Below are 224,792 nucleotides of genomic sequence, written 5' to 3'. Positions count from 1 at the left end.
CAGTTGGGCGCGAACATGTATTCAAGGCCGGCGCCAACCGTGTAGCCGTCCTTGCGGTTGCCGCTGGTGGTGAAGCCTGCCGGCACCCCGGCCACGGTGACGCCGAGATTGTTGCCGTCCCGCCAGGCGTAACCGCCCTTGGCGTAAAGCAGTGTCGGCCCCCACGTGTAGCCGATCCGGCCCGTCACCGAACCGATCTGGTCGGTATTGCTGGTCACCAGCGTACCGCCCGGGAACAGCACGCCGCTGTTGCCGCCGCCGTTCAGCCAGCTGTACTGGGCCTCGGCGCCCAACACCCAGTTGGGCGCGAATTGGTAATCGAAGCCGCCCTGCACACCGCCGAGGAAGCGCGCGTCGCTGCCTTGCAGGGAGTCGGTCCCCGCAAAGGCGCCGCCGAGATGGCCGCCGATGTAGAAGCCGGTCCAATTATAAACGACCGCCGGCGCGGTGTAGGCCGGCGCCTTGGTGTAAGGGCGCGGCTGGATGTCCGCCGCAAAAGCAGGCGCCGCCATGGCGGCCAGCGCGGCAGCGCCGAGCAAAATCTTCTTCATCTTCGTTCCCCGTTACTAGCGTCCGTCATCAAGCCAAACAACGTGACCTCAATTAGGTTGCTTTGCGGCAATGCCGGAGCACCGATGGTGCGCAACTGTGACGGCGTGGCAACAAAGCGATTTAGTTCCCTCGCATGTAAGATTTTTTCCTGCGTTAATCAGCCGGTATCCCGCATTGTTGATGTCGGAGATAACTAAGGCCAGGTTCAAGGGTCGCCGAAAAGTGATCTGGTTCCGTTTATCATTTCGGCTGGGGCGCCCCCGCCGCCGGGGCGGATTCGATGGCACACGGCGTTCCGGGACGTCCTCCCGGAAGCCGTTCCCACGTCAGTAGCCGGCGGCGTCGATCACCGCCTCGGCAAAGGCCTGCGGCGCCTCCTGGGGCAGATTGTGCCCGATGCCGCCGGTGATCAGGCGATGCGCATATCTGCCGGCGAACTTCCTGGCGCAGGCGGCGGGATCGGGGTGCGGGGCGCCATTGGCATCGCCTTCGAGGGTGATCGTCGGCACCGAGATCACCGGGAATGCGGCAAGCCGCTTCTCCAGATCGTCGTATTTCGCCTCGCCCTCGGCCAGGCTGAGCCGCCAGCGGTAATTGTGGATCGCAATGGCGACCTGATCCGGGTTGTCGAGGGAGGCCGCGCTGCGCCCGAACGTGGCGTCGTCGAAATTCCACTTCGGCGAAGCCAGTTGCCAGATCAGCCGGGCAAAATCGCGGGTGTACTTCTCATAGCCGGCCCGGCCGCGTTCGGTGGCAAAGTAATACTGGTACCACCAGGCGAGTTCGGCCTTCGGCGGCAGCGGCGCGCTGTTGGCTTGCTGGCTGCCGATCAGGTAGCCGCTCACCGCGACCAGCGCCTTGACCCGCTGCGGCCAGATCGCCGCGACGATGTCGGCGGTCCGTGCCCCCCAGTCGAATCCGGCGATAACCGCCTTCTCGATCCTGAGCGCATCCATGAGATCGATGACGTCGACCGCAAGCGCGCCCTGCTGGCCATTGCGCAGCGTATCAGGGGAGAGAAACCGCGTGGTGCCGTAGCCGCGCAGATGCGGCACGATCACCCGGAAGCCGGCCGAGGCCAGCATCGGGGCAACATCGACGAAGGCGTGGATGTCGTAGGGCCAGCCGTGCAGCAGGATAACCGGAGGACCATCGGCGGGCCCAGCCTCGGCGTATCCGACATTGAGGAGGCCGGCGTTGATCTGCTTCAGCACGGGAAACGACGTATGCGTCCCCGGCTTGACCAGCGTCGCGGGTTTGGCGTTGCCGGATTGGGCGCCGGCCGGCGGAGCAGCCAGGGCGAACTGGGCGGCTGCAAGCGTCATGGCGGCGGCACCGAAGAAGCGGCGGCGGCCAAGGTTGATATTGTCGGACATGCACTTCTCTCCACTTGAAGGGCCCCGCCTCCTAGGACCGGACGCGGGTCCTTATTACATCGTATACGATTTATTAGGACGCGATTCAAATGATCCAACCTCGCTCCGATGTCAACCCCTTCCGATTTAATCGCATACGATATATATGCTCCTGAGACGTCACGATCGCGTGTGCCCAGGAGCATCAGGATGAAACCGAACAAGTCTTCGACCCCCATGTCTTCGACCCCCATGCCTTCTCCACGGCCTTCGGATTCAACGCCGAATCCCAAGCTCGCCGACTTCCTGTGCTTTGCGGTCTACTCGGCCAACCTCGCGTTTGGCCGGGCCTACAAACCGCTGCTCGACGAACTCGGCCTCACCTACACGCAATACATCGCGATCGTGGCGCTGTGGGAGCAGGATAATCAGACCGTATCCAGTCTCGGCGAAAAGCTGTTTCTCGAATCCAACACACTGACCCCGATCCTCAAGAAGCTCGAAACGATGGGCTATCTGCGCCGGCAACGCGCTGCCGCCGACGAGCGCCAGGTGCTGATCAGCCTGACCGATGCCGGCCGGGGCTTGCGCGAAAAACTCGGTGGAAGAAATCTGGTGAAGGCTTCCGGGCTTTCGCCGGAGGAATTCCCCAGAATGCAAAAGGCGGTGGTCGCGCTGCGCAACAACCTGATCAAATCAATGCAGGATACGCCGGCCGGCGCGCCGGCGAACCCCGCGCCCGCGCCGACAAAAGAACGCGCGTGAGCCGGCGCGCGGATGCTACCGCGCCAGCTTTTCCAGATCGGGGAACGGCGCATAGACCGCACCGGCGCAGGGATCGCTGGCGTTTTCGATGAGGCGATCGAGCCGGCCATCGACATAAAGTATCGCACGCTCGCGCGGTTCACCGTAATTGCCATCGGATTCGCGCGGGCTGAAGCGCAGGCAACTGATGTAGCGCAGCCGCCCCCCGACGACGCGTTGTATCGGCTCCGCCATCACGGCGTTGCGCACGCCGACCGGGTTGTTGAGATAGGTCCGCATGAACGAGAGGATCTCGCCCCTGTAATTGCCCGGAAACGGCTGATTGGAGACGCCGCGGTCGTCGGTATAGGTGATGCTCCTGGCCTCGTCGCCGCCGCCCGCGCAGGCCGCGAGCACGATCGGCAGCAACAGGATCGCCGCAAATTTCGCTGATGTCCCCAAGCCCACTCTTCCACCTGCCCTCAAGGAAATCTCTTAAACCGGGCGGTGGCGAAATGGAATTCGCAACTCGGTTATCGCACCCGGATTGGACCGCCGAAACGGCGCCAGCCCACGGCCATTGGGGAAGCAATGGTGCGTGGGCTGGTCTGATACCCGCCGGCGCGACGGGGGCAATGGGGATCGAACCGCGCCCGCGGATCAGTTTCGGCCGCGCCTGGCGGACGGAACGTGCTTGATCACGACGTTCGCAGACAACGCTAGCGGCGACGCGCTGAACCGTCGGTGAAGCCGGATATCGGACGTCGTTCATCTGCGTGACATCTTCGTCATGTTTCCAGCGCCATACGGCCCGCAATGCAAGATCACGGGCAAAATCACGGGAATGGCATTAAACGGCCGGGAATGTTCCCAGCCGTCAGGTGTTCAAACCAGCGGGCTTCGGTATAGGATCGCCTGATGGCACCGGCCTTTTCTATTGATCTGCTCGAAGTCGGGTTTCCTGATTGTGTTCAACTGGAGAGACGCATGACCAAACTTGCTATCAGGCTTCTGACGCTGGCGATGTTGACGCTGACGTTGACCGCGGCTCCCGTCGTCAGCGTGGTCTACGCGGCGCCCGACAACGATCCGCCGCCGCCGCCCGACAGCAGCAAAAAGAAGAAGCGATCCAGCGAAGTGCCACCGAGCACTCAGGAAACCGCCTTTGCGAGCGGTTATCGCGCCGCCTATGCGGCGATCTACGATCGCCACGACTACGCCTCGGCAATCGAACAGTTGAAGGCGCTCGGCCGGGACGACAGTGCCGCGGTCGCCAATCTGATCGGTTACTCCTATCGCCAGCTGGGCGACTACAAGGTGTCGCAAGTCTGGTACGAGCGCGCGCTCAAGGCCGATCCGAACCACGTCAAGACCTGGCAATATTACGGCCTGTGGCAGGTCGAACAGGGCAACCGCGAGTCCGCGCAATATCATCTGAACAAGATCGCGACGCTTGCCGGCACCTCGAGCGAGGAATATCGCTCGCTCGCCGCGGCGCTCGAAAAGCCGCCGGGAACCGGTCTGGCTTACTAAGCCGCCAACGCGCCTTCGTTGTTGCGAAGCGTGCGGCGCTGAAGACTGCAGAGGTGCCGACAGCCACCCGCTGTCGGCACTTTTTTTCTTCACTACGGCCGGATGACCCATCCACGTCCCCATTTCCCATCTGCCGCCCAGGAGTCTCCGGGGCGGAACCAGATTATTTGCGGCCGGCGGGCCAAATCGGCACCGGTCACGGCATGCGTTATCGATTTCTTAAGGATGATCGCGTTCCGCCCGCCGGGACGGGATCGAAGAACCATTTCAAAACCCAAGGGACATACGCTTTTCACCAAACTAGCGGCCTTTCCGCCGGACTCCGGCCGCAATGGATTCCGGGGAGGCATCAGGGTTGGATGATGAGCACACACGATCACGCCGTGGCCGAAACGCCGGAGGTTCTGCTGGCCGCGCTTGAGCGGGCGACAGACGCCGTGGTCATCGTCGATGCCGAACTTCATGTCAGTTATCTGAATGCAGCGGCCGAATTCATCTTCGGGTTGGACCGCGCCGAGGCGCTTGGCTGCCATATCGGCAATTTGGGGCTCAAGGACCTGCAGCACCATCTCGCCGCGCCGACCGCCGGTCAGGCAAATCCCGACACTCCGCAAGCACGCAACTCCGAGATCACGGTCGAACGCAAGGACGGCAGCCGGATGCGCATCGCGGTGTCGCTTTCGAAAGCCGAGATCGGCGGTCAATGCCGCACCATCGCCTTCGCTCGGGACATCACCCGAGAGATCGAACGACGCGAGCGGGTGACCTTGCTTTCGCTGGTCGCCGACAGGACGAGCCGCGCCGTCATCGTCACCGACCGCCACCTGAAGATCGTGTACACCAACGCCGCGTTTACCGGAATGTTCGGGTATTCGGTCGCCGAAGCCAAGGATCGGCGGGCAAGCGAACTCGTTGTCGGCCGGCATACCGACCGAAGGGCGCTGGCAAGGATGCGACGCTGGGTCGACCTCGAAGCCGGCGGTGAGGAGGAAATCCTCGCTTACGACAAGAACGGCGACGAGATCTGGGTATCGGCCAACGTCAAGGCGTTCCGCAACGAGCGCGGACAGATCAAATACATGTTCGCGCTGCTGACCGACATCACCGAGACCAGGCAATTGCGCTCGTTGCAGCAGCTGATCATGAGCGCGCTGGCCGATGAAATCCCGATTGCCGACATCGCCGACCGGCTTTGCCGGCGCGTCGAGGAGATCGCGCCCGACGTGGTTTCCTCGCTGCTTCACATCGATGCCGGCGGACTGATTCACCCGCTGGGCGGCCCCAGCCTTCCCGACGACTATTCCCTTGCGCTGGACGGCGTCGCCATCGGTCCGAACATCGGCTCCTGCGGCTCGGCGGCCTATTACGGTGAAGCGGTGCTGGCGCAGGATATCGACACCGATCCGCGCTGGCAGCCGTTCAAGGCCCGCCCCCTCGAAGTTGGCTTGCGCGCCTGCTGGTCCACGCCGATCAAGGGCAAGGACGGCCGCGTGATCGGAACCTTCGCGTTCTATTTCAGGGAATGCCGCGCGCCGAGCCGCTGGCATCAACGGATCGTCGACGCCTGCGTCGATCTCAGCGCGCTCGCGATCGAGCGCAAGGAAGCCCGCGCCCAGATCGCGCGGCTCGCCTATTACGACATGCTGACCGGCCTGCCGAACCGCGCGCGGCTGCGCGATTTGATCGCCGAGGCGACGAAAGCCTGCCCCGCCGGAAAGCACGTCGCGCTGGCGTTTCTCGATCTCGATAATTTCAAGGACGTCAACGATACGCTCGGACACTCGGCCGGCGACGAATTGCTGGTCGGGTTTGCCCAGCGCCTGCGCGCGCAGATTCAGCCGACCGACATGCTCGGGCGGCTCGGCGGCGACGAGTTCGTGATCGTGCTGCCGAACCGCAACGCGGCCGAAGCCTCGCTGATGGCCTCGCGAATTACCGAGGCCCTGGTCAACCCGCTGCAGATCGGAGCCAAGCAGGTGGCGATGTCCGCCAGCGTCGGCATCAGCATGTATCCGGACAACGCCACCGATATCGATACCCTGATCCAGCAGGCCGATGCTGCCATGTACAAGGCCAAGCAGGCGGGCCGCTCGACGTTTCGCTTCTTCAGCGCCGACATGGACCGGCTGGCCGAACAGCGGCTGGCCCACAGCGCCGCGCTGCGGCGCGCGATCGCAAATGACGTCCTGCAATTGCAGTATCAGCCGCAGATCCGGACCAGTGACGGCGCCATTCATGGCGTCGAAGCGCTGGCGCGCTGGTACGATCCGGAGCTGGGCGAGGTTTCGCCTTCGAAATTCATCCCGCTGGCCGAAGAGTGCGGACTGATCGAACAGATCGGCCTGTGGTCGATCCGCGAGGCCTGCCGGCAAATGGCGGAGTGGCGTGCCGCCGGCGTGGACATCCCCTCTGTGTCGGTCAACCTCTCTCCGATCAACTTCCAGAACGCCAACCTCGCGGCTGCCGTCGGCGGCATCCTCGCCGACCACCGCCTGCCGCCGCACGTGCTGACGCTCGAGATCACCGAAGGCGTGATCATGAACGAGCGCTCGGTTGCGATCGAGACGATGCACGCGCTTCGCACGCTCGGTGTCGGCCTGTCGCTGGACGATTTCGGCATCGGCTATTCGAGCCTCAGCCGGCTGGCGCATCTGCCGATCCGCGAACTGAAGATCGACCGCACCTTCATGCATGACGTCGAGAGCGATCCCAGCGCGCGGGCGATCGTGACGACCGTGGTTCGCGTCGGCCAGAGCCTCAATCTCACCGTCGTCGCCGAAGGCGTCGAAACCGACGAGCAGCGCGATTTGCTGACCGAACTTGGCTGCGACGTCATTCAGGGTTTCCTCTACGCGAGGGCGCTGTCGCCGGCCGCCTTCGGCCGCTGGCTGCTCGACCACAGCGCCGCGCGCGCGAGTGCGATGCTGCGGCATGTCGGCCGATCGTTCGGGGAGCCGTCGGACGAAGCAGCACCGCGCGCGGCGTCCGGCCAGGGATCGTAAGCCGATTAAACTGTCGTCCCTGCGAACGCAGGGACCCATACCGCGTGATCTCTCGAAAGAGCCTCGGTAGCAGAGACCATTCGCAAAACTTCTCCCTGTGGCTATGGGTCCCTGCGTGCGCAGGGACGACAGCGGTGTATGTCGCGACATCATCTAAAACGCAGTTTCGCGATCTCGCGGCGTGAAACGCCCGAGCTTTGCCAGGAAATTCCTTGCCCTCTCATAAGAGGGCGCAGGGAAGACCGGGTGCGCGCTGCACCCGCGGTCTCGTGTGCGATTGGTAGATAGAAAGCTGCACACGAGCATACAGGGCAGCGGTGAACACCCGGCCTTCCCTGCGCAATGGCTTTACGGCTTATAACGAGCTCTCCCCGGAGAACGGCTCTTTTGCCTCCGTTGCGCCCCGGAAGCTATTGCCTCCAGGTGCATTGACGCCAGCACCGCGACGTCAGGACCACACGTCTTTGCCGTACGCTATCCGCCACGTTCGTCTTCGTGACTTCAGCGTCCACCGCAACCCGTCCAACGTCCGTGACGACGGCCGACGCCCTTCTGAGTAGGACGGGATGGCCAAACATGTATCCCTGATTTGGCTTCCGTAAAAGCGAAATATTTTTTATTTTGGGGCTTGACACTACTTCCATAAATCCGAAGTGATTTGCCCGTCGGGCTACTTTGTCGCACGCAACTCGCGAGATTTCGCTTGCGTTCGAGGCGACCAAGTTCGCGTTGCATAAGCGTCTTCGGGATGCACTCAAGAATTCAAGCGATCGGCGGACCGCTTTGCCGCGTACGATAAGCTCAATGTACGGCACGAAAGGTGCCAGAAGGAGGCGTGGACTCCTTTGATGCGGCCGCTAAGACAGCGGCTGCAAAGCGCCATTGGTCAGCGCTTCTCGCAACTTGAATTTCTGGACTTTGCCAGATGCCGTGAGGGGAAACTCAGTACAGCTAAACCATAACGTGGGGGCCTTATGGGACGCCATGGCTTCACGGCAGTGAGTGATCAGCGCCTCAGCCGTAGTCTTGCTGTCCGATCTCATGCGCACTGCCGCCGCGACTACTTCTCCCCACTTGGTGTCCGGGACGCCAAAGACTGCAGCGTCCACAATATCGGGATGTCGAATGAGGCAGGCTTCGATTTCTACCGGATAGATGTTCTCGCCACCGCGGATGATCATGTCTTTCAGTCGCCCGGTCACTTGCAAATAGCCTGACGAGTCCATCTTCCCCAGATCACCGGTGCGCAACCAACCATCGCTCGTGATCGCCTCGTGCGTTTCTTCCGGCTTGTCGAAATACTCGATCATCGTCTGGTATCCGCGCGCTTGAATTTCTCCCTCGCTTTCGAGCGGAAGCACCTCAAATGTAGCGGGATCGGCTATGCGAACTCCGACGTTCCAAAGCGGCTTCCCAACAGTATGGATGCGCTTGTCTTCGGTATCTTCAAATGTTGTTTGAGAGACAATAGGGCTAAGCTCCGTTTGCCCGTATACCGTCATGAGCGGCGTCTTAAGAACCTCACGGACGCGTTTGTGAAGTTCCGGCGGGACCGGCGCGCCACCTGAAAGTGTCGCACGCAACGAGGCAAGATCGCGGGGGACCAATTTAACCTGCTCGATCATGGCGAGGAGCATCGTTGGGACGCCGAACACGACCTGCGCCCGCCATTGCGCCACGGCATCCAAAACAAGGGACGGCTCAAAAAACAAAGGAAGCACCAGCGTCGAGTGGGTGGTGACGCTGCCTAATACGCTCATGACCGAACCCGCCGTATGGAACAGCGGCATAGGGCTGACCAGCACGCTGCCGTCCAATCCGGCCCTCTCGGCAACATAGCCCGCATTGGTAACAAGCGCCCGATGGCGCAGTAACGCCCCCTTAGGCTGCCCTGTTGTGCCAGACGTGTATTGAATTTGCGCGGGCCAATCTGGATCGACTCCCGGTAAAGCCGATTCCGTTGTGCCCCGCACCTCCTCCAGCCAGCCCTCAAAGGAATATCGCTGGATACCGATTTCCTCCAGCTGGCGGGCAATGGACCCGGTATCGACTCCGCGGAACTGATCGAGGTGAAACAGGGCCCGGCTTTGCGACTGCTTGATTACATATCTCAGCTCGGAAGGTTTCAGCGCCGGATTTGCTGTCACCAGTACGAGTCCCGACAACGCGGCGCCATACTGAAGCAGGACCCATTCCGGTACGTTTGGCGCCCAAACACAGACTCGATCGCCTTTCGAAAACCGTGTCGAAAGCCAGCACGCGCAGCGCCGAGCATCGCTATGAAGTTGATGGAACGTCCACTCCCGATTGGTCCGTGCAGACTTTACAGGCGATTCCATCGATGATGGGACGACTTCCACCAACGCAAGGCGATCGGGCACGGCATTGGCAGCTTGCGCTAGTGCTTCGCCGATGCTGATGTTTCGAATACTTCGTGACTCATCCGCTGGCCAATATGACCTTTGCAGTACCGACTGGTTCATCAACCCTATCCCGCCTGATTGCTGTCTTTATTGCGCGCTGCCTGTCGGAGCATCATTCGAACTGCTGAAGTCCAGGCCGCGATAAGACGTTCGCGCCGCTGGATCGAAACGCGGATGTTCTCCGAGACCGCCAGCCCTCTGACTAAATGCAGCGTCAACGAAACGACGTCATCGTAGGCCTCTGAGGTCGCCCAATCCCCGAAAAGCGATGCATAAACCCGGTCAAGGTCGCGCTTGGCGGCACGTTCCGCTGTAATCAGCGCCTGCTTCAACGCGTTGTCGGTTCTGGCGACCGCCCACAGTTCCAATTCGGCCAGGTAGCTAGGTTGTCGGGCGGCAAAGGCGAGCGAGCGAACTGCCGTTTCCAGTTTATCACTCGATGCTCGCAGCTCTGCACGCGAATGCAGCACGGCCCGTTCGTTGCGCTTGACCAGCTCAGCTACGCTCGCGGCCAACAGCGTGGCGTGGTTTGGGAAATGATGGAGCAAGGCGCCCCGGCTGACTTCCGCCTTGCGCTGAACCGCGAGCGTGGTGGTGCCAGCCACGCCTAGCTCGATAAGGCATTCCACGGCGGCATCCATGAGCCTCTCGCGCGTGGAAAGGCCGGACGTTCGTCCGTCTTTGGAAAGGTACGGCTCTTTGGTCATCATCGCCTCCGACAGTCAGCGTTGACTGTACCACGCCGGCTGATACAGTCAACACTGACTGTTCTCTCAAGCAGGAGGCTGTAGTGCCGGATTTTTCTACGTTAAAAATTTCAGCGGACCTCGATTCGCCGAGGATCGCCCGCCTCGTCCTCAACAGGCCCGACCGATTCAACGCCATAACCGACGAGATGCCGGGCGAGATACGCAAAGCCGTCGAATGGGCGCAAGAGAATGACGATATTCACGTCATCATTGTGGAAGGAGCGGGAAAAGGCTTCTGCGGCGGTTACGACCTTGTGGCGTATGCCGAGAGCTCTATTGAGCATCCCTGCCAACAAGAAAGCATTCCCTGGGATCCGATGGTCGATTACGCCGCGATGAAGCGCAACACCGAGGACTTCATGAGTCTTTGGCGATGCTCGAAACCAACCATCGCGAAGATTCACGGGGCTGCGGTCGCGGGAGGCAGCGATATCGCCCTGTGCTGCGATCTCATCTTGATGGCGGATGATGCTCGCATTGGATACATGCCGACCCGCGTCTGGGGATGTCCGACGACCGCCATGTGGACATTCAAGCTCGGAGCATCACGCGCGAAAGAGCTCATGTTTACCGGAAATATGATCGACGGCCGAAAAGCTGCCGCCTGGGGCCTGGTTAACGACGCGGTTCCGATCAGCGAACTGGAGAGCGCGACGAAAAAGCTGGCTGAGCGGATTGCCGGCGTCCCCAAGAGCCACCTTGCGATGCATAAGACCGTCGTGAATCAGGTCATGCTGAACATGGGGCTTGAACAGACTCAGATGCTTGCCACGCTGTTCGACGGAATATCGCGGCACAATCCCGAGGGACTCTGGTTCCGACGCTACGCTCAGCAGAACGGCTTTAAGGCCGCGATCGAATGGCGCGATAGCGGCCGGCCCATACCGGAGGGAGCCGAAGCGCGGGCTGAGATTGAACGGCTCCAAATGGGAAGTGGACGTCCCGATTGAATGGCGCGCCTGACATAGTATCTCGCCATGATACGAAAGGCTTGCAATACGTATCTCGATGAGATACGTATTGCAACATGATCAGGAGCTTCAAGGGGAAGTTTGCCGAGCCGATCCTTCAGGGCCGCGCGATCCCTAAGGGCTTTCCGGCAGATATCGCCAAGTCAGCTCGCCGCAAGCTGATTATGGTAGACGCCGCCAGCTTTCTTGAGGCCTTGAACTCACCTCCCGGCAATCGCCTTGAAGCTCTCAGAGGCGATTTGGCGGGCAAGCACTCGATCCGCATTAATGATCAATGGCGGGTCGTGTTCAGATGGACCGATGCGGGTCCAGAGGACGTGGAGATAATCGACTATCACTAGCCAGACAGACCCCGGCCGATTGTGGCAAACGAAAAGGAGTTCACATATGGCAAAGAAACTTCCGCCGGTTCATCCCGGCGAAATCCTGCGGGAGGAATTTCTTGTTCCGCTCAAGCTGACACCTTACGCGGTCGCCGCCGCGCTGCACGTGCCGCGCACCCGCATCGAGCGCATCGCGCGCGAGGAAAAGCCCGTGACGGCCGACACCGCGCTGCGGCTCGGGAAATTCTTCAAGACCGGTGCGGCGTTCTGGATGAACATTCAGGCGCGCTTCGATCTCGAAACAGCCGAAGACGCGCTCGCGCCACAGATCAAGAAAATCGCGGCTTACAAGGCGGCGTGAGAATTTGAAGAGGCAGCAGGCGCATGACGACAATAATCTTGGCCAAAGCAGCTAGCTGTACTGACGATGGCGAATGCACTGTGCTGGGCTTCACGGATGACCCGAACAGTCCGGTCAGCTAAGTCATGCTCTCGATATCGAATGAGCCGGATGAGGAGGAGTTGGCCTGTGGATGGGGCGGCTTCCACATCGACGCTGGAGCGCTGCACGTCGATGGCTACGGATTGGTTCAGGACGTCCGCGAAACGAAGCCGGCGTGGTCGTGAGCCTCACTCCGGATGCCGCTCAGAAGGCGGGGATCGGCCAGGACATCGAGATCGAGTTGGAGAGCAACGTTCTCGATGAAGGATCGACTGTCGTGACAGCATATCCATGCGCAAAAGAAAAAGGGCCACTCGAATGAACAAGCGGCCCAAGTCTAGGGAGGAAACGCCCAAACAGAGACACATCAGCGAAGCTGATTTGCTCTTAGGGCTGCGACAGCGCGAGGCGCCATCGCACAAGTTCATGTAAGTACGAAAAGGCGCCGTTCAATACCAAGGCCCACGCTTCGCGCGGATTCTTAAATTTGATCTCTCAAGACGGGTGCGCGAAAATTTCATTTCGCGTCGCTTCCCAAGGGAGCGGGTTAGCGTCCCCCCCTCACTTCATCATCCCCTCCACCTCCGACCGAAAGGCCTGCCGCGCCGGATCGCGCGAATAGAACATGTGGCCGCCGGCATAGACCACGAGCTTCACCCTGGCTGGGCTGGCGAAGGCCGGCAATTGGTCGAGGATGATCTTCGAGGCAAAATACGGCGTGGCGAGATCGAACAGGCCGTGGCCGACCAGCAATTTCATGTTCGGGTCGAGCGCGAGAATCTGGCGCAACTGAGACACCGACTCGGCCGGACTGCGGCCAAAGTCCCAGGCACCGAAGACGCTGCCGTTGAGCAGATGATACGAGCCGTCCGGCCGCCAGTTCAGCTTGCGCGTGGTGAGGTCGACGGCGGCGCTGGTCAGGGGCGCCGTCAGGGAATCGCCGGAGGGATCGCCGAAATGCGAGGAACTCGAATCCGGATAGGGATCGAAGCCGGACACCGAAGCGTCATAACGTCCGATCACCCGGCCGCTGCGGCGGTCGAACTCGCGGCGGAATTCGCCGACCTCGAAGCGTCCAGCGAGCTTGCGGCTCACGGCCTGATCGATGCCCGTCAACGAGGCGACCTTGTCGGCGAGCCGGCTCGTGGCCTCGGCGTCGGCCTGCCCCTTGAGCAGGTCGGACACGAACTCACCGCGCGCATAGCGTTCCACGTCGGCAAGATCGGTCCATTTCACCGGCCCTTTCGCTTCACGCGCAACGGCGGCCATGGTGGGGAGTCTGTGCACGTATTGCAGCTGGCTGGAGCCGGAGAAATCGCGGTAATCGAGCAAGGGAGAAACCAGGATCAGCCCGCGCACGCCGACGCCCTGCTGGGTCTGCAGGTTGCGGACGATTTTCGGTCCACGGATACCGCCATAGCTTTCGCCGGCCACGAATTTAGGCGACGGCAGCCGGTCGTATTTTTCGAGCCAGCGCCGGATCACCAGCGCGAGCGAACTGACGTCGCCGTCGATCGAGTAGAACCGCTTGCGCGCGTCCTCGCCTTGCGCGACGAAACGGCTATAGCCGGTGCCGACGGGATCGATGAAGACGAGGTCGGTAAAATCGAGCCAGGTCTCGGCGTTGGGCAAGAGGTCGGGCGATGCGGAAGCGACCGCGCCGCCGCCTGATATCGACAGCCGCCACGGTCCGGCGGCGCCGAGTTGCAGCCACGCCGATGACGCGCCCGGCCCGCCGTTGAACAGAAACGTGACCGGCCGGGCGCCGCGATCGGTGCCGTCGAGCTGGTAGGAGGTGTAGGCGATGTCGGCTTGCGGCTCGCCCTTGTCGTCGAACAGCCGGATCGAGCCCGCGGTCGCGGTGAAGGCCAGCGTGCGGCCGGGCAGCTCCAGAGTCTGTTTGGTCGTGGAATCCGGCGGCAGCCGGTGTTGATCGAAGGCCAGCTGCGGCGTGGCGGCGTCGCCGCGCCGTGCCCCGCCCTTCTGGCCTTGCGGCGCTTGCGGTGGCAGCGCTGGACCCGGCGTCGGCGTCGCGGCGGGTTGCTGCGGCACGGCCGTCGGGCTTGCCTCTTCGGCGCGCGCACCGGCCACGCAGGCCAGCATCACCAGCGTGACGGCCAGTTGCATATGGCGCTGCGCCCTGAAACGAAAAGCCATGAGGTCGTGCTCCCTCTGTTACCAACCCCTGCGTCACGCGACCCCGTCAGGCGATTTCTTGGGGCACGGCTTCCAGTTCGGACGGCAACAGCCGCGCTGTGCTACAACGGCAAGAAATCCGCTGAGATCACAATCCCGACAGTATTACGTGAAAAGCCGTCGCATCGGGCTTGATCCGCCGTAAGCCCCAGTGTTGTCCTCGCCGACCGTTAGGTGATATCGGTCGGTTCCGCTGGCGGATCCGGCCAAAAATTTTTGATTCATCGATGAGACCATTTTGGCGCCGGCAAGACTAATGAACCTGCGCTTTCCAGTGGGGACCCAAATGAAACGTACGATTGTTGTTTGCCTCGGCCTGTTGTCGCTAGCTTCTCCCGCCGCGGCGGATTCGCCGGTCGCGGTGGTTGAGGAAATTCAGGGCAAGGTTACCGGCGCTGAATTCATGGACTACGTGACGCCGAAATCCGTCATCAAGATCGGAGACGGCGGCTCGATTGTTCTCAGCTATTTGAAGTCTTGCCGGCGCGAGTCCATCAGCGGAACCGGCACCGTCGTTGTCGGCAACGATCAGAGCACCGTCGACGCTTCCGTGCTCAAGGCAGAGCAGACCAACTGCGATTCCAACCAGGCGAAAGCGACCACCAAGGACACCAGCGGTGTCGCCGCCACCCTGCTTCGCAGCGCCGACCGCAGCAAAGCCGCTGCCCTGCCGGAGCCGCAGCTCACGCTTTACGGCGCCTCGCCGTTCGTCCAGGCCAAGGGCCGCGGCACGCTGGTGGTACGCCGGCTCGACCTTGCCGGCGAGCGTCACCAGATTGCGCTCGGCGGCACCCAGCTCAAGGGCAAGTTCGTCGATTTCGCCGGCGAGAACGTCGCACTGGTCCCCGGCGGCCTCTACGCCGCCTCGTTCAAATCGTCGGAAATCGTATTTCGCGTCGACGCCCAGGCCAAACCTGGCGCGACGCCGATCGTCGGCCGGCTGCTGCGGCTGGAATAGGCGTGCCGGGCCCCTCGAGAACGGTCCTGCCAGCTTGAGGATCAGGCGCAGCACGCGCAACCAGATGGTGGTCGCCGCCATCGCGCTGGTCTGCGCGGCGGCCTCGGTTTCTCCGGCGGTCAGACCGATCCGCGGGCTCTCGCTCGATATCCTCACGGCGCTGCGCTGGGAAGTGTTTGGCCGCGGGCAGGATCCGGCGGCCTCCCCGACTGTCGTCATCGCGATGGACGAGGAAAGCCTGCGCACCGCCCCGTTCAAGGGCTCGCCGATGCTGACCTGGACCGGGGAGATCGGCCGCGTGCTCGTCGCGGTTCTGGAAGGCGGCGCCAAGGTCGCCGGCTTCGACGTGGTGATCCCGACATCGATCGAACAATCCGAGATCCCGTTTGGCGAGAGCCTGCTGGGCGCGAAGGTGCGCGGCTTCGACCGCGATTTCCTGCGGGCGCTGGCAGGTGCTGCCACCACCGGCAAGGTGGTGCTGGGCGAGACGCTCGGCGGCAACCAGCCGGTCCGGCCCTCGGCCGGGCAGCGCATCGCCGTGCGGCAGCAGCAGAATATCCGCCCCCTCAACGTTCATACCGACCATGACGACGTGGTGCGGCGCATGCCGCTGACGTTCCCTGTCAACGGCACGAAAGTGCCTTCGATGGCGGTCGAGCTGGCGGCGCGTGCGCTCGGCGCGGCGCCCGAGTTCGACAACAAGGGACGGATGATTCTTGCCGGTTACCGGATTCCGGGGCGCGTGCCGAACACGCTGACGCTGAATTTCGAGGGCGGCGCGGCCGACATCCCGACGTTCTCGTTTGCCGATCTGCGCAACTGCGCGGTCAAGGACGACAAGGAGTATTTTCGGCGCTGGTTCGACGGCAAGGTCGTCATCTTCGGCACCGTTCTTGACCACGAAGACCGCCGCATGACGTCCAAGCGCTTTGCGACCGGCATCGAGGGCGCACGCACGCCGCGCTGCGCGGTTGGGAGCACGCCGGTCGCCGCTGGTTTCAGGACCAGCACGATCGCCGGCGTCTATATCCACGCCACCGCGGTCAACAATCTGATCTCGCGCAATGCGGTGGTCGAACCCGGGCCGCTGTCGCGCTTCCTGATATCAGCGCTGTTTGCAGCGCTGGCGGCCATTGCCGCCTGGCGGCTGAAACCGCTCGGCGCGGCGATGGCCTGGGCCGTCATGATCGTGACCGGCGTTGCCGGCGCCACGGTCGCCTTCAACCATGCGCTGGCGCTCCCCGTGGCCGAGCCGTTCCTCGCCAGCCTGGCCGCACTGGCCTCCATCATCGGTTTCCGCTTTGTCATCGCCGACAAGGATCGCCGCCTGCTGCAGAAGAGCTTTGCGCTCTATCTCGCCCCCCACGTCATCAACCGGATGCTGTCGTCGAACAAGCTGCCTGAACTTGGCGGCGAGACCCGCGAGGTGACAGTGTTCTTCTCGGATATCGAAGGGTTTTCGTTGATCGCGGAGAAGATGTCGCCCGACAGCCTGATGGAGCTGATGAACGAATATCTTTCGGCGATGACCGACGTGATCGAAGGCCATGGCGGCTATGTCGACAAATATATCGGCGACTCCGTGGTGGCGGTGTTTGGCGCGCCGGCCGACGATCCCGACCATGCCGCCAATGCGGCACGCGCCGCACTGGACTGCTGCACACGATTGGCCGAACTCAACGGCTCCTCCGCCACCTTCCACGAACACAAGCTGGCGCAGCGGATCGGCATCAATTCCGGTGAGGCGCTGGTCGGCAATTTCGGATCGCAGCGGCGTTTCAATTACTCGGTCATGAGCGACGCGGTAAATCTCGCCTCGCGGCTGGAGGGCGCCAACAAGTTCTACGGCACCACCATCATCGCTTCGGAAACGACGGTGGCGCTTGCCGGCGAGGATTTCGCCTGGCGCGAACTCGACGCTATCAGAGTCAAGGGACGAAACCAGGCGCTGAAAATCTATCAACTGCTGGCGCGCCCGACCGAGCCCTCGGATTCTGAGCAGGCCGTGATGGCGAACTACGCCGAGGGACTGGCGCATTGGCGCGCGCGCGAATTCGCACTTGCCGCCGAGAGTTTCGAGCGTTCGTCCGACATCGACCGGCCGGCAGCGCTGTTCAGCCGGCGCGCCCGGGAATTGGTGCAAAATCCCCCCGGCGAGGATTGGGACCCGATCCGTACCCTGCAGGAAAAATAGCGGTCCGGGCCCCCTCCGTTCAGGTCACCACCTCCAAAGGCGCGCTTCGCCATCTCGACAAGCGCCGCCAAGGTGTATAGACGAGCGCGGCGCAATCCGGCGCCCATGAGCCCGACAGACCGATGGCCAGTCCCAAGCGATATGACCGGATCGCCTTCGTCGCGAGCGCGGGCGCCGAGGCCCAGGTGGCGCTGGCAGAGCTGGTCGGGCTTTACGGCAATCACGACCCGGATACGGCCGATATCCTGGTGGCCATCGGCGGCGACGGGCTGATGCTGGAAACGCTGCATCGCTACATGCGGGCCGGCAAGCCGATTTACGGCATGCATCGCGGCACCGTCGGCTTCCTGATGAACGAGTTCTCGACGCATGATCTGCGGGCGCGGCTGGCCGCGGCGCGCGAGACGCTAATCAATCCGCTATTGATGCGCGCCACCGACATTCACGATCAGGTGCATCTGCATCACGCCATCAATGAAGTGTACCTGTTTCGCCAGACCTATCAGGCGGCGCATGTGCGCATCCTGATCGACGAGCACGAACGGATGGCCGAACTGATTGCGGACGGCATCCTGGTGGCGACGCCGGCCGGATCTACCGCCTATAATTTGTCGGCGCAGGGGCCGATCCTCCCGATCAACGCGGCGCTGCTGGCGCTGACCCCGATCAGCGCGTTCCGGCCGCGGCGCTGGCGCGGCGCCCTGCTCCCCAACACCGCCTTCGTGGTCATCGAAGTGCTCGAGGGCGGCAAGCGTCCGGTCGCCGCCGTGGCCGACAACGACGAAGTGCGCGACGTCCGCCGCGTCGAGGTGCTGTCCGACAAGTCGATCTCGATGCGGATGCTGTTCGACCCCGGCCACAGCCTCGAAGAACGCATCCTGCGCGAGCAGTTCGGGCATTAGCCCCGTCGTCCCGGCCTTGAGCCGGGACCCATACCGCGTTGTGCTATCGGTTAGAGCCAGGTGGCCGACACCTTCCGCAACAACGACGTTTGGTGGCTATGGGTCCCGGCTCAAGGCCGGGACGACGTCTTGGAAGAGCGGCGACAAAGCTGCTACCAGCGCCCCCCGCGCCGCCCCCCTTTCGCAACCATTCGTTAACCCGCCCCGCGATATGGTTAACGCCGGGTGTACCGTGTTGCCCGGTACCCATTTAGGGCCGGACCATGTATCGCATCGACTTCAACAAGCTGCGATTTCTGATTTGCGACGACAACCCGCATATGCGCCGCATCCTGCGGACGCTGCTGCATTCGTTCGGCGCGCGCGAGGCCTATGAAGCCGAGGACGGCGCTACCGCACTCGAAATGTACAGCCATTACGTGCCCGACATCGTCATCACCGACTGGGCGATGCCGATCTTCGACGGGCTGGAGCTGGCGCAGATGATCCGGCAGCCGGAATCCAAGGGCAACCCCTACGCGCCGATCATCATGCTGACCGGCCATTCGGAGAAGCGGCGCGTGACGGTGGCGCGCGACGCCGGCGTCACCGAATTCCTGGCCAAGCCGATCTCGGCCAAGGGGTTGTATCAGCGCATTCTCAACGTCGTCGCCAATCCGCGGCCCTTCATCAAGACCAAGACCTATTTCGGCCCGGACCGCCGGCGCAACACCAGCAACGCCTATATCGGCCCCGAACGCCGCATTGGCGGCGAAGTGGAGGTCATGCAGCAGCCGTCGCTGCTCGACAAGGCGCGATCCAGCGTCTAGCGCGCGAAACTTTTTGGGGAACCCATCATGGCGAAAGAGAAGCCCGGGAAGTTGGAGGTCAAGACCTTCGCCGATCACCACGTGATCACGCAGCCCAACCCGTTGCGCAAGGTGTTGTTGCGCGTTCCCGAATCCGATCTCGACGACCCGGTCGGACGCGCCGAGAAGGCGCTGGCCGGGCTGTCCGGTGAATTCAAGAACTGGATGGCGATCGAGGCCGACCGGCTTTCCGCCGCCCACGCCGCCATTCTGCGCGACGGATTCAGCGACGATAACCGCGAAGAACTGTTCCGCGCCGCCCATGACATCAAGGGTGACGCCGCGACGTTCGGCTTCCCCTCCGCGGGCGCCGCCGCCGAAAGTCTGTGCCGGATCATCGAACACGCGCCCGATCTCGACCAGGTGCCCTCGAACCTGATCACGCATCACATCAACGCCATCCAGGCCATCGTGCGCGAGCGCACCAAGCTCGACACCGCGGCCACCGCCGGCGTGCTCAGCCGTTCGCTGCGCGGCATCGCCGATGAATTCCTCACCCACGCCAACCGCGACCGCCCCGAACATCTCGAAGCGATTCTGGCGCCGAGTATTATTCCGGCGGAGTAGACGTAAGCGAACCCGCGCTTGCGTCCGCATGCTCAGTCGTCATCCTGAGGTGCGCGCTCTTTCTTTGCGCGCCTCGAAGGATGGCCACGGGCTCAAATCCATCCTTCGAGGCTCGCCTAAGAGGGCTCGCACCTCAGGATGACGGCTCTGGATTTGGCTTAGGGATCTAATATCAGGCTGCGATCAACTCGCTTCCGATCGGCGCGAACGCGTCTTCCGCCACCAGTTCGTCGCAGAACAGGCGGGCTTCCTCGCGCGCCGATTCGGTTGCAAAGCGGCGCAGCAGGATCAGCAGCGGCTCGGCGGCCTTGCGGTCGGTTTCGCAATGCGTCAGGACGCGCTCGACCATGCGGCGGCGCAGCCGCGCCGCACCACCCAACGTGTCGACATAGCCGGTCTCGTGGCTGACCTCGAGTGCGATTTTGAAGGCGGCGAAGGTGGATTCCGGCAGGCCGGCGCGGATCAGCAGCGCCTGCAGGCTGGCGCCGCCGCGGTCGTGCAGCAGCGCGGTGACGCGGGCGTGCGGCAGCCCGGACAATTCGGCCAATGATGCATCGAACAGTTCGAGATTGCCCGACAGCAGCGCGCGCAGGATCAGGCCGGCGGTGAGCTGGCCGGTGGCGCGAAGGTGCTGCACCAGCCCCTGCATGTCCTCGCCGCGCGAACGCGCCGCGATGTTCACGGTCGAGCGCTCGCGCGCTTCGCTGGCGAGTCGTCCTGCCCGGTCCGGGCTCAGCCAGTTTTTGGCGACGACGAACTGCGCCAGCATGTCTGAAAGTTTGGCGACCAGCGCCAGGCGGGTGGCGGAAGGCAATCCCTCCAGCACCAGCATCGATTCCCGGATCGCGGCAAGATGGCCGTGCCGTTCGACGATGCGGTCCCAGGAGAAGGGCGCGAGCTCCGCATAGGCGTTCTCGATCAGCTCGAGCGCTGCGGCAGCCGAGCCGACTTCGGCGATCGCGGCGGATACCGACGGCGGCAGGTTGACCCGGCGGGCGATCGCGCATTGCGTCTCGCCATTGCCGGTCGCGACGAGGTCGACGAGGTCGGCGTCGATCAGCAGCGGCGAATGTTCGAGCACCGGCAGCGCGATCGACGGCTGGTCGAGCGAAAGCGCCTGCACGATCGCGGCGGGCGCATCCGCGCTGCGCGCGAACACTTGCGCCATGGCCTGGCGGACCAGCGGCGATGGATCGTCGAGCAGCATCAGCAGCGCGCCCTCGGCGGCGGCGCGATCGTCCTCGGAAAGATCTGAAATCAACCAGGCCCGCGCCAACGCCCGCGTTGCCTCTGCCCGCTCGCCTGCCGGAGCGGTGCGTATCCAACTAATGAACTGCCGAACGATCATGGTCCTGCCGGCCTACGCAACCCGAAAACGACACCGTGACGCGATGCCCCTGTCATAGAAAATAAACCATGACGCTTAACAAAGAGTTCACCATAAATGTTTGGGATTATTGACGTTTCGTTAAGGGGGCGGAGATGACCTGCTCGCCGGTCTCCCCAAGTTCGCGCTCGTCCTGAGGAGCCACGCATAGCGTGGCGTCTCGAAGGATGGGCTGCGGGTGTTAAAGCTGGGCCTCATGGTTCGCCCGGCGATGTAATCGTCCGGAGACGGCGCAAGAGCGCCTCCTCACCATGAGGAATTAGGAGCTGAACGTGCCGTTGCGATCGCTGAACAGATCGAGCCGGCCGGGTGCGCGGACTTCGGGCTTCTGGCCCGACACCGTCGGCGTCGCTGAGGCGACCGAGGTCGCCGAGGCGACCGCGGTCAGCGAGGATCCCCTGCCCCACAATTCCTGCACCGCCGGTGAAATCGGCTGGCTGCGTTCGCCGGCCTGGAACAACGAGCGGAAGATCGGCTCGGGCTGCGCGGACGCGGTCTGCGATGCCGCGGCGACCGGGGTCACGCTGCGGGAATCCGGAAAGCTCGACAGATAGGCCGCGTTGTCGATCGCGGGGGCCGCCGGCGTGGCGCTCGCGACCGTGATGCGGCGCGGCAGATCGCCGCCAACCACTGCCATGGCGGTGCGCGTAGCCTGCGAGTTGGCGGCGCTGGCGTAGCGCGAGTTCAATACCGAATAGACTTCAGACACGCTGCGGCCGCGGCCCGACCGATCGTAGAAGATCGAGCGGTTGGCTTCGGCGGCGGCCGGAAACATCCGCACCGCGGAAGCCTGCGGATTGTCCTCGGCGCTGGAGATCAGTTTTCCCGCGCCGCCGACGCCCATGAAATGCGCCATGTAGAGTTCGGCGTCGCTGGGGCGGCGGCCGATCTTGCCGGTGAGCTTGAAACTGTTCGACTGGGTCAGCACCCCCGCCATCGAGGACGCGGCATCGGGATCGTCGCGCAGCTTCATGATCGCGGAGCGCGCCGCGGGATCGCTGACCGAATAGCTGCCGGACGGATTGCGGGTGATGGCGTCGGCATATTTGCCGTAGCCGAGCTGGCTGCCGGCTTCCTTGACGGTGCCGAGCCAGGTCTGGTCGATGAATTGAAACAGCCCGCGCGCCGACGAGGTGGTGGCGGCCGCCTTCGGGTTGAAGTTGGATTCCATCTTGGCGGTGGTGAGCAGATATTCGAAGCTCGCGCCTGACGTCGAGGCGGCCTGCTTGATCGAGCCCGCGATTCTGGCGCGCGTGGGATCGACACCTGCCGTGGCGTTCAATGTGTCGACCGACATGTTCCTGGTGCCCCGCTCCCCGCGAAACGACCGCGCGGCCTGTGCGAAAATCGCAATCAGCGCCCAATACCGCGCCACACTGGGACGGTTATGGTTAATGGGGGGTTAAGAACAAACGGCCCGGCGCTGAAACGCTACGCTGCACCAAGGCCGTCAACCCAACGGGTTTCTTCATGGGGGCTTGGGGAGATTGAACCAGGAGCTTTGAAATCGACTCTCGGTGTGCCCGGATGTTCCAAGAAAACGGCCCCAGCCTCGGGGGGAAGCGCCGGGGCCGACGGGGGAACTACGGCAGTGCGCCTGCCGCCAATCTAGAACCGGACAGCCCGCCACTTGATCCCAGCGGGACTACCGGTTCTTCCGGCTTGATCGGCGCCACCGCAGACGGTCTCGGGACCAGAAACTGATCGTAAACGCACTCACGCCTATGGTCGAGACTATGGATGACGATGAGCCAGTAGAACCATCCCTGACCGCGTGGCAGCGAAGTTTACAGCGCCTCGCCGCTTGGATGGTTCAATTCAACCGAATGCGCGAGCCTTCGCGCCCTGAGGTTCGTGACAGAATCCCACAGCCCCCTCGGAATGACGTGCCGGCCAGGCGACTCGTCCCACCACGCCCTTAACGGCAAAGCCACTTCTTCAGGTCGCGGCCTGTCGGCAATGACATGACGATCGCCGGCTCAAATTGCTTTCGAATTCCTCGGGGCGTTCGCGCCATAATGCCGCTCATCCGCTAAATAACACCGCTTTGCCGAAGCGCCGCAATGGCAGCCGGGTCATAGCCGAGATCGGCCAGGACAAGATCGGTATGCTCGCCAAGCATCGGCGGGCGCGCCGAGATTTCACCCGGCGTTTCCGACAGCCGGACAGCAGCTCTTACGACCGGCGCGGGCACCGGCAGGCCGGGATAATCGACATCCTGCATGAAGCCGGCGGCGCGAATATGCGGATGATCGAGCGCCTGCTGCGGGCTGAGCACCGGTCCGGCCGGAATCATCGCTTCCCCCAGCGTGTCGACGGCTTGCTGCGTGGTGCGCTCGGCGCACCAGCGCGCCATCCGTTCGCTGATGACCGGGCCGTTGTCGCCGCGCTTGATGTCGTCCGCAAAGCGCGGATCGCTGAGCCACTGGTCCTCTTCACCCATCAACCTTGCCCAGCGAATGAACAGCGGGTGACCCGTGACCTGGCACAGCACCCAGCCGTCTTTGGTGCGGTAAATGTCGGCTGGTGCCGCAGTCTGGCCGAGATTGCCGGTCGGAACGCGATTGGCCTTGATCACCGCCTGCTCGATCAGCGTCGCGTTGGTGAAAGACAACGCGGTTGCAAGCAACGCGCCCTCGACGATCTGCCCGCGCCCGGATTTGGCGCGTTCGATCAGAGCGGCGAGCGTCCCGAACGCGCAGTGCAGCGCCGTTCCGAAATCGACCCAGTTCACCGCGGCCCGGTAAGGCGGATCGCCGGCGCCGGTCATGTAGACCGAACCCGACATGACCTGTCCGACACCGTCGAAACCGACGCGGTCGGACCACGGCCCCGGCCCACCGAATGCAGTTGCCGTCGTCAGGATGATGTCGGACTTGATCGCCTTCAATGAATCGTAGTCGAGCTTCATCGCGCGCAGGGTCTGCGGCGGCAGGTTGGCGACGACCACGTCCGCGGTTGCAACCAGCCGACGCATCACCTCCTGCCCCTCCGGCTTCATCGGATCGAGCGTGATGCACTTTTTGTTTCGGTTGATCTGCAGAAACAGCGCGCCTTCGCCAGCTTCGCCGACCGGTGCCACGAAGCGATCTTCGCTGCCGTCGCGTTTTTCCACGCGAATGACCTCGGCGCCGAACTCGGCCAGCAATGTCGCGCAATACGGCCCCGCGATGTAGCGCCCGAAATCCAGGACGCGCACCCCCTCCAGAACTCCCCCCATCGATCGCATCCTTCATGTTTTTGCCAGATTACAGGGAATGATTTCCGCGGCAAGGCAGCAACGCGACGTCAACTTTTGATTCCTGGCGGACACAGTCCACCGTGCGGAATATCAGTCAGACCTCAGCGGTCTTCGCCTGATTTACACCGCCGTTCAATTCGTCCACCAAGCCAAGGTCAGAAATTCTGTGCTAGGTTTGACTCAAGCTCGCTCTTCGCAGACGGGCGAATGACAAGAAAACAACGGGCAGGAAAATGAACAAGCTGACACGGCGAACGTTCGTGACGGGTTCGGCGGCGGTGTTGTGCGCCCCGTCCGCGAAGACCGTGGCGCAATCTGCGTGGCCGGCTCGCCCAATTCGCATCATCGTGCCGTATCCGGCCGGCGGCCAGACCGACGGCATCGCGCGGGCTTTCGGTGATTACCTGGCGCGGCAGGTGGGAAAGCCGGTCATCATCGAAAACAAGGCCGGCGCAGGTGGCGTCATCGGCGTGACGGAAGCCAAGCGCGCAGAACCGGACGGTACCACCCTCCTCTGCACGATTTCTTCGTCTTTGATTCAGAACCGTCTTACGGTGAAGGACCTCCCGTACGATCCTGAAAAGGATTTCATTTATCTGACGATGGTCAGCGGCGCCGGGGGTCCGGTGGTGGCGGCAAAGAAGACGGGCGCAAAAAATCTTCGCGAGTTCATTGAATATGGAAAAAAATTCGGCAGCCTGAACTGGGGATCGTATGGCGTGGGTTCGACGCCGCACGTGCTGATAGCGACAATGGCGAAGCAATACGGCATTCAATTTCAGGTCATCCAATATCGCGGCGAGGCGCCGATGTGGAATGACATCGCGGGGCAGACGCTGGATGGCGCGGCAGGAAGCTATGCCGCAGCAGCACCCGTCATACAGGCGGGAACCGGAAACCTGATCGGCGTGGTAGGCAGCCGCCTGCCACCGTATCCGGACACGCCTACAATGACTGAACAGGGCGCCGTCGGCGACTTCTACGACCTGCGCGCATTCACCACCTTCGCCGTACCAACCGGAACGCCGCAGGATGTCGTCCAGCGGATCTCGGAGCTATTGATCCAGGCCGGATCCGACTCCAAGGTCCAGCAGATGCTGAACAACTTTCTGCTGAGTTACCCGGCCAATCTTGAGACGACCGCTCGTATTTTCAAGCGCGACAGTGACGTGATGCTCGGTATCCTGCGCGATCTTGGCGTCAAACCATCGGAGTAATCGCCGAGCGGCGACGAGAGCGCCGGTCGGAATATCTAGAGGTAGCTCGGCGGGTTTAACTGAGCAAGCTCCTCTCGCAGAAGAGGCCAGCCGCGAGCGAGCGAGATTGTGCTGAGAATTCCGCGCGAAGAGAGAACTCGAGCTCAAGAATCCCACCCGTCTCAGCCTCTAGCTCGAAGATGATTGTAGGGCTTTCTTCAGTCGCAGGTGAGGCCGCCATGCTGCGTCCCAACACAATCAGTGGCAGCCTTACTCGTTTTGTCATAGCACCGCGCTCCCGGCTTTAACTGTCGTTCGGTCCATAGGCATCGAGATATCGCAGCAACAGACGCATGCCGAGACCGGCGATGACGAGAAGCACCGCAAAGTCCGGCAGCAGAAGGATTCCGTAGTGCCACAGCTTGATCTTCTCGCGCGGGCGGACAGTCAAGCCATTGACGATGAGCGGCGCCGCAGCGGTCGCGCGGTCATCGGGTTCCGTGGATGCCATTTTGCCCAATCTACCACAGGTCTTTTGGTGATCGCTCACAACTTCGAAATCATGGATTAGTCGATTAAATGAAATTTACTCCAAATTACCACGATGTCCGCTGTTGGCGCTGGGTAGATATTGCTGTGATGCGGCGTAAGGTCGGCCATCGCTCCAAGGAGCCGTATCCGAGGCCACCTGCTGCCCCTTACAATGTGCTAGTCTGAGCCAGCATGATCCCCTGTCTTCGGCCCGGAGCCGTTGCACCGTGACCCATGATCATAATCCGACATGGACAGAAGAAAGCCGCTTCCGCGGCGCCCTCGACGATGTCTTGATCATCCCACTCGTTTCTGTCGCGCTCGCCGCAAACAAAATCCTGCGTTTCATTCTTTCGATCTTGATGCGGCTGCTCGACTACGCCTTCCCATTGGCAATGCAGATTGTCTGGCTTCCGCTCTTTGCCATCAGGATTCTTGGCAATGTCATCGTTACTGCCATGAGCGGCGCGTTGCGCTTTCTTCCTCTTTCCGAGACGAAACGTCGACAGTGGAGCACATCGATCCGCCGGAACTGGTCGTGGCTCCGGCGGAAGATCAGCTATCGGGCGTTCGAACATGCTGTGTACGTTGCCTTTGAAAGCGGGATGGCATGGGTTTTCCGAAAATGCCGGCATCTGACGCCGAACACTGCACTGCTCGTGATCCTGGGCGCGGTACTTTGGTTTCCGATTTCTTTCGGAGCTGCAACGGCGATGCACGTAGTATTGTTTGCCAAGGTCACGTCCTGGCCAGCCTGGATGCAACTCTTGCATCCGCTGGCAACGGTCATCGCCAAGAGCAAGCTGTTGGTGCTGCCGGTGTACCCGGCAGCCTGGCCACAGGCCAGGAAACATCCGTTCGTGCAGCGCGCATTCAAGAGCTATGAGACCATCAGGAGCCTGTATGTGATCAAAAAGGCCGGTTTTCGCTATCGGCAAGCAGAGACCGCTGGCCTCGCGGCGATTGAGAGGCTCGAGCGCACCGCCGGCCTCGCATCGGCGGTAAGGTGGCTTCGCAAGGCTCATGTCGCCGAACGTTTCGGCGTGGAAAAGCCTACTCAGAAATTGCGTTCGTTCTTCTCGCAATGGTCAATTCAGTTCTCAGCCGAATACTACGAAGCGAAGGAACGGCAAGCCTCAGGTGTCTAGTAAACAGCCGCAAGTTACAAACGCTGAGATGATCATCAATCTCGCGCGGCCGATGCCCATGGGCGAGGCGGTTGGACAACGCACTACTTCCGAGTTTGGCACGAAACGGTCGCTGCGGAGCAACGGATCACTTCCGATACACCGCGTTCGGATCGAACAGCCGGTCCGCATCCACAAACGACAGCTGTGTGCCGCCGTCGCCCGTCGTCACCGCGCGATAGAAGCACGACTGCCGGCCGGTGTGGCACGCGGCGCCATGCTGCTCGACGCGGATCCAGATCGCGTCCTGATCGCAATCCATTCGCATCTCGACCACGCGCTGGGTGTGTCCGGAGCTCTCGCCCTTGCGCCACAACGCTTTGCGCGAGCGGCTGAAGTACCAGGCCTCGCCGCTGGCGATGGTCTTGCGCAGGGCCTCGTCATTCATGTGCGCGACCATCAGCACGTCGCCGGTCGCGGCATCGGTCGCCACGCAGGTCAGAAGACCCGACGCGTCGAATTTGGGCTGGAACGCCAGCCCTTCTTCACGGTCGTTGATATCTGCGGGTGTGGACACAGCGGGCCTCGCGAAGACTCAGGCGAGGTTACCGATTCGGTCCTCGCACCATGGACAGGAAACGCGCCTGCTCCGCCGGATTGTCGCGGAACATGCCGGTATAGCGGCTGGTGAACGTCATCGCGCCGTGCTTGGCGACGCCGCGCACCGACATGCAGGTATGCTCCGCCTCGATCACGACCGCAACACCGCGGGGCTTGAGCACCTCGTCGATCGCGGCGGCGATCTGCGCGGTGAGATGCTCCTGCGTCTGCAGGCGGCGCGCGAAGATGTCGGTCAGGCGCGCGAGCTTCGACAATCCCACGACCCGTTCGACCGGCGTATAGGCGATGTGCGCCCGGCCGTAGAACGGCATCATGTGATGCTCGCATTGCGAGGTGAATTCGATATCGCGGATCAGGACGAAATCGTCATAGCCCGCCGTCTCGCCAAACGTGCGGTCGAGCACCTCGGCCGGGCACTGATGATAGCCCTGATAGAGTTCGTCGAAGGCCTCGACGACCCGACGCGGGGTGTCCAGCAGGCCCTCACGGCCGGGGTTCTCGCCAATATAGCTGAGCAGCGTATGCACGGCCGATTCGGCCTCGGCGCGCGACGGGCGCGGCTGATCGGCCCGGACGGCAGCGGCCAGGAATTCGGCGGGATCGAGTTCGGTTGGGCGGGTTTCCGGCGCCACGTCGGGTGATTTGACCTCGGCAGCCTTGCCGGGCCGGAGCGATTTGATCAATGCGTCCATGTCTTCTCCGTTCGACCGGTCCTGCGGGACCGGAGTGTCACCGGGCAGACGGGGCGGATTTGCCGCCGGGCGCCTGAGTCCCCTTGTTCCTAGCACCACCGGGGTAGAATTGGCTTCCAATCAGGCCGCCGTGGCAACATGGCCGGACTGTATTTCCACCATGACCGCCCATATATAGGACGGTGAAACCCAGCCGCCAAGGGCGGTTCCGCCCACGGGCCCGAGACCTTGCTCCATGCTGAACGACATTTACAACAAGCGCATCATCGAGTTGGCCGGCAATATCCCCCGTCTGGGCCGCCTGCCCGACCCCGACGCCAGCGCCACCGCCCATTCCAAACTGTGTGGCTCCACCGTCAAGATCGACCTCAAGATGGACGGTCCGGTGGTTTCCGACTTTGCCCATGACGTGAAGGCCTGCGCGCTCGGGCAGGCCTCCTCCTCGATCATGGCAAGCCATGTCGTCGGCTCGACCGCGAGCGAACTCCGCGAACTGCGCGAGAGCGTTCGCAAGATGCTGAAGGAAAACGGCTCACCCCCGCAGGGCAAATGGTCCGACATCGCGCTGCTCAAACCGGTGCGCGACTACAAAGCCCGCCACGCCTCGACCATGCTGACCTTCGATGCAGTGGTCGATGCGATCGGCCAGATCGAGGCCAGGGCGAAGCAGCTCGCGTAGGGCGGGTTCTTTTAACCCGCCTTCTCGCGGCGCCATTTGACCGTGACAAGTCTTCAGTATATTCTAGCTAGAAATTCTAGCTAGAGAGAGAACCAGGCATGGCCCAGCGCAGTTGGTCGGTGCAGGATGCAAAGAACCGCTTCAGCGAGGTGGTTGAAGCCGCGCGACGCGTGCCGCAGACGGTCACCAAGCACGGCAAGCCCGCCGTAGTCGTGATTGATGTTGTGGAGTACGAGCGCTTGCGGCACCTCGAACGCGCGCAAGCACCGTCCTTTGCCGATGCGCTGCTCGCCATGCCACAGGACGATGGCGAATTTCCGCGCCGCAATGTGCGCCTGCGCGACCTCGAACTCTGATGTTCCTAATCGATACCGTCACGCTATCTGAACTGCGCAAGCGCAGGCGCGATCCGATGGTCGTCAAATGGTTTGAGCGGCAGCGAACAACCGATCTCTTCGTCAGCGTCATCAGCATTGGCGAAATAGAGCGCGGCATTACGCGACAGCGCACGACTGATCCAAGCTTCGCGGCCGCTCTTGCGGACTGGCTGGACCGGGTTCTGACGCTTTACGGCGAGCGAGTCGTGCCATTCGACCTGCAAACTGCGCGGCGTTGGGGCGCCCTGAGCGCCGCTCTCGGCAACGACAGCGCCGATCTCATGATCGCGGCCACGGCGCTCGAACACGGGCTCACCGTCGTCACGCGCAACGTATCGGATTTCGAGCCCTCCGGGGTCGCCGTGCTCGATCCGTTTGGATCGCGCCGGGCGGGTACTCGCTAACGAACTTCGCCGTTGTCGCTGGAGGAGTGGCGCGCGCTTGCGCCGCGTCTCGAAGGACGAGGCCCGGCTATCGGCCACATGGTTCGAGACGCGCGCAAGGAGCGCGCTCCTCACCATGAGGGGATGAATCTATTTCGCGGGGTGCGGTTGCGGCTGAGTCTGCTGCTGCGCGGGCGCGGCGGTGCCGCCGGTTGGAGCGGCGGCTTCGGCTGTTTTGGTCGACTTCGCCGGATGTGCGGGCGCCTGTTCCTCGACCACGGAACTGACGAAGCGATCCTGCGTCGGCTTCGACTTCAGTTCGGCAACCGGCGTCGAGGAATCACGCGGCAGCACGTCGCTGACAGCGTCGGTCGTGATGAGATTGGAGAGCCGCAATTCAGTGGGTGACAATTTATGCAAATCTTCCCACGGCGGTATGCTGAGCGCGAGCGACAACAGGTCGCCGGTTCCGCCCATGTCGAAGGTGAACTTGGCGAGCCGGCCGATGTCGCGTTCCACGATCATCAGATCCTGGGCGGTGTAGCTTGCGGCCTTGGCGTCGTCGGCGCGATCGCCCATCCAGATCTGGTGCACGCGGACGTGGGAGGCCGGCGACACGTAGCGTGTCTTGCCGGATAGCAGCAGGAACACGCACATCGACTCGCAGTAGGCTTCAGGGACGACATGGGCGCGTTCGCCCTGCGCGGTCTGCGTGCGCACGGTGGTGCCGACCGTCGTCATCGCCCCGAGAGCGCGGAACCTGCGGCCGAGTGTGATGGAATCGTTGACCGAACCGCCGCTGGAATCGAGCACGATGGTGGCGCCGCCAAGCTGGCGATCGCGCGCAAACTCCTCGAACGCCCTTGGGCTGTCAGCCGTGACGATGCCGACGGCGGAGACCCAGCCCTTGCAATCCGGCTGGCACGCGACCCACTTGAAGCGCATCGGCAGTTTGCGTTCTTCGAGGCTGGTGCCGGCGTGCGCCGAATTGCCCGGCGCCGTGATCGCGCCAGGCAATGCGAGACAAAGGGCGGTGGCACCGAGCAGCGCCAGGCCGCGAATTTTAAGCGACGTCACAAACCTCAATTTGGTTCCTTCCCCCAAGCCCTCAACCCGAGCAACGGCAATGGCCCCACTTCATCAACGCCACATGATTCTGTCATACCAGCGTTATCGAAAACGTAACCGTGCGCCTTGTGGCCGTCCATAGTACCTTTGCTGCATCGCCACCAAACCATCGGATAATTCCCAAGTGTGGCGTAAATATCTGCGAATGTTCAGTTCCTTGCTTTGGAACCCCCGCAAGATAACGGAGATCGTTCGGCCAGGCCCATGAAGCATCCATTCACGCCCTCATCACAGTGCGGCAAATCACAATGCACGGATTGTGCCACGACCGTGCGGCGCTTCCCCCGCAATGCGGGGCGCGCGCTGATCTGGATCTACCGCCACACGCTGTCGCCGCTGGTCGGCTACAACTGCCGGCATCTGCCGACCTGCTCGGTCTATGGCGACGAGGCCATCGAACGCTTCGGGCTTTGGGGCGGTGGATGGATGACGCTGGCCCGGCTGTTACGCTGTCAGCCGTGGGGCACTTCCGGCATCGACAACGTCCCGCTCGCAACACCGCCGGGCGCGCGATGGTATCTTCCCTGGCGCTACGGACGCTGGCGCGGCGTCAACGCACCGTAACGGCGTTGGCGAAAGGGACGCAATGAAATTCTGCCGGACAGGCTAGCGCCAGAAGAAGAAGCCGCTTCTCGGCTGCGGCTCGACCGGCGCCGGCGGCCGCGGCTTTCTGGGACGTGGCGGCGGCGGCGGCGGCTCGGCCGATGACGTCTCCTGGCCAGCAGAGCCATCGTCGGGCAACCTGACCGCCAGCAGCAAATTCGATTCATGGGTGCGCCAGCGATAGCCGATGCCGAAATCCATCGGCTGCGCGCGCCGGAACAATTCGGCATAGGATTGCTGAAACCGTCCCGGGAACTCGCCGATCGGGCCGGCATAACGGCCGAACGGGAAGAGGCGCCATTTCTTCGGGCTGTAGTAGTGAAGCGGAACCCCGGAATCGTCCTGGATGATGGTGGCGCTTTTGGCGAGGATGTAATCACGCACCGTGGTGAAGTTGCCGGAGTGCAGGAGATAGGAAGCGCTCTTGATCAGGCTGTTGCCGGGCGCCAGCGTGTCGCAGAATTTCAGGAAGCCGGTGACCTTGACGCCGGAATTGGAAAGATCGGTCGAGAAGTAATACAGCGTCTTTTCCACGCCATCGCTGCCGGCGAAGATGATGCGCGCGCCACGCACCGCGTTCGGCCCGGGGTTCTCGTTGCCGAAATACGCCGCTCCCTTGTCGTCCAGCGCCACCGGCGTGACGCTGCGGATAGTCTTGCCGGAGCGCGCCAGGAACACATAGAGCACCGGCAGCGTGCCGTTGATCTGGCCGGCACTCAGATCGGTTTTCATCTGCTTGGTGATGAAGAAGCTGAAGCTCAGAATCGAACTCGTCGAGCGCTGGACGCTGTAGAGCGCAGCGCCGACGCCGCCGCGCGGCAGTTTCGTCAGGTCAGGTACCGAACCCGTCGGCTCCAGCGCGCTCAAGACGTAGGTCGTCGCCTTCGAATAGAAGGCGTTGGCATAGAGGAAGTCCGGCCCCGAGAACATGTAGAACATGGTCGGTCGCGGCGCCGCCAGATTGGTATCCGCCCAGGCGCGGATCTTCGACAATTGCCGCTGCTCGAGCTGCGCGAACGCGTTGTCAAAGAATTTGGCGTGGCGTTGCCAGGACGGATCCCTGGTCAGCGGCAGCAGCGGCGAGTCGGCCGAGGGCATCATGCCGGCGAGAAACTTGGCGGTATCGTTGGCGGTCGCGGGGTCGGCGGCGCGCGCAGGCAACATAGCGGCGAACAACATCGCGGCCGCCAGCGCCACGGTTCTCAGGGAGGCAATTCTCAACGGGGCAGATCTCAACGGGGCTATTCTCAACGAGGCGTGCATCTTCATTCGCCGCCCGCAGACGCGGCCACGGGGTCTTGAACGGTCCGCTGGCGGAAAACGGCGTAAATCAAAAGTCCTGAAATCATGATCAAAACACCAAGGAACACGCGCAGCGGTTGTTCGGTCAAAAGATAGTACATCATGAAGCCGGTCACGAGCAGGAAAACCACCGGGGTGACCGGGTATCCCCAGGCGCGATAAGGCCGCGGCAGGTCGGGATGCGTGATGCGCAGCTTGATGACGCCGAGCACGGTGAAGAACGAACAGAACAACAATGCGAACTGGATGAACTCGAGCACGGCTTCAAAGCTGCGCGTGAACAGCATCAGGCTCGCCACCGTCAGCTGAAACAGAATGGCATAGGCCGGCGCGCCGCCGGTCGAGCGCCGCGCGAACAGGCGCAGCACCGGAATGTCCTCGCCCATGGTCATCATCACGCGCGGCCCGATCCACATCATCGCGCTGATCGAGGAGATCAGCCCGAAGCAGATCATCGCGCCGACGATGCGGCCGCCGAACTCGCCGAAGATGTAGCTGCCGGAAACCCGGGCAACGTCGAGCTGGCCCGCCAGCTTGTCGATCGGCGCGGAGTGCAGGAACACCGCGTTGAGCGCGACATACAGCACCAGCACGACCAGCGTCCCCGCCAGCATCGCGCGCGGCACGTTGCGCTCCGGCTCGTGCACCTCGCCGATGATGTAGGTGGCCGCATTCCAGCCCGAGAACGAATACATCACGAACACCAGGCTGATGGCGAACGGCGCGCTGACGATGTGGGAGAAGTCGGAGGCGGAAGGCGCGAACGACAGCGGCTGCGGCGTCGCCATCAGAAATCCGGCGACCAGGAAGGCCACGATCAGCACCACTTTGAGGATGGTCGCGATCAGCTGGAAGGTGCTGGAGTGCTTGACGCCGGTGAGCTGCACCAGCGACACCAGCCAGACCACGCCGATGGCGAGCGCCAGCGGCGGGGCGTCCGGAACGACCGATTTGCCGTATTCGCCGAACGCCATTGCGGCGAGCGCGACGGGTGCCGCAAAGCCAACGGTCGCCGACACCCAGCCGGCCACAAAACCGAAGGCCGGGTGAAAGGCCCGGCCGAGAAAATTGTACTCGCCGCTGGAGCGCGGAAACATCGCCCCGAGTTCGCTGTAGGCAAACACCCCGCACAGCGCGACGACGCCGCCGACCGTCCACAGCAACAGGATCGAGAACCCGGAGGGGATGTCCTTGACCTGAAAGCCAAGGCTGGTGAAGACGCCAACGCCGACCATGTCGGCAACGACGATGGCGATCGCGACCACGACCGACACGCCGCCGGGACGCGGGCCGGACCACGCCGCGGTGCCCGTTTCTGATGCCGCCATGTCGACCATACCTTCAGCGCCGCACCCTGAACCGTCATGGTGCAGGCTGGAGCCGTCCAATTCAAGCAGCGTTAACAATGATTTAAATCGGGCAACGATTTAGGTATCAATATACCTAACAGATCGCCTTTGACCTTCCCAGTGCACCCCGACATTGCGAAAACAAGATGGCGGGGCACAATCAGGACACGATTGGATGGTCTCTTCTGGGCTTCCGGAGGTGGGGAGTTTTCCTCCGGAAGCTTAACGTCGCGTAAACACGAACGAGTTACGCCGGTTTAACGGTGGAGCTTGGGTGGTTCTCAGGTGGTTCTCAGGTGGTCCTTGGGGCAGTGGGTGGATGGTCGGGGCGGATCCGAAATTCCAGATCGATGATCGCGCGCACCGGGTGGTTTTCCCGGCAACGCAGCACCGTGCCCAGCCCCGTCACCGTACCCAGCCCCGTCGATGGCACTGGATCGCGGCCGCCTCGTTTTTTGTACCGCTGTCCTTTGTGCTGGTTCAATGCGGCAAGGCGCCCCCTGCCGGCATGCTGGCGGCGAACGCCCACGCGAGCGCCGGTGACAGCTTCGAAGACCGCTTCCCGCAGCCGCAGTTCAACGACCGGTTCCCAACGGCGGACGAAAGCCTGGTGCAGCGGCAAGTCGCGCTGGCCCCGCCCTCGCCGTCCCAACGCAAGGTGCGCACCGAGCCGGTCAGGGTGGCTTCACTCAATCCCGCGATGACCCTTCCGCAGCCGACCGAGCGCGAAGAGCTGACCACGCTGGTCAGCATGAAGTCCTCCGCCTTCCCCTATTTCGGCACCAATCCGCGCTCCGAAGCGCCGTTCCTCAACATCAGCAAGGGCGAGCGCAAGGGCCATCGCAGCTATGGCGGCCGGGTCTACTGGCAGGATGAGACCTACAACGACAGCCGCGTGCTGGTGCATGTCCCCGAGACCTTCGACGTCCGCAAGCCCGGCGTGATCGTGGTGTTCTTCCACGGCAACGGCGCGACGCTGGAACGTGACGTCCGCGACCGCCAATTGGTGCCGCAGCAGATTTCGGATTCCGGCGTCAACGCCGTGCTGCTGGCGCCGCAGCTGGCGGTGAACGCCGCCGATTCCAGCGCCGGCAAGTTCTGGCAGCCGGGCGGCTTCAAGCGCTTCATGGATGAATCGGCGAGCCACCTCGCCCGCCTGACCGGCGATCCCAAATCGGCGCAGGCGTTCGCCAACATGCCGATCGTCATCGTCGGCTATAGCGGCGGTTTCCTGCCGACCGCCTGGAGCCTCGAGGTCGGCGGCGCCACCAACCGCGTCCGCGGCGTGTTCCTGCTCGATGCCATCTATGGCGAACTGGACAAGTTCGCGTCCTGGATCGCGAACAACCGTTCCGGCTTCTTCGTCAGTTCCTATACCCGCTACACCAAGCGGCGCGACCAGGAACTGATCGCGATGCTGCGCGACAAGGGCATCACCGTCACCGAGAACATGGATGGGCCGCTGCGCCCCGGCAGTGTGGTGTTCGTGCAAACGCCCAATGGCGTCACGCATCGCGATTATGTCACGCAGGCCTGGACCGAGCATCCGGTCAAGGACGTACTGGTCAAGATGGCCGCCTCGCCTCAGCTGACCAGGATCGCCAGCGCACCGTCGGCGACGAACCGGTAACCGGCCGCAAGATTCACCGGTTCACGAAGAAAAAGTCTTCGCGGCCGGGCAGCGAGCCGTACGTATATGGCTCCTGCCGTCCGGCGGTCGCCTCCATCACGTCGTCACGGACCAGACGGAACAGCTTGTTGATCTCGACGCCCGGCGTCGCGATCCGCTGCACGACCGCGACGGCAAACGGCGAATAATCGCCCTCGCCGTCCAGTGCGGTCTCGCCATGCTTGGCCGCGTACACGACCAGCGACGCGCCCTGTACTTTCACCTCGCCGAGCCCGCGGCCGACCGAGCGCGTCTTCGCGCTGCGCGTGCTGTCCTGGTTTGAAGCCGGCACCGGCGCGGTAGCCACCGGCGCCTGAGCTGCCGTCGTTGAGTTCGCAAACGGGTTGTCCCGGCAGGCATCGAGCATCACGAGCTTGAGCTTCTTGGCGCCGTCGATGGCCGCCATCACCTGATCCAGCGGCATGGCTTCGAACAGGGCGTCGCGGCCGGATGCCAGTTTGGCATCGACGGGTATCAGGTAATTGACGCCATTCACCTCGATGCCATGGCCGGCATAGTAGACCATGGCCCAATCGGACTTGTCCGCCGCCGCAGCAAACGTGCGCAGCGCCTCCGTCATCTTCTCGCGCGTCACGTCGGTGGCGACCGTGACGCTGTCGAAGCCGATCGCGCGCAATGCGCCGGCGACTTTTTCGGCGTCACGATGTGGGTTGTCGAGCGCCTTGACCGATCTGTAGGCGGAGTTGCCAATGATCAGCGCCGCCCGGCGGCCCTGTTTCGCAGCGGTCGCCTTGACGATCGCGGGGGCCACCACGGGTGTGGCAACGCGCGGCGTCGGCACCGAAGTGGTCGAGGTCGCCCTGGCAGGGGCCGGCAGGATGGTCGGCTGCGGTGCGCCGGAGGAAAGTGCCGCAAGACGCGCCTCGGCGGTTTCGCGTGCGGATTTCGAGATATCGCCCCGGCCGGAGTTCTCGCTGATCGACAGCGCCGCGCGGAACTCGGATTTGGCGCGCTCGATATCGCCGGTGCGCTCGAACGTCAGTCCGCGGCCGGTGAACGCCGGCGCGAAGTCCGGTTCGATCCGGACGGCCTGGTTGAAGTCGGAAAGCGCCCGGTCGTATTCGCCCATATAACGCAGCGTCTCGCCGCGCAGCGTCAGGCCAAGGGCGACGCCGGGCCCGCCCGCGTAAAGCTCGATGGCGCGGTCCTGGTCCTGCAGGGCGCGCGCCAGATTTCCGGTGCGACGCCAGGCCTCGCCGCGATTGGCATAATATTTGGCGTTTTTGGGCGCGAGCTTGATCGCAACGCCGAAATCGGCCGCCGCCTTTTCATATTCCCCGATCGTCTTCCAGATCAGCGCGCGGTTGTTGTAGGCCGAGGCGCGATAGGGATCGTTGTTGATCAAGGCGATCGACCTGTTGATGTCGGCAAGCGCCGCGGCGTGGTCACCCTTGTCGCTGAGCAGATTGGCCCGCTGGTTATAGACCGCGGGATCCCGGGGCAGGATCGCAGCGGCCTCGTTCAGCACCTCGATGCCGCGATCGAAATCGCCTTTGCAGTGCTGCCAATAGTACGAGATCCACAAATGCAGATCGTAATAGGCGGAGCCCTTCCTGGAGGGCGAGACGTCCTTGGCGCGCATCAGGTCGGCCAACGCGGCGTCGCATTTCTTCTGGTTGAGGAGGTTTTGTGCACGGTACGACAGAGCCAGCACCAGCTTCGCCGCGGAACGACTGGAGTCGATCAGGATCGTGCAGGCCGCGATGCGGTCATCCAGCTCACTAGTACTTTTCAGCGGACCGACCTTGCAATCGGTTGGGCGGTCACGTGCGATTGCCCGGTCTGCGGCTGCCGCGGCAGCAAGCAGAAGCAGCACCAAAGCGGCGCAAGCCGCGGTCTTGCCGTTTCCCACCATCTTCCCCCTCGGATTCCCCTAGCCGAGAAAAGCATGCGAGGCGAACCTTGTCACGACGCCGGGACGCGGAACCGTTGGAAATTTGCTTGAAGTCTCCTTGGACTATTGGACGGGTGAGCTACTTCGCGACGCTGTCACGCGAACCGACCGCCTGCACGGTGGTTTTCGGCGGCGGACAGGTCGCCAGCAAGCGGTCCAGCGCGCCCGCCAGTCCTTCGCTGGAAAAGCTGGCCTTCTGCGCCCGCCAGCGTCCATCCTGCCCCTGTGATGTTTCGGTGACATCGAACTGCGGCTCGCTTGCCAGCGCCTGTAGCGTGGCCCTGGTCATGCGCAGCGCCCAGGTTTGCGATCCCGGCACCTTGGCCGGCGACCTGAAATATTGCGCGAGCGAACTGCTATTTGAAATCGAGATCGTCGGAAAGGCCGACGAACTCACGGCCGGACGCTGGAAATCCAGTTCGAACTGCTCGGTGCTGAAACAGAACAGCCGCCACTGCGACATGCGATAGGCATTGTCGCTTTCGCTTCGCTTCGTGACGGTCTTGCGCACCATGCCGCGGCCGATGCTTTCGAATACCCACGGCGTCTCCACGAGTTCGCGCCGGTCGATGCCAAAGCGGGCGATCTCCTCGCGGGTGAGAACGTGCATGTCCTCGAACTTGACGGTGCTTGCGAGGCGGAGCAATCCGACGTCGGCCCCCATCCTGGCGATATAGCTGTGGAGTATGCGGTCGGCGCGTTGCATCCCCCGTTCGGTTGCCGCGACCCGCATCTGCGCCGTCGGCGTTCCCGCACCGCGGAACCACACCGTCACCTTGGGAGAATGCACACCAAGCACCGCATCGGGAGCGATCTCGCGTGTGCTGGCGCCGAGGAGGAGATAGGGGCACGCCGAGTTGCAATTCGCGCCGCGGGTCCAGAGATCGCCGTGGAGTTCACGGCCCGATTGCTTCAGCTTGAGGCAGAGATCGCCGTTCTGCGATTCGAAGCCGCACTCCTTCACCACCGTCCGCGCCACCCTGGCGATGACGGGCTTTTCGCGCAGCATCGCGCCCATCGCCACCGCCTGGTCCAGATTGCCGCCGGGCGAAGCGAAATAGATCGGCAGGTTGCGCTCCCTGACCTTTCGCAGGAATTTCCGGAAGCGCGCCGCCGCGGCCGCATCGATCTGCCCCTCGGCCGCAATCCAGCTGTCGCAGCCGGGGCCGCAGGCATCGGGCGCCCTTGACGACGTAGAACACCATCGGCGGTGCCATCGGCTTGGCGGGTACCGGCCGCGCGGTCGGCGCCAGCCGCACGGCGGGCACAAGCCGCGGGGTGGACACATGCCGCGCGATAGGAGGAGCCGCCAACGCCGATGCCGAAATCAGGACGAAGGTTACGGCCAAAATTGCGCGCAGCGTCATGGGGCTCAAAAATCAAACGAGAGACAGGCAAAACATCTTGGAAACAGCTAACAAACCATCACTACCAAGTCCATGCAACGGCAACCAGTGGATGCGGCAACATTCTGCCCGATCAAGGCGCTGAGCATCAAAAACGTGGCGCGAGCCGCCGACTGCCTTTTTGGCGTTCGTTGTGCCGGTCTTGGGTTGCGCCGCTCCGACCGTTCACCGCAATCCGATCGGGACCGGCGATTTTCTTGATATTGCCCGATTGCAGGCGCCGAATCCCCTGCTATACCGCCTGTTCCCGCTTACCTGCGCTCGTTCGCAGGAGTGAGCTCAAGGAGACGCCAATGCCTGACAGCAATGCACCCGCACCGGGATTCCAATTTGGCCTTGCGAACCTGAAACCGGCCGAACCCGTGCAAAAAATCACCCTCACCTTCCCCGACGGCGCCAAGCGCGAATTCCCCCATGACATTACCGGGCTCGAGATCGCCAAGGGCATCTCGCCGTCGCTGGCCAAGCGCACGGTGGCGATGGCGCTCGATGGCGTGGTCACCGATCTCGACGATCCGATCTCGGGCGATGCCAGGATCGAGTTCGTCAGCCGCGACGACCCCCGCGCGCTGGAACTGATTCGCCATGACGCCGCGCACGTGCTCGCCGAAGCGGTGCAGTCGCTGTGGCCGGGCACCCAGGTCACCATCGGCCCCGTGATCGAGAACGGATTCTATTACGACTTCTTCCGCAACGAGCCGTTCACGCCGGAAGATTTTGCCGCGATCGAGAAGAAGATGCGCGAGATCGTCGCGCGCGACAAACCGTTTACGAAGGAAGTCTGGTCGCGCGAAAAGACAAAGCAGGTGTTTCGCGATAAGGGCGAGGCCTTCAAGGTCGAACTGGTCGACGCCATTCCCGGCGACGAGCCGATCAAGATCTATTACCAGGGCGACTGGTTCGACCTCTGCCGCGGGCCGCACATGACCTCGACCGGCAAGGTCGGCAACGCCTTCAAGCTGATGAAGGTTGCGGGCGCCTATTGGCGCGGCGACAGCAACAACCCGATGCTGACGCGCATCTACGGCACGGCGTTCGCAAAGCAGGAAGACCTCGACCTCTATCTGAAGCAGATCGAGGAGGCCGAAAAGCGCGACCACCGCAAGCTCGGCCGCGAACTCGATCTGTTCCACTTCCAGGAAGAAGGCCCCGGCGTGGTGTTCTGGCACGCCAAGGGCTGGACGGTGTTCCAGGCCCTGATCGCCTATATGCGCCGCCGCCTGACCGGCGACTACAGCGAGGTCAACGCGCCGCAGATCCTCGACAAGTCGCTGTGGGAGACTTCCGGCCACTGGGACTGGTACCGCGAGAACATGTTCGCGGCGCAATCGGCCGGCGACGAGGCCGAGGACAAGCGCTGGTTTGCGCTCAAGCCGATGAACTGCCCCGGCCACGTGCAGATCTTCAAGCACGGCCTGAAGAGCTACCGCGACCTGCCGCTGCGCCTCGCCGAATTCGGCGTGGTGCATCGCTATGAGCCGTCGGGCGCGATGCACGGCCTGATGCGCGTGCGCGGCTTCACGCAGGACGACGCGCATGTGTTCTGCACCGAAGCGCAACTCGCCGACGAGTGCCTCAAAATCAACGACCTGATCCTGTCGACCTATGCGGACTTTGGCTTCGAGGGCGAGCTGACGATCAAGCTCTCGACCAAGCCGGACAAGCGCGTCGGCACCGACGAGATGTGGGATCATGCCGAACGCGTGATGGCCACCGTGCTGTCGGAAATCCAGGCCAGCAGCAACCGCATCAAGACCGCGATCAATCCCGGCGAAGGCGCATTCTACGGGCCGAAGTTCGAATATGTGCTGCGCGACGCCATCGGCCGCGACTGGCAGTGCGGCACCACGCAGGTCGACTTCAACCTGCCGGAACGCTTCGGCGCGTTCTACATCGACGCCGACGGCTCCAAAAAGGTGCCGGTCATGGTGCACCGCGCGATCTGCGGTTCGATGGAGCGCTTCATCGGCATCTTGATCGAGCATTTTGCCGGCAACTTCCCGCTCTGGCTGGCGCCGGTGCAGGCCGTCGTCACCACCATCACCTCGGAAGGCGACGAATACGCCAAGGTGGTCGCGGCCGCCGCGCGCCGCGCCGGCCTGCGCGTCGAGATCGACCTGCGCAACGAGAAGATCAACTACAAGGTCCGCGAACACTCGCTGGCGAAAATCCCGGCGCTTCTCGTCGTCGGCAAGAAGGAAGCCGAGACTCATTCGGTCTCGGTCCGCCGCCTCGGCAGCGAAGGCCAAAAGGTGATGCCGACCGACGAGGCGCTGGCAGCGCTGGTCGAGGAAGCCACCCCGCCGGACGTCAAGCGGGCACGGCTGGAGGCCTGATGACCGACGAGCAGGAGCTTCCGGCGTTTCCGATCCGGGCTTACCAGTTGATCCCGGATCCCAACCAGCCGACGGTGGTGGCGCTGGCGATCGAAACCGACCAGGGCCACAGCCTGTTTCTGGCAAGCCGGGAAATTTTGGAAGACCTCGGCAAGGACCTGCTGGAGCGAGCGGCGAAGATGCCGGCCCGCAAGCCCTAACCTTTGTCACAATCGGTCTAAACTGGCTTTCGGCGGCTTCGTTGTCTCCCCATGTTAGTGTAGGCAATCGCCCGATCCCGTTCGACGAAAGAGCCCCACATTGCCCGATGCCCTTGAACTCCTGAAACTGCGCCGCTCCGTCAAGCCGCGCGAGATGAGCGGCCCCGGCCCCTCGGCCGACGAACTGGACACCATCCTGACCATCGGTTCGCGGGTGCCCGACCACGGCAAGCTGACGCCCTGGCGCTTCATCGTGTTCGAGGGCGACGCCCGAGCGCGCGCCGGCGATGTCATCGCACAGGTGTTCGCGCGAAAAAATCCGGGGGCGCCGGCGGCCGATATCGAGATGGAGAAACGCCGGCTGATGGACGCGCCGCTGGTGATCGCGGTGGTAAGTTTCGTCAGGCCGCATCCCAAGGTGCCGGCGTGGGAGCAGCAATTGTCCGCCGGCGCCAGCGCCATGAACATCGTCACCGCGGCAACCGCGCTCGGCTATGGCGCCAACTGGCTGACCGGCTGGTTCGCGTTCGACCGCGACGTGCTCGACGGCCTCGGCGTCAAGCCGGACGAGAAACTCGCCGGCTTCATCCATATCGGCACGCCGTCGAAACCCGCCGAGGACCGCCCTCGCCCGGCACTGTCGGATATCGTGACGCGGTTTTAGTCCAGACAGCGTCATGGAGTCTCTGTGACCTAACCCGCCGCCTCCCTGGAGGCGACAGGTTCCGAGTTCAGAGATCGAGCGTAACGCTGACGCGGGCGCGCGACACGCACGGCATCAGCCGATCCTGCCGCTTAGATGTCGGCAGCACCTTGTCGCGATGCAGCACCAGGCCATCGCGATATCCGCATTCGCAGGAACCGCAGACACCCATTTCACAGGATGACGGCATTGCGAAATCGTTGTCACGCAGCACATCAAGCAACGACTTGTCGGCAGGCACGAGAAATCGTTGACCCGTCGAAGCAACCGTCGCTTCGAACGGCTCGGACTTGAAGTTCTCGTCGACCGTCATTTGAAAGACCTCAGCGTGAACGTGATCTTCGGGCCATTCGCTCAAGGCCGACTGCACGGCATCCAGAAGCCGTTGTGGCCCGCAGACGTAGACGTGCGTATCCCCGTCATATGGTCCGATTGCTCCCGGATCAAAGCGCGGACCACTTTCGGAGAACCAGCATTGCAGGCTTGGTCCGCAAATGTCCCTGAGTTCAGCAAGCAACGGCGCCTCGGACGCCGACCGCGCGCAATAGTGCAAGGTAAAATCCCGACCGCCGCGCTTCAAAGTGAGGGCCATTGACAGCAAAGGCGTGATACCGATGCCGCCAGCGACCAGAATATGGCGCGCGCCTGTGGCGCTCAGCGGAAGATTATTTCGTGGTGCGGAGATATGCACCTCAGCGCCTTCATGGACGTTCTGGTGAACCCAGATCGATCCCCCACGACCCGTCGCCTCGCGCTTGATGGCAATCTCGTATCTGGAGCGGTCAGCGGGATCGCCGCACAACGAGTATTGCCGCACGCGGCCATCCGGCATGCGCAGATCCACGTGCGCGCCGGCAGACCATTCCGGAAGAGCCGGTCGAAGCGGATGAACGAGTTGCATGTGCAGAACATCCGGCGTTGCGAGCCGCATCTTCTCAACACGCAACTTCATGATGAGACGTGCGGTCATTGGTCCAGCAGCTCTATGGCGTCGCCGGGCCTGATGATGCCGCCGCGCTCGATGCCGCAGTTCAAGCCGGAGCGATTATAGAGCGGAAGGAACACCGGGAGCCCCAGCAGTTCTTCGAGATATTTGCAGGGAAAATTCAACCGGCCACCCCGCAAAATGACGTCTCCGACCTTAAACCGACGCCCAACCAGGTGATTGAGCGGCACGCCTATCACCGTCAGATTCCTCCGGTGATCGCACGGCTCGAGCGCAATCCCCCCGTCCTGCAACGGGGGATCGTTGCGCGAAAGCGCGTCGAGCGCCTCCTGTTCGATGAGTGTCACTTCGCGCACGTCAGGCTTCGGTGAATAGGTCCCGGTTCCCTCGTAATAGCGATCGCCAACGATCCCCCGGCCGGCAACGCACTCGGCCTCCTGTCGTTCTTCCATCTCATAGCTGGCGCCGGGCGCGACATGGATGTGAAGCAGTTTGCCCCGCCATTGGGTTGCACCGCCAGCTTTCCTGACGGCAACGGACCCGGCAGGATGCTCGAATGCCTCCGTCATCTTGGGTGGCGGTCGATGGATCGAGGGGACGTTCACGGGACTATCCTTTCGTGCACAAGGCAATCGCTTCGATTTCGACCAAAGCGTCCTTTGGCAAACGTGCGACTTCGATGGTCGATCGCGCGGGCGGCTTATCGCTGAAGAACTCGGCGTAGATTCCGTTCATTACGGCAAAGTCGTTCATGTTCTTGAGAAACACGGTCGTTTTGAGAACACTTGCGAAGGAAGCGCCGCCGGCTTCCAAAACCGCCGACAGGTTCACGAGCGACTGTCGCGTCTGTTGCTCGATGCCGTCAGGAATGCTTCCGGAAACCGGTTCGATCGGCAATTGCCCGGACGCAAACACGAATTGTTCCGTGCGCGTGGCCTGCGAGTAGGGCCCCGCCGCCGGTGCCGCTTTGACGGTGCTGACGATAGATTTGGTGTGCATGGTGCCTCCTGTTGGCTGGTGAATCTGGTTTATCCCGCAAGGAATGCTGCGGCGTTCCTGTTTGCCTCGCGGGCGCGCCGATATTCAAGAATGCGTGCGGTCTCATGGGCGACTTGTTCGCCGATCAGGTCGCCCAGGATATGAAGTGTCGTATCGATGCAGAGCGACACGCCGCCTCCGGTCACAACGGCGCCCGTATCGACGATCGGCGCTTCGCGAACATCGATCCGTGGATACATGTCGCGCATTCGCACGAGTGGCGAAACCTCAGGCGGGACAACGGATCTTTTGGTCGTGGCCGCCGCATCATCGAGAACGCCACTCGCCGCCAGGATCATGGCGCCTGTGCATACCGACCCTACCTTGCTCGACGCATGGATACGTCGGATGTACTCAAGCGTTGCGGAGGATCGCGACTGATCCTCCCAGCCCGGACCGCCTGTCACGATGACGATGTTGCAGACCGGCGCGTCCACTATTCCGAACTGCGCGACGACGTCGAGCCCGTTCGACAATCGGACGATCCCCGCCTTTGGCGCGATGGTGCAGATTTCAATCTGCGGAACTATTCGGCGCGCCATGGAAAGCACGCCGAAAGTTGCAAGATCGATCGGCTCAACACCGTCGTAGATGAATATTCCGAACAGCATGTTGAACCAATCCTGTTTCAGCCGATAAGTGCGTCGTCCTTGGTTTCCCGGGCGGCAAGCGCAGCCCACAATGTGATGAGCGCAATTCCGATCATCATGACCGAGACGCCCGCCGTTCCACCGAAGTACCCGACGAGTGCCGTTGCGATGATCGGCGAGAAGCCGCCGCCAATCGCTGCCGCGACCTGGAATCCGAACGAAGCGCCGCTATAGCGCACGCGTGGACCAAACAATTCGGGGAAATAGGTCGACTCCAATCCGAACATCATGCCGTGGCCGAAATTCATCGCAATGATGATCGCGGCTGTCACCATGGCAACGCTTTTGGTCTCCAGCATCCAGAACAGGGGAAATGCGAAGGCCATGGTGAAGATTGCACCCAATATGAAGAGTGGGCGACGGCCGATCTTGTCCGACAGCCAGCCAAACATCGGCAACGTGACCAATTCGAACAGCGCCGCGTACATGACGGAATCGAGCAACAATTGCTTGGGCAGGGCCAGCTTCGTGGTCGCGTACACGACGACGAATACCGTCAGCATGTAGACCCAGGAGACTTCCGACAGCTTCAGTCCCACGGCGATCAGGAAGGTCTTGAAGTTCTTGCCGACGACTTCGGCAACCGGATTTTTTGAGAACGAGTCAGTCGCTTTCATTCGCTCGAAGACGGGCGTCTCCGGGATCCTGGATCGAATGAATGTGCCGAGGGCCAGCAGGACGATGCTGGCAAGGAACGGAATACGCCAGCCCCAGGACTGAAAATCAGCTTCGGGAAGCTTCGTCGCCAGCGCAAAGACCAATGTTGCAAGCACCAATCCGATCGGAAATCCGATCTGGACGAAGCTGCCGTAGAATCCGCGTTTATCGGCTGGGGAGTGCTCAATAACCATCAGGGAAGCACCGCCCCACTCGCCGCCAAGGCCAATGCCCTGGACGATGCGCAGCAGAATGAGAAGGATTGGAGCAAGCACGCCGATGGATGCGTAGTTTGGCAGCAGGCCGATGCAGAACGTACTCAGCCCCATGATGAACATGGTCAGCACCAGCATCGATTTGCGTCCGAGGCGATCGCCGAAATGCCCGAACAACGCGCCGCCGAGCGGACGCGCCAGAAAACCCACAGCATAGGTGCCCAGCGCCGCCAATGTCCCCGCCAGCGGATCGATGGTCGGAAAGAATGCCTTGTTGAATACGAGCGCCGCCGCGGTCGCATAAATCAGGAAATCATACCACTCGATGATGGTGCCGACGCTGCTCGCAAACACGATCGATCGCATTTTCGAGCCGGCCGTTCGCGTGTCAGATATGGTTGCAGCTATGCTCATTTCCAACTCCTGGTTAAAAGCCAGAGGAATAATTCCTCTATAGAGGACGCTTTTCCAGTATGGTGGATGCAAGCGGTGTGCCGGGAATTTTGGAGAGAACCAGCCGGATTTTGCTCCTGTGGCCGCGCCAATGATCAGTTTGATGCGAGAATGCACAAAAATTCTGCATAATAGCCGTCAAAATCAGATCCGGGTCCGGGAGCAGCCGCAACGGCCCTGGCGAAGAATATCGTCGGTTTCGGCAAGGGCGCGGCTCCCCCTACCGCGAAAGACCGCGGCCTGTCGCCGACCTCATAATGGAATAATTTCTAATGCAGTAGATTTTTATCGCACTTTCGAGGTGTCGATCACCAGAAAATATTCGCACTGGGTCTTACCCAGGTTCAAGAATGAGTGGTCGGCGTCTGCTTGGAAATACAGGGAATCTCCCTGGTTCAGCGTCACGTGCTGATCGCCGATCGTTACGCGGATGCGTCCGCGCAGAACGTAAATGTATTCCTCAACGCCTCGGCGATGAGCAACGAAGTTCCCGGTTTCGGCATCCGGCGGCAGCGTGTTGAGAACCCAATCGATGCCGCGCCCCGGCAGCACCGGTGAAATGCATCTGCGTAGAAAGCCGGATTCATCGTCTCGCAGAACCGGCTGGCGCGCGGCCGGTATATGAACGATCTCACGTTCAACCGCCGGGGCCATCAACTGCGAAAACGTGACGCCCAACGCTTCCGCGAGCTTTGATAGAATCACGGTCGAAGGGATCGTCTCACAGCGCTCAATCTTGGATATCATTGAACGGCTCACACCGGATGCGTCAGCAAGCATCTCGAGTGAGAAATGGTTCTTTTTGCGAAAATGACGAATCTCGTCGGCCAAAACCGAAAGCTGAGAATTGTCTGGCAAATTTTCAGTACTCAAAGCCGTGAATCCCTTGCGCTTGCCGCAGCCCCTTTTAATGGGCTTTTGCTGCGGCGGACAAGTCGGCTTAGTTGGTCTGTCCTACGGCTAGCGGTCACACACGCGCTCACCGCGCCACCACCTCGACCTCGCCGTCAACGCCGTTCACCACATTGAACGCGCGCTCGAACACCTTGCCTTCGTTCTTGGCGATGGCGCGGTATTCGCCTTCGGACAGCACGACGCGGGGAAACGCGCCGATCGATTCCTTGATGACGTCGCCGCCCGGGGTGATCACCGACCAGGCGGTGTTGGCCAGCGCCTCGCCGCCCTTGTCGCTGACCAGCTTCAGCATGATCACCGCGGCGCGATGGGTGACGATCACGTCGGTCAGCTTGCCGGCCTGCACGCGGATGTCGGAGCGCACCACGGAATTGGCGTCGCCGTAATTGGAGATGATGTAATAGGTGCCCTCCGGCAGCAGCGCGACATCGCCGGCGGCGACGTTGGGCACCAGCGAGGTCCGCTCCGCGCCGTCGAACTGGCTGCCCTTGTAGATCGCGAACGAAATCTGGTTCGGCGGAATCTTGCTGGTGCCGACGCGGCCCTCGATGCGCAGGCCGCCGGCCGGAAGCACGAACGACTCGCGATCGGTCTCCGACTTCAGGCTCACCGCCCGCACCGCGCTGACGAGGCCGAACGCGACGTGCACGACATAATTGCCCGGCGGCAGCACGATGTTCGGCGTCGCGCCGCGCTCCTCGCGGATCAGCTTGAACGTGCCGTTATCGTCGGGCTTGTCCGCGAACACCCGCCACACCAGCCCGTTATTGATGACCGGCAAGTCCTTGCCGTAGCGCGCCGTCAATGACAGCACCGCCTGGCCGGCCGTCGCGGCGCCCGGCGGCGGCACCACCGGCGGGACGGTGGTGACCGACGGCTGCGCGATGGTTGGCTGCGTCAGGGTTGGCGGCAGGGTGAGAATTGCGCCTGGCGGCGCCAGGTTCATCGCCGGACCCGAGGGCGCATCGGGAATGTTGGACGGCGGCACCGGTGGCGGGCGATCGGAGAACATCTGGGCCGAAACCGCACCCGGAACCAGCAACGCCGGCGCAAGCAGAAGCGACCGGAAAAGTCGCCATGCGCCCCCGTTCATGCCGCTGCCATTGCCTCGCCAAGTCATGGCCATGCTTTTCACCGAAAACGCGGCAAATTCAAGCCTGCAAAGCGGGCCCAAGGCTTGGGAAGGCTTGGGAAGGCTTGGGAAGGCTTGGGAAGGCTTGGGCGGGCTAGGAACCCGTGTCGAAACCCAGTGTTGATCCAGCGGTCGTGGTCCAGTCATAATCCCCGCCTAGGCCGCTTTGGCCGGGCATAAACCATGCATAGCGAATTCGTGAGGAATTCTTTGGGGGCAGGAATTCCTGGGGGCGATTCTGGCGTGGCTGAGCCGCGGCGAATAGGCTTTGAGCCGCAGGAGAGTTCTTGGTGTTGGATAATTGGATGGGCCGCGGCCAAAAGGGCTCCGACGGCCACGACGAGGTGGGGCTCGGCAGTATCCGGAGGCCCGTGATCGGGCTGGCGCTTGGCGGCGGCGCCGCGCGCGGCTTCGCCCATATCGGCATCATCAAAACGCTGCTCGCGCACGGCATCATGCCCAATGTCGTGGTGGGGACCTCGATCGGCGCGGTGGTCGGCGGCGCCTACGCCTCCGGAAATCTCGATAAACTGGAGCTATGGGCGCGCAGCCTGCAGCCGCGAAATATCTTCGGCTATCTCGATATCCGCCTCAACGGCTCCGGCCTGATCGGCGGCGCCAAGCTCGCCGCCGGGCTCGAGGCGACGGTCGGCCAGACCCTGATCGAGGACCTGGCGGTGAAATTCGCCACCGTCGCCACCGAAGTGCGCACCGGCCACGAGATCTGGCTGACCCATGGCCGCATGGTGGACGCGATGCGCGCCTCCTATGCGCTGCCCGGGATATTTTCACCGGTTCTGATCGGCGACCGCTGGCTGGTCGATGGCGCGCTGGTCAATCCGGTTCCGGTGTCGGCGGCGCGTGCCTTCGGCGCCGAAATCGTCATCGCCGCCAACCTGTCCAGCGACGTCTTCACCCACTCGACGACGATCTATTCCCACGGTCCGTCCGCTGACGTTTCGGTTGCGGTCGTACCGGAGGTTCTCCCCGAACCCGCAGCCCCGCGGCGCGGCCTCGGCAAGTTCTTCTCCGCCGAGCGCACCATGAAGCGCGAGTTCTTCGGCGGGCCCGGCAGACCGGGTATTTCCACCGTCATGGTCGACGCCTTCAACATCATGCAGGACCGCATCACCCGCGCGCGGCTGGCCGGCGATCCGCCGGATCTTTTGATTTCACCCCGTGTCGGCAAGATCGGCTGGTTCGATTTTCACCGCGCCGACGATCTGATCGCCTATGGCGAGCGCGCGGCCGAGCGTGCGATCGATTCCATCCAGGAAGCGATCCATATTCTGGCGCCGCAAGCCAGCGATGCCGGCGCCGCCGCCGACAGGGCCGGACAAGACAAGAAATAGGAACTCAGGCGGTCTTGATGTAGTCGCGCAGCGCTTCCTGCTCGGCTTCATATTCGTGGAGACGGCGCTTGACGATGTCGCCGATCGAGATCAGGCCGACCACCTTGCCGTCCTCGACGACGGGCAAATGCCTGAACTTGCCCAGCGTCATCATTTCCATGATGCCGCTGACCGTGTCGGACTCCCGGCAGCTGACGACCTTGCGCGTCATCACGGCGCTGACCGGCTCATCGAGCACCCTGGCGCCGCGCTCGCCGAGCACGCGGACGATGTCACGCTCCGACAGGATGCCTTCGAGGTGTCCCTGGTCCATGACCAGCACAGCGCCGATCTTGCGCTCGCCAAGGAGCTTGATCGCGGCCGAGAGCTTGGCGTCCGGTTCGACGCTCAGGATGTGATGGCCTTTGGAATCGAGAATTGCACGTACCGTCATTGTCGTCTCCCTGAATCGGTGCGCGCCCCCTTTAGGGGCTCGACGTGTTCGCGAGTCTTCAATCAACAGTTCCGCGCCGAACTCGCTTCGAGAGCCTTCGTTCAAGCGCGGTCAACCAGCGCGCTGTCCTGCATGGCAACGGCTTTGTCTTGTGTCACGAGATGTCAGGATGATGAATGAAATCGCGGTGCGCCGCAAGCGACGATCAGACGCGATCGGCCTCGTCGGGCGACGACGCATCTGCAGCATAAGGCGCCGCCCGCGGCACCGGATCGAACAGCGAAAACAGCATCAGGCCGGCGAGGAATCCGCCGATATGCGCCTGCCAGGCCACGCTGCCGCCGTCGGCGCCGATCGCAATCGCTCCGAGGCCGAAGACGATGTTGATGCCGAACCAGACGCCGAGAAAGCCCAGCACGCGGGTGTCGCGAAACGCCTGTCCAAGCGACAGCGCCGGAACCTTCGCCGCGGCATCGGCGTCGCCGCGGCTGAACGAGAGAAAGCTTCCCTTCACGAAGGCGAAGCGGATGGCGGCCGCCATGGCGCCGGACACCGAGGCCGAAGCGCCGATCATCGGTGCGATCGCGTGTTCATGGGTGAGAAGGTGGGCGAGCGCGCCCGCCGCGGCCGTCACGATCATGAACACGTAAAGCCTCAACGCGCCGAACCGGCGCGCCAGCGCGCTGCCGAACGGCAACAGCCACAGCACATTGAAGCCGAGATGGGTGAGGTTGGCGTGCAGCAACGAATAGGTGACGAAGGTCCACACCTTGGCGCCCGCGCCGCCGGGAAAATCGATGTTGAGCAGCGTCGAATCATAGCGCTTCGGAATGAAGCCGAAGACGTCGATGGTCCAGTTCTCGAGTTCCGGCGACAGCAGCACCCGCAGGTGAATGAGCGCGATCAGCGCGATATAGGCCGTCACCGCCCCGGGCAGGGTCAGGATCGGCTCGCGCGGATCGTCCGGCGGGGCTTCAAGCGGGGTTTCGGACTGGGATTCCAAGGGCCAGGGACCTTAAGAGACCTTTAGAGACGGCTTTCGGGAATAATCGACCCAGATAGGCGGCTTTGCCAGCGCGGTGCAAGTACACAAATGCGCGGGGTGCATACTCGTGTCCCGGACCCGGAGCAGCGCCTCTTGGCGATGCACCGCAGAGCTCAGATGCGCAATTGCGCATCGGGGGACCCACCGGCATTGGCAGAGCTTTTCGATCTTGCGAGACTGTGTCCAGCCTATGCCCACATCCGGTAAACCTGCATGGACACGCCCTTTTTCGTTCATATCCTCGCGAGTAAGAGGAACGGAACGCTCTACGTCGGCGTCACCAACAATCTCCCCCGCCGCATCGCCGAATGGCATCGATTTGCTGGTCTATTTCGAAGCGTACGATTCCATTTTTGAAGCTCGCGCGAGAGAACACGCGATGAAGCGCTGGCGCCGTGCCCGGAAGATCGAGTTGATCGAGAAGCTTAATCCGGACTGGCGGGATCTGGCGGATCAACTCAATTCGTAGCGCCGTGCGCTGCTGGCGAGGGGTCCATCCACATGTCGAGATGGGTCCCGGCTCTGCGGTGCACCGCGAAGGCGCGCTGCGCCGCGTCCGGGACACGAGATTGGAGACCAAAGAATAAAGGGAGGATGCTGAGAACATCCTCCCTCATCTTGTCGATCTTTTCGCGCCCCTGGAGCCAGGGATACACATCCCCACCCCTCCCCGCGCGATGACCAAACTGTTTGACGCCACCTGTGTACCAAGCGAGCCGGTAACTTGGAGATAAGCCGGCCGGGTCCGATGCGTTCCACTCTAAGCAGACCGCGCCGGGATCGCCAATCTCATAGTTAATTTAACGTTAACAACGCAAAGCCGCCACGGAGGCGGCCGAACGGCGTCCACGGCATGGACGCTGCAAAGCCTGTCCTGCACAACAAACAAGGGACAGCGCGTGCGCAAAATCGGGACAGAGGTGTCCCGTCAAGCCACGGGCAGGGCAAGGCCAACGAATGAAACATCCATCGAGCCGCCAGTTTTTCGCCTATTGGGACGCAAAACGCGGCCACGCGCGGGCTCCTGACCGCAGCGAGATCGAACCCGGCGCGGTGCGCGAACTGCTCGGCGATATCTTCGTGCTGGGTTACGAAAACGAGAGCGGTTTTCCGTTCCGCGTCGCCGGAACGCGCGTCTGCGCCCTGCTCGGCCGCGATGTAAAGGACACCAGCTTCTCGGCCTTGTTCGCGCCCGAGAGCCGCCGCGAAATCGAAGACGTCGTGACTTACGTCGCCGAAGAAATGCTGGCGGCGATCGCCGGCGTCACCGCGACCTCGGCAGACGGCAGAACCGCGCACCTCGAATTGCTGCTGCTGCCGTTCAACAACCGCGCGCACGCGCCGATCAGCCTCACCGGCCTGCTGGCGCCGTTCGAAGGTGACCTTGGCGCACTGCGCGATTTCAAATTGACGTCGTGGCGCTATTTGCACCGGCCGGAGAAACTGGTGCCCCGCGCCTTGCGCAAGCTCGCCCTCGCGCGCGGCTTTATGGTCTACGAAGGAATTACCGGCCGCTGAATCGCGCGGCGCGCTTTTCAAGAAACGCGTTGCGTCCCTCGATCGCATCGGCACTGTTGCGGATGTCGGCCTGCATCTCGATTTCGCGCCGGAACTGATCGGCATAGCTGGTGTGTTCGCTCTCCTCGATCAGACGACGCGTCGCAACCAGCGCCCGCGTCGGACCGTTGGCAAGCTTGCGCGCCAGTGCCAGCGCGCCGTCGCGAAGCGCCGCGTCATCGAACACTTCCCGGACCAGTCCCCATTCTTTTGCAAGCTCTGCCGACAGCGGCTCATTCGTCATCATCAGCTCGAGCGCACGTTGCCGGCCGACCAGGCGCGGCAGCAGCCAGGTCGAGCCCAGATCCGGCACCAGCGCGATCCGGCTGAACACCTGAATGAAGCTTGCCGAGCGCGCCGCGACAATCACATCTCCCGCCATCGCGAGGCTGAAGCCGCCGCCGGCCGCGACGCCATTGACCGCCACCACGACCGGCACCTTGCATTCGCGCAGCGCGGCGAACGTCGGCCAGTAGTACCGCATCACCCCGTCGACAATGTCGTCGCCGAGGACTGCCGCGGCCTTGAGGTTCTGGCCGGAACAGAAGCCGCGGCCGGCACCGGTCAGGACCAGCGCCCGCACCCCGGAGTCCTCGGTCATCTCGCCAATGGCGAGGGCGAGGTCGCCCAGGAGATCGGGCGTCATCGCATTCAGCGTCGCAGGCTCATCCAGCGTCAGCACGCCAACGGCATCGTCGCGTTCCCGCTTCACTCCCGGCATCGCACTCCTCCCCATTGTTCGGCCGGGCCCGGCCGGACGCGGCATTAATCAAGATGGTACCGAAACAACGCACTGACAAACAATCGCTTTCGGCGCTCTTGCCGAAAACCGCCGTTACCGGGATACTGGCCGGATTGGACGTGAGCGATGTTTGAGATCGGTATTTTCTGCGTCATTTTGCTGGCGGTTTGCTATTGGGCAGTCCTGTGGTTGATGGGACGGCGCGAGGATGTTTTGCACGGCGAGTTCGTTGAAGCCGGCGCGCCGACCGAAGAGCCCGCTCGATCAGTGTTTCCGGAGCGGCCGGTGTTTCCTGCGCGACCGGTTCGCTCCGCTCCCGCTGAACCGCCCGCACAGACCGTCACCCGCGAAGAGCCCGTGATCCTCGCAGAGCCCGTGATCCCTCAACAGCCCGTTCACGTCTCCATTCCGGAGCAACCTGCCTTCAGGCAGGAACGGCTGGAGTCGCTGCTGAACTCGATCAAGCAGGATCTCAATCAGCTGGTTCAGAAGTAGCCGCAACCAAGCGGCGCTGAGGCCGGCGTTCGGCGGGACCTGCGCCAGGGTCGATCATGCGCCCGCGCCCCGCCGCACTGTTCTGAAATCAACGATATTGGAACCCGTATACCCATCAGCAGGCAGACACGCCCGGGTTTTGGCTCGACGCTGCATGTCGAGTGATTCGACGGAGTTGCAACCAAAGCGCGAGAAAGCCGACAACTCTGGGGGGCCTGCTATGACGCGCATTCTGGTCGTCGACGACGATCCGATGATCCGTGCCGCGATTTGCACGTGGTTGGAGGACAGGGATTTCGACGTCGTCGTCGCGGACGGCGCGGCGACCGGACTGAGCGCCCTGGAGCAGGCGGCGTTCGATGTGATGATCGTCGATATCTTCATGCCGCATATGAACGGCTTTGAATCGGTCCGTTTGTTTCATCAACGTGCGCCGGTCGTTCCGCTGATCGCCATTTCCGGTTACGTCTTCGCTGAAAACCGCTCCCCCGCACCGGACTTCCTGAGCATGGCGCTGGAACTCGGCGCATCTCGCTGTCTGCGCAAACCCTTCACGCCAACGGCATTGCTCACCGTGATCCATTCCTGCCTCTCGGAGAACAGGGCTCACCTGGAAAATGTTGCAAGATACTCGTAGCAGTCCGACGCCGGGACCGGCAGGAATCGATGCGACGTTGCTTCGGGCCGTGGTGGACACGGCGGTCGACGGATTGATTCTGATCGACGCCCGCGGCAACGTGTTGATGTTCAACCCGGCCTGCGAGAGATTGTTCGGCTACGACGCCAGCGAGGTGATCGGCCAGAACGTCAAGGTGCTGATGCCGCCGCCGTACCGCGACGAGCACGACCGCTACCTCGACAATTTCCACCAGAGCGGCATACGCAAGATCATCGGCATCGGCCGCCAGGTGCTCGGCCGGCGCAAGGACGGTTCGACGTTCCCGATGGATCTCGCGGTCGGCGAGGCAAAGCAGGATGGAGAATCGTACTTCGTCGGCATCATTCACGACCTGACCGAACGCGAACGGGTCGGCAAAGCGCTGCGCGAGGGCGCGGCGCGGCTCAAGGCGGTGGTCGAGACCGCCGTGGACGGCGTCATCCTGATCGACGAGCACGGCTGCGTGTTGATGTTCAACCCGGCATGCGAACGGCTCTTCAAATATCAGGCGGACGAGGTCGTCGGCCAGAACGTCAAGATGCTGATGCCGCCGCCATATCGCTCGGAGCATGACGGCTATCTCGATAATTTTCACAAGACGCGGGTGCGTAAGATCATCGGGATCGGCCGCGAGGTGACGGGCCAGCGCAGCGATGGTTCAACCTTCCCAATGGACCTGTCGGTCGGCGAGGCCAAGCAGGACGGCGCCGCCATCTTTGTCGGCATCATCCACGACCTGACCGAGCGCAAGAAAACCGAAGAACAACTCGTGCAGGCGCAGAAGATGGAGATGGTGGGACAGCTCTCCGGCGGCATCGCTCACGACTTCAACAACCTGTTGACGGTCATCGTCGGCAATTCGGAATGTCTCAGCGACGAGCTCAAGCCGAGGCCGGATTTGCAACAGCTTGCCGAGGACATCGGCCGGGCCGGCGAGCGGGGCGCGGAGTTGACGCAGCGGCTGCTGGCGTTCAGCCGCCGCCAGACCCTCCGCCCGGTCGAGATCGACTGCAACAATCTGCTCGATTCCATGCACAAGCTGCTGCGGCGGACGATGCGCGAAGACATCGAGATCAGGATCGATTTCGACCTCGAGGTTGCTCCGGCCTTCGCCGATCCCGCCCAGCTCGAGTCGGCCATCCTCAACCTTGCGCTCAACGCCCAGGACGCCATGGCCGGCGGCGGACGCCTCACCCTGACGACGGCCGGCGCCTCGCTCGATGACCAGTACCAGAAGCTGCACCCGGAGGTCAGGCCTGGAGAATATGTTCTGATCGCCATCACAGATACCGGCTCGGGCATGTCCCGGGAGGTGCTGGAGCGGGTCTTCGAACCGTTCTTCACCACCAAGGAAGTCGGAAAGGGCTCAGGATTGGGCCTCAGCATGGTCTACGGTTTCGCGAAGCAGTCGAACGGGCATGTTTCGATCTACAGCGAACCCGGGCTCGGCACGACGGTGCGAATGTACTTGCCGGTACAGCAAGGCCGCATACCGCGAAAGCCGTCTCGAGATCGGGCTGATGCAGGTCAGACGATGGCGGGCGGCACCGAGACGGTGCTCGTGGTCGAGGACGACGTCTTTGTCCGGACCTTTGCGGTGAGGTGTTTGACGAGTCTCGGCTACACCGTGATCGCCGCGGTGGACGGCAACGACGCGCTGCAAAAGCTCGGCACGGATATTCATGTCGATGTTCTCTTTACCGATGTGGTGATGCCCGGCGGCATCAATGGCTGGGAGCTGGCCGATCAGGCGAAGCGGACGCGGCCCGGACTGCCGGTGGTTCTGACCTCGGGTTATGCCCTGGAGACCCTGATCAAACATGGCCGGGCCAACGGCGAATCCCTGGTCCTTACCAAACCCTATCGAAAGGCCGGACTCGCGCTCCGCGTGCGCGACGCGCTGGGGAAGCCGACCGGGATTTAACCGGCATCGCGGCGCCGCAGAGCGCGGACACGCTTGTTTTCGCGCAATTGCAGCCATGCGCAAGCTTGCGGCCGACCGGATCGCGCCAGCTTGTCACTGCCAGTGCCCACACTTGATGCAACCGCCGATAACGCATCGTTAACCCTGTCGGCCTTAGGGTCTTCCTGACGCCGAAGGACCGGACGTCGGGTGGCGAAGAATGTCGTTTGCGCAAAAAAAATCATCCACTGTCCCGGTCGCCCAGGAGCGACGGCGCTTCCAGCGCGTGAAGGTTCATCTGCTCGGCCGTTACATGCTGCCGGACCGGCGCGAATTTCCTTGCCAGATCATCAATATGTCGCCGGGCGGATTGGCCCTGCTGGCGCCCGGCATCGGCAATGTCGGCGACCGCGTGATCGCCTACCTCGACCATATCGGCCGGGTCGAGGGCAAGATCACCCGCATCATCGACAACGGTTTTGCCATGACGGTGGGGGCGACCGCGCGCAAACGCGACAAGCTCGCCGCCCAGCTCACCTGGCTGGCCAACCGCGATATCCTCAATCTGCCGGAAGACCGCCGCCACGACCGTATCGTGCCGCGCAACCCGATCGCGCTGCTCACGCTCGAGGACGGCAGCAAGATGACCTGCCGGATCATCGACCTCTCGGCGTCCGGTGCGGCGATTGCCGCGGAAAACCGCCCGCCGCTGAAATCGCTGGTGATGCTGGGCAAGGTGCAGTCCCGGGTGGTGCGAAACCTCGAAGAAGGCTTCGCGCTCGAGTTCGTCCACGAGCAGATTGCCGAGAACCTCGAAGACGCGGTTAGCGCGCGGTAAAGCGCCAACCGGCCAAAATCCCTGATTTATCGACCTCGAAAGGCGGTATCCGCGTTGCCGGATGCCGCCTTCGTGCGCTCTGGCGTCCGCCAAACCAGGTTAACGCCGGCAATTTTTGCAACCAGAAGTGCCGCTGCGGCAGGCCCTGGCGCGTTAATGCGTAAAATTTGAATCAATTGCAGTTGTCTCAAATTTTAGTCGAACTTTATTCAAGTATAGATCGAATTCGCCTCGCCTTTTACTTGTATTCGTATCGAATGTACTTGGCGTACTTAGCGGCGGCGCAAAACCTTTGTGCGAAACATGGTCCCAACAAGAAACGGGGGCCACAATGTTGTTCAGGGGACAGGGGAAGGGATTGGCGGTTGCCGCCATCCTGCTGGGGATGAGCGTCTCGGCGAAAGCGGGCGACGCACACTATGCCAGCCTTGGCGATACCACGCGTTCGCCGATCGGCTGGGTCGATTTCTGCGCCGAAAATCCCGGCGACTGCCGCGGCGGCACATCGCAGCCGCGGGACATCGTGCTCTCGCAGACGGCATGGCGCGATTTGCTGAAGGTCAACAAGTGGGTGAACGAGACGATCAAGCCGATCACCGACATGGATCATTGGGGTGTGATCGAGAAATGGTCCCTGCCCGCTGACGGTTACGGCGACTGCGAGGACTATGTGCTGCTGAAGCGCAAGATGCTGATCGACGCCGGCTGGCCGCGCGAAGCTCTGCTGATCACGGTGGTACGCGACAAGAAGGGCGAAGGCCACGCCGTGCTCACGGTCAAGACCGACAAGGGCGAATACGTGCTCGACAACCAGAACGAAAACGTCCTCGCCTGGACCGAGACCGGCTACCGCTTCGTCAAGCGTCAGTCGCAGAGCGACCCCAATCTGTGGGTCTCGCTCGGCGATAACCGCCCCGCGGTCGCTACCGCCAGCTCTCGCGATCGCTAACGAAAAGGAATTTTACGAACCCGCGACCCGGTCACATCCCCACCCCTCCCCGTCCCAGACCGGTTCGCGCGCGGCCAGCCATCCCCCAATGGCTGGCCGCAACTTTTTTGGGAACTAACGCCGGCTCTACGCCCGTTGCGATTTAGCAGGCGTCTCACGCGCAAGCGCCGCGCTATTCCGCAGCATGACGCCTCCGGCAACGCCAACGCCGATGACGTACAACCACCCCTCCGCGAAGTCGAACAGGTGGGAATTGAACAGCGAACTCGTCACGTTCTGGGTAACGACCACTGCGCCGATCCAGGCCGCAAGCCCGGCGCGCGCCATGAACAGGCGAAAATGGGCAATCCACATCGCAAACAGAACCACACATCCCAGCACTCCCCACTGGATTGCGACATAGAGGGTCTGGTTGTGGGGATTGGCGATCTTGTCCGCCCATGCGCCCTGTTTGCCGATCGCGGCGGCGCCGAACAATTGCCGCGCCGATCCGGTTCCGTGACCGACGACCGGCGCCTCCCGGATCCAGTCGATCGACTGCGACCAATAGGCAAGCCGCTGTCCGGTTGAAGTCGGCCGGTTGGTTTCGCGATACTCCCGATACTCGACCGCAACGTGCTCGATCCTGTTTCGAAGATAAGGCGATGAGATCCAGATGGCCGGGATCGCCGCCGCCAACCCGAACAGCACCAGCAGTGCCGCACGCCGCTCAAAGAAACATATCGCAAACGCGACCGCGATGACGCCGAGATAAACCAGCGATGTGCGCGCCAGCGCGACGAAAAGCACGTTCGCCAGAAATGCCGCGGCAAGTGCTGCGAGCATCGCCGCAACGAGCACTCTTTGCTCCCGGAACGCGTATATCGACGCGGCTGCCAGCCCAAAGCAGCAAAGCACGAATTCCTGGTTTTGATCGATCGTGTTCCTGACGGGTACGCCGGTGGTGTCAAATCCGTGGGCCCTGGTGAACTGCCACTCCGGCGCGACAAAGATGATCCATGAGTACGCAAGCAACAGCGTGCATGAAACCAGAAACGCCTTGCCGACCCAGTCGGCGCGCTTCGATCGGGCAAAGTGATAAAGCAGGAACGGCAGCACCAGAAATTTTGCAGCCGGCGCCACGCCCTGCCATCTGTTCAGCCAGGGCCCGTCGGCCCACAACGTTCCTGCCACGGCCAACGCCACCAGGGCGACGGACGCCAGCGCCGCCGGAGTCCGCAGCACCCTGCCAAATTGCACCGGCTCAATCGTCGGCAGCAGTACGACAAACCACATCAACAAGAACACGCTGACGGCCGTCGTCGACCACGGAATCGATGCGGCAATCAGCAAAGGGTAGACATCGACCCAAATTGCCCAAAAGCGCGATCCGGTGGCCGCCCGGAACAGCTCGTTTGCGCGCGCTGCGCCAGACGCGGGGATCACGGGCATCGCGACACGCATGAGTCCGCCGGCTGCGTGGCCGGTGATCGGGCTCGCTGCGTCACGCCGGCGACGACCCCGATCCATGCGAACAAAGCCGCCTCGCGGCTAAGACGGCCATGCGCCAGGCAAAGCAGAACGACGAATATCAGGCAGCAAAATACGAACCTGCTCGCACCATCGCGCTTCGCCGCCCGCGTAATCGACCACAGGCTCGTCGCAAGCAGCGCACTGAAAAGAATTCCGCCCAGCCATCCGAATTCGACCAACGCCTGCAGCGCCGAATTGTGAACCTGGTGCCCCTTCATGCATGACACCCTCATGAAAGCATCCAGGCCATGCCCGAACAGCCCGGCGCCCGGCAGCATAAACGCCATGTCGCGCAGCAGAACCTTCCTTATCGCGATGGAATTGTCCACATTGACGTTCGCGTCGGAGGAGCAACTCGGCGCAAGGTTTTGCGGACCAAGCGGTTGGGCTTGCTGTGGCACGGCCTGTTGCGCCGGCTGTCCCGCAGGTTCGAGCTGCGGCCCTGCCCCCTGGTTTGCTTTTTGCGCCGGTGCTCCGGCCGGAGGTGCTGCCACCGGAGCGGTCTGGTCACCGCCAATCGCGTAAGTCGCATACCGCGCGATGTGCTCCGAGCGGGATGACAATCCGGCGGCGATACTCAGAACGATGGCGGCGATGACGATCAGGATGTTGTTTCGCCGCCACGTGCCGCTCGAAACCACGGCAACCATGAGCGTTGCAACGAGTGCGACAAACATGAAGCGGACAAAAGATGCCGCAAAGACGGCAAGCGGGATCATCAGCAGAAGCGACAGCATCAACGTCCTGAAGGCGGTCAGCTGTCGCATCATCAGGACGGCAAAAATCAGGTAGCTCAGCGATTGAAGGAAGTAGATCGGAGCAGCATCAAAGCCGAGAATGATCGGCTTGCTGCGAAATCCGTTCCATTGCTCGACCAGCGTCCCCAGCGTCACCGCCGCGCCGATCAATACCAAGACCGACAGGACACCGACGAAGGCATCGCTGCCGCGGGTCAAGTCGCCTGGACGGATGAAGCGGCAGGCGGGATAGGCCGACAGCGCGAGTATCAGCAGTACGAATTCCTTCGGCTCCGCCGTCATTCCATTGCTGAGGACGGAGCCGACGACCACAGCCACGAACGCTGCGAACAGGTAGTCCAGCGCCGATATTGCGAAGTCACGCCGGACGGTCGAACACCAGACCAGCACGGTGGTGAGAGAAAGAAACAGGCCGGTGAAAAGCCCGTGGCCGGGCAACCCGGCAAGGCCGAACAACAGCACGATCGCCGAGTGCGGCGTGATAAACGTCGCAAATACGGCGCCGAAAATCGCCTCCCGGCCGCGCGTCAGCGATCCCAGCAAATCCGACACGTTGCCTCAAACTACCTTGCGGTCAAAGGCCTACCGGCTAGCATCGCGGCCGTCCGGGGCGCAAGAGGGGTACATCCTTGCCGCCGCAACACGCCACCGACAGTCCGGTTGCTTGACACGGAGCTATCGTTTCGCAGCCTCATACATCCGCATCGGAAGCGCGTTTCGCGCCAGGAGGTCCTCGCGGGCCTGTTCGCATAACCACAGTACCGGCCGAACCGCAAAGCCCACGCTTTCGAGCCGGTCGGGCAAATCCGCGCCGTATTGCCTGACGTGCCAGTCATGGCTTTCGTCGAACACCATCCATTCGGCGGTTTGCGGCCGATGCACGGCCTGCGGGACCGACATATTGAGGATGCCACCGGGTCGCAGGATGCGGTGAAATTCCTTCATTGCGGCGATGTCGTCGAGGATATGCTCGAGAACGCGGTGGCAAAGAATCGTGTCGAAGCTGCCATCAGGTAACGGGATTTGCGTGACGTCGGCCGCCACGTCACTGGCTTCGTCGGGAACGCCATCGAGGACCACATAGCGGCAGACGGTCGGCAGCCAGGCGCGTGTTTCCGGCTCCGGCGCAATATGCAGGACGTCCTTGCCGGTCACGAGCGAAGGATGATTTTCGAAATAATACAGCAAGGAAGCGCCACGCGAGGGCGCCGATCCCCATTTTTCCGTGACGATTTTCGCGCCGTAAGCCCGCTCATAGGCTTCGGTTTGCCGGACCAGTTCAACTACCGAGTCCGGATCCGACTTCAGGCGCTGCGCCCGATCAGCCACGCCATCAGCCAGGTTGGCGCGCGCAATGATGACGTCAATCCTGTCGGATTGATCCGGTAGCGATTTCCGGAGCCGGGCCGCCAAGGTGCGCAAATGGGCACCGCGAGACTCCTGCCGGATCAATGGCAAATAGCCATTGTAAAAATCCAGAATTGCGGCGGCATTTTCCGGCGTGATGGACAGTCCGAACGATTGCAGTTCGGGAATGCGCGCTGCAAGCGCCAGCGCGTGGCGGTATTCAAGTTTGGGCGCTTCGGGCAATGGCTTGGCCGGCGCCGGGGCCGGGGCCGGCAGTTCCTCCGTCGGCGCCGGCTGTTGCGTGGCACGCCTGACGTAGCGGGCGGCCCGCCAAACAATCGGCGGCGTGACCTCGCGAAGCAGGTTCTTCGTCACGATCTTCAGGGACTGCCTCGGTTGCGCCGGCGCGGCCGGAGCGACAGGTGCATCCCTGCTCTCTGGGGTAGCCCAGATCGTTGTTGTTCTGGCGGGGCCAACCGGCGGGGTGACGGGCCGCAATGTCGATTTAAGAGTTTCGGTCATTGCCGGTATTTACACGCACGTCCGCACAGCGAACACCCCCGCAAACCAGAGAATTGCCGTTCCGCGAAGGGCTGGCGCCGTCCAAATCGGCTCGGCAGAGACGCTGCTGGCCGACGCCACGCGACTGGCAGCCGCCGCCGGATCGGCCGACGTCGCAGTGAGCCTCGAAATCTGGCCGCACATGATCCACGCGTGGCCGCTCCGGAATGAGAGATTGGAAGACGGCTGCCGCGCGCTGGCGAAGGCGGGGCAATTTGTCCGCGCGCATCCGCGTGAGCCGCCGTAGAGCGTGTGGGCGGGTCGTGAGGCCATTCAAGGCCATTTTCCAGCACAAAAGCCCGTAATTATTGATGTTTTACCCGGAATCCCGCCTCGATCTGGCGAATCCCGGGTTTCGGCGCTGCCAAGCCTGTGGTAATCGGAGACATTGAAATGACGTCCGGATTTGCAGTCTCATGATCGAACTCGCCCCCCGGAATACCAGTGCCATCGCGCGTATCGGTGGTCAGCCGATCGCGATCGCCGCCATCGCCTTCGTCGTGGTTGTGCTCGGCATCGGCTCCATCACGCTGTGGCGCGCCTATACCGGCACCGCGCCCGAAACCGACCGTGTCGTTGCCGTCAGGCAATTGCAGGCGCGCACCGCGCAGGCGTCCGAACAGCTGGTCGAGAAGACCAAGGGCCTCGAAGCCACCCAGCAGGAATCGATCGACCAGCTGCAGGTCGTCCAGGATCAATTGCTGACCGTGCGCCGCCTGCTCGCCGCGCAGCAGGCCGACACCAGAAAGCTCTCCGAACAGGTCGGCACCCTGACGGAATCGATCGACGGCCTGCGGCAATCGTTCGCGAGCGCGCAGGCGTCCGAACCGGCCGCCGCACCCTCGACCCGCAAGCGGTCGGTCAGGAAATCGCAGGCGGTCAAGCCTCGCGCGGCCAAGAGCGCCAAACTCAAGCGCGGCAGGTCGAGCTGAGACTCGCCGCGGACGCGGGCCGTCCCCGTCCACTTACCAGAACAACGGACAAGCCACCTTCGCGATACCGCCAGGTGGTCCGGCCGCCCTTTGCGGTGGCGACCGTGACGTGTCCGAGCTTCCGTCCCTGGACCGGCACGCTCAGCTCCGGCCCTCCTTGCCCGGCGGCAGGCCACCCGGTGGCAGTTTCTCCCCCGCGGGCGATTAAAATCCGCTTCCTGCCAATTTTGTGTTCCGAGTGTGAACTGGTTCACATATGGCCGCGGGAATCCCCGGCATGGTGCAGTTCACCGGATGGCGTGAGCCGATTTCAATATCCGGGGCTGGCAAGGTCGTTGACGGTATATTGCGTCGACGGCCTTGTTTTTTTGCTCTCTTTCTCCCCACCCGGCGTTTTCCGAACCTGAACTCTACCTCGCAGGCAGGTGATTGCGTTTCGCCGGCATTGTTTGCTGAATCCGGGCGCCCCGACGACGCATGGGCGCAGGCGCAGATGCGGGCCTGGTTCAGGAAATACGGCGTGCTGAGCTAATCCGCGTCCGCAAGCAACGGCAGACATCAGGGGCGCGTGCAGCCGCTTGCTATTTCTCGAGGCGTGCTATTTCTCGAGGAAGGTCTTTTCCAGGGGATCGATGCCGCGACGCGGCTTGATCATCCCCTGCTCGATTTCCCAAAACATCCAGATGAAGGCGGCACCCAGGGCGACGACAACGCCCAAGAACACCAACGTCAAAGCCGGGACCGTGAGCATGTCCAACTCCCCTGATGCAAGGCAAGCGGCGTAGCAGCAATTGAAAAACGGTCCCGGTGGTATAACACCGGAACCGCAGGAAATCACCTCGCGAATGCGAACCTGGCAGGATTAGTTTCTGTGCGACCGGTTCGGCGCCGGATCAGCAGCCGCGACAAATACTTTTCAGCTTGCGATCCATCGCCTTGTTCTCCTCTGCAATCGCGGCATCGGTGCTTTGCGAACTCGCCGAACCGGTGGTCGTGCCGGGTGCGGTGTTCAAGCCCGGGCCGGATGACTGAGCCGTCCCGGCGCTGTTGGTTCCTGGCGGAGGCGGTGATGGAAGCCTTGCTGAACTGCCTGCGCCCCCCGGATCGCTGCCGGGATTACTCGGGCCAGCGCCACTTCCCGGACCGGCCGGCGCGCTGCCGGCGCCGCCTGGTCCCGCGCCGACCGCCCCGGCATTGGGCGAGCCGACGGCGCTTCCCGTGCTGCCGCCGGAGGCTCCGCCGGCGCTGCCGCCCGTGCCTTGCGCAGACGATACGACAGGCGAGATCAAAATGGCGATCATGGCGATCGCGGCAGTTGCATGTGCTGTTTTCATCGCAGCCTCCCTTTTCGCTGCTAACCGCAGCGCACAGCGCTTTGTTCCGGAACAAATGCGATTGGGCTGGTTGGACGAAGCATCCCCGGTATGCTGGAGCCGAATACTCTTGCATCAACTGATCGCCTTCGACGACGACACCTTCGACAAGGCGACCCACGCGACCGGATGGCGACAATTCAGGAATCGACCGATGAAGCCTTTGCTGACGTGTTGAAGAAGTACGGCATCCCGATCGATCTCAAGGACGCATTTCGCAAGCGCGCAAGACTTTCCAGCGCTTCGCCAAATCCCGGCTGAAGGAAATCCAGATCAGGACGGCAGCGAGCAGCATGCGCCCTGGGCCGCCGGGCACGAACAGATTGCCGGCGCGGCGAGGCCAACGATTCCGGGGACACCTGACGCTGCATTCAGTCGATCTTCTTCAGGCCGTTTTTGAATCGCGGCCCGTTGATGGCGTAGGACTTCGCCGCGCGTCCCATCGCCGTCGCCTGCTCGGGCGAGAGCGTGCGGATCACGCGCGCCGGCGAGCCGATGATCAGGGAAAGCTCGGGAAATTCCTTGCCCTCGGTGATGACGGATCCGGCGCCGACGACACTGCCGCGGCCGATCTTCGCGCCGTTCATCACGATCGAGCCCATCCCGACCAGCGCGCCGTCCTCGAGCGTACAGCCGTGCAGGATAACGTTATGGCCCACGGTGCAATCCTTGCCGATCGTCAGCGGAAAGCCGGGGTCGGTGTGGCAGGTCGAATTGTCCTGCACGTTGGAGCGTTCGCCGATCTCGATCCACTCATTGTCGCCGCGCAACACCGCACCGAACCACACGCTGGCCGAATTCTTGAGGCGGACCTTGCCGATCACGGTGGCGGTATCCGCGATGAAATAGTTTCCATCCGCGGGAAGCTCAGGCCCCTGCCCGTCAAGTTCGTAGATCGCCATGACGAAAGTCTCCGTTCACGAAGAGCTTGGCATAGAGGCTAGCGCGTGATCAAGCGAAGCGGCCGCCGCGTTCCAGGCGCGCAGGCCGCAAGCAGGCAGACCTCAAGCGAGCAGAAATTAGGCGAGCAGGCCTGCGGCCCGCAGCGTCATCAGGAAAAACGTGCCGGACATCAGACTCCAGAAGCCGGCGAGCACGGTCGCCATCATCACGAATTCGAAGCGGCGGCGCTCGATCTTGGCGCCACGCAGCGTGTTGCGCATGATGATGAAGGGAGCGGCAAAAACCAGGAACGGGACCGCGGCAAGCGTCTTCGGCGCCACGCCTTGCCCAAGCAGTCCGAAGCCGGCGGGCCGCGCCGCCATGGCCTGGTAGCCGCTGGCCAACGCGCCTGCGAGCGCAAAGCCGATGCAAAGGGAAAGCAGGGAATTCAACGCATCGGGCGACATGGAACAGATCCGCTACAGGACAACGCGCCCTGCTTTCGCAAAATCGCGGACCCGCCGCCACAGCATCCTTAAGAAAAGGTTAACAGCCGGCGGCCATGACCCCGTTTGCGCATGGCTCGCGCCGCGCCGGCGTCGGCGAAATCATACGGAAATCCCGCGGCCCGTGGCATATTCGCGGGTGATTCGGCCTCCATTTCGAACTCAACCGACGCTTCGTTCATGACATTGCTTTCGACGGCCCAGCACCTCGCCCGCGATACCCGCAAGGACCCGCGCTCGCACATGATCCTGATCATGGCGGCGGCCACGGTCACTGCCGGTGCGATCGGGCTGGTCGCCTATTTGCTGTGGCCGACCTGGGGCAACGGTGCGGCCAACGCGCCGTCGCGATTGCCGGTCAGCGTCGGAGGCACCTTGTTCAACGTGCCGACGCCGGCGATCCGCCGGAAGATCCAGCGTCACACCGGTCCGCAGGAGCGCGTCGATCTCAGCTTCACGTTCCCGACGCTCGAAGCGCCCGAGTTGCCCCGGCACATCAGCGCCGATACGATCGACGAAAAGGTGCAGCCGATCGACCGGATTTTCCTGTCGATCTCGGCCCACCACGATACGCTGGCGCCCGACGCCCGCGTCCGCACCATCTATCCGCGCTATCTGGAGCCGGCCGCAACAGCGGCCGAAGACGGACTGACGATGCGCGCGTTTCGCGACGGCTCGCCCTACGCCAACGAAGAGCTGTTCACGGCCAACGCACCGGGCCTCAACGCGCGCTGCACGCGCGATGGTGTGACGCCTGGAATGTGCCTGAGCGAGCGCCGTATCGACGGCGCCGACCTGACATTCCGGTTTCCGCGGAGCTGGCTATCGCAATGGCGCGACGTCGCCAATGCGATGAACCGTTTGACAGCGCAATTGCACGGGCCGCAAAAATAGCGGCGCAGACGCGCGTTGCCGTGGTTTCGTAAGGTGGGCAAAGCCACCGGGTCGCGAATGCGCGCCCGATGATAAACTCCGCGTGCCCACCACTCAAGAACAACGGTGTCGATGGATGGTGGGCACGGCGCAAGCGCGCCTTTGCCCACCCTACGGCGTTGGCCGCGTCTCAGCCCTGATCGACCAGGTCTTCCTCGAGGATCGCCATCTGGAACTGGAATGAACGATCGTCGTCTTCGTCGTCGACGAACAGGACGCCGATGAACTCCTCACCGATATAGACCTCGGCGGAATCATCTTTTTTCGGTCGCGGCACCACGCGAATTTTCTGGTTGCCGAACACGCGCTTGAGATAGGTGTCGAGCTTCCTGACTTCCTGAACGTCCACGGCGGTCTCCAATCGGATATTATGAGGTTTCCGGGGAGTTTTAGGCCGAGACGGCGCAGACCGCCAGCCGTATCTTCGCAAGATCGACAGGTCAGAAAGCGATAAGATCAGATCCCGATCGCGCCGAGCATCTGGTCCATGGTGCGCGATGGCTCGGCGCAGCCGGCCTCGCCAACGATCTTGGCCGGAACACCCGCCACGGTGACGTTATGCGGCACCGGCTTGACTACCACCGAGCCGGCGGCGATGCGCGCGCAGTGACCGATCTCGATGTTGCCGAGAATTTTCGCGCCGGCCCCGATCAGCACGCCATGGCGAATCTTGGGATGGCGATCCTCGTTCTCCTTGCCGGTGCCGCCGAGCGTGACACCGTGCAGGATCGAAACGTCGTCCTCGATCACAGCCGTCTCACCGCAGACGAAGCCGGTCGCATGATCGAGGAAGATACCGCGCCCGATGGTCGCCGCCGGGTTGATGTCGGTCTGGAACACCGCGGACGCACGGCTCTGCAGGTAATAGGCGAAATCCTTGCGCCCTCGCTTGTACAGCCAGTAGGCCAGCCGGTGGGTCTGCAGGGCGTGGAAGCCCTTGAAGTAAAGCAAGGGATCGATAAAGCGCGACGTCGCAGGATCGCGGTCATAGACCGCGACCAGATCGGCGCGGAAAGCGTTGCCGAGATCGGGTTCGTCGCGCAGCGCTTCGTCATAGGTCTGGCGGATCAGATCGCCCGACAGCGCCGAATGATCGAGCCGCTCGGCCAGGCGATGGATCACCGAATCTTCCAGCCGCTCGTGATGCAGCACGGTCGAGTAGATAAAGGACGCCAACTCCGGCTCGCGGCGAACGATGTCTTCGGCCTCGTTTCGTACTCGATCCCAGATCGGATCGAGCGCTGCCAGCTTCGAACCCTGCGGACTTACCTGATGCACTGCCATTGGCTTCTCTCGGCTTGTTCTCGCGGCTTGTTTCGCCCCGCATTATAGCACGGCGGACGGATGGCTGTCCCGGCGCAGGCATCGGCAGGGTAAACCCCCTGCCGAACGCCCCCGGGATCGGTTAGGGTTATTTCAAGGTGGTTGGCGATTTCGGTAAATCAAGCCGGTAACGTCCGACTATTGGCGAATTTCAGCCTCCCGGCCGTCCGGGCAAGCTGGTCAAAATGGGGGGAAGCCAGATCAACACGCAGATTTTGCGCGCGCGGATTGCCGACTCTCGGCTGGTCTGGATCGCCGCCATCGCCATCCCCTTGATGTTGCTCGCCCCTGCCCTGTGGAACGGCTATCCGCTGCTCCAATGGGATACCGGCGGCTATCTGGCACGCTGGTATGAAGGCTACCTGGTGCCCAGCCGCTCCACGGTGTTCGGCCTCTATCTGCATTTCGGCGAGGACTCCGCGTTCTGGATCAATCTCGGAATCCAAGGGCTGGCGACACTGTGGGTGCTGCAGCTGACGCTGCGCGCTTTTGAAATCGCCCAGCCCTTGCGGTTGCTGGCAATGAGCCTGGTGCTGGTCCTGGCCACCGCGCTGCCATGGCTTGCGAGCACGCTTCTGACCGACATCTATGCCGGCCTGTCGGTGCTGTCGCTCTTCATCCTGGTCGCGCATGGCGAGCGAACCTCGACGGTCGAAAAATGTTCACTGTTCGCCCTGACGGCGTTCGCCGCGGCCACGCACAGCGCCACGCTCGCGGTGCTGCTCGGGCTGTGCTGCCTGGGGTGGATCGTGCGTCCGTTTTTGCGCGGGCGGATCACGGTTTCCGGACTGACGCAGGGCAGCCTCACCCTCGTCGTCGGCGCGGCGATGCTGCTGGCGGCGAATTTCGCACTGTCAGGAAAATTGGCATGGACGCCCGGCGGCTACGGCGTCGCCTTCGGACGAATGCTGCAGGACGGTATCGTCGCGCGTTACCTCAAGGAGCATTGTCCGCAGCAGCAGCTGAAGCTCTGTCCCTATCGCGACCAGTTGCCTGCAACTGCCGATCGATTTCTGTGGGGTAGCAGCGTGTTCAACACGCTTGGCCGCTTTCAGGGCCTGGGCGACGAGATGAGCTTTATCGTGCTGCGTTCGCTGGCCGAGTATCCGGCAAGGCAGGTCGAGGCCGCGATCACCGGAACTGCGCGGCAACTGGTCCATGTCGCGACCGGCGAAGGCACCAATGAATGGATTGGCCACACCTACGGGATCATCGAGCGTTACATCCCAGCACAGCTCAAGGCGATGCGCGCCGCAAACCAGCAGCGCTGGCGGCTCGACTTCGTCGCCATCAACCGTCTCCACGTGCCGGTGGCGCTTGCCTCGATGCTGCTGGCCGCGATCGTGTTCGGCGGCGGGCTCCGGCGGCGCCCGCTCGATGATCTCACGCTCCTCGCAGGGACCGTCACCTTCGCCGTGCTCGGCAACGCGTTTATTTGCGCGGTGATCTCCGGCCCGCATGACCGCTATGGCGCGCGGATGGCGTGGGTCGCGACCTTCGTGGTGCTGATTGCGGCGGCGCGACGTTTTTCCGGCGAGGACGGACTGCGCGACGGCTCAGTTTCGCCGTGAGAGAAAGTCGATGACGCCGGCCTTGTAGACCTTGTCGCCGACCGCGCGCATGTGATCGCGGTTCGGAATATCCAGCACCTCGGCGTTCGGAATGATCTTGCCCAGCGCCTGCGCCGAGCCTGCGATCTCATCTGCCGTGCCGACCGCGATCAGCACGGGCACATTGATGCCGGCGGCTTCATCCCTCGTCATCAGACGCCGCGAGCCGCGCAGGCAGGCGGCCAACGCCCGATGGTCGGAACGGGTCTGGTCCGCAAAAGCGCGAAAAGTCCGTCCCACCGGATCGGTCACGTCGTCCAGTGACGGTGCCTCGAGTGCGAGCGCAACGTTTTCGCCGGGGCCACCGCCCGTGATCATCCCGATCCCGATGCCGCCGAGGATCGCCGAGCGCAGCCGCTGCGGCCGGCTCAACGCCATCACCGCCGTCATCCGCGATCCCAGCGAATAGCCCATCACGTCGGCCCGCTCGATTCCCAGGTGATCCAGCAGCGCGACGACGTCGCCGGCCATGATCGCGATCTCGTAACTGGCGGCATCGTACAGTTTGCCGGAATCGCCATGACCGCGATTGTCGAGCGCAATCACACGGCGGCCGGCCTTCTTTAGTTCGGAAACCCAGGTCGGATAGACCCAGTTCACGTTCTTGCTCGACGCGAAGCCGTGCACGAGAACAATCGGATCACCCTCACCTTCGTCGAGATAGGCAATTTCGACATCGCCGTTGTGAAAAGTCGGCATCCGTAATTCCATTTTTTTTGGGGAGTTCAATTTGGGGGAGTTCAAAATGTGCGATCGGAAAACGATCGCAAGTCTAGCCGCAGGTGGCGGCGCTCGCCAGAGCCGGGCCCGGCGGTAACGCCGCAGCCGCCGTGTGATTTCGCAGGCGCCGCGCCTTCTTGCGGCGCAGGTACGCCATGGTGGCCCGCTCGGTGGCCGCCTTGATGGACGACAGAAAGCCGAACAAGGCCAATAGCGCGCTGAATACCCACAGCGACAGATTGAATGCTCCGGCCGCCAGCAGCAGGGCGCCGCGGCCGAGCAGTTTCAGGATCGCCCGGGTCTGGCCGCCCTTGGATTCCGCGAGCCGTGCGGCGCGCGCGATATCCTTCGGGCCCTCGGCAATGCGCAGCGTATCGAGCGCGCCGCGCGTGCCGGCCTTTTCCCCGACGCGGCCGACATCCTTGGCAAGCCGAACCAACGCACCGGCCTTCTCGGCGCGGAACGCCGCCTTGATTGCACTGATGGTGGCGCCGGGCCGCAGCACCGAGCCGGAGGCGACCGCCTTCTGCAGCATCGGCCCGTCGACGACGTCGCGCAGCGAGCGGCCGGCCCATCGCGTCAGCCCCTCGCCCAGGCGTCCGACCTTGCGGGCATCCTTGACCATGGTCAGCCCGGCGCGCACCGGGAGCGCGCCACCGACCGACACATAGGTCGCCGCCGTCACCGCAAGGCCCACCGTCGCGAGCCCGAGTATCAAATGATCGGTATCCTCGCCCATCGCCAGATGCTTGCCTTCGCGCACCACATCGCGGATATCGCCGAATACGACGAGATCGCCGGCCACCGTGCCCGACAGGCTCGCGACATCGTCGGCGTTGCCGGTGACCAGACCGATGGCAAAACGTTTGGCAAAATGCGAGGTTGAGTTCGCGTCCGTGACGGCGTCGTTGACGCGCTTCGACAGCGCTTCGCCAATGGCGATGTTCCTGTCGCGCGCAAGTTCGACGAAGCTGCCGGCGAGGTCGGCGTCTTCAGCCGCCAGCGCCGCCTCGATATGTTCCGCCACCAGCGTCGGGTTGTTCCGCAGCGCAGAATTGAGCCTCAAATCGGCCAATTCGGACGGATCGTCCTGCGCCGCCAGGACCGCAAAAGCGTCGCGCGCGTGTGTCCATAGCGCCGCACCCACGGCGATACTTGCCGCCATGCCCGCCACCGCCAAACTGAGCTTCGCCCGCTTCATCCTGCAAAACCTGGGTTTTCGCTGCCCTCAACATAATATGCCGCATTTGCGACACAACGTCCCCGACGAAAGAAGGGCTTCTCTGGGACGACAAGATTGTGTCGAATTTGCATGAGCAAATGTGCGGCGGCGATCTTCGAGAATCGGGGCTCTAGGAATCAACGGAACCCGTCAGTATGGTGCGCGGCATTTCGACCGGCCGCGTCGCGTTGATTGCGTCCGTCCGTCATTGCCATCCAAGGTGAATTCCATGTCCGACCATGTCGTCCCGCACTTCCACAACGACGCCGGCGTTTCGGTAATCGAGATCGGCTCGCAGGAGTTCATGTGCGTGGGCGCCAATCCGCCGTTCGATCATCCGCATGTCTTCCTCGATCTCGGCAACGACAACGAGATCATCTGCCCCTATTGCTCGACGCTCTATCGTTTTGCTGCCGACCTCAAAGCCGGCGAAGCGCGTCCCCCGGAATGCGTGCTGAAGGACAAAGTCGCCTGACAGGTCGGTGGCCGTCACGCGCACCATCGTTGTCGCTGGTGCCGGGATCGGAGGACTGACCGCAGCGCTGGCGCTGGCAAAGCAGGGCTTTCGCGTCGTCGTTCTGGAAAAGGCCGAACGGCTGGAAGAAGCCGGCGCCGGCCTGCAGCTTTCGCCCAACGCCAGCCGCATCCTGGTTGGACTAGGCTTGCAGCCGCGGCTCGCCGCGCGCGCCGTGACGCCCGAATCCATCAACATCATGAGCGCCCGCGATGGCGGCGAGATCGCCCGCCTGCCGCTCGGCGAGGCCGCGAACTTCCGCGCCGGCGCGCCCTATTGGGTGGTGCATCGTGCCGACCTGCAGGCGGCGCTGCAGGCAGAGATCAACGACAGTCCCGACATCGAATTGCGGCTTGGCTGCCAGTTCGAGGACGTCACCGCGCATGCCAAAGGCCTGACGGTGGTGCAGCGCCGCGGCAATGCGCGGCAACAGGAACTGGCGGTGGCGCTGATCGGCGCCGACGGCATCTGGTCGTCGGTTCGGCATCATTTGTTTCCGGAAATTCAGCCGCAATTCGCCGGGCTGATCGCCTGGCGCGGCACGCTCGATGCGACGGCGTTGCCGCGCGAATATACCTCGCCGCGCGTGCAGCTGTGGATGGGACCAGGAGCCCATCTCGTCGCCTATCCGATCTCGGGCGGGCGGCAAATCAACGTCGTCGCCATCGTGCCGGGGACGTGGAACAGGCCGGGCTGGAGCGCACCGGGCGAAGCCAATGAAATCAAGACGGCGTTCTCACGGCAATGGCCGGCGACCGCGCGAATGCTGATCGGCGCCGTCGATGAATGGCGGCGATGGGCGCTGTTCACGGTGCCCGATATCGGCGGCTGGAGCGACGGCGCGATCGCGCTGCTCGGCGATGCCGCGCACGCCATGCTGCCGTTCGCAGCCCAAGGCGCGGGAATGGCGATCGAGGATGCCGCGGTGCTGGCCAAAGCCTTGAGCGAAAGCTCCGGCGAAAATACCGCCGGCATCCCGGCGGCCCTGAAGCGCTACGGACGGCTGCGGCGCGCCCGCGTGTTGCAGGTCCAGCGCGCCGCCCGGCGCTCGGGACAAATTTATCATCTGACAGGGCCGCTCGCGCTCGCGCGCGATCTCGTCATCAAGTCACTCGGCCCAAGGCGAATGCTGGCGCGGCAGGACTGGATTTACGACTGGCGGGCGTGAGCATCTGACGCTCATTCCGCGGCAGCTATTGCGCAAGGAGCGCGTCATCGCGGCGGAGGACGGGATGCCCTGGCGCCTGCGGCTGGCGCGGGCGGCGCCGCCGCCGCGCCCACAGCAGGTTTGGCTTCCGGTGACGGCTCCTGGCATTTGTTGCGCCGCCAGGCCTCCTCGGCAAATTTCGATTGTCCCTGGGTCGCAATAAGCTCGTTGCGATAGGCAACCTCCGCCACGACAGACCCGCCAACGCCGGTTTCGGCCTTCGCCATCAGGCCCTGCAGTTCCGCCTTGCGCGCGGCGAGCCTGACGCGCTCGGTCACGAGGTGGTTGCATTCGTAGAGATCGTATCTGGCGGGATCGGCGAAAGCCGTCGACATGTTGTCGCCCACGCTGGCACAGCCGGAGAGTGCTGCCCCGACCGCGAGCAGCGCCAGCACGGCGCGGCTTCGCAAAAAGGACTGGCGATGGGACAGGAGTGCAAACATCGGACCTTCGTAACCGGACAACGTTGAGATTGCCTAAAGCAGGACCAGATGTCCGCATTGAGGCTTTGCGTCCGGCCGCGCGTTCCCTTAAACGAAGGGCGCGGTTTCGGGGGCGGATTATCCCATTTCCACTTCGCCGGCAATCGCGCTAAGTAGCTGATGTTGTGGCTAAAGCGGACGTGGCGGAATTGGTAGACGCAAGGGACTTAAAATCCCTCGATGGCAACGTCGTGTGGGTTCGACTCCCACCGCCCGCACCACGCTTCGCCCTGTCGGGCTACGCGTGGCGCAGCCACGCGAAGGCCGTCAGGCCGAAGCGTGTCCAGCGTAGCTTGAGCGCAGCGAAAGCGAAGACGGACTGGTGAGGCAGAGGGGGCGCCCCTTGCGAACTAGAGCTGGGCAAGCCAAGCCATGCCGGGACGAAGGTGGCGGGGGAGCGACTTTGCAGCAGACCAGTCTTTTCGAGATGCGCCGGCTGGAGATGCTGAGCAACACGATCTTCGGCGTTGCCATGACGCTGCTTGCCTACGATCTGCCGAAGGCCGGCAGTTTCGCCAGCGCGCCAGGCTGGGGCGACCTCGTTCGCGTCTATGCGCAACCGGTCATCGCGCTGACGATCAGCTTCGTCGTTGCCGGCCTGTTCTGGTTCAGCCATCACCGGCGGCTCGCCGTTGCGCCGGAAGCCAGCCGCGGCGTCGTCTTCCTCAATCTGCTGTTTCTGCTGTCGATCATCATCCTGCCGGTGACCAACGGCCTTTACGGCAGCTATCGGCTCGACGGCGTGGTCGGCGTGATCTACGGGATTCATCTCCTGACGATCGCCACGCTGAACGGGCTGTTGTGGATTCTTGCCCTCAGAGGCCGCCGCGACCTGCCCTTACGGGTGACGGTGTTATTCCCGATCCTGGTATTCGTGATCGGGACAGCCATCGCCACATTCGCCCCGGCGGTGGCGCAGTTCACCTGGTGCCTGGCCTTTTTCGCGCCGGTCGCAGGCTGGCTCACCGAACGGTGGTCGCGCTAGCTTGCTCGCCCTTCGTTCGGGTATAAGTCCGGAACAGCAGAGCGCTATTCCCCTGGCTGCCCGGCTCACCCTATTCGACGTCACGAGAAACCAGTGATGCTCGCCCCGTCGGAACCAAGCGTCGCAGACCTCATGCGTCTGCGACTGGATCAAAACTCCGTTCGCGGCGCGAGGCAGGATCCGTATCATCTCGCGCTTGTCGTCGAGGGCGGCGGAATGCGCGGCGTTGTGGCCGGCGGAATGGTCACCGCGATCCAGGAGCTCGGCCTGACCGGCTGCTTCGATACCATTCACGGCTCTTCGGCGGGTGCCTGCGCCGGCGCCTATTTGATGACGGACCAGGCCAGTCTCGGTACGAGCATCTTCTATGAGGACATCAACAATTCGAAAGTGACCAATCCACGCCGCCTGTGGCGAGGTGCGCCGATCATGGATACGGGATTCATTACGGATAAGGTCATGCGCACGACCAAGCGGCTGGACGTGGAAAAAATCATCCAGTCGCCGGACCTGCTTCACATCATAGCCACCACCACGGATGCGCAGGAAACGCATTACTCGAGGTATGCGACGCCCGATCAGTTCTTTGCCATCCTCAGAGGCACCATCACGATGCCGATCGTCGGAGGCACGTCGGTGACCATCGACGGCAAGCAACTCGTCGACGGCGGCATGGTCCAGCAGATCCCGTTCCGCTCAGCGGTGCAACGAGCCGCCACACACGTGCTGGTCCTGCTGACGCGACGAGATCAGGAACTGGAGCGAAAGAAGAGCAAGCCGGTCGCACTGCTGGAATGGCTTGCCGTGCGGTTCGTCTATGGAGGCGTATTGGCGGACCTCTACGCGTCCCGATCCGAACGCATCAACAATGATCTGCGCCTGATCTTCGAGAGAAATATCGGCAACGTCACGATGGATTATATCGCGCGTCCCATGACCGATTCGAGGGTGCGCCGCTTCACGCTGGAGACCGCCCTGCTCAAAAAGGGAGCGGAGGAAGGCTACCAGGCCATCCGTCGTTATGCTGACGCGCTGAAGGCAAAGTTCCATGCGGGCTAGCTCAGGCGTTGGCCCGAACGCTGGTCCTGTGCTGCCCGATCAGCCTGTCCGCCTCCTCGACAATGAGTCGCTCGACTTTCGCCTGAAATTCCTTGCGATCGAGGCCGGCTGGAATCGGCGGGAGATAGGAGAGCGTGATCTTTCCGCTGTGAATCATCAGCGTCTTCTTGCCCCAGAACAATCCTGAATTATGCGCCGTCGGCAAAACCGGGATGTCGAGATGTGAATACAGCGCGGCGATGCCCGCCGCATGGAACAGCACCGGCTCGCCAATGGCCTGACGCGTGCCTTGCGGAAATATCAGCACCTTGCGGCCCTCGCCGACCACGCGCTTGGCTTCATCGAGCATTTGCCGCAGTGCCTGGCGGCCCGCCGACCGGTCCAGCAGGATCATCGGGTACCTATGGAGGTACCAGCCGACGATCGGCAGATCGATCAGTTCCTTTTTGGCGACGATGCTGGCGTCGGGAAAGATTGCGGATAGCGCAACCGTCTCCCACAGAGATTGATGGTTGCAGGCGATGATGCATGGACCATTCGGAATGTTTTCGCGCCCCTGCTCCCTGTAATCCAGCCCCACCACGTACTTCAGGAGAAACACGATCCCGTTCGCCCACAATTGCGAAACTCCGCGAACCTGCGCGCTGCTGGCGTTGGAAAGCCGCAAAAAAGGCAATGTCGGCGACAGGAAGAGTGTCCAGATCACCGCAGCGGCATCGAATACGACCGACCTCAGGTAATGCAACGATAATATCCCTCAGCTTCTGCGATTTGCCGGCTCCAAATACAGTACTTTTCGGGTCTTGCATAATTCCGGCCCGGCCACACCACCGCCCGCCCCCAAAGAAAAATCCGTTTCGCCGTGGACCGGCCAGAATTGTCTATCTAGGATTGCGGCGTGCCGGCATTGGAACAGATCACCATCTCCCCGCGCCTCACCTTCGACACCCTCGTCGCGGGCGAGCCCGGCGCGCCTTTGGTGTTGCTGCTGCATGGCTTTGCGGAATCGATGCATTGCTGGCGCGCCCAGGTCACGGCGCTCGGCGATATGGGCTACCGCGCGATGGCGCCAAGCCAGCGCGGTTACTCGCCCGGCGCGCGGCCGGATCCACGCGAGTTCTCGCATTACCTGATCGATCGCCTGATGGACGACGCGATGGCGATCGCCGCAGCCTCGGGCTATGCCACCGCGCGTTTTCATCTGGTCGGCCATGACTGGGGCGGCAGCATCGCCTGGGGATTGGCCGACCGTTCCCACGAGCGGCTGGCCTCACTCACCATCCTTTCGCGGCCCCATCCGAACGCGTTCAATCGTGCGCTGTACATGGCCGACGGCGATCAGGCTCAACGCTCGCGACACCACAAGGCGTTCCTCGAGCCAGACGCCGCCGATGTCGTGCTATCAGACGATTGCAAATGGCTGCGCGATCGGCTGATCGCCAATGGTGTTCCCGCAGACGCCATCGAGGCGCACCTTGCCGTGCTCGGCAACAAGGAGACGATGGAAGCGGCGCTGGCCTGGTATCGCGCCCGCGGCGCGGTTCGCGGACCCCTCGGCCCGATTCGCGTGCCGACGCTCTACATCTGGGGCGATGCCGACGACACCGTCGGCCGCGTCGCCGCCGAAGGCACCAGGGATTTCGTCGCCGCGCCCTATCAATTCGAAGTCCTGCCCGGCGTCGGGCATTTCGCGGCGGATCAGGCGCCGGAACGGGTCAGTGAATTGTTACTGGCGCATTTCGCGGCGCACCCGGATTGACGGAACCGGATGCCGGCAAAAATGTTGTCCTGCAGCAATTGGAGCATGACGACATGGCTAGCGAACGACCTTCTGAGAAACCGGATTCCAGGGCGAGCAAGCCGGCCCCGGATCAGCCGCGCTCTCCTTCGGAGCGGCCGCAGGTCCCGTCGCCGCTCGTGAACGACGGCCCGGAACTGGTGCGCGACCGCAACTGCTAGAGCCACGCGCCATCAGGCGCTGGCGGCGAATACCTGGTGCCTGCCAGGCGCGGCGTCGAACAATGCCCTGGTGTATTCGTGCTGGGGCGCGGCAAACACCTCTGCCGTGGTGCCTTGTTCGACGATCACGCCGCGCTGCATCACCGCGATGCGGTCGCAGACCTGGGCTGCGACGCGCAAATCGTGCGTGATGAACAGCACCGCCAAGTTGAACTTGCGGCGCACCTCGTCGAGCAGCTTGAGCACCTGATCCTGCACGGAGACGTCCAGTGCCGACACCGGCTCGTCGCCAATCAGCAATTCCGGCTCCATCGCCAGCGCCCGTGCAATGCAGATCCTTTGGCGCTGGCCGCCGGAGAACTGGTGCGGGAAGCGATCGATCGCGGCCGGAGGCAGGTGCACGATCGCCATCAGGTCACGCGCGCGCTGCAGCGCCTCCTTGCGGCTGACGCCAAAATTCATCGGCCCCTCGATGATGGCCTCACCGACCGTGCGGCGCGGATTGAGCGATCGGTATGGGTCCTGGAAGATGAACTGAACGCGCCGGCGCATCGGACGAAACTGCGCCTCCCGCATCGCCGCGATATCGATGCCGTCGATCTTGATGCCGCCGCCCGAGGTGTCGACCAGCCGCGCGACGCAGCGCGCGACCGTCGACTTGCCAGAACCGGACTCGCCGACAATGCCGAGCGTTTCGCCGCGACGGATCGTCAGCGAGACGTCCTTGACCGCGGCGACGACGCGCGCTTTCGGCTGGAGCAGCGATCGCTTGCCATAGGTCTTGAACAGATTCTCGGTTTGCAAGACCACCGGACCGGTCACCGGCGTTCGCGTCGGCGGCGTCATGCTCGGCACCGCGCGCAGCAGCATTTTGGTATATTCCTCGCGCGGGGCCCGCAGCACCTCCTCGCAGGGACCCTGCTCCACGATCCGGCCCATCTGCATCACCACGACACGGTCGGCGATCTCGGAAACCACGCCGAAATCGTGGGTAATGAACAGCACGCCGGTTTTCGTGCGCCCCTGCATTTCCCGAACGAGTTTGAGGATCTGCGCCTGCGTGGTGACATCGAGCGCCGTGGTCGGCTCGTCCGCAATCAATAGAGCGGGGTCGAGCACCAGCGCGGCCGCGATCATGATCCGCTGGCGCTGGCCGCCCGACAGCTGGTGCGGATAGGCGTCGATCATCTGTTCGGGGTCCGGCAGATGCACCGCACGCATGATATCGAGCACACGCGCGCGCTGCTGCTTCTGGTCGAGGCTGGTGTGGATCTCCAGCACTTCACGGATCTGGTCGCCGACCCGCTCGACCGGGTTGAGCGCAGTCATCGGCTCCTGAAACACCATGGCCATCCGGGTGCCGCGGACCGCGCGCAACTCGGCATCGGATTTGGTCAGCAGTTGATCGCCCTGCAGCCGGATCGAGCCGCTCTCGACCTGCATCGCGCCCTTCGGCAACAGGCCCATCACGGCCTGCGCCGTCACCGATTTGCCGGAGCCGGACTCGCCGACCACGCAGACGATCTCGTCGGCACCGACGGTCAGGTTGATCCCCTGCACGGCGTGCGGCCGGTCGCCGCCCCTGATGGCGACGGAAAGATCTGAGACTTCGAGGACGATATTGCTCACATCACACCCGCTTCGCCATTTTGGGATCGAGCGTATCGCGCAATCCGTCGCCAAGCGTGTTGACGGCAAGGATCGTGAGCGCAAGGCACACCCCGGGATAGATGATGTTGTGCGGGAACAGGCTGAACACCTCTCTTCCCGCGGCCATGATGTTGCCCCAGGTCGGCACTTCCGGCGGCACGCCGATGCCGAGGAAGGACAGGATGGCCTCGATCAGGATGGCGGACGCGCAGATGAAGGTGCCCTGCACGATCATCGGCGCGATGGTGTTGGGCAACACATGCCGCCACAGCAGTTTCGGGGTCGAAGTGCCAAGCGTCACCGCGGCTTCGACATAGGGCTCTTCGCGCACGCTGAGCACGATCGAACGCACCAGCCGGACGACGCCGGGAATCTGGGGAACGGTGATCGCGATGATGACGGTCCACACGCTGGAACGGAACAGCGACACCATGGCGATCGCCAGCAGGATGGCCGGAATCGCCATCAACCCGTCCATGATCCGCATGATGATGGCGTCGAGAATGCGGAAGAAGCCGGCGAGCAGACCGATGAACAGGCCGCAGGCGACGCTGATCAACGCCACCGTTATGCCGACAAAGAGCGAGACGCGTGCGCCATAGACCACGCGGCTATAGACGTCACGTCCCAGGCCGTCCGTGCCGAACTTGGCGATCATCTTGAAGCGTTCGCCGGTGTCCGTCCGCATCGTGATTTCCGCGCCGGGGACCTTGTTTCGTGCAATCGGGCTGATCGCGGTCGGATCGATGGTTCCGAGCCAGGGCGCGAATAGCCCCATCAGCAATACGATCGCAATGATGGCGCCGCCGAACATCACGCCCGGGTTGCGCAGCAATTTGCGATACGCTGCGGGCTTGGCCGGGCTCGCCGGCAAAGCGGGTTCAAGGATCGTTGCGTCGGCCATCAGTAGCGAATCCTGGGATCGAGAATGGTGTAGACCATGTCAACCGCAAGGTTGATCATGACGTAGACGAACGAAAACAGCAGAATGACGGCCTGGATCGTCGGATAGTCGCGCGCCAGCACCGCGTCCACCGTCAGTCGGCCAAGGCCTGGGATCGTGAACACGCTTTCGGTGACGACCACGCCGCCGATCAGGAGCGCCACGCCAAGTCCGATCACCGTGACGATCGGAACGGCCGCATTGCGCAGCGCGTGACGGAACAGCACCTTTCGCTCGGACTGTCCCTTGGCCCGCGCGGTGCGGATATAATCCTCCGACAGCACTTCCAGCAGACTGGTGCGCGTCATGCGCGCGATCAGCGCGATATAGATCACCGACAAGGTTACCGACGGCAGGATCAGCCGCTGCGCCCACCCGCCAACCCCCTCCGAGAATCGCTGATAACCCTGGACCGGCAGCCAATTCAAATAGACCGCGAACAAATAGATCAAGAGATAGCCGACCACGAACACGGGCACGGAAAAGCCGAGCACCGAAAAACCCATCACGATGCGGTCGATCCACGAACCGTGCCGGTGCGCCGCCAGTACACCGAGTGGAACAGCGACAAATATCGCAATCAGGATCGTGAACAAGGCGAGCGACAGGGTCGGCTCGATCCGCTCACCGATCAGCGAGGCCACCGTCTTCTTGAAGAAGAAACTTTCGCCGAAATTGCCGGTTAGCACCCGGCCCGACCAGATCACGAACTGCTCGATCATTGGCCGGTCGAGGCCGAGCTGGCTGCGGATCTGCGCCACCTGCTCGGTCGTGGCATTGTCGCCGGCGATGATCGCCGCCGGATCCGACGGCGTCAGCCGCAGCATCAGGAAGATAAAGACCGCAACCACCAGCATCACGGGGATGGTGCCGAGCAGTCGCCGGAACAGGTAGCCATACATCGACATGAAAGCGCAGGTCCTGAAAGTGAACGGGCGGCGGCGAACCGCCGCCCGTCGTCGTTACGTTACATCACTTGGTGATTTCGACGTTCCAGAGCACCGGCACCGGCGAAATCAGGTACCCCTTGACGTTCTTGCGCATGGCAACCGGCTGGACGTACTCGCCGATCGGAATCTCCGGCGTGAACTCGACGACGCGTTGCTGTACCGCTTCGGCAATTGCCTTCTGCTTGGTGGGATCGGTCTCTCGGGCAAAGTCGTCGCGCAGCTTCTCCAGCTTCTCGTCGCAGGGCCAGCCGAATGATGCCTTCTCGCAAGCCGCGTTCACGTAGGCCGTCGAGATCGGGTTCATCACGTCAGCGGCGACCCAGGCCGTGAGGAAGGCGTTCCAGCCGCCGGCTTCCGGCGGATCCTTCTTGGCACGGCGGGCGACCAGCGTCTGCCAATCCATCGACTGCATGTCGACCTTGAAGCCCGCCTTCTCCATCAGCGATTTCGCCACCGGAGCAAGGTTGGTCAGGGTCTTGAGGTCGGTGGAGTGCATCAGCAGCACCGGCGTGCCGTCGTAGCCCGCCTCCTTCAGCAGCTCCTGCGCCTTCTTGGCGTTGGAGGTCAGCAGCCCGTCCATTCCCTTGGTGGTGGCGAACGGCGTGTCGCAGATGAACAGCGCCTTGCACGGCCTGATGTAGTTCTCGTCACCGATGGTCGCCATCAGGAAGTCTTCTTGATTGAAGGCATACCACAACGCATGGCGGATTTTCGGATTGTCGAAAGGCTTGTGCAGCGTGTTCGGCCGGAAGACGTATTGCAACTTCGCCAGCGGCGACACGACCACACTTACGTTCGGATCCTTCTTCAGGGTTGGAAGCAGGTCGTGGCTGGGCGCCTCGATGAGATCGATCTCGCCCTTGGAAAGCGCGTTGACCGCCTGCTGCGCGTCGGAAATGGCGCGCCACTCGACGCGATCCACCTTGACGACCTTTCCGCCCGAGAGACTCGAGGCAGGCTCGGAGCGCGGCTTGTACTTGTCGAACTTGACGTAAACGGTCTTGTCGCCGGGCTTCCATTCATCCTTGACGAAGACGAAGGGGCCGGAACCAGTGAAATCCTCGATCTGCTTGTTCGGATCGGTGTCGGCGACGCGCTTGGGCATCATGAACGGCACGTTGGAGGACGGCTTCGACAGACCCAGCAGCACGAGGCCGGTCGGTTCCTTGAGCTTGATGGTGAAAGTCTTGGCATCGACCGCATCGATCGAAGCAACGAAGGTCATCATTTTCTGACCGAGCGAGTCCTTGACCGCCCAGCGTTTGATGGAGGCAATGCAGTCTTCCGACGTCACTGGCTTGCCGTCGTGCCACAACAGGCCTTCGCGCAACGTGAAAGTGTAGGTCTTTTTGTCGGCCGAGGTGTCGTACTTCTCGACCATCTGCGGCTTGATCTCGCCCTTTTCATCCTGCGCGAGCAGCGTGTCGTAGATCATGTAGCCGTGGTTGCGGACGATGTAGGCGGTGGTCCAGATCGGATCCAGGATCTTCAGGTCCGAGTGCATGACGGCGCGCAACGTGGTCTGCGCAAGCGCAGGCGCTGCCGCGGCCACGAGGCTGCCAACACAAGTCGCCGCCAGAATTGTTTTTCTCAACGCGTTCATTCCTTCACCTCCGTTGTCGTCTCGACGCCCGAACGCCTATTGTTCAGGCCCCTGCCCAGTTTCTGACCGGACTATAGGGTCGATCTTCAGCTTCACAACACCCTTTTGACCCGACGACACTGGTGACGCCGGCGCTCAGGCAGGACAGGACAGCTATCCGGACAGGTCCCTCCACGGCCGGCTTCCGCCGGCCGGATTGGCCCTGTTCAACTCCGCCAACACGCCTAGTCAAAAATCTACAATCAAGAATGATGCCAGAATTCCCGAGCTCCCGATCCGGCACTGCGAAAGTCTGACGGCGGCATGTTTTCCCTTTACAAATTCGCCGCCGATCCTTCTCGTACCGGGCCATCGGCACCGAGCCCAACATTCCGGCCGAACCGGGAGAATCCAGATGAATCCTGCCAACCTTCCCTTCGATTCCGATGCCATGCTGCAGGGGCTACGAACCTGGGTCGAATGCGAAAGCCCGACCTGGGATGCGGTTGCGGTCGAGCGGATGCTCGACCTTGCGGCGCGCGAAATGGCTATCATGGGTGCGACCATCGAACGCATCACCGGGCGGCAGAGCTTTGCCGGCTGCGTCCGTGCGCGCTTCCCTCACCCGAAGCAAGGCGAGCCCGGAATTCTGATCGCGGGCCATCTCGACACCGTCCATCCGGTCGGGACGCTTGAAAGGCTGCCGTGGCGGCGCGAGGGCAACAAATGCTACGGCCCCGGTATCTTCGACATGAAGGGCGGCAACTACCTCACGCTCGAAGCGATCCGGCAACTGGCGCGCGCCTCGTTCACGACGCCGCTGCCGATCACGGTGCTGTTCACGCCGGACGAAGAGGTCGGCACACCATCGACCCGCGACATCATCGAAGCCGAGGCCGGGCGCAACAGATATGTGCTAGTGCCTGAACCGGGTCGCGCGAACAACGGCGTTGTCACCGGGCGATATGCCATTGCCCGTTTCAATCTCGAAGCCACCGGCAAGCCGAGCCATGCCGGTGCCACGCTCTCATCCGGCCGTTCCGCGATCCGCGAGATGGCACGCCAGATTATCGCCATCGACGCCATGACGACGGAAGATTGCACCTTCTCGGTCGGCATCGTGCACGGCGGTCAGTGGGTCAACTGCGTCGCCACCACCTGCACCGGTGAGGCGCTCAGCATGGCCAAGCGGCAGGCCGATCTCGATCGCGGCGTCGAACGCATGCTCGCGCTTTCCGGAACGAGCAATGACGTCTCGTTCAAAGTTACCCGTGGCGTGACCCGCCCGGTGTGGGAGCCTGACGCCGGCACGATGGCGCTCTACGAACAGGCGCGCAACGTAGCCCGGAGCCTGGGCCTCGAGCTGCCGCATGCCAGCGCCGGCGGCGGCTCCGACGGCAATTTTACCGGCGCGATGGGTATCCCGACCCTTGATGGGCTGGGTGTTCGTGGTGCCGATGCCCATACGCTCAACGAACACATCGAGGTCGACAGTCTCGCAGAGCGCGGCCGTTTGATGGCGGGTTTGCTGGCGACGCTGTCGTGAGCTCGCCTCGCTCCCCTGCGCAAACGCTTCGCGTTTGTCGCAGGCAATGACGGGGCCCATTACTAACGCCCACGCTCCATGCAAAACGGAATTGCTCCGCGGCTTGCGCTTGCGGCAGTGACGCGCTTAACGTCATCCCAACATTCGCACCCGCTGAGAACATAGATGACCCGCATCGCCGTTGGCGCCTTTCTGCACGAAACCAACACCTTCGCGCCGACCAAGGCGACCTATGACGATTTCGTTCACGGTGGCGGCTGGCCGTCGATGTCGCATGGCACTGAGGTGCTCAAGGTCATGCGCAAGATCAATGTCGGCCTTGCCGGTTTCGTGGAAGCCGCCGAAGCCAACGGCTGGGAGCTGGTACCGACGATCGCGGCAGCGGCCGTCCCATCGGCGCATGTCACCAGGGATGCCTTCGAACGGATCATGAAGGAGATGGTCGACGGCATCGCCGCCGCCGGGCCGATCGATGCCGTCTATCTCGATTTGCACGGCGCCATGGTCACCGAGCATTACGACGATGGCGAAGGCGAAACGCTCGCCCGCGTGCGCAAGGTGATCGGCAAGGACCTGCCGCTGGTCGTGAGCCTCGACCTCCATGCCAATGTCTCGCCCGAGATGATGGAGCATGCGGATGCGCTGATTGCCTACCGCACCTATCCGCATGTCGACATGGCCGACACCGGCCGCGCCTGCGCAAAGCATCTGGCCCTGATGCTGGAGACTAAGACGCGGTTCGCAAAAGCCTTCCGGCAATTGCCGTTCCTGATCCCGATCAGCTGGCAATGCACCGTCGACCAGCCCACCAAAGGCATCTATCAGAAGCTGGCGGCGCTGGAGAGCGCATCCGTGCCGACGCTGTCGTTCGCGCCGGGATTTCCGGCCGCCGATTTCCGGCATTGCGGGCCGAGCGTATTCGCCTATGGCGCAACGCAGGCCGATGCGGATGCTGCCGCCGACAAACTGGTGGCGCTGATCGAAGGCCACGAGGACGATTTCGACGGCCACATCTATACGCCCGATGAGGGCGTGCGCCACGCCATGGAGCTGGCGAAGAACGCGAAGAAGCCGATCGTCATCGCCGATACCCAGGACAATCCCGGCGCCGGCGGCGATTCCGACACCACCGGCATGCTGCGCGCGCTGGTCCGTAACAAGGCGACCCGCGCCGCCATCGGTGTGATCCATGATCCACAATCGGCGACGGCTGCGCATGCCGCGGGCGTCGGCGCCACCGTCACGCTTTCGCTCGGCGGCAAGTCCGGCATACCGGGCGATGCGCCGTATCAGGAAACTTTCGTCGTCGAAAAGCTGTCGGACGGCAACTTCATGGCAACCGGCCCCTATTATCGCGGCCGCGACATGGAGATGGGGCCATCGGCGTGCCTGCGCATCGGCGACGTCAGGGTGGTCGTGAGTTCCTACAAGGCGCAGCTCGCCGATCAGGCGATGTACCGCTATGTCGGGATCGAGCCGACCGAGCAGGCGATCCTGGTCAACAAGAGTTCGGTGCATTTCCGCGCCGACTTTGAGCCGATCGCTGAAAAGCTGCTGATCTGCGCCGCCCCCGGCGCGATGCCGGCGGATACCGCGACTTTGCTCTGGACGCGGCTGCGTCCGGGCATCCGCATCAAGCCGAACGGCCCAGCCTTTGTACCTTCAAGTCAATTTCGTTCAACCGTAACCGGATAACAGACATGCCCACCATCGAACGCATCGACGGCTATGCCGAAGAACTCACCGCCATCAGGCGCGATCTGCATGCCCATCCGGAAATCGGCTTCGAGGAGGTCCGCACATCAGGCATCGTCGCCGACAAGCTGACGCAATGGGGCATCGAGGTGCATCGCGGCCTTGGCGGCACCGGCGTGGTTGGCGTGCTCAAGGGCAAGGGCACGGGCGCCATGAAGATCGGTCTGCGCGCCGACATGGATGCATTGCCGATGGAAGAGAACACCAACCTGCGCTGGCGCTCGACCATTCCCGGCCGCTTTCACGGCTGCGGCCATGACGGCCACACCACCATGCTGCTCGGCACCGCACGCTATCTCGCCGAGACCAAGAATTTCGACGGCACCGTGCACTTCATCTTCCAGCCCGCCGAGGAAGGCCTCGGCGGCGCCCGCGCCATGATCAAGGACGGCCTGTTCCAGAAGTTTCCCTGCGACGAGGTCTACGGACTGCACAACGCGCCTGACCTGAACCATGGCGAGATCGCGATCCTGCCGGGCCCGGCGATGGCAGGCGCCGACTTCTTCGATATCACGATCGACGGTTATGGCGCGCATGGCGCAATGCCGGAACGCTCCAAGGACGCCGTCATCATTGCCACGACGCTCGCCCAGGCGCTGCAGACCGTCGTCAGCCGCAACGTCCCCCCGCATCATCCCGCGGTGCTGTCGATCACGCAGATCCATGCCGGCTCCGCCTACAACGTCATTCCTGGCCAGGCCAAATTGTGCGGCACCGTCCGCGCTTTCGACGACGGCGTGCGCGCGCTGATCCGCGAGCGCATGCGCGCGATCTGCGCCGGCATCGCCGCCGCGTTCCAGTGCGAGATCAATGCCGACATCCGCGACATTTTCAGCGTGCTGGTGAACCAGGAAGAACAGTCGCAGATCGTTGCGGCCGTGGCGCGCACGGTGGTCGATCCGGACAAGGTGATCACCCGCACCGAGCCGAAGATGGGCAGCGAAGACTTCGCCGACATGATGCAGGCGGTGCCCGGCGCCTATTTCTGGGTCGGCCATGAAGGCTCGGTGCCCGTCCACAATCCCGGTTACGTCCTCGACGACAAGATCCTGCCGATCGGCGCCAGCATGTTCGCGCGCATCATCGAGACCCGTATGCCGGTAGGTGCGCATGCATAAAACCAAAGAAGAAGTCACCTCACTGCACGACCTTTCCGCCGTCGACCTTCTTGCGGGCTACCGCGCCAAGCAATTCTCGCCGTCGGAGGTGCTGGAGGAAGTGCTCGCCCACGTCGCAGCGTGGGAGCCCCACATCAAGGCGCTCTATCTGCTTGATCCCGACGGCGCGCGCGCTGCCGCCAAGGCCTCGACCGATCGCTGGCACCAGGGCGAGCCGGTCGGCACGCTCGACGGCGTGCCCGCCACCATCAAGGACAACATCGCCACCAAGGACCAGCCAACCCCGCTCGGCGCCGCCAGCGTCAAGCACGTGCCGTCGCCGAAGGACGCGCCCCCCGCCGCGCGGCTGCGCGAAGCCGGCGCCATCATCTTCTCCAAGACCACGATGCCGGATTACGGCATGTTGTCGTCGGGGCTTTCCAGCTTCCATCCCCTCACCCGCAATCCCTGGGATCTCAGCAAGAACCCCGGCGGGTCGTCCTCCGGCGCCGGTGCCGCAGGTGCGGCCGGTTACGGCCCGCTGCATCTCGGCACGGACATCGGCGGCTCGGTGCGGCTGCCGGCCTGCTGGTGCGGCCTGGTCGCGCTGAAACCGAGTCTCGGGCGCATTCCGATCGAGCCCTTCTATGTCGGCCGCGTCGCGGGGCCGATGACCCGCATCGTCGACGATGCGGCGCTGATGATGAGCGTGCTGTCGCGGCCCGACCGGCGCGACGGCATGAGCCTGCCCGCGCATGAAATCGCCTGGAAGGCGCTCGACAAGTCGCCGCGCAAAGTGCGGATCGGGCTGATGCTCGATGCCGGCACCGGCCAGCCGCTGGAGAAGGAAGTGCGCGAGGTCGCCGTCAAGGCTGCCAAGGCCTTCGAATCCGCCGGCGCCGTCGTCACCGAAATCGACGGCATACTGACGCGCGAAATGCTCGACGGGGTCGACAATTTCTTTCGCGCGCGGAGCTGGGACGATATTTCCAGGCTGGCGCCGGAGGAGCGCGCCAAGATGCTGCCCTACATCCATCAATGGGCGGAAGCCGGCGCGAAGCTCTCAGGCCTTGATGTCATCAGAGGCTTCAATGCCACCATGGCGATCCGCACCGCCGCGGCAAAACTGTTCTGCGATTTCGATTATGTGGTCTCTCCGGTATCACCGGTGGTGAACTTCCCGGCCGAATTCGCGTCCCCGGTCAACGACCCCGAAATGCCGTTCGAGCACATCGCCTATACCGTCCCGTGGAATATGTCGGAAAACCCGGCCGTCTCGATCAATGGCGGCTACGACAAGAAGGGCTTTCCGATCGGCGTGCAGATCGTCGGCCGCCGCTTCGATGATCTCGGCGTGCTCGGCATGGCCAAGGCATTCGAAGGCCTGCGTGGCCCGCAAAAGCCGTGGCCGACCCCGCCGAAGAAGTAAACTCTATCCGTCATTCCGGGGCGATGCGCAGGATCGAACTACGATGTGCTATTGCACATCGGAGAATCTCGAGATTCCGGGTTCGTCGCTTTGCGACGCCCCGGAATGACGGCTAAAAATTAAAAACGAAACACCAGGAAGGAAATCACCCATGGCGTATGAGACGATCAAGTACGAGGTCGCCGAGCAGATTCTCACCATCACGCTGAACCGGCCCGACAAGCTCAACGCCTTCAACGGCACGATGCAGCAGGAATTGATCGACGCGTTCGACGCGGCCGATAAGGACGACAACGTCCGTGCCATCATCGTGACCGGCGCGGGCCGCGGCTTCTGCGCCGGTGCGGATCTGTCCTCCGGCGCCAACACATTCGATCGCGACGCGCGGCGCGGGCCGGTCAAGCGGCTGGCTGACGGCAGTGTCGATTACAGCGATCCGCAGGTGCGCGATGGCGGCGGACAGGTGACGCTGCGGATTTTCAAGTGCCTGAAGCCGGTGATCGCAGCGGTGAATGGTCCCGCGGTCGGCATCGGCGTCACCATGCAGCTGGCGATGGATATTCGCATCGCCTCTGAGGCCGCTCGCTTCGGCTTCGTGTTTTCCCAGCGCGGCATCGTGCCGGAAGCCGCCTCGAGTTGGTTCCTGCCGCGCCTGGTCGGCATCGCCCAGGCCCTGGAGTGGTGCTACACCGGCCGCGTGTTCCCGGCGCAGGAAGCGCTTGCCGGCCGCCTCGTCAGCAAGGTGGTGCCGCCGGATGAATTGCTGCCGACCGCCCGCGCGCTCGCCAGGGAGATCGCCGCCAAGACCGCGCCGGTTTCGGTGGCGCTGATCCGCCAGATGATGTGGCGCATGATGGGCGCCGACGATCCGATGGAGGCCCACAAGATCGACAGCCGCGGCATCTATGCCCGCGGACGTTCCGAGGACGTGAAAGAAGGCGTGGTGTCGTTCCTCGAAAAGCGCCCCGCGCAATTCAAGAACAAGGTTTCGTCTGACATGCCCGACTATTACCCCTGGTGGGACGAGCGGGAGTATAAGTGACGGCGAAGCCGTCATCCCGGGGCGACGCGAAGCGTCGAACCCGGGATCTCGACGTCCTGAGTCTGGAGCCGTGAGCGCCAAAAACGACGGCGTCGTCCTGCTGCACGGCATCAGCAGAACACACCGCTCATTTCGAAAGATGCAAGCGGCGATCGAGGCCGCCGGCTTCGCCACACTCAATGCCGGCTATGCGAGCCGCCATCATGCGCTCGAAGCGCTGGCGGAGGGCATCCATCCCGCCATCGCGCAATTCACCGCAGACACCCAGGGCCAGATTCATTTCGTCGGACATTCGATGGGTGGCCTGCTGGCCCGCATTTACATAGCCCAACACCGGCCGCAGCACCTCGGCCGTGTGGTGATGCTCGGCACACCCAATGGCGGCAGCGAGCTCGCCGATCGGCTGAAAAACGTTACGCTCTACCGTGCCTGGTTCGGGCCTGCGGGGCAGCAACTCGTGACCGAGCGTGATGCCGCTACCTGCGCGCTGTTTCCCGCGGTCGATTACCCCGTCGGCATCATCGCGGGAAACCGATCGGTCGATCCGACGTCTTCGCTGTTCCTGCCGAAGCCGCATGACGGCAGGGTGTCGGTGGAGAACACCAAACTCGATGGCATGGCCGACCACATCGTGATCGGAACGTCGCATCCATTGCTGCCGACGAACAAATTGGCGATCGGGCAGACGATTGCGTTTTTGAGCGATGGCGGATTCAGCAGGCCGTAAGTTCAGCGCGCTGGGCAAGGTAATGCTCTCCACGAGTACGCGGCGAGGTCGAGCAGAGCGTGCAGGTCGGGCTTGCCACACGTCAGCGGCCGCGCCGGAACGTACCAGACCATTTTTTGATCCATGCCGGTTGTGCATGGAGCAGCGCGGCGCCGTTGCTGCATTGCAAGATCGCGCTGCGATAGGGTGGCTGCAAGTCACGGGAACCGATACCGATGCGCCACCGCCTGCGGATGCTCGTTTTCACCCCGCTCGTCCTCGCCGGCTGCGCCGAGCGGGAAGCCGAATGGGCGCAGCGCGGCAGAGCGAGCCTGGTCGGCCTCGATCGGTCAGCGATCCGGATGTGCGCGGGCCTTCCGAACGGTACGGCCAAGGACGGTCCCGGTGAAATCTGGATGTATGAGCACACCGCTACTCCGCCGGGCGGCGTGGCGCCGCCGACGTTCACAGTTCCGCCCGGCTTCAACATCGGCGGCCAGGCTCCCACCGGCTATTGCCGGGTTCAGCTTCGTTTCATCGCCGGCAAGGTCACGCAAGTGCAGTATGCCGGGGCCACCGACATCGGCAACGCGCGGGATGCCGTCTGCGGACAGATGGTCCGGACCTGTCTGGGTTACGCGCAGGCGAGCCGATGAAGCGCGGTTAACCGTCACGGAGTCCCGAATGCCCCGCCTTCGTGGGCAAGACAATTACTCCATCGTCAGCGCCACCCGGCCGATTGCCTTGCGCTCGATCAACAGCCGCATCGCACGGGCGTAGTCTTCCAGCGGCAGCCGGTGCGAGATGTTAGGCCGGATCTTTCCGGCTTCCGCCCAGCCCAACAGCGCCTTGATCCTGACCTCGCCGAGCGCCGGATTTTTCCGCACCGCTTCGCCGGCGCGCACCCCGAGCACGCTGGCGCCCTTGATCATCAGCAAATTGGTTTTGGCGACCCCGATGCCGCCGGTGAAACCGATGACCAGGAGCCGCGCGCCCCAGTTGATACAGCGCATGCTGTTCTCGAACACCTCGCCGCCGACCGGATCGAACACGACATCCGCGCCGCGGCCATCGGTGATACGCTTGACCGCATCGCGGAACGGTTCCTGGTCGTAGCGGACCAGATGATCGGCGCCCCTCGCCTTGGCAATATCAAGCTTTTCGTCGCTCGACGCCGTCGCGATCACGGTGGCGCCGAGCAACTTGCCGATCTCGACCGCCGCAAGACCCACGCCGCCGCCGGCGCCGTGCACCAGCAGCACTTCGCCCGGCTGAATCTGCCCGCGATCGATCAGCGCATGATAGGCCGTACCATGGCCGGCCAAAAACGTCGCACCTTCAGCGTAATCAAAGGTCGAGGGCAACGGCACGAGCTGTGACGGCGTGGCGACAGCCTCGTCGCAATAGGCGCCATGGCGCATCTTGACGATCACTCGGTCACCGACCTCGACACCCGCGGCGTCGTTCACTTCGACCACGTCGCCCGCGGCTTCAACGCCAGGCGTGAACGGCAGGGGCGGCTTGAGCTGGTATTCGCCCGCCGCCATCAGAATGTCCGGAAAATTGATCCCGGCGGCCTTGATCGCAACGCGCGCCTGCCCCGGCGCCAGCGCTGCGGCGTCGAATGTTTCGAGACGCAAACTCTCGGGTGGGCCGAGCTCGCGGCAGACAACAGCCTTCGGCATCAGGCGGCCTTCTCTTGCAGGCGCAGCACCGCTTCGCGGATCAGCGGCATCCGGTCGTTGCCAAAGTACATGTCGGTCTTGCCGACGAAGATGGTCGGCGAACCGAAACCGCCGCGCGCCATCACCTCATCGGTGTTGGCCTTGAGCTGGTCCTTGATCGCCTGCTCGCCGATCCCGGCAAAGAACTTGACATGATCGACGCCGACGCTCTTGCAGATTTCCGTCAGCACCGAGTCCTGCGAAATGTCCTTGTCGGCGCCCCAATAAGCCTCGAACACTGCGCGCGTGAACGGTACCATCTGTTGTTTAGATTCTTGACCCAGCCAGATGCAGCCGCGCATCGCCTTGACGCTGTTCACCGGAAACACCGTCGGCGGCATCTTGATCGCAAGACCCGCGGAGCGCGCCCAGTCGGCAAGGTCCTTTTTCATGTAGCGCGCCTTCAGCGGCACCGGCGTTTCGCGCGAGGCGTAGACGCTCGGGTTGACGGTGTTGAAGATGCCGCCGACCAAAATCGGCCGCCACGAAATCTCGACGCCGAGTTCCTTGGCGAGGGGCTGGATGTTGTGGAAGGCGAGATAGGTCCAGGGACTGGAACAGTCGAAGAAGAATTCGATCATGGGGTTTCCTTTTATTATCGTATTTGTCGTTTCTATTTTTCCCGTCATCCTGAGGTGCCGTCGCGCAGCGGCGGCCTCGAAGGGTGGAGGGCCCGTGCCTTCGCATCCTTCGAGGCTCGCAAGCGCTCGCAACTCCAGCGATAACGGCGAAGCCGTTACGCGGGGATGACGATACCTACTTCCGTCCAGCCATCTCCTTCGCCCTCGCGCCGAACATGTTCTTACGCGCTTCCTCGTCGAACGGCTCTTTGACGAACTTGCCGATCGCCAATCCCGCCTGCACCTGCGGCCGCGCGCGAACCTCGGCATACCAGCGCTTGATGTTGGGATAATCGTCCAGCGTAAAGCCCTGCGCCTTGTGGGTCATGGTCCAGGGGAAGCAGGCGATGTCGGCGATCGAATATTCGGCACCTGCGACATAGGCGCCGGTCTTGCCGAGCTGCGTGTCGAGCACCCGATAAAGCCGCGCCGCCTCGTCGCGATAGCGCTCGATCGCGTATGGGATCCTTTCCTGCGCATAGAGCGCGAAATGACCGTGCTGGCCGAGCATGGGCCCGAGCCCACTCATCTGCCACATCACCCACTGCACCGCGTGGGAGCAGCCGCGCATATCCGTGGGCAAAAAGCGGCCGGTTTTTTCCGCCAGATAGATCAGGATGGCGCCGGTCTCGAACACCGAAAACGGCGCGCCGCCGTCAGCCGGCGCATGGTCGACGATGGCCGGAATGCGATTGTTCGGGCTGACCGCCAGAAATTCCGGCTTGAACTGCTCACCGGCGCGGATGTTGACTGGGATCACGGTATAGGGGAGCCCGAGTTCCTCCAGCATGATCGAGATTTTCCAGCCATTGGGCGTCGGCGCGTAATGCAGGTCGATCATGGCTCCCCTTGCTGCCCGCCGGATTATTCCCGGAGATGACGACTTTTGTTGTTCTGTACGGCGATCATAAGACATGGCAGACAGGCGCTCAATCAGAACCGACCGGGAGGCTCCCATGCTGTTTCCAACGACGATCGCCGGCTCCCTTCCGAAGCCGGAATGGCTGGCCGAGCCGAATACGCTGTGGGCGCCCTGGAAATCCAAGGGCGATGAGCTCGCCCGCGCCAAGCGCGACGCCACCATGCTGGCGGTAAAACTGCAGGAGGATGCCGGGGTCGATATCGTCACCGAGGGCGAGCAGGCCCGCCAGCATTTCGTTCACGGCTTTCTGGAGAAGGTCGACGGCATCGATTTCGCCCACAAGGTCGAGATGGGCATCCGCAAAGACCGCTACAAGGCGATGGTGCCGCAGGTGGTGGCGCCGCTGACCCTGAAAGGCCGCGTCCACGCCGATGAAGCCCGCGTCGCCCGCGCCCACACCGGACGCAAGCTGAAATTCACTTTGCCCGGCCCGATGACGATCATCGACACCGTGGCCGACGGCCATTATGGCGACCGCGTCAAGATGGCGTTCGCGTTTGCCGAACTCTTGAACGAGGAAGCGCGGGCGCTGCAAGCCGACGGGGTCGATATCATCCAGTTCGACGAACCCGCCTTCAACGTGTTCATGGACGAGGTGTCGGACTGGGGCATCAAGGCGCTGGAGCGCGCCGCGCAGGGCCTGACCTGCGCCACCGCCGTGCACATCTGCTACGGCTACGGCATCAAGGCCAACACCGACTGGAAGGAGACGCTGGGCAGCGAGTGGCGGCAATACGAGGAGATTTTCCCGGCGATCGCCAAAAGCTCGATCCAGCAGGTCGCGATCGAGTGCCGTAATTCCAAGGTGCCACTGGATTTGCTGGCGCTGTTGACCGGCAAGATCGTCCAGGCCGGCGTCATCGACGTCGCCAGCGACACGGTCGAGACGGCGGAAGACGTGGTCAAGGTGATCGACGCGGTGTCGAAATTCGTGCCCAAGAGCAACATCGTCGCGACAACGAACTGCGGCATGGCGCCGATGCGGAGGGATATTGCCGAGGCGAAGTTGGCAGCGCTGGGGGCGGGGGCGAAGCTGGCGAGGCAGCAGTTGGGGTGAATCCCTGCGTCGTCCTGAGGTGCGAGCCGACTTCGGCGAGCCTCGAAGGACGGATGGGAACGTAGGTGCGCGCGGGACATCCTTCGAGGCTCGCTACGCTCGCACCTCCAGCGATTAGCGCAATTGCGCTAACGCAGGGATGACGGCGAGGGTGTGGCAGCAGCACCGGCACTCGGATGCAGCACGGGCCGATACCCCGCCCCCATCGCACGTAGTGTCGACGGCGGCGTCAGCACCATCGCATCCCCGATCGCATCACTGGCCTCACGATAGCCCGCCATCGACCATCGCAGCGCCCTGCCCTCCACGATGAGAAAACTCTCCTCCCCCGCCTGCACCATCGCGCCATCAGGCAGCTTCTCCAGCGGCATCGGTAACCGATGCAGCCGCTTCTGGCCTTTCTCCAGCCGTTCGCGATGCAGCACCGCATCGATATCGCGCGCGCGTACATCAACCACGCCATTGCCCTCTTGCCATGCCGCGCGAAAACGATTGGCATCGTCGCGGCGGCAGAAGAAGCAAGGGCGATGTCCGGCGGCGAGCGCAGTCGCTTCGTCGAGAAAGAACAGTTCGGTCCAGCTGCGCGTGCCCATCACCTGGCGTCGCTTTCCCCTGAATTCGCAGACGCAGGTGATCCAGGCGGGCGTTGCCCAGCGCTTTTTCAGCAGCGTCCTGGTTGCGGGATCGTGGATGATGCCTCGATTGCCGGTGAACAGGCCGCGATGCGGATCGGCGACGATGTCGCCTGAGGGCGTGACGCGGTTTTGCAGCGGCATCGGTTTCTCTACTCCCTCTCCCCGCCCCTTTGCGAGGAGAGGGTTGGGGTGAGGGCCACTATCCGCGAACACTGGCGCTAGTTGGTGGACCTGTACCCCCTCACCCGCCGCGCAAAAGCGCGTCGACCTCTCCCCGCAAGCGGGGCGAGGTTAAGAAAATCACGCCGCGCCGTCGCGGATCGGCGGCTGGAACGACAGCGCGGTATCCCAGGGAAAGAAAATCCAGGTGTCCTGCGACACTTCGGTGATGAACGTATCGACCAGCGGCCGGCCCTTCGGCTTGGCGTAGACGGTGGCGAAATGCGCGTCCGGCATCATGTCGCGCACCAGCCTTCCCGTTTTGCCGGTATCGACGAGATCGTCGACGATCAAGAGGCCCTTGCCGGTACCGCCGCCCAGCGCTGCGGTATCGGCCGAAATGCCTTTCAGCACTTTCAAATCACCCTGCTTGTCGTGGTCGTAGCTCGCGATGCAGACGGTATCGATCACGCGCACGCCGAGTTCACGCGCGACGATTGCCGCCGGCACCAGCCCGCCACGCGTGATTGCAATGACAGCATGAAACGGCCCGACCTCGTTGAGCCGCCAGGTCAGCGCCCGGCAATCCCGGTGAAATTGATCCCACGACACCGGAAAGAACTTATCCGGCGGCGGAGTGACTTTTTCAGGCGTCGTCATGGCTCACTCCAGATAAAACCGTCACTTTGATCTCCTCAACATAGCGACTTTGCCATCTCGCTGGTCACAGACCAGCCCAGTTGCTCGTACAGCGGCCGTCCCATCTTGGTGGCGTGCAATATCACGAAAGCCACGCCTCGCCTGGCGAATTCCTGATCCGCCCGGTCCATCAGCGCTTTGGCAATTCCCTGCTTGCGATGCGATGGCTCGACAAACACATTGAGCACGTAGCCACGCCTGTCCTGCGTCGGGTGGGAGGGACCCGGTGGCCACTCGATGGTCATCAGCCCGATTCCGGCGATGGGCTTGCCGCGGTCCTCAACGACATAGCCAAAATACGATCCGTCGCCGAGGTGCCTTGCCAGCCAGGATCGAAAATGCGCGGTCTGGGTTTCCAGAATTTCTTCGGTCCTGCCCGGCGCGTCGGATTCGCGGAACATCTGTTCGCGATGCCGGCACACCAGTTCGATATCTTCCGTACAAATCGGTCTGGTCGAAATCATCGTCGCTATCGTGTGATGTTCAATCCCGCCAGCATCTCCTTCACTGCCGCCATCGCGGCGGCGAGCTTTTCCGGATCGCGCGAGCGCACTACGAGATTGGTGTTCGGCTTCTTGTCTTCGTCCATGAACGGATAGCTGCCGATGATGGTGTCGGGATGGGCGTTGGCGATCGCCCGCAGCGGCCCGCCGATGTCGCCTTCCCGCGCGTTGGCCCGGACCGAATCCGACAGCATCCGCACCCCCGATTTCAGCTTGGGTGCGATGATGTCCATCATCGCCTGCATGATCGTGGGGATGCCGGCCATCACGATGACATTGTCGAGCTTGAAGCCGGGGGCCAGGATGGTCGCACTTTGGATCAGTTCGGCGCCATCGGGAATCCGCGCCATCCGCAACCGCGATTCGTTCAGATCCTGCTCGGTCCAGCGTTCGCGGAATCGCGCCACCACCTCGGGATGATGATCGATGCCGACGCCGAACGCCTTGGCGACGCTGTCGGCGGTGATGTCGTCGTGGGTCGGTCCGATGCCGCCGGTGGTAAAGACGTAATCGTAGCGCTTTCGCAGTGCATCAAGGGCGGCGACGATGTCGGCCTCCTCGTCGGCAACAATGCGGACTTCCTTGAGGTCGATCCCGATATTGGTCAGGTACTCGGCGATAAAGCCGATGTTCTTGTCCTTGGTCCGGCCGGACAGGATCTCGTCACCAATGACCAGAATGCCCGCTGTGACGATCTCACTCATTTCCTCTCCTCACCCTAGCCCGTGACTTTGCGCATCCAACGCATTGAAGTCACGGGGCTTTGCTGCCGAAATAAGCACCCGGCAGCCGGTTTTTCAGGCAGCGCGGGAAACAACCCCATACCAAATGCCCTAGCCCATGCATATCGCGCTGGCCCGGCCCTTGCTACCATCCCGTGAAGTCATGCACTGTGTCGCATGGCTTCGAAAGTTAGTCAGGATTTATGGCAGCCGCGTTTGATGAAATGAACGGCCCCGGCGGGGATCTCCGCCCCGCCTATCAGGAGCTCTCCCGCTGGCTGAAGGAGACGCCTCCGGACGCCCTTGAGTATCGCCGCCAGGAAGCGGAGCTGCTGTTCCGCCGGATCGGCATCACCTTTGCCGTCTATGGCGACGCCGAGGCCCAGGAGCGGCTGATCCCGTTCGACGTGATCCCCCGCATCATGTCCGCCAGGGAATGGACGCTGCTGGAAAAGGGCCTGAAACAGCGCGTCCGTGCGCTCAACATGTTCCTGCGCGACATCTATCATGGCCGCGACATCCTCCGCGCCAATATCATCCCCGACGATTTGATCTTCCAGAATCCGGTCTTCCGCCCCGAGATGAACGGCCAAAGCGTCCCCCACGACGTCTACGTCCATATCGCCGGGATCGACATCGTCCGGGTCGACGCCGACAATTTCATCGTGCTGGAGGACAATGCGCGGACCCCGTCCGGTGTGTCCTACATGCTGGAAAACCGCGAAATCATGATGCGGCTGTTTCCGGACCTGTTCGCCCGCCACCGCGTCGCACCGGTGGAGAAATATCCCGACGAATTGCTGTCGGCGCTGCGCTCGGTGGCGCCGCTGTCCGCCTCCGCCGAGCCTGTGGTGGCGCTGATGACGCCCGGCGTCTACAATTCCGCCTATTACGAGCATTCGTTCCTAGCCGACAAGCTCGGCATCGAACTGGTCGAGGGCCGCGACCTCATCGTCAAGAACGACGAGGTGTTCATGCGCACCACCGAGGGCCTCAAGCGCGTCGATGTGATCTACCGCCGCGTCGATGACGACTTCCTCGATCCCCTGACCTTCCGTCCTGATTCCGCGCTCGGCGTGCCCGGGCTGATGTCGGCCTATGCGGCCGGCAACATCACGCTTGCCAATGCGGTCGGCACCGGCATCGCCGACGACAAGGCGGTCTATTCCTACATGCCGGATATCGTAAAATTCTATCTCGGCGAGGAGCCGATCCTCAAGAACGTGCCGACCTGGCGCTGCCGCGAGCCCAAGGATTTGGCCTATGTGCTCGATAATCTCGCCGATCTCGTCGTCAAGGAAGTGCACGGCTCCGGCGGCTACGGCATGCTGATCGGCCCCGCCGCCACCAAGGCGACGATCGAGGCGTTCCGCGACAAGCTCAAGCGCGAGCCCGAAGGCTTCATCGCGCAGCCGACGCTGGCGCTGTCGACCTGCCCGACCTGCACCGCATCGGGCCTCGCGCCGCGCCACGTTGACCTCCGGCCGTTCGTGCTGACCGGCCGCGATCACGTCACCATCGTGCCGGGCGGCCTGACCCGCGTGGCGCTGAAGGAAGGCTCGTTGGTGGTCAATTCAAGCCAGGGCGGCGGCACCAAGGACACCTGGATTCTGGACGAGTAGAGAGCAAGACCCTCGCATGCTGTCGCGCACCGCCGAAAACCTGTACTGGCTCGCCCGTTATGTCGAGCGCGCGGAATATCTCGCGCGCACCATCGACGCGACCCTGCGAGTCACGGCACTGCCCGCCGCCTATATCGGCAAGACCAATGAGTGGGATTCCGCGCTTCTCACCGCCGGCGTCAGCGCCAGCTTCTATGAGGCCTACCAGGAAGCCAACGAGCAGAACGTCGTCGAGTATCTCGCGTTCTCGGCGTCCAACCCCTCCTCGATCAAGAATTGCATCGAGGCGGCGCGGCTCAATTCGCGCTCGGTACGAACCGCGCTGACCTCCGAGATGTGGGACACCATTAATTCGGCCTGGATCGAACTCGGGGAACTCTGGGGCAAGGGCACGTCGAGTCGGGAAGAACTCGCGAAATTCCTGCGCTTCGTGCAGGAGACTTCGCTCCGCTTCGACGGCTCGGCCTACCGCACCATGCTACGCAACGACGCTTATTGGTTCTCGCGGCTGGGGCTGCATCTGGAACGCGCCGACAACACCGCCCGCATTCTCGACGTGAAGTATCACGTGCTGCTGCCCGAGGAGGAACATGTCGGCGGTCCGCTCGATTATTACCAGTGGACCTCGATCCTGCGCTCGGTGTCGGCGCTCACCGCATATCACTGGGTCTACCGCGAGACGCTAAAGCCTTGGCTGATCGCGGATCTGCTGATCCTCAACGACACGCTGCCGCGGTCGCTGGCGAGCTGCTATAGCAATCTGGTGCGGAACCTCGACCAGATCGGCGTCGCCTATGGCCGCCAGGGCGCCTCGCAGCGCCACGCCCGCGGCGTTCGCAACCGGCTTGAACACAGCCATATGGACGATATCTTCCAGCACGGCGTCCACGAGTTCATCCAGGAATTCATTGCGGATAACGCGCGGCTGGGTGAGATCATCACGAAGCAGTATTTGGTCTAAAGACTTTAGGATGGGCGTCGCAAACATCGTCATGGCCGGGCTTGTCCCGGCCATCCACGACTTGCTATGCCGATCCGATAAGGAAGACGTGGATGCCCGGGACAAGCCCGGCCATGACGATCAGCTTCACCTTCGGTAACGCCATGCGCCTGCGAATTGCCCATACCACCAGTTATCGCTATGAGCCGCCGGCCTCGGGCGTGATCCAGATCCTGCGCATGACGCCGGGCAGCCATGACGGGCAATATGTCGCCGGGTGGCAGATCGACGTCTCCACCGATTCCCGGCTCGACATGCATCAGGATGCGTTCGGCAATGTCACGCATGTCCTGACCCACGGGCCGCTCGCCGACCTCACCATCAGTGTCGAGGGCATGATCGAGACCCACGACACCGGCGGCGTGCTGCGCGGCACTGACGAGCGTTTCCCGCCGGGCCTGTTTTTGCGTTCGACCGCGCTCACCGAAGTCAATCCGGCGATGGCGACCTTTGCCCGCGAGATGCGCTCGGAGTCCGGTGACGACGTGCTCGGCTTCCTGCATGCGCTGATGGTGCAGATCAACGAACACATGACGTTCGACGAGGATCCGACCAACAGCGGCACCTCAGCGGCGGAAGCTTTTGCCGGCAAACGCGGCGTGTGCCAGGACTACGCGCATATCTTCATCGCCTGCGCCCGCTCGGGCGGCGTGCCGGCGCGTTTCGTCTCCGGACATTTCCTGCGCTCCGACGGCACCATCAACCAGCCAGCCGGCCACGCCTGGGCGGAAGCCTTCGTGCCTGATCTGGGCTGGGTCGGCTTCGATGCCGCCAACGGCATCTGCACCACCGACGCCCACGCCCGCATCGCGATCGGGCTCGATTATCTCGGCGCCGCCCCCGTCCGCGGCACCCGCTACGGCGGCGGCAACGAGACGCTGACGGTCGCCGTCAAGGTCGAACAGGCCGGCCGCTCGGGGCAGTGGCAGAGCCAGTCGTAGGATTTTGATCGCCGCCCTAACTACCGTCATTGCGAGGAGCGCTTGCGACGAAGCAATCCATCCATCCGGCATGCCGCGCCATGGATTGCTTCGCTTCGCTCGCAATGACGAGGATGGTGTTCGCTTCGATAGCCGTCACCTATCCAGCCACACATCCTCGAACCGCAAATTATTATACTGGCTGTTGTCGTGCGGCTTGAAATTCTTCACGTGCGGCTGCCAGCAATTGCCGGCCGATGAGTGCAGGATGATCGGGCGCGCGGCATCCTCGACCAGGATGCGTTCGATATCCCAGACGATCTTCCTGCGCTTCTCCTTGTCGAGCTCGCGCGATTGCGCTGCCAGCAATTTGTCGACCTCGGCATTGCAATACTGGGTGTAGTTGCGTTCCGATTTGCATGAATAATTCTCGACGATATTGCCATCGGGGTCGTCGACGCTGACGCCGGTCACGTTCAAGCCGATCGTAAAATCCTTCTTCGCCAGCCGCGCATACCATCGCGGCGTATCGAGGATGTCGAGTTCGCCAACGATGTAGATCTTCTTGAGCTGGTCGGCCAGGATCACCGCGGGGTCGCGGTAGGTCGGCAGGTTCCGGGTCTGGATCTTGATCGGCAGCGGTTTGGCGTCGCTGTAGCCGAGCTTCTGCATGATCGCCTGCGCCTCGGTGACGTTCTTGGCGGTATCAGGGCCATAGCCCATCAGCGACGCCACCATTTCCGCCGGCATGCCCCATTCACCCTCGGGCTTCGCCAGCATCGCCCCGCCCAGCCGCGCGTTGCCTTCCATCAGGATGGTATTGAAGGCCTTGCGATCGAGCGCCAGCGACATGGCTTTTCGAATGTCGGGATTATCGAACGGCGGGTTGACGCGATTGACCAGCAGGTTGATCTGGGTGCCCGTGCCGGTCATCTCGCAGATCGCATGCGGCGCCCGCGCCTTGATGTCCTTCAGCAGCGGCACGCTGACGTCGGAGGGAAAGGTGATGTCGTACTCACCGGTCGAGAAAGCCAGCATCCGCGTGGCGCGGTTGTCGATCGTCCGCACCGTGATCTCGTCGAGATAGGGCCGGTCCTTCTTGAAATAATCCGGATTGCGCACGACGCGCATGGATTCGCCGCGCTTGAATTCGACGAACTTGAATGGCCCGGTGCCGACCGGCTTGGTCCGCATGACAGCTTGCGGCACGTGGCAGGGATAGACGACCGAGAACGCGCTCGCCAGCAGCACCGGCAGACTCGGCTGCGGCTCGCTCAGTTCGAACGTCGCCTCATAGTCGCCGTTGATACTGACGTCCTGCAGCTTGGTGTACCAGACCTTGCGCGGGTTGCGCCTGAAATCCTGTGTCTCGGTCTTGCCGATCAGCATCCGCCAGGTGCATTGCACGTCTTTCGCGGTGAAGGGCTGGCCGTCATGCCATTTCACGCCCTGCCGCAGCTTGAAGGTCAGCCTGGTGTTGGTCGCGTCCCACGACCAGCTTTCGGCGAGATCCGGAATCACGGTCTCCATGCTCTCATGCGGCTTGGCGGGATCGAACACCACGAGATTGTTGAACACCGCCGCAAACGGCATCACCGAGGCGATGGTCGCTTCTTCCAGCAATGACGTCGAGGGCGGGTTGTCGTTGTGATAGAGCCGGAGCGTGCCGCCCTTCTTCTGCGCTGCGGCAGGGCCTGCGGCGCCTAGCGCGATGCAGAACAGTACCAGGAAAGGCATTTTCCATCTGGCGCGCAATTTAGCCTCCCAAACGATTTTATTCTTCTATAGAACTACCGCCGGTAGAGCGCAACGTCACGCAGGTGATCATCCCGGAGCAAGGCTCGCAGGCGACGCATGAAGATCGCAGTCGGGATCATCGCAGTGCTGCTGCTGGCGGCCGCTGCCAAGGAAGCCAGCGCGGTGTTCGCGCCGCTGGCGCTGGCGTTTTTTATCATCGCGATCGTCTGGCCGCTGCAGAGCCGGCTGCAGACAAAAATGCCGAAACTGCTGGCATTGGCGTTCACCATCGTCGTCACGATCGCGGTCTGTCTCGGTTTCGCCTCGCTCGCGGCGTGGGGCTTTGGCCGGGTGGGACGATCGCTGATGGCCGATACGGTGCGCTATCAGGCGCTTTATGGCGCCATGGTGACGTGGCTCGACGGCCATGGCGTCTCGGTCGCCGGCTTGTGGGCCGAGCATTTCAACGTCGCATGGCTGATGCGCGCAACGCAGCTCGTCACCGGCCGCGTCAATACCACGCTCAGCTTCTGGGTGATTGCCCTTGTCTATGTTGTGCTGGGCCTGCTGGAGGTAGAGGACGCAAGACGAAGGATCCAGACGCTCGGCAAGCCTGAGGCTGCGCGCGTGCTGCTGGACGGCAGTGCGGCGACCGCAGCCAAATTCCGGAAATACCTCCTGGTACGGACGCAGATGAGTGCCATCACCGGCCTGCTCGTAGGTGTGTTCGCCTGGATCACCGGACTGCCATTCGCGCTGGAGTGGGGCGTAATCGCCTTCGCGCTTAACTACATTCCCTTCATCGGTCCCTTTATCGCGACGCTGTTTCCCACCCTGCTGGCGATGACGCAATTTGAGAGCTGGCAGGCGGTTCTTGCCGTCTTCGTCTGCCTCAACATCATCCAGTTCGTGGTCGGCAGTTATATTGAGCCGCGCGTTGCCGGCAGCATGCTATCGATATCGCCCCTGGTTGTGTTGTTCGCGATCTTTTTCTGGACTTTTCAGTGGGGCTTGTTCGGAACCTTTATCGGCGTTCCGATCGCGCTCGCGATCCTCACCTTCTGTGCCCAGCATCCGTCAAGCCGCTGGATCGCCGAACTGCTCGGTGGATCGAAGCAATAAGGATCGACAAACGTCAGCCGCCGGCCTCGCCGGCGATCTCTACGCACTGCGGCGGGAGCAAACAGAGCCGCCCGCCCGAACCGGCCGCCAGCGTATGGATCAGAAAACGTGTTGGCGCCGCATCCGAGGCGCCCATCACCGGAGATGGTGCGGAGATGATCTTCAAGGCACCGCACCCGCCGATCCAGTCGATGTGACGATGGCCATGCATGACTACCGCACGCTCCGCGAAACGATTGAGCGTGCGAACGAACCAGCTGCCATTGACGAGTGCGGTTCCAATTCGCTCGGAGAACGTCGCAACCGGCATCGGGTATTCGATCAAATGATGATGCAGCGCGACGATCCATCGGGCCTTCGGAAAATTGACGAACACCGCAGCGAGGCGGTGCGTCTGCTCGACCGAGACCAATCCGAGCGCGTTGGTAAAAGAAAAGTGCGTTTCCGCATTGGAATTGAGGATGACTACGCCGAGGCCGTCCTCCTGATCCGGCGGCAGGATCATCGGAAATTGGTCGTCGAACACACCGATGAGCCTGGCGGCGCGCCGCAAGCCACCGCGTTCGGCAAAGGCGGCAATGCGCTGGCGATGCGGTGCCAGCGCCTCGTTGAGGGCGACTGCCGGCTTGCCTTTGTCGTCGACGACATAGACACGCTCGCCCTGCACCGCCGCGATCGCCGACAGCGTCCGCATCTGCCGCAGCCGCTTGCCAGGGCTGAACGGCAAATCGAGCCGGGCCGGATTGGCGCGGTCGACGATGTTCACGTCGTGGTTGCGGGGCAATATGACCATGCGGGCGGCGAGCTCAGGATGCAGCGCCACAGCGTCGAGGAATTCGGCCCATTCCGTCGCGCGGCCGGCGTCGGTCATGTCGCCGGTCACGAGTATCAGATCGAGCGGGTCGCCCGCGTGGATCGCGGCAAGACGGTCCATGAGCCGCGCAAGGCGCTGGTTTCCGCGCGGGCCGCCACGCCCGCACTCGATGCGAAAACCATATCGCTCGCCGACCACGTGAAGGTCCGAAAGATGCGCGACACGCCAGGTCCGGCAGCCGGATGGCACGTCATCGTATCCGGGAAGATCGAGCGGCTGGTCCATACCGGCATCCGCAAAGCCCCAAACCAGCGACGCGAACGCGAGATAACCCGAGACCAACACGACGGCATTGGCAAGCGTCGGAACGATCAGCCGGTGCAAAAGCACAAGGTCCGACACCGAACCGATCCAGCGCGAGGCTGGCCAAACCAGGATCGCGACCGCCACCGCACACAGGCACAGCACGATCCCGGCGCTGGCGGAGGTCGCCGCGCGCAGCCGTGCCCGTCCCGCCGCGGTGGAGTTTTTGCCGAATATCCGTTCCGCCACGTGCCGCAGCGCTTCGCGGCCGAACGCGTAACCGGGCTGGACGGCAAGCGCGTTGAGCGACCAGAAATTTGTCTCGGCGGCCCGAAACAGTGGCCGCCATCCGAACCATCCGAGCGCGAGGACCGCGACCAGCACCAGCGCCGCGCCGATGCCGGTCAGTTCCAGAACATGTTCGGATAAGGATGAGAACCAGGCCGTCGCGATCAGCGGCGCAAGGCCGAGCAGCACCGCCGGCAACAGCAGCGAAACAATCCAGGCGAACAGCAATTTCGGCAGACTGATTTCGACCAGCAGACTCCCGGCGATCGCCAGCAGCGATCTTTGTCCCGGACTGGAGGCGTCATCCTCGATATCGCCCCGGCGCGGATCGATCAGCAAGCCGCCCTGAGCGGCTGTTGATTGAGGTTCCACGGTCGGCCGCGTCATGATCGGAGCGCGCATCTTGCATCCGCGATTGGAACGTCTGCTGCACCACAGACGCTATCAGCCCCTCGGCAGAATACCAGTACCAGCGCCCCCCGCGTATCGTTGTGGCTTATGCCAACGCGTTTGAACAAACCCGGCTTGTTCGCCACGTTTGAAGCATGTGCAATTTGTCCATCGCGTCGCGCAATTTGTCGCAAATTTTTGTAGCAGCGCATACCGGCTGCAAACCTTCCCATTCGGTCGCACCGTCAACATTGAGCTTTCGCGATCAAGTTGCGCGTTACAAATTGCAAGGGAGACTTGCCATGCACGCAAACCTCATAGGCACTGTCGCAGTTGCCACAACGGCCTGTCTGGTCTCGTTGAGCGGAAATGCCCACGCAGAAATATTGATCACGACCGCCTCCATATCGCGAGGCGACTTGGTTATCGCAGGACGGGTTCGGCGACCGCGCGAACCCAACGTGGAGATCAAAATTAGCCCAACCAAAACGGTGCAGGTTGAGAGCACATCGACGGGAGGCTTTAGGTGGATTGGACCAGAATTTCCCTCCACTTGTATCGTGGAGATCACGTCCGGACCGGACACGAGAGACGTGGTGATACAGAACTGCGGCCTTCCCGGACCGCTTGGACCGCCCGGTCCAGCAGGTCCTCCCGGGCCCGCAGGACCCATGGGCCCGGCCGGACCGAAGGGAAATTAGGGGCATTCGGCGCGACCAGGTATTTATGGTCCATCGTGGCTACGTGCTCGATTCACGATGTTGAGCTACCGTCGCGCTTGGTGCAGCGTCTGTCTGCCTATCGCAGTTGCGGACGCGGCGTGCATCAACCAACCCGCGTATGCAGCTTGTGCCACCGCGTTGTACGATTTTTCACAAATTTTTGTAGCAAAACACACGCGCTGCAAACCGTGCTGCTCGGTTGCACGATTGACTTGACGCTTACTTCGGCGTTCACTCGCCCAACGATTGAAAAGCGCTGACGCAATCCAACGGTCGTTTGTCGATCGACGCAGCCAAAACAATTGACGATCCCCGAAGAGGATTGCTTGAGCCAGATGGAGGGGTCCGATGGACTTACCCTCAATCAAGGAACAAGCCGAGCTGCGGGCGCATCGCGGCGAATCCGGTGCTGCCGGAAGTACACGGCCAACTCGATTTCAACAACATCACTTTCGTCAGCAACGAGCGCCTGCGGAGCGTGGGATCGGCCCGCTCATCATGGCCGGTTCGTGTTGCTGGCGGTGATCCACGCTGGGCAGTTCCCGAATGACCTGCCGGGAGAAATCCCAAGCGACGAGACTGCAGCCGAAGGCTCGAAATCGGCCTGATACCAATTTGCAAGGCGTGTTGTGTCCGCGGAGAGAAGAACAAGACGGTGACAAAAGGAGGAAGCCCCATGGATGCAATCGAGCGCCGCAGCGTGCTGCGAGGCATTTTGTGCCTAACCGCAACCGCGGGTTTTGCCGCAAGTTCGCTGCCGACCATCGTCGAGGCCATGCCCCTCGCCCCCCAGAAAGATATTGGGAGCAAAGAGCCCGGGAGCAAAGATCTTGGGAGCAAGTCGGATGGTCTCACGGTACAGGTTCAAGCCGTCCCCGGCCGTCCGGTGCGGCCACCCATCGCTCGTCCACCCCGGCGTCCTGTGGCCCGCCCGCGGCGACGCCCCATCCACCGGCGCCGCTGGGTCTGCTGGTGGCACCGAGGGCGCCGCGTCTGCGGCTGGCGGTGATAACGGCCAATTTGTAGATCGCCGATGACACGCGAGCGGCGGGCGCTGCGCCGGCCCGCCTGATCGCAGCTCCGAACCGAGGAGGACAATATGACCACTTACGACGGTAGTTCACGTTCGCGGGCCGGTAATTTGTCCGCGCCACCATTATGGGTCTGCATTCTCCTTGGCATCGTGATGATCGCGGCGGGATTCCTGGTGCTGGGCGACGTCGTGCTCGTCACCGTCATCAGCACGATGTTCATCGGCTGGATCTCGATCGCCGCCGGCGCCTTCGAAGTCATCCACGCGTTCTGGACCAAGGGATGGGGAGGCTTCGTATGGCAGGTGCTTCTCGGCATTCTGTACATCGCGTTCGGCGCCGTGCTGGTGAGCCAGCCGGTTGTCAGCGCCTTGATCCTTACCTACGTCCTCGGACTGCTGTTGCTGATATCCGGTTTCGTTCGAGTTCTGCTGGGTTTCAGCCACTGGAATGATGCGGGCTGGATCATGCTGCTGTCTGGCTCGTTCGGAGTTCTGGCCGGTCTCGTTATTCTGACGGGATTCCCGATGACAGGTCTCTGGGTGATTGGACTTGTCCTCGGCGTCGACCTGATATCCCACGGCATAGCCTGGCTGACTTACGCGTGGCGGCCGACGGCGAGAACTGCACAGCGGAATTGATGTAATCAAAGGGAGTACGCCGCGATGGCGATCGCAGTTGAAGGACCCATTCTCCTGGTCAAGAAACTCGGGGGAGTCCTCCTCCTCCTTTTCGGCTTGCTGATGACGGCGCTAGGCTTAAGCAGTGATTCAGGTTGGCTCACCGCCATGGGTATTGTTTTGCTTGTTGCGGGCGCGGTCTTCCTGGCTCTCAAAATCATTCGGCGCAATCAAGACAGTCAGCTCTGACCGACGTCGCAAGAGGTTGATGTCGATGCTGCGAGAGTTATTGTGCCGCGCCTCAGTCGCTGAAACTGACCGTAAAATTGAACGCACAGCAATCGCTGTTTATGAAGTCTCGCCGCTTTCAGGCGAACGCAGCTGACGCAAAACAGGGGGCATACGCGGTGATTTCAGGAGCTGCCTTGAGTACTTTGTCCGGCGCGCAGCCAATCGGGGCGTCTAAGCGCGTAACGTGTTGTTCATTGGCGGTGGCGGTCGTGCTATCGAACGGACTTGGCGGGGCGAGCCTGGCTCAGCAAGCGCTCCAGGCAGACGGCACGACGACGCTCTTTCAGAACGTCCGCATTTTCGATGGCAAGAGCGCCACGATGTCTGCCTCCTCCAACGTTTTGGTACGCGGCAACAAGATCGAGTCAATCTCGCTACAGCCCATCGCGGTGGATCGCCGGGCGGACACTCGCATCATCGAAGGCGGGGGCCGCACGCTGATGCCCGGCCTGATCGATGCGCATTGGCATGCGATGTTGATCCGGGTGACACCGGCACAGTCGTTCGGCGACGTCGGCTATCTCAATCTTGTGGCTGGCGACGAGGCCACCGACACTCTGATGCGCGGTTTCACTACCGTTCGCGACGTGGGCGGGCCGGTGTTCGGTCTCAAGAGCGCCATCGACGAGGGCATCGTCAAAGGCCCGCGCATTTACCCGTCCGGCGCCGTCATTACTGTCACGAGCGGGCATGGGGATTTCCGCCAGCTCACTGACCTGCCGCGGACGATCGGCGGCATGCTCACCCGCATGGAGCAGACCGGCGGCGCGATGGTTGCGGACAGCCCCGACGAGGTCCGCGTGCGCGCCCGCGAACAGCTCATGCAGGGTGCCTCCCAAGTCAAGTTGACGGCGGGCGGCGGAGTATCGTCCCCCTTCAGTCCGATCGACGTGACCACCTTCACCGAGCCCGAACTGCGCGCCGCGGTTGAAGCGGCCGAAAATTGGGGCACCTACGTCGTCGCACACGCCTTTACGCCGGCTGCGATCCGCGGAGCTATTGCCGCTGGCGTGAAATGTATTGAGCACGGCTTCCAGATGGACGAAGCAACAGCCAAACTGATCGCCGAAAAGGGCGTTTGGCTGAGCTTGCAGCCGCTCCCTGAGGGCTTGAGGCTGGGCTTTCCGGTCGGTTCCGTCCAGCGAGCCAAAGCGGATGAGGTCTGGCCCGGCATCGCCAGGTCCTACGAACTGGCGAAGAAATACAAGATCAAGACGGCGTGGGGAACCGATGTGCTGTTCTCCCGCGCGCTGGCCCAACAACAAGGGGCAATTCTGGCCTCGCTTGCCCGTTGGTACACGCCCGCGGAAGCATTGGTCATGGCGACATCGACAAACGCCGAACTGCTGGCGCTGTCCGGCAAGCGCAATCCGTATCCCGGCAAGCTCGGCGTGGTGGAGGAAGGCGCGCTGGCCGACCTGCTGCTGGTGGATGGCAACCCCATCGATAACATCAAGCTCATCGAAGACCCGGCGAAGAATTTCCTCGTCATCATGAAGGACGGGAAAATCTACAAGAACCTCCTTGTCAGCAATAAATAGAGGTTGAACGTTTCGCCGCGAAGCTGAGCCGCCGCGGTTATAGGCCGCCATGCCGTCTTCCAGGGGCCAGCCAAGGCCACCGACGCAGACAGGAGATACCCGGCTATAACCGAGCCGCCAATGACGCCGGTTCTCCGTATGCGTGCCCCCGCCCCGGCTTCGATGTGTCTTTTTTTGCCCGGCAAATGCATGCCTTGCCCTGGGTAATTGGGGTTGGATGCCTCCCTGAAATTCGCTACTAGTGCCCCGCCGACAATTGAGACGGTTCGGGGACCTGGAATGACCTATTGTTGCGGAGTGCTGGTACGGGACGGTCTGGTCATGATCGCGGATACCCGCACCAATGCCGGTCTCGACAATGTCTCGACCTTTCGCAAGCTGCACGTTTTCTCGAAGCCGGGCGAGCGCATCATGGCGATCGCCAGCGCCGGCAACCTGGCGATCAGCCAGTCGGTGCTCTCGACCCTGACCGAAGGCATCGAAGACCCGCACACCGGCGAGGTCGAAACGCTGATGAACGCGCCGACCATGTTCCAGGCCGCCCAGCGCATCGGCCGCGCCATTCGCAGCGTCCACGCCACCGAGGGCGACGCGCTGCGCTCGGAAGACGTCTCCTTCGACGTCTCGTTCCTGTTCGGCGGCCAGATCAAGGGCTCGCGGATGCGGCTGTTCATGGTCTACACCGCCGGCAATTTCATCGAATGCACCACTGACACGCCGTACTTGCAGATCGGCGAGCACAAATACGGCAAGCCGGTGCTCGACCGCGCGATGCATTACGACGTCGAGCTGTACGAGGCGCTGAAGACCAGCCTGATCTCGATGGATTCGACGATGCGCTCCAATCTCGGCGTCGGTCTGCCGATCGACGTGCTGGTGGTGCGCGCGGATGCCTGCGAGGCCGACCTCAATCATCGCATCGAGGCCGGCGAGCCCTATTTCCACGACCTGCGTTCGCGCTGGTCGGCGGCGCTGCGCGCGGCGCACCAGAATATTCCAAGACCACCCTACAAGTCAGAAACAGAAACAAAAAAGTAAAGGCGAGGAAACAATGGCCGACACAGCAAACAAGATCGCGGTCGTCACCGGTGCAGGCACCGGCGTCGGACGCGCGGCATCGCTGGCGCTGATGAATGCCGGCTTCACCGTGGTGCTCGCCGGACGACGCATGGAGATGCTGGAAGAAACCAAGAAGCTCGGCGACAACATCGGCAAGAGCCTGTGCGTTTCCGCCGACATGACCAGCCCGGCCTCGATCGCCGCCTTGTTTGCCAAGGTTGTGGAAACCTACGGCCGGCTCGACGTGCTCTTCAACAATGCCGGCATGGGCGCGCCGCCGGTGAATTTCGAGGACCTCAGCCTTGAGCAGTGGCAGGCGGTGGTGAACACCAACCTCACCGGCCCCTTCCTGTGCACCCAGCACGCCTTCCGCATCATGAAGGATCAGAACCCGCGCGGCGGCCGCATCATCAACAACGGCTCGATCTCGGCACATGCGCCGCGGCCGTTCTCGTCGGCCTACACCTCGACCAAGCACGCCATCACCGGCTTGACCAAGGCCACCAACCTCGACGGCCGCATGTACGACATCGCTGTCGGCCAGGTCGATATCGGCAATGCCGCAACCCCGATGACCGACCGCATGGTCGCCGGCCCCGGCGTGATGCAGCCCGATGGCACCATGAAGCACGAGCCGCGCATGGATGCGAAAGCGGTCGGCGATGCCGTGGCCTACATGGCCGGCCTGCCGCTCGATGCCAACGTGCTGTTCATGACGGTCATGGCGACCAAGATGCCGTTCGTTGGGCGGGGGTAGCGACTAGCCGAAATCCCAACCCTCATGGAGAGGAGACACCCCTTGGCGCCGTCTCGAACCATGCGGCCCCGCTGTGGCCTATCCTTCGAGACGCACGCTGACGCGTGCTCCCTCGGTGAGCGCGAAGCGCTCATCCGGGGATGAGGTGAACGTGCGGATACACGTATCGCTCCTACTCTTCCGCTCGCATAGTTGTTGATTACGCCGTGAACGGCCCTGCCCCCCCTGTCAAAGGCTGGCGGCGATAGGCTGCCCGGCATTGCGCTTGCAAGTCTCCCGCTGCCATAATCGCTCAAGGGGACTTTGGGATCATGCTGCAGCTGCAATCGGCGTTCGGCGTGCTGGCGTTGCTGGGAATCGCGTGGGCGCTCGGCGAAGACCGCCGCGCGGTGTCATGGGGGCAGGCCGCGATCGGGCTTGCGGTTACGGTGCTGACCGCGCTGGTGCTGCTCAAGCTACCGCTGGTGGCGAAGGCGTTCGGCGCCATCAATGACGCCGTCAACACGATCGCGGCGGCCTCGCGCGCCGGCACCTCCTTCGTGTTCGGCTATCTCGGCGGCGGCGCCCTGCCCTTCGACCTCAAGGCACCAGGCGCGGATTTCATCCTGGCGTTTCAGGCGCTGCCGATCATCCTGGTCATGAGCGTGCTGACCACGCTGCTGTTTTATTGGCGGGTGCTGCCACCGATCGTGCGCGGCATGGCGTGGCTTTTGGAACGCACGCTCGGCGTTGGCGGCGCGGTTGGTCTCTCCGCCGCCGCCAACATCTTCCTCGGCATGGTCGAGGCACCCTTGTTCATCCGGCCCTATCTGGCGCAACTCACCCGCAGCGAATTGTTCATGGTCATGACCGGCGGCATGGCGGGGATCGCCGGCACCGTGCTGGTGCTCTACGCCACGTTTCTGGCGCCATTGATCCCAGATGCGGCGGCGCATTTTGTGATTGCCTCGGTGCTCGGCGCTCCCGCGGCGATCCTGATCAGCCTGATCATGGTGCCGGAGACATCTGACAAACGCACCGGCGGAACGCTGGCCGCTGATGTCCCTGGCGATCCCCGAGTCGCTGGCGATCCCGACATGCACGCCAGGAGCACCATGGACGCGATCGTCAAGGGCACCACATCCGGCCTGGAATTGCTGCTCAACATCATCGCCATGCTGCTGGTGCTGGTGGCGCTGGTCTATCTCGCCAACGCGATCCTGGGCTTGTTGCCCGAGATCGGCGGCGCGAGGATTTCGCTGCAGCGGCTGCTCGGCTATCTGATGGCGCCGGTGTGCTGGCTGATCGGCCTGCCCTGGTCGCAGGCGATCACGGCGGGAAGCCTGATGGGCACCAAGACCGTGCTCAACGAGCTGATCGCCTATGTCGATTTATCGAAGCTTGGTCCGGACGCGCTCGATCCGCGGTCGCGGCTGATCATGCTGTACGCCATGTGCGGCTTTGCCAACTTTGCCAGCCTCGGCATCATGATCGGCGGCCTCGGCACCATGGCGCCCGAGCGCCGCGAGGAGATCAACGCGCTGGGCCTGAAGTCGATCGTCTCGGGCACGCTGACCACCTGCCTGATGGGCGCCATCGTGGGGGCGATGAGCTAGCGAGCAAAGGCAAAAATCGACGAGGTGTGGCCTAATTCACATGCAGATGCCGCCCTTGGTCTTAGGGTCCTGCCGAGGTGGTGCCAGCCGTAGCAGACGTTTGATCTTCGCGAACGGAGAAGCAGGCCCGATGCAAGACACCATTCGGCTTTACCGTACGCTGTTTGGCAATCGCGGTTATCTGCGCTCGGTATGCGGGGGCGCTGCTTTCCTCGCCGCCAGCACCATCGCGATCTTCGCCGCCGTCACTTACGCGACGGTCCACGCCAGCAACCACGTCACCGATTTCGTGCTGAGCCGCGTCGGTCCCTTCAATCTGCGCTTTCTGTTCATCTACGGCACGTTCGCAGCCTTCGCGCTTACCGCGAGCCTGCTGGCCTGGCGGCCGAACCGGTTGCCGTTCGCGCTCAAGGCCATGGCGCTGTTCCTGCTGGTCCGTGCCGTGTTCGTGGCGCTCACCCACATGGCACCGTCGCCGATCGATCCGCAGCAGCCGGCGCCGTTCTTCAACTCGATTTTCTACGGCGGCGACTTGTTCTTTTCCGGCCACACCGGCCTGCCGTTGCTTGCCGCGCTGGCGTTCTGGCACATCCCGCCATGGCGGATGTTTTATCTCGTGCTGACCGCGTTCTTCGGTTCGATCGTGCTGCTCGGCCACTATCACTATTCGATCGATGTGCTCGCCGCGCTGTTCATCACCCACGGCGTCTTTCTGATGTCGCGCTGGCTATTCAGCCGCGACTACGCCCTGTTTCGCTCCTCGGAGAGCCAGGCTGCGCCACGGCCCAAACGGACGGTTCGCAAGCGCGTCGAAAAATGGGTCGAGGAGCACGGGCCAAAGCGCCCGACACTGGTCTCCGCCGACGGACCCGCGCGAGCGTCTGAAATTGTTCGTGCTGCGCGCCGTCGGTGAAGACCCCGCGCGGCGCGGCCAATCAAAAACCGGCGGCGCGAGTTATCCGAAACTCTGGGCGCATCGGCTGGTATCCCATTCGTCCCCGACGATGGCCGCGCCATCGTCGGGGTGATCAATCGGGCGCCCGCGCAGACGCCGCCTCTTACTCGGCGCTGCTGACCAGTTTCATCCGCGGCTTCACCTCATCGATCATGCCCTGATAGGTGTTGACATAATCGAGCGCCATTCGGCGAGCCGTAAAGCGCGTCTCGAAATGCCTCCGAATGGCCTGGCGATCCAGTTCCTCCAACCGCCCAACATCGGCAACCGCACTAATTTCATCCTCCACGATGAAGCCAGTCTTGCCGTCGTCGATGATTTCAGGAACCGATCCACGGTTGTAGGCGATCACAGGCGTGCCGCAGGCCATGGCTTCGATCATGACGAGGCCGAACGGCTCCGGCCAGTCGATCGGCAGCAGCAGCCCGATCGCCCCGCTCAGGAAATCGGCCTTCTCGTGGTCCCCGATTTCGCCGATAAACTCGATCAGCGGATGATCCATCATCGGCTTGATAATCGCATCGTAATATTCCTGGTCCGCGCGATCGACCTTTGCCGCAATTTTGAGCGGGATGCCGCAGCGTATTGCAATCCTGATCGCCCGGTCCACACCCTTCTCCGGCGCGATGCGGCCGAGGACGGCCAGATAGCTCGGCTTCACCGCCTGCGGCGTCAGCAAGTTCTCCGGCAGACCATGGTAAATGGTGTTGATGAAGTTTGCTTTCGGCACCGGCCGCCGCTGCGCATTTGAAATCGAAACAAGCGGAATCTTCGAGAACGTCGCGAACACCGGCTGATGCTCGGGAAGATCAAGCCTGCCATGCAGTGTGGTCAGGAACGGCGTTGGCTGCCTCGCAAAGAGCGAGAATGGATAGTAATCGAGATGGAAGTGAAGAAAGTCGAATTCTTCGTCGTCACATTTTTGCCTTACGCGCTCGAGCATCAACATGTGAAGTGCGTTGGGGTCCCGCACCGACCCATCCAGCCTCAAGGCCTTCGGCCATGTCGCATCCAGTTTGCCGGAGGTGCGAGAATCGCCGCTGGCGAATAGCGTGACCTCGTGGCCCAGAGCGACCAGTTCCTCGGTCAGCCAATAGACGACGCGTTCGGTGCCGCCATACAGCCTGGGCGGAACAGCCTCCGTCAACGGAGCAACCTGCGCGATGCGCATCCTAACAACCTCCTGGTCTTGGATCCTACTTTGAAAGCCCTCAGCCCGCGTGGCGCGGCATCGCCAGATCGGGGAACGTTTACGCAGATGCGAAGTTCCAACTGGGTACGTGACACTTCTCTCACACTGTCGTCTTGCTGATGCCATCACACGTGATCAGACTTCATGAGCAACCTTTGCTGCCAATTGTTGTGCAGTTGAGGCGTTGCTGCGCCATTCGAATGACAGCCATCGAGAGCGTCCGCGGTTCCGCCAGGAATTCCCGTTAATCTCCAACAGGTTTAGTAGACACATGGACAATCTTTCGGGATACGCGAACCGGCCGTTCCCTTTTGTAATGCGCTATCTGCGCCGGCGTCCCGCCTCGCATCTCGTGATCCTGATCACGGTCGTCGCGGCCGTTGGGTGTTCGGTCGGAACGCAATACGGCCTCAAATATCTCGTCGATGCCCTTGCTGCCGGACCGGCGCATGGCGCTGGTGTATGGCTGGCATTCGCTTTTCTCATAGCGCTGATCGGTTCTGACGTTTTGCTCTGGCGCGTCGCGAGCTGGACGGCGAGCTTCACCTTCGTCGGCGTCACCGGCGATCTGCGCCGGGACATGTTCCGCCATTTGACCGGGCACGCCCCGAGCTATTTCATCGATCGGCTTCCGGGCATGCTGACAAGCCGGATCACGGCCACTTCCAATGCCGTCTTCACGGTGGAGAACATGTTCGTCTGGAACGTGTTGCCGCCCTGTATCGCCACAATTGTGGCAATCGCGCTAATCGGAACCGTCAGCGTGCCGATGGCCGCCGGCATGGTCGTGATTGCAACGACCGTCCTCGTCGCCATGTTCCGGATCGCGGCCGCGGGCAAGCCGTTGCATGATGACTACGCCGACAAGGCCGCCGCCGTCGACGGCGAAATGGTCGACGTCATCAACAATATGCCGCTGGTGCGGGCGTTTTGCGGGCTCGACCACGAGCATAACCGCTTCGACAGCACCGTCGACCGCGAATTGACCGCGCGGGGCCGCAGCCTGCGCTATCTGGAAAAACTTCGGCTGACCCATGCGGTGATCACACTCGTGCTGACGCTCGCGCTGTTGTACTGGGCCGTCACGCTGTGGCAGAGCGGCAACGCCACGACCGGCGACGTGGTGCTGGTCTGCACGCTCGGCCTCTCCATCCTGCACGCCACCCGCGACCTGGCGGTGGCACTTGTCGATGTCACCCAGCACACGGCCCGGCTTTCGGAGGCGCTCGCTACCCTGCTGCAGCCACATGCGCTCCGCGACCATCCCGAGGCCGAACCGCTGGTCAAGAGCGGCGCCGCGATCAGCTTCAGGAACATCTCGTTCGCATATCCCGGCGGCGTCCAGGTGTTCGACAAATTCAACCTGCATCTTCGCGCAGGCCAGCGCGTCGGGCTGGTTGGCCAGTCCGGCGGCGGAAAATCCAGCCTGTTCGTGCTGTTGCAGCGCTTCTATGACGTCGACAATGGCAGCATCACCATCGACGGCCAGGATATCTCGCGGGTCACCCAGCAAAGCCTCCGCGAAGCCATATCGGTCGTGCCGCAGGACATCTCGATGTTCCACCGTACGATCCTGGAGAACATCCGCTACGGCCGTCCGACGGCGACCGACGACGAGGTCCTGCGCGCGGCCATCGCGGCGCGGTGCGACTTTGTCGAAAATTTGCCAGACGGCCTTGCCACCATGGTCGGTGACCGCGGCGTCAAGCTCTCCGGCGGCCAGCGGCAACGCATCGCGATCGCGCGCGCATTCCTGAAGGACGCGCCGATCCTGCTGCTCGACGAGGCCACGGCGGCGCTCGACAGCGAGTCCGAGGAAGCGATCCGCGAGGCGCTCGGCCGTCTGATGCGCGGCCGCACCGTGATCGCGATCGCGCATCGTCTCGCGACGCTGAGGAATTTCGATCGCGTCGTGGTGCTCAAGGACGGTAAGATCATCGAGGACGGCCCGCCGGACCGCCTGATGCGGGAAACCGGTCCGTACCGGCAGCTGGTGACGCAGGAAATGAACCGTCTCGCGACCCACGCGGCCTGACGTCGCGACGAGGAATTGAGGGCGCAGTCAGAATCGGCGTCGCGGCGTGCGGGGCGGTATCCGCAGGGGTTACAGGATACAGGACAGAGGTACGCAATGGCCACCAAAGCCAACGTCCAGCGGGCGGATTCTCCGCTCGCACAGCAGATCACGGAATCGCCGTTCTACATTCCGATGACCGGCCAGGCCGCACGGCCGCGCCGCACCCTCAAGCATGATGATACTTTTATCGTGCTCGACAGCCATGGCGACATCGGTGCTTCGGCCGGCGGTCCCGATGGACTGTTCAATGCCGATACGCGTTATCTGGCGCACCTCGAACTGGTGCTGAACCAGACCCAGCCATTGCTGCTTGGCTCCAACCTGCGCGACGACAATTCCGCGCTGACGATCGATCTCACCAATCCCGACATCTACGACGGCGACCGGATCGTCCTGCAAAAGGATCTGATCCACATCGTGCGCACCATCTTCCTGTGGCGCGGCACCGCCTATCAGCGGATCGCCGTGCAGAACCACGGCGACCGGGCCGCACACATCGATCTGTCATTCCTGTTCGACAATGATTTCGCCGATCTGTTCGAGGTGCGCGGCGCCAGGCGTCCGCGCCGCGGCACCGGCGCCAGCGAACTGCTCAGCCCCGCCGATGTCAGGTTCGAATACCACGGCCTCGACGGCAAGGCGCGGACCACCAATCTGCATTTCGACCCGCGCCCGACGCTGCTTGCGGTGAACAGCGCCACCTATCATCTCGCGCTCGATCCGCATCAGATTGCCTCGGTATTTGTTGCGGTCACCTGCAACCAGGCCGCGGAGCATCGGCCGGCGCCGTTCATGCATGGTCTGCTGGCGCATCGCCGCGAAATGCGCCGCTCGAGCGCGGGCGCCACCAGCGTGGAAACCTCGAACAGCATCTTCAATGAGGTGCTGTGCCAGTCGATGGCCGATCTCAACATGCTGATGACCGACACCGCGCATGGCCGTTATCCCTATGCCGGCATTCCCTGGTATTCGACCACGTTCGGCCGCGACGGCCTGATCACGGCGCTGCAGATGCTGTGGATCGACCCGCGCGTGGCCTGCGGCGTCCTCAAGCGGCTGGCCGCCTACCAGGCCACCGCCGTCGATGCCCTGAACGATGCCGAACCCGGCAAGATCCTGCATGAAATGCGCGGCGGCGAAATGGCGGCGCTGCGCGAGGTGCCGTTCGCGCAGTATTACGGCAGCGTGGATTCCACGGCGCTGTTCGTGCTGCTGGCCGGATTCTATTTCGAGCGCACCGGCGACGAGAACACGCTGCGCGAACTGTGGCCAGCGATCGAGGCCGCACTGGGCTGGATCGACGGCCCCGGCGACCCTGATCGTGACGGCTTTGTCGAGTATCAGCGCGCTTCCGACCAGGGCCTCGCCAATCAGGGCTGGAAGGATTCTTTCGACGCGGTCTTTCATGCCGACGGCCAACTGGCCGAAGGCCACATCGCCCTGTGCGAGGTTCAGGGTTACGTATACGCGGGCAAACGGCTGGCGGCGCGTTGCGCGCGCCGGCTTGGCTTTATCGAGAAGGCGCGAAGGCTCGACGAGCAGGCAACCCAACTTGCGCTGCGCTTTGAGGAGGCGTTCTGGTGTCCCGACATGGATACCTACGCGCTGGCGCTCGATGGCGCCAAGCGGCCGTGCAAGGTGCGAACGTCCAATGCCGGCCAGCTGCTATTCACCGGCATCCTTGGCGAAGACCGCGCGCGCATGGTCGCCGCCGACCTGATGCGGCCGCGCTTCTTCAGCGGCTGGGGCATTCGTACCGTGGCGCTCGGCGAGTCCCGCTACAATCCGATGTCCTACCACAACGGCTCGATCTGGCCGCACGACAACGCGCTGATCGCGCTGGGCCTTGCGCGCTACGGCCTGAAACATTCCGTCGAACATCTCTTCACGGGGCTGTTCGGCGCCGCGAGCTACATGGATCTGCGACGGCTGCCCGAATTGTTCTGCGGCTTCCGTCGCGAGCGGCGGTTCGGACCGACGCTTTATCCCGTGGCGTGCTCCCCGCAGGCGTGGGCGAGTGCGACGCCGTTCACGCTGCTGGAAGCCTGCCTCGGTCTGGAGTTCGATGCGCAGGGCGGGGAAATCCGCCTGCGCAATCCGCGTCTGCCGGAATTTCTGAACGAAGTGGTGCTGCGCGACCTGCGGCTCGGCGATTCCAGCGTCGACCTTCGCCTGCGCCGCCACGGCGACGATGTATCGCTCGAAATGATGCGGACGCGCGGCCGGATACAGGTCTCGATCGTGCTGTCGCGCTGACGGCGGTCGTATCCACGGAAATGCCGACGAACCGGCTGCGGCCGGCGCGTCAGCCGTCGCGCCACCATGAACAGCTTTCAGGAGACCGCATGCGTACAGGGCAAACGATCACGGCAGCCGTTCTGATGTGGGGCGCGATATCGCTCGGCACACTGGCGCTCGCGCAGGAGCCGGACAAGGGCCCGGCTCCTGCCGCGCCGGGTCCGGCGGCGAAGACCCCGCCGGATGCTCCGAAGGAGCCGGCGCCCCCGCCTTCCGTCACCGTCATCCGGGCCGCGGACGCCCGCGGGATCCTCGGACGCGATGTCCGCAGCACGGCCGGCGAGAACATGGGGCGCATCGTCGACGTGATCGTCGATCGGTCCGGCACCGTGCGCGCCGCGGTGATCGATTTCGGCGGCTTTCTCGGCGTCGGCAGCCGCAAGATCGTCGTCGACTGGAGTGCGCTTCATTTCGGACAGGTCACCAACAAGAAGGAGAGCATCACGCTCGAACTGAACCTCGAGCAGGTCAAGGCCGCGCCCGAATACAAGGAGGATACGCAGATTGTCGTGCTCGGTGCCTCCGGCAGCCTGCAACCCCTGCAATTCGACCATTGACGGCGGAGGAGAATTCCACTGTTCGCGCGCTCGCACTCACGCCCCCCGGATATGACCGATGAGGCGCGGCGCGCCCCGTCAATCGGTGAGGCGCAGGCGCGCGACACGTCCCCGCCCCCGCCCCCGCCGACATCGCCCGAACCTCACCCCTCGCCGCAAAGCCAGCGCGGCCTCGACTGGTTCATCTTCTTTCTTGCCGACGTTCAGACCGGCTTTGGTCCGTTCGTCGCGGTCTATCTGACGACGCAGAAATGGACCCAGGTCGAGATCGGTCTGGTGCTGTCGATCGGCGGCATCGTCGGGCTGCTCGGCCAGATGCCAGGCGGCGCCATCATCGATGCTGCACGGAGAGAACGTCTGGTCGCCGGTTTCGCGGTCGCCGCGATCGGCATCGCAGCACTGGCCTATGCGGCGTGGCCGATCTTTCCGGTGATCGCGGCGGCGGCGACACTGCACGCGATGGCCAGTTGCGTGCTCGGCCCGGCGATCGCGGCGATCAGCCTTGGACTGGTCGGACCGGCCGCGATCGGCGAACGGCTCGGGCGCAATGCCAGATATGCCTCGCTCGGCAACGGCTTTGCCGCCGCGCTGATGGGCGCCTGCGGCTATTTCCTGTCCAGCCGCTCGGTCTTTCTCGCCACCTTCGTTCTGGTGATCTTCACCATCCTGGCGCTGGCCCGGATCAGGGATCGCGAAATCGATCCGGAACAGGCCCATGGCGCGATCGTCCGCGCCAAGCCGGACCCCGAAGCCACCAGCGTGCTGCATTTGCTGCGCCAGCGCCCGCTCCTGATCTTTGCCGGCGCCATCTTGCTGCTGCAGCTCGCCAATGCCGCGATGCTGCCCTTGATGGCGGGCATCGTGACGACGCGTTCGAGCCAGTGGGCGCCGGTGCTGATCGCGGCGTGCATCATCATTCCGCAGGCGATCGTGGCCCTGACCTCGCCATCGGTGGGCCGCAAGGCGCAGCAATGGGGGCGCCGGCCGCTGCTCCTGATCGGCTTTAGTGCGCTCGCCATTCGTGGCGTGCTGTTCGCAACCGTCACCGATCCCTACGCGCTGGTGGCGGTGCAGATATTCGACGGCATCACCGCCGCGGTGTTCGGCGTCCTGGTCCCGCTGATCGTCGCCGATATCGCCTTCGGCAGCGGGCATTTCAACCTCGCCCAGGGCGTGGTGGGAACGGCGACCGGAATCGGCGCTTCCTGCAGCAATGTCCTGGCAGGCTATGTCAGCGACCACCTCGGACATAGCGTGGCTTTCCTCGGCCTGTCCGCCATTGCATGCGTCGGGCTTTGTCTGATCGCGTTTGTGATGCCGGAGACGAAGCGGGTGTGAGGAAGGCCGTCGTTCCGGGATGGTCCGAAGGACCAGACCCGGAATCTCGAGATTCCGGGTTCGCTTCGCGCCCCGGAATGACGGCGTTTCACGCCGTCAATTCCACCGTCTTGAATTCCGCCGGCAAAATCACTTCCAGCAATTCGACGTCGTCGGAATAATCCATGATCAGATGCCTGATGCGCGGCGGCTGGGTCCAGGCGCTGCCCTGCTTCATCAGGGTCTCGCCCTGGCCTTCCATGTAGGTCTTCACCCAGCCCTTGAGCACGTAGACCATCTGGAATTCGACGTCGTGGTAATGCAGCTTTGAAACTTCCTGGGGGTTGCAGGGGCCGATCAACCGGATCACATGCGCCTGTGCCAGGCCATGGGTCGCCGCCGCAATGCCGAGATCGCGATATTGCGCGTAGGTGCGCAAACCGTCGGCTTTGAAATCCTCTTCGCGGTGATGGCTGATGGCGATGCGCTGCTTCGGCCGCGCCTTGGTTGCGGCCTTCGCTGCCTTGGCCGTCGTCTTGGGCTTGGCCGCGGCCACACGGCCTTTTGACTTGATGGTCTTGCGGGCCGAGGATTTGGCTGCGCTGCCAAGGCCGGTCCATTTTTTCTTCACCGCGGTTTTGGCTACGGCTTTTGATGTCGCCTTTTGCTTGGCCATTGGTACCCTCCCGTTTGTTTGATGGCGGGAGGCTAGCACAAAATCGATTTCGTAGGGTGGGTTAGCCCAACGGGTCCGCGCAAAGCGCGGCCCGATGACAGGCTCCGGCGTAACCCACCGCGACACAACGACCGAAGATGGTGGGTTACGGCTTCGCCTAACCCACCCTACAAATCCCGCGTCTCAATGCAGCCTGAACACGCCGTCCACGGCGCGAAGCTCAGCCGGCTTGATCAGCTTGGAATGCGCCACGGTGACCGAATAAAGCGGGCCATCGAGCTTCTCCTGCCAGAAGGCCAGAAAGTCCTTCAGCGCGGGAAATTTCGGAAACAGATCGTAATTCTGCCAGACGTAGGTTTGTAGGAGCGAGGGATGATCCGGCAGCCGATACAGAATTTGCGCCGTCGTCAGACCATAACCCAGCACCTGCTTCCGGAAATCGTCGGAAACAACCCCAACCCGCGAGACCATGCCAACCTCCATTATAGGAAGCGCATTTCACGTGGTGGCCGCACCGAGCCACCCCGGCGGAGATGCGCTCACATGAGAGAAATGTGACGCACGATACCAACCCATCACAAGCCTAAATGTTTAATGAACTGTTGAAAATTCATGCGTTAGCAGCAGCTTACCGCATGTGCTAATACGGGGGCGGCGGTTGTTTACCCTGATTAATCATGATGAATGAAATTGGCAGCCGTCATATTTGAGTGCCAATTTTTCTGCTAGAAGCCCTTGTCCCCCGCACAAGACTGGCCTAGATCAGCACCATCCGGCTGGCACTCGCCTGCCCGGACTGCCAAAATTCCAGAATTCGACAACAGTTGCAAAAACTTAGGAGGACTGCATGAAATTCCGTCCGCTTCACGACCGCGTCGTGGTCAAGCGCATCGACGCCGAAGAGAAGACCGCTGGCGGCATCATCATTCCGGACAGTGCCAAGGAAAAGCCCTCCCAGGGCGAAATCACCGCCGTGGGCCCGGGTGGCCGTGACGAGGCTGGCAAGCTGATCCCGATCGACCTCAAGGTCGGCGACCGCGTTCTGTTCGGCAAGTGGTCGGGCACCGAGGTCAAGATCGACGGCCAGGAGCTGCTGATCATGAAGGAAAGCGACATCATGGGCGTCCTCACCGACGTTCCCGCGACCAAGAAGAAGGCCGCCTAAGCCAACCCCGCACACGCTCACCCCTGAGGAGCGCCTGCGCGGCGCTCCCCGACAAGGGTGAGACACCAAGTTCAACTCAGGGAAATCAAATATGTCAGCTAAAGAAGTCAAATTCGGCGTTGATGCCCGCGACCGCATGCTGCGCGGCGTCGACATTCTCGCCAACGCGGTGAAGGTCACCCTCGGCCCCAAGGGCCGCAACGTCGTGCTCGACAAGTCGTTCGGCGCTCCCCGCATCACCAAGGACGGCGTCACCGTCGCCAAGGAAATCGAACTTGAAGACAAGTTCGAGAACATGGGCGCGCAGATGGTGCGCGAAGTCGCTTCCAAGTCCGCAGATGCGGCTGGCGACGGCACCACCACCGCAACCGTGCTCGCGGCTGCGATCGTCCGTGAAGGCGCCAAGTCGGTTGCCGCCGGCATGAACCCGATGGATCTGAAGCGCGGTATCGATCTGGCTGTCGAAGCCGTGGTCGCCGACCTCGTCAAGAACTCCAAGAAGGTGACCTCGAACGAGGAAATCGCCCAGGTCGGTACCATCTCCGCCAACGGCGACGCCGAAATCGGCAAGTTCCTCGCCGACGCCATGAAGAAGGTCGGCAACGAGGGCGTCATCACGGTTGAAGAAGCCAAGTCGCTCGAGACCGAACTGGACGTCGTCGAAGGTATGCAGTTCGACCGCGGCTACATCTCGCCCTACTTCGTCACCAACGCCGACAAGATGCGCGTTGAAATGGACGACGCCTACATCCTGATCAACGAGAAGAAGCTCTCCTCGCTGAACGAGCTGCTGCCGCTGCTCGAAGCCGTGGTGCAGACCGGCAAGCCGCTGGTCATCGTCGCGGAAGACGTCGAAGGCGAAGCGCTCGCCACCCTCGTCGTCAACCGCCTGCGTGGTGGCCTCAAGGTCGCGGCCGTCAAGGCTCCGGGCTTCGGCGATCGCCGCAAGGCCATGCTGCAGGACATCGCGGTTCTGACCGGTGGTCAGGCGATCTCGGAAGATCTCGGCATCAAGCTCGAGAACGTCACGCTGCAGATGCTCGGTCGCGCCAAGAAGGTGATGATCGACAAGGAAAACACCACCATCGTCAACGGCGCCGGCAAGAAGGCCGACATCGAAGCGCGCGTTCAGCAGATCAAGGCGCAGATCGAGGAAACCACCTCGGACTACGACCGTGAGAAGCTGCAGGAGCGTCTGGCCAAGCTTGCAGGCGGCGTCGCGGTGATCCGCGTCGGCGGCGCGACCGAAGTTGAAGTCAAGGAGCGCAAGGATCGCGTGGATGACGCGATGCATGCGACCCGTGCAGCGGTTGAAGAAGGCATCGTGCCGGGCGGCGGCGTCGCCCTGCTGCGCGCCTCCGAGCAGCTCAAGCGCATCAAGACGGCGAACGACGACCAGAAGACCGGCGTCGAGATCGTGCGCAAGGCGCTGTCCGCGCCGGCCCGCCAGATCGCAATCAACGCCGGTGAAGACGGCTCGGTCATCGTCGGCAAGATCCTCGAGAAGGATCAGTACGCCTACGGTTTCGACTCGCAGACCGGCGAATACGGCAACCTGGTCTCCAAGGGCATCATCGACCCGACCAAGGTGGTTCGTGCGGCGATCCAGAACGCAGCGTCAGTTGCGGCTCTGCTGATCACCACCGAAGCCATGATCGCCGAACTGCCGAAGAAGAACGCCGGCGGCGGCGCGGGCGGCATGCCCCCCGGCGGCGGCATGGGCGGCATGGATTTCTAAGTCCAGCCATCCAGGCGAACGTCAAGAAATGCAAAACCCCGGCAGCGATGCCGGGGTTTTTGTTGGGGGGATTCTCGACGGGCAGAAATCTCTCAATCGTCATTCCGGGACGCGCCGCTTGGCGCGGGCCCGGAATCCATACGCCCGATCGTGGTTAGGGATTTCCGGGCACGCTCCGCGCCACGGAATGACGCCGGGGCTTCAACTCGCTATTCCCGGATACAAATCAACCCACCCCGGATTCTGCTCCTCGATCAAACGAACTTTCCAGTCACGCCGCCACTTCTTCAGGTCTTTCTCACGCGCGATGGCTGTCGGCGCATCATCGTAAATCTCAAACCACACCAACTTGTCGACATCGTAACGCGTGGTAAAGCCGGGCGCGACCTTCGATTTGTGCTCGTACACTCGACGCACGATGTCGTTGGTCACGCCGAGATAGAGCGTGCCGTGCTTTTTGCTGGCGAGAAGATAGACGTAGTATGACATCGGAGGCTTCTCCCTCGTCATTCCGGAGCGCGCGAAGCGCGAGCCCGGAATCCATAACCACGATCGTGAGTATGGATTCCGGGCCCGCGCCAAGCGGCGCGTCCCGGAATGACGGAGGATAGATTATGACTGCCCTGTCTTTCAATACGTGCGGTAGTGCCTCATTCCTCCGGTGCGCGGTCTGAGGCCTGCTGATCTGCACCTTCGTGATCTCAAGGTGAAATACGGCATCGTGCCGAATGACCCGCAGGCGAAGGGCCGCCCGTGGGCGACCCTTCCTGTTACGCGCTTTCCGCCGGCTTCAGGCGAACCAGCTTGTTGAGCAGGGCGTCAAAACCCTGCCCGTCGCCCGCATGCAGGTCGATGCGGCCGACCTTCTCCACCAGCCGCTCGAGCGACTCCAGCTCCTTGAGCCGCAGCAGCAGCGGGTTCTCTTCCATCAGCTTGGCGGTGTTCAGGAGCGAACGCGTCGCCGCGGTCTCTTCCTGGCGGCGGATCAGATTGGCCTTCGCCACCCGCTCCGCCTCCACCACCTTGTTGACCAGCTCGCGGATCTCGCCGGGAAGGATCACGTCCTTCACGCCGAGCTCTGTCACCTCGACACCGCTGTCCGTGATACGTTCGCGGACATAATCCCGAAGCTCCGCATCGAGTGCTGCCTTTGCCGACAGCACCTCGTCGAGCGTGCGGCCGGCAACCGCCTCGCGGATCGCGAACTGCACCAGGCGGTACAGCCACGCATCCACGTCCGGCACCGCGGCGACGACCCGCTCCGGATCGACGATCCGGCGGAACGCCGTCAAGGTTACCCGCAGCGCGATGCGGTCCCTGGTCAGCATTTCCTGCGCGGTGATCTCGACCGCCTGGGGCCGCAGATCGAGGCGCTTGACCTCGATCTTGCGGCCGACGGTCCAGAACGCGTGGCGGCCCGGCGCGAGCCGTTCCGTCAGCCGGCCCTCGACATAGAGCAGACCGGCTTCGTGGTTCTCGACCACTGCTTCGGTGACGACCGCCGAACGGTTGCGATCGATCATCGCCAGGTGATGTGCGCTGACACGAGGGTCGCCGGTCAGGTCGATGCGTTCGACATCGATTGACGTTGCGACCTTCCAGTAGACGCGTGCCTGCCAGGGCGTCATCAGCTGCATCGGACGGCCGTCGAGGTTGACGATGGCGACTTCATCCGCCTTGGTCTCGACCGCCTCGAACAGCTCGGCCGCAAGATCGGGCCGCGCAGCCTTCAGCACCAGGTAACGCTCCGCCGGAAATTCGGCGCGAACCACCTTGAACACCTCGGCCGTCAGTTCGTTGCGCGGATCGAACAGGCGATGCCGGCCGGGTTCGAGCACGCGCTCGAGCCTGCCGCTGCGCGTCAGCAACGCGCGCTCGCCATCCTTCACCGTCACATGCGTCATCAGGAAATGCCAGTTCATGGCACACCTCCGTCATTGGCGTTCCGGCCATGGCCGGAAAGCTGGTTTCATCTTGAAGGAACGGAGGACCGGACGGCGCTTCCTGAAAGTCCGGCGGGCCGTGGTTTGAGCTTGCATGACGACGGGCGCACGCGCGCAATCGCCCGACACATGTCGGGCGTTCGAACGGTGTTCCCGGCGTCAGCGCAAGCGGTATCCACCGCGGCGCAGAGCCGTTCGTACAGTGTCTGGGTTCGGACGAAGAGCCTTGCGGCAATGCGGCCGGACTGCGACTGAAGCGCGCGTCCGGTCCCCTTCAATGGGAATTCAGTTTTTCAGGCTGAACCGGAGCGTTGGAACGGGATTCGAACCCGCGTCATGATGATTAGCAGTCATCTGCTCTACCACTGAGCTATCCTTCTGTTGAGCAAGCGACCGGAATCGAACCGATGCCTTCGGGTATCACCCCGACGCTCTCCATGAGCTACAACTTGCGTCTTCGTTCGGCGGAACACGAAAACCGGAAACCGGCCCGCGCCAGTCGGGATCTCAGAGAGCCCGAACCCATGGCCTAGCGAAGGACCGGGCTAATAGACGAAACATCTTTCGGTTGCAAGGGCGATTTTGAGGCTTCGGAGGAGCTGTGACTTCCCCGCCACAGCCATTCGAAGCACAATTAAAAATTGCAATCATCGCGCCATGAATATTAATCAGCCCCGCGGGCAAATCACTTCGTGTTTTCAGAACTCATGTCAAGCCCTGAAATAAAAAATATTTCGCTTTTACAGAATGGAAAATTGAGATATACCCTTGGCCATCCCGTCCTACTCAGAAGGGCGTCGGCCGTCGTCACGGACGTTGGACGGGTTGCGGTGGACGCTGAAGTCACGGAGACGACCGTGGCGGATAGCGTACGGCGAAGACGTGTGGTCCTGACGTCGCGGTGCTGGCGTCAATGCACCTGGAGGCAATAGCTTCGAGGGCGCTACGGAGGCAAAAGAGCCGTTCTCCGGGGAGAGCTCGTTATAAGCCGTAAAGCCATTGCGCAGGGAAGGCCGGGTGTTCACCGCTGCCCTGTATGCTCGTGTGCATTTTGTTTTCTACCCCCCGCACACGGGACCGCGGGTGCAGCGCGCACCCGGTCTTCCCTGCGCCCTCTGTTTGGAGAGGGCGGGAAGTTTCTAGCAAAGCTCGGGCGCAACGCGTCGCGAGACCGCGAAGGTGCGTTTGGACACCTCAGTGCAACAACAAGCACCCTGTCGTCCCGGCCTTGAGCCGGGACCCATAACCCCAGGGAGAAGTTTTGCGAAAGGTCTCTACTACCGAGGCTTCATCGAGAGATCACGCGGTGGGTCCCGGCTCAAGGCCGGGACGACAAGCTGTGATACCGTCACTGAACCTTCGCGAGCACCGCGATCCGCCTGATGCCGCGATTGCGGTAGGCGTCGAGGAACGCATAGTAGTCCTTGAACGAGATGCAGCCGTTGGAATCGCCGCGGGCGCCGAGCATGTAGGTATGCGCCAGGAGGCCGTCGCGGTTGAAGATCTTGTCCTGCCCGCCGATCGGCGTCAGTCGCAGCGCGGGCACGCCGTGGAACAGCGCCTCGCGCGGCTTCAGCTCATAAATATGCGGCGGCGTCACGCCCTGCATCCGCACATGCGCGTAGCGCACGTCATCCATCTTGGCGCCGAGGCCCGAATGCGCTTCCAGCCTGGTGCCGTCCGGCAGATAAACCGTTTTTGCCGCAATGTCGTAGACCGCGGTCTGCTTGTCGTAAGGCGGCGATCCGCCCAGCATCGGGTTCTTCGAAAGGGTGTCGGGGATGCTTCCGGTGACGCTGGCGTCGGCGGACGCGTAAGACAACAGCGATCCCTGCGAGGACTGCTTGCCCCAAAGCTTTTCGACCATGCTCTGCTTCTCATTGGAAGCAATCGACATCACCGCAGCCTTGGCACGTTGCGCCATATCGCGGACGGAAGCCCCGGATTCTTTCGCGGCGGGTTTGGCTTCAGCCTGCTTTGGCGCCGGACCCGGAACGTTCAACGCGACCTGGGTCGGCGGCTGCGGAGCGGCTTCCTTTGGCTTCGGCGCTTCCGCGAGTTTGGGCGCTTCGATCTTCTTCAGCGCTTCAACCGGCGCCGAGGCCTCAGCCATCTGTGTCGCTTCAACGGCTCTCGGTGCTTCGCCCTGCCGCGCCGCGGCTGCAAACCTTTCGTTAAACATAATCGAAGGAGCGACGGTCGCGGGCGCGGAAATCTTCGGAGCCGACTGAGGCAGCGTCGCGAACACTTCATTGAAGGCGGGCCGCGCCGGACGCGCCGCGACAATGGCGGAGTGCTTCGCGACCGGCGCATCGAACCCCGCGCTATTGACCGAGGGATAGATGCTGGCGCCCAAAATATTGCTGTGAACGGTCCAGGCGCAGCCCAGCACCACGGCTGCGATCGCGACGCCGCCAAGAAAATGCTGAGGAATGACCTTCCGGGAAGATTTCTTGCGGTTATGGGCCGCACGGCCAAACGCACCGGTACTCGTACTCATTCGCCTTGCGTCCAGACCAACTCTACTAGCCCCGCTTGATGCCGCGCCCGAAAAAATCCCGGGCAACATCTCGCAAGGACACGGGAGCGTCATTAAGGCGAGTTTTAGTTAAATGCAGATTAAACGCGGGCAGATCTAAGGCATGCGCAAATCATTGGAAATTATGCGCAAATCACCCCGTAAACACGCGGGGGTTCCCTGCTAATGGGACATCCAGCCAATGGCCGGATGTCCCATTTTGGCATTCAATCCTTGAACGGATCGAATTCGTTTTCGCCCGCCATGACGACCGCGAACGGACGCAGCGTGTGCTGGACCTTGATCGAGCCGGCATGCTCGGCAAGGACCTCGGGCAGCCGTCGATAGGCCATCGGGCTTTCATCGAGATCGGCGCCGATCAACGTCACGCCACGCGACTGCAGCCACGCGTCCATCTCGATGCGGGTAAACCTCCGCTTGGCCTCCCTGCGACCGAACAACCGGCCTGCGCCGTGAACCGTCGAGTAGAGCGACGCCTTCGCCTCCGGGCTGTCGACGCCCTCGACGATGACGGCGTCATCTCCCATCGAGCCGCCGATGAAGCCGCGCTGTCCCGGGAACGCCGGCGTCGCGCCCTTGCGCACCACCCACAAATCCTTGCCCGCGTGATTTTCGCGCCAGGCGTAATTGTGGTGGTTGTGAACCATGTCGGTGACGTTGCCGCCGATGATCTTGCGCACGCGTTCGATCACCCACTCGCGGCCGGCATAGGAATAGCGCCCGGCCAGTTGCATGGCCGCGATGTAGCGTCGCCCGATCTCGCTGTCCTCGTCGATCACAGCCGGCGGCACGTTCATGCCGTCCTTGCCGCCCGCGGCCTTGAGGTAGCGGGTCGCGCTGGTATGGCCGAGGCCACGGCTGCCGAAGTGAACGCCGATCCAGACAAAGCCGGCTTCATCGCGCATCAGATCGACATAGTGGTTGCCCGATCCGACGGTGCCGAGTTGCGCGACGGCCTTCTGCCGATAAGCGCCCATGTCGGACTCCCGCCAGGCATCGCTGTCATCGAACAGTTCGTGCTCGACGCGCTCCTCGTTGGTTCGCCCGACGCCAAAGGAAATGGTCTTGTGTACGTCCTTGATGATCGTGCCGACATTGCCTTCGATCCGGCTGAACGGCGTGTCGAGACGCACCGCCATGTTGCCGCAGCCGATGTCGAACCCGACGCCGGAGATGCTGATCTGCTTCTCATAGGCGATCACGCCGCCGACCGGCTGCGCGTATCCCAGATGCCCATCCGCGCAGATCACGCCGGCCACGGCATTGCCGACCGCCATGCAATTGCGCATCTGCGCGATCGTGGCGTCCTCGTGCCGGCCGAAGATCTTGAGCGGGCTGTGCTGGTATTGCGCAGCCTGCACCGTGAACTGTTCCTTGCGCGCAGCGTCGCGGAACGTGCACCAGACCGGGATCGGCCGCTGACCGGGACGATCGATCTTCGCATCGGGGTCGAGCCCGGCTTCGACTGCCAGGGCTCTTGCACGCTCCTGATAGGGATCGAGCCGCATCGCATCTTCCTCTTCCACGAATACCGGACGTCGCCGGCCATGTCTGACACCGAGCATAGGTCGTCGCACCAGAACCCGCTTGGGTTCATTGGCAGCGAGACTTTGATCGGACGCCGCCTGCCGTCAGTATGGCGTTCGTTTCGGCTCGCAAAGCGGCGTTCAATAGCTCAAGCGCGGATACCAGTCCTTGCCGCGGCCTTCGGGCGTGGTGTCCAGAAGGGTCCACAGCGGATCGAGATCGGGCGCACCGCGCGGATCCTGACCAGGGTCGGCGGTACCAGGCCCCATTTCGCCGGACAAGAAATGACGGATGCTGCCGTCGCGGCGCGTAAACACGTTATAGCCGGGCATGTCGGCATCCGCAGCACTGACGTAATCGCGGGTGTACTCGCCCGACGGATCGGAATAGATCCTGTGCTGTGTCCAGCCGCGCGCCTTCTTCGCCTCGATCAGTCGCGCGATCGGCGAGCGCGCGACGAATACGAACGCGATACGCTGCTCGACATCCTGCAGCTTGGCTGCCCACGTGCCCATGAACGACGTGCACATCGGGCACGGTTGTTCGCGCTGCGGGCCGAACATGTAGCTGTAGATCACGAGCGTCTGCTTGTTGCCGAAGAGGCTGGACAACGTCGCAGGGCCGCCCTCGCCCACGAACGAATAGGCCTTCGTCACCTCAGCACCGGGCGGCAACGCGCGGCGCAGTTCGGCGACGCGCTCGATGTGGCGGCGCAGCTCGATCTCTTCCGCCAGCAATTGCTCGCGGGCGCGGCGATACTCGGCGCTCTCGTTGGGAATGCGCGCGGTATTGGCGCGGGCAAGTTCAGCAGCGGGTTTCAGGTTGGAACCGGACATGGGCATGACCTCGCAGTTGGATGGCGTGCTGGGTTCCCTACAAGACGATTTCTGTGCGGCCGATCCGACACGACCACCGGACTATTTTCGGCGCAGCCACGCAGGCAGAACGCTGCTTTCCAACGCCAGTTCCGGCGGTGGGGAGCGATCGAGCACATCCCGCTTCGGCCCCTCCAGCACATCGAGCGCATAGGTCTCGATCACAAGCGGGCCGCGCTTGCGCGTGACCTCCGCGATTCTCTCGACGCGCGCAAAGTCCTCCTTCAGCGGATGATCGCCGGGCAAGACCTCGCGCACATAGAGCTGCTTGCCGCCGAGCTGTGCCACCGTCGGCTGGGGCAGGTTGACCCAGCGAATGCGCTGGTTCTGCTGTGCGACGCATGTGTCTTTCGGCAGGTAAAAGGCGAGCCATCCGGTGGTGCCGTAATCCGGCGCAAGCACGCAGGTCGCACCGACGCGCGCCCTCGCCGCCTCGATCTCGCCTGCGATCTCGCGCCAGCCGACGCCGACGCTGCGCACCGTGGCGTCGCGGCGATAACCCGAGAGCATGCCGGTGTTGGCTTGCACGATCAGGATTGCAAACATCACAATGCCTGTTGGCGCCGCCCAGCGCAGGCAGAAATTGACGGTGCGCTGCTCACGCTTTTCCCATTGCACCAGATGGGCCGCATACGCCGCGGCGACCGCAAAGGCCGGATAGACCGGCGCAAACCAGTTCGCCTCAACGCGGGCGTGCAGCGAGTGCCAGACGAAATAGGCAACAATGGTCCAGAACATCGTGCTGACCAGCACGCGCGCCGGCAGCGCACCGGCGCGGCGCTGAAACAAGGCATAGAGACCCATGGCGCCGAGGATCCATACCAGCGGGGTCGCGAACGCGATCTGCGTCGGGATCAGTTCGGCAATGAAGGCCGGCCTGAAATCCTCGATCCGCGCGCGGCCCATCTGCTTGATAAACGATACCCAGTGGTGATCGGCGTTCCACAGGATGACCGGCGAAAACATCGCCAGCGCGACGAGACCGCCGAGATAAAGCCATGGCGAGATCAGCCAGCGCCGCAGCGTCGGAATCACTACCAGCCAGATCAGGATCGCGGGACCGAAAAACAGCGCGGTGTATTTCGACAGCAGCGCCGCCCCCGTGGCGAGACCGACCGCCAGCCACCACGCGCCGCGTCCGGTCTCGAGCACCTTGGCCAGCGAAAACAGCACGAAGCTCGACGCCACCAAGAGCGGCGCATCCGGCGTCACGATCATGGTGCCGACCGCGGCCATCAGCGTGACGTTGAGCAGGATCGCCGACGTCGTCGCCACCCGCCTGCCGCCGAACAGCACGGCCGCGGTCTGGTACACCGCCCAGCTCATCGGCAACGCCAACAGGATCGAGACCAGCCGCACGCCGAGTTCGGTGTCGCCGGCGATCATGGTGCCGAGGCGGATCACGATGGCCACCATCGGCGGATGGTCGTAATAGCCGCCAGCGAGACTCTTCGACCACATCCAGTAATAGGCTTCGTCGAAGGTGATCGGCGTGTAGGCGGCGGCTACCAGCCGGACCGCGACCAGCGCGAGAATCGTCAGAACCGTGTTGAGGACAAGCCGCGCCTCGCTCGGATTCATTTTCGATTCATCGCTTGCGCCAGACGAACAGCCCGGACATCGCGTAGTTCCAGACCACGCCCATCAGCGCGCCCGCCGCTCCCGCCAGCCACCAGATCGGTTCCTGGTCGTAGACCGAGAACGCGACACCGACATTGGCGAACAGGCCGACGCTGCAGACGAGGTAAAACAGCAAGAGGCCGCGCAGGATGGCAAAGCCCTTCAGCCGCTGGTCGCGATAGGTGAGAAAATTGTTCAGGATGAAGTTGCTGGTCATCGCGACCAGCGCGCCAATGGCCTGCGCCTCCGGAAACCGGGCGTCGAAGAATCTTAGCGCGATGAACAGCGCCACGAGGTGCACGATGAGGCCGATCGAGCCGACCATCGCAAACATCAGGAAGCGCAGCGAGACCACGTCGTGAGTGAGCTTGGCCAGCACCAGACCCAGAAAATCCAGCGCCACCATGGAATCGAGCTTGCTCTCGCCGTGCTGGCGCGAGCCGAAGGTGAAGGGTACCTCGACCGTGCGCAGCTTGCCTTGCGCGGTCGCGACGATGTCGAGCAGGATCTTGAAGCCCTGGGTCGAAAGCTGCGGCGCCAATTGCTCGAAGCGATCGCGGCGGATCATGAAGAAGCCGCTCATGGGATCGGCGATCTCGACCTTGAGCACGCGTTTTGCGACTTCGGTCGCGACCGCGCTGACACCGGCGCGGCCCTTGTTGAAACTGTCGGCGCTGCCGCCTTCGATATAGCGGCTGCCGACCACGAGTTCGGCTTCGCCGCGCTGCAGCAGCCCGACCATCTTGGGAAGCTGGGTCTCATCATGCTGCAGATCGGCGTCGATCACCGCCGCATAAGGACCGCTGGCGGCGAGAATGCCCTCGATGCAGGCCCCCGACAGCCCGCGCCGCCCGATCCGGCGGATGCAGCGGACCCGCGAATCCTTCTGCGCCAGGCCGCGCACCACTTCCCAGGTCCCGTCAGGCGAATTGTCGTCGACGAACACGACCTCCCAGGCGATGTCCTTGAGGGTCGCGTCCAGCCGCCGGTACAGGACGGTGACGTTGTCGCGCTCGTTGAAGGTGGGGACGACGACCGAAAGCTGAGGCAAACCGGTGGCCTGCGGCGGGTTTTCGGGGCCCGGTTTGATGGCTTGATTCATGGGGCCAGCGTATATCCGCAGGCGTCAGGGATGCCAAGGCGCCGCCAGCAGTCCAGAGGGCGCCGCCAGCACTACCAAAGGCGCTGCCAGCCCTACCAACGCTGCGGAACATTACCGGATGAGGGAAAACGGGCCAAAACAGGCCCCAAAATGCCAACGACCACGAACAGAGGGGCGCGCGTACATCCGGCGCAGCCTAACCATTCATGGTCGTCCCAGCGCCGGAGCCTGTTAAGCGTCAACGTCGCCGTTAGGAGCGATATGGGTATGCCCGGAACGTTGCGCAAGGGGCGGCCGAACCCCTGCCCCGCGTCAGTTAATTGGGCACTTCCCGGATCACCGGCCCCCGCGGCGCGGGCGTCGCGGGCGCCATCTGGGACGGCTGCTGGACCGCGGCCGGCTTGGGCGCCGGCTTGCCAAATTGCCCGATCGGCCCATAGGCGATCGCAACCACCAGCACGATCGAGGCGACGATGGCACCCAGGATACCGGCTATCAACTCAGAATTCATACCCGACAATCCCCTGTCTGATCGGGAATCAATATCACGGAACGCGGGAATGGTGGAATAGGTCGGCGAAAGCTGCAGGGGCTGCTTCGAGGCAGCTTTGCGCTTCGCGAACGCCGCGCTCATCGTACGCTGAAGCGGTCGCATTCACATTTCGCGCCGCCGCGCCCTGCCCCTTATCCCGTACCTCCGTGAATTGACTGCACCCTGCGGCATTCTGGCCAATTGGTCCCGATCTGGATTAAGATCGCCCGGCAATCATCCCTCCTTCGTAACGAGCCCCCACGGTGAGCAAATCTGCAAAATCGTCCGCCAGAAACAGCGGCAACATCTTTATCGGCGTCGGTGGCTGGACCTTCGAGCCTTGGCGCGGTGTGTTTTACCCGGAGAAGCTGACGCAGGCGAAGGAGTTGTCCTATGCCGCGTCGAAGCTGACTTCGATCGAGATCAACGGAACCTATTACGGCTCGCAGAAGCCGGAGAGTTTTCGCAAATGGGCGCGGGAAGTGCCTGACGGTTTCGTGTTCTCGTTGAAGGGTCCGCGCTTCGCCACCAACAGGCGCGTGCTGGCGGAAGCCGGCGATTCCGTGAAGCGGTTCTATGATTCCGGCGTGCTCGAACTCGGCGACCGGCTGGGTCCGGTGCTCTGGCAGTTCGCGCCGACCAAGAAATTCGACGAGGCCGATTTCGGCAAGTTCCTCGAACTCTTGCCGCGCAAACTCGAAGGCCGCGCGCTGCGTCACGTGGTCGAGGTACGCCATGACAGTTTCTGCGTGCCCGACTTCATCGCGCTGCTGCGAAAATTCGAAACGCCGGTCGTGTTCGCCGAACACGGCAAGTATCCAGCGATCGCCGATATCGCGAGCGATTTCGTCTATGCGCGGCTGCAGAAGGGTAACGACGAACTCAAAACCTGTTACCCACCAAAACAGCTCGATGCCTGGGCGAAGCGCTTTCAGGCCTGGGCTTCGGGCGACGAGCCAGATGATCTGCCGCGCGTCGATGCGGCAAAACCCAAGAAGGCGCCGCGCGACGTGTTCGCCTACGTGATCCACGAGGGCAAGGTGCGCGCGCCCGCCGGCGCGATGGAATTGATCGAGCGGGTAAATTAACCCGATATCAACCGCCCCAGCCAAAAAAGCGGCGTCTTCACCCGCCGTGAACGGACGCCCGTCACGGTCGTGCTCGACGTACCATAACACTCGGCTGAAGCCGCTGGTGAACGCGCACCTGGTCGCAGACGTGTGCGCAGGCAGGTTTCAGATTGCCGCAGAGGGAACATGCATCGCTTGTTGCCGATCGTTCTTGGCCTGATCATGCTGGTTGGCATCGACGCCGCGTCAGCCGCGGCCGATGACCGCGCGACGTGCCTTGCCGTCAATTCCGGTGCAAACGACGCCAAGGCGGTTGACGCCTGCACAGGCGCGATCGAGTCGGGGAAATTCCGGGCTACCGAACTCGCGCGCCTTTACAACTGCCGCGGCTTGGCCCTTACGAACCTCGGCCAATACGCTCGCGCGATTCCGGACTTTACGCGGGCGCTCCAGATCACCGGGAAGCAGCACGTTCTCTTCAACAACCGTGGCCTTGCTTACAAGGCTAAAGGCGAATACGACCTCGCGATCGCCGATTACAGCGAGGCATTGCGGCTGAATCCGAAATACGAAGACTCGCTTCAAAACCGCGGCCGCGCCTATTATGACAAGTCCGACTATGCTCGGGCCATTGCGGATTACGGGGAGGCCATCCGCCTGTATCCGAAGAAGCCGGACTTCTATGGTGGGCGTGGTACAGCCTATTTCAAGAACGGCGACCAGGACCGGGCGCTTGCGGACTTCAACGAGATGATTCGCCTTGGCTCGAAGATCACGAGCACTTACTACAATCGAGGGGTCGTCTACGAAGCCAAAGAAGATTTTGCCAAGGCGCTTGGCGACTTTCGTACGGCGCTTGCAATGGATCCGCAATCCAAGCAAGCTGTGGATGCAATCCTGCGCATCGAGAAAAAGTCGACGGCTGGCTCGGCTGCAAACCCGGTGGGCCCTCCCTCGGCGTCCGCGACGCTCCCGCCGCCGGGGCCTACTCCCGTCGCACGACCGGCTACGCAAGTCGCCGCGCTTCCGCTGGTTTCCCCGCCGCTCGCTGCCGCTAAGACGACCAACGATGTCGGTCGTCGGGTGGCCCTCGTCATCGGTAACAACCGCTATGCGAACCTTGCGGCGGATCGGCAACTTGTCAACGCCATCAACGACGCCCGCGCCGTCAAGACAACGCTCGAAGGGCTGCGCTTCGAAGTCCTCTATGGTGAAAATCTCGACCGCAGGTCGCTTGTCGACAAGCTGTTCGAACTCGCTGCCCGGCTGGGGAAGGACGATATTGCATTCTTTTACTATGCAGGACACGGCGTCTCGTTGAGCGGCGCGAACTATCTGTTGCCGTCGGATATTCCGAACCCGCACGCCACCGGCCGCGCCGAAGAGGCCCGGCTCGCGGATCAGGCGATTGCGGAGACCCAGGTGATCGAGCGCATCATCGGTTCCGGTGCGCGGGTCACAATCGTGGTTCTCGACGCCTGCCGGGACAACCCGTTGCGGGGTTCGGACACGCGAGCGATCGGCGGCTCGCGGGGACTGGCGCTGGGTCAGCCTGCGCAGGGCGTGTTCTCGATCTACTCCGCGGGTTTTGGACAGGGAGCGCTCGATCGCCTCGGACCCGATGACCGCAGCCCGAATTCCGTTTTCACGCGCGTCTTCATAGAGAAGCTCAAGACACCGGGCCTCGATCTCAAGGCGGTCGCCACCGAAACGCGACGCACGGTCGTCGAGCTCGCGCAGAAGGTCGGGCAGAACCAGTTTCCGGCCTATTACGATCAGATCAGCAGCGAGGTGTACCTCGCCGGCCAGCCGGCCCGCTGATTCCCCGTCTCGCGCTTCAGTCCAGCTTGATGCCGGCCTCGCGGATCAGTTTGGTCCACGTCTCGTATTCGGATGCGACAAAGGCATTGAGCTTGTCGTCTGGAAAATCCCAGACTTCGCCGCCGCTCTTCTCGAAGCGCTCCTTGAGGTCGGGCAGCGCCGCGCGGATTTCGCGGCGCAGCTTTGCCAGCGCCTCCGGCGGCGTTTTCGCGGGTGCAAAAATTCCGAGCCAGGAATCGACATCGAGCCCGGGCACGCCAGCCTCCGACATCGTCGGCACATCGGGCGCCAGCGGACTGCGTTTGGACGACAGCACGGCAATGCCCCGCGCCTGCCCCGACTGCACATAGGGCAAGCCGGCTGCCATCGAGTCGAAGAACAGATCGATGCGGCCCGCGAGCAGATCGGTGAACGCCGGCGGCGAGCCCTTGTAGGGCACTTCCAGCAGCTTGATGCCCGCGGCCTTCTTGAAGGCTGCCGCCACCAGTTGCTGACCGGTGCCGACGCCGGCGGTTGCTACCGAGATCGAGCCCGGGTTCGCCTTCGCCGCCGCGACAATATCAGCCAGCTTGGCCTGCGGCAGATCCTTGCGGCCGACCATCACATAGCCGAACTTGTAGACTAGCGCGACCGGCACAAAGTCCTTCAGGGGGTCGTAGCCAAGCCTGGAATACAGCGCCGAATTGAACGCCATGTTGGAGAGCCCGCCGACCACCAGCGTATAGCCGTCCGGCTCGCTCTGGCTCGCGGCCTGTGTCCCCACGACGGTGCCGGCGCCGGGCTTGTTCTCGACCACGAAGGTCTGCCCCATCCGCTTCGAAAGCACGTCGGCAATCTGCCGCCCGACCAAATCGTAGCTGCCGCCGGGACCGATCGGGACGATGATTTTCACGGCACGGTCGGGATAGCTGCTCTGCGCCCTCGCTGCGCCGCCGCAGGCGAGCAGCGCGAATGCGGCCATCCAAGCCAGCGAGCGGCAAAATCCTTGCATCGTAATCCCCCGAAACGTCAGGCCATCAACAGGCTCTGTTTCGCTGACTATGCGACATGGCGCGCCCGGCGGCAACGCACTACCGGCCGGGTCGCTGCGGCATAACCTCCGCGATTATGGAAATCCGTCACGGGGTGACCTAACCTCAAACCGGCCAACCAACGCGCAACAGGACGAACATGGCACGCAAGAGCAAGCGCCTTTACACCATCGGCTATGAGCAGACGCCGGCCAAGGCCGTGCTCGACGAGCTGGAAGCCGCCGGCGTGAAACTGCTGGTGGACGTCCGCGCCGTGGCCGCGTCCCGGCGGCCGGGCTTTTCCAAGAACCAGCTCGCGGCGGGGCTCGACGAACGCGGCATCTCCTATCTGCACCTGAAGGGCCTCGGTACGCCGAAGACCGGCCGCGAGGCCGCGCGCAGCGGCAAGTTCGATCTGCTGCACAAGATCTATTCGGCGCATCTGAAGACCACGCAGGCCAGGGAGGAACTCGACGAGTTATCGGCGCTGGTGAAGAAGTCCGGCCCGGTCTGCATCCTCTGTTACGAGCGCGACCACCAGCAATGCCACCGGCAATGGATCGCCGAAATCATCGAAGACCGCGACGGGGTGAAGGTGGAGAATTTGGCGGCGAGACAGGTGTAGCTACCGTCATTCCGGGGCGATGCGCAGCATCGAACCCGGAATCTCGAGATTCCGGGTCTGGTGCTAACGCACCATCCCGGAATGACGGATAGACCATGGCGCATCTACCTCACCCCTCCCCCGCCAAACTGGAACGTGCCCTCCATCATCTGCACGCTGGCGCCGCCAACATGGATCGACGAAATCGCGCCGTTCTGCTTGCGGACGCGTGTCAGCAACAGGCTCGGCCGCCCCATGTCGACGCCCTGACCGATCCGCAGTTTCAGGTCGCCGTCCTTCATCGGATCGAGATCGGCGAGCAGCGCCGCGCATGCGGCCGTCGCGCTGCCGGTCGCGGGGTCCTCGGAAAGCCCGCTGGCGCCGGGATGGAACATCCGGGCCTGCAGGTCGCACGGCTTTTCGCTTGATGGCACGTCGCGCGTATAGAAATAGACCGCATCGCTGCCGTCGCACGGGAAGATCTTCGCAAATCCCTCAGCATTCGGCTTCGCGCGGCGCAGCGCCTCGCGCGAGGTGAGTTCGACAGCCAGAAAAGCCAGCCCGACCGAAATGATCTGCGGCGGATGCCGGTCGAGTTTCACATCGCTCGCCGACAGCGACAGACAGGAAGCAGCCTGCTCGGCGCTGAGCTGCGACATCCGCTTCAGCGGCTGTGGCGCCGTGAATTCGGTGCTGACGATCCTGCCCTGCTCGCTCGTAACTTCGACGGGAACGAGGCCCGCGCCCTCCTCGAACAGCAGCCGCGCCGGCGGTTTTGTGGCTTGAGTCGCCAGCACGAAGGCGGTGCCGACATTGGGATGGCCGGCGAAGGGTATCTCCCGGTTGACGGTGAAGATACGAACCTGCGCGTCGTTCGCGCGGTCGGCCGGTGGCAGCACGAAGGTGGTCTCGGAATAATTGAACTCGGTGGCGATCGCCTGCATCTGCGCGGTCGAAAGCCCGCCGGCATCCAGCACCACGGCAAGCGGATTGCCGCCGAAGGCGCGATCAGTGAACACGTCGACGGTGATGTAACGTCGTTGCATTGATATCCTCCTATCCCAACTGCCACACGGTCATCGGCCGCTCATAGCCTCTGACCGGGACCTCACCAAGTGCCACGGCGTCGCGACATTCCTCTCCGAGCGCATCGCGGACCGCCTCGGAGATCAGGAACTGCGAATTGAAATCCTTGTTCAGCGCCTCGAGCCGCGCGGCGAAATTCACGGTGTCGCCGATGACGGTGTATTCCTTGCGCCGCGGCGAGCCGACATTGCCGGCGACGACCTCGCCGACGTGAATGCCAATTCCGATGCGCAGCGGCCAGCTGGTCGCCTGGTTGGCGTGCGCGTTCGCTTCGAGCATTTCGCGCGCGGCGGCCACCGCATGCTGCGCAGCGTTGCCCGCATCAAAGGGCGCGCCGAACAGCGCCAGGAAGCCATCGCCGAGAAACTTGTTCACGATCCCGCCATGTCGGTCGAGGATGTCGACCAGCACCGCGAACGCGCCGTCGAGGCGGTCCACCACTTCCTGCGGCGTCCGGCTGCTGGCACCGGCGGTAAAGCTGCGAAAATCGACGAACATGACCGCGACACGCCGGACTTCGCTGCCGGTCGCCGCTCCCTCGGCCATCAGTCGCTCGACCACCTGCGGCGAGACGTGCTGGCCGAACAGGTTGGTGATGCGGTCACGCGCAGTCGCGGCGAGAATGCTGGCCTCGAACTGCCGGCGCAATTGCACGCCGACCGCGCCCGCCAGCATCCCGCAGATCAGGATGATGACGCTGCGCACCGAGTGATAATACAGATCAGGCGGCGGATCGCTGCTGCCGGCGCGATGATAGAACATCGCCATGCCAAGGAGTTCGGCAGCGGCAACGAATCCCGTGAAGGTCGAGAGCCAGAAATCCAGCCGCAGCGTCGATAGAATAATGAAAATGAAATAGGTGAGCGGCACCGCGAAGCCGAGTGCCTCGACATGGCCCATGCTGTCGATATGCATCGCCAAAGCGAGCGTCGGCATGGACGTCTCGACCAGCACACCGATATAGCGCCGGTACACGGGAAGGTCACGACCCTCGCCAAGGTGCCGGCTGATGACGGAGTGGACCCAAAGCTCGAACAGAACGAACGGAACCAGGATCTTGAGGAGGTCACCCGGATTGAGGCGGCCATGCCAGAGCTTCTGGACCGCGTCGGGATCGACGATATGCATGACGAGGATCAAGCAGGCAAGCAGGACAGTCGTCCCGATCAGTGCCTTGATCCGTATCAGTTCGGTGCGCAGCACCTGCTGCGTCAGCGCGCGCTGAAAATCAGCCGACACCACCGGCTTTTCGCTTTTTTTGCCCCAGAACCCGAACATTCCCCTACCCTTGTCATTCCGGGGCGATGCGCAGCATCGAACTACGATGCGCAATTGCGTATCTGAGAATCTCGAGATTTCCCCGATGCGCGATTTGCGCGCCCCTTCGAAGCGCCCCGACGTCGAACATATTGCATCAATCGAGCGTGCGACGGAAGCGCGTCACCGCGATCGTCATTGCCAACAGCATCAGTGCAATGAGTGCAATGGTGTCGTATTGCAAATTTTGGATGGTCGCGCCCTTCAGCATGATGGCGCGAACGATGCGAACGAAATGCGTCAGCGGCAGACACTCGCCGATATACTGCGCCCATTTCGGCATGCCCGCGAACGGAAACATGAAGCCGGAAAGCAGGATGCTCGGCAGGAAGAACATCATCGAGAGCTGCATCGCCTGCAACTGATTCTGCACGATGGTCGAGAAGGTGTAACCGATTGAGAGGTTGGTGGTGATGAACAGCGTCGTGAGCAGCGCCAGCGTCAGCAGGCTGCCGAGGATGGGCACGCCGAACAGCAAAACGCCGATTCCGATGATCAGCGATGCCTGAACGAAACCGACGATCACGTAAGGTATGATCTTGCCGAACATCACCTCAACCGGCCTGATCGGCATCGACAGCAGGCTTTCCATGGTGCCGCGCTCGATCTCGCGCGTCACCGACAGCGCCGTGAAGATCAGCATGGTCATGGTCAGGATAGTGCCGACCAGGCCCGGCACGATGTTGAGCCGCGAGGACGCCGCCGGGTTGTAGCGCGAATGGGCACGGATCTCGAACGCCGTCGAAGGTGGATCACCCGCCCGCAGATCATGCGCCAAGGCGGTCTGCACGATGCCGTTGAGTGTGCCCAGCGCCGAGCCCGCCGCCACCGGATCGGTGGCATCGGCGGCGACCAACAGCGCGGGGTGATCGCCGCGCCGCACCGCGCGCTCGAAACCGCGCGGGATTTCCACGCCGAACAGCACCTTGCCGGATTGCAAGAGATCGTCGAATTCGGCAACGCTGTGGACTTCATGGGTAAAGCGGAAATAGGCGGTGTTCTCCATCGCCTTCAGGATCGAGCGCCCGAGATCGCTGTCCTCCTGCAGCAATACGGCCGTCGGCAAATTGCGCGGCGTGGTGTTGATGGCGAATCCGAACAGCACGAGCTGCATCACCGGCAGCATCACGATCATCGCGAACGAGACGCGGTCGCGGCGAAGCTGGATGAATTCCTTCACCAGCATCGCATAGCTGCGCCACCAGAAGCCGAAGCGCGGCTCGCTGACGGCGCGACTCTCGTTCTGGGTGTCGGTCGTGCTCATTGGAAATTGTCCTTTGAGCGGCTCATCAGGTCGATGAACACGTCTTCCAGCGACGGTTCGCCGTGCTGCCAATGCCAACTCCGGCCGTCTCTGTACGGCGCGACACTGGTTTCGAGGGCTGCCTTGTCGCGGCCGGAGACGTGCAGGCTGGTGCCGAACGGCGCCACCATGTCGACGCCGGGCTTGCCGGTGAGTTCGGCGGCAAGACCGTTGAGATCGTCGCCCGTAACCGTCCAGGTCGACAGCGCCGATTGCGCGATCACCTCGTCGACCGTGCCATGCGCCAGGAGATTGCCGTAGGCGATATAGGCGATCTCGTGACAGCGCTCGGCCTCGTCCATGTAATGGGTCGAGACCAGCACGGTGAGGCCATCGGCCGCCAGCGCATGGATCTCGTTCCAGAAGTCGCGCCGTGCCTTGGGATCGACGCCGGCGGTCGGCTCGTCCAGCAGCAGCAATTGCGGGTTGGGCAGCGTGCAGGCGCCGAGCGCGAGCCGCTGCTTCCAGCCGCCGGAAAGCTCGCCTGCGAGCTGCTCCTCGCGGCCGTTGAGACCGATGCGCTGGATCATGTCGTGCGCCGCGCTGCGCGCATCGCGCAGACCGTAAAGCCGCGCCACGAATTCCAGGTTCTCGCGCACCGAGAGGTCCTGATACAGGCTGAAGCGCTGCGTCATGTAGCCGACCTGGCGCTTGATCTTGTCGGCCTCGCGGCGGATGTCGTAGCCGAGGCAGGTGCCCTCGCCGGAATCCGGCGTCAGGAGGCCGCACAGCATGCGAATCGTCGTGGTCTTGCCGGAGCCGTTGGGACCGAGGAAGCCGTAGATCGAGCCACGCTTGACCTGCATCGAGAGGTTTTGCACCACCGCGCGGCCGCCGAACGATTTTGAAAGGCCCTCGACATTGATGGCAATGTCGGGCGCGGTTGAGGACACGTTCGTCATCGCTTGTCCGCTACCGGTATCGGAGCATTGAGGAACACGCTGATCGGCTGGCCAACGCGCAGATTGGCCGGCTTGTTCGGCCGCGCCTGGATCAAATAGACGAGCTTGTTGCGCTCATCGAGACTGTAGATGACCGGCGGGGTGTATTCGGCCGTCGTCGCGATGAAGTAGATCTTCGCGGTGAGATCGGCTGCGCAATTGTCGCAGGTCACCTTGACCTCGTCGCCGATCGCAAGCTTGGGCAATTGCGTCTCCGGCACGAAGAAGCGCAACTTCATGTTGCCGGGTGGCATGATCGACAACACCGGCCGCTGCGCCGGCACCATCTCGCCTTCGCGAAAATAGATCTGCTGAACGGTGCCGGCGACGGGCGCAAAGCCATTGCGCCGCGCCAGCCGCGTCTGCGAGGTGTTGAGCCGCGCTTCCGCCACCCGCAGCGCCGAGACCGCGGAGTCGAGATTGGCCTGCGTGCCCGAACCGGTCTTGCTCAGGGATGCCGCGCGGTCATAGGTCTGCTGCGCGTTGGCCAGCGTCGCGTTGTTCTGGTTGAGATCGGCCTTCTGCAGCTCGTCATCGACCGAATAGATATGCATGCCGGGCTTCACTTCGTCGCCTTCGCGCACGTTGAGTTTGGTCACGCGCCCGGATTCGTCGGGGCTGACGAAGATCATGTCGGCTTCCACCCACCCCTGAAAGCCGGGATCCTTCCGCTCCTTGCAGCCGGTCAGCAGCGCCACCAGCGCCAGCGCGGTGAAAATCGCCGTCACTCTAGAAGAGGTCCTGCTGGAAGAGGTCTTGCGCGACGAAGTCATGTCGTCCTCCGTTCGCCAAAAATCAGATCGAGATGAACGCGAAACATCTCGTTCGCGTCGAGTGGCGCGTGTCTGCTGAACAGGCTTTGCCAGATGATCGCGACGATGGCGGGCGCCACCATGATCTGCGGAAAGCGCGCCAAATCCTTTTGCTGGATTTCGCCGCGGGCGACGCCGAGTTCAATCAGCGCGCGCATGCCGGCCATCCCCTTCGAGGCCACTTCGCGGAAGTAGAAATCGGCGATCTCGGGAAATCGCGGCCCTTCGGCAACGATCAGGCGCACGATGTCACCACGCCGGGTCGTCACCACGTCGTGGATGAAGGCCCTGGCAAAGCTCTCCACCACATCCCGGATCGAGGCGCCAGCCGGTGGCGGTCCTGCCGAGGCAAGACGGTTGACGAGCGGGACGATCGCCGTCCGGATCAGTTCCTCGAACAGCGCCTCCTTGTCCTTGAAGTGCAGATAGATCGTGCCCTTGGCGACGCCAGCCCGCTTGGCGACATCGTCAAGCCGCGTCGCTGCAAAGCCGCGCGCGATGAATTCATCCATCGCCGCCTCGATAATGGCCCCGCGCCGCTCGGCGGCGCGCTCGGCCCGGTTCGAGGCGGATTTTGAGGGCTCAACCTTCGCCGAGACCACCTTTGGCGAGTTGGCGGCGGCGGCCCGGATCGCAACGCGGCTCTTGGCCGGCTTGGACGGACGTGGGGTGCTGGTGCGTGTTTTGCTCATGGTTACAATATGACTGACCAGTCAGTCATTGTCAAGATTAGGCTAAAACTATCGTTTCACGTCGCCGTGACTGGCGGATTCAATGCAGCATTATCGGGCGCGCCAATCTGTCCCGTCTTTCGCGCATGGCGGAAGCCGGGCGATGCGCTACCCTCCTGGAAAGTTCAGGGAGGAATCATGTCAAGAATCAATCGCCGTCACTTCATCGCTGCCGGAACCGCCGCTGTCGCGACGCCGCTCCTGGTGCGCGGGGCCTCGGCGCAGGCCGCGTGGCCGTCGCGGCAAATCCGCATGGTGTGCAGCTACCCGGCGGGCGGCCAGACCGACCTCTTGGCGCGCGCCTTCGGCGATTACATCTCCAGGCAGGTAAAACAGACCGTCGTCATCGAGAACAAGGCGGGCGCCTCCGGCTCGATCGGCACGGCTGATGTCGCACGCGCGGAGCCGGACGGCCACACCATCCTGTGCTCGATCTCGACGACCTTCATCATGAACCGGGTCATGATGAAGAATCCCGGCTACGACATGGACAAGGATCTCGCGCTCATCAGCGTCATTCCGGGCGCCGGGCTGCCGCTGGTCGCAAGCCCGAAGTCCGGCATCAAGTCACTGGACGACTTCGTCGCTTTCGCGCGCAAGAGCGGCAAGATGAACTTCGGCACCTACAGCGCGGGTTCATCCCCGCACATCACGATCAATGAACTCAACAAGCAGTATGGCCTCAACATCGAACCGATCCACTACCGGGGCGAAGCACCGATGTGGACCGGCATCGCGGATGGCACGCTCGACGTCGCGATGGGGAGCTACACGGCCGCGCAATCGGTCCTGCAAAGCAACGCCGGCGTCGTGTTTGCGGTACATTCCAAGAAGGTCGCCGCGATCCCGGACGTTAAAACTCTGCCTGAACAGGGCGCGACCTCGAAGTTTTTCACGGTGAGCGGCTTCTCGGGCTGGGCGGTGCCGAAGGCGACACCGCAGCCGATCGTCGAGCGGTTGTCCGAACTCTGCGTGGCCGCCAATGGCGATCCGAAAGTGAAGGAAATTCTCGCAACTTTCGTGCTCGAACCGGCGATCGGCTTCAAGGAAAGCAATGCCTTGTATCAGCGCGAATTGCCGGTCTGGCTGGAGGCCGGGCGGGCGCTCGGCTTGCCGCCGGCCTGAATTGGCAAGCTCGAACTTGCGATCGACGGAAGCCCGGCACGAGTTCACCTGTGGCCGGGGCCGTCGACAATTTGAAAGGACGAGACCCGCGTCAAAGGCAAGGCAGCTCGTCTTCGAACCAGCGTGACATCAGGCACAGTTGTCCAGCCCGGATTGGCGTACCCCCTGACGCTGCGCGCTGAGGAATGGTCCTCACCGAAGACGTACAGGGTGAATGAACATGACCAAGTTGGGCAATGAAAACCGTGAACTGAACATCGAAGATCTCAATACCGTGGCCGGCGGCATGCCCTTCTACGGCATGAACTGTTCGCTGAATCAGCACAATGCCATCGGCGGTATCGTGGATGGCCTGGGCTCGATTCCCGTCATCGGCGGCTTCCTTGCAGGCGTCGCCACCGCGCTCGGACGGGCATACTGCAGCTAAGACGCTCCACTGCAGGCAGCAAGCAGTGCGCTTTCAGCGGAGGGGCCGTCTCAATTGGCGGCTCTTCCGCTCGCGCGATGATCAGCTGTGAAACTTCAGCCCCTCGACGATCTTGTCGATCACCTTGCGCTCGGCGCGCATGGCCAGCCCGACGAGATTGAGCTCGGCACGGATCACCGCCCGCACCACTTCGCGGTTGGCGGCGTCGTGCGTGGTCTTGAACATCTCCTCGGTATAGACCGCCGGCGTCACGTTGCGCGCCAGCGCGCGTTCGAGCGCGCGCGACAGTGCGGCGCGATCGGCGCCATAGATCAGGATCGGCTGGCCGATCAGCGACAGGTATTTGGTACCGGAGCCGTCGCCATAGGGCTCGCCGATGCACGCGGGAAACGCCGCGGCAATCCCGCCGGCGAGAAACGAAGCCACGTTGAGCTTCTGCCACGGCTCAAGATCGGTCCGGATCACGACCGCGATTTTGGTGTCGAATTGCATTGTTCACTCCAACTACCGTCATTCCGGGGCGCGCCGTTTGGCGCGAGCCCGGAATCCATACTCCCGATCGTGGTTATGGATTCCGGGCTCGCGCCGACGCGCGCCCCGGAATGACAGAGACTACCCCTTGGCGTCGCAGGCCCAGGCGCGGATCACACATTCCTTGCCGCCGAATTCGTAGCACTTCCTGGTTGCGGCGTTGAGCGAGCTCGATATTTTCGGCTTCACTGCGTAGCCGTGCGCGCCGCAAGGATTGGCCATGTCGATCGCAAACGCGGCACAGGCGCGTTTCATGGTCACGGCAGTACATTCGCCCTTGCATTGCTTCAGCGCCGCAGCACGCGCGGTTTCCTCAGCCGCATAGTCGTAGGCCTGGCCATAGGCGCCGCATTTGCCGACCGCGAACGCGCCGGCCGCCCAAGATTCGGAAATGAAACGCGATGCACCCAGCAACAAGGCCAGCAACAGAATGAACAGCGCGCGGCGTTGCGCGGCAGCGGTCGAAACGATCAAGATCCCCTCCCCCGAGGCAGTCGGCAGCGAATCTAGCCGGGAGGGAGTTGAGACTTGGTGAACAGCAGGTTGATTTTTGGCGACGCGGTGACCACCGATCCATCAGCTCGTCGTCCCGGCCTTGAGCTCAGATGCGCAATTGCGCATCGGGGGACCCATAGCCACCGATGGCGGTTGCGGAGAACGGCTGTGACCACAGCGTCGCGCAACAACAAAGCCCTGTGGCTAGGGGTCAAGCCCGGGACGACAGGACCGATACCCTACCCCCGCCGTGCCGCTTCGAGCGCCTGCGGCGTGTCGATATCGAGAAACGCGCTTTCGCCCTCGACTGGGACTTCGGCGACGGCCTCGGCGTGCTTGGCGATGAGGTGGCGGGCGCCGACGTCGCCGTCCAGCGTCATCAATTCGCGGAAGAAGCGCCGCGACCACAGCACCGGGTTGCCGCGCCGACCGTCGCTGACGGGGACCGCGATCAAATGCCCCCTGTCCGGCTCGAACGCCTCGATCAGCCGGTTGATTAAATTTGCGTCGATCAGCGGCATGTCGCCGAGGCACACCAGCGCGCCGTCGGCATTCGCGGGTACCGCCCCGATGCCGGCCTTGACGGAGCTTGCCAGCCCACCTGCGAAATCCGGATTGCGGACGAACTTTACCTTGAGACCAGCCAATGCCTGCTCGACCAGTTCGGCCTGATGGCCGGTGACGACGATCACTTCGGTGGCCTTCGAGGCCAGCGCGTGCTCGGTCACGGTCCGCACCAGCTTGTTGCCGTCGAGTTCGGCCAGCAGCTTGTTCGGGCCGCCCATCCGGGTCGAGCGTCCGGCCGCGAGCACGATGGCCGCGACGTTGCGGCTGGCTTCGACATCGGCAACGGTGCGCGGCTGCGGCCTCGTCACGATTTCCATCAACAGGCCGCCGACGCCCATGCCGGTCAGTTCGGCGCGCGTGACTTTCAGGCCCGCGAGCAGGCGCATCAGCACCCAATCGAATCCGTTCTCGACCGGCGAACGCGCGCAGCCCGGCGCGCCCAGCACCGGCACGCCGCCGGCGGTGCCGATCAGCAGCAGATTGCCCGGATCGACCGGCATGCCGAAATGCTCGATCGCGCCGCCGATTTCGGTGATCGCGGCCGGGATCACGTCGCGGCGGTCGGCGATCGCGGAAGCACCGAATACGATCACCAGCTCGGCGCCGAGGCCGAGCAATTCCTTGATCGAGGCTGCGAGATCCGTCTCGTCGTGCGGCACGCGGCGCTCGGCGATGATAGTCGCACCCGCCGGCGCCAGGCGCTCCGCGGTGACGCGCAGGGTTTTCTCGATCACCTTCGGCGCCAGGCCCGGCAGCAAGGTCGAGACCACGCCCACACGCTTGATGGTGTAAGGCGCAATCCGCAGCGCGTCCTTGCCAGCGACGGCAACGGCCGTATCGCGCAGTTTCGCCTCGACGCCGAACGGAATCAGCTTGACGGTCGCGATCATCTCGCCTTCGACCACCGGCTTGAAGGCGGCAAGGGTCGCAAAGGTAATGGCTTCATCGACGCCGTTGATGCGGTCGACCGCAGCGCGATCGACCACCAGCACGCCCGCCTGGGCCGCGAACAGATTGGAACGGCCGGTAAAGGCGCGCTCGACAGTGACCCCCTCGCCCGCCACCGCCTGCGCAATGCTGGCGGCGGCGACGTCCTCGGAGACATCACCGTCCTCCAGCCGCACCACGACGATTTCCTTGACGCCGGCCTTGGTCAGCGCCCCGACTTCATCAGGCCCGATGGTGGTGCCCTTCTTCAGCACCAGCGCGCCCTGGCGCAGCGTATGGACGGTAACGCCGCCCATCGCATCGGCCGGACTGGCAGGGCCGAACTTCATGCCGCCTGCTCTTTCACGTTTTCCTTCGGCAGCCGCAGCTCTGCCGTGATCTCGGCCATGATCGCGACCGCGATTTCCGACGGCGATACCGCGCCGATGTTGAGCCCGATTGGCGCGTGAATACGCGCCATGTCGGCATCCGAGGCGCCCTGCGCCTTCAGGCGCTCGGCACGCTTGGCATGGGTTTTTCGTGAACCGAGCGCGCCGATATAGAAGCAGTCGCACGCAAAGGCGTGCAGCAGCGCCGGGTCGTCGATCTTGGGATCGTGCGTCAATGCGACGAACGCCGTGTAGGGATCGACATTGAGTGGCGGCAGCGCCACGTCGGGCCATTCCGCGATCAGCGGCACATCCGGAAACCGCTCGGGGCTGGCGAATGCCGTGCGCGGATCCACCACCGTCACATCATAATCCAGCGAGCGCGCCAACGGCGCCAGCGCCTGGCTGATATGAACGGCGCCGACGATCACGAGCTTGGCGGTCGGCGCGTAGACATTGAGAAACAACTTCTTGCCGCCGGCCTCGATCATGCCGCTCTTGCCCATGCGCAATTGCTGTGACAGCTCGCCGCGCAGGGGATCGGTCGCGATGTCTTTTGCCTTGACGAGGCGCTGGTCGCCATTGGCGGTATCGGTGATGACGATCACCGGCCGCCGCGCGGCGCGCTCGATGTTCACTTCGGAAAGGGTTTGAAGTTTCACGACTGGGCCACCTTCTCGACGAAGACGCGAATGGTGCCGCCGCAGGACAGGCCGACGTTCCAGGCGGTCTCGTCGGCCACGCCGAATTCCAGCATTTTGGGCTGGCCGCTCGCGATCACGTCGAGCGCTTCGGTGACGACCGCGCCTTCGACGCAGCCGCCGGACACCGACCCCAGAAATGTGCCGTCATCATTGATGACGAGGCTGGAGCCGGCCGGGCGCGGCGCCGAGCCCCAGGTTTCGACCACGGTTGCCAGCGCAACCCCATGGCCGGCCTTCTGCCAGGCCTCGGCCGCCTGCAGGATGTCTTCGTCGCGATTGAGCATAGCGGGCCTCTTTCAAGCTGCTGATCGGATCACGCTGCGATGATGGGCCGGAGGCGGCGCCGAAAGCGCCGCAATCAGCCCTTCCATGGAACTCAAATTATGCACCGGGCGGAATTCGTCAACGTGCGGCAGCATCATTTTGATGCCCTGCGCCTTGGCCTCGAAGGCATTGTAGCGCAGCAGCGGGTTGAGCCAGATCAGGCGGCGGCAAGATCTATGCAGCCGGTCCATCTCGAACGCCAGCCTGTCGTCGGCCTCCCGCTCCAGCCCGTCCGATATCAGCAGCACGATGGCGCCCTGCCCGAGCACGCGGCGGCCCCACAATTTGTTGAAGGAGTGCAGCGAGGTTGCGATCCGGGTGCCGCCGGCCCAATCCTCCACCGAGGACGAGCAGCGCGCCAGCGCGTCATCCGGATCGCGTTCCCGCAACGACCGCGTCACATTGGTCAGCCGGGTGCCGAACAGGAACACCGAGACGCGCTTGCGGGCGTCGGTGATGGCATGGAGGAAATGCAGGAACAGGCGGGTATATTCGCTCATCGATCCCGAGATGTCGAGCAGCGTCACGATCGGCGCCGGCTTGTCGATCCGGCCGAGCCTGCGGATGTCGATGATCTCGCCGCCGGTGCGCAGACTGCCGCGCAGCGTGCGGCGCATGTCGAGCCGCAGTCCCCGCGGATCGGGCTGGTGGCGGCGGGTGCGCAGGTCGGCCTGCGGCAGGCGCATGTCCGCGATCGCGCGCGTCACTTCGGCGATCTCGGCCGCGCTCATCTGCGCAAAGTCTTTCTTCTGCAGGATCTCCTTGTCGGAGACGGAGAGCCGCAACTCCTGCTCCTGGGCCTGCGCGGCTTCCTCGCGCCTCGAGGGCTGTGCCAGTGCTTCCTGCACTCGGCGCGAGGCCGGCGGCGGCTTTTTCTTGGCGTGGTCCGGCAGCGGCACCGAATCCAGCATCGACTTCCACTCTTCGGCGGCGCGGAAGAACAGGTCGAAAGCCTGCCCGAAAATCAACATATGCTCGTGGCGCTTGACGAAGATCGCTTCCAGCGTGGCGTAGACGTCGGCGCGGTTGCCGATCTCGATCACCTGCAGCGCGTTCAACGCATCGATCACGGCACCTGGCCCGACCGGAATGCCGGCGGCGCGCAGCGCGCGGGCAAAGCCGATGACGTTGTCGGCCATCTGGCCGGTGGGCGGGTTGAGGTGGTCGATGGCCATCGTAGCGCTTTACTCTCTCAAGCGGGCGGTGCGCTCCCTCTCCCGCTTGCGGGGGAGGGCTGGGGTGGGGGCTGCCTCAACAAGTACGCTGTTCAACTTGCATTCGCTGTTTCCGCCAATGCCAACCTCGTCGCCTGAGCAATCGGAGAGAGCCCCCACCCCGACCCTCCCCCGCAAGAGCGGGAGAGGGAGCGCACTGCCCTTGCCTAGTCGCTCGTCGCTTCCTTCAAAACCTTCTGCAGCGTGTCGCCCTGCATCCGCGCGATGTCGTCCTGGTATTTCAAGAGCGCACCCAGGGTGTCGCCGACCATCTGCGGCGTCAGCGAGCGGGCGTCGAGTTCGGTCAGCGCGGTGGCCCAGTCGATGGTTTCGGCGACGCCGGGCGACTTGTAGAAATCCTGATCGCGCAGCGCCTGCACGAAGCGCACGACCTGCTGCGAGAGTTTTGCGGAGATGTCAGGCACGCGCGATTTCACGATCGCAAGCTCGCGCTCAGCGTTGGGATAGTCGACCCAGTGATAAAGACAGCGGCGCTTCAGCGCGTCGTGGATTTCGCGGGTGCGGTTCGAAGTGATGATCACGATCGGCGCTTGCGGCGCCTTCACGGTGCCGAATTCGGGGATCGTCACCTGGAAATCGCTGAGGATTTCCAGCAGATACGCCTCGAACGCCTCGTCGGCGCGGTCGAGTTCGTCGATCAAGAGTACCGGCGCGCCGGCGACATCCGGCTCCAGCGCCTGCAGCAGCGGCCGCTTGATCAGAAAGCGCTCGGCGAAAATATCGCTGGAAAGCTGATCGCGATCGGTGTCGCCACTCGCCTCCGCCAAGCGGATCGCGATCATCTGTGCGGCGCTGTTCCATTCGTAGACCGCGGAGGCCACGTCGAGCCCTTCATAGCATTGCAGGCGGATCAGCTTGCGTCCCAGCGCCGCCGACAGCACTTTTGCAATCTCGGTCTTGCCGACGCCGGCCTCGCCTTCGAGGAACAGCGGCCGGCCCATCCGCAGCGACAGATAGGTTACCGTCGCCAGCGAGCGCTCGGCGAGATAGCCGCGCGATGTCAGCAATTCCTGCATCGCATCGACAGATTTGGGCAGCGCCGATGCACTCATGACAAAGCCAATCCTGCTGAGCCGGGAAACGGCAAACTTACTTCGCCGTCGCAGCTTCGACGGCGCGGCGCGTCAGCACGCCGATCAGATGCGCGCGATATTCGGCGCTGCCGTGCAGATCGCTGTTCAGCCCATTGGCCGGCACCGAAATCCCGTCGAGCACCTTGTGCGAGAACCGCTTCTTCAATGCCTCTTCGAACGGCTCGGCGCGGAACACGCCGTCCGAGCCGGCACCGGTGACGGCAACCCGCACATCTGACGGTCGCTTGGCGACGAACACGCCGACCAGCGCGTAGCGCGAGGCCTGGTTGCGGAATTTGATATAGGCCGCTTTCTTCGGCACCGGAAACATCACCTTGGTGATGATCTCGTCGCTCTCCAGCGCGGTCGTGAACAGGCCCTGGAAGAACTCTTCGGCCTTGAGCCGGCGCTTGTTGGTGACGATGGTGGCGCCGAGCGCCAGCACGGCCGCGGGATAATCCGCGGTCGGATCGTTGTTGGCGAGCGAGCCACCGATGGTGCCTTTGTGGCGCACCGCGGGATCGCCGATCATGCCGGCGAGTTCGGCCAGCGCCGGGATAGATTCGCCGACGATCGCCGAGGTTGCGACCGCGGCGTGCCTGGCGGTGGCGCCGATCACCAGCGAGCGGCCCTTCATCTCGATGCCGTCGAGGCCTTCGATATGGGAGAGATCAACCAGATGCGGCGGACTGGCGAGCCGCTGCTTCATGACGGGCACCAGTGTGTGGCCGCCAGCGATCACCTTGGCGTCTTCGTTCTTGACCAGAAGATTGGCGGCCTGACGCACGGTCGCGGGGCGGTGGTATTTGAATTCGTACATGAGAACTTCCTGATCGCGGTCGCGATGAATTCGATGGTGCGAGGCGGACTTAAGACAGGTTGGACTTAAGCCAAGTCAGACTTAAGCCAGGTCGGATTTCGCCATCGCCTTGGCGCCGGCGGCGATCGACGTCACGATGTTCTGATAGCCGGTGCAGCGGCACAGATTGCCTTCAAGCTCTTCGCGAATGACGTGGTCCGAGAGGTCGTGCCCCTTGCGGTGTACCAGATCGACCGCGGTCATGATCATGCCGGGCGTGCAGAAGCCGCATTGCAGGCCGTGGTGCTCGCGGAAGGCTTCCTGCATCGGATGCAGCGGCGCGCCGTCGGCGGCCAGGCCCTCGATGGTCCGCACTTCATGGCCGTCGGCCATGACCGCCAGCGTGGTGCAGGATTTGACGGCTTGGCCGTCGAGATGGACGACGCAAGCGCCGCACTGCGAGGTGTCGCAGCCGACATGGGTGCCCGTCAACCGCAGGTTTTCGCGGAGAAACTGGACCAGGAGGGTACGGGGGTCGACATTGGCGTTTACGGGGCTGCCGTTCACGATCAGGGAAATCTTGGCCATCAGCACTCTCTTGAGCTGCACTGCCGCATATCGGCTGCGCAGGCGTTTAAAATCATTCCAAGGCCATAATATGGGCCATCCCGGCAATGAGCAACCTTGGCAGTCACTCACTTCCGGCATGGCCAGATGCGACTTAGCGGGACTCTTGACGGGACATTCGGGCTGGACTTGAGGCGGGAATCTTGGGCTGAAGCCGAGGGGCTAACCCTGCACCGCCTTGGCGAAATTGGCGAAGAACTCGTCGGCCAGTTTCTTCGCCGCGCCGTTGATCAGGCGCTGTCCGAGCTGGGCCAGCTTGCCGCCGATCTGCGCCTCGACATTATAGCTCAGCAAGGTGCCGCCGTCCTTTTCGGCCAGCCCGACCGTGGCGCCGCCCTTGGCGAAGCCGGCAACGCCGCCCTCGCCTTCGCCCGAGATCTTGTAGCCGTTGGGCGGGTCGAGATCGCTCAGCGTGACCTTGCCCTTGAAGCGGGCGGAGACCGGCCCGACCTTCATTTTGGCGGTGGCGCGGAAGCCGTTGTCCTCGGTCTTCTCAAGCTCCTCACAGCCAGGGATGCAGGCTTTGAGCACTTCCGGATCGTTCAATTTGGCCCACACCGCCTCGCGCGGCGCCGCAAGCTGGACTTCGCCGGTCATCGTCATGGCCATGGATGGAGCCTCCTGTAACGCTTCAAAATTGGTCCTCCCAATTAATGCACACGCGGGCATAAGGAAAGGCCGCCTTGGGGCGACGAGCGATGCATATTCGCAAGCCCCGGAGAGATCGCCGCAATGCCGCAAATTTTGGCGACCGGCCCTGTGACCGGAATACCGCCAGATAATCCGAGCGCATTGGCAGAGCCAACCGGTTGGTATTACCGGGTTGGCAACGCCAACCCAGTTGGCAACGCCAACTTGGGATGGTTAGGTCCGGCACAGATGAGCACGTCGCTGTCCCCACTGCTTGCCCCGATGCTGTCGAGCGCCGCGATGCGCACGGTATGCGATGACGTCGCATGCCTGCAGAACATGCTTGATTTCGAGGCTGCGCTGTCCCGTGCCGAGGCCGCTACCGGCGTCATTCCGGGCAGTGCGGTGGGACCGATCGCAAGCGCCTGCCGGGCCGAATCATTTGATCTCGCCGCGCTGGCCGAGGCCGCGACGCGCTCCGGCAATCTTGCGATTCCCCTCGTCAAGGCGCTGACGGCGAACGTGGCCAAGGCCGACGCTGGCGCCGCGCGCTACGTGCATTGGGGCGCGACCAGTCAGGACGTCATCGATACCGCCACCATGCTCGGCCTTCGCGCCGGCATCGATGCGCTGCTCGGCGATACCAGCCGGGCCATCGCGGGCTTTGCCAAACTGGCGCGCCAGCACCGCAACACCGCCGTGGTCGGCCGCACCTGGCTGCAGCATGCGCTGCCGATGCCGTTTGGGCTCAAGCTCGCCGAATATGCCGCGGCCCTGCATCGCTCGGAGAAGCGGCTGCAGCGGCTGCGCAGCGAGACGCTGGCGCTGCAGTTCGGCGGCGCCGCCGGCACGCTCGCCGCGCTCGGCGACAAGGGATTGCAGGTCTCGGAAAAACTGGCGCAGGAGCTAAAGCTGCCGCTGCCCGAGGCGCCCTGGCACACCCATCGCGACCGCATCGCGGAGGCCGCTTCCGTGCTCGCCATTCTCGCCGGCAGCTGCGGCAAGATCGCCCGCGACGTTTCGTTGATGATGCAAACCGATGTCGGCGAAGCCTTCGAGCCCTCGGGCGAAGGCCGCGGCGGCTCCTCCACCATGCCGCACAAGCGCAATCCCGTGGCGGCCGCGACCGCGCTGGCCGCCGCGACCATGGCGCCCAATCTGGCGGCCACGATCTTTGCCGCCCAAGTACAAGATCACGAACGCAGCGCCGGACCCTGGCATGCGGAGTGGCCGACCCTGCCGACCCTGCTGCTGGTGACGTCGGGGGCATTGGCCGCCATCGTTGATATTGCCGAAGGGCTGCAAGTCGACGCGGCAAGAATGCGCATCAACCTCGACGCCACCGATGGGCTGATCATGGCCGAAGCGGTGACATTCGCGCTGGCCGAGAAGATCGGCAAGAGCGACGCGCATCATCTGATCGAAGCGGCCAGCAAGAAGGCGGTCGCCGCGAAGAAACATCTGCGCGACGTGCTGACGGCGGATTCAAAGGTCACCGCGCAGCTCAGCGCCGAGAAAATCGCCCAACTGTTCGAGCCGATGGCCTATCAGGGCGCCTCGCAAGCCCTTATCGACCGCCTGCTCGCTTCACTGGACGATAAATAGGAATTATAACCACCGTCATTGCGAGGAGCGAAGCGACGAAGCAATCCACACTTTCTTCGCCGCAAGATGGATTGCTTCAGCGGAGCTTGGCATCGGGCGGCGCTTCGCGCCGACCCGGTGGCTCGCAATGACGGTTGCTAATAGACGGAGTCTCCCATGCCGATGATCGACGCCGACGGCTGCCTGCTCAACGTATCGGTCGAAGGCCGCGACGGCGGACCGACGCTGATGCTGTCGAATTCGCTCGGCTCCACCATGCAGATGTGGGAGCCGCAGATGAAGGCGCTGACGCAGCTGTTTCGCGTCATCCGCTACGACCGGCGCGGCCACGGCAAATCCAGCGTGCCGCCCGGACCCTATTCGATGGAGCGGTTCGGCCGCGACGTACTGGCGATCCTCGACGACCTCAATATTGCCAAGACGCATTGGTGCGGCCTGTCGATGGGCGGCATGGTCGGGCAATGGCTGGGCGCCAACGCCCCGGACAGATTCGGCAAGATCATCCTCGCCAACACCGCCTGTCACTATCCGGATCCGACCAACTGGCACACCCGCATCAAGGCGGTAAAGGAAGGCGGCATCGCCGCGGTCGCCGATGCCGTGATCGCAAACTGGCTGACGGCGGATTTTCGCGAGCGCGAACCGCGGGTTACCGCCAACATGAAGGCGATGATGCTGGCCACCCCGGTCGAGGGCTATATCGCCTGCTGCGAGGCGCTGTCGACGCTGGATAACCGCGAACTGTTGCCGAAGATCAAGAGCCCGACATTGGTGATTGCCGGGCGTCACGACATGTCGACGCCGGTTGCGGCGGGCGAATTCATCCGGAGCCAGATTCCCGGCGCCAGCATGACGATTTTGGACGCCGCGCATATTTCCAATGTCGAACAACCGCACGCCTTCACCGATGCGGTGGTCGGCTTCCTGACGCAACGCTAACTGCCGTCATTGCGAGCGCAGCGAAGCAATCCATCTCTCTGCGCAAGGAAAGAATGGATTGCTTGGTCGCTTTGCTCCTCGCAATGACGCAAGGAGAGAATCAATGGACGACGACACGCGCCGCGACAACGGCATGGCCCAGCGCCGAAAAGTGCTCGGCAATGAATGGGTCGACAAATCGATCGCCAATCGCAATGCGTTCAACAGCGATTTCCAGGACCTGATTACCCGCTATGCCTGGGGCGATATCTGGACCCGGCCGCATTTCGATCACCGCACCCGCCGCGTGCTCGTGATCGGCACCATGGTGGCGCTGGGCCAATGGGATGAATTCCGCCTCCACGTGCGCGCGGCGCTCGCCGAAGGCGGCTTCACACCGGACGATATCAAGGAGATCATCCTGCAGCAGGCGATCTACTGCGGTGTGCCCGCGGCCAATCACGCCGTCAAGGAAGCCGCCGGGATCGTCGCCGAACTAGGTCTGCTGAAGGGATAGCTCGCCAGAGTTGACGTCAATCTCCGCCTGCTTCTGCGCTGGCGGCTCGACCACCATCACGATCACGGTGCCGAGCATCATCAACAGTTCGGCCGCATGCATCCGAAGGGCGGCCGTCTCGCCGGCCTGGGACGCCATCAGCACGCCCGCGAAACTGATGACGCTGCCGATCGCCAGCGCCATGCCGAGCGCTTCATTGCAGCCGCCGCTCCTGCGGGTCGCCGCGCGGGTCACGAACACCAGAAACACCGCAAAGAACGCCACGACCGTCATTCGCCCCAGCGCCAAGAGCCACGCGAAGCGGACCGTCGCCGGCCCCGCCAGTTGCAGATGATCGCTGACGAACAACGCGAACGAAACGTTGGGCCGGTCGTAGAGGCCATGGATCGGCGAAACCATGATCTTGAACGCGATCATGGTCCAGGCCGGAATGAAATACGCGGCCAGGAGCGCGCCGCTGAGTGAACTGATCCGCCAGTGTTTGGCCATGTCGCTTCCCGTTTTGTTCCGCAGCACTTCAAAGCGGCGGTTTGGGTGCGACGTAACTCCCTTAAACGGCGAGCGGCAATTTAAACCCTTTGTTTACCTTAATTGACCGCGCCGGCGGCCTGCCCGCATAAAGGAAAAGCCCCGGCTTTTGGCGGGGCCTTCCTTAACTCTCGCTTGCGTTCGAACTAGCGGTCCTGATCCGGCATCTCGCTGGGTCGCTCGCCCTGACGGCGGCTCGGATCCTGCTGTTGCTGGCCGGGCTTTTGACCACCGCCCTGCTGCTGCTGGCCCGCCTTCTGACCCGGGTTCTGGTTCTGCTGGCCCGGTTTCTGGGTCGGGTTGCTCATTTGGGGATCTCCTTGTTGAACGGAATCCGGGTCAACGGAAGGTCCGGGCTTTGGTTGCGAGGGAACGCCGGTTCCGGCGGGATGATTGCGCGGCAAAGCCGTGTTGGCATTGTGACGAGGGAACCGCAGCCGAAAACAACCTCTGTACAAGACCTCCGGGCCGTCGCCAGCGCTGTTGCCGCCCCCGGTTCCAAACTGTAAGAAAACGATACGACGCGTCGGACAAGGCTGCCGGGGGCCCTCGCCGCGTTGCTCTCGGACGTAGCGTTTTCGAGCGAAGTGGGTACCGGTTCGCGTGAAGAAAACGCGTCAAAACAAAACTAGGGCCAGTTCGCTCAACCGAACCGGCTCCAACGGCAGCGCATGGATTATCTCGCCCAGCAACTGATCAACGGCCTCGTGCTCGGCTCGATCTACGGCTTGATCGCCATCGGCTACACCATGGTCTATGGCATTGTCGGCATGATCAATTTCGCCCATGGCGATATTTTCATGATCGGCGGCTTCATTGCGCTGATCACGTTCCTGATCCTGGTCTCGTTCGGCCTGACCGCGATCCCCCTGATCCTGCTGGTCGTGCTGCTGGTATCGATGGCGATGACCGCGCTCTATGGCTGGACGGTGGAGCGCATCGCTTACCGGCCGTTGCGGCATTCGTTCCGCCTCGCCCCGATGCTCTCGGCGATCGGTATGTCATTCGTGCTGACCAATTATTCGCAGGTCGCTCAGGGCGCGCGCGTCAAACCGGTGCCGCCGATCATCACCGGCGGCTACACGCTGCATGAGGGCGCGGGCGGCTTCGTGGTGCAATTGTCCAACATCCAGATCATCGTCGTGATCACCACCGTCGTGTTGCTGGCGCTGTTCACCTGGCTGGTATCGAGTACCCGGCTCGGCCGCGACATGCGCGCCTGCGAGCAGGACCAGACCATGGCCTCGCTGCTCGGCGTCGACGTCGACCGCACCATATCCATGACCTTCGTGATCGGGGCGGCGCTCGCCGCGGTCGCCGGCATGATGTACCTGCTCTATTACGGCCTCGTCGACTTCTTCATGGGCTTCGTCGCCGGCATCAAGGCGTTCACCGCCGCCGTCCTCGGCGGCATCGGCTCACTGCCCGGCGCGATGCTGGGCGGACTCCTGATCGGGTTGATCGAAACGTTGTGGTCGGCCTACTTCTCGGTCGAATACAAGGACGTCGCTGCGTTTTCGATCCTGATCGTCGTGCTGATCTTCCTTCCGACCGGCCTGCTCGGCCGGCCTGAAGTCGAAAAAGTCTGACGGGCGCCCGCGTGAACGCGCCCCCCGCCGCCATGCAAACCTCACGCGCTCCCGGCATCGCCTTCATCTTCAAGAAGGCCCTGATCAGTGCGCTGGTCGCACTGGTGTTGTTTTCATTGATGATCGGCGTGCGCACCGAAGCCGGACCAGAGGGACAACTGATTTACTGGACGCGCTTCGGCGATCTCGCCGCCATGGTCGCGACTGTGTTCGGCGGCAGCATCGTCGTCGAATTGTTGCGGCACTGGTGGGGACCGGTCGGCACCGTGCGGATCGTGCCGCCACAGGTAACATCGGCGCTGTCGCTCGCGGCGCGTCTCGTCGCGCCGGTGCTGCTGATCTTCACCTTCCTGGTGCCGGTGATCTTCTACAATGAACGCTACATTCTCGACCTTGGCATCCTGGTGCTGACCTATGTGATGCTGGGATGGGGATTGAACGTGGTGGTCGGCCTCGCCGGCCTGCTCGACCTCGGCTATGTCGCGTTCTACGCTGTTGGCGCCTATTCATACGCCCTGCTCGCGACCAATTTCGGACTGTCATTCTGGGTCTGCCTGCCGCTCGCCGGCATCCTCGCCGCGTTCTGGGGCGTGCTGCTCGGCTTTCCCGTGCTCCGACTGCGCGGTGACTATCTCGCCATCGTCACGCTGGCGTTCGGCGAGATCATCCGCCTCATCCTGCTCAACTGGCAGAGCGTGACGGGCGGCCCGAACGGCGTCACCGGCATTCCCCGGCCAACCATGTTCGGCATTCCGCTGTCGCCGGGCGAGGACGGACTTGCGGCCAAACTCGGCATCGAATTCTCGACGACCCACCGCATCGTCTTTCTGTTCTATCTGATCCTGGCACTGGCGCTGCTCACCAACTGGGTCACGATCCGCCTGCGCCGCCTGCCCCTCGGCCGCGCCTGGGAAGCCTTGCGCGAGGATGAGGTCGCCTGCCGCGCGCTCGGTATCAACACCACCACGACCAAGCTGACGGCGTTTGCGACCGGCGCGATGTTCGGCGGTTTCGCCGGCGCGTTCTTTGCGACCCGGCAAGGCTTCATCAGCCCGGAATCCTTCACCTTCCATGAATCGGCGCTGGTGCTGGCGATCGTGGTGCTGGGCGGAATGGGCTCGCAGCTTGGCGTGGCGCTGGCTGCGCTGGCGCTGATCGGCGGCTTCGAGCTGTTCCGCGGGCTCGACCAATACCGCATGCTGGTATTCGGTATGGCGATGGTGCTTTTGATGATCTGGCGCCCGCGCGGGCTGATCGGCCACCGCGCGCCGACCGTATTCCTGGAGCGCAACCAGACGATCTCGTCCGACCTCGTCAAGGAGGGGCGATGAGCGACGACCACATCCTTTCTGTCGACCATCTGTCGATGCGATTCGGCGGCATCGTCGCCGTCAACGACCTCTCCTTCGGCGCCGAACGGCGCAAGATCACTGCCCTCATCGGACCGAACGGCGCCGGCAAGACCACCGTGTTCAACTGCATCACCGGCTTCTACAAGCCGACCAGCGGCAGCATGCGTCTGACCCATGATGACGGCACCAGGATCCAACTCGAACGGCTGAACGATTTCCGGATTTCCAAGCAGGCAAAGGTCGCGCGCACCTTCCAGAACATCCGACTCTTTCCCGGCATGACGGCGCTGGAGAATTTGATGGTGGCTCAGCACAATGCGCTGATGCGCGCCTCCGGCCTCACGCTGCTCGGGCTGATTGGCGCGCCGTCCTGGCGCGAAGCAGAAAAAGCGGCGATCGAGCTGGCGCGAACCTGGCTGGAGCGCATCGGTCTTTTGGACCGCGCCGACGATGCCGCCGGCAATCTACCCTATGGCGATCAACGCCGCCTCGAAATCGCGCGCGCGATGTGCACTGAACCCGCGCTGCTCTGCCTCGATGAACCGGCCGCCGGGCTGAACGCGCGGGAGAGCGCAAGCCTGAGCGAACTGCTGCTCTCGATCCGCGCCAATCAGGGCACCTCGATCCTCTTGATCGAGCACGACATGTCGGTGGTGATGGAAATCTCCGACCACGTCGTCGTGATGGATTACGGCGTCAAGATCGCCGAGGGCACGCCGCAACATGTCCGCGACGATCCCAAGGTGATCGCCGCCTATCTCGGCGCCGACGAGGAGGAAGCCATCGCGGTGATGGAGAGCGGAACGTGACCGCGTCATCCCCAACTACGCCGCTGCTCGCGATCCGCGGCTTGCGCGCGGCCTACGGCAAGATCGAGGCGCTGAAGGGCGTCGATCTCGAGATCAACGCCGGCGAGATCGTTGCCTTGATCGGCGCCAACGGCGCCGGCAAATCGACCTTGATGATGACGGTGTTCGGCAGGCCCCGCGCCCGGGCGGGCCGGATCGAATATGACGGCCAGGACATCACCGGCGTGCCCACGCACGAGATCGCGCGGCTGCGCATCGCCCAGTCCCCGGAAGGCCGCCGGATTTTCCCGCGCATGAGCGTGGCGGAAAACCTGCAGATGGGCGCCGACGCGACCGATTCCAGCGAAGCCGACCGCGCACGCGGCCTGGAGCGCATTTTTGCGCTGTTCCCGCGGCTCAAGGAGCGCATGACCCAGCGCGGCGGCACCCTGTCCGGCGGCGAGCAGCAGATGCTCGCGATCGGCCGCGCCCTGATGAGCCGGCCGCGGCTGCTGATGCTCGATGAGCCGTCGCTCGGCCTGGCCCCCCTGATCGCGCGGCAGATCTTCGACGCGATCCGGACCCTGAACCGGCAGGACGGCCTGACCGTTCTGATCGTCGAACAAAACGCCAATCATGCGCTGAAACTCGCCCATCGCGGCTATGTCATGGTCAACGGGCTGATCACGCTGTCCGGCACCGGCAGCGAATTGCTGCAGCGCCCGGAAATCCGCGCCGCCTATCTGGAGGGCGGCCGGCGCGGCTAGCGCTGAACGCGAAAGCCGCACGCTGCGGCAAGATGCTGCGAACGGACGGTGGATTTGCCTGAAATTTCCCGATGACTTCGCCGCAAAATCAGCGGACAATGGCCCCGGTTTGCGTACCCGGTCCGCCGGGTGCGTCCCGTAGCGACTATCCCCGCGAGGACACTCATGAAATCACTGAAACTCATCGGCCTGGCATTGGGCGCATCATTGGCGCTATCGGCAAGCGCGCTGGCGCAGGACATCAATATTGCAGTGGCGGGCCCGATGACGGGCGGCGAATCCGCATTCGGCCGGCAAATGAAGAACGGCGCCGAGCAGTTTGTGGCCGACATCAACGCCGCCGGCGGCGTCATGGGCAAGAAGCTGGCGCTGCAGGTCGGTGACGATGCCTGCGATCCCAAGCAGGCGCGCTCGGTGGCGGAGAAGTTCGCCAGCGCGAAGATCCCGTTCGTCGCCGGACATTTCTGTTCGTCCTCGTCGATCCCGGCGTCGGAAGCCTATGCCGACGGCAACGTGCTGCAGATTACGCCGGCCTCGACCAACCCGCTGTTCACCGAGCGCAAGCTCTGGAACGTGGCGCGCGTCTGCGGCCGCGACGATCAGCAGGGCCTGATTGCCGCCGGTTACATCGTCAAGAACTACAAGGGCAAGAACGTCGCCATCCTCAACGACAAGACCACCTACGGCAAAGGCCTCGCCGACGAAACAAAGAAGGCGCTCAACAAGGCCGGCGTCACCGAGAAGATGTTCGAATCCTATAACAAGGGCGACAAGGATTTTAACGCGATCGTGTCGCGGCTGAAGCGCGACAATATCGATCTGGTCTTTGTCGGCGGTTACCATCAGGAATCCGGCCTCATCCTGCGCCAGATGCGCGACCAGGGCCTGAAGACGGTGTTGATGGCGGGCGACGCCTTGAACGACAAGGAGTTCGCCTCGATCGCAGGTCCCGCCGCCGAAGGCACGCTGTTCACCTTCGGCCCCGATCCGCGCAACAAGGCGACCGCCAAGGAGATCGTCGCCAAGTTCAAGGCCAAGAACATCGACCCTGAAGGCTACACCCTCTACACCTACGCCGCGATGCAGGTCTGGACGAAGGCGGTGGCGAAGGTCGGCTCGACCGATCCGAAGAAGGTGATGGAAGCCATCAAGGCCGGCGAGTGGGATACCGTGCTCGGCAAGATGGGCTTCGATGCCAAGGGCGACATCAAGGCGATCGACTATGTCGTCTACAAGTGGGATGCCAAGGGCAACTACACCGAGATCAATCCGAAGGGCTCTTAAGTCCCCTCACCGCCTTTGCTAACAACGAACGCCCCGGCTTGCCGGGGCGTTTTTGTTTGCGGCGCGTTCATCGAGGAAACTCGGGATCCCACAACGGTTAACGGCCGTTGGCGATAGCGGAACTTTTTTCCCGTAACGGGGGAACCAAAAGGACCCGAATGGCTTTAACGACCTTGGGCTGAGTTCCATGTCATTGATTTTGCTGCATCACTATTATTCCACCTTGATAACGGACTGGGCGGCACGTCTTATGACGCAGATCGCATGCCAGCATACAGATTCGTGCGACGTCGCCGCGAGGAGACACCATGAGTGATCTTTCCCCTGGGGCATCCCAGGCCCGCCGCCCCTCCAAGCGCAAACCGGAAGCCAACGGCAAACCCGACCCGATGCACGATCTCCTGCACGCGCTGCAGGCGATGCGCTCCGGCGATTTCTCGGTGCGGATGACCGGCGATCATCTCGGTATCGAAGGCAAGATCGCCGACACCTTCAATGAGATCGTCGCCGCCAATCAGCGAATGGCGCAGCAACTGGAGCGGGTCGGACAGGTCGTCGGCCGCGAGGGAAAAACCCGGCAGCGCGTCAAATTCGATCTTTCGAGCGGCTCGTGGGCGGACATGGAAGGGTCGGTCAACACCCTGATCGACGACCTGCTCTGGCCGACCCGCGAGGTGACCCGGGCGGTCGCCGCCGTGGCGCAGGGAGACCTGTTGCAGACCGTACAACTCGATGTCGACGGCCGCCCGCTGGGCGGCGAGTTTCTGCAGTCCGCCAACATCGTCAACACGATGATCAAGCAGCTCAGCGTGTTCACCTCGGAAGTGACCCGGGTGGCGCGCGAGGTCGGCACCGAGGGCAAGCTCGGCGGCCAGGCGCAGGTGCCGGAAGTGACCGGCGTCTGGAAGGATTTGACCGAGAGCGTCAACTCGATGGCCAACAACCTCACCGGCCAGGTCCGCAACATCGCCGAAGTCACCATCGCGGTCGCCAATGGCGACCTGTCGAAAAAGATCACCGTCGACGTCCGCGGCGAGATCCTGCAGCTGAAGGAAGCCATCAACACCATGGTGGACCAGCTGCGCTCGTTCGCCTCCGAAGTCACCCGTGTCGCCCGCGAAGTCGGCACCGACGGCAAGCTCGGCGGTCAGGCGATCGTGCCCGGCGTCGCCGGCACCTGGAAGGACCTCACCGACTCCGTGAACGCGATGTGCGGCAACTTGACCGCGCAGGTCCGCAACATCGCCAACGTCACCACCGCGGTGGCCCGCGGCGACCTCTCGCGCAAGATCACGGTGGATGTCCGCGGCGAAATCCTGGAATTGAAAGACACCATCAACACGATGGTGGACCAGCTCAACTCGTTCGCCTCGGAGGTGACGCGCGTCGCGCGCGAGGTCGGCACCGAAGGTAAATTGGGCGGCCAGGCCCAGGTACCCGGCGTCGCCGGTACCTGGAAGGACCTCACCGACAACGTCAACTTCATGGCCTCCAACCTGACCGCGCAGGTCCGCAACATTGCCGACGTCGCGACCGCGATCGCGGGCGGCGACCTCTCCAAGAAGATCACCGTCAACGTGTCCGGTGAAATCCTTCAGCTGAAGGAAACGCTCAATACGATGGTCGACCAGCTCAACGCGTTTGCCGGCGAAGTGACGCGTGTCGCGCGCGAAGTCGGTACCGACGGGCGCCTCGGCGGCCAGGCCAACGTGCTCGGCGTCGCCGGCACCTGGAAGGATCTGACCGAGAGCGTCAACTCGATGGCGAGCAATCTGACCGCGCAGGTCCGCAACATCGCCGAAGTAACGACGGCGGTGGCCAATGGCGATCTGTCCAAGAAGATCACGGTGGACGTGCGCGGCGAAATTCTGGAGCTAAAGGACACCGTCAACACGATGGTCGACCAGCTCAACGCGTTTGCCGGCGAAGTGACGCGCGTCGCGCGCGAAGTCGGCACCGAAGGCAAGCTCGGCGGCCAGGCGATGGTGCGCGGCGTCGCCGGCACCTGGAAGGATCTCACCGACAGCGTCAACTCGATGGCGAGCAATCTGACCGGCCAGGTCCGCAACATCGCCGAAGTCGCCACCGCGGTCGCCAAGGGCGACTTGTCCAAGAAGATCACGGTCAACGTATCAGGTGAAATCCTTCAGCTGAAGGAAACGCTCAACACCATGGTCGACCAGCTCAACGCGTTCGCCGGCGAAGTGACGCGCGTGGCGCGCGAGGTCGGCACCGACGGCAAGCTCGGCGGCCAGGCCGAAGTGCCCGGCGTCGCCGGCACCTGGAAGGACTTGACGGACAGCGTCAACTCGATGGCCGGCAATTTGACCGCCCAGGTGCGCAACATCGCCGAGGTCGCGACCGCCATCGCCGGCGGCGACCTGTCGCGCAAGATTACCGTGGACGTTCGCGGCGAGATCCTGCAGCTGAAGGAAACGCTCAACACGATGGTCGACCAGCTCAACCGGTTCGCTGGCGAAGTGACGCGCGTGGCGCGCGAGGTCGGCACCGAAGGCCGGCTCGGCGGTCAGGCCAACGTGCCCGGCGTCGCCGGCACCTGGAAGGACCTCACCGACAACGTCAACTCGATGGCCGGCAATTTGACCGGCCAGGTCCGCAACATCGCCGAAGTGACCACGGCGGTGGCCAAGGGCGACCTGTCCAAGAAGATCACGGTGGACGTCAAGGGCGAGATTCTCGAACTAAAGAACACCGTCAACACCATGGTCGACCAGCTCAACGCGTTCGCCTCCGAAGTGACCCGCGTGGCGCGCGAGGTCGGCACTGAAGGCAAGCTCGGCGGCCAGGCGCAGGTGCCGGAAGTCGCCGGCACCTGGAAGGACCTCACCGACAACGTCAACTTCATGGCCTCGAACCTGACGGCGCAGGTCCGTAACATCGCTGAAGTCGCGACCGCGATTGCCGGCGGCGATCTGTCGAAAAAGATCACGGTCGACGTCCGCGGCGAGATCCTGCTGCTCAAGGATACCTTGAATACGATGGTCGAACAGTTGCGCTCGTTCGCGGCCGAAGTGACCCGCGTCGCGCGCGAGGTCGGCACCGAAGGACGGCTCGGCGGCCAGGCCGTGGTGCCCGGCGTCGGCGGAACGTTCAAGGACCTCACCGACAACGTCAACCTGCTCGCCGCCAACCTGACCACGCAGGTCCGCAACATCGCCGAGGTCACTACCGCCGTGGCGCGCGGCGACCTGTCGCGCAAGATCACCGTCGACGTGAAGGGCGAAATCCTGGAACTGAAGAACACCATCAACACGATGGTGGACCAGTTGAACGCGTTTGCGGGCGAGGTGACGCGCGTGGCACGCGAGGTCGGCACCGAGGGCAAGCTCGGCGGCCAGGCGCAGGTGCCCGGTGTCGCCGGAACCTGGAAGGACCTCACCGACACCGTCAACTTCATGGCCGCCAACCTGACCGAGCAGGTGCGCGGCATCGTCAAGGTGGTGACCGCAGTCGCCGACGGCGATCTGAAGCAGAACCTGACGGTGAAGTCGAAGGGCGAAGTCGCGGCGCTGGCCGACACCATCAACAACATGACCGAAACGCTGGCAACCTTCGCCGATCAGGTCACCAGCGTGGCGCGCGAAGTCGGCGTCGAGGGACGGCTCGGCGGCCAGGCCAACGTGCCGGGCGCCGCCGGCACCTGGAAGGACCTCACCGGCAACGTCAACCTGCTGGCCGCCAATCTGACCTCGCAGGTGCGCGCGATCGCGGAAGTGGCGACCGCCGTCACCAAGGGCGACCTCACCCGCTCGATCCAGGTCGATGCTCGCGGCGAAGTCGCCGAGCTCAAAGACAACATCAACACCATGATCGGCAATCTCCGGCTCACCACCGACGTCAATACCGAGCAGGACTGGCTGAAGACCAACCTCGCCAAATTCACCAATATGCTGCAGGGCCAGCGCGATCTCACCACGGTCGGCCGGCTGCTGCTCACCGAATTGACGCCGCTGGTGAACGGCCATATGGGCGTCATCTACCGGGTCGAAAGCGAAGACAACCGGCAGCTGCGCCTGCTCTCCGCCTACGCCGGCGACGGCAACCACCCTCACCCGCAATTCGTGCAATTCGGCGAAGGTCTGATCGGGCAATCCGCGATGGACAAGCGCCCGCGCGTGATTTCGGACATCCCGGCCGACACCATGCCGATCAATTCGGCGCTGCTCCGCGTGGTCCCGAAGAATCTCGTCGTGCTGCCGGTGCTGTTCGAGAACCAGGTCAAGGCCGTCATCGAGCTGTCCTCCGTCAGCTCGTTCACGACCTCGCAGATGACCTTCCTCGAACAGCTCACGGACAGTATCGGCATCGTGCTCAACAGCATCGAGGCCACGATGCAGACCGAAGGCCTGCTGAAGCAATCGCAACAGCTCGCCGGCGAATTGCAGACCCAGCAGAAGGAACTGCAGCAGACCAACGAACAGCTCGAGCAGAAGGCCCAGCAGCTCGCCGAACGTAACGTCGAGGTGGAAAGAAAGAATCAGGAAATCGAACAGGCCCGGCGCGCGCTCGAGGAGAAGGCGACCGAGCTTTCGCTGACATCGAAGTACAAGTCCGAATTCCTCGCCAACATGTCGCATGAGCTGCGCACGCCGCTCAACAGCATCCTGATCCTCGGCCAGCAGCTCACGGAAAACCCCGACGGCAATCTGTCGCTGAAACAGGTCGAATTCGCCCGCACCATCCACGGCGCCGGCACTGACCTGCTCAACCTGATCAGCGACATCCTCGACCTGTCGAAGATCGAATCCGGAACGGTGACGGTCGACGCCGAGGAAATCCTCACCTCGAGCCTGCTGGAGACGGTCGGGCGGCCGTTCAGGCACGAGGCCGAAAACCGCCAACTCTCGTTCAACATCAACGTCGACGATAATCTCGCCCGCAGCATGGTGACCGACTCCAAACGGCTGCAGCAGGTGCTGAAAAACCTGCTGTCGAACGCGTTCAAGTTCACGGCCGAGGGCGGCGTGAGGATGAGCGTCTCGGCCGCGCTGGGCGGATGGAGCGCGGAGCACCCGATCCTGAACCATGCCCCCGCCGTCGTTGCCTTCGAGGTCACCGACACCGGTATCGGCATCCCGCCGGAAAAGCAGAAGCTGATCTTCGAGGCGTTCCAGCAGGCCGATGCCGGCACCAGCCGAAAGTATGGCGGTACCGGCCTTGGCCTCGCCATCAGCCGCGAACTTGCAAGCCTGCTCGGCGGCGAAATTCATCTGCGCAGCGCCCCGGGCAAAGGCAGCACCTTCGTGCTCTATCTGCCGCTGAAATATTCCGGGCCCACCGTCGCGCCGCGAATCCCTGCCCCGTCATCCTATCTGACGGCGTCCGCGCAACAGGCCGCAGCAACCCAGGAGCGGGTGATCGAGCAACTGCCGGATGACCGGCTCAATCTCGAGGCCGGCGACACCATCCTTTTGATCGTCGAGGACGATCCGCACTACGCGCGGGTGCTGATCGATCTTGCCCGCGACAAGGGCTTCAAGGTCCTGGTCGCCAGTCGCGGCGCCGAGGCGCTCGAACTCGCCAAGCAGTTCCAGCCCACGGCGGTGTCGCTCGACGTCTTCCTGCCGGACATGCTGGGCTGGACCGTGCTGAGCCAGCTCAAGCATAATCCGCTGACCCGGCACATTCCGGTGCAAATCATCACGCTCGACGAGGATCGCCAGCACGCGCTGGCACGCGGCGCGTTTTCCTTCGTCAACAAGCCGACGACCACCGAAGGCGTCAGCGCCGCACTGTCCCAGATCAAGGAATACGCCAAGCCGCGGCGCAAGCGTCTTCTGATCGTGGAAGACAACGCCGCCGAGCAGATGAGCATCAAGGCCTTGCTCGATCACGGCGACATCGAGATCCTCACCACCGATACCGGGGCCGGCGCACTCGCGACGCTGCGCGACAGCCCCTGCGACTGCGTCGTGCTGGACCTGCGGTTGCCGGACATGAGCGGTTTCGAGGTGCTCGACCAGATTCGCAACGACGAGGCCCTGTCGAACGTGCCGGTGGTCGTGTTCACCGGGCGGGAACTTTCCGCCGAGGAAGACGCGGAACTCCACACCATGGCCCGCAGCATCGTGGTCAAGGGCGTCGAATCGCCGGAACGCCTGCTCGACGAAACGTCGCTGTTTTTGCACCGTGTGATCACGGAATTGCCAGCCGAAAAGCAGAGGATGCTGGAGAAGCTCAATAGTTCCGATGAGGATCTTGTTGGCAAGACCGCGCTGCTGGTGGACGACGACGCCCGAAACATCTTCGCCCTATCGAGCGTGCTGGAGCGGCGCGGCATGAAGGTGCTGACCGCGACCACCGGCCACGAGGCCATTGCGCTGGTCGAATCCAACCCCAGGATCGCGATCGTGCTGATGGATATCATGATGCCGCAAATGGACGGCTACCAGACCATCGGGGTGATCCGGCAAAACCCGTCGTTTGGACGCCTTCCCATCATCGCGCTGACCGCAAAGGCGATGAAGGGCGACCGCGAGAAGTGCCTTGAGGCCGGAGCGTCGGACTATCTGGCAAAGCCCGTCAACACCGAGCAATTGCTCCTCGCCATCCGTATGTGGCTCCACCGCTGATCGGCGCGCAGATGATGGACCAAGAAAAAGTAAACATTCTTCTGGTGGACGATCAGCCGGCAAAGCTGCTCGCCTACGAAGTCATCCTGAAGGAGCTTGGAGAGAACCTGGTCTCGGCGGCGTCGGGGCGCGAGGCGCTCGAGTTCCTGCTGAAGAACGACGTCGCCATCATCCTGGTCGACGTCTGCATGCCGGAACTGGACGGTTTCGAACTCGCAGCGATGATCCGTGAACATCCCCGTTTCCAGAAGACGGCAATGATCTTCATATCGGCGATCCAGGTCAGCGATCTGGACCGGCTGCGCGGCTATGAAATGGGCGCGGTCGACTACGTTCCGGTGCCGGTGGTGCCTGAAGTGTTGCGTGCCAAGATCAAGGTGTTCGCCGAACTCTATCGCAAGACCCGTCAGCTGGAGCGGCTCAACGTCGAACTGGAGGACCGGGTTCGCGCCCGCACCGCTGAACTGGAAGAATCCCACACGCGGCTGCTCGAAAGCGAGCAGCGCCGGAGTCTGGCGATCGCCGCAGGAAAGATGGGGTCCTGGGACTGGGACTGGGTCAATGGCGACTGGATGTGGGACGAGGGCCAGTATCAAATTCTCGGCGTCGATCCCGGCCGTTTCGAGCTGACGCCGGCCAATATTCAGTCCCTGATTCATCCGGACGACGTTCCAGAACTGCACGATGCGTGGGCGAGCTTCGCCAGAGGCGCGAAATCATACGAGGCCGAGTTTCGGATCATCCGACCCGATGGCGAGGTGCGCTGGTGCACCGGAACGGCCGCGGCGAGCACCGACAAGGATGGCCGCGTGATCCGTGTCAGCGGCGTGACCGTCGATATCACCGAGCGCAAGCAGGCCGAAGAACGCCAAAACCTGCTGGCCCGGGAAGTCGACCATCGCGCCAAGAACGCGCTGGCGCTGGCGCAATCCATCGTCCGGCTGACGCGGGGCGAAAACGTCAAGAGTTACATCCGCTCGGTCGAAGGACGCATCACCGCGCTCGCGCGGGTTCACACCGTGCTGTCGCTCTCGAGCTGGCAAGGCGCCGAGATCGGAAAGCTGATCGACGAAGAGCTCGCGCCCTATTCGACCGGCGATCAGATCGCATTGCGCGGCGCCGAGGTGCAGCTGCAACCGGCAACTGCACAGACGGTGGCTTTGGCCCTGCACGAGCTCGTCACCAACTCGGCCAAGTATGGCGCGCTGTCGACGTTGACGGGTCGGCTGTCGGTAAGCTGGCAACTCGAGGCGGGCCTCCTCGACGTCGTCTGGACGGAGACCGGCGGGCCTGTGGTCGAAAAGCCGATATCAAGGGGATTCGGAACGAGAAGCGTCATCGCCAGCATCGAGTCGCAACTTGGCGGCAAGGCCGAATTCGATTGGCGCCCCGAAGGTCTGATCTGCCGGCTCTCGGTTCCGCTCACGCGCCAGACTGCGCCCGATCCGGCCCCGCCTCAGAAGGCCATGGCGGATGGGACTGGCAGCAGGCGCGTTGGACAGTCGGCCCGGCCCTGACGGCTTGAGTTTGTAGGCTTGGATTACAGCGTCACCGCGCCGGCAACGGCACTTGCCGATGGCCGCACGGCTTCCCGTGCGGCGTCGATCGCGCGGATCAGATCGTTGGGACGAAACGGTTTCTGCAGGCAGACCACATCAGCCAATTCCGGCGATTTGGCCAGGAAGTCGAGCGCCGTCATGCCGGATATCGCGACAACGGGCAGATCCGGCACCCGTTCGCGCATCGTTGCGATAACATCGGAGCCGTTCGAGCCCTGCAGGAAGATATCGACGACCGCGAGGTCGAAACCAGCTGCTTCGAATGCTTGCAATCCCGCTTCGGCGGTAGCGGCTTCGACGATTTCGAAATGGTTGATCCGCAGCACGATCGAGATCATCGTGCGCACGTCGGACTGGTCGTCAATCACAAGCACACGGGGCATGAAAAAATCCCGGATCGGTCGTGCAACAGCTTAGATGAAAATCCGACTGAAGGCGCAACGCCACCGGCACTATTCGACCGTTCGGTAAAGGGACGGTTACCCGGACCAACCATTGCGAACCGCAATTGAACAGGTAGTATGTAAGCTTGAGTTGATTCCGTTTAGCATGACTTCATTGTAGACTTCGTATCGCTTTTTCGCCCGGCGCTCGGGCGGCTTCGCGTCTCCGGCCTGTTAACAGTCCAGCAGCCCTCCCGATCAATATCCGCATATCGGCAAGATACGCCACGTCGGTGGATAGGTTAATGTTCGCGCATTTGCTACTGGTCCGATGGCGCGTTCGATGCCAGTTTGCCGGGGACAACGATGCAGACGGCTGACGAACGCAGCAATTTTCTATCGACCCTTCCGGCAACCAGCCGCGATCACAGGGCTGCGCTGGCAGTGGTCGGCGTCTCCTCGGTTCTGTTCGTCATCGCCGCGGTCTATGCCAGGGTAGCGCTCACCCCAATCCCGGCGTTCATTGCGAGTTACCAGTCCGCGCTCGCGATCAACGATCTCATCACCGCGATCCTGCTGTTTTCGCAATTCGCTATCCTGCGCACGCGGGCGCTGCTGCTGCTCGCGAGCGGATATTTGTTTACCGCTTTCGCCGCGATCGTTCACCTCCTGAGCTTTCCGGGTGTATTTGTCCCGACCGGCCTTCTCAATGCCGGTCCGCAGACAACGGCCTGGCTGTACCAGATCTGGCACATTGGCTTCCCGCTGTGTGCGCTCGGCTATGCGCTGTTGAAAGACAGCGATGGCGGTCCGAAAATACGCGGATCGGTCGGTCGGGCTATCCTGGGCAGCATCGTTGCGGTCAGTATTGCGATGTCGATTGCGACCTGGATCGTCACCGCCGGCCACGACTTCTTGCCGACGATGATCAGCGGCGGACGCTTCACGTCGACCTTGATCGGCACGCTGACCGCCGAAGTGCTTCTCAGCTTCGTGACCCTGCTGATCCTGTGGTTCCGGCGCCCGCATTCCGTGCTCGATGTCTGGCTCATGGTCGTGATGGTTGCATGGATGTACGACATCGCGCTGTCCGGAATTCTCAACGCGGCTCGGTTCGATTTGGGCTTTTATGCCGGCCGGCTCTATGGACTTTGTGCGGCCAGCTTCGTCCTCGCGGTGCTCCTGGTCGACAATGTCGCCCTGCAAGGCCAGTTGGCCCGGTTGCTCGAAAAGGTGCGCCGCCAGGCCGCTTCCGAGCGCAGCCTCCACACCGAGCGCGAGCGCCTTTTCAGCGCGGTCGTGGAATCCTCCAACGACGCCATCATCACCATATCGCTCGACGGCATCATCACGGCCTGGAACCGGGCCGCCGAGCGCCTGTTCGGCTTCACCTCGATCGAAGCCGTCGGCAGGCACATCGACATCATCGTGCCGCCGGACCGGCGCCCCGAAGTCAGCGGCATCCTCGAACGGATCGCCCGCGGTGACCCGATCGAAGCTTTCGAAACCGTGCGCGTGCATCGCGACGGCCGCAATGTGGACGTCCTGTTGAGCATCTCGCCGATCAGGTCGCTGTCGGGCGAAATTGCCGGTGCCTCCAAAATCGCGCGCGACATCACCGAAAGCAAGCGGACGGAGAAGGCGCTCGATCAGGAAATCGAAGAGCGGCAGCGGATCTTCGAGACCTCGCATGACCTCATCCTGGTATCCGACAGCACCGGGAATCTCATCCAGGTCAGTCCGAGCGCCAAGGTCATCCTGGGTTATGACCCTTCGGAAATGGCCGGCCGGAGCGCTCTGCTATTCATTCATCCCGACGATCTCGACAGCACGCGCGCAGAGATGCGCGCCGCGCGGCGCGGAAAGGAAATGCGAAACTTCGAGACCCGCTACGTCCACAAGGATGGAACGCCGGTTGCGCTGAACTGGACCGGCACGTGGTCGGAGCCGGTGCGACGGCATTTCTTCATCGGCCGCGACCTCACCGAGAAGCAGGCGGCGGAAGCGCAATTACGACATATCCAGAAGATGGACGCGATCGGCCAATTGACCGGCGGCGTCGCGCACGACTTCAACAACATCCTGACCGTGATCACCGGGACCATCGGAATCCTGGAGGAATCCGTTGCCGACAGGCCTGAACTCGTCGCGATCACCCGGTTGATCGACGAAGCCGCCGAACGCGGCGCCAACCTGACCAAGCATCTGCTGGCCTTTGCCCGCAAACAACCGCTGCAGCCCGTTGAAGTCGACGTCAATGCACTGGTGCTGGAGGCCGCCAAATTGCTGCACCCGACGCTCGGCGAGAACGTCGAGATCACGCCGCTGCTGGCCGATGATGCTTGGACGGCACTGGTCGATCCGAACCAGCTGTCGACGGCGGTGCTCAACCTTGCCCTCAACGCGCGCGACGCCATGCCCAATGGCGGCAAGCTCGCGCTCGAGACCAGCAACATCTATCTCGACGAAAACTACGCCAGCATGCACAGCGAGGTCACGCCCGGCAATTATGTGATGGTGGCGGTGAGCGATACCGGCACCGGAATCCCCGCGGCGCTGGTCGAGCGGGTGTTCGATCCCTTCTTCACCACCAAGGAGGTCGGCAAGGGCACCGGCCTCGGGCTCAGCATGGTGTTCGGTTTCGTCAAGCAGTCGGGCGGCCACATCAAGATCTACAGCGAGGAAGGCCACGGCACGTCGGTCAAGATGTACCTGCCGCGCGCCACCGGATTGAACCAGACCGCTGCCGAAGCCGCGATCTCGGCCAACGTCGAGGGCGGTACCGAGACCATTCTCGTCGTCGAGGACGATTCGCTGGTGCGCCGTTATGTGATGACGCAGATCGAAAGCCTCGGCTACACCACGCTCGAGGCCGCCAATGCCAGCGAGGCGTTGCAGATCATCGACGCCACGCCGACCCTCGATTTGCTGTTCACCGACGTCATCATGCCCGGCATCATGAATGGCCGCCAACTGGTCGACGAAGCGCGGAAACGTCGGCCGGGGCTGAAGACCCTGTACACATCAGGATATACCGAGAACGCCATCGTTCATCACGGCCGCCTCGATTCCGGCGTGCTGCTGCTGGCAAAGCCCTATCGCAAATCCGAACTCGCCAGGATGTTGAGACTGGCGTTGGGTGGTTGAGGCCTTCTTGACGGCCGATGTACCGGCGGGGATAACCACGATGAGCGCGATCTCTGCGGATCTGAACGGGCGGGTTCCTTGAAAAATCTCCTCACTGACATACCCGGCGTTCGCGTCGGCCACGCCCACGACGCAGCGGTTGCGTCCGGGGTTACCGCGATCATTTTCGACCAGCCCGCGATTGCGTCGATCGACGTCCGCGGCGGCGGGCCCGGTCTGCGCGATGCCGCCCTTCTCGAACCTGAAGCCACGGTCGAGGCCATCGACGGCATCGCGCTTTCGGGTGGCTCGGCGCTAGGGCTGGATGCCGCGGGCGGTGTGCAGGCCTGGCTGGCCGAACAGGGGCGCGGCCTGCGGATCCGCGAGGCGGTTATACCGATCGTGCCCGGTGCGATCTGCTTCGATCTCCTGAACAGCGGCAACAAAGCCTGGGGGCGTTTCCCGCCCTACCGCGATCTCGGCTACGCCGCGGCATGTGCCGCAGGCCCCGACTTCGCGCTCGGCAGCGTCGGCGCCGGCCTCGGCGCCACCACACCCAATTTCAAGGGTGGACTTGGTTCGGCCTCCGCGCAAACCGATGGCGGTGTCATGGTGGCGGCGCTCGCCGTGGTCAATGCCGTCGGCAGCGTCACGGTCGGCGATGGACCCTGGTTCTGGGCGGCACCATTCGAGGTCGGCAACGAATATGGCGGCCGCGGACTGCCGCCGTCGTTCACGAAGGACATGCTGAAGGCGCGGCTCAAGGGCGGCGTGGAAGCGAGCTTTGCGGAAAACACCACGCTCGTGGTCGTCGTCACCGACGCGATACTGACAAAGGCGCAGGCCAAGCGGCTGGCGATGATCGCGCAAACCGGAATGGCCCGCGCCATCTATCCGGTGCACGCGCCAACCGACGGCGATGTGGTGTTTGCAGCATCGACCGGCACGAAGGCGATCGATCCGCGGTTCGGTCTCACCGAGCTTGGAATGGTCGCGGCTAATGTCGTGACCCGCGCGATCGCGCGCGGCGTCCATGAAGCGACCGCGCTGCCCTTTCTGGGCGCGCTACCGGCATGGAAGGATCACTTCGGCTAGATCGAATTCCGAAGCGCCACCGGATCTCTCAGAGCGTTTTCAAGCGAAAGCCCGCCCCGGACTTGATCCGGGAAAACGCGTCAAACAAAAGGGCTCAGGCGCTGAGCGAGAGCGACGGCGTGGCCGAAGCCGAAATCGCCTGGGCCTGGCGCTGGATCATCTTCTCGATGAAATTATACGACGACGTTGCCGTGCTGCCCGATGCCGCCGACGTCATCGTGACCTTCGACCCGTCCGCATAGGTCAATGACGTCGTGACCGAACCGTCGCTGTTGGTGACGGAGGTGGTGGAGGCGCCCTGCAGCGCCTGCATCAGGGGATCGGAGTTCGATCCGTTGGCGCCGGAACCGCCGGCGGTGTGATGGTGGCGGCCCTTGCTGCCCTTCAGCGCCGACGCCAGTTCGCCAAGGCTGACCGAGCCGTCGCCGTCCTTGTCGAGCTTCGAAAATACGCTATCGGCGTTACCGGCGTTGGTGCCGCCGGCGCCGAGCGCGGTCTGGAATTCCGATTGGGTGATCTTGCCGTCGCCATCGCCGTCGATTTGCGAGAACAGGCTCTTGAGGGCATTCGAGCGGCTCGCTGACGCGGAGCCGGTTCCGTCGGTGGTGGACTGGCTTTGCGCGGCCAACAGCGCGCTCATGGTTGCCGGCGAGATCTGCGAACCGCCGCCGGCGCTGGCCCCGCTGCTCGAACCGGCCGAGGCCGAGGCACTTGCGAAGGAGTCGAACAGGCTTGGCTTGGTGGTTCCGGTGGATTTTGCGGACGATGCCTTCGAGGAAGTCAGCGCCTGGAGGGCATCGATCGCCGACGACGCGGCGCCTAGGGCAAGCAACATGGCCAAACTCCAGCAACGCCGCCACCCGCGGCACATCATTCATGCCGGTTCCTCAGCAAGCGTCATGCCACCGCGAGAAACCCAATGAAATCACGGTTTCGCTTGTCCCGCCCGGTCCGCCAGCACACCGACATGACCGGCAATAGCTGCCCGCCGCGGCAGATTTTTCCGCCCACAGGAGTCCTTTGCGGCCGCATTGCCCCCGGCCGCCCTGCATGTTACGCGGGGCCGTTCCGCCCCTTCGAAGACCTTTCGGGAAAGCGCACATGTCCCAGCAATTTGCGTCGCGGCCCCTCGTCATCGCGCCGTCGATCCTGGCTTCGGATTTCGCCAAACTGGGCGAGGAAGTCCGCGCGGTGGATCAAGCCGGCGCCGACTGGATCCATCTCGACGTGATGGACGGGCACTTCGTGCCGAACATTTCCTACGGGCCCGACGTCATCAAGGCGATGCGCCCGCATACCAAGAAGATCTTCGACGCGCATTTGATGATCGCCCCGTGCGATCCCTATCTCGAAGCCTTCGCCAAGGCCGGCTGCGACCACATCACCGTCCACGCCGAGGCCGGCCCGCATTTGCATCGCTCGCTGCAGGCGATCCGCGCGCTCGGCAAGAAGGCCGGCGTCTCGCTCAATCCGGGCACGCCCGTGAGCGCGATCGAATATGTCATCGACCTGATCGATCTCGTGCTGGTCATGTCGGTCAATCCTGGCTTCGGCGGCCAGGCCTTCATCCGCTCGGCGCTCGGCAAGGTCCGCGACATCAGGGCGATGACCGCGGGCCGTCCGATCGATATCGAGGTCGACGGCGGCGTCGGTCCGGACGTCGCCGGCGAACTCGCCGCCGCCGGCGCCAATGCGCTGGTCGCCGGCTCGGCGGTGTTCAAGGGCGGCACCGTGGAGGCCTACAAGACCAATATCGCCGCGATCCGCAACGCGGCGGCGATGGCGCGCGGCGAAGCGATCTAGCGAGCGGCGTCGTTTCAACTTGTTGCTAACTCGTAGATGGCAATGGCGCGTTGCGCCGCGACCACCATCTTCGCGTCGGTGGGCACGCGGAGCCCGTCATCGGGCGCGCATTCGCGCGACCCGTTGGCTTTGCCCACCTACGATTTTCTCGCTTATGCCAGCGTATGAACGATCACCGGTCCCGCAACGGCGGTGGCCGGCCCGGTGAGCAGCGGTGTCAAATTCTGCTCAATCCAGGCGACCCCGCGCCGGTTGGACTCTTCCGCGCCTGCGTAGTTGTTGAAGATGCTGATCGCCGTCACCGTGTCGTCGGGCGCATAGACCACGTAGTAGGCCATGAAACCTTCGACATCACTGATGATCGGAATGGCACCTTCCTTGATCCTGCGTGCCAGCTCTTCGGCCATGCCGGTCTTTGCCTTGCCCTGACGAATGGCGGCGTACATGGGAAATCCTCCTTCACCGGTAGCAGACGCCCCACGCCGAATCTTAACCCTTCCCGCGCGTCTGCGCCATCCAACGTTGTGGCGGCCAACGTTGTTGCGACAAGACCGAACCATTCCTGCACCGCAAGCGACCAACGGGCATGAGCATGGATGAAATTCGATCGACGCTGTTTACCCCGAAGCTGCGATGGCTGCTGGCCCAGGCGCTGCAACGCGGCGAGCGCGTGCTGTGGCAGGGCCAGCCCGATGGCATTGCCCGCATGCTGTTGTGGCGAATTCTGTGGTGGATCGGATTTCCCTGGCTGGCTCTCACCGCGCTTGCGTTCACCAGGGGCTGGATCGGTGAATCGGTCATGTTCCTCCTGGTGCTCGGGGTGGCGATGGTTGGCACACCTCTGCTGGTGCTGCTGTACGATCTGCAGACGCTGTACGTGATCACCAATCGCCGCGCGCTGATCGTGCGCACCTTCGACAAAGCAACCGTGACCGACACCTTGTTCAGCGATATGGACGCGACCTTCGAGATCCTCGACGTTGGCCGCGGCCCCTGTACCCTGAATTTCGCGTCCGGCATTTCGCCCCGTGCTTCCGATACCGATTACACCGGCCGGTACGGGTTTCGCTGGATTCGAGACGCCACGGCGGTGCGCAATATCCTCGAGCGCGCGCGTCGCGAAGACGCGGCCCGGCAAGCTGGCTCTCGCCAGGATTCCGCGCGCGGTTGATGGAACCCGAAGCATCGTCGACGTCATCGTCTTGGCCATCGTGTTGGCCATTAACCTTCATGGTCTGGCCATAAAGCCGGAACACCGTCGCGGCTCATTCTCGACGGAACCAGCCCATGACCAAAACCCTCACCGCAGCTGCCATGATCCTTCTGCTTGCGCCCTCCGCAGCGCTTGCGCAGCACCGGGCTGGTGACGCCGCGCTGGGCGCGGTGTCCGGCGCCGTGGTGCTGGGGCCGATCGGCGCGGTGGCCGGGGCATTCATCGGCTACTCGGCGGGACCCGCGATCGCGCGGTCCTGGGGCATTGACAGGTCCGAACCGCGGCGACATCGCCGCCAAGCCGCGAGAGGCCAAGCCGCAAAAACCAGTGTGCGCGGTGCGAGAGCGGAAGCTGTCGGCGCCGCCGCAACCAGATCCGCACCCGCTCAGGCCGAACCGGCCGCGCGGATCGCCACGACAAGGGGCGAAGCAGCTGCTGCCGCGCCGGCCACGACATCCGCACCGCCTTCGCTGACACCACCGCCGGTGCAAACGCTCGAGTGAGTCCGGTGCATCGCCCCGCCAACGATCTCTCCAATTGATATCGCGCACCAGGTTACGCACCGCACCTGCAGCAATTCATATTGCGCTGCCGCATGCTCAAACTTCGTGCGGATCACCGTAAAGAAACGGTCTTCACGGATTCAGCCAATCAGGGCAAAACCCGCTTCCGAATTTCTGGGAGTGCGGCATCATGACGATGACCCTGGTCTGGACTGGCGTGGCGTTGTGGCTGGCGCTGAATGCGGCCGTTACTGTTTGCCTGGTGGCGGCGGAACCCGGCACCAGAAAGCGAACGCCCTACCGCGCGCCCTACCGGATGTGAGCGATGGACGGCGCGGCCGTCAGGCGATGGGTGAGGCCCAAGCGCCTGATCGCGCGGCGCCCGCGTCCCGACCTCGAATTCTTCTTCAGCCGCTATGAACGGCGCGGGCCGGCGGTGAACCGGCGCACCGGCGGTTCCCGGTACGACCTTTACGGATTGGAAGGCCGGGCACGGTTCCCCGATCGCCGCTAAACGCCATTCCCTCAAGGCCGGCCCGTGCGCATTTGCGCGCCCGGCGTGGGAACCGTTGGCTTGACCTGAGAATTTTATAGCGACCGAATATCCAGGGCCGCCATGAACCCGCTTTGTCCCAGCTGTTCGAATGAGATGTCCAAGGTGACATCATCCCGCAACATGTTCCGTTGCGAACCCTGCCGCGAAATCATCCAGTTCTTCGGCCTTTGGCAGGATCGCGACACTGAACAGCCGCCACCCGATCCGAAGCACCCGATCGATCAGGTTCGCGCCGCCTGACGCGACGGACGCCAGTGATTGAATGGCCCGGCGGGCACGGGACTCGCTATTTCTCCCGATACAAGATCATGCCGCCATGATGCAGCACATCGTCAATGAACTCACCATCGGCGGTAAAACCGGTGTCATCCCAATAATCGATGTGATTGCCGCGGACCTCGTAACGTCCGAGATAAGCGTTCTCGCGGCTTCCGCGCGCTTCGACATAGCGGCCGCCCGGCAGCAGGTTATGGCGGATCTGGCGGTCGGCCGTGACCCACATGCCGGCGTACGGATGATTCTGGGCCGGCTGAGCTATGGATTTCTGATCGGAGTTCATCTGCGCAAAACCTTTCTCGACGGGGAGCACGACGGCGCCAGCGAACAGCGCGATCGCCGCAACGATGCTGCTGCGAATTGGCGGTTGCCTGTGAAATCGAAAGATCATTATGGCCTCACTTGCTGGCGGTGGGACGGATAACGATCTCGTTGACGTCGACATCATCAGGCTGTTCGATGGCGAAGCGCACGGCGCGGCCGATCGCGTCGGGCTGCAGCGCAATGGTCCGGTAGGCCTTCATCGCTTGCGCCGCCACCGGATCGGTAATCGTGTCGGCCAGTTCGCTCTCGACCACGCCGGGATGGATGCAGGTGACGCGAAGATTGTCGTGCTCCTGCCGCAACCCATCCGAGATCGCCCGCACCGCATATTTGGTCGCGCAATAGACCGCGGCCATCGGGAAAACCGAAAGCGCGCCGATCGAGGCGACATTGATGACATGGCCGGAGCCGCGGGCCGTCATCTCGGGCAGCACCGCGGCAATGCCATGGAGCACGCCCTTGATGTTGACGTCGACCATCCGGTCCCACTCGTCGACCTTCATCGAGGCCATCGGCGACAGCGGCATGACACCGGCATTGTTGACGATGACGTCGACGCGGCCCCAGGCCTGCCGCGCCGCCTCGGCAAACGCGGCGACATCGGCGCGGTCGGTCACGTCGACGCGCCGCGCCATGGCCTCGCCGCCCTGACCCCTGATTTCTTCCGCGAGCGCGTCCAGCCGGTCGATGCGACGGGCACCGAGCATGACCTTGGCGCCGGCGGCGCCGAGTTCCCGGGCGATCGCGGCGCCGATGCCGCTGGAAGCTCAGGTGACGAGGATGATTTTGTTGAGCGACATTGGTTGATCTCTTTCCTGGCTGAGTTTGCGAGCCGCCGTCGAGCGGTTGCCAGGAAGCTAGATCTGCTCCATTGTCGCGAAAAGCTGACCATTTCTTCCAAATATGGAAAGAAAATCTAACCAATGGAGCCGGACCTCAACGCCCTCGCCGTCTTCGCCCTGGTGGCCGAAGAGCGGAGTTTTCGCGCGGCGGCCGACCGCCTGGGGGTCACGCGCTCGGCGGTCAGCCAGACCATCCGTCGGCTGGAAGAGACGCTCCGTATTGCGCTGGTGCAGCGGACGACGCGCAGCGTCAGCCTGACCGAGGCCGGCGAACGGCTCCATGCGGAGATAGCGCCCGCGATTGCGGAGATGCGTGCGGCCATCGAGACGACGGGGAATGTGCGCGGTCCGCCGCGCGGGCAGTTGCGGCTGGCGGTCTCATCGATCGCGGAGCGATTTCTCGCCGGTCCATTCCTGGCGGCCTTTGCCGAGGCCAATCCGGAAATCCAGATCGACATCACCGTGACCGACGAGCATTTCGATATCGTCGCCGAGGGCTACGATGCCGGCGTGCGGCTGGGCGAAGTGATCGAGCAGGACATGATCGCGGTGTCCATCGCCGGCGACGAGCGCCAGCTCACCGTTTGCGCACCAAGCTACCGCGACCGGTTCGGGGCGCCTTCGCATCCGAGCGAGCTTGCGGGCCATCGCTGCATCGGCTGGCGCCCCGCGCCGAAGGTCGCACCCTATCGCTGGGAATTCGCCGAGCGCGGCAAGGAGTTCAGCGTCGCCGTCGCGCCTGAGATCACGACCAACGACATGGCGCTGATGATCAAACTCGCCGTCGCAGGCTTCGGCATCACCTTTGGCATGGAGGAGAGTTTTCGCAGCCTGATGGCGCGCGGCGAACTCGTGCCGATACTGGAAGACTATTGCCCGCGCTTTGCCGGCTTCTATCTGTATTATCCCAGTCGCCGCAACACGGCCCCAAAACTGCGCGCGCTGATCGATCACGTCCAGCGCTTCAGATGACGTCTTAGATCGCTATGCCGCCTTGATGGACGCGCTCCCCGATCGCAAAACCGTCCAGCTGCGCGCCCGGCTCAATCGAAGGCCTCGCCGTCGCTCACGTCCCCTCGAGCAGGCGATCGGCCAGCCAGTGCGGCAGGCCGTTGGCGCGAATCCGCTCCGCCGCCGTCTCGACGTCGTACGGCACGCGGCAATAGGTGATCTCGCGCGACACGGTGTCGAGCATCGCGAACGCCGCCGCCGGATTGCCGTCGCGCGGCTGGCCGACGGAGCCGATGACGGCGAGCCAGCGCCTTCCGCCGAGCAATTGCATCGGGACATCCGTCGCCGGAACGAAACTCGTCATCTTCGCCGCCGATGACATCGAATACAGCGCCGGCCGGTGGATGTGGCCACAGAAGGTGACATGGGCATCGCTCGCCTCGATGCTGCGGGCGGCATCCGGCGTGTCCCTGATGTAGCGCCATCGCGCGGGATGGCTTGCTTCGGAATGCACGTAGAGGCGATCGTCTTCCCGCTGCGTCAGCGGCAGCTCGGCGAGAAACCGCCGTTGGTCCGCGCTGAGCCGGCCGCGCGTCCACTCGATGGCGGCGGTTGCTTCCGCATTCATGGTCTCGGATGGCGTACCGACGGCATGGTCGTGGTTGCCGAGCACGGCGATGGCGCCGTCATCCACGAGATCCATCATGGTCTCAACCGCCCATTCGGGATCGGCGCCATAGCCGACGATGTCGCCGAGGCAGATGATCCGCTCCGCGCCGCGCGCGCGTGCCGCCGCGAGGCAGGCGCTGAAAGCCTGCCGGTTGGCATGGATATCCGCAAACACCGCAAGACGCACATCTTCCTCCGCGCCCATGATCGCGCCGGTGCCGGCACGTGGCTTGAGGGATATCAAACAACGCGAGGCCCGTGGCCTACACTGATGCGGAAGGCGTGGACGAAGCGCGTCGCGCGCGAGATCAACGCTTCTTCGGCGCTTCGAGGCCCCTGATCACCAGCGCCAGCAGCGCGTCGATCCGCTCCGGCGTCGCCGGATCGCACCAGTCGTCGGAATGGGCGGGATGATGATAGCGGATGGTGGCGTCGAATACCGCACGTGCCGTCAGCTTGACGTCGGCGATCTGGAAGACTCCCTGCTTCACGCCGTCGGACAAGATATCCGCGATCTGACCGACCAGGCGATCCTTGTGCGCCTGCACCACTTCGCAGGCCTCACGCGCCAGCGTCAGGTAGGTCTGGAACATCTCGGGATCTTCGGAAACCTTCTTGTATTTGATCTCGAACATCGTGCGCAGCCACTTCTCGAGCCTGGCCGGCGCTGGTCCGGACGCGTCCGCGATCTTCTGCAGCGGCGCGTTGGCGCGGTCGAGCCAGCGTTTTGCAACCGCCTGGCGCAGCGAAGCCTTGCTGGGGAAATGGCGGTAGACGCTGCCGTGGCTGACATCCAGCGCACGGGCAACGTCCACCACGGTAGCCTTGGCGAGCCCAAAGCGGCGCAAGACGTCCTCGGTAACCTCCAGAATTCGTTCAGGGGTCAAAACCACGACTTCGTTCATGCGCACACCTACGAAACGATCGGTTGGGTGGTCATTTTATCCCTCTTAATTCCGTAGGACCCCGACAGGTTCAGTTTTTCAGCGGTTCGATACGGGCGGCCTGGGCTGCCAGATGGCGGGCCACCTGGGCGTTCAGCCAGCGCTGGATTTGTGTGGTCAGATTAATGATTTCGATGGTCATGGCTTAAGTCCTCTTCAAGTCCCGGGCTCAGTGCCAGCGAGCCCAAGGTGACGCCCCTATCCGTGGCGTCGAAGAAGCATATAGCATATCCCGCTGACAGATTTCAATATCTGTCATTCAGTTTTCCGTGATTGAAGCTGCGCGGCCGGTCCTCTTTCCTGAGAGTCTCTCCAAAAAGAGATCAAAGAAACTAGCGCCTTGGACCGAACCTCGTCATGCCCGGCCTTGTGCCGGGCATCCACGTCCTGGCTTCGATTGAGCAAGAAAGACGTGGATGGCCGGGACATAGGCGAGCGGAAGCGACGCCGTCCTTCAGACGGCTATGCCCGGCCACCACGAAAAAGCGAATCATTCTCAGACAGTTAGGAAGGGCCTGACAACGCTGTTTGTTTGTCTCACCGGGGTGGCTCTGCTAAAGCACGGCGTAAAAACAATTTCCCGGAGTCGTCGATGATCCCCCGCTACACCCGCCCGGAAATGGCCGCCATCTGGGAGCCGCAGACCCGCTTCAAGATCTGGTTCGAGATCGAGGCGCATGCGGCCGACGCGCAGGCCGAACTCGGCGTGATCCCCAAGGAAGCCGCCAAAACCGTCTGGGCCAAGGCGCGCAACGTCACCTTCGATATCCCCCGGATCGACGAGATCGAGCGCGAGACCAAGCACGACGTCCTCGCCTTCACGACCCATCTGGCCGAAATCGTCGGCCCGGAGGCGCGTTTCGTCCATCAGGGCATGACCTCCTCCGACGTGCTCGACACCTGCTTCAACGTCCAGCTCACGCGCGCCGCCGACCTGCTGCTCGCCGACCTCGACAAGGTTCTGGCGGCGCTGAAGAAGCGCGCCTTCGAACACAAGATGACGCCGACCATCGGCCGCTCCCACGGCATCCATGCCGAACCCGTCACGTTCGGCCTCAAGCTCGCTTACGCCTATGCGGAATTTTCCCGCGCCCGCGAGCGCCTGATCACGGCGCGCAAGGAAGTCGCGACCTGCGCGATTTCGGGCGCGGTCGGCACCTTCGCGCAAATCGATCCGCGCGTCGAAGAACATGTCGCCAAGGCGATGGGACTGACGCCGGAGCCGATCTCGACGCAAGTGATCCCGCGCGACCGCCACGCGATGTATTTTGCGACGCTGGGCGTCATCGCCTCCTCGGTCGAACGCCTTGCCACCGAAATCCGCCATCTGCAGCGCACCGAAGTGCTGGAAGCCGAAGAGTTCTTCTCCGAGGGCCAGAAGGGTTCTTCGGCGATGCCGCACAAGCGCAACCCGGTGCTGTCGGAGAATCTCTCCGGTCTGGCGCGCATGGTGCGCGCCTATGCGATGCCGGCGATGGAGAACATCGTGCTCTGGCACGAGCGCGACATCTCGCACTCGTCGGTCGAACGCATGATCGGGCCGGACGCCACCGTGACGCTCGACTTCGCGCTCAACCGCCTCGCGGGATTGGTCGAGAAGCTCTTGATCTACCCCGAGAACATGCAAAAAAACCTCGACCGCCTCGGCGGCCTCGTGCATTCGCAGCGGATCCTGATGGCGCTGACGCAAAAGGGCGCCAGCCGCGAGGACGCCTACAAATTCGTGCAGCGCAACGCGATGCCGGTCTGGCGCGGCGAAGGCGATTTTCTGAGTTTGCTGAAAAAAGACCCTGACGTGAAGAAGCACCTGAGCGACGCCGAAATCGAGGAACGGTTCGACCTCGGCTATCACTTCAAGCACGTCGACACGATCTTCAAGCGCGTGTTCGGGGAAAGCTGAAGCCGCGAAGGGACGGCGCCCCCTCTCCCGCTTGCGGGGGAGGGTCGGGGTGGGGGTGCCTCCGCAAAACGCACTGGTCGAGTGGATAGACCTTCCCCCACCCGCCGCACTTCGTGCGTCGACCTAAGAGCGAGCTTTGCTCGTCTCGACCCCCGCAAGCGGGAGAGGTGAATCGAGTCCGCGGCTATCACGGCCCGTCCTGAAGGCTTTCCGCCCTTGCCAAGGCGATTTGAATCACCCCAAATCGGCTTGTTTTAAAGTTCTCGCCGCTGGCGACGGGCCATCGGGAACCCTCAAATCAACCCAACGGTAACCGCGGATCGGCTAAAGTCGCAGCGTGGCAGCTCCTCCAACGATACTCGTGTTCGATTCCGGCCTTGGCGGCCTTACGGTCCTGCGCGAGATCGTGGGCGCGCGGCCCGATGCCCATTACGTCTATGTCGCCGACGACGCGTACTTCCCCTACGGCCACCACAGCGAAGAACAGATCATCGCCCGCGTGGTGCCGCTGGTCGGCGAACTGATCGCGGCCCACGCCCCCGACCTGGTCGTGATCGCCTGCAACACCGCCTCCACGCTGGTGATGTCGCATTTACGCGGCGCCTATTCCGTGCCGTTCGTCGGCACCGTGCCCGCGATCAAGCCGGCCTGCGCCAGTTCAAGAACAAAACGCGTGTCGGTGCTCGGCACCAGGGGCACGGTGAAGCGGGAATACACCCGGAAACTGATCGACGATTTCGCGCAGGGCTGCGAGGTGACGCTGGTCGGCTCGGCCGAACTCGCCGCCTTGGCCGAACGCGCGCTCAGCGGCTTCTACGTCAGCGACAACGACATCAAGGGCGAACTCGCGCCCTGCTTCGTCAGCGACGGCGATGCCGCCCGCACCGACACCGTGGTGTTGGCCTGCACGCACTATCCGCTGTTGCTGGACCGCCTCGTCAAACTCGCGCCATGGCCGGTCGACTGGATCGACCCCGCCCCCGCGATCGCACGGCGCGTATCCGATCTGCTCGGCGGACCCGGCAACGAATCCGACACCGCCGGCGCCGAGATGGTTTTTACATCGAAGCGGCCGCACACGCTGAGCCACGCGCTGATGCCGTTTTTCGGTGGCCGGGTGCCGGCGTAAGTTCGAATGGCGGATTACGCCTTAACTAAACTTCGACGCGCTTTGGCTTTCTTCGGCGTCGGATGCGATGTTATCGTAAGCCAAGCACAACCTGACGGCACGCTAATCGAGAGTGACCGGAAAATGGCGGGCGCCGAGCGATGACATTGGATCGAGACCGGCAACCCGGTCTTTTCCATCTTCTACACCGATGCAATCTGCTACGGTGCCAATCTTAAGGACTATTTCGAAAGAGAATTTACAGGCTGGCACAGCAAGCCCTGGCCAGCTCAAATCAAGTACATTCCGTTTTGGTCGGACCTTGTCGAGAGGTTCGCGCAGCCCGCGGTCACCCCGCATGAAAATCCGTAAGGCTGCTCACTCTTTCGATGCAGCGATAAAAACCGCCAACTGCGCAGCGAAGGCACGCTTGTAGGCCGGCCGCGCTTCGCCGCGGGCGACGTAGGCGGAAAGGTTCGGTTATTCCTCCAGTATGCCCGATCCATCCAACCGGCGCAGCACGGTCACCATCATCAGATCGCCGGCGCTGAACGCGCCATCGAGCCAGTCGGCATCGCCGAGGCGACGGGAAAGCTGGCCCAGCCGGTCGCGGATGGGAGCCTTGACCATCGGCAGGCGCTGCTCGTACCAGGGCTTGTCGCGTTCCAGGAGACCAGCGATTTCCAGATCGACGATCGGCGGCTCCAGCGTGCTCAGCGCGGCGAACATCCACGTGATCGCGCGCGCCCGGGCATTGGCATCATCAGGCAGCAGTCCATCATGGCGCTGCGCGATGTGGAACACGATCGCGCCCGACTCGAACAGCGCGAGATCACCTTCTTCATAGGTCGGAATCTGCCCGAAAGGATGAAGCGCACAATGCGCGGGTTCCTTCATCTCGCGGAACGAAACAAGACGAACGTCGTAGGGTTGGCCGACTTCCTCGAGCGCCCAGCGAACACGCATGTCACGTGCCTGTCCCTCGCCGCGGTCGGGCGAATTTTCGAAGGCGGTGATGGTGGGGATCATTGGAAGACTCCGGATAATTGCATGACGCCGTCGTGTATGCAGAGGACGAACGACCGGCGCGGCTTTCCGACAACCTGCCTCGTTCTTGGCCGGTAGGGCGGATTGGAGCCGAAGGCGTAATCCGCCATCTTGGGACAACCGCCGCCGATCTTGTTTGCTCGCCTGCTTCAATCATGATGGACGAGTAGCCGAAATGGCGGATTACGCCTTCGGCTCAATCCGCCCTACGCACCTACGCGAGCCGCTGGCCAACCATCCGTCCGATCTCCGTAAACACAGCCGTGAACTGATCCGGCTTTGGCGTGCCGCCTTGCGTGTAGGCGCAGATCACGACCGGCCCGCCTGACACCGGCCAGGTCATCGCGATGTCGCCGGCGGCGTCCTGGCCGTTGAAGCCGGTCCTGTCGGCGACCTTCCAGTGCTTCGGCAGGCCCGCGCGCAGCCGGTTGTCGCCGGTCTTGCAGTTGACCATCCACTCCGTAAGGTGTTCGCGCGAGGCTTGCGACAGAACATCGCCGAGCAGGAAGCGGCGCACATTGCCCGCCATCGCCGCCGGCGTGGTGGTGTCGCCGGGATCGCCCGGCCGCGAGCGATTGAGTTCGGGCTCGTTGTGGTCGAGGCGGCTGACCGCGTCCCCGCTCGCGCGCCAGAATGCCGTCAGGGCAGCGGGACCACCGGTCCGCGCCAGCAACAAATTGGCGCAGGTGTTGTCGCTGAGCTCGAGAATGGCCTTGCACATGTCTGCAACCGACATCGCGCCGTAGCCGAGGTTGCGCTTGGCGACCGGCGCATACTCGAGCAGATCCTGGGGACCGTAGCTCACGACCGCATCCAGTTTGTCCTCGCCCCGATCGACCCGCGCCAGCACGAAGGCGGCGAGCGAAGCCTTGAACGTGCTGCACATGACGAAGCGCTCGTCGGCCCGCCACGCAATCTTCGCGCCGGTCGACAGATTTTTGGCGTAGAGCCCAACCCGCCCGCCGGTTTCGCGCTCATAGGCGGCGAGCACGGGCGGCGGATCGTCGGCGAACGCCGGCCAGACGACGAAGCTGGAAGCTGCGGCCAGCAAGGCGCGTCGATTGAGGGTCATGGTTGCTCCTGGAACTTGCGACCAGAATACTGCACCAAAGCTCGGCAGTCGAATGGCACTGCGCGTGTCCAGCGCAAGGCCGATATGATATCGCTCACCGACGCGGGGCGCGACTTCAAAGTGCGATCGCCGGAGTGGGTAACGCGCTTTCGAAAAAAAAAGGAATATCAATGCCTCCTAGGTCCTATAAGCGACGGGATCCCTCATAGCGAAAGCCGAGTGCAGACAGGACCGGTCACGGTAATTCCCACCACAATTCCATGCGGCCGAAAATGCGAAACGCCGACTGCGTCGCCCCTACGCAAGCCCAATCTCGCGATCCGCATGCGACAAATCAACCCGACGGGCAAATCACTTCTGATCTACAGAAATCGTGTCAATCCCCGAAATAAAAAATATTTCGCTTTTCCGGAACACAAATCAGGGATACATGTTGGCCATCCCGTCCTACCGCAGGCCAAATTGAGGCGTTGGGTTATGAATGGTGGGAGAGCTTGGCCTTCACGGCCGCTGCTATTGTACGAAGTCTGATCCTGATACGGGGCATAGTCGCAGTTTCATTGGTTACGTTCAGTTTCGTCAGAGATCACGCGGCACCTTGCATTCCGGGATTATCTGGTGAGGGCACCCGGAGGTCGCAAGCATATGATCGCGAGAAGCTTCGATGCTGCGCACTGTATCCTGACGACTCGCACGCTTACGGCGACTGATACCGACACGGATCGGCGAGTCGAAGCGAGCGCGCCAAGCCAGCGAAGGAGCAAGTAGGCCCAGGCGCTGTAGCGGCGACCCGTCGGTAGTGAAAGCCGGAGTATTGCCCAGCAGGTGTTCCCACCACAATTCCTGTACGAAACGGTGAAACGCCGACTGCGTCGCCCCTACGCAAGCCCAATCTCGCGATCCGCATGCGACAAATCAACCCGACGGGCAAATCACTTCTGCTATTCGGAATTCGTGTCAAGCCCCAGAATCAAAAATATTTCGCTTTTACAGAAGGCAAAATCAGTTTATATCTTCACCCATCCCGTCCCGCCAGAAGGGCGTCGGCCGTCGTCACGGACGTTGGACGGGTTGCGGTGTACGCTATCCGCCACGGTCGTCTCCGTGACTTCAGCGTACGGCGAAGACGAGTGGTCCTGACGCCCTTAGGCTGGCGTCAAGTTGCGTCGGATTCATTTCGGCGCAGCGACGGTGGCAACAGAGTATAGGCTCACCGGGGAGAGCTCGTTATAAGCCGTAAAGCCATTGCGCAGGGAATGTGGGATGTTCTCCGCTGCCCTGTATGCTCGTGTGCACCTTTGTTTGTGCACTTCGCACACGAGATCGCGGGCGCAGCGCGCATCCGGCATTCCCTGCGCCCTCTTATGAGAGGGCGGGAAGTTTCCAGCAAACCTCGGGCGCAATGCGTCGCGAGATCGCGAATCACGCATTCAGGTGTCATCGCCCGGTTTGATGTGCGGACCGGGGACATGGGTAACACCGTTCGGAGACATGGGTAACGGTTTCATTTTGTGGCCCTGCAGGTCGGCTGGCTGCGATCTTGTGGGCTCCTGAAGAAGACACCGAACTTGCCGTCTGTGTCGAGCGCCTGATGGCCAGAAGCTCGCCTCGGAAGGCCTCCGGGATCGCCAGCGCCGCTTGGCCAAAGCGCAGATTGGCCTTGAGCTGACTCGCCCTGCGTATGATGGCCCTTCGTATTCAGGCCCAGGCAGCTTGCTTGGCAAGGAACGCGAGCTGGGGCGATACCGGCTCGCCGGGCATCGTCAACAGTCTGCGCATTGATGTGGTCACTGGTATTGTAGACGTGCCGCCAGCGGTCGAATTCCTCTTGCAATTCCTGCACGGTTTTGAACGTTGCCATGGACAAGACCTCGGTCTGGCAAGATGGAAGTGCTCGTTCTTGCCTTTGGTCTGAGGATGATAGGACGAGCGTAGATGACGTCGACGCCTAGCTTGAGCAGCCAGACACGAAGTTTGGTCCATCGGACTCGGAGCAAGTGCCCCATGGCACGCCGTTGTCGACCAGGAATGCGCTGGGCAGGCCATAGTGACGAAACGTCCGTTCGAGATGCTGCTGACCGTCTCAATTTTGCTCGTTGGTGGCGGGCCTGCAGGCACAGGGCATAACGAGAATGGTCATCAACCATGGTCAGCGGGTGACACATTTTTCGGTCATGGCCCAGAGGGAAGCGTCCTTGAAGTCCATCTGCCAGACGTCATTGGGAGCCGGATGCTGAAGCGAATGTATTGCGCTGGCTGCGAAGGCGATGGGATACGCTCATGCCGAGCCAGAATTGCGTGAACCGTCGAGGCCGCAGGGTGTACGCTCTGCCGGTCCTTCAGGCGACGGCGAATCTTGCGGGCGCCCCATGTCGATGAGTATCTCGGAACTTGCACGGCGGCTTGATCGCCTTCGCGCTTCGCGCCGGAGAGATGCGGCCGCCGGGTCGATCCTGGCAATAGTTTTCAGGGCGCTACGGAGGCAAAAGAGCCGTTCTCCGGGGAGAGCTCGTTATAAGCCGTAAAGCCATTGCGCAGGGAAGGCCGGGTGTTCTCCGCTGGACCTGTATGCTCGTGTGCATTTCCTTTTCTACCCCCGCACACGGGACCGCGGGTGCAGCGCGCACCCGGTCTTCCCTGCGCCCTCTTGTTGAGAGGGCAAGGAATTCTGGCAAAGCTCGGGCAGATCATGCCGCGAGATCGCGAAGCCGCGTTTGAATGATGGTGCAACACCAACCACCGCCGTCGTCCCTGCGCACGCAGGGACCCATACTCCGCGGCCCATCGATGAAGGCGCTGGCGTTAGAGGCCTTCTGCAAACAATGACTGCCGCGGCGTATGGGTCCCTGCGTTCGCAGGGACGACGAGTGGAGAGAGGTGAGGTCAATTACCGACAGCTTCGCTCGCAATGACGCCGAGAGAGCGTTAGCACCCGCGCATCATGTGCTATCCTGCACGATATCCGGTCCGCCCCGCCAACGGAGTTTTGCATTTGACCTCCGCCTCCGCCGCCCCCGCCCCGCTCAACCGCCTTCGCCAGCAATGGCGCGAGAAGCGTCCGACCTTTGGCGCGATCGCGACCATCCCCTCGATCCAGACCGTGCAGATCATGGCGCGTTCCGGCATCGACTGGATTATCGTCGATCTCGAACACGGCCCGATCGATCTCGGCTCCGCGCATGCGATGATCACGGCGACATCAGGCACGCCCTGCGTGCCGATGGTGCGGATTGCGGCCAACGAGGCCCATCTGGCGAAAGCGCCGATGGACATCGGCGCGCTCGGCATCAACTTTCCGATGATCTGCAGCGCGGCCGACGCCGAAAAGGCGGTGCGCAGCGTGCGCTATCCGCCGAAGGGCGACCGGCTGTGGGGCCCGTTTCACGCGCCCTTTCGCTGGGGCGTGTCGATGCCGGACTACATGGCGACCGCCGACGATGACATGATCTGCATGATCACCATCGAACATGTCGAGGCGGTCAACCGCATCGACGAAATCATGGCGACGCCGGGCATCGACCTTGCGGTGATCGGCCCCGGCGATCTCGCGACCTCCATCAACAAGCGCGGCCTGCCCGACCACCCCGAAGTGGTCGCGCTGATGCAGCGCGCCGAGGAAGGCATTTTGAAAAGCGGCGTGCCGATCGGCGGCGTCGCACGATCAGCCGGGCAAGCCAACCAGATGATCGAGCGCGGTTATGTGGCGCTGGCGCTCGGCTTCGACTGGTCGCTGTTCCAGCGCGGCATCGCGGCGAGTTTTGAGGGCATCAAGCGCTAGCCGCGCGCGCTGCTTTGCGCGCGATGGTCGCGCTGCTAGGCTTTGCCGACAGGGAGAACAGAAATCATGCTCAGGAAAATTATACTCGGATTGGCTGTCATTGCTTTCACAGGCGCCGGCGTCGCGCTTGCCCAGCAAGGCGGCATCAAGCGCACGGCGCTGCAAAAGCTCGATTTCCCGCCCGGCTACAACACCGTCACCGCGATTGCGGAAGTGCCTGCCGGCGGTGCTGCCGGCCGCCACACCCACCCTGGCGCCGAGACCGGCTATGTGCTCGAAGGCGAGCTCGAACTCATCATCGACGGCAAGCCGCCGGTGAAGATCAAGGCCGGCGAATCCTACCAGATCCCGGAAGGCGTCGTTCACGACGCCAAGGCCGGCGACAAGCCCTTCAAAGTGCTCGGGGTTTACATCGTCAAGGCGGGCGAACCATTGGCCAAACCGGCGCCATAAGGCTGTAGCGTTTTCCCGCGAAGTGGGACCCGGTTCGCGTCAAGAAAACGCGTCAAAATAAAGACCCAGAGCCCCGTTTCGATGCAATCGAAACGGAAAGGCGCTGGCGTCAAACCGGCCGGTTCGTGCTACATCAGGGGACTGGCGGGCCGCTCGGGCCGCCCGGTTTTCTGATGTGCTGGTTGCGGGAACGTGAGCGGAGCGATGCGCGGAACGGTTCGAAAAATAACATTGCCGCGCCGTCTCGTCGCTGACCTCATGCACGCGTCGGTTCGCGTGCCGTTCGTCTCGCTGGCGCGGCCGCTCAATATCCGCGGCCTGCTGGAGGCCCGCGCGCAGGCCGCAGTGCGGCCCGGCTGGGCGGCGATCTTCGTCAAGGCGTTTGCGCTGGTCGCCAAAGAGCAGCCGGTGCTGCGGACGCTGTACGTCAAATGGCCATGGCCTGCGTTCTACGAACTGCCGCGCAGCGTGGCGATGGTGGCGATCGCGCGGGTCGAAGACGGCCAGGATTGCGTGCTGCCGCAAAAGGTCACGGCGCCCGATGAGATGTCGCTCGCGGACGTGGACGCGATGATCCGGCATGCCAAGGAGGCGCCGATCGAACAGGTGCCGGCGTTTCGGAAAATCCTGCGCACGACGCGGCTGCCGCTGCCGCTGCGCCGGCTGTTCTGGTCGATCGGGCTCAATTTCGGCCGCCAGCGCGCCAATTATTTCGGCAGCTTTGGCGTCACCTCGGTGGCCGCCTATGGCGCCGGCCAGCTCCATGCGCTGAGCCCGGGCCCCTTTGTCCTGAGCTACGGGGTCGAGAAACCGGACCAGTCGATCGATGTCGTGCTGCGCTGGGACCACCGGATCACCGACGCCGCCCTGATGGCCAAGGCGCTGAATAGGCTGGAACAGGTGCTGAACAGCGAAATATCAGGCGAATTGCGGGCCAATCGGCAGCAAAACGAGCCAAAATCGGTCCGGGCGGTCGCGACTTGACGGCCTCTTGCCGTCATCCGGGGGCGCGAAGCGAAGCTCAGGGGTGCAATTGCACCTCGGGGGATCTCGAGATTCCCCGGTGCGCAATTGCGCACCTGAGGTCTGGTCCTGCGGACCATCCCGGAATGACGATGTGCGGTCGATTCCTGCCCCCGAATGGCGTGCCCTTCGCATTGACAGAACGGCGCTTTCTCCCTAATAACCCGCTTGCTCGCGGGCCGTTTTCGGCCCGCGTTGCGTTTCGCGACCCGTGGTCCTCCTTGAAGCTTTTGAGGCGGACCTGTCGGCACCGGGAAGTTCCCGGCGCACAGGAGGGCGCGTCTCCTCAAAACTCAAACTCATCAGAGGACGCGATGACTAAGCGCAGTGAGGCGAAGTACAAGATCGATCGCCGTATGGGCCAGAATATCTGGGGCCGCCCCAAGAGCCCGGTGAACCGCAGGGAATACGGCCCCGGCCAGCACGGCCAGCGCCGCAAGGGCAAGCTGTCCGACTTCGGCGTCCAGCTCCGCGCCAAGCAGAAGCTCAAGGGCTACTACGCCAACATTTCCGAGCGCCAGTTCCACGGCATCTACGTCGAGGCCGGCCGGATGAAGGGCGACACCGGTGAAAACCTGATCGGCCTCCTGGAGCGCCGTCTCGACACCGTGGTGTATCGCGCCAAGTTCGTCGCCACCATGTTCGCCGCGCGCCAGTTCATCAACCACGGCCACATCAAGGTGAACGGCCGCCGCGTCAACATTTCGAGCTACAAGGTCAAGCCGGGCGACGTGATCGAGGTCAAGGAATCCTCCAGGCAGCTCACCCCGGTGCTGGAAGCCATCCAGCTCGGCGAGCGCGATGTGCCTGACTACGTCGAGACCGATCACAGCAAGATGACGGCGAAGTACGTCCGCATCCCCGCGCTGTCGGACGTGCCGTTCGCGGTGCAGATGGAGCCGCATCTGATCGTCGAATTCTATTCGCGCTGATCGGCGCGCATTTTCGAGCTATCAAGGCCCCGGCAAAACCGGGGCCTTTCTTCTGTCCGGTATGGACATGGTTCAAACGCCCGCCGGCAAGTAGGGTGTGGCCCCGGTGATCCATGCGCTTGAACGATTACGGGGGATAACATGCGCCTGAGCGACTGCTACAACTTCCATGATTTCCGCAAGCTGGCGCAACGACGCTTGCCCGGCCCGATCTTTAATTACATCGACGGCGCCGCCGACGACGAGGCAACGCTGCGCCGGAATACGGCGAGCTTCGAGCGTTGCGATCTGGTGCCGAACGTGCTGCGCGGCGTAGAAGCCATCGACATGTCGGTGACCGTCATGGGCCAGAAACTGGCGATGCCGATCTATTGCTCCCCGACTGCGCTGCAGCGGCTGTTCCACCACACCGGCGAACGCGCGGTGGCCGCAGCAGCCGCGAAGTACGGCACGATGTTCGGGGTATCCTCGCTCGGCACGGTAAGCCTGGAGGAATTGCGTAAGGCGCACGACACGCCGCAGGTCTATCAATTCTACTTTCACCGCGACCGCGGCCTCAACCGCGCCATGATGCAGCGCGCCAAGCAAGCCGGCGTCAACGTCATGATGCTGACGGTGGACAGCATCACCGGCGGCAACCGCGAACGCGACCTGCGCACCGGATTCTCGATTCCGTTCCGCCTGACCCTTGCCGGCATGTACCAGTTTGCGGTCAGGCCGGCGTGGGGCATCAACTACCTCACCCACGAAACCTTCAAACTGCCTCAGCTCGACGAGCACGTCGACATGAGCGGCGGCGCCATGTCGATCGGGCGCTACTTCACCGAGATGCTCGAGCCGTCGATGAACTGGGACGACGTCGCTGACATGGTGCGGCAGTGGAATGGGCAATTCTGCCTGAAAGGCATCATGTCGGTGGCCGACGCCAAACGCGCGGTCGAGATCGGGTGCACCGGCATCGTGCTGTCCAACCATGGCGGCCGCCAGCTCGACGGTTCGCGGGCGGCGTTCGATCAACTCGCCGAAATCGTCGATGCCGTCGGCGACCGCATCGACGTGATCATGGATGGCGGAGTCCAGCGCGGAACCCATGTCCTGAAGGCATTGTCGCTCGGAGCCAAAGCGGTTGGCGTCGGACGCTTCTATCTCTATCCTCTCGCCGCAGCCGGCCAGGCCGGCGTCGAGCGCGCGCTCGGCCTGATGCGGGCCGAGATCGAGCGCGACATGAAGCTGATGGGGTGCAGATCGATCGACCAATTGTCCCGCGAAAATCTGCGCTTCAGATAACGCCTTCGTCTCCCCCGACATTTGCAAATCCCGAGAGCCCGTCATGACCACCTACACCCCTCCCCCGCGCGATCCCAAGGCAATGCCTGTCCGCATCAATCTGCTGTCGGACACCCAGACCCGGCCGACGGCGGCGATGCGCGAGGCGATGGCGCGGGCCGAGGTCGGCGATGAGCAGCTCGGCGACGATCCGACCGTCAATCTGCTCTGCGAACGCGTCGCCGACTTGCTCGGCAAGGAAGCCGCCGTGTTCATGCCGTCGGGCACCATGTGCAACGTCGCTGCGACATTGTCCTGGTGCCGGCCGGGCGACGAAATCCTGGCCCATGCCAGCGCGCACATCATCGCCCGCGAAGGCGGCGCCCATGCCGCCCTCGGCGGATTCCAGATCATGCCGTTGCCGGGCGACGACGGGCAATTCTCGCCCGAGACGTTTCGTGCCGCGCTGCATCCGCGCTCGCGCTACCAGCCGCCGCAAACCGTCGTCAGCGTCGAACAAACGGCCAATATCGGCGGCGGCACGATCTGGAAGAAGGCCGCACTCGATGAAGTCGTCGAAATCGCCAAGGCCAACGGGCTCGTCACTCACATGGACGGCGCGCGGCTGCTCAACGCCTGCGTCGCGTCAGGAATTTCCGCGCGCGCCATGACCGCGGGTTGGGATTCGGCCTGGATCGATTTCTCCAAGGGCCTCGGCGCGCCGATCGGCGGCGCCATCGCGGGCTCCCGCGACTTCATCGATAATGTCTGGCGCTGGAAACAGCGGCTCGGCGGCTCGATGCGGCAGGCCGGCATTTGCGCCGCGGCCTGCGTCTACGCGCTCGACCATCACGTCGACCGTCTCGCCGACGATCATGCCAACGCGCGGGCGCTGGCGCGGGGGCTGTCGCAGATCAATGGCATCGAGGTGCAGCAGCCGGAGACCAATCTGGTGTTCTTCAAGCCGGATGGCGCCGGCATCCCCGGCGACAAGATGGTCGAGGCTTTGCGCAAGCGCGGCGTGCTGCTGGCGATGATGGACGGGCGAATCCGTGCCTGCACCCATCTCGATGTGAGCGCCGCGATGATCGAGGAGACGGTGGGTCTGGTGCGCGAGATCGTGCGCGAGGCCTAACGCTCTTCTGCCAACGCCTGATAGATCAGCGTTTTCAAGGCAAGCTGAATGCGTCCGCGTTGCGACGGCGTCTGCACCATGAAGATCGCGAACATGTCGTCCCTCGGATTGATGAAGAAGAACGTGCCGGCGACACCGTCCCAACGGTATTCGCCGAGCGGCCATGAGGTGTTCGGCGGCACCGACGTGCGCACCGCAAAGCCGAGCCCGAAGCCGCTGGTTTCGCCGGGGTAATAGCCATAGTCGCGCGCGATTTTCGTCTCCGCACCGATATGGTCCGATGTCATGAGCGCGATCGTCTCGGGCCTGAGGTAGCGGCGGCCTTCGAAAGTGCCGCCGTTCAGCAGCATCTGCGCGAAGCGAGCGTAGTCGCCGACGGTACCCACCATGCCGCCGCCGCCGGACTCCATCCGCCTCGGCTCGATCGGATCTCGCACGTTGGTGACCGGGCTGATCGCGCGATCGGTCGGCATCGGCTCGGCAATGCGCGGCCGCAGCGCCGGATCGGTGACGACAAACGCCGTCTCGCTCATGCCGAGTGGACCGAGCAACCGTTCCCGTTCGAATTCAAGCAGGGATTTTCCCGACGCCACCTCGATCACGCGACCCAGCACGTCGGTGGAATAGCCGTAGTCCCATCGCGTGCCTGGCTGCTCGACCAACGGCAGTTTTGCGACCTGCTCGGCAAATTCGGCATTGGTCAGGTTGCGGCGGAAGAGACCAGCTTCAGCGTGGCGGGCGCGTACCAGACCGCCTCCCATGTAGCCGTAAGGCAGGCCGGAGGTATGGCGCAGCAGATCGGTGATCGTGATTGGCCGCTCGAGCGGCTCCTCGACCAGCGTCAGCGTGCCATCATCGGCGCGCTTCTCGACGCCGACTTTTGTCGCCGCGAAGGCCGGAATGTATTTCGAGACGGGATCGTCGAGTCTTAGTTTGCCATCCTCGACCAGCATCATCGCCGCCACCGAGGTGATCGGCTTCGACATCGAATAGAGCCGGAAGATGGTATCGGCGCTCATCGGCAGTTTGGTCGCGATATCGCGGACGCCGAAACTCTCGAAATAGACCGGTTTGCCGTGCTGCTGGATCAGCAGGATCGCGCCCGGGATCTTGCCGGTCGCGATTTCGTTGCGGATATAGTCGCCGACGCGCGTCAGGCCTTCGCGCGAAAAACCCGCTCCGGCCGGCGCCGCTGATTCCGCGCACGCCGATGGCGGCCAGTCGGCGCCGACGGCAACAACCGCCAGCGCCGCCACGACAAGGAAGCGACGGGCAAGAATGTCAGTTCTCCATCGCTTCATAGACCAGCTGCTTGAGGGTGCGCTGCACGCGCTGCCGTTCGGTCGGGGTCTGTTCCAGCAGCGCGAAAAACATGTCCTGCTTGCGGTCGACCACGAGATAGCAGCCCGAAGCGCCGTCCCACTTCAATTCGCCGAGCGATCCCGGCGGCGGCGGCTTGGCGTTGCCGGGATCGGTGCGCACGGCAAATCCAAGTCCCATGCCGAAGCCGTCTCCGGGAAAATAGAAATAGTCCCGCTCCACCCCGGAGTCCTTGCCGGTATGGTCCGATGCCATCAAGTCGAACGTTTTCGGGCTGAGATAGGTCTTGCCGTCGAATTTCCCGCCATTGAGCAGCATTTGCGCAAAGCGCGAAAAGTCCGACATGGTCGATACCATGCCACCGCTGGCGGATTCCCACTTCTGGCGAACCTCGGTCCGGTACTGGCGGCCTACCCGGAAATCACTGTCGTTCGGCACCGGCTGGGCGAGCCGTGCCAACCGCTCCGGTTCGGTGACGAAGAAACCGGTGTCGGTCATGCCGAGCGGGTCGAGCAGCTTCTCTCTCTCGATCTCGAGCAACGATTTTCCGGACACGATCTCCATGATCCGCCCCAGGATGTCGGTGGAATGACCGTATTGCCAGAGCGCGCCGGGCTGGTTGTGCAGCGGCAGCTTGGCGATCCGCTCGGCGAATTCGGCGAGGTCGAAATCGCCCGCATAGAGATTGGCCTCCTTGTAGGCCTTGCGCACCAGGCTGTCGCCATAGAACCCATAGGTGATGCCGGAGGTGTGACGCATCAGGTCGAGAATGGTTATGGGGCGGGTCATCGGCACCAGTTCGAGCGTCCTGTTGCCGTCCTCGGCCTTCTTCTCCACGCCGACCTTCATATTTGCGAACGACGGAATGTATTTCGAGACGGGATCGTCGAGCTTGATCTTGCCGTCCTGGATCAGCTGCATCGCCACGACCGACGTGATTGCCTTGGTCAGCGACGACAGGCGGAAGATGGTCTTGTCCGTGATCGGTGTCTTGGAGACCACGTCCTGCACGCCGAAGGTCTGATGATAAACCGGCTTGCCGTGCTGCTGGATCAGGACATTGGCACCGGCGATCTTGCCGGTTGCCACCTCGTTCGCGAAGAACTCGCTGACCTTGGCGAGCTTCGCCTGATTGAAACGCGCGCCCGCCGGCATATCGAAGGTGCCCTCGGCGCGGGCGAGCGGCGGCGCGCCCAGCATCAGCGCACCGCAAACCAGCGCGCGCAACAATTGACGTGGATTCATTGGACCCCCCGGAATTCGCCCCGGGAGTGTAGCGGTCGTGTGTCAGTCCGCACAAGGGCTGCCGTAGGTAGCTAGCACCGATTCATGCAATCTGGCGCTGTCGCGAGAAAAACAGCAGAAGATCACTTTGCCGACGTCTGGCGCTGCGTTCAGGGCATCGACAACCGTTGCGACCGCGATGTCAGCCGCGCGGTCAGCAGGGAAACGATAAACGCCGGTGGAGATCGCAGGATAGGCCAGCGAAGAAAGCGCGTTGGCCTGAGCTAGTTCAAGCGCGCGGCGATAGCAGGAGGCGAGCAGTGCGTCTTCACCATGACCGCCGCCGTTCCACACTGGTCCAACCGCATGGATCACATGCCGAGCCTCGAGCCGATAGCCTCGAGTGATTTTGGCATCGCCGGTTGCGCAGCCATTCAGTGTGCGGCACTCGGCCAACAGCTCAGGACCGGCCGCCCGATGGATCGCCCCATCGACGCCGCCCCCGCCCAGCAGAGACGAGTTCGCGGCGTTGACGATGGCGTCAACGCGCAGGGTGGTGATGTCGGCAACGATGACTTCCAGCCGCGCGTTGCCGATCTGGCGGGCGGTCGAACTCAGGCCGAAGCCGCCGCGCTGACGGTGACACCCTTGTCGGCAAACAGCTGCTGCAATTCACCGGCCTGGAACATCTCGCGGATGATGTCGCAGCCGCCGACGAATTCGCCCTTGACGTAGAGCTGCGGAATGGTCGGCCAGTTGGAGTAGGTCTTGATGCCGTCGCGCAGATCAGCGGACTCCAGAACGTTCAGGCCCTTGTAGCCGACGCCCACGTGATCGAGAATCTGGACCACTTGCCCCGAAAAACCGCACTGCGGAAACTGCGGCGTTCCCTTCATGAACAGCACGACGTCGTTCGACTTCACTTCATTGTCGATAAATTGCTCGATGCTCATATTCGCTTCCTTTTGGGGCACAGCCCCCTGCGGCTAAGCCTTACGGGCCGGCTCGTCCGATTTAACCCGATACTGGGTATATATGTAGCCCAAACCGTTGTGCATCCAAAGTAAAATGGCGAGGAGCTGGCATGCGCGACCTTGACGCGGGGCCCGGAAGGCCAGCCCGCTCATAGTCTGACGGTATCAATATCATGGCGCCGGGAGGCTTTTTTCCCGGATCGGAACCCCTATCTAGGACGGACTGTCCGTTAGGAACCCCTCTGCCAGAGAAACGTTCTCTCCCGAACCGGAGCCACCAGTGACGAAATCTGTATCCGCCGCGGCCGCGTCAGCCACCCCGACCCCGTCACTCCTTTCCGATTCCGGCACTCTCGCCGAGCGACTCGCCGGCGCCTATCTCGCCGTGCGGGACGAGACCGAGCGCCGGGCCGCTCCCCTGAGCGCCGAGGACCAGCTGATCCAGTCCATGCCGGACGCAAGCCCGACGAAGTGGCACCGCGCCCATACCACCTGGTTCTTCGAGCAATTCCTGCTCGGCGAGCATTGTGAGGGCTACCAGGTCTTTCATCCTGACTACGCTTTCCTGTTCAACTCCTATTATGTCAGCGCGGGCCCCCGCCACGCCCGCCACCAGCGCGGTCACTTGACGCGCCCGAGCGCGGACGAAGTCACGGCCTATCGCCGCCATGTCGATGCCGCCGTCGTGACATTTTTCCGAACCACCGACGTCGACGTCCTCGCCCGTCTGGTACCGCTGGTCGAAGTCGGCCTCAACCACGAGCAGCAGCATCAGGAATTGATGCTGACCGACATCCTGCACGCCTTTGCGCAGAACCCGATCCCCCCGGCCTACGATGCGGCGTGGCGCTTCCCTGCCCCGGCACGGGGCGGCGACGATTGGATCACCCTCAACGAGGGCATCCATACCGTCGGTCATACCGACGACAGCTTCCATTTCGACAATGAGAAGCCGGCGCACCGCGCGCTGGTCGGCCCGGTGAAACTCGCCCGCAATCTCGTCAGCAACGCCGAATGGCTGGCCTTCATCAAGGACGGCGGCTACGCGACGGCGACGCTGTGGCTGATGGATGGCTTTGCTGCCGTGAACAACGAGCAGTGGCAGGCCCCCGGCCATTGGCGCCAGGTCGACGGCGAATGGCGGATCATGACGCTGGGCGGGCTGCAGCCGATCGACCCGTCGGCTCCGGTCAGCCATGTCAGCTATTACGAGGCGGATGCGTTCGCGCGCTGGAGCGGAAAGCACCTGCCGACCGAAATGGAATGGGAAGTCGCGGCCCGCGCCGGCCAGCTGAACGATGCCTTCGGTATCGTCTGGCAGTGGACCCGCAGTTCGTACTCGCCCTATCCGGGCTATCGCGCCATCGAAGGCGCGCTCGGCGAATACAACGGCAAGTTCATGGTCAACCAGTTGGTGCTGCGCGGGTCTTCGCTCGCCACTCCGGCCGGACACAGCCGCATCACCTACCGCAACTTCTTTTATCCGCACCACCGCTGGCAATTCACGGGATTGCGCCTTGCAGACTACGCCTGACTTTTCTCAAGCATGATCGGGAAAAGGCGAGGATCGCCTTTCCGAACCAAACCGTGCCCAACCGATGATCAAATAGCGCGCCGGGAAGCGCGTTCGGGAGAATACCATGAATGTGCACGCCCTCGCTTTGGCCCAAGCGCACCAGTTCGACGAACAGACTTCCGCGTTTGCGGGAGACGTGATCGGCACCCTCGCGCAGCATCCTAAACGGCTGTCGCCGAAATATTTCTACGACGCCACGGGGTCGGAACTGTTCGAACAGATCACGGTGTTGCCGGAATATTATCCGACGCGCACCGAACTCGGCATTCTGCGCGACCGCGGCGATGCGATAGCCGCCATCATCGCGAAGGGAGCGGCGCTGGTGGAATTCGGCGCCGGTGCCACCACGAAGGCGCGCCTGCTGCTGGAACGCAGCGACTTCGGCGCCTATGTGCCGGTCGATATATCCGGCGATTTCCTCAATGCGCAGGCCGATGCCCTGCGCAAGGATTTCCCCGGCCTCGACGTTTATCCCGTGGCCGCGGATTTTACAGCACCGTTTGCACTGCCGGCTGAGATCGCCGATATGCCGAAGCTCGGCTTCTTTCCGGGATCGACGCTCGGCAATTTCGAACCGCACGAGGCCAGCGCGTTCCTGCGCACCGCCCGCGAAATCCTCGGCGACGGCGCGCAGATGATCATCGGCGTCGACCTCGAGAAGGACGAACGCGTGCTCTACGACGCCTACAACGATTCGGCCGGGATCACCGCGCGCTTCAACCTCAATGTGCTGGTGCGCATCAACCGCGAGCTCGGCGGCAATTTCGACCTCTCCGCCTTTACCCACCGCTCGATCTACAATCGCGACCGCCATCGCATCGAGATGCATCTGATCAGCCGCAAGGCGCAGAACGTGCGCGTGCTCGGGCACAATTTCTCGTTCCGTCCCGGCGAGAGCATCCATACCGAGAACAGCTATAAATACAGCCTCGAGCGCTTCGACGCGCTGGCACGCGGTGCCGACTGGAAGGTGCGGGAGACATGGACCGACAACGGCAGGATGTTCTCGGTACACGCGCTGGCGGCGTCAAGCTGAGGCCGCCTCACACTTTCGCCGTCGACTTGACTCGGGCCGCTCGCACCTTGCGCGTGGGTATGATCCGGCCCATGGGCGTGAACCAATGGTCTGACAACCGCTCCGCGCTCAAGAGCCAACCGTGAATGATCCGCCATTTATCCTGCCCGCGGGATTGGAAATCCAGCAGCGGCGACCCGTCGTCCTGCAGCTCGTAGAAGAACCGCAACGAATCCTTCCCGGTGGGCCCGCCAGGATCGATCGTCTGGTTCAGAATCCAGTCATCCCATTGCTGGAGTATCAGGGCACGTGCTTCGCTTTGTTTCATAGGCGCGCGTTCTCGGCCACGGCCGGGCCGTGGAAACTGAGTTGACCGCGCTGGTCAGATTTAACTTGCAAAGAAACGTGCCCGCGCCGCCGCGCACCAGCACCTTCGTAACCCGTATGAAAGCAAATGCTTAACAAATTTGCAATTTCGTCACTCTACGCCGGCAAGCCGCTGCACCCGCGCTGTCATTTCCCCTTCGAAACGTCCAAATTTTGACCCGGACTCAACTAATCTTGCCGAAACGGCTTGGCTGGGGTGAGTTCGTGCCAGGGAATAGTTATGGGAAACGCGTATACGGCGTCCGGGAACCGGAAGCCTTGGGTCGGAGCTTCAACCGAGGACGAGGGACTTGATTCCCAAATGAGTGCTGCATCGACGGCCCTGCTTGAGGAAAACGTCAGGCTTCGTGCCCTGGTGGTCCAGTTGTCAGACCTCGTCCTCAAGAACGTTGTCGCTCGGAAATAGCATCGCGGCCCTTCGCGAGAGCATGTCGAGCGGCGCGCGCGGACTGGTTACTCCGCCGCGCTGGACCTCAGCGAGATCGATTCCCATACCGCGACCACCACCATGATCGCCGACGTGAGAATCGAGAGCGACAGCGGCGACAGTCCGCCGGCGAACCAGGCGAGCACGCCCAATGCGATGATGCCGACGCCATGCGAGAGTTGAAGGAAACCGCGAAAGCTGTGCTTGAACAGGATCGTCCCGATCAGGAACAGCAGCGGGCCGCCGATCGCGCTCAACACCGTCCTGAGATCGGAATGACCGCCCGGATGCTTCAGCACAAGCTCATCGGCCACCGCCGTGACGATGACGCCGGCCACGATCGGCATGTGCAGATAGGTGTAAGCGAGCCGCGCCAGCCTGCCCGGCTCGCTCGATCCTGAAATCTGCTCGGAGCCGGCTTCGGCGCCCTTGTGGAAGTAGATCCACCACATCGCGAGGGTGCCGACAAACGCTGACACGAAGGCGATGACATTTTCCGTGGTCCAGGCCAGTTCGGCAAAAGTCCCACCCGTCACGACGATGGATTCGCCGAGCGCGATGATGATGAACAATGCGCAGCGCTCGGCCATGTGGCCGCCCTCGATCACCCAGTCGGCGACCGAGGACGCTCCGTACCGGGGTATCCAGAACCGCACCGCCGGCGATAGATATTCGATGACAAGTGCGATCACCCACAGCGCCAGCCGGGTTTCGCCGTTCGCAAATCCACCCGCAATCCAGAACACCGCCGACAACGCCAGCCACGACGTGATGCGGATCGCGTTCATCCGCGCCCGCGGACGCGATGGTGGCGTCGCGACCCACAAGAAAACGGTCTTGCCGACCTGCATCGCGGCATAGGCCAACGCGAACCACAGCCCGCGATCGTCGAACGCCTTCGGGATCGAGGTCGAGAGCACGAGCCCGCCGAGCGTCATCGCAAACAGCAGCAGCCGGACCGGGGTTTTTTCAGGATTCAGCCAATTGGTGATCCAGGCGGTGTAGACCCATACCCACCAGATCGCGAGGAACAGCAGCGCAACCTGCAGGACCCCTGATGGCGTGAAATGGCCAAGCAGCGTGTGCGAGATCTGTGTGACAGCGAAGACGAAGACGAGATCGAAGAACAGCTCGGCGTAGGTCACCCGGCTGTGCTGGTTCGGCACGATCGGGCGGAACAGCGCGCCGTGTGTGTCCGCCGCCATCGGCGCGCCCCGCTGCTTCAATTAGCCTTCCGGCACCGCAGCTTTGCCAGGTATCCCGGCGGGTCCGACAGGTACCCCGGGTCCGCTAGGCACCCCGGTTTGCAGCGCCAGCGCGTGCAGCACGCCGCCCATCTGTCCCTTGAGCGACTGGTAGACGATCTGGTGTTGCTGGACCCTCGACTTGCCGCGGAAGGACTCGGCAATCACGGTCGCCGCGTAATGGTCACCGTCGCCGGCCAGATCGCGGATCGTCACCTCGGCATCGGGTATGGCTGCCTTGATCATCGATTCGATATCGTGGGCGTCCATCGGCATTCCAGCATGTCTCCGTCAGATGTTTCGAATCACGGCCGGTTCTCGCGACCGTGACAGGCAAACCTAGCGCGTACGCCCTTCTAGGTCACCCTTCCCGGCACTATATCCCGGGTCCAGACGTTTTAAACCCTTTCAAGCCGAGGCGTCCGGTCACATCCGGCTGACCCAAAAAGAGGCCCAGAACCATGAAACTTCCCGGTCCCGACCATCCGATCACCATTGCGGCCAACCCCAAGCGCGTCCGGGTTTCGGCCGGCGGCGTGGTCATCGCCGATACTACCCAGGCCCTGACTCTCAAGGAGGCGAGCTATCCGGCGGTGCAATATGTGCCGCGCAGCGACGTCAGTATGGCGCTGTTGGCCCGCACCGAGCGGACCACGCATTGTCCCTACAAGGGAGACGCGAATTATTTCAGCATCAACGCCGACGGCAAGACCCTGGAGAATTCGATCTGGACCTATGAGACGCCGTTTCCGGCGATGGCGGAGATCGCCGGCCACCTGGCGTTCTATCCGGACAAGGTCAAGATCGAGGAAGTGGCCTGAGGGCCTGATCCGCCTTGGCTAGGCTTGGCCGGGCGTGGACCCGAGGCATCACACCGTTGGTGCCTGCTACGCCCGCGCGCTCCCGACATTTTTAGCGAATCCCCGACAGGGGTGCAGCGCTTCGAAAGGTCATGATTGGCCTTGCTGAATCGGGTTCCAGGCTGCAACATTCGCGGCAAAACAGCCTGGCTGGGGAGGCGCGCATGACATCGATTTCCACCGCGGGACATGCCGACGTTCACGCCGTGCCCAAGGTCAAAACGCGTAACCTTTCGCTGGATCGCGCCCGCACCTTTCTGACGCTGGTGGTGCTGCTCCACCACGCGGTCATCCCCTATACCTATTTCGGCCACACCGATCCGAAGTATTTCTTCGGGTTCGACATGATCGTGCTCGCCACCGACAGTTTCTTCATGGCGATGTTCTTTTTTCTGTCCGGCCTGTTCGCATGGCCGGGCATCGCCCGGAAAGGACCGCTGAACTATTTGCAGGATCGGCTGTTTCGGCTTGCCCTGCCGTTCGTGATCTGCGCGTTCACGGTCATTCCAATCGCCTATTACGCCATCTCGCTGCGGCACCATCCCGAAATCGGCTTTTCTGAATTCTGGTGGACCACGATCACAAAAGGCCCGTGGCCGAGCGGACCGATCTGGTTCCTTTGGGTCCTGCTCGGTTTCGACCTGGTTGCGTGTCTGCTGTACCGGCTGTCACCCAACATGCTCGATCCGATCGATCGTCTCTCGCTGCACGGTCGCCGCCGGCCCGCGGTGTTCTTCGCGGTCATGCTGGCGGTGACCGCTGCATTCTACATTCCCGGTTTGGTTCACTACGGACCAAGCAGTTGGTTCCAGTTCGGGCCGTTCTCGGTTCAGCACGGCCGCGTGATGCTCTATGCGACCTACTTCTTTTTCGGTGCCGGCATCGGCGTTCAAATGATGGATCGCGGCCTGCTGGCGGCGGACGGCCGGATGGCGAAGGTCAGTTGGGATTGGTTTATACTGGCGCTGGTTCCGTACTGCCTGCTGTGGGTGCTGATCTTCATCAAGCGCGAAATACTCGGGAACCCGTCACCGTTGCCGGACTGGTACGAGGGGCTCTACGCGATCTGCTTCACGGTCTTCAGCGTCGCCATCATGTTTCTGATCCTGGCCTATTTCCTGAGGTTCAAGCACTCAGGCTGGAGTCTGCTCGATCCGATGCAGGGCGACGCCTACGGCATGTTCCTGGTGCACTACCCGATCGCATTGTGGCTGCAATACTGGCTGTTCGACTACGACCTGCCCGCGATCGTAAAGGCCACGGTCGGCTTCGTGCTGACCGTCACGTTCAGCTGGGCACTGACGCGGGCGTTGCGACAGATTCCCGGCGCGAAGAAGGTGTTGTGAACTTAAGCCCGTCATTCCGGGATGGTGCGTTAGCACCAGACCCGGAATCTTGAGATGCCGGGTTCGATGCTCCGCATCGCCCCGGAATGACGGTGGGCTAGGAAGCCTTGCCGCTCATATACGCCGGCAGCCAGCTTTCGAACGCCGTGTTGAGCGACGCTACCGCGACCGGTGCTTCACCGGCCACCGCGATTGCATCGCCACCTGTCGTGCCGATCCGCACACACGGCACACCGGCACCCTTCATCTTCGCCAGCACCCGCCCGGCATCGGCCGCCGAAACCGTCACGATGTAACGCGCCTGGTCCTCGCCGAACCAGTAGGCATGTGGCACGATCGAAGCAGGTGCGGCCAGCAATTGCGCGCCGATGCCGCCTGCGATCGCCATCTCGGCAAGCGCGATCAGAAGTCCGCCGTCGGAAACGTCATGCACCGCGGTGGCGGTGCCGGCGTGGATCATGCCGCGCACCACGTCGCCATTGCGCTTTTCGGCGGCCAGATCGACCGGCGGCGGTGCGCCCTCTTCGCGGCCGCAGACATCGCGCAGATACACGGACTGACCGAGCCAGCCCTGGGCGTCGCCGATCAACAGGATCGCCTCGCCTGACGCCTTGAAGGCAAGCGTGGCGGACTTGGTGAAATCATCGAGCAGCCCGACGCCGCCGATCGACGGTGTCGGCAGGATGCCGCGGCCGTTGGTCTCGTTGTAGAGCGAGACGTTGCCGGACACGACCGGGAAGTCGAGCGAGCGACAGGCTTCCGCAATGCCCTGCAGGCAGCCGACGAACTGGCCCATGATCTCGGGCCGTTCCGGATTGCCAAAGTTCAGATTGTCGGTGATCGCAAGCGGCCGTCCGCCGACCGCGGTGATGTTGCGCCAGGCCTCGGCCACCGCCTGCTTGCCGCCTTCGAACGGATCCGCTTCGCAATAGCGCGGCGTCACGTCGACCGTGAGCGCCAGCCCCTTCGGGCCATCCTGCACCCGCACGACGGCGGCATCGCCGCCGGGACGCTGCACGGTATTGCCGAGGATGACGTGGTCATATTGCTCCCAGACCCAGCGCTTGGAGCAGAGCTCGGGCGTCGCAATCAGCTTTTCCAGTGCCGCCGAAATGCCGATCGGCGGCTTGACGTCCTGTGCGCGCACCATCGGCAACGGCGCGGACGCGACATGCGGCCGGTCGTACAGCGGCGCCTCGTCGCCCAATTCCTTGATCGGCAAATCGGCCATGACGTCGCCGCCATGCTTGACCACAAAACGCTTGCTCGGCGTGGTGTAGCCGACGACGGCGAAATCGAGCCCCCATTTCTTGAAGATCGCCTCGGCCTCTTGTTCCTTTTCGGGCTTGAGCACCATGAGCATGCGCTCCTGGCTTTCCGAGAGCATCATCTCATAGGCGCTCATGCCGGTTTCGCGCGTCGGCACCGCATCGAGATTGAGATCGACGCCGAGATCGCCCTTGGCGCCCATCTCGACCGCCGAACAGGTCAGCCCGGCCGCGCCCATGTCCTGGATCGCGATCACGCAATCGGCTTCCATGATTTCGAGGCAGGCTTCCAGCAGCAGTTTCTCCGCGAAGGGATCGCCGACCTGCACGGTCGGGCGCTTCTCGGCGCTGTCGTCGTCGAATTCGGCCGACGCCATCGACGCGCCGTGAATGCCGTCGCGGCCGGTCTTGGAGCCCAAATAGACGATCGGCATGTTCACGCCGGAGGCCGCGGCGTAAAAAATCTTGTCGGTGTCGGCGAGGCCGACGGCCATCGCGTTGACCAGGATGTTGCCGTCATAGCGGGTGTGGAAACGCACCTGCCCGCCGACGGTCGGTACCCCAAACGAATTGCCATAGCCGCCGACACCGGCGACCACGCCCGACACCAGATGACGGGTCTTGGGATGCTCCGGCGCACCAAACGAAAGCGCATTGAGACACGCGATCGGGCGCGCGCCCATCGTGAACACGTCACGCAAAATGCCGCCGACCCCGGTGGTGGCGCCCTGATAGGGCTCGATGTAGCTCGGGTGGTTGTGGCTCTCCATCTTGAACACGACGGCCTGGCCGTCGCCGATGTCGATCACCCCGGCGTTTTCGCCCGGGCCCTGGATCACCCAGGGCGCCTTGGTCGGCAGGCCGCGCAGATGGATGCGCGAGGACTTGTACGAACAGTGCTCGTTCCACATCGCGGAAAAAATCCCGAGTTCGGTGAAACTCGGCACCCGGCCGATCAGCTTGAGGATGCGCTCATACTCGTCCGGCTTCAGCCCGTGGCTGGCGACGAGTTCGGGGGTGATCTGGGGCTGGTTCATGGATCCCTTAATAGGAAGATCGAGAGGCTGCGAAAAGGCCTTTTAGGACGCATTTCCGCCCTGTCCAGAGCTTTGCAGAGCCCTGTGCGGGATCGGCGTTTGCACAACCCGTCGGGATCGGATTTAAGGACTTAAACCTGCAAAGGAAGGCCCAATTTCGTGAATGACCTCTCCAATACTGCATTCGTCAAACGTCCCGATTTGTACGTCGAAACCGAGGGCGAATTCGCTGGCTGGCGCACCTGGACCCGCGACAGCTTCGAATCCAACAACGGGCCGTTCTGGCACCGGGTGGAGGAAGACGGCCGGGTCCGCGCCGCGTTCCGTGTCGAAAAGAAGCACCTCAACGGTATGCGCAACGTTCACGGCGGCTGCTTCATGACCTTTGCGGATTATTGCCTGTTCGCGCTGGCGTCGTCGGTGCTGCAAGGTCCAGGCGTGACGGTATCATTTGGCTGCGAATTCCTCGATGCGGCACGCGAAGGCGAACTGGTCGAATGCGAGGGCGAGATCACCCGCGCCGGCGGCTCCCTGATCTTCCTGCGCGGGGTGCTGAAATCAGGCGAACGGTCGCTGTTCACCTTTTCCGGCACCATCAAGCGGGTGAAGTGGAAGCCGCGGACCGACGCAGGCGCCGTTGCCACCTAGCATTGCCTCAACTCAGCGCAGCTGGCGCGGTTATGTGCTGTTGCTGGCGTTGGCGTGCTGCTGGAGTTCGACCTATCCGCTGACCAAGATCGGCCTCGGCTCGATTCCGCCGATCACCTTTATCTCGGCCCGCTCGCTGATCGCGGCCGCCTTCCTGCTCGTCATCCTGTACGCGCGCGGGTTGCGGCTCCCGACCGACGCCAAGGCCTGGAAGCTGTTCGCCCAGCAGCAGAGCATCAACTCGACGATCCCGTTTTTGATGATCACCTGGGCGCAGCAATATGTACCGGCATCGAGCGCCGTGGTGCTGGCCTCAACGACGCCGATTTTTGCCTTCCTCATCACCTGGGGCATCACGCGGCACGAGCCGGCGACGTTGTTGAAGCTGGTCGGCGCCATCCTCGGCCTCGCCGGAACGGCCGCGATCATCGGGCTCGACGCGGTCAGTGGTCTCAGCAAGGACGTGTTCGCCGAAATCGTCATCCTGATCGCCACCCTCTCCTTTGCCTGCGCCACGATCTTCGGACTGCGGCTGACCGAATACGATCCGATGGTGGTGGCCGCGGGTTCGCTGTTGTTCGGCGGCTTCGTGTTGCTCCCGGTGTCGCTGATCGTCGATCACCCCTGGGCCCTGCGGCCGACGGCCGAAGCGCTGGCGGCAACTGTGGCGATGGGCATTTTCTCGAGCGCGTTCGGGCTGATGCTGTTCTACATGTGCCTGAGCCGGCTCGGCACCCTCACCACCAACGCGCAAGGTTATCTGCGCATTCCGATCGGCGTCGGTCTGTCGGTGCTGCTGCTCGGCGAGAGCGTGCCGGCGAATTTGGCGCTGGGCCTCGTGCTGGTCATGGCCGGCGTCGCCGCGATGACCATTCCCGGCGATCGCTACGGCAAGTGGATCAACCGGCTGCGCGGCCGGTGAAAGCTGGGCGGCTCTCTATTGCAGGCTGACCAGGGTCAGATCGACGAACCACGACTGCGGCGAGACGAAACCCTTGATCTTCTTGCTCATCGCGCGCGGGTTGAGATCGTGGACGATGAAAAGCCAGGGAGGATTATCGACGATACGTTCATGCGCCTTCCGATACGCGGCCGAGATGGCTTTCGGATCGGTCGCCTCCGAAATCGTGGTGAGCGCATCCTCGAATTCGTCGTCTTTCCACTGCTCGAAATTAAATCCGTTCGGCGAAAAATTCGCGGCCGCAAAATAGCGCGCCATGACACCGGCATCTGACGAGGGCGAGCTGATGTTGAGCACCATCGCCCCCTGCAAGCTTGCATGATCGGGTGTGGCCCGGGCGGCCGTCAAAAGCACTTGCCATTCGATCACGCCGAATTCCACATTCACGCCGCAGGCTTCCTTCAGATTCTGCTGCAGGAATTCGTTCATGGGCAAAGGCAACATTTGCCCGGAGCCGGAATTCGAAATCAGCGCCTTGAACAACAACGGCTTTGCAGATGTGTATCCTGCTTCGGCAAGCAGCGCCTTGCCCTTGGCCGGATCGAATTTATAGCGGTTGGCCGGTGTTCCAAAGTCGGGATCGCTGGACTTGAGCCAGCCTACCGACGGCTCCGCGGTCCCATTCAGGAACGACACCAGCCCTTCCCGATCAATGCAATAGTTCAAGGCCTGGCGAACCCTGACGTCCTTGAAAGGGCTGTTCGTCGCGCCGATGTTGTAGAACCAGGGCCAGACATGCGGATACGAGCCGGTCGTGATGGTGAAGCCGGCCGATTTCAGGGAAGCGAGACCATCAGGCGGCGGCACTTCGATCCAGTCGACTTGACCGGCGCGCAACGCGGCCAGTCGCGAATTCGCTTCCGGAATCGGCATCAGGACGACGTTGTCGACCTTCGCCATCCGGGTGGCATCCCAATATTTATCCCACCGGGCGAGATTCGCCTCTTGCCGCGGCACGACCTTGGTGATCCGGAACGGCCCAGTGCCTGCAGCGGGCAGCGTCGCGACCTTGGCCCACTCCCGGCCAGCCTTTTCGAACGACGAGGGCGACGTGAACAGAAGGTACACCGCCATGTAGGGGAAATACGACACCGGCTTGGTCGTCGTGATGGCGACGGTGTCGTCATCGACCTTCTTGTAGCTTCCCATCACGGGGACGCGCGATCGTGAAATTGCCGAACTCGGCGGCTCAAATTGTGGGCTGTTGTTGTTGAAATAGCGGTCAAGATTCCAGATCACCGCATCCGCATTGAAATCGGTTCCGTCGTGGAATTTCACGCCGCGGCGCAGATGGAATATCCACGTCTTGCTGTCGGCCGGGTCCTGCTCCCATTTTTGCGCGAGCCCGGGCCGCAGGGTCGCCAGTCGGTCGGTCCTGGTCAAATCCCACAGCACCAACCCTTCAAAGACCGGATAGCCGAGAAAGCGCATACCTTCAAAGCCGTTATTTGGCATTCCGGTTGCGGTGGGTATATCGGATGCCGTCATCGCAATGCGCAGCGTGGTTTCGGCCATCGCCGGCTGGTACGACAGCAAGGCGGCTGCAAGCGCAAAAGTGCGGGAAAGCTTGATGAGCATGACAGTCCTCCGTCCAGCGATCGGAAAGTCCGAATTCAGCAGGGCGCCGGAGGATTTAGGAGCAAATTTCAGGCCAGCCGGACACGGCGCGGCTGATGGGCAGAACTGCAGACTTATTGTGGCGTCGCCAAAAGCTTGCGATATTTTTCGATATCGCGCGTCACCAGTTGCTGTAGCACTTCCGTCGTGTGTTCGTTGGCGTCGGGCGCGACGGTCGAGAGATCGTGAAAGCGCTTTTTGACGGCACCGCTCTCCACCGCGCTCTTCGCTGCGGCGTTCAATTTCGCGATGACCGCCGGCGGCGTTCCCTTTGGCGCGAACAGGCCGTTCCAGCCCTGCGCCTCGAATTCGGGAAGCCCGGCCTCGGCCGAGGTCGGCAGGTCGGGCAAGGTCGCGAGCCGCACCAATGAGCCGACCACCATGGCCTTCACCAGCTTGTCGTCGATCGCCTGCGATACGGACGCCGCGGCATCACAGACCCCATCGATCTGGCCGCCGATCGCGTCCGTCAGCGCAGGCGCGGCGCCGCGATAGCCGACCAGCGTGACGTCGACGCCGGCGGCCTGCGCAAAGCTCTTGCAGATCAGGAAATTCGACGAGCCGATGCCGGCGTGGCCGAGATTGATCTTTCCGGGATTCTTCTTCGCGTAGGCGATGAACTCCTGCAGGTTCCTGGCCGGAAAATCCTTGCGCAGTGCGACGATGCCGAAGGTCTTCGCCACCATCGCAATCGGCACAAAGGAGTCCGGCGTGAACGCCAGCTTTGGATAAATCGTATAGGTCGCCGCGCTGGTGCCGGCGTTGCCGATCGCAATGGTATATCCGTCGGCATCCGCGCGCGCCGCACGCGTCAGCGCGGTCGAACCGCCGGCGCCCGCGATGTTCTCGATCACGATCGGCTGTCCGAGCGCCTTGGTCATCTCTTCGGCGACCACGCGCGCGATCACGTCAGAAGTGCCGCCGGCCGCGAACGGCACAATCATGGTGACGGGACGTTTTGGGTAATCCTGCGCGTGGGCCGCAGTGGCAACGAACAAAAACGTTGCCAGCGCTGAAAGCATCCGCGCCGTAGTGGCAATCACGCCGCTTTTTCCAGATGCGCGACGAGGCCGGCAAACAGGCCGCGGCCGTCGGTGCAGCCCATGATGTCTTCGACGTGGTTTTCCGGATGCGGCATCATACCCAGCACATTGCCACGCTCGCTGACGATGCCGGCGATCGACTGCGCAGCGCCGTTGATGTTGGATTTCTCGTCGACCACGCCCTCGGCGGAGCAATAGCGGTAGAGCACCCGCCCCTCGCCTTCGAGCCGTTTCACCGTCTCTTCATCGGCCTCGTAATTGCCTTCGCCATGCGCGACCGGCACGCGGATAACCTGGCCGGCATTATAGCCGCGCGTGAACGGGGTATCCGAGCGTTCGACCCGCAGGTGCACATCGCGGCAGACAAATTTCAGCTGCGCGTTGCGCATCAGCACACCCGGCAGCAGCCCGGCCTCGCAGAGGATCTGAAAGCCATTGCAGACCCCGAGCACCAGGCCGCCACTGGCCGAGAAATCCCGCACCGCGTCCATCACAGGCGCACGCGCCGCAATGGCGCCGCAGCGCAGATAGTCGCCGTAGGAAAACCCGCCGGGCACCACCACGAGATCGGTCCCCTTGGGCAGCGCGGTCTCGGCATGCCAGACCATCGCGGCCTCATGGCCCGATGCGAGTTTGAGCGCCCGCGCCATGTCGCGCTCGCGATTGATACCGGGAAAAACGAGAACGGCTGATTTCATTGCGTGGGCACTTCGTTCAGTTCAAGACGCTTCTCGATGCGATCCAGACGCCCCTCGTGGCGAACAAGCGTCGCATGAACGCCGGATATTTCCTGGAACACACTCGCAATTTCCTGACGAATACCGTTTTGCGATGTTCGTAATGCTTGCGTTTGTTGATTCAACTCGTCGACCTTACCGTCGACCTGGGCCAGACGCGCCTGAACCGATTTCAATACCTCGAACATCGGCTCCATCGTCACTTCGGCCATCTCGCCTACCCTCAACCCTTCAGTTCAATCGCATAATTCTCGATCACGGTATTCGCCAGTAGCTTGTCGGCGGCTTCTTTCAACGCCGCCTCGGCCGTGGCCTTGTCCGAGCCGGACAGTTCGATGTCGAACACCTTGCCCTGACGGACGCTGGCGACGCCATCGACGCCGAGCGATTTCAGCGCGCCTTCGATGGCCTTGCCCTGCGGATCGAGAATGCCGGACTTCAGGGTAACGGTAACACGTGCTTTCATATTCTTGGCCCAGTATTCCGAACGTCACCCTGAGGTGCGCGGGCGAAGCCCGAGCCTCGAAGGGCGACCTTGTATTTCATCTCCATCCTTCGAGGCTCGCCGAAGCCGGCGAGCACCTCAGGATGACGGCGACCGATCAGCTCTTCACCAGCACCGGACCCGTACCCGCCGGCCGCTCGTTCTCCATCAGGATACCCAGACGCTTTGCGACCTCGGTGTAGGCCTCCAGCAGGCCGCCGAGATCCCTGCGGAAACGATCCTTGTCGAGCTTCTCGTTCGACTTGATGTCCCACAGCCGGCAGGAGTCCGGCGAGATCTCGTCGGCGACGATGATCCGCATCATCTCGTTCTCGAACAGCCGGCCGCACTCCATCTTGAAATCGACCAGACGGATGCCGATGCCCAGGAACAGCCCGGTGAGGAAGTCGTTGACGCGGATGGCGAGCGCCATGATGTCGTCGATTTCCTGCGGCGTCGCCCAGCCGAACGCGGTGATGTGCTCCTCGGAGACCATCGGGTCGTTGAGTTGGTCGTTCTTGTAATAGAACTCGATGATCGAGCGCGGCAGCTGGGTACCTTCCTCGATGCCGAGGCGCTGTGACAGCGATCCCGCCGCCACGTTCCGCACCACCACCTCCAGCGGCACGATCTCGACTTCGCGAATCAGCTGCTCGCGCATGTTGAGGCGGCGGATGAAATGGGTCGGCACCCCGATGTCGTTGAGGTGCTGAAACAGGTACTCCGAAATCCGGTTGTTGAGGACGCCCTTGCCCTCGATCACCTGGTGTTTCTTGGCATTGAACGCGGTCGCATCGTCCTTGAAGTGCTGGATCAGGGTTCCCGGCTCCGGGCCTTCATACAGGACCTTGGCCTTGCCTTCATAAATGCGGCGTCGACGGCTCATAGGGATGTACCGTGTTTTGTTGAAATCCATGAATTTGGTGTGCTCCGGATGACAAGGGTTTACGACCACGACGGAGCTGCCGTGAAGGCCTGGAACCTGATCTTAACCACCTGGAAACAGAACAAGAACCAAGCCTCCTGGCAACCTATCCGATTGAGCTACCCAGCACAATCGACCCGGCCCAATTGGGCCCAACTTATACCTGTAGACTGCGGCTTAACGGCCCGTTGTTTTGCCGATTCGCCCCCTCTATCTAGGTAGGCGACGGCGCCGCCACAACGCGGCCCCCGCGTGCATCTGGCAGGGATTGGAACTCAGGAAATGAACACTTTCGACAAGCGCGAGGAAGGTTTCGAGAAGAAATACGCCCTCGATGAGGAGCAGAAGTTCAAGGCCGAGGCGCGCCGCAACCGGCTGCTCGGAATGTGGGCAGCAGAAAAGCTCGGAATGACCGGCGACGCCGCCACCGCCTACGCCAAGGAAGTGGTCGCCTCCGATTTCGAGGAAGCCGGCGATTCCGACGTCATTCGCAAGGTGATGGGCGACCTCACCGCCAAGGGCGTGGCCCTCACCGAGCCGCAGCTCCGCGCCAAGATGGACGAGCTGATGGCGACAGCCGTCGCCCAGGTGAAGGCGGGAACGTAACGGGCACCGTCATTCCGGGGCGATGCGCAGCATCGAACCTCAGATGCGCAATTGCGCATCGGGGAATCTCGAGATTCCGGGTCTGGTCCTTCGGACCAGACCCGGAATGACGACGGATGGACTACTGCTCAACGCCGCGAAGCTTTCGTCCCGCCGTACTCCGCCCGGACAATTTCCAACAACCGCCGCGACGCCGCGCTGAGAAAGCCGCCGCGTCGCGTCACCGTCACGACATCCTGGCTCGCCGTGAGATCGCCGACGCGAATGGTCGAGATCGAGCCGTATTTCAGTTCCTCCGCAGCGTTGCTTTCCGAGAGCAAGGCGATGCCAAGGCCAGCCTCGACCAGGCGCTTCTGCGCGGTCAGGCTGTCGACCGGTGTCCAGTCGACCTCCCCCAATCCATGGGTTTGAAACAGCGCGAACACGTGTGACGCCGTGATCTCGCGCCGCCCCGGCAGTACGGGAAACGCGATCCAGCGTTCGTCGCGCAAATCGGCCAGTTTCGCGACCCGCCGGCCGGCGCGCGGATGATCGGCCGCACACACGACCTGAAGCCGTTCGGCGAGCAATAATTCGCAATCGAGATCGCGCGAGCGGTCGCGGTCGTAGCGAAGCCCGATGGTGGCTTCGCCGCGCCGGATCAGATCGCTGACTTCCGCGCTGGTCGCCGTGCGCAAGGTCAATTCGACACCGGGATATTCGGCCGCAAACCGCTTGAGGATTTCGGACAGGCGGCCACCGGCGAGCGTGCCGACCACGGCGAGCGCGACCGGTCCCGAATCCGGCCGCGCCAATGCCCGCACCGCATTTTCCGCATCTTGCGCGGCGGCGACCGCGCGCTCGGCATACGGCACCATCACCCGTCCGGCATCGCTCAGCATGGTGCGCCCCGCGATTCGCTCGAACAAGGGAATGCCGAGTTCCTGCTCCAGCAGCGCAATGCGCCGCGATATCGCCGGCTGCGAACGGTGCAGCACTTTGGCGGCACTCGAAATTCCACCTCGGCGGTGAACCGTCAGGAAGGTGTTGAGCGCATCGCTGTCCATATTCGTCCATGCAAAAAGCTGATGAGATAAAGAGAAATAACAAATTAGGTTGATGGGCGGAAGCCTCCTATGTTGGCCGCGAAAGCAATCAATTGAAGGAAACGACCGATGCGCAGCCAGATGAAAAAAGCCGAACTGTTCCGATCGCTCCACACCCGGGCCGGCGCCTTCATCATTCCCAATCCATGGGATGCCGGCACCGCAAAGCTGCTCGCGGCGATGGGTTTTGAGGCGCTGGCGACCACGAGTCTCGGGCTTGCCAACACGCTCGGCAGCGCCACCGTCAGCCTCGACGCCATCATCGAGAATTGCCGTGCCATTGCGGAGGCGACCGACCTTCCCGTCAATGCGGATCTGGAGAATTGCGGCGCGGACGACCCGAAGACCGCCGCCAAGGCGATTGCACGGGCGGCCGAAGCCGGCGTGGTCGGCGGCTCGATCGAGGATTCAACCGGCGACCCGCGTAACCCGATTTATGATTTCGGGCTCGCGGTCGAGCGGGTGCATGCGGCGGTCGAAGCCGCCCGCGCGCTGCCCTTCCCGTTCACGCTGACGGCGCGGGCCGAAAACTTTCTGTGGGGCCGCAACGACCTCGACGACACCATCAAGCGGCTGCAGGCGTTCGAGGCCGCCGGCGCCGACGTGCTGTATTCACCCGGCGTGCACGACATCGACACCATCCGCACCGTGGTGTCGTCGGTCAGAAAGCCCTTCAATCTGGTGATGGGATTTGCCGACCCGACATTGACCGTGCCGCAGATTGCCGCCGCCGGCGTCAAGCGCATCAGCGTCGGCGGCGCGATGGCGCGCGTGGCGCTCGCCGCCTTCCTCAAATGCGCCCGTGAAATGAAGGATCAGGGCGCATTTACCTATGTGCGCGAGATGGCGCCGATCAAGGAAGTGCGGGCGGCGTTCGCCGCGGCGTGAGAATGCGGAGGCTTACTCTCGCCGTCATTCCGGGGCGATGCGAAGCATCGAACCCGGAATCTCGAGATTCCGGATCGCCGCTTCGCGCCGTCCGGAATGACGTTGCCGTCGCCGCCCGACGCCAACGTCACCCCTCCTTGAAGCCATACTCCGGCACATTCCCCGTCGCGCCGTAATACTTGTACGGCAGGAATTTGCCGGACATCGTGATCTTGACGCGGTCGCCCTTCGGATTGGCGACGCGCTCCATCGCCATGTCGAAGTCGATCGCAGACATGATGCCGTCGCCGAATTCTTCTTCGATCAGCGCCTTCCAGGCCGGACCGTTGACCAGGACCATCTCGTAGAAGCGATAGATCAGGGGATCGGTCGGCGGCATCGGCGTGCCGGTGCCGCGCATCGGCACCTCGTTCAGCATCGCGGTCTCGCCCTTCGACAGGCCGAACAACTCGGCCGCATTCGCCGCCTGCGGCTTTGTCAGTTTCATCTGGCCGAGAATGGCGCCGACGATCAGCACTTCCGAATAGCCGCCAATCTTTTCGCAGATGTGCTTCCAGCTCCAGCCTTTCTCGCGCTTGATGTCGAGCAGCTTTTCGGTGAGGTCTTCGCGTTTCATGTCAGGCTCCTTGACTTCCGTCATGCCCGGGCTTGTCCCGGGCATCCACGTCTTGCTTCGTTCACTTCAGGACGACGTGGATGGCCGGGACAAGCCCGGCCATGACGTCGACTGATCGTGTTGCTCGTCGATGTTCGATGCGACCACCAGTTCCGGCTTGCCCGGCCGCACGATCGGCACGTTGCGCGGATCGTGGTTGGTTACCGTGGCCGCAAACGTCTTGCTGCGGCTGACCAGGAAATCGACGATGTGGTTGCGCAGCGCGTAATAATAGGGATGGCGGTGCAGATCGATGCGGCCGCGGTCCTTCGGCAGCGGATTTTCCACGATCTCGGCCAGCACGGCGCCTGGGCCGTTGGTCATCAGAAAAATCTTGTCGGCAAGATAGATCGCCTCGTCCACGTCATGCGTGATCATGAACGCGGTCTGTCCGGTCTCCAGGCAAATCCGCCGAACCTCGTCCTGCAGCGTGCCGCGCGTCAGCGCGTCGAGCGCCGAGAACGGCTCGTCCATCAGCATGATTTTTGGCGTGATCGACAGCGCGCGCGCGATGCCGACGCGTTGCTTCATGCCGCCAGACAACTCGGATGGGCGCTTGTGCTCGGAGCCGGTCAGCCCGACCAGATCGATGAATTTCTGCGCATGCGCCTTCACCTTGGCGCGGTCCCAGTCGCGCCATTTCGAGGTCACGGCATAGGCGACATTGCCGAGCACCGTGCGCCACGGCAGCAGCGCGTGGCTCTGGAAGATTACGGCGCGGTCGAGGCTGGTGCCTTCGATCGCCTGCCCGTCGACGATCACGGCGCCTTCGCTCGGCTCGTCGAGGCCGGCCAGGATGTTCAGCACCGTGGTCTTGCCGCAGCCGGAATGGCCGATCACACAGCCGAATTCGCCGCGCGACATCGACAGCCAGAGATCCTCGAACACGCTGATCTGGCCGCCATCGGCGCCGGGATAACGCCGCGCGATGCCTTCGATCGAGATGAATTTGTCGGTCATATCAGCTACTCCGGGAACGTGACCATGCGCGTGAACCGCGCAAGGATCTGGTCGAGCAGCATGCCGACGATGCCGATCAGGAGGATCGCGATGATGACGTTGGTGATCGAAAGATTATTCCATTCGTTCCAGACGAAGTAACCGATGCCGGTGCCGCCGACCAGCATCTCGGCCGCGACGATCACGAGCCAGGCGATGCCGATCGATATCCGCATGCCCGTGAGAATGGTGGGCGCCGCCGCCGGCAGGATCACGGTGAAGGCGCGGCGCACGGTCCCGACTTCGAGCGTGCGGGCGACGTTGATCCATTCCTTACGTACGGCCGCGACGCCAAAGGAGGTGTTGAGCAGCATCGGCCACACCGAGCAGATGAAGATCACGAAGATCGCGGAGATGCTGGAATCCTTGATGGTGTAGAGCGCGAGCGGCATCCAGGCCAGCGGCGAGATCGGCTTCAGGACCTGGATAAACGGGTCGAGCGCCTTGCTGAACAGCGGCGACATGCCGATCAGGAAGCCAAGCGGTATCGCGACGATCACCGCGAGGAAATAGCCGAGGCCGACGCGGGCGATGGAAAAGCCGAGCTGGATGCCGAGGCCCTTGTCGTTCGGCCCGTTGTCGTAGAACGGACTCTTCAGATGCTCCCACAGCTTGGCGCCGACATCGAGCGGGCCCGGCATCGCCGACTTGCCGGCGGTCGCGGTCAGGCCCATCAGCTTGGCGTATTCCGGCGTCATGTTGGCGACGGTACCAGTGCCGCGCGTAGAAATGTGCCAGATCCCGAGGAACGCGGCGAGCAGCACGATCGACACGATCGCCGCGCGAAGACGCAAGGAGGAGGTCATTGGGTACGCTCCCTCAACGTGTCGTCCCGGCGAACGCCGGGACCCATACTCCGCGGCAGTGATGATGAAAGAAGGTCGTT

212 protein-coding genes, 3 tRNA genes and 3 pseudogenes (1 of these 218 running past the window's edge) are annotated in these 224,792 nt (G+C 62.9%); 106 read left to right on the top strand and 112 right to left on the bottom strand.

The window, feature by feature from the left end:
• A protein-coding gene (locus ACSQ84_RS11025; protein WP_436211687.1) for an outer membrane protein crosses the window boundary here: on the bottom strand, positions 1–551 show its 5' portion. It extends 163 nt beyond the left edge of the window; only the first 551 of its 714 coding nucleotides appear in the window; the start codon lies at positions 549–551; its stop codon lies beyond the left edge, outside the window.
• Between the two features lie 327 nt (positions 552–878).
• Positions 879–1,928: an alpha/beta fold hydrolase gene (locus ACSQ84_RS11020; RefSeq protein WP_436211686.1), complete on the bottom strand. Its 1,050-nt coding sequence runs from the start codon at positions 1,926–1,928 to the stop codon at positions 879–881.
• A 216-nt stretch (positions 1,929–2,144) separates the two neighbouring features.
• Here ACSQ84_RS11020 and ACSQ84_RS11015 point away from each other — a divergent pair, with 216 nt between their 5' ends.
• On the top strand, positions 2,145–2,672 hold the full coding sequence (locus ACSQ84_RS11015) for a MarR family winged helix-turn-helix transcriptional regulator (protein WP_436211685.1): 528 nt from the start codon (positions 2,145–2,147) through the stop codon (positions 2,670–2,672).
• A 15-nt stretch (positions 2,673–2,687) separates the two neighbouring features.
• Here ACSQ84_RS11015 and ACSQ84_RS11010 read toward each other — a convergent pair whose 3' ends face one another.
• Positions 2,688–3,119: a hypothetical protein gene (locus ACSQ84_RS11010; protein ID WP_436211684.1), complete on the bottom strand. Its 432-nt coding sequence runs from the start codon at positions 3,117–3,119 to the stop codon at positions 2,688–2,690.
• A 519-nt stretch (positions 3,120–3,638) separates the two neighbouring features.
• On the opposite strand from ACSQ84_RS11010, the gene ACSQ84_RS11005 reads away from it, so the two are divergent.
• Both ACSQ84_RS11005 and ACSQ84_RS11000 read left to right on the top strand, forming a co-directional pair.
• Entirely contained in the window at positions 3,639–4,184 is a 546-nt protein-coding gene (locus ACSQ84_RS11005) for a tetratricopeptide repeat protein (protein WP_436211683.1), read from the top strand.
• Between the two features lie 362 nt (positions 4,185–4,546).
• On the top strand, positions 4,547–7,186 hold the full coding sequence (locus ACSQ84_RS11000) for an EAL domain-containing protein (protein ID WP_436211682.1): 2,640 nt from the start codon (positions 4,547–4,549) through the stop codon (positions 7,184–7,186).
• An 857-nt stretch (positions 7,187–8,043) separates the two neighbouring features.
• Here the strand turns inward: ACSQ84_RS11000 and ACSQ84_RS10995 are convergent.
• Together ACSQ84_RS10995 and ACSQ84_RS10990 are read right to left on the bottom strand one after the other, a co-directional pair.
• Positions 8,044–9,669 carry an AMP-binding protein gene (locus ACSQ84_RS10995; RefSeq protein WP_436211681.1) on the bottom strand — a complete coding sequence of 542 codons (1,626 nt, stop codon included), beginning with the start codon at positions 9,667–9,669 and terminating at the stop codon, positions 8,044–8,046.
• 5 nt (positions 9,670–9,674) lie between these two features.
• Positions 9,675–10,316: a TetR/AcrR family transcriptional regulator gene (locus tag ACSQ84_RS10990; protein ID WP_436211680.1), complete on the bottom strand. Its 642-nt coding sequence runs from the start codon at positions 10,314–10,316 to the stop codon at positions 9,675–9,677.
• 83 nt (positions 10,317–10,399) lie between these two features.
• Here ACSQ84_RS10990 and ACSQ84_RS10985 point away from each other — a divergent pair, with 83 nt between their 5' ends.
• The 3 genes from ACSQ84_RS10985 (at position 10,400) to ACSQ84_RS10975 (ending at position 12,013) form a co-directional block, all read left to right on the top strand.
• Complete coding sequence (locus ACSQ84_RS10985; protein ID WP_436211679.1) at positions 10,400–11,308, top strand: crotonase/enoyl-CoA hydratase family protein; 909 nt, start codon at positions 10,400–10,402, stop codon at positions 11,306–11,308.
• 77 nt (positions 11,309–11,385) lie between these two features.
• Positions 11,386–11,670: a type II toxin-antitoxin system RelE/ParE family toxin gene (locus tag ACSQ84_RS10980; RefSeq protein ID WP_436211678.1), complete on the top strand. Its 285-nt coding sequence runs from the start codon at positions 11,386–11,388 to the stop codon at positions 11,668–11,670.
• Positions 11,671–11,716: 46 nt separating this feature from the next.
• On the top strand, positions 11,717–12,013 hold the full coding sequence (locus ACSQ84_RS10975; RefSeq protein WP_192733985.1) for a HigA family addiction module antitoxin: 297 nt from the start codon (positions 11,717–11,719) through the stop codon (positions 12,011–12,013).
• Between the two features lie 642 nt (positions 12,014–12,655).
• Here the strand turns inward: ACSQ84_RS10975 and ACSQ84_RS10970 are convergent.
• Positions 12,656–14,251, bottom strand: coding sequence for a S10 family peptidase (locus tag ACSQ84_RS10970; protein ID WP_436211677.1), 1,596 nt, complete (start codon positions 14,249–14,251; stop codon positions 12,656–12,658).
• Positions 14,252–14,576: 325 nt separating this feature from the next.
• Between ACSQ84_RS10970 and ACSQ84_RS10965 the strand changes: the two genes are divergently transcribed.
• The 5 genes from ACSQ84_RS10965 (at position 14,577) to ACSQ84_RS10945 (ending at position 19,759) form a co-directional block, all read left to right on the top strand.
• Positions 14,577–15,248, top strand: a complete 672-nt coding sequence (locus ACSQ84_RS10965; RefSeq protein ID WP_436211676.1) for a hypothetical protein — start codon at positions 14,577–14,579, stop codon at positions 15,246–15,248.
• Between the two features lie 40 nt (positions 15,249–15,288).
• Positions 15,289–17,442: an adenylate/guanylate cyclase domain-containing protein gene (locus tag ACSQ84_RS10960; protein WP_436212269.1), complete on the top strand. Its 2,154-nt coding sequence runs from the start codon at positions 15,289–15,291 to the stop codon at positions 17,440–17,442.
• 122 nt (positions 17,443–17,564) lie between these two features.
• Complete coding sequence (locus ACSQ84_RS10955; protein WP_436211675.1) at positions 17,565–18,344, top strand: NAD kinase; 780 nt, start codon at positions 17,565–17,567, stop codon at positions 18,342–18,344.
• Positions 18,345–18,607: 263 nt separating this feature from the next.
• The gene (locus ACSQ84_RS10950) at positions 18,608–19,153 is read left to right on the top strand and encodes a response regulator (RefSeq protein ID WP_436211674.1); all 546 of its coding nucleotides are present in this window, start codon (positions 18,608–18,610) and stop codon (positions 19,151–19,153) included.
• A gap of 27 nt (positions 19,154–19,180) precedes the next feature.
• On the top strand, positions 19,181–19,759 hold the full coding sequence (locus ACSQ84_RS10945) for an Hpt domain-containing protein (protein WP_436211673.1): 579 nt from the start codon (positions 19,181–19,183) through the stop codon (positions 19,757–19,759).
• 172 nt (positions 19,760–19,931) lie between these two features.
• Here the strand turns inward: ACSQ84_RS10945 and ACSQ84_RS10940 are convergent, their stop codons facing one another.
• The 3 genes from ACSQ84_RS10940 to ACSQ84_RS10930 all read right to left on the bottom strand — a co-directional run bounded on the left by ACSQ84_RS10940 (position 19,932) and on the right by ACSQ84_RS10930 (position 24,366).
• Positions 19,932–21,107 carry a DUF2336 domain-containing protein gene (locus ACSQ84_RS10940; RefSeq protein ID WP_436211672.1) on the bottom strand — a complete coding sequence of 392 codons (1,176 nt, stop codon included), beginning with the start codon at positions 21,105–21,107 and terminating at the stop codon, positions 19,932–19,934.
• A 298-nt stretch (positions 21,108–21,405) separates the two neighbouring features.
• Positions 21,406–22,443, bottom strand: coding sequence for a transglycosylase SLT domain-containing protein (locus ACSQ84_RS10935; RefSeq protein WP_436211671.1), 1,038 nt, complete (start codon positions 22,441–22,443; stop codon positions 21,406–21,408).
• A gap of 735 nt (positions 22,444–23,178) precedes the next feature.
• Complete coding sequence (locus ACSQ84_RS10930; RefSeq protein WP_436211670.1) at positions 23,179–24,366, bottom strand: CaiB/BaiF CoA transferase family protein; 1,188 nt, start codon at positions 24,364–24,366, stop codon at positions 23,179–23,181.
• 254 nt (positions 24,367–24,620) lie between these two features.
• On the opposite strand from ACSQ84_RS10930, the gene ACSQ84_RS10925 reads away from it, so the two are divergent.
• On the top strand, positions 24,621–25,604 hold the full coding sequence (locus tag ACSQ84_RS10925; RefSeq protein WP_436211669.1) for a Bug family tripartite tricarboxylate transporter substrate binding protein: 984 nt from the start codon (positions 24,621–24,623) through the stop codon (positions 25,602–25,604).
• Between the two features lie 283 nt (positions 25,605–25,887).
• On the opposite strand, the gene ACSQ84_RS10920 is transcribed toward ACSQ84_RS10925, so the two are convergent.
• Positions 25,888–26,094, bottom strand: a complete 207-nt coding sequence (locus ACSQ84_RS10920) for a hypothetical protein (RefSeq protein ID WP_436211668.1) — start codon at positions 26,092–26,094, stop codon at positions 25,888–25,890.
• A 247-nt stretch (positions 26,095–26,341) separates the two neighbouring features.
• On the opposite strand from ACSQ84_RS10920, the gene ACSQ84_RS10915 reads away from it, so the two are divergent.
• A complete protein-coding gene (locus ACSQ84_RS10915) occupies positions 26,342–27,262 on the top strand; it encodes a hypothetical protein (protein ID WP_436211667.1) in 921 nt (306 codons plus the stop codon).
• Positions 27,263–27,389: 127 nt separating this feature from the next.
• Here the strand turns inward: ACSQ84_RS10915 and hisI are convergent, their stop codons facing one another.
• Entirely contained in the window at positions 27,390–27,818 is a 429-nt protein-coding gene (gene hisI / locus ACSQ84_RS10910; protein ID WP_436211666.1) for a phosphoribosyl-AMP cyclohydrolase, read from the bottom strand.
• Positions 27,819–27,846: 28 nt separating this feature from the next.
• Positions 27,847–28,554 (bottom strand): GTP cyclohydrolase I FolE, encoded by a 708-nt coding sequence (folE, locus tag ACSQ84_RS10905; RefSeq protein ID WP_436211665.1) that lies wholly within the window; start codon positions 28,552–28,554, stop codon positions 27,847–27,849.
• Between the two features lie 235 nt (positions 28,555–28,789).
• Between folE and ACSQ84_RS10900 the strand changes: the two genes are divergently transcribed.
• The 3 genes from ACSQ84_RS10900 to ACSQ84_RS10890 all read left to right on the top strand — a co-directional run bounded on the left by ACSQ84_RS10900 (position 28,790) and on the right by ACSQ84_RS10890 (position 30,014).
• Complete coding sequence (locus tag ACSQ84_RS10900; protein ID WP_436211664.1) at positions 28,790–29,233, top strand: iron-sulfur cluster assembly scaffold protein; 444 nt, start codon at positions 28,790–28,792, stop codon at positions 29,231–29,233.
• A 98-nt stretch (positions 29,234–29,331) separates the two neighbouring features.
• Positions 29,332–29,589 carry a type II toxin-antitoxin system Phd/YefM family antitoxin gene (locus ACSQ84_RS10895; protein ID WP_436211663.1) on the top strand — a complete coding sequence of 86 codons (258 nt, stop codon included), beginning with the start codon at positions 29,332–29,334 and terminating at the stop codon, positions 29,587–29,589.
• Positions 29,589–30,014, top strand: a complete 426-nt coding sequence (locus tag ACSQ84_RS10890; protein WP_436211662.1) for a type II toxin-antitoxin system VapC family toxin — start codon at positions 29,589–29,591, stop codon at positions 30,012–30,014. Before ACSQ84_RS10895 ends, ACSQ84_RS10890 begins: the two co-directional genes overlap by 1 nt.
• Positions 30,015–30,143: 129 nt before the next feature.
• Here ACSQ84_RS10890 and ACSQ84_RS10885 read toward each other — a convergent pair whose 3' ends face one another.
• Positions 30,144–31,079: a hypothetical protein gene (locus ACSQ84_RS10885; protein ID WP_436211661.1), complete on the bottom strand. Its 936-nt coding sequence runs from the start codon at positions 31,077–31,079 to the stop codon at positions 30,144–30,146.
• Between the two features lie 246 nt (positions 31,080–31,325).
• Here ACSQ84_RS10885 and yidD point away from each other — a divergent pair, with 246 nt between their 5' ends.
• The gene (yidD, locus tag ACSQ84_RS10880; protein ID WP_436211660.1) at positions 31,326–31,685 is read left to right on the top strand and encodes a membrane protein insertion efficiency factor YidD; all 360 of its coding nucleotides are present in this window, start codon (positions 31,326–31,328) and stop codon (positions 31,683–31,685) included.
• A 42-nt stretch (positions 31,686–31,727) separates the two neighbouring features.
• On the opposite strand, the gene ACSQ84_RS10875 is transcribed toward yidD, so the two are convergent.
• Complete coding sequence (locus ACSQ84_RS10875) at positions 31,728–32,903, bottom strand: hypothetical protein (protein ID WP_436211659.1); 1,176 nt, start codon at positions 32,901–32,903, stop codon at positions 31,728–31,730.
• 86 nt (positions 32,904–32,989) lie between these two features.
• A complete protein-coding gene (locus ACSQ84_RS10870; RefSeq protein WP_436211658.1) occupies positions 32,990–34,354 on the bottom strand; it encodes an APC family permease in 1,365 nt (454 codons plus the stop codon).
• Positions 34,355–34,694: 340 nt separating this feature from the next.
• Between ACSQ84_RS10870 and ACSQ84_RS10865 the strand changes: the two genes are divergently transcribed.
• Positions 34,695–36,005, top strand: a complete 1,311-nt coding sequence (locus ACSQ84_RS10865) for an alpha/beta hydrolase (protein WP_436211657.1) — start codon at positions 34,695–34,697, stop codon at positions 36,003–36,005.
• Between the two features lie 13 nt (positions 36,006–36,018).
• Here ACSQ84_RS10865 and ACSQ84_RS10860 read toward each other — a convergent pair whose 3' ends face one another.
• A complete protein-coding gene (locus ACSQ84_RS10860) occupies positions 36,019–37,920 on the bottom strand; it encodes a caspase family protein (RefSeq protein WP_436211656.1) in 1,902 nt (633 codons plus the stop codon).
• A 118-nt stretch (positions 37,921–38,038) separates the two neighbouring features.
• Positions 38,039–38,977: a hypothetical protein gene (locus tag ACSQ84_RS10855; RefSeq protein WP_436211655.1), complete on the bottom strand. Its 939-nt coding sequence runs from the start codon at positions 38,975–38,977 to the stop codon at positions 38,039–38,041.
• A gap of 681 nt (positions 38,978–39,658) precedes the next feature.
• Between ACSQ84_RS10855 and thrS the strand changes: the two genes are divergently transcribed.
• The 3 genes from thrS to ACSQ84_RS10840 all read left to right on the top strand — a co-directional run bounded on the left by thrS (position 39,659) and on the right by ACSQ84_RS10840 (position 42,565).
• Entirely contained in the window at positions 39,659–41,701 is a 2,043-nt protein-coding gene (gene thrS, locus ACSQ84_RS10850) for a threonine--tRNA ligase (protein WP_436211654.1), read from the top strand.
• Entirely contained in the window at positions 41,701–41,901 is a 201-nt protein-coding gene (locus ACSQ84_RS10845) for a hypothetical protein (RefSeq protein ID WP_436211653.1), read from the top strand. The genes thrS and ACSQ84_RS10845 overlap by 1 nt, the downstream gene beginning before the upstream one ends.
• Positions 41,902–42,001: 100 nt before the next feature.
• On the top strand, positions 42,002–42,565 hold the full coding sequence (locus ACSQ84_RS10840; RefSeq protein WP_436211652.1) for a nitroreductase family protein: 564 nt from the start codon (positions 42,002–42,004) through the stop codon (positions 42,563–42,565).
• A 67-nt stretch (positions 42,566–42,632) separates the two neighbouring features.
• Here ACSQ84_RS10840 and ACSQ84_RS10835 read toward each other — a convergent pair whose 3' ends face one another.
• The 7 genes from ACSQ84_RS10835 to ACSQ84_RS10805 form a co-directional block, all read right to left on the bottom strand.
• A complete protein-coding gene (locus ACSQ84_RS10835; RefSeq protein WP_436211651.1) occupies positions 42,633–43,574 on the bottom strand; it encodes a PDR/VanB family oxidoreductase in 942 nt (313 codons plus the stop codon).
• Positions 43,571–44,119: an MOSC domain-containing protein gene (locus ACSQ84_RS10830; RefSeq protein ID WP_436212268.1), complete on the bottom strand. Its 549-nt coding sequence runs from the start codon at positions 44,117–44,119 to the stop codon at positions 43,571–43,573. Before ACSQ84_RS10830 ends, ACSQ84_RS10835 begins: the two co-directional genes overlap by 4 nt.
• A gap of 40 nt (positions 44,120–44,159) precedes the next feature.
• Positions 44,160–44,549, bottom strand: coding sequence for a Rid family detoxifying hydrolase (locus ACSQ84_RS10825; protein ID WP_436211650.1), 390 nt, complete (start codon positions 44,547–44,549; stop codon positions 44,160–44,162).
• Between the two features lie 29 nt (positions 44,550–44,578).
• Positions 44,579–45,199 carry a DJ-1/PfpI family protein gene (locus ACSQ84_RS10820; RefSeq protein ID WP_436211649.1) on the bottom strand — a complete coding sequence of 207 codons (621 nt, stop codon included), beginning with the start codon at positions 45,197–45,199 and terminating at the stop codon, positions 44,579–44,581.
• Positions 45,200–45,216: 17 nt separating this feature from the next.
• Positions 45,217–46,524, bottom strand: a complete 1,308-nt coding sequence (locus tag ACSQ84_RS10815; RefSeq protein ID WP_436211648.1) for an MFS transporter — start codon at positions 46,522–46,524, stop codon at positions 45,217–45,219.
• Between the two features lie 324 nt (positions 46,525–46,848).
• Positions 46,849–47,436 (bottom strand): helix-turn-helix domain-containing protein, encoded by a 588-nt coding sequence (locus tag ACSQ84_RS10810; protein WP_436211647.1) that lies wholly within the window; start codon positions 47,434–47,436, stop codon positions 46,849–46,851.
• A 106-nt stretch (positions 47,437–47,542) separates the two neighbouring features.
• Positions 47,543–48,598 carry a hypothetical protein gene (locus ACSQ84_RS10805; protein WP_436212267.1) on the bottom strand — a complete coding sequence of 352 codons (1,056 nt, stop codon included), beginning with the start codon at positions 48,596–48,598 and terminating at the stop codon, positions 47,543–47,545.
• A 302-nt stretch (positions 48,599–48,900) separates the two neighbouring features.
• Here ACSQ84_RS10805 and ACSQ84_RS10800 point away from each other — a divergent pair, with 302 nt between their 5' ends.
• The gene (locus tag ACSQ84_RS10800; protein WP_436211646.1) at positions 48,901–49,962 is read left to right on the top strand and encodes a patatin-like phospholipase family protein; all 1,062 of its coding nucleotides are present in this window, start codon (positions 48,901–48,903) and stop codon (positions 49,960–49,962) included.
• Between the two features lie 4 nt (positions 49,963–49,966).
• On the opposite strand, the gene ACSQ84_RS10795 is transcribed toward ACSQ84_RS10800, so the two are convergent.
• On the bottom strand, positions 49,967–50,395 hold the full coding sequence (locus ACSQ84_RS10795; protein ID WP_436211645.1) for a CBS domain-containing protein: 429 nt from the start codon (positions 50,393–50,395) through the stop codon (positions 49,967–49,969).
• Between the two features lie 205 nt (positions 50,396–50,600).
• A complete protein-coding gene (locus ACSQ84_RS10790) occupies positions 50,601–51,398 on the bottom strand; it encodes a rhomboid family intramembrane serine protease (RefSeq protein ID WP_436211644.1) in 798 nt (265 codons plus the stop codon).
• Positions 51,399–51,653: 255 nt separating this feature from the next.
• On the opposite strand from ACSQ84_RS10790, the pseudogene ACSQ84_RS10785 reads away from it, so the two are divergent.
• Both ACSQ84_RS10785 and ACSQ84_RS10780 read left to right on the top strand, forming a co-directional pair.
• Positions 51,654–51,909 (top strand): annotated as a pseudogene (locus ACSQ84_RS10785) (GIY-YIG nuclease family protein).
• Positions 51,910–52,397: 488 nt separating this feature from the next.
• Positions 52,398–52,958 carry a PAS domain-containing protein gene (locus tag ACSQ84_RS10780; protein ID WP_436211643.1) on the top strand — a complete coding sequence of 187 codons (561 nt, stop codon included), beginning with the start codon at positions 52,398–52,400 and terminating at the stop codon, positions 52,956–52,958.
• Here ACSQ84_RS10780 and ACSQ84_RS10775 read toward each other — a convergent pair.
• Positions 52,945–53,718 carry an enoyl-CoA hydratase-related protein gene (locus ACSQ84_RS10775; RefSeq protein WP_436211642.1) on the bottom strand — a complete coding sequence of 258 codons (774 nt, stop codon included), beginning with the start codon at positions 53,716–53,718 and terminating at the stop codon, positions 52,945–52,947. The two genes, ACSQ84_RS10780 and ACSQ84_RS10775, sit on opposite strands and share 14 nt — an antisense overlap.
• Positions 53,719–53,865: 147 nt before the next feature.
• Here ACSQ84_RS10775 and ACSQ84_RS10770 point away from each other — a divergent pair, with 147 nt between their 5' ends.
• From ACSQ84_RS10770 to ACSQ84_RS10750, 5 genes are all read left to right on the top strand, one after another.
• The gene (locus ACSQ84_RS10770) at positions 53,866–54,234 is read left to right on the top strand and encodes a hypothetical protein (RefSeq protein ID WP_436211641.1); all 369 of its coding nucleotides are present in this window, start codon (positions 53,866–53,868) and stop codon (positions 54,232–54,234) included.
• Positions 54,235–54,454: 220 nt separating this feature from the next.
• Positions 54,455–54,871 (top strand): response regulator, encoded by a 417-nt coding sequence (locus ACSQ84_RS10765; RefSeq protein ID WP_436211640.1) that lies wholly within the window; start codon positions 54,455–54,457, stop codon positions 54,869–54,871.
• Positions 54,852–56,816 carry a PAS domain S-box protein gene (locus ACSQ84_RS10760; protein WP_436211639.1) on the top strand — a complete coding sequence of 655 codons (1,965 nt, stop codon included), beginning with the start codon at positions 54,852–54,854 and terminating at the stop codon, positions 56,814–56,816. Before ACSQ84_RS10765 ends, ACSQ84_RS10760 begins: the two co-directional genes overlap by 20 nt.
• 199 nt (positions 56,817–57,015) lie before the next feature.
• On the top strand, positions 57,016–57,633 hold the full coding sequence (locus tag ACSQ84_RS10755) for a PilZ domain-containing protein (protein ID WP_436211638.1): 618 nt from the start codon (positions 57,016–57,018) through the stop codon (positions 57,631–57,633).
• A gap of 331 nt (positions 57,634–57,964) precedes the next feature.
• Positions 57,965–58,582, top strand: coding sequence for a transglutaminase-like cysteine peptidase (locus tag ACSQ84_RS10750; RefSeq protein WP_436211637.1), 618 nt, complete (start codon positions 57,965–57,967; stop codon positions 58,580–58,582).
• Positions 58,583–58,708: 126 nt separating this feature from the next.
• Here ACSQ84_RS10750 and ACSQ84_RS10745 read toward each other — a convergent pair whose 3' ends face one another.
• From ACSQ84_RS10745 to ACSQ84_RS10735, 3 genes are all read right to left on the bottom strand, one after another.
• A complete protein-coding gene (locus ACSQ84_RS10745) occupies positions 58,709–59,914 on the bottom strand; it encodes an O-antigen ligase family protein (protein WP_436211636.1) in 1,206 nt (401 codons plus the stop codon).
• 89 nt (positions 59,915–60,003) lie between these two features.
• Positions 60,004–61,404, bottom strand: a complete 1,401-nt coding sequence (locus ACSQ84_RS10740; RefSeq protein WP_436211635.1) for a hypothetical protein — start codon at positions 61,402–61,404, stop codon at positions 60,004–60,006.
• Between the two features lie 123 nt (positions 61,405–61,527).
• Complete coding sequence (locus tag ACSQ84_RS10735; protein WP_436211634.1) at positions 61,528–62,574, bottom strand: methyltransferase domain-containing protein; 1,047 nt, start codon at positions 62,572–62,574, stop codon at positions 61,528–61,530.
• A 226-nt stretch (positions 62,575–62,800) separates the two neighbouring features.
• On the opposite strand from ACSQ84_RS10735, the pseudogene ACSQ84_RS10730 reads away from it, so the two are divergent.
• The 3 genes and pseudogenes from ACSQ84_RS10730 to ACSQ84_RS10720 all read left to right on the top strand — a co-directional run.
• Positions 62,801–63,007, top strand: a pseudogene (locus ACSQ84_RS10730) (alpha/beta hydrolase); the annotation flags it as partial.
• A 169-nt stretch (positions 63,008–63,176) separates the two neighbouring features.
• Complete coding sequence (locus tag ACSQ84_RS10725; RefSeq protein ID WP_436211633.1) at positions 63,177–63,692, top strand: hypothetical protein; 516 nt, start codon at positions 63,177–63,179, stop codon at positions 63,690–63,692.
• Positions 63,693–63,969: 277 nt separating this feature from the next.
• The gene (locus ACSQ84_RS10720) at positions 63,970–64,224 is read left to right on the top strand and encodes a hypothetical protein (RefSeq protein ID WP_436211632.1); all 255 of its coding nucleotides are present in this window, start codon (positions 63,970–63,972) and stop codon (positions 64,222–64,224) included.
• A gap of 66 nt (positions 64,225–64,290) precedes the next feature.
• Here ACSQ84_RS10720 and ACSQ84_RS10715 read toward each other — a convergent pair whose 3' ends face one another.
• The gene (locus tag ACSQ84_RS10715) at positions 64,291–64,443 is read right to left on the bottom strand and encodes a hypothetical protein (protein WP_436211631.1); all 153 of its coding nucleotides are present in this window, start codon (positions 64,441–64,443) and stop codon (positions 64,291–64,293) included.
• 539 nt (positions 64,444–64,982) lie between these two features.
• Here ACSQ84_RS10715 and ACSQ84_RS10710 point away from each other — a divergent pair.
• Positions 64,983–65,243 carry a hypothetical protein gene (locus ACSQ84_RS10710; RefSeq protein WP_436211630.1) on the top strand — a complete coding sequence of 87 codons (261 nt, stop codon included), beginning with the start codon at positions 64,983–64,985 and terminating at the stop codon, positions 65,241–65,243.
• Between the two features lie 193 nt (positions 65,244–65,436).
• On the opposite strand, the gene ACSQ84_RS10705 is transcribed toward ACSQ84_RS10710, so the two are convergent.
• Entirely contained in the window at positions 65,437–65,967 is a 531-nt protein-coding gene (locus ACSQ84_RS10705; protein ID WP_436211629.1) for a gamma carbonic anhydrase family protein, read from the bottom strand.
• A gap of 117 nt (positions 65,968–66,084) precedes the next feature.
• Positions 66,085–66,414: a DUF6949 family protein gene (locus ACSQ84_RS10700; RefSeq protein WP_436211628.1), complete on the bottom strand. Its 330-nt coding sequence runs from the start codon at positions 66,412–66,414 to the stop codon at positions 66,085–66,087.
• 219 nt (positions 66,415–66,633) lie between these two features.
• On the opposite strand from ACSQ84_RS10700, the gene ACSQ84_RS10695 reads away from it, so the two are divergent.
• On the top strand, positions 66,634–67,347 hold the full coding sequence (locus tag ACSQ84_RS10695; RefSeq protein WP_436211627.1) for a hypothetical protein: 714 nt from the start codon (positions 66,634–66,636) through the stop codon (positions 67,345–67,347).
• Between the two features lie 169 nt (positions 67,348–67,516).
• Here ACSQ84_RS10695 and ACSQ84_RS10690 read toward each other — a convergent pair whose 3' ends face one another.
• Positions 67,517–67,735 (bottom strand): DUF3126 family protein, encoded by a 219-nt coding sequence (locus ACSQ84_RS10690; protein ID WP_436211626.1) that lies wholly within the window; start codon positions 67,733–67,735, stop codon positions 67,517–67,519.
• Between the two features lie 107 nt (positions 67,736–67,842).
• The gene (cysE, locus tag ACSQ84_RS10685; protein WP_436211625.1) at positions 67,843–68,670 is read right to left on the bottom strand and encodes a serine O-acetyltransferase; all 828 of its coding nucleotides are present in this window, start codon (positions 68,668–68,670) and stop codon (positions 67,843–67,845) included.
• Positions 68,671–68,894: 224 nt separating this feature from the next.
• Between cysE and ACSQ84_RS10680 the strand changes: the two genes are divergently transcribed.
• The gene (locus tag ACSQ84_RS10680; protein WP_436211624.1) at positions 68,895–70,280 is read left to right on the top strand and encodes a hypothetical protein; all 1,386 of its coding nucleotides are present in this window, start codon (positions 68,895–68,897) and stop codon (positions 70,278–70,280) included.
• Here the strand turns inward: ACSQ84_RS10680 and ACSQ84_RS10675 are convergent.
• A complete protein-coding gene (locus tag ACSQ84_RS10675; RefSeq protein WP_436211623.1) occupies positions 70,266–71,018 on the bottom strand; it encodes an alpha/beta fold hydrolase in 753 nt (250 codons plus the stop codon). The genes ACSQ84_RS10680 and ACSQ84_RS10675 overlap by 15 nt on opposite strands.
• 73 nt (positions 71,019–71,091) lie before the next feature.
• Positions 71,092–72,240 (bottom strand): hypothetical protein, encoded by a 1,149-nt coding sequence (locus ACSQ84_RS10670; protein WP_436211622.1) that lies wholly within the window; start codon positions 72,238–72,240, stop codon positions 71,092–71,094.
• A gap of 250 nt (positions 72,241–72,490) precedes the next feature.
• Between ACSQ84_RS10670 and ACSQ84_RS10665 the strand changes: the two genes are divergently transcribed.
• Positions 72,491–72,736 (top strand): zinc-finger domain-containing protein, encoded by a 246-nt coding sequence (locus tag ACSQ84_RS10665; RefSeq protein WP_192734038.1) that lies wholly within the window; start codon positions 72,491–72,493, stop codon positions 72,734–72,736.
• A 7-nt stretch (positions 72,737–72,743) separates the two neighbouring features.
• Positions 72,744–73,943 carry an FAD-dependent monooxygenase gene (locus tag ACSQ84_RS10660; RefSeq protein ID WP_436211621.1) on the top strand — a complete coding sequence of 400 codons (1,200 nt, stop codon included), beginning with the start codon at positions 72,744–72,746 and terminating at the stop codon, positions 73,941–73,943.
• Between the two features lie 44 nt (positions 73,944–73,987).
• Here ACSQ84_RS10660 and ACSQ84_RS10655 read toward each other — a convergent pair whose 3' ends face one another.
• A complete protein-coding gene (locus ACSQ84_RS10655) occupies positions 73,988–74,425 on the bottom strand; it encodes a twin-arginine translocation pathway signal (RefSeq protein ID WP_436211620.1) in 438 nt (145 codons plus the stop codon).
• Between the two features lie 173 nt (positions 74,426–74,598).
• On the opposite strand from ACSQ84_RS10655, the gene ACSQ84_RS10650 reads away from it, so the two are divergent.
• From ACSQ84_RS10650 to ACSQ84_RS10640, 3 genes are all read left to right on the top strand, one after another.
• Positions 74,599–74,685: transfer RNA gene (locus ACSQ84_RS10650), tRNA-Leu, on the top strand.
• Between the two features lie 206 nt (positions 74,686–74,891).
• Entirely contained in the window at positions 74,892–75,449 is a 558-nt protein-coding gene (locus ACSQ84_RS10645) for a TMEM175 family protein (protein WP_436212266.1), read from the top strand.
• 132 nt (positions 75,450–75,581) lie between these two features.
• Positions 75,582–76,508 (top strand): patatin-like phospholipase family protein, encoded by a 927-nt coding sequence (locus ACSQ84_RS10640; RefSeq protein WP_436211619.1) that lies wholly within the window; start codon positions 75,582–75,584, stop codon positions 76,506–76,508.
• A gap of 1 nt (position 76,509) precedes the next feature.
• On the opposite strand, the gene ACSQ84_RS10635 is transcribed toward ACSQ84_RS10640, so the two are convergent.
• Positions 76,510–77,253 (bottom strand): lysophospholipid acyltransferase family protein, encoded by a 744-nt coding sequence (locus tag ACSQ84_RS10635; RefSeq protein ID WP_436211618.1) that lies wholly within the window; start codon positions 77,251–77,253, stop codon positions 76,510–76,512.
• A 153-nt stretch (positions 77,254–77,406) separates the two neighbouring features.
• Between ACSQ84_RS10635 and ACSQ84_RS10630 the strand changes: the two genes are divergently transcribed.
• The gene (locus ACSQ84_RS10630) at positions 77,407–78,267 is read left to right on the top strand and encodes an alpha/beta fold hydrolase (protein WP_436211617.1); all 861 of its coding nucleotides are present in this window, start codon (positions 77,407–77,409) and stop codon (positions 78,265–78,267) included.
• Between the two features lie 212 nt (positions 78,268–78,479).
• Here ACSQ84_RS10630 and ACSQ84_RS10625 read toward each other — a convergent pair whose 3' ends face one another.
• The 4 genes from ACSQ84_RS10625 to ACSQ84_RS10610 all read right to left on the bottom strand — a co-directional run bounded on the left by ACSQ84_RS10625 (position 78,480) and on the right by ACSQ84_RS10610 (position 83,613).
• The gene (locus ACSQ84_RS10625; protein ID WP_436211616.1) at positions 78,480–80,096 is read right to left on the bottom strand and encodes an ABC transporter ATP-binding protein; all 1,617 of its coding nucleotides are present in this window, start codon (positions 80,094–80,096) and stop codon (positions 78,480–78,482) included.
• A 1-nt stretch (position 80,097) separates the two neighbouring features.
• On the bottom strand, positions 80,098–81,021 hold the full coding sequence (locus ACSQ84_RS10620) for an ABC transporter permease (RefSeq protein ID WP_436211615.1): 924 nt from the start codon (positions 81,019–81,021) through the stop codon (positions 80,098–80,100).
• Complete coding sequence (locus ACSQ84_RS10615) at positions 81,021–81,962, bottom strand: ABC transporter permease (RefSeq protein WP_436212265.1); 942 nt, start codon at positions 81,960–81,962, stop codon at positions 81,021–81,023. The genes ACSQ84_RS10620 and ACSQ84_RS10615 overlap by 1 nt, the downstream gene beginning before the upstream one ends.
• 70 nt (positions 81,963–82,032) lie before the next feature.
• A complete protein-coding gene (locus tag ACSQ84_RS10610; RefSeq protein WP_436211614.1) occupies positions 82,033–83,613 on the bottom strand; it encodes an ABC transporter substrate-binding protein in 1,581 nt (526 codons plus the stop codon).
• A gap of 394 nt (positions 83,614–84,007) precedes the next feature.
• On the opposite strand from ACSQ84_RS10610, the gene ACSQ84_RS10605 reads away from it, so the two are divergent.
• From ACSQ84_RS10605 to ACSQ84_RS10575, 7 genes are all read left to right on the top strand, one after another.
• Entirely contained in the window at positions 84,008–85,138 is a 1,131-nt protein-coding gene (locus ACSQ84_RS10605; protein ID WP_436211613.1) for a M20/M25/M40 family metallo-hydrolase, read from the top strand.
• 165 nt (positions 85,139–85,303) lie between these two features.
• On the top strand, positions 85,304–86,833 hold the full coding sequence (locus tag ACSQ84_RS10600) for a M81 family metallopeptidase (RefSeq protein WP_436211612.1): 1,530 nt from the start codon (positions 85,304–85,306) through the stop codon (positions 86,831–86,833).
• Positions 86,834–86,838: 5 nt separating this feature from the next.
• On the top strand, positions 86,839–88,011 hold the full coding sequence (locus tag ACSQ84_RS10595; RefSeq protein ID WP_436211611.1) for a M20 aminoacylase family protein: 1,173 nt from the start codon (positions 86,839–86,841) through the stop codon (positions 88,009–88,011).
• The gene (locus ACSQ84_RS10590; protein WP_436211610.1) at positions 88,004–89,419 is read left to right on the top strand and encodes an amidase; all 1,416 of its coding nucleotides are present in this window, start codon (positions 88,004–88,006) and stop codon (positions 89,417–89,419) included. The genes ACSQ84_RS10595 and ACSQ84_RS10590 overlap by 8 nt, the downstream gene beginning before the upstream one ends.
• A 151-nt stretch (positions 89,420–89,570) precedes the next feature.
• Positions 89,571–90,461 carry a crotonase/enoyl-CoA hydratase family protein gene (locus ACSQ84_RS10585; protein WP_436211609.1) on the top strand — a complete coding sequence of 297 codons (891 nt, stop codon included), beginning with the start codon at positions 89,571–89,573 and terminating at the stop codon, positions 90,459–90,461.
• A 70-nt stretch (positions 90,462–90,531) separates the two neighbouring features.
• Positions 90,532–91,188, top strand: coding sequence for an esterase/lipase family protein (locus ACSQ84_RS10580; RefSeq protein WP_436211608.1), 657 nt, complete (start codon positions 90,532–90,534; stop codon positions 91,186–91,188).
• 215 nt (positions 91,189–91,403) lie between these two features.
• Complete coding sequence (locus tag ACSQ84_RS10575; protein WP_436211607.1) at positions 91,404–91,823, top strand: hypothetical protein; 420 nt, start codon at positions 91,404–91,406, stop codon at positions 91,821–91,823.
• 54 nt (positions 91,824–91,877) lie between these two features.
• Here ACSQ84_RS10575 and ACSQ84_RS10570 read toward each other — a convergent pair whose 3' ends face one another.
• The 3 genes from ACSQ84_RS10570 to ACSQ84_RS10560 all read right to left on the bottom strand — a co-directional run bounded on the left by ACSQ84_RS10570 (position 91,878) and on the right by ACSQ84_RS10560 (position 94,352).
• Positions 91,878–92,852 carry an NADPH:quinone oxidoreductase family protein gene (locus ACSQ84_RS10570; RefSeq protein WP_436211606.1) on the bottom strand — a complete coding sequence of 325 codons (975 nt, stop codon included), beginning with the start codon at positions 92,850–92,852 and terminating at the stop codon, positions 91,878–91,880.
• On the bottom strand, positions 92,852–93,472 hold the full coding sequence (locus tag ACSQ84_RS10565) for a 2-hydroxychromene-2-carboxylate isomerase (RefSeq protein ID WP_436211605.1): 621 nt from the start codon (positions 93,470–93,472) through the stop codon (positions 92,852–92,854). The genes ACSQ84_RS10570 and ACSQ84_RS10565 overlap by 1 nt, the downstream gene beginning before the upstream one ends.
• 175 nt (positions 93,473–93,647) lie before the next feature.
• Positions 93,648–94,352, bottom strand: a complete 705-nt coding sequence (locus tag ACSQ84_RS10560) for a glutathione binding-like protein (RefSeq protein WP_436211604.1) — start codon at positions 94,350–94,352, stop codon at positions 93,648–93,650.
• Between the two features lie 115 nt (positions 94,353–94,467).
• On the opposite strand from ACSQ84_RS10560, the gene ACSQ84_RS10555 reads away from it, so the two are divergent.
• Positions 94,468–95,490, top strand: a complete 1,023-nt coding sequence (locus ACSQ84_RS10555; protein WP_436211603.1) for a methionine synthase — start codon at positions 94,468–94,470, stop codon at positions 95,488–95,490.
• A gap of 128 nt (positions 95,491–95,618) precedes the next feature.
• Here ACSQ84_RS10555 and ACSQ84_RS10550 read toward each other — a convergent pair whose 3' ends face one another.
• The 4 genes from ACSQ84_RS10550 to ACSQ84_RS10535 all read right to left on the bottom strand — a co-directional run bounded on the left by ACSQ84_RS10550 (position 95,619) and on the right by ACSQ84_RS10535 (position 98,190).
• Positions 95,619–96,266, bottom strand: a complete 648-nt coding sequence (locus ACSQ84_RS10550) for a hypothetical protein (RefSeq protein ID WP_436211602.1) — start codon at positions 96,264–96,266, stop codon at positions 95,619–95,621.
• A gap of 159 nt (positions 96,267–96,425) precedes the next feature.
• Positions 96,426–96,944 carry a xanthine phosphoribosyltransferase gene (gene gpt / locus ACSQ84_RS10545; RefSeq protein WP_436211601.1) on the bottom strand — a complete coding sequence of 173 codons (519 nt, stop codon included), beginning with the start codon at positions 96,942–96,944 and terminating at the stop codon, positions 96,426–96,428.
• 35 nt (positions 96,945–96,979) lie between these two features.
• Positions 96,980–97,447: a GNAT family N-acetyltransferase gene (locus tag ACSQ84_RS10540; protein WP_436211600.1), complete on the bottom strand. Its 468-nt coding sequence runs from the start codon at positions 97,445–97,447 to the stop codon at positions 96,980–96,982.
• Between the two features lie 5 nt (positions 97,448–97,452).
• Complete coding sequence (locus tag ACSQ84_RS10535; protein WP_436211599.1) at positions 97,453–98,190, bottom strand: competence/damage-inducible protein A; 738 nt, start codon at positions 98,188–98,190, stop codon at positions 97,453–97,455.
• Positions 98,191–98,411: 221 nt separating this feature from the next.
• On the opposite strand from ACSQ84_RS10535, the gene ACSQ84_RS10530 reads away from it, so the two are divergent.
• The 3 genes from ACSQ84_RS10530 (at position 98,412) to ACSQ84_RS10520 (ending at position 101,771) form a co-directional block, all read left to right on the top strand.
• Entirely contained in the window at positions 98,412–99,830 is a 1,419-nt protein-coding gene (locus tag ACSQ84_RS10530) for a circularly permuted type 2 ATP-grasp protein (protein ID WP_436211598.1), read from the top strand.
• Positions 99,831–99,846: 16 nt separating this feature from the next.
• Positions 99,847–100,791, top strand: coding sequence for an alpha-E domain-containing protein (locus ACSQ84_RS10525; protein ID WP_436211597.1), 945 nt, complete (start codon positions 99,847–99,849; stop codon positions 100,789–100,791).
• 143 nt (positions 100,792–100,934) lie between these two features.
• The gene (locus ACSQ84_RS10520; protein WP_436212264.1) at positions 100,935–101,771 is read left to right on the top strand and encodes a transglutaminase family protein; all 837 of its coding nucleotides are present in this window, start codon (positions 100,935–100,937) and stop codon (positions 101,769–101,771) included.
• 135 nt (positions 101,772–101,906) lie between these two features.
• On the opposite strand, the gene ACSQ84_RS10515 is transcribed toward ACSQ84_RS10520, so the two are convergent.
• On the bottom strand, positions 101,907–103,487 hold the full coding sequence (locus ACSQ84_RS10515; protein ID WP_436211596.1) for an ABC transporter substrate-binding protein: 1,581 nt from the start codon (positions 103,485–103,487) through the stop codon (positions 101,907–101,909).
• 117 nt (positions 103,488–103,604) lie between these two features.
• Between ACSQ84_RS10515 and ACSQ84_RS10510 the strand changes: the two genes are divergently transcribed.
• Complete coding sequence (locus ACSQ84_RS10510; RefSeq protein WP_436211595.1) at positions 103,605–104,609, top strand: AI-2E family transporter; 1,005 nt, start codon at positions 103,605–103,607, stop codon at positions 104,607–104,609.
• 13 nt (positions 104,610–104,622) lie between these two features.
• Here the strand turns inward: ACSQ84_RS10510 and ACSQ84_RS10505 are convergent, their stop codons facing one another.
• Together ACSQ84_RS10505 and ACSQ84_RS10500 are read right to left on the bottom strand one after the other, a co-directional pair.
• Positions 104,623–106,416: a metallophosphoesterase family protein gene (locus ACSQ84_RS10505; protein ID WP_436211594.1), complete on the bottom strand. Its 1,794-nt coding sequence runs from the start codon at positions 106,414–106,416 to the stop codon at positions 104,623–104,625.
• A gap of 1,070 nt (positions 106,417–107,486) precedes the next feature.
• Complete coding sequence (locus ACSQ84_RS10500; protein WP_436211593.1) at positions 107,487–107,903, bottom strand: hypothetical protein; 417 nt, start codon at positions 107,901–107,903, stop codon at positions 107,487–107,489.
• 322 nt (positions 107,904–108,225) lie between these two features.
• Here ACSQ84_RS10500 and ACSQ84_RS10495 point away from each other — a divergent pair, with 322 nt between their 5' ends.
• The 7 genes from ACSQ84_RS10495 (at position 108,226) to ACSQ84_RS10465 (ending at position 114,933) form a co-directional block, all read left to right on the top strand.
• Positions 108,226–108,798, top strand: coding sequence for an HdeD family acid-resistance protein (locus ACSQ84_RS10495; RefSeq protein WP_436211592.1), 573 nt, complete (start codon positions 108,226–108,228; stop codon positions 108,796–108,798).
• A 24-nt stretch (positions 108,799–108,822) separates the two neighbouring features.
• The gene (locus ACSQ84_RS10490; RefSeq protein WP_436211591.1) at positions 108,823–109,026 is read left to right on the top strand and encodes a hypothetical protein; all 204 of its coding nucleotides are present in this window, start codon (positions 108,823–108,825) and stop codon (positions 109,024–109,026) included.
• Positions 109,027–109,127: 101 nt separating this feature from the next.
• The gene (locus tag ACSQ84_RS10485) at positions 109,128–110,609 is read left to right on the top strand and encodes an amidohydrolase family protein (protein ID WP_436212263.1); all 1,482 of its coding nucleotides are present in this window, start codon (positions 109,128–109,130) and stop codon (positions 110,607–110,609) included.
• A gap of 279 nt (positions 110,610–110,888) precedes the next feature.
• Positions 110,889–111,647 carry a peptidase gene (locus ACSQ84_RS10480; protein ID WP_436211590.1) on the top strand — a complete coding sequence of 253 codons (759 nt, stop codon included), beginning with the start codon at positions 110,889–110,891 and terminating at the stop codon, positions 111,645–111,647.
• Between the two features lie 13 nt (positions 111,648–111,660).
• Entirely contained in the window at positions 111,661–112,425 is a 765-nt protein-coding gene (locus ACSQ84_RS10475) for an SDR family oxidoreductase (protein WP_436211589.1), read from the top strand.
• A 311-nt stretch (positions 112,426–112,736) separates the two neighbouring features.
• Positions 112,737–114,020: a NupC/NupG family nucleoside CNT transporter gene (locus ACSQ84_RS10470; protein ID WP_436211588.1), complete on the top strand. Its 1,284-nt coding sequence runs from the start codon at positions 112,737–112,739 to the stop codon at positions 114,018–114,020.
• Between the two features lie 130 nt (positions 114,021–114,150).
• Positions 114,151–114,933 carry a phosphatase PAP2-related protein gene (locus ACSQ84_RS10465; protein ID WP_436211587.1) on the top strand — a complete coding sequence of 261 codons (783 nt, stop codon included), beginning with the start codon at positions 114,151–114,153 and terminating at the stop codon, positions 114,931–114,933.
• A gap of 145 nt (positions 114,934–115,078) precedes the next feature.
• Here the strand turns inward: ACSQ84_RS10465 and ACSQ84_RS10460 are convergent, their stop codons facing one another.
• On the bottom strand, positions 115,079–116,146 hold the full coding sequence (locus tag ACSQ84_RS10460) for a glycosyltransferase family 4 protein (protein WP_436212262.1): 1,068 nt from the start codon (positions 116,144–116,146) through the stop codon (positions 115,079–115,081).
• 292 nt (positions 116,147–116,438) lie between these two features.
• On the opposite strand from ACSQ84_RS10460, the gene ACSQ84_RS10455 reads away from it, so the two are divergent.
• The 4 genes from ACSQ84_RS10455 (at position 116,439) to ACSQ84_RS10440 (ending at position 122,437) form a co-directional block, all read left to right on the top strand.
• A complete protein-coding gene (locus ACSQ84_RS10455) occupies positions 116,439–118,202 on the top strand; it encodes an ABC transporter ATP-binding protein (RefSeq protein ID WP_436211586.1) in 1,764 nt (587 codons plus the stop codon).
• Between the two features lie 96 nt (positions 118,203–118,298).
• Entirely contained in the window at positions 118,299–120,500 is a 2,202-nt protein-coding gene (locus ACSQ84_RS10450; protein ID WP_436211585.1) for an amylo-alpha-1,6-glucosidase, read from the top strand.
• A gap of 125 nt (positions 120,501–120,625) precedes the next feature.
• A complete protein-coding gene (locus tag ACSQ84_RS10445) occupies positions 120,626–121,099 on the top strand; it encodes a PRC-barrel domain-containing protein (RefSeq protein WP_436212261.1) in 474 nt (157 codons plus the stop codon).
• 51 nt (positions 121,100–121,150) lie between these two features.
• The gene (locus ACSQ84_RS10440) at positions 121,151–122,437 is read left to right on the top strand and encodes an MFS transporter (RefSeq protein WP_436211584.1); all 1,287 of its coding nucleotides are present in this window, start codon (positions 121,151–121,153) and stop codon (positions 122,435–122,437) included.
• A gap of 88 nt (positions 122,438–122,525) precedes the next feature.
• Here ACSQ84_RS10440 and ACSQ84_RS10435 read toward each other — a convergent pair whose 3' ends face one another.
• On the bottom strand, positions 122,526–123,092 hold the full coding sequence (locus ACSQ84_RS10435; protein WP_436211583.1) for a cupin domain-containing protein: 567 nt from the start codon (positions 123,090–123,092) through the stop codon (positions 122,526–122,528).
• A 183-nt stretch (positions 123,093–123,275) separates the two neighbouring features.
• Positions 123,276–123,563, bottom strand: coding sequence for an usg protein (locus ACSQ84_RS10430; RefSeq protein ID WP_211996272.1), 288 nt, complete (start codon positions 123,561–123,563; stop codon positions 123,276–123,278).
• A 376-nt stretch (positions 123,564–123,939) separates the two neighbouring features.
• Here ACSQ84_RS10430 and ACSQ84_RS10425 point away from each other — a divergent pair, with 376 nt between their 5' ends.
• On the top strand, positions 123,940–124,257 hold the full coding sequence (locus ACSQ84_RS10425) for a co-chaperone GroES (RefSeq protein WP_436211582.1): 318 nt from the start codon (positions 123,940–123,942) through the stop codon (positions 124,255–124,257).
• A gap of 91 nt (positions 124,258–124,348) precedes the next feature.
• The gene (gene groL / locus ACSQ84_RS10420; RefSeq protein WP_436211581.1) at positions 124,349–125,995 is read left to right on the top strand and encodes a chaperonin GroEL; all 1,647 of its coding nucleotides are present in this window, start codon (positions 124,349–124,351) and stop codon (positions 125,993–125,995) included.
• Positions 125,996–126,196: 201 nt separating this feature from the next.
• Here groL and ACSQ84_RS10415 read toward each other — a convergent pair whose 3' ends face one another.
• The 10 genes from ACSQ84_RS10415 to ACSQ84_RS10370 all read right to left on the bottom strand — a co-directional run bounded on the left by ACSQ84_RS10415 (position 126,197) and on the right by ACSQ84_RS10370 (position 136,112).
• Positions 126,197–126,484: a GIY-YIG nuclease family protein gene (locus ACSQ84_RS10415; RefSeq protein ID WP_436211580.1), complete on the bottom strand. Its 288-nt coding sequence runs from the start codon at positions 126,482–126,484 to the stop codon at positions 126,197–126,199.
• A gap of 281 nt (positions 126,485–126,765) precedes the next feature.
• Positions 126,766–127,917 carry a slipin family protein gene (locus ACSQ84_RS10410; protein WP_436211579.1) on the bottom strand — a complete coding sequence of 384 codons (1,152 nt, stop codon included), beginning with the start codon at positions 127,915–127,917 and terminating at the stop codon, positions 126,766–126,768.
• Positions 127,918–128,250: 333 nt separating this feature from the next.
• A tRNA-Ser gene (locus ACSQ84_RS10405) sits at positions 128,251–128,314 on the bottom strand.
• A gap of 8 nt (positions 128,315–128,322) precedes the next feature.
• Positions 128,323–128,391 (bottom strand) — tRNA-Ser (locus ACSQ84_RS10400).
• Positions 128,392–129,286: 895 nt separating this feature from the next.
• The gene (locus ACSQ84_RS10395; protein ID WP_436211578.1) at positions 129,287–130,438 is read right to left on the bottom strand and encodes a tlde1 domain-containing protein; all 1,152 of its coding nucleotides are present in this window, start codon (positions 130,436–130,438) and stop codon (positions 129,287–129,289) included.
• Positions 130,439–130,683: 245 nt separating this feature from the next.
• Positions 130,684–131,985 carry an RtcB family protein gene (locus ACSQ84_RS10390; RefSeq protein WP_436212260.1) on the bottom strand — a complete coding sequence of 434 codons (1,302 nt, stop codon included), beginning with the start codon at positions 131,983–131,985 and terminating at the stop codon, positions 130,684–130,686.
• 159 nt (positions 131,986–132,144) lie between these two features.
• Positions 132,145–132,840: a DUF899 family protein gene (locus ACSQ84_RS10385; RefSeq protein ID WP_436211577.1), complete on the bottom strand. Its 696-nt coding sequence runs from the start codon at positions 132,838–132,840 to the stop codon at positions 132,145–132,147.
• Positions 132,841–132,921: 81 nt separating this feature from the next.
• Positions 132,922–134,460 (bottom strand): glycosyltransferase family 39 protein, encoded by a 1,539-nt coding sequence (locus ACSQ84_RS10380; RefSeq protein WP_436211576.1) that lies wholly within the window; start codon positions 134,458–134,460, stop codon positions 132,922–132,924.
• 7 nt (positions 134,461–134,467) lie between these two features.
• A complete protein-coding gene (locus tag ACSQ84_RS10375; RefSeq protein WP_436211575.1) occupies positions 134,468–135,601 on the bottom strand; it encodes a glycosyltransferase family 2 protein in 1,134 nt (377 codons plus the stop codon).
• A gap of 316 nt (positions 135,602–135,917) precedes the next feature.
• Positions 135,918–136,112 carry a hypothetical protein gene (locus ACSQ84_RS10370; protein WP_436211574.1) on the bottom strand — a complete coding sequence of 65 codons (195 nt, stop codon included), beginning with the start codon at positions 136,110–136,112 and terminating at the stop codon, positions 135,918–135,920.
• 284 nt (positions 136,113–136,396) lie between these two features.
• Between ACSQ84_RS10370 and ACSQ84_RS10365 the strand changes: the two genes are divergently transcribed.
• Positions 136,397–137,221: a DUF72 domain-containing protein gene (locus tag ACSQ84_RS10365; RefSeq protein ID WP_436211573.1), complete on the top strand. Its 825-nt coding sequence runs from the start codon at positions 136,397–136,399 to the stop codon at positions 137,219–137,221.
• Positions 137,222–137,389: 168 nt separating this feature from the next.
• Positions 137,390–139,024 carry a tetratricopeptide repeat protein gene (locus ACSQ84_RS10360; protein ID WP_436211572.1) on the top strand — a complete coding sequence of 545 codons (1,635 nt, stop codon included), beginning with the start codon at positions 137,390–137,392 and terminating at the stop codon, positions 139,022–139,024.
• 16 nt (positions 139,025–139,040) lie between these two features.
• On the opposite strand, the gene ACSQ84_RS10355 is transcribed toward ACSQ84_RS10360, so the two are convergent.
• Entirely contained in the window at positions 139,041–139,985 is a 945-nt protein-coding gene (locus tag ACSQ84_RS10355) for a Bug family tripartite tricarboxylate transporter substrate binding protein (protein WP_436211571.1), read from the bottom strand.
• 209 nt (positions 139,986–140,194) lie between these two features.
• Here ACSQ84_RS10355 and ACSQ84_RS10350 point away from each other — a divergent pair, with 209 nt between their 5' ends.
• Positions 140,195–140,659: a DUF488 domain-containing protein gene (locus ACSQ84_RS10350; protein ID WP_436211570.1), complete on the top strand. Its 465-nt coding sequence runs from the start codon at positions 140,195–140,197 to the stop codon at positions 140,657–140,659.
• Positions 140,660–140,763: 104 nt separating this feature from the next.
• On the opposite strand, the gene ACSQ84_RS10345 is transcribed toward ACSQ84_RS10350, so the two are convergent.
• From ACSQ84_RS10345 to ACSQ84_RS10320, 6 genes are all read right to left on the bottom strand, one after another.
• Positions 140,764–141,684, bottom strand: coding sequence for a PhzF family phenazine biosynthesis protein (locus ACSQ84_RS10345; RefSeq protein ID WP_436211569.1), 921 nt, complete (start codon positions 141,682–141,684; stop codon positions 140,764–140,766).
• A gap of 10 nt (positions 141,685–141,694) precedes the next feature.
• Positions 141,695–143,002, bottom strand: a complete 1,308-nt coding sequence (locus ACSQ84_RS10340) for an adenylate/guanylate cyclase domain-containing protein (protein WP_436211568.1) — start codon at positions 143,000–143,002, stop codon at positions 141,695–141,697.
• A gap of 136 nt (positions 143,003–143,138) precedes the next feature.
• The gene (locus ACSQ84_RS10335) at positions 143,139–144,305 is read right to left on the bottom strand and encodes an ABC transporter permease (protein WP_436211567.1); all 1,167 of its coding nucleotides are present in this window, start codon (positions 144,303–144,305) and stop codon (positions 143,139–143,141) included.
• A complete protein-coding gene (locus ACSQ84_RS10330) occupies positions 144,302–145,246 on the bottom strand; it encodes an ABC transporter ATP-binding protein (protein WP_436211566.1) in 945 nt (314 codons plus the stop codon). The genes ACSQ84_RS10335 and ACSQ84_RS10330 overlap by 4 nt, the downstream gene beginning before the upstream one ends.
• Positions 145,243–146,058, bottom strand: coding sequence for an HlyD family secretion protein (locus ACSQ84_RS10325; RefSeq protein ID WP_436211565.1), 816 nt, complete (start codon positions 146,056–146,058; stop codon positions 145,243–145,245). The genes ACSQ84_RS10330 and ACSQ84_RS10325 overlap by 4 nt, the downstream gene beginning before the upstream one ends.
• On the bottom strand, positions 146,055–146,789 hold the full coding sequence (locus tag ACSQ84_RS10320) for a TetR/AcrR family transcriptional regulator (protein ID WP_436211564.1): 735 nt from the start codon (positions 146,787–146,789) through the stop codon (positions 146,055–146,057). The genes ACSQ84_RS10325 and ACSQ84_RS10320 overlap by 4 nt, the downstream gene beginning before the upstream one ends.
• Positions 146,790–146,966: 177 nt before the next feature.
• On the opposite strand from ACSQ84_RS10320, the gene ACSQ84_RS10315 reads away from it, so the two are divergent.
• Both ACSQ84_RS10315 and ACSQ84_RS10310 read left to right on the top strand, forming a co-directional pair.
• Positions 146,967–147,953: a Bug family tripartite tricarboxylate transporter substrate binding protein gene (locus ACSQ84_RS10315; RefSeq protein ID WP_436211563.1), complete on the top strand. Its 987-nt coding sequence runs from the start codon at positions 146,967–146,969 to the stop codon at positions 147,951–147,953.
• Between the two features lie 220 nt (positions 147,954–148,173).
• Positions 148,174–148,380 (top strand): hypothetical protein, encoded by a 207-nt coding sequence (locus tag ACSQ84_RS10310; protein WP_436211562.1) that lies wholly within the window; start codon positions 148,174–148,176, stop codon positions 148,378–148,380.
• A gap of 81 nt (positions 148,381–148,461) precedes the next feature.
• On the opposite strand, the gene ACSQ84_RS10305 is transcribed toward ACSQ84_RS10310, so the two are convergent.
• The 10 genes from ACSQ84_RS10305 to ACSQ84_RS10260 form a co-directional block, all read right to left on the bottom strand.
• On the bottom strand, positions 148,462–148,872 hold the full coding sequence (locus ACSQ84_RS10305) for a DUF2000 family protein (protein ID WP_436211561.1): 411 nt from the start codon (positions 148,870–148,872) through the stop codon (positions 148,462–148,464).
• A 120-nt stretch (positions 148,873–148,992) separates the two neighbouring features.
• Positions 148,993–149,328, bottom strand: a complete 336-nt coding sequence (locus ACSQ84_RS10300; protein ID WP_436212259.1) for a DUF4189 domain-containing protein — start codon at positions 149,326–149,328, stop codon at positions 148,993–148,995.
• 317 nt (positions 149,329–149,645) lie between these two features.
• On the bottom strand, positions 149,646–151,250 hold the full coding sequence (locus ACSQ84_RS10295; protein WP_436211560.1) for an NTP transferase domain-containing protein: 1,605 nt from the start codon (positions 151,248–151,250) through the stop codon (positions 149,646–149,648).
• Positions 151,247–151,951 carry an XdhC family protein gene (locus ACSQ84_RS10290; RefSeq protein ID WP_436211559.1) on the bottom strand — a complete coding sequence of 235 codons (705 nt, stop codon included), beginning with the start codon at positions 151,949–151,951 and terminating at the stop codon, positions 151,247–151,249. Before ACSQ84_RS10290 ends, ACSQ84_RS10295 begins: the two co-directional genes overlap by 4 nt.
• A complete protein-coding gene (locus tag ACSQ84_RS10285) occupies positions 151,948–152,277 on the bottom strand; it encodes an XdhC family protein (RefSeq protein ID WP_212036957.1) in 330 nt (109 codons plus the stop codon). Before ACSQ84_RS10285 ends, ACSQ84_RS10290 begins: the two co-directional genes overlap by 4 nt.
• 12 nt (positions 152,278–152,289) lie before the next feature.
• A complete protein-coding gene (locus ACSQ84_RS10280) occupies positions 152,290–153,492 on the bottom strand; it encodes a vWA domain-containing protein (protein ID WP_436211558.1) in 1,203 nt (400 codons plus the stop codon).
• Between the two features lie 206 nt (positions 153,493–153,698).
• Entirely contained in the window at positions 153,699–154,604 is a 906-nt protein-coding gene (locus ACSQ84_RS10275) for an AAA family ATPase (protein ID WP_436211557.1), read from the bottom strand.
• Positions 154,605–154,641: 37 nt separating this feature from the next.
• Entirely contained in the window at positions 154,642–155,445 is an 804-nt protein-coding gene (locus ACSQ84_RS10270; RefSeq protein ID WP_436211556.1) for an FAD binding domain-containing protein, read from the bottom strand.
• A gap of 81 nt (positions 155,446–155,526) precedes the next feature.
• A complete protein-coding gene (locus tag ACSQ84_RS10265) occupies positions 155,527–156,012 on the bottom strand; it encodes a (2Fe-2S)-binding protein (RefSeq protein ID WP_436211555.1) in 486 nt (161 codons plus the stop codon).
• 201 nt (positions 156,013–156,213) lie between these two features.
• Positions 156,214–156,660: an SRPBCC family protein gene (locus tag ACSQ84_RS10260; protein WP_436211554.1), complete on the bottom strand. Its 447-nt coding sequence runs from the start codon at positions 156,658–156,660 to the stop codon at positions 156,214–156,216.
• Positions 156,661–156,930: 270 nt separating this feature from the next.
• On the opposite strand from ACSQ84_RS10260, the gene ACSQ84_RS10255 reads away from it, so the two are divergent.
• The 3 genes from ACSQ84_RS10255 (at position 156,931) to ACSQ84_RS10245 (ending at position 159,721) form a co-directional block, all read left to right on the top strand.
• Positions 156,931–158,286 (top strand): 3-carboxy-cis,cis-muconate cycloisomerase, encoded by a 1,356-nt coding sequence (locus ACSQ84_RS10255; protein WP_436211553.1) that lies wholly within the window; start codon positions 156,931–156,933, stop codon positions 158,284–158,286.
• A 156-nt stretch (positions 158,287–158,442) separates the two neighbouring features.
• Complete coding sequence (gene pcaD / locus ACSQ84_RS10250; RefSeq protein WP_436211552.1) at positions 158,443–159,225, top strand: 3-oxoadipate enol-lactonase; 783 nt, start codon at positions 158,443–158,445, stop codon at positions 159,223–159,225.
• Positions 159,226–159,328: 103 nt separating this feature from the next.
• Positions 159,329–159,721: a carboxymuconolactone decarboxylase family protein gene (locus tag ACSQ84_RS10245; RefSeq protein WP_436211551.1), complete on the top strand. Its 393-nt coding sequence runs from the start codon at positions 159,329–159,331 to the stop codon at positions 159,719–159,721.
• Here ACSQ84_RS10245 and ACSQ84_RS10240 read toward each other — a convergent pair.
• Entirely contained in the window at positions 159,701–160,210 is a 510-nt protein-coding gene (locus ACSQ84_RS10240; RefSeq protein WP_436211550.1) for a hypothetical protein, read from the bottom strand. The two genes, ACSQ84_RS10245 and ACSQ84_RS10240, sit on opposite strands and share 21 nt — an antisense overlap.
• 185 nt (positions 160,211–160,395) lie before the next feature.
• Positions 160,396–160,557 (bottom strand): hypothetical protein, encoded by a 162-nt coding sequence (locus tag ACSQ84_RS10235; protein ID WP_436211549.1) that lies wholly within the window; start codon positions 160,555–160,557, stop codon positions 160,396–160,398.
• Positions 160,558–160,920: 363 nt separating this feature from the next.
• Between ACSQ84_RS10235 and ACSQ84_RS10230 the strand changes: the two genes are divergently transcribed.
• The 7 genes from ACSQ84_RS10230 (at position 160,921) to ACSQ84_RS10200 (ending at position 174,139) form a co-directional block, all read left to right on the top strand.
• On the top strand, positions 160,921–161,838 hold the full coding sequence (locus tag ACSQ84_RS10230) for an ABC transporter permease subunit (protein WP_436211548.1): 918 nt from the start codon (positions 160,921–160,923) through the stop codon (positions 161,836–161,838).
• Between the two features lie 32 nt (positions 161,839–161,870).
• A complete protein-coding gene (gene livM / locus ACSQ84_RS10225) occupies positions 161,871–163,169 on the top strand; it encodes a high-affinity branched-chain amino acid ABC transporter permease LivM (protein ID WP_436212258.1) in 1,299 nt (432 codons plus the stop codon).
• Positions 163,166–163,999, top strand: coding sequence for an ABC transporter ATP-binding protein (locus ACSQ84_RS10220; protein WP_436211547.1), 834 nt, complete (start codon positions 163,166–163,168; stop codon positions 163,997–163,999). The genes livM and ACSQ84_RS10220 overlap by 4 nt, the downstream gene beginning before the upstream one ends.
• Positions 163,996–164,745: an ABC transporter ATP-binding protein gene (locus tag ACSQ84_RS10215; RefSeq protein ID WP_436211546.1), complete on the top strand. Its 750-nt coding sequence runs from the start codon at positions 163,996–163,998 to the stop codon at positions 164,743–164,745. Before ACSQ84_RS10220 ends, ACSQ84_RS10215 begins: the two co-directional genes overlap by 4 nt.
• A gap of 165 nt (positions 164,746–164,910) precedes the next feature.
• On the top strand, positions 164,911–166,029 hold the full coding sequence (locus tag ACSQ84_RS10210) for a branched-chain amino acid ABC transporter substrate-binding protein (RefSeq protein ID WP_436211545.1): 1,119 nt from the start codon (positions 164,911–164,913) through the stop codon (positions 166,027–166,029).
• Between the two features lie 389 nt (positions 166,030–166,418).
• Positions 166,419–172,622, top strand: a complete 6,204-nt coding sequence (locus ACSQ84_RS10205) for a HAMP domain-containing protein (RefSeq protein WP_436212257.1) — start codon at positions 166,419–166,421, stop codon at positions 172,620–172,622.
• Between the two features lie 14 nt (positions 172,623–172,636).
• Positions 172,637–174,139, top strand: a complete 1,503-nt coding sequence (locus ACSQ84_RS10200; RefSeq protein WP_436212256.1) for a sensor histidine kinase — start codon at positions 172,637–172,639, stop codon at positions 174,137–174,139.
• A gap of 23 nt (positions 174,140–174,162) precedes the next feature.
• Here the strand turns inward: ACSQ84_RS10200 and ACSQ84_RS10195 are convergent, their stop codons facing one another.
• On the bottom strand, positions 174,163–174,564 hold the full coding sequence (locus tag ACSQ84_RS10195) for a response regulator (RefSeq protein WP_436211544.1): 402 nt from the start codon (positions 174,562–174,564) through the stop codon (positions 174,163–174,165).
• Between the two features lie 366 nt (positions 174,565–174,930).
• Here ACSQ84_RS10195 and ACSQ84_RS10190 point away from each other — a divergent pair, with 366 nt between their 5' ends.
• Positions 174,931–177,711: a PAS domain S-box protein gene (locus ACSQ84_RS10190; RefSeq protein WP_436211543.1), complete on the top strand. Its 2,781-nt coding sequence runs from the start codon at positions 174,931–174,933 to the stop codon at positions 177,709–177,711.
• A 78-nt stretch (positions 177,712–177,789) separates the two neighbouring features.
• Positions 177,790–178,785 carry a P1 family peptidase gene (locus ACSQ84_RS10185; RefSeq protein ID WP_436211542.1) on the top strand — a complete coding sequence of 332 codons (996 nt, stop codon included), beginning with the start codon at positions 177,790–177,792 and terminating at the stop codon, positions 178,783–178,785.
• Between the two features lie 94 nt (positions 178,786–178,879).
• Here the strand turns inward: ACSQ84_RS10185 and ACSQ84_RS10180 are convergent, their stop codons facing one another.
• Positions 178,880–179,620 carry an EF-hand domain-containing protein gene (locus ACSQ84_RS10180; RefSeq protein ID WP_436211541.1) on the bottom strand — a complete coding sequence of 247 codons (741 nt, stop codon included), beginning with the start codon at positions 179,618–179,620 and terminating at the stop codon, positions 178,880–178,882.
• Between the two features lie 266 nt (positions 179,621–179,886).
• Between ACSQ84_RS10180 and rpe the strand changes: the two genes are divergently transcribed.
• Complete coding sequence (rpe, locus tag ACSQ84_RS10175) at positions 179,887–180,588, top strand: ribulose-phosphate 3-epimerase (protein ID WP_436211540.1); 702 nt, start codon at positions 179,887–179,889, stop codon at positions 180,586–180,588.
• Between the two features lie 152 nt (positions 180,589–180,740).
• Here rpe and ACSQ84_RS10170 read toward each other — a convergent pair whose 3' ends face one another.
• Complete coding sequence (locus tag ACSQ84_RS10170) at positions 180,741–181,034, bottom strand: antibiotic biosynthesis monooxygenase (RefSeq protein WP_209844478.1); 294 nt, start codon at positions 181,032–181,034, stop codon at positions 180,741–180,743.
• 146 nt (positions 181,035–181,180) lie between these two features.
• On the opposite strand from ACSQ84_RS10170, the gene ACSQ84_RS10165 reads away from it, so the two are divergent.
• The 5 genes from ACSQ84_RS10165 (at position 181,181) to ACSQ84_RS10145 (ending at position 183,100) form a co-directional block, all read left to right on the top strand.
• The gene (locus tag ACSQ84_RS10165) at positions 181,181–181,759 is read left to right on the top strand and encodes a hypothetical protein (protein ID WP_436211539.1); all 579 of its coding nucleotides are present in this window, start codon (positions 181,181–181,183) and stop codon (positions 181,757–181,759) included.
• Positions 181,760–181,875: 116 nt separating this feature from the next.
• Positions 181,876–182,304: a hypothetical protein gene (locus tag ACSQ84_RS10160; RefSeq protein WP_436211538.1), complete on the top strand. Its 429-nt coding sequence runs from the start codon at positions 181,876–181,878 to the stop codon at positions 182,302–182,304.
• A 190-nt stretch (positions 182,305–182,494) separates the two neighbouring features.
• A complete protein-coding gene (locus tag ACSQ84_RS10155) occupies positions 182,495–182,626 on the top strand; it encodes a hypothetical protein (RefSeq protein WP_436211537.1) in 132 nt (43 codons plus the stop codon).
• 3 nt (positions 182,627–182,629) lie between these two features.
• Positions 182,630–182,818: a hypothetical protein gene (locus tag ACSQ84_RS10150; protein WP_436211536.1), complete on the top strand. Its 189-nt coding sequence runs from the start codon at positions 182,630–182,632 to the stop codon at positions 182,816–182,818.
• A gap of 144 nt (positions 182,819–182,962) precedes the next feature.
• A complete protein-coding gene (locus tag ACSQ84_RS10145; RefSeq protein ID WP_436211535.1) occupies positions 182,963–183,100 on the top strand; it encodes a hypothetical protein in 138 nt (45 codons plus the stop codon).
• Positions 183,101–183,146: 46 nt separating this feature from the next.
• On the opposite strand, the gene ACSQ84_RS10140 is transcribed toward ACSQ84_RS10145, so the two are convergent.
• Both ACSQ84_RS10140 and ACSQ84_RS10135 read right to left on the bottom strand, forming a co-directional pair.
• A complete protein-coding gene (locus ACSQ84_RS10140; RefSeq protein ID WP_436211534.1) occupies positions 183,147–183,527 on the bottom strand; it encodes an Atu4866 domain-containing protein in 381 nt (126 codons plus the stop codon).
• Positions 183,528–183,534: 7 nt separating this feature from the next.
• A complete protein-coding gene (locus ACSQ84_RS10135; RefSeq protein ID WP_436212255.1) occupies positions 183,535–184,215 on the bottom strand; it encodes an SDR family oxidoreductase in 681 nt (226 codons plus the stop codon).
• 168 nt (positions 184,216–184,383) lie between these two features.
• Between ACSQ84_RS10135 and ACSQ84_RS10130 the strand changes: the two genes are divergently transcribed.
• Entirely contained in the window at positions 184,384–185,274 is an 891-nt protein-coding gene (locus ACSQ84_RS10130) for a LysR family transcriptional regulator (RefSeq protein WP_436211533.1), read from the top strand.
• A 94-nt stretch (positions 185,275–185,368) separates the two neighbouring features.
• Here ACSQ84_RS10130 and ACSQ84_RS10125 read toward each other — a convergent pair whose 3' ends face one another.
• Both ACSQ84_RS10125 and ACSQ84_RS10120 read right to left on the bottom strand, forming a co-directional pair.
• Positions 185,369–186,109 carry a metallophosphoesterase family protein gene (locus ACSQ84_RS10125; protein ID WP_436212254.1) on the bottom strand — a complete coding sequence of 247 codons (741 nt, stop codon included), beginning with the start codon at positions 186,107–186,109 and terminating at the stop codon, positions 185,369–185,371.
• A gap of 121 nt (positions 186,110–186,230) precedes the next feature.
• A complete protein-coding gene (locus tag ACSQ84_RS10120; protein ID WP_436211532.1) occupies positions 186,231–186,827 on the bottom strand; it encodes a TetR family transcriptional regulator in 597 nt (198 codons plus the stop codon).
• Positions 186,828–187,458: 631 nt separating this feature from the next.
• Between ACSQ84_RS10120 and purB the strand changes: the two genes are divergently transcribed.
• A complete protein-coding gene (gene purB, locus ACSQ84_RS10115; protein ID WP_436211531.1) occupies positions 187,459–188,766 on the top strand; it encodes an adenylosuccinate lyase in 1,308 nt (435 codons plus the stop codon).
• A gap of 337 nt (positions 188,767–189,103) precedes the next feature.
• A complete protein-coding gene (murI, locus tag ACSQ84_RS10110) occupies positions 189,104–189,895 on the top strand; it encodes a glutamate racemase (RefSeq protein WP_436211530.1) in 792 nt (263 codons plus the stop codon).
• 357 nt (positions 189,896–190,252) lie between these two features.
• Here murI and ACSQ84_RS10105 read toward each other — a convergent pair.
• Both ACSQ84_RS10105 and bla read right to left on the bottom strand, forming a co-directional pair.
• Positions 190,253–190,903 (bottom strand): annotated as a pseudogene (locus ACSQ84_RS10105) (glutathione S-transferase family protein).
• A gap of 232 nt (positions 190,904–191,135) precedes the next feature.
• Positions 191,136–191,993: a class A beta-lactamase gene (gene bla, locus ACSQ84_RS10100; protein WP_436211529.1), complete on the bottom strand. Its 858-nt coding sequence runs from the start codon at positions 191,991–191,993 to the stop codon at positions 191,136–191,138.
• Between the two features lie 2,992 nt (positions 191,994–194,985).
• On the opposite strand from bla, the gene ACSQ84_RS10095 reads away from it, so the two are divergent.
• The 6 genes from ACSQ84_RS10095 (at position 194,986) to ACSQ84_RS10070 (ending at position 200,580) form a co-directional block, all read left to right on the top strand.
• The gene (locus ACSQ84_RS10095; RefSeq protein ID WP_436211528.1) at positions 194,986–195,771 is read left to right on the top strand and encodes an HpcH/HpaI aldolase family protein; all 786 of its coding nucleotides are present in this window, start codon (positions 194,986–194,988) and stop codon (positions 195,769–195,771) included.
• 66 nt (positions 195,772–195,837) lie between these two features.
• Positions 195,838–196,224: a cupin domain-containing protein gene (locus ACSQ84_RS10090; RefSeq protein ID WP_436211527.1), complete on the top strand. Its 387-nt coding sequence runs from the start codon at positions 195,838–195,840 to the stop codon at positions 196,222–196,224.
• Between the two features lie 204 nt (positions 196,225–196,428).
• Positions 196,429–197,208, top strand: a complete 780-nt coding sequence (locus ACSQ84_RS10085; RefSeq protein WP_436211526.1) for an acyltransferase — start codon at positions 196,429–196,431, stop codon at positions 197,206–197,208.
• A 353-nt stretch (positions 197,209–197,561) separates the two neighbouring features.
• Entirely contained in the window at positions 197,562–198,179 is a 618-nt protein-coding gene (rpsD, locus tag ACSQ84_RS10080) for a 30S ribosomal protein S4 (RefSeq protein ID WP_436211525.1), read from the top strand.
• Positions 198,180–198,320: 141 nt separating this feature from the next.
• Entirely contained in the window at positions 198,321–199,466 is a 1,146-nt protein-coding gene (locus tag ACSQ84_RS10075) for an alpha-hydroxy acid oxidase (protein WP_436211524.1), read from the top strand.
• 43 nt (positions 199,467–199,509) lie between these two features.
• The gene (locus ACSQ84_RS10070; protein ID WP_436211523.1) at positions 199,510–200,580 is read left to right on the top strand and encodes a threonine aldolase family protein; all 1,071 of its coding nucleotides are present in this window, start codon (positions 199,510–199,512) and stop codon (positions 200,578–200,580) included.
• On the opposite strand, the gene ACSQ84_RS10065 is transcribed toward ACSQ84_RS10070, so the two are convergent.
• From ACSQ84_RS10065 to grxD, 4 genes are read right to left on the bottom strand one after another with little or no spacing between them, the layout of a single operon-like run.
• Positions 200,577–201,881, bottom strand: coding sequence for a serine hydrolase domain-containing protein (locus tag ACSQ84_RS10065; protein ID WP_436211522.1), 1,305 nt, complete (start codon positions 201,879–201,881; stop codon positions 200,577–200,579). The two genes, ACSQ84_RS10070 and ACSQ84_RS10065, sit on opposite strands and share 4 nt — an antisense overlap.
• Positions 201,862–203,145, bottom strand: a complete 1,284-nt coding sequence (locus tag ACSQ84_RS10060; RefSeq protein WP_436211521.1) for a serine hydrolase domain-containing protein — start codon at positions 203,143–203,145, stop codon at positions 201,862–201,864. Before ACSQ84_RS10060 ends, ACSQ84_RS10065 begins: the two co-directional genes overlap by 20 nt.
• Positions 203,146–203,187: 42 nt before the next feature.
• Positions 203,188–203,742: an O-acetyl-ADP-ribose deacetylase gene (locus tag ACSQ84_RS10055; protein WP_436212253.1), complete on the bottom strand. Its 555-nt coding sequence runs from the start codon at positions 203,740–203,742 to the stop codon at positions 203,188–203,190.
• Positions 203,739–204,077, bottom strand: coding sequence for a Grx4 family monothiol glutaredoxin (gene grxD / locus ACSQ84_RS10050; RefSeq protein WP_138829718.1), 339 nt, complete (start codon positions 204,075–204,077; stop codon positions 203,739–203,741). The genes ACSQ84_RS10055 and grxD overlap by 4 nt, the downstream gene beginning before the upstream one ends.
• Positions 204,078–204,378: 301 nt before the next feature.
• On the opposite strand from grxD, the gene egtB reads away from it, so the two are divergent.
• Entirely contained in the window at positions 204,379–205,632 is a 1,254-nt protein-coding gene (egtB, locus tag ACSQ84_RS10045) for an ergothioneine biosynthesis protein EgtB (RefSeq protein WP_436211520.1), read from the top strand.
• A 106-nt stretch (positions 205,633–205,738) separates the two neighbouring features.
• Positions 205,739–206,710: an L-histidine N(alpha)-methyltransferase gene (egtD, locus tag ACSQ84_RS10040; protein WP_436211519.1), complete on the top strand. Its 972-nt coding sequence runs from the start codon at positions 205,739–205,741 to the stop codon at positions 206,708–206,710.
• Between the two features lie 7 nt (positions 206,711–206,717).
• On the opposite strand, the gene ACSQ84_RS10035 is transcribed toward egtD, so the two are convergent.
• The 3 genes from ACSQ84_RS10035 to ACSQ84_RS10025 form a co-directional block, all read right to left on the bottom strand.
• Positions 206,718–207,017: a hypothetical protein gene (locus tag ACSQ84_RS10035; RefSeq protein WP_436211518.1), complete on the bottom strand. Its 300-nt coding sequence runs from the start codon at positions 207,015–207,017 to the stop codon at positions 206,718–206,720.
• Positions 207,018–207,529: 512 nt separating this feature from the next.
• Positions 207,530–208,708 carry a low temperature requirement protein A gene (locus tag ACSQ84_RS10030; RefSeq protein ID WP_436211517.1) on the bottom strand — a complete coding sequence of 393 codons (1,179 nt, stop codon included), beginning with the start codon at positions 208,706–208,708 and terminating at the stop codon, positions 207,530–207,532.
• Between the two features lie 21 nt (positions 208,709–208,729).
• Complete coding sequence (locus ACSQ84_RS10025) at positions 208,730–209,023, bottom strand: BolA family protein (protein ID WP_436211516.1); 294 nt, start codon at positions 209,021–209,023, stop codon at positions 208,730–208,732.
• A 185-nt stretch (positions 209,024–209,208) separates the two neighbouring features.
• On the opposite strand from ACSQ84_RS10025, the gene ACSQ84_RS10020 reads away from it, so the two are divergent.
• Together ACSQ84_RS10020 and ACSQ84_RS10015 are read left to right on the top strand one after the other, a co-directional pair.
• On the top strand, positions 209,209–209,568 hold the full coding sequence (locus tag ACSQ84_RS10020) for a DUF427 domain-containing protein (protein ID WP_436211515.1): 360 nt from the start codon (positions 209,209–209,211) through the stop codon (positions 209,566–209,568).
• 203 nt (positions 209,569–209,771) lie between these two features.
• A complete protein-coding gene (locus ACSQ84_RS10015; protein WP_436211514.1) occupies positions 209,772–210,953 on the top strand; it encodes an acyltransferase family protein in 1,182 nt (393 codons plus the stop codon).
• Between the two features lie 97 nt (positions 210,954–211,050).
• On the opposite strand, the gene purL is transcribed toward ACSQ84_RS10015, so the two are convergent.
• Positions 211,051–213,258, bottom strand: a complete 2,208-nt coding sequence (gene purL, locus ACSQ84_RS10010; RefSeq protein ID WP_436211513.1) for a phosphoribosylformylglycinamidine synthase subunit PurL — start codon at positions 213,256–213,258, stop codon at positions 211,051–211,053.
• Between the two features lie 159 nt (positions 213,259–213,417).
• Here purL and ACSQ84_RS10005 point away from each other — a divergent pair, with 159 nt between their 5' ends.
• Positions 213,418–213,906 carry a PaaI family thioesterase gene (locus ACSQ84_RS10005; RefSeq protein WP_436211512.1) on the top strand — a complete coding sequence of 163 codons (489 nt, stop codon included), beginning with the start codon at positions 213,418–213,420 and terminating at the stop codon, positions 213,904–213,906.
• On the top strand, positions 213,896–214,828 hold the full coding sequence (locus ACSQ84_RS10000) for a DMT family transporter (protein ID WP_436211511.1): 933 nt from the start codon (positions 213,896–213,898) through the stop codon (positions 214,826–214,828). The genes ACSQ84_RS10005 and ACSQ84_RS10000 overlap by 11 nt, the downstream gene beginning before the upstream one ends.
• 15 nt (positions 214,829–214,843) lie before the next feature.
• Here the strand turns inward: ACSQ84_RS10000 and ACSQ84_RS09995 are convergent, their stop codons facing one another.
• The 6 genes from ACSQ84_RS09995 to purC form a co-directional block, all read right to left on the bottom strand.
• Positions 214,844–216,445, bottom strand: a complete 1,602-nt coding sequence (locus ACSQ84_RS09995) for an ABC transporter substrate-binding protein (protein ID WP_436211510.1) — start codon at positions 216,443–216,445, stop codon at positions 214,844–214,846.
• Between the two features lie 113 nt (positions 216,446–216,558).
• The gene (locus ACSQ84_RS09990; protein WP_436212252.1) at positions 216,559–217,506 is read right to left on the bottom strand and encodes a tripartite tricarboxylate transporter substrate-binding protein; all 948 of its coding nucleotides are present in this window, start codon (positions 217,504–217,506) and stop codon (positions 216,559–216,561) included.
• 17 nt (positions 217,507–217,523) lie between these two features.
• The gene (purQ, locus tag ACSQ84_RS09985) at positions 217,524–218,225 is read right to left on the bottom strand and encodes a phosphoribosylformylglycinamidine synthase subunit PurQ (RefSeq protein WP_436211509.1); all 702 of its coding nucleotides are present in this window, start codon (positions 218,223–218,225) and stop codon (positions 217,524–217,526) included.
• The gene (locus tag ACSQ84_RS09980; RefSeq protein ID WP_436211508.1) at positions 218,222–218,476 is read right to left on the bottom strand and encodes a hypothetical protein; all 255 of its coding nucleotides are present in this window, start codon (positions 218,474–218,476) and stop codon (positions 218,222–218,224) included. The genes purQ and ACSQ84_RS09980 overlap by 4 nt, the downstream gene beginning before the upstream one ends.
• 11 nt (positions 218,477–218,487) lie before the next feature.
• On the bottom strand, positions 218,488–218,730 hold the full coding sequence (gene purS / locus ACSQ84_RS09975) for a phosphoribosylformylglycinamidine synthase subunit PurS (protein ID WP_436211507.1): 243 nt from the start codon (positions 218,728–218,730) through the stop codon (positions 218,488–218,490).
• Positions 218,731–218,866: 136 nt separating this feature from the next.
• Positions 218,867–219,634 (bottom strand): phosphoribosylaminoimidazolesuccinocarboxamide synthase, encoded by a 768-nt coding sequence (gene purC / locus ACSQ84_RS09970; protein WP_171708996.1) that lies wholly within the window; start codon positions 219,632–219,634, stop codon positions 218,867–218,869.
• Between the two features lie 321 nt (positions 219,635–219,955).
• Between purC and ACSQ84_RS09965 the strand changes: the two genes are divergently transcribed.
• On the top strand, positions 219,956–220,279 hold the full coding sequence (locus ACSQ84_RS09965) for a DUF1476 domain-containing protein (RefSeq protein ID WP_436211506.1): 324 nt from the start codon (positions 219,956–219,958) through the stop codon (positions 220,277–220,279).
• Between the two features lie 128 nt (positions 220,280–220,407).
• Here the strand turns inward: ACSQ84_RS09965 and ACSQ84_RS09960 are convergent, their stop codons facing one another.
• Entirely contained in the window at positions 220,408–221,325 is a 918-nt protein-coding gene (locus ACSQ84_RS09960; protein ID WP_436211505.1) for a LysR family transcriptional regulator, read from the bottom strand.
• A gap of 108 nt (positions 221,326–221,433) precedes the next feature.
• Here ACSQ84_RS09960 and ACSQ84_RS09955 point away from each other — a divergent pair, with 108 nt between their 5' ends.
• Positions 221,434–222,252, top strand: coding sequence for an isocitrate lyase/PEP mutase family protein (locus ACSQ84_RS09955; RefSeq protein ID WP_436211504.1), 819 nt, complete (start codon positions 221,434–221,436; stop codon positions 222,250–222,252).
• Between the two features lie 127 nt (positions 222,253–222,379).
• On the opposite strand, the gene cynS is transcribed toward ACSQ84_RS09955, so the two are convergent.
• From cynS to ntrB, 3 genes are all read right to left on the bottom strand, one after another.
• On the bottom strand, positions 222,380–222,868 hold the full coding sequence (gene cynS, locus ACSQ84_RS09950; RefSeq protein ID WP_436211503.1) for a cyanase: 489 nt from the start codon (positions 222,866–222,868) through the stop codon (positions 222,380–222,382).
• A gap of 66 nt (positions 222,869–222,934) precedes the next feature.
• Entirely contained in the window at positions 222,935–223,867 is a 933-nt protein-coding gene (locus tag ACSQ84_RS09945; RefSeq protein ID WP_436211502.1) for an ABC transporter ATP-binding protein, read from the bottom strand.
• A 5-nt stretch (positions 223,868–223,872) separates the two neighbouring features.
• Complete coding sequence (gene ntrB, locus ACSQ84_RS09940) at positions 223,873–224,712, bottom strand: nitrate ABC transporter permease (RefSeq protein WP_436211501.1); 840 nt, start codon at positions 224,710–224,712, stop codon at positions 223,873–223,875.
• Between the last annotated feature and the right edge of the window lie 80 nt (positions 224,713–224,792).

This window comes from Bradyrhizobium sp. LjRoot220 (genome assembly GCF_964252915.1).
Lineage (GTDB): Bacteria > Pseudomonadota > Alphaproteobacteria > Rhizobiales > Xanthobacteraceae > Bradyrhizobium.
This window is presented reverse-complemented; position numbering and strand designations above follow the sequence as displayed.

What these genes read in the sequence shown, in the direction of transcription:
- ACSQ84_RS11020 (WP_436211686.1), bottom strand. Translation starts at nt 1,928, where the DNA reads ATGTCCGACAATATCAACCTTGGCCGCCGCCGCTTCTTCGGTGCCGCC.
- ACSQ84_RS11015 (WP_436211685.1), top strand. Translation starts at nt 2,145, where the DNA reads ATGTCTTCGACCCCCATGCCTTCTCCACGGCCTTCGGATTCAACGCCG.
- ACSQ84_RS11005 (WP_436211683.1), top strand. Translation starts at nt 3,639, where the DNA reads ATGACCAAACTTGCTATCAGGCTTCTGACGCTGGCGATGTTGACGCTG.
- ACSQ84_RS11000 (WP_436211682.1), top strand. Translation starts at nt 4,547, where the DNA reads ATGAGCACACACGATCACGCCGTGGCCGAAACGCCGGAGGTTCTGCTG.
- ACSQ84_RS10995 (WP_436211681.1), bottom strand. Translation starts at nt 9,669, where the DNA reads ATGAACCAGTCGGTACTGCAAAGGTCATATTGGCCAGCGGATGAGTCA.
- ACSQ84_RS10990 (WP_436211680.1), bottom strand. Translation starts at nt 10,316, where the DNA reads ATGACCAAAGAGCCGTACCTTTCCAAAGACGGACGAACGTCCGGCCTT.
- ACSQ84_RS10980 (WP_436211678.1), top strand. Translation starts at nt 11,386, where the DNA reads ATGATCAGGAGCTTCAAGGGGAAGTTTGCCGAGCCGATCCTTCAGGGC.
- ACSQ84_RS10975 (WP_192733985.1), top strand. Translation starts at nt 11,717, where the DNA reads ATGGCAAAGAAACTTCCGCCGGTTCATCCCGGCGAAATCCTGCGGGAG.
- ACSQ84_RS10970 (WP_436211677.1), bottom strand. Translation starts at nt 14,251, where the DNA reads ATGGCTTTTCGTTTCAGGGCGCAGCGCCATATGCAACTGGCCGTCACG.
- ACSQ84_RS10965 (WP_436211676.1), top strand. Translation starts at nt 14,577, where the DNA reads ATGAAACGTACGATTGTTGTTTGCCTCGGCCTGTTGTCGCTAGCTTCT.
- ACSQ84_RS10955 (WP_436211675.1), top strand. Translation starts at nt 17,565, where the DNA reads ATGGCCAGTCCCAAGCGATATGACCGGATCGCCTTCGTCGCGAGCGCG.
- ACSQ84_RS10950 (WP_436211674.1), top strand. Translation starts at nt 18,608, where the DNA reads ATGTATCGCATCGACTTCAACAAGCTGCGATTTCTGATTTGCGACGAC.
- ACSQ84_RS10945 (WP_436211673.1), top strand. Translation starts at nt 19,181, where the DNA reads ATGGCGAAAGAGAAGCCCGGGAAGTTGGAGGTCAAGACCTTCGCCGAT.
- ACSQ84_RS10940 (WP_436211672.1), bottom strand. Translation starts at nt 21,107, where the DNA reads ATGATCGTTCGGCAGTTCATTAGTTGGATACGCACCGCTCCGGCAGGC.
- ACSQ84_RS10935 (WP_436211671.1), bottom strand. Translation starts at nt 22,443, where the DNA reads ATGTCGGTCGACACATTGAACGCCACGGCAGGTGTCGATCCCACGCGC.
- ACSQ84_RS10930 (WP_436211670.1), bottom strand. Translation starts at nt 24,366, where the DNA reads ATGGGGGGAGTTCTGGAGGGGGTGCGCGTCCTGGATTTCGGGCGCTAC.
- ACSQ84_RS10925 (WP_436211669.1), top strand. Translation starts at nt 24,621, where the DNA reads ATGAACAAGCTGACACGGCGAACGTTCGTGACGGGTTCGGCGGCGGTG.
- ACSQ84_RS10920 (WP_436211668.1), bottom strand. Translation starts at nt 26,094, where the DNA reads ATGGCATCCACGGAACCCGATGACCGCGCGACCGCTGCGGCGCCGCTC.
- folE (WP_436211665.1), bottom strand. Translation starts at nt 28,554, where the DNA reads ATGGACGCATTGATCAAATCGCTCCGGCCCGGCAAGGCTGCCGAGGTC.
- ACSQ84_RS10900 (WP_436211664.1), top strand. Translation starts at nt 28,790, where the DNA reads ATGCTGAACGACATTTACAACAAGCGCATCATCGAGTTGGCCGGCAAT.
- ACSQ84_RS10895 (WP_436211663.1), top strand. Translation starts at nt 29,332, where the DNA reads ATGGCCCAGCGCAGTTGGTCGGTGCAGGATGCAAAGAACCGCTTCAGC.
- ACSQ84_RS10890 (WP_436211662.1), top strand. Translation starts at nt 29,589, where the DNA reads ATGTTCCTAATCGATACCGTCACGCTATCTGAACTGCGCAAGCGCAGG.
- yidD (WP_436211660.1), top strand. Translation starts at nt 31,326, where the DNA reads ATGAAGCATCCATTCACGCCCTCATCACAGTGCGGCAAATCACAATGC.
- ACSQ84_RS10875 (WP_436211659.1), bottom strand. Translation starts at nt 32,903, where the DNA reads ATGTTGTTCGCCGCTATGTTGCCTGCGCGCGCCGCCGACCCCGCGACC.
- ACSQ84_RS10870 (WP_436211658.1), bottom strand. Translation starts at nt 34,354, where the DNA reads ATGGCGGCATCAGAAACGGGCACCGCGGCGTGGTCCGGCCCGCGTCCC.
- ACSQ84_RS10865 (WP_436211657.1), top strand. Translation starts at nt 34,695, where the DNA reads ATGGTCGGGGCGGATCCGAAATTCCAGATCGATGATCGCGCGCACCGG.
- ACSQ84_RS10860 (WP_436211656.1), bottom strand. Translation starts at nt 37,920, where the DNA reads ATGGTGGGAAACGGCAAGACCGCGGCTTGCGCCGCTTTGGTGCTGCTT.
- ACSQ84_RS10855 (WP_436211655.1), bottom strand. Translation starts at nt 38,977, where the DNA reads ATGGGCGCGATGCTGCGCGAAAAGCCCGTCATCGCCAGGGTGGCGCGG.
- thrS (WP_436211654.1), top strand. Translation starts at nt 39,659, where the DNA reads ATGCCTGACAGCAATGCACCCGCACCGGGATTCCAATTTGGCCTTGCG.
- ACSQ84_RS10845 (WP_436211653.1), top strand. Translation starts at nt 41,701, where the DNA reads ATGACCGACGAGCAGGAGCTTCCGGCGTTTCCGATCCGGGCTTACCAG.
- ACSQ84_RS10835 (WP_436211651.1), bottom strand. Translation starts at nt 43,574, where the DNA reads ATGACCGCACGTCTCATCATGAAGTTGCGTGTTGAGAAGATGCGGCTC.
- ACSQ84_RS10830 (WP_436212268.1), bottom strand. Translation starts at nt 44,119, where the DNA reads ATGACGGAGGCATTCGAGCATCCTGCCGGGTCCGTTGCCGTCAGGAAA.
- ACSQ84_RS10825 (WP_436211650.1), bottom strand. Translation starts at nt 44,549, where the DNA reads ATGCACACCAAATCTATCGTCAGCACCGTCAAAGCGGCACCGGCGGCG.
- ACSQ84_RS10820 (WP_436211649.1), bottom strand. Translation starts at nt 45,199, where the DNA reads ATGCTGTTCGGAATATTCATCTACGACGGTGTTGAGCCGATCGATCTT.
- ACSQ84_RS10815 (WP_436211648.1), bottom strand. Translation starts at nt 46,524, where the DNA reads ATGAGCATAGCTGCAACCATATCTGACACGCGAACGGCCGGCTCGAAA.
- ACSQ84_RS10805 (WP_436212267.1), bottom strand. Translation starts at nt 48,598, where the DNA reads ATGACTTGGCGAGGCAATGGCAGCGGCATGAACGGGGGCGCATGGCGA.
- ACSQ84_RS10795 (WP_436211645.1), bottom strand. Translation starts at nt 50,395, where the DNA reads ATGACGGTACGTGCAATTCTCGATTCCAAAGGCCATCACATCCTGAGC.
- ACSQ84_RS10780 (WP_436211643.1), top strand. Translation starts at nt 52,398, where the DNA reads ATGAAACATCCATCGAGCCGCCAGTTTTTCGCCTATTGGGACGCAAAA.
- ACSQ84_RS10775 (WP_436211642.1), bottom strand. Translation starts at nt 53,718, where the DNA reads ATGCCGGGAGTGAAGCGGGAACGCGACGATGCCGTTGGCGTGCTGACG.
- ACSQ84_RS10770 (WP_436211641.1), top strand. Translation starts at nt 53,866, where the DNA reads ATGTTTGAGATCGGTATTTTCTGCGTCATTTTGCTGGCGGTTTGCTAT.
- ACSQ84_RS10765 (WP_436211640.1), top strand. Translation starts at nt 54,455, where the DNA reads ATGACGCGCATTCTGGTCGTCGACGACGATCCGATGATCCGTGCCGCG.
- ACSQ84_RS10760 (WP_436211639.1), top strand. Translation starts at nt 54,852, where the DNA reads ATGTTGCAAGATACTCGTAGCAGTCCGACGCCGGGACCGGCAGGAATC.
- ACSQ84_RS10755 (WP_436211638.1), top strand. Translation starts at nt 57,016, where the DNA reads ATGTCGTTTGCGCAAAAAAAATCATCCACTGTCCCGGTCGCCCAGGAG.
- ACSQ84_RS10750 (WP_436211637.1), top strand. Translation starts at nt 57,965, where the DNA reads ATGTTGTTCAGGGGACAGGGGAAGGGATTGGCGGTTGCCGCCATCCTG.
- ACSQ84_RS10725 (WP_436211633.1), top strand. Translation starts at nt 63,177, where the DNA reads ATGATCGAACTCGCCCCCCGGAATACCAGTGCCATCGCGCGTATCGGT.
- ACSQ84_RS10720 (WP_436211632.1), top strand. Translation starts at nt 63,970, where the DNA reads ATGGTGCAGTTCACCGGATGGCGTGAGCCGATTTCAATATCCGGGGCT.
- ACSQ84_RS10715 (WP_436211631.1), bottom strand. Translation starts at nt 64,443, where the DNA reads ATGCTCACGGTCCCGGCTTTGACGTTGGTGTTCTTGGGCGTTGTCGTC.
- ACSQ84_RS10710 (WP_436211630.1), top strand. Translation starts at nt 64,983, where the DNA reads ATGGCGATCATGGCGATCGCGGCAGTTGCATGTGCTGTTTTCATCGCA.
- ACSQ84_RS10705 (WP_436211629.1), bottom strand. Translation starts at nt 65,967, where the DNA reads ATGGCGATCTACGAACTTGACGGGCAGGGGCCTGAGCTTCCCGCGGAT.
- ACSQ84_RS10700 (WP_436211628.1), bottom strand. Translation starts at nt 66,414, where the DNA reads ATGTCGCCCGATGCGTTGAATTCCCTGCTTTCCCTTTGCATCGGCTTT.
- ACSQ84_RS10695 (WP_436211627.1), top strand. Translation starts at nt 66,634, where the DNA reads ATGACATTGCTTTCGACGGCCCAGCACCTCGCCCGCGATACCCGCAAG.
- cysE (WP_436211625.1), bottom strand. Translation starts at nt 68,670, where the DNA reads ATGGCAGTGCATCAGGTAAGTCCGCAGGGTTCGAAGCTGGCAGCGCTC.
- ACSQ84_RS10680 (WP_436211624.1), top strand. Translation starts at nt 68,895, where the DNA reads ATGGGGGGAAGCCAGATCAACACGCAGATTTTGCGCGCGCGGATTGCC.
- ACSQ84_RS10675 (WP_436211623.1), bottom strand. Translation starts at nt 71,018, where the DNA reads ATGCCGACTTTTCACAACGGCGATGTCGAAATTGCCTATCTCGACGAA.
- ACSQ84_RS10670 (WP_436211622.1), bottom strand. Translation starts at nt 72,240, where the DNA reads ATGAAGCGGGCGAAGCTCAGTTTGGCGGTGGCGGGCATGGCGGCAAGT.
- ACSQ84_RS10665 (WP_192734038.1), top strand. Translation starts at nt 72,491, where the DNA reads ATGTCCGACCATGTCGTCCCGCACTTCCACAACGACGCCGGCGTTTCG.
- ACSQ84_RS10655 (WP_436211620.1), bottom strand. Translation starts at nt 74,425, where the DNA reads ATGTTTGCACTCCTGTCCCATCGCCAGTCCTTTTTGCGAAGCCGCGCC.
- ACSQ84_RS10645 (WP_436212266.1), top strand. Translation starts at nt 74,892, where the DNA reads ATGCGCCGGCTGGAGATGCTGAGCAACACGATCTTCGGCGTTGCCATG.
- ACSQ84_RS10640 (WP_436211619.1), top strand. Translation starts at nt 75,582, where the DNA reads ATGCGTCTGCGACTGGATCAAAACTCCGTTCGCGGCGCGAGGCAGGAT.
- ACSQ84_RS10620 (WP_436211615.1), bottom strand. Translation starts at nt 81,021, where the DNA reads ATGGCCGACGCAACGATCCTTGAACCCGCTTTGCCGGCGAGCCCGGCC.
- ACSQ84_RS10615 (WP_436212265.1), bottom strand. Translation starts at nt 81,962, where the DNA reads ATGTATGGCTACCTGTTCCGGCGACTGCTCGGCACCATCCCCGTGATG.
- ACSQ84_RS10610 (WP_436211614.1), bottom strand. Translation starts at nt 83,613, where the DNA reads ATGAACGCGTTGAGAAAAACAATTCTGGCGGCGACTTGTGTTGGCAGC.
- ACSQ84_RS10605 (WP_436211613.1), top strand. Translation starts at nt 84,008, where the DNA reads ATGAATCCTGCCAACCTTCCCTTCGATTCCGATGCCATGCTGCAGGGG.
- ACSQ84_RS10600 (WP_436211612.1), top strand. Translation starts at nt 85,304, where the DNA reads ATGACCCGCATCGCCGTTGGCGCCTTTCTGCACGAAACCAACACCTTC.
- ACSQ84_RS10595 (WP_436211611.1), top strand. Translation starts at nt 86,839, where the DNA reads ATGCCCACCATCGAACGCATCGACGGCTATGCCGAAGAACTCACCGCC.
- ACSQ84_RS10590 (WP_436211610.1), top strand. Translation starts at nt 88,004, where the DNA reads ATGCATAAAACCAAAGAAGAAGTCACCTCACTGCACGACCTTTCCGCC.
- ACSQ84_RS10585 (WP_436211609.1), top strand. Translation starts at nt 89,571, where the DNA reads ATGGCGTATGAGACGATCAAGTACGAGGTCGCCGAGCAGATTCTCACC.
- ACSQ84_RS10575 (WP_436211607.1), top strand. Translation starts at nt 91,404, where the DNA reads ATGCGCCACCGCCTGCGGATGCTCGTTTTCACCCCGCTCGTCCTCGCC.
- ACSQ84_RS10570 (WP_436211606.1), bottom strand. Translation starts at nt 92,852, where the DNA reads ATGCCGAAGGCTGTTGTCTGCCGCGAGCTCGGCCCACCCGAGAGTTTG.
- ACSQ84_RS10565 (WP_436211605.1), bottom strand. Translation starts at nt 93,472, where the DNA reads ATGATCGAATTCTTCTTCGACTGTTCCAGTCCCTGGACCTATCTCGCC.
- ACSQ84_RS10560 (WP_436211604.1), bottom strand. Translation starts at nt 94,352, where the DNA reads ATGATCGACCTGCATTACGCGCCGACGCCCAATGGCTGGAAAATCTCG.
- ACSQ84_RS10555 (WP_436211603.1), top strand. Translation starts at nt 94,468, where the DNA reads ATGCTGTTTCCAACGACGATCGCCGGCTCCCTTCCGAAGCCGGAATGG.
- ACSQ84_RS10550 (WP_436211602.1), bottom strand. Translation starts at nt 96,266, where the DNA reads ATGCCGCTGCAAAACCGCGTCACGCCCTCAGGCGACATCGTCGCCGAT.
- gpt (WP_436211601.1), bottom strand. Translation starts at nt 96,944, where the DNA reads ATGACGACGCCTGAAAAAGTCACTCCGCCGCCGGATAAGTTCTTTCCG.
- ACSQ84_RS10540 (WP_436211600.1), bottom strand. Translation starts at nt 97,447, where the DNA reads ATGATTTCGACCAGACCGATTTGTACGGAAGATATCGAACTGGTGTGC.
- ACSQ84_RS10535 (WP_436211599.1), bottom strand. Translation starts at nt 98,190, where the DNA reads ATGAGTGAGATCGTCACAGCGGGCATTCTGGTCATTGGTGACGAGATC.
- ACSQ84_RS10530 (WP_436211598.1), top strand. Translation starts at nt 98,412, where the DNA reads ATGGCAGCCGCGTTTGATGAAATGAACGGCCCCGGCGGGGATCTCCGC.
- ACSQ84_RS10525 (WP_436211597.1), top strand. Translation starts at nt 99,847, where the DNA reads ATGCTGTCGCGCACCGCCGAAAACCTGTACTGGCTCGCCCGTTATGTC.
- ACSQ84_RS10520 (WP_436212264.1), top strand. Translation starts at nt 100,935, where the DNA reads ATGCGCCTGCGAATTGCCCATACCACCAGTTATCGCTATGAGCCGCCG.
- ACSQ84_RS10515 (WP_436211596.1), bottom strand. Translation starts at nt 103,487, where the DNA reads ATGCCTTTCCTGGTACTGTTCTGCATCGCGCTAGGCGCCGCAGGCCCT.
- ACSQ84_RS10510 (WP_436211595.1), top strand. Translation starts at nt 103,605, where the DNA reads ATGAAGATCGCAGTCGGGATCATCGCAGTGCTGCTGCTGGCGGCCGCT.
- ACSQ84_RS10505 (WP_436211594.1), bottom strand. Translation starts at nt 106,416, where the DNA reads ATGCGCGCTCCGATCATGACGCGGCCGACCGTGGAACCTCAATCAACA.
- ACSQ84_RS10500 (WP_436211593.1), bottom strand. Translation starts at nt 107,903, where the DNA reads ATGGCCTCGACGATGGTCGGCAGCGAACTTGCGGCAAAACCCGCGGTT.
- ACSQ84_RS10495 (WP_436211592.1), top strand. Translation starts at nt 108,226, where the DNA reads ATGACCACTTACGACGGTAGTTCACGTTCGCGGGCCGGTAATTTGTCC.
- ACSQ84_RS10490 (WP_436211591.1), top strand. Translation starts at nt 108,823, where the DNA reads ATGGCGATCGCAGTTGAAGGACCCATTCTCCTGGTCAAGAAACTCGGG.
- ACSQ84_RS10485 (WP_436212263.1), top strand. Translation starts at nt 109,128, where the DNA reads ATGAAGTCTCGCCGCTTTCAGGCGAACGCAGCTGACGCAAAACAGGGG.
- ACSQ84_RS10480 (WP_436211590.1), top strand. Translation starts at nt 110,889, where the DNA reads ATGACCTATTGTTGCGGAGTGCTGGTACGGGACGGTCTGGTCATGATC.
- ACSQ84_RS10475 (WP_436211589.1), top strand. Translation starts at nt 111,661, where the DNA reads ATGGCCGACACAGCAAACAAGATCGCGGTCGTCACCGGTGCAGGCACC.
- ACSQ84_RS10470 (WP_436211588.1), top strand. Translation starts at nt 112,737, where the DNA reads ATGCTGCAGCTGCAATCGGCGTTCGGCGTGCTGGCGTTGCTGGGAATC.
- ACSQ84_RS10465 (WP_436211587.1), top strand. Translation starts at nt 114,151, where the DNA reads ATGCAAGACACCATTCGGCTTTACCGTACGCTGTTTGGCAATCGCGGT.
- ACSQ84_RS10460 (WP_436212262.1), bottom strand. Translation starts at nt 116,146, where the DNA reads ATGCGCATCGCGCAGGTTGCTCCGTTGACGGAGGCTGTTCCGCCCAGG.
- ACSQ84_RS10455 (WP_436211586.1), top strand. Translation starts at nt 116,439, where the DNA reads ATGGACAATCTTTCGGGATACGCGAACCGGCCGTTCCCTTTTGTAATG.
- ACSQ84_RS10450 (WP_436211585.1), top strand. Translation starts at nt 118,299, where the DNA reads ATGGCCACCAAAGCCAACGTCCAGCGGGCGGATTCTCCGCTCGCACAG.
- ACSQ84_RS10445 (WP_436212261.1), top strand. Translation starts at nt 120,626, where the DNA reads ATGTGGGGCGCGATATCGCTCGGCACACTGGCGCTCGCGCAGGAGCCG.
- ACSQ84_RS10440 (WP_436211584.1), top strand. Translation starts at nt 121,151, where the DNA reads ATGACCGATGAGGCGCGGCGCGCCCCGTCAATCGGTGAGGCGCAGGCG.
- ACSQ84_RS10435 (WP_436211583.1), bottom strand. Translation starts at nt 123,092, where the DNA reads ATGGCCAAGCAAAAGGCGACATCAAAAGCCGTAGCCAAAACCGCGGTG.
- ACSQ84_RS10430 (WP_211996272.1), bottom strand. Translation starts at nt 123,563, where the DNA reads ATGGTCTCGCGGGTTGGGGTTGTTTCCGACGATTTCCGGAAGCAGGTG.
- ACSQ84_RS10425 (WP_436211582.1), top strand. Translation starts at nt 123,940, where the DNA reads ATGAAATTCCGTCCGCTTCACGACCGCGTCGTGGTCAAGCGCATCGAC.
- groL (WP_436211581.1), top strand. Translation starts at nt 124,349, where the DNA reads ATGTCAGCTAAAGAAGTCAAATTCGGCGTTGATGCCCGCGACCGCATG.
- ACSQ84_RS10415 (WP_436211580.1), bottom strand. Translation starts at nt 126,484, where the DNA reads ATGTCATACTACGTCTATCTTCTCGCCAGCAAAAAGCACGGCACGCTC.
- ACSQ84_RS10410 (WP_436211579.1), bottom strand. Translation starts at nt 127,917, where the DNA reads ATGAACTGGCATTTCCTGATGACGCATGTGACGGTGAAGGATGGCGAG.
- ACSQ84_RS10395 (WP_436211578.1), bottom strand. Translation starts at nt 130,438, where the DNA reads ATGAGTACGAGTACCGGTGCGTTTGGCCGTGCGGCCCATAACCGCAAG.
- ACSQ84_RS10390 (WP_436212260.1), bottom strand. Translation starts at nt 131,985, where the DNA reads ATGCGGCTCGATCCCTATCAGGAGCGTGCAAGAGCCCTGGCAGTCGAA.
- ACSQ84_RS10385 (WP_436211577.1), bottom strand. Translation starts at nt 132,840, where the DNA reads ATGTCCGGTTCCAACCTGAAACCCGCTGCTGAACTTGCCCGCGCCAAT.
- ACSQ84_RS10380 (WP_436211576.1), bottom strand. Translation starts at nt 134,460, where the DNA reads ATGAATCCGAGCGAGGCGCGGCTTGTCCTCAACACGGTTCTGACGATT.
- ACSQ84_RS10375 (WP_436211575.1), bottom strand. Translation starts at nt 135,601, where the DNA reads ATGAATCAAGCCATCAAACCGGGCCCCGAAAACCCGCCGCAGGCCACC.
- ACSQ84_RS10370 (WP_436211574.1), bottom strand. Translation starts at nt 136,112, where the DNA reads ATGAATTCTGAGTTGATAGCCGGTATCCTGGGTGCCATCGTCGCCTCG.
- ACSQ84_RS10360 (WP_436211572.1), top strand. Translation starts at nt 137,390, where the DNA reads ATGCATCGCTTGTTGCCGATCGTTCTTGGCCTGATCATGCTGGTTGGC.
- ACSQ84_RS10355 (WP_436211571.1), bottom strand. Translation starts at nt 139,985, where the DNA reads ATGGCCGCATTCGCGCTGCTCGCCTGCGGCGGCGCAGCGAGGGCGCAG.
- ACSQ84_RS10350 (WP_436211570.1), top strand. Translation starts at nt 140,195, where the DNA reads ATGGCACGCAAGAGCAAGCGCCTTTACACCATCGGCTATGAGCAGACG.
- ACSQ84_RS10345 (WP_436211569.1), bottom strand. Translation starts at nt 141,684, where the DNA reads ATGCAACGACGTTACATCACCGTCGACGTGTTCACTGATCGCGCCTTC.
- ACSQ84_RS10340 (WP_436211568.1), bottom strand. Translation starts at nt 143,002, where the DNA reads ATGTTCGGGTTCTGGGGCAAAAAAAGCGAAAAGCCGGTGGTGTCGGCT.
- ACSQ84_RS10335 (WP_436211567.1), bottom strand. Translation starts at nt 144,305, where the DNA reads ATGAGCACGACCGACACCCAGAACGAGAGTCGCGCCGTCAGCGAGCCG.
- ACSQ84_RS10330 (WP_436211566.1), bottom strand. Translation starts at nt 145,246, where the DNA reads ATGACGAACGTGTCCTCAACCGCGCCCGACATTGCCATCAATGTCGAG.
- ACSQ84_RS10325 (WP_436211565.1), bottom strand. Translation starts at nt 146,058, where the DNA reads ATGACTTCGTCGCGCAAGACCTCTTCCAGCAGGACCTCTTCTAGAGTG.
- ACSQ84_RS10320 (WP_436211564.1), bottom strand. Translation starts at nt 146,789, where the DNA reads ATGAGCAAAACACGCACCAGCACCCCACGTCCGTCCAAGCCGGCCAAG.
- ACSQ84_RS10315 (WP_436211563.1), top strand. Translation starts at nt 146,967, where the DNA reads ATGTCAAGAATCAATCGCCGTCACTTCATCGCTGCCGGAACCGCCGCT.
- ACSQ84_RS10310 (WP_436211562.1), top strand. Translation starts at nt 148,174, where the DNA reads ATGACCAAGTTGGGCAATGAAAACCGTGAACTGAACATCGAAGATCTC.
- ACSQ84_RS10305 (WP_436211561.1), bottom strand. Translation starts at nt 148,872, where the DNA reads ATGCAATTCGACACCAAAATCGCGGTCGTGATCCGGACCGATCTTGAG.
- ACSQ84_RS10295 (WP_436211560.1), bottom strand. Translation starts at nt 151,250, where the DNA reads ATGAAGTTCGGCCCTGCCAGTCCGGCCGATGCGATGGGCGGCGTTACC.
- ACSQ84_RS10285 (WP_212036957.1), bottom strand. Translation starts at nt 152,277, where the DNA reads ATGCTCAATCGCGACGAAGACATCCTGCAGGCGGCCGAGGCCTGGCAG.
- ACSQ84_RS10280 (WP_436211558.1), bottom strand. Translation starts at nt 153,492, where the DNA reads ATGGCCATCGACCACCTCAACCCGCCCACCGGCCAGATGGCCGACAAC.
- ACSQ84_RS10275 (WP_436211557.1), bottom strand. Translation starts at nt 154,604, where the DNA reads ATGAGTGCATCGGCGCTGCCCAAATCTGTCGATGCGATGCAGGAATTG.
- ACSQ84_RS10270 (WP_436211556.1), bottom strand. Translation starts at nt 155,445, where the DNA reads ATGTACGAATTCAAATACCACCGCCCCGCGACCGTGCGTCAGGCCGCC.
- ACSQ84_RS10265 (WP_436211555.1), bottom strand. Translation starts at nt 156,012, where the DNA reads ATGGCCAAGATTTCCCTGATCGTGAACGGCAGCCCCGTAAACGCCAAT.
- ACSQ84_RS10260 (WP_436211554.1), bottom strand. Translation starts at nt 156,660, where the DNA reads ATGGCCATGACGATGACCGGCGAAGTCCAGCTTGCGGCGCCGCGCGAG.
- ACSQ84_RS10255 (WP_436211553.1), top strand. Translation starts at nt 156,931, where the DNA reads ATGAGCACGTCGCTGTCCCCACTGCTTGCCCCGATGCTGTCGAGCGCC.
- pcaD (WP_436211552.1), top strand. Translation starts at nt 158,443, where the DNA reads ATGCCGATGATCGACGCCGACGGCTGCCTGCTCAACGTATCGGTCGAA.
- ACSQ84_RS10245 (WP_436211551.1), top strand. Translation starts at nt 159,329, where the DNA reads ATGGACGACGACACGCGCCGCGACAACGGCATGGCCCAGCGCCGAAAA.
- ACSQ84_RS10240 (WP_436211550.1), bottom strand. Translation starts at nt 160,210, where the DNA reads ATGGCCAAACACTGGCGGATCAGTTCACTCAGCGGCGCGCTCCTGGCC.
- ACSQ84_RS10235 (WP_436211549.1), bottom strand. Translation starts at nt 160,557, where the DNA reads ATGAGCAACCCGACCCAGAAACCGGGCCAGCAGAACCAGAACCCGGGT.
- ACSQ84_RS10230 (WP_436211548.1), top strand. Translation starts at nt 160,921, where the DNA reads ATGGATTATCTCGCCCAGCAACTGATCAACGGCCTCGTGCTCGGCTCG.
- livM (WP_436212258.1), top strand. Translation starts at nt 161,871, where the DNA reads ATGCAAACCTCACGCGCTCCCGGCATCGCCTTCATCTTCAAGAAGGCC.
- ACSQ84_RS10220 (WP_436211547.1), top strand. Translation starts at nt 163,166, where the DNA reads ATGAGCGACGACCACATCCTTTCTGTCGACCATCTGTCGATGCGATTC.
- ACSQ84_RS10210 (WP_436211545.1), top strand. Translation starts at nt 164,911, where the DNA reads ATGAAATCACTGAAACTCATCGGCCTGGCATTGGGCGCATCATTGGCG.
- ACSQ84_RS10205 (WP_436212257.1), top strand. Translation starts at nt 166,419, where the DNA reads ATGCACGATCTCCTGCACGCGCTGCAGGCGATGCGCTCCGGCGATTTC.
- ACSQ84_RS10200 (WP_436212256.1), top strand. Translation starts at nt 172,637, where the DNA reads ATGGACCAAGAAAAAGTAAACATTCTTCTGGTGGACGATCAGCCGGCA.
- ACSQ84_RS10195 (WP_436211544.1), bottom strand. Translation starts at nt 174,564, where the DNA reads ATGCCCCGTGTGCTTGTGATTGACGACCAGTCCGACGTGCGCACGATG.
- ACSQ84_RS10190 (WP_436211543.1), top strand. Translation starts at nt 174,931, where the DNA reads ATGCAGACGGCTGACGAACGCAGCAATTTTCTATCGACCCTTCCGGCA.
- ACSQ84_RS10180 (WP_436211541.1), bottom strand. Translation starts at nt 179,620, where the DNA reads ATGTTGCTTGCCCTAGGCGCCGCGTCGTCGGCGATCGATGCCCTCCAG.
- rpe (WP_436211540.1), top strand. Translation starts at nt 179,887, where the DNA reads ATGTCCCAGCAATTTGCGTCGCGGCCCCTCGTCATCGCGCCGTCGATC.
- ACSQ84_RS10170 (WP_209844478.1), bottom strand. Translation starts at nt 181,034, where the DNA reads ATGTACGCCGCCATTCGTCAGGGCAAGGCAAAGACCGGCATGGCCGAA.
- ACSQ84_RS10165 (WP_436211539.1), top strand. Translation starts at nt 181,181, where the DNA reads ATGGATGAAATTCGATCGACGCTGTTTACCCCGAAGCTGCGATGGCTG.
- ACSQ84_RS10160 (WP_436211538.1), top strand. Translation starts at nt 181,876, where the DNA reads ATGACCAAAACCCTCACCGCAGCTGCCATGATCCTTCTGCTTGCGCCC.
- ACSQ84_RS10155 (WP_436211537.1), top strand. Translation starts at nt 182,495, where the DNA reads ATGACGATGACCCTGGTCTGGACTGGCGTGGCGTTGTGGCTGGCGCTG.
- ACSQ84_RS10150 (WP_436211536.1), top strand. Translation starts at nt 182,630, where the DNA reads ATGGACGGCGCGGCCGTCAGGCGATGGGTGAGGCCCAAGCGCCTGATC.
- ACSQ84_RS10140 (WP_436211534.1), bottom strand. Translation starts at nt 183,527, where the DNA reads ATGATCTTTCGATTTCACAGGCAACCGCCAATTCGCAGCAGCATCGTT.
- ACSQ84_RS10130 (WP_436211533.1), top strand. Translation starts at nt 184,384, where the DNA reads ATGGAGCCGGACCTCAACGCCCTCGCCGTCTTCGCCCTGGTGGCCGAA.
- ACSQ84_RS10120 (WP_436211532.1), bottom strand. Translation starts at nt 186,827, where the DNA reads ATGAACGAAGTCGTGGTTTTGACCCCTGAACGAATTCTGGAGGTTACC.
- purB (WP_436211531.1), top strand. Translation starts at nt 187,459, where the DNA reads ATGATCCCCCGCTACACCCGCCCGGAAATGGCCGCCATCTGGGAGCCG.
- bla (WP_436211529.1), bottom strand. Translation starts at nt 191,993, where the DNA reads ATGACCCTCAATCGACGCGCCTTGCTGGCCGCAGCTTCCAGCTTCGTC.
- ACSQ84_RS10090 (WP_436211527.1), top strand. Translation starts at nt 195,838, where the DNA reads ATGCTCAGGAAAATTATACTCGGATTGGCTGTCATTGCTTTCACAGGC.
- ACSQ84_RS10085 (WP_436211526.1), top strand. Translation starts at nt 196,429, where the DNA reads ATGCGCGGAACGGTTCGAAAAATAACATTGCCGCGCCGTCTCGTCGCT.
- rpsD (WP_436211525.1), top strand. Translation starts at nt 197,562, where the DNA reads ATGACTAAGCGCAGTGAGGCGAAGTACAAGATCGATCGCCGTATGGGC.
- ACSQ84_RS10075 (WP_436211524.1), top strand. Translation starts at nt 198,321, where the DNA reads ATGCGCCTGAGCGACTGCTACAACTTCCATGATTTCCGCAAGCTGGCG.
- ACSQ84_RS10070 (WP_436211523.1), top strand. Translation starts at nt 199,510, where the DNA reads ATGACCACCTACACCCCTCCCCCGCGCGATCCCAAGGCAATGCCTGTC.
- ACSQ84_RS10065 (WP_436211522.1), bottom strand. Translation starts at nt 201,881, where the DNA reads ATGAAGCGATGGAGAACTGACATTCTTGCCCGTCGCTTCCTTGTCGTG.
- ACSQ84_RS10060 (WP_436211521.1), bottom strand. Translation starts at nt 203,145, where the DNA reads ATGAATCCACGTCAATTGTTGCGCGCGCTGGTTTGCGGTGCGCTGATG.
- grxD (WP_138829718.1), bottom strand. Translation starts at nt 204,077, where the DNA reads ATGAGCATCGAGCAATTTATCGACAATGAAGTGAAGTCGAACGACGTC.
- egtD (WP_436211519.1), top strand. Translation starts at nt 205,739, where the DNA reads ATGAATGTGCACGCCCTCGCTTTGGCCCAAGCGCACCAGTTCGACGAA.
- ACSQ84_RS10035 (WP_436211518.1), bottom strand. Translation starts at nt 207,017, where the DNA reads ATGAAACAAAGCGAAGCACGTGCCCTGATACTCCAGCAATGGGATGAC.
- ACSQ84_RS10030 (WP_436211517.1), bottom strand. Translation starts at nt 208,708, where the DNA reads ATGGCGGCGGACACACACGGCGCGCTGTTCCGCCCGATCGTGCCGAAC.
- ACSQ84_RS10025 (WP_436211516.1), bottom strand. Translation starts at nt 209,023, where the DNA reads ATGCCGATGGACGCCCACGATATCGAATCGATGATCAAGGCAGCCATA.
- ACSQ84_RS10020 (WP_436211515.1), top strand. Translation starts at nt 209,209, where the DNA reads ATGAAACTTCCCGGTCCCGACCATCCGATCACCATTGCGGCCAACCCC.
- ACSQ84_RS10015 (WP_436211514.1), top strand. Translation starts at nt 209,772, where the DNA reads ATGACATCGATTTCCACCGCGGGACATGCCGACGTTCACGCCGTGCCC.
- purL (WP_436211513.1), bottom strand. Translation starts at nt 213,258, where the DNA reads ATGAACCAGCCCCAGATCACCCCCGAACTCGTCGCCAGCCACGGGCTG.
- ACSQ84_RS09995 (WP_436211510.1), bottom strand. Translation starts at nt 216,445, where the DNA reads ATGCTCATCAAGCTTTCCCGCACTTTTGCGCTTGCAGCCGCCTTGCTG.
- ACSQ84_RS09990 (WP_436212252.1), bottom strand. Translation starts at nt 217,506, where the DNA reads ATGCTTTCAGCGCTGGCAACGTTTTTGTTCGTTGCCACTGCGGCCCAC.
- purQ (WP_436211509.1), bottom strand. Translation starts at nt 218,225, where the DNA reads ATGAAATCAGCCGTTCTCGTTTTTCCCGGTATCAATCGCGAGCGCGAC.
- ACSQ84_RS09980 (WP_436211508.1), bottom strand. Translation starts at nt 218,476, where the DNA reads ATGGCCGAAGTGACGATGGAGCCGATGTTCGAGGTATTGAAATCGGTT.
- purS (WP_436211507.1), bottom strand. Translation starts at nt 218,730, where the DNA reads ATGAAAGCACGTGTTACCGTTACCCTGAAGTCCGGCATTCTCGATCCG.
- purC (WP_171708996.1), bottom strand. Translation starts at nt 219,634, where the DNA reads ATGAGCCGTCGACGCCGCATTTATGAAGGCAAGGCCAAGGTCCTGTAT.
- ACSQ84_RS09965 (WP_436211506.1), top strand. Translation starts at nt 219,956, where the DNA reads ATGAACACTTTCGACAAGCGCGAGGAAGGTTTCGAGAAGAAATACGCC.
- ACSQ84_RS09960 (WP_436211505.1), bottom strand. Translation starts at nt 221,325, where the DNA reads ATGGACAGCGATGCGCTCAACACCTTCCTGACGGTTCACCGCCGAGGT.
- ACSQ84_RS09955 (WP_436211504.1), top strand. Translation starts at nt 221,434, where the DNA reads ATGCGCAGCCAGATGAAAAAAGCCGAACTGTTCCGATCGCTCCACACC.
- cynS (WP_436211503.1), bottom strand. Translation starts at nt 222,868, where the DNA reads ATGAAACGCGAAGACCTCACCGAAAAGCTGCTCGACATCAAGCGCGAG.
- ACSQ84_RS09945 (WP_436211502.1), bottom strand. Translation starts at nt 223,867, where the DNA reads ATGACCGACAAATTCATCTCGATCGAAGGCATCGCGCGGCGTTATCCC.
- ntrB (WP_436211501.1), bottom strand. Translation starts at nt 224,712, where the DNA reads ATGACCTCCTCCTTGCGTCTTCGCGCGGCGATCGTGTCGATCGTGCTG.